This window comes from Massilia orientalis (assembly GCF_030411975.2).
GTDB lineage: Bacteria > Pseudomonadota > Gammaproteobacteria > Burkholderiales > Burkholderiaceae_D > Telluria > Telluria orientalis.
Genome location: NZ_JASNRB020000008.1, coordinates 1 through 226,188, shown reverse-complemented (window position 1 = coordinate 226,188; position 226,188 = coordinate 1). Strand labels below are relative to the sequence as shown.

Sequence of the window (226,188 nt, the reverse complement as noted above, 5' to 3'; positions counted from 1 at the left end):
CGCGGTGCCGAAGATCGGCGTGATGCCGGGCCGTTCGGTCGACACGAGGACCTCGACGTCTTCCGGCTGCTGCGGCAGCTTGCCCTCGTGCGGGTGGATGAAGCGCGCGGGCATGCGCTCCATCGGCACGGCCGGGCGGTTCTTGCGGTCGAGGTCGGCGCCCCAGCCTTCGATGTGCGACAACTCCTCGCGGCTCGGACGGCGCGGGCCGTCCGCCATGTCGCCCTGCAGCGGATGCGCATGCACGTGGCCCGCGTCGTCGTGGTGCGGATGATCGTGGTGATGATTGTGTTCCATGACGTCTCCTCAATGCAAAGCGGTGGCCTTCACGGCCTGGACCTCGCGCGCGGACGGCGGGATCAGGACGGGCTTGATGCAGTTGTCGAGCTTGCTCGAGAAGATGTGGTAGGCGTCCGCCACCTCTTCCAGCGGCACCCGGTGCGTGATGATTTCCTTCGGATTCAGGCGGCCTTCGCGGATGTGTTCGATCAGGCGCGGCAGGTGGCGTTTCACGCTGGCCTGGTTGGCGCGGATCGTCAGGCCCTTGTTCACCACGTTGCCGATGGGGACCGCGTTGAACGTCGGGCCATACACGCCCACGATCGACACGTTGCCGCCCTTGCGCACGCTGTTGATGGCCCAGTGCAGCACGGTCGAGGCGCCGGCCTGCACCTTCATCAGGCGGCCCGTCAGCGTCTGCGCGATGGAACCGGCCGCATCGCCGCCCACGCAATCGATGGTGACGTCCGCGCCCATCCAGTCGGTCATCTTCTTGATGTGTTCCGCCATGTCGTTCACTTCGCGGAAGTTCACGACCTCGCATTGGGCAAAGCGCTTGACGAATTCCAGGCGGTACTCGACCTCGTCCACGACGATCACCCTGCCCGCGCCCATCAGCCACGCGGCTTTCGCGGCGAAGATGCCGACCGGGCCGGCGCCGAAGACGACCACCGTGTCGCCTTCCTGGATGTCGCCCATCTCGGCGGCCTGGTAGCCCGTCGGGAGGGCGTCGGTCAGCAGCACGGCGTCGTCCAGGTGCAGGTCGTCGGGGATCGGGTACGGGCCCACGTCGGCCATCGGCACGCGCACGTACTCGGCCTGGCCGCCGTCGTAGCCGCCGGCCGTGTGCGAATAACCGTAGATGCCGCCGACGGCCGTCGCTTCCGGATTCGTGTTGTGGCAATTGCCGAAGAGTTCGCGCTGGCAGAAGAAACAGGATCCGCAGAACAGGTTGAACGGCACCAGGACCCGGTCGCCGGCCTTCAGCGTCTGCACGTCGCGGCCCACGTCCACGACTTCGCCGACGAATTCATGGCCGAACGTATGGCCCACGCGCGTGTCGGGCACCATGCCGTGGTAAAGGTGCAGGTCGGACCCGCAGATGCAGGAGCGCAGCACGCGCACGATGGCGTCGCCCGGGTGTTCGATGACGGGATCGGGCTTGTAATCGGCGCGGACGCGATACGGTCCCCGGTAATTCATTGCCAGCATAATTCCTCCTCATGGATGACGGCCCGCCGTAACGGACGAGCGCTTGACAACAAGGTATGTCAAAACGCTAAGGAAGGCGATACGCGCACGGAAACGAACGGGGGTTCCGGAACACTTTTTTTGAAGAGCCGTAGTGCTTTGTTTTTAAAAGGAAACGGCCGCACAACCGTCGTCCCCGCGAAAGCGGGGATCCATGCTGAAGATCTGGATTCGGTGCGTCGGAAAAGGGCGGTAGTGTTCTTGATACTTGCCTTCGGAGGCTCAGTATGGGTTCCCGCCTGCGCGGGAACGACTGTTCACATTAAAGCTGGCGCGCCTCGAACGTATTGCACTGCTCGACGGAGCCCGTCTCCAGGCCGCGCTTGAACCAGCGCACGCGCTGCGCCGACGTGCCGTGCGTGAACGAATCCGGCACGACCTCGCCGCGCGACTGGCGCTGCAGCGCGTCGTCGCCGATGGCGCTCGCCGCGTTCAGCGCGGACTCGATGTCGCCCTGTTCGATGATCTGCTTGGCCTGGTTCGTGTGGTAGGCCCACACCCCGGCGAAGCAGTCGGCCTGCAGTTCCAGCCGCACGGACGCGGCGTTGGCGTCCCGTTCCGACAGATGCTGGCGCGCGCTGTCGACCTTGCCCGAGATGCCGAGCAGGTTCTGCACGTGGTGGCCGACCTCGTGCGCGATCACGTACGCCTGCGTGAATTCGCCGCCCACCTTGAAGCGCTGCTGCATCATGCGGAAGAACGTCAGGTCGATGTAGACCTTGCGGTCGGCCGGGCAATAGAACGGCCCGACGGCGGACTGGCCCGTGCCGCAGCCGCCGGTCGGCGTGCGGCCCGAGTACAACACGAGATGCGGCGGCGAATACGTCGCACCGTTGGCGCGGAAGATCTGCGTCCACGTGTCTTCGGTGTAGCCGAGCACGGTGCGCACGAACTGCGTCTCGCGGTCGTTCGCGGGCGGATGCGCCGGCGCCTGCTGGACCTGGGCCGGCGAGCCGCCCGACAGCAGGCTCAGGATCGTGGACGGCGACACGCCGAAGAACCACGAACCGATCAGCGCCACGACGATCGTGCCGATGCCGACGGTCCCGCCGCCGATGCCGAATCCGCCGCCGCCCCCACCGCCGCGGCGGTCCTCGATGTTGTCGCTTTGCCTGTCGCCTTCCCAACGCATGATGTTCTCCTTGCTTGTTGTCGAGCCGGAGGACCGTCAGCGTTCCCTGGCACGCCTGATCTTCACCGACCCCATGTTTTCGCGCGCATCCTTGAGGCGGAACTCGTCGTCCACCGCCAGGCCGGCGCGTTCTTCGTCGTGCAGCACGCGTTCGTGGCGTTCCCGTTGGACCTCACGCTCCAGTCGCTCGCGAAGGGTTACGTCCGGCGTCGTCTTCATGGTCATCCTCGTCTGTAGGGCCACGCGTCCTGCATCAGCCCGTCCATTGTGCATACGGCGCGCGGCCGCATCTGTTCGAACTTTCACATAAGCCGCATCATGCCATATGGCAGATCCGGGGTGCATGACAGCCTGTCCACGTCTCCGTGCGCCTGCGTACGGACGGGCAGGCAAGCGCGGTGCAAGCTCCGCGCATGACCCCGACCGCCCCCACCTTCGCCCACCACGACGCGCTGGCCGCGCTCGGCCGCAGTCTACAGGCCATCGGCTACCGTTTCGTGACCGTCACCCCCGCCACGCACCGCCGGGTCAACAATCGTCCGGAAAATGCCTGGGCGCACGACCTGCGCGGCGTGTTCGGCTGGAGCCGGCCATACCGCGCGGACGTGCTGCCCGAGCCCATGGCCGGCCTGCTGCGCGCGGCCGGCCTGGCGGTCCCGGAGGGCGCGGACGGCTGGCGTGCCGGCGTGCGCGCCTCGACCATCGGCGACCACCTGTATTTCCATTCGGCCTGGCCCACCTCCGACGAGGACGCCGTGTTCTTCGGTCCCGACACGTACCGCTACACGAGCGCCCTCAAGCGCGTCCTCGGTGCGCACGGGGGCTTGCGCCGTGCGGTGCGGCGCGCCGTCGACATCGGGGCCGGCGCCGGTCCGGGCGCGATCGAACTGGCGCTGCGCTGTCCCGACGCCACCGTCTACGCGGCCGACATCAACCCGGCCGCGCTGGCGCTCGCGGAGATCAACGCGGGCCTGAACGGGGCGCACAACGTCGTGCCCTGCCGCAGCGACCTGCTCGACGGGATCGAAGGCGGCTTCGATCTCATCATGTCGAACCCGCCGTACATCCTCGACCCGGACGAGCTGACGTACCGCCACGGCGGCGGCACGCACGGCGCCGAACTGTCGATCCGCATCGTGCACGCGGCGCTGGACCGGCTGCATCCCGGCGGCAGCCTGCTGCTGTACACGGGCGTGGCCATCGTCGACGGTGCCGACCCGTTCCTCGCCGCCATCCGCGAACGCCTCGATGCCGACACGGACGGCTGGTCGTACGAGGAGCTCGATCCCGACGTCTTCGGCGGCCAGCTCGGCTGCGAAGGCTACGAACAGGTGGAGCGCATCGCGGCCGTGTGGCTGCACGCCATCCGCCGCGGGTAAGTACCTGCACGGTCGAGACGATCGGGCAAAACGCTGCCGCATCCGGGCATGGCCGCCCGCGCGCCGCGCCCCCAGAATGGCTTCCATGCAGCGCCCTTACAAGGAGACGATCATGGAAGCCGCACGTCCCGCCGTCGCCGCCTCACCCGCGGCATCGACCACCCTCTCGTACCTGCCCGTCGGCCTGTTCGGCGCCGTGATGGGTCTCACCGGCCTGGCCGTCGCCTGGCGCCTCGCGCACCAGGCGTACGGCGCGCCGGCCGTCGTCGGCCAGGCCATCGGCGCCCTCGCCATCGTCACCTTCGCCGTGCTGGCCATCGCCTACGGCATCAAGGCCGTCGCCGGCTGGTCCACGGTGCGCGCCGAGTTCTCCCATCCGGTCGGGGGCAATCTGTTCGGCACGCCGCTCATCAGCCTCCTGCTGCTGCCGTTCCTGCTGGCCGACGTCAGCCTGGGCCTGGCCCGCCTCGCTTGGGTGCTGGGCGCCGTCGGGATGACCGTGTTCGCGTGGGCCATCGTCACCCGCTGGCTGTCCGTGCGCCATACGCCGGCCCAGGTGGCGCCGGCGTGGATCGTGCCGGTCGTGGGCATGCTCGACATCCCGCTGGCCGCACCGGCGCTGCGCTGGGACGGCCTGCATGGCGTGATGGTGTTCGGCCTCGCCGTCGGCCTGTTCTTCGCGCTGCCGCTGCTGGCGATGCTGCTGTCGCGCCTCATCACGGAAGACCCGCTGCCGCCCGCGCTGCAGCCGTCGCTGCTGATCCTGCTGGCGCCGTTCGCGGTGGGCTACTCGGCCTACACGACCACGTTCGGCCACGTCGACGCGTTCGCGCAAGGTCTCGTCATGATCATGCTGTTCCTGCTGCCGGTGCTGCTGGCGCGCCTCGTGCACCTGCCGGCCTGCTCGCCGTTCCGCGTCGCGTGGTGGGCCGCCAGCTTCCCGCTCGCCGCGTCGGCCGTGACCGCGCTGCGTTACGCGACGGTGGTGGACAGCCCGGTGATGGATGGCATTGCATTGCTCATCCTCGGCATCGCCACGCTTGTCATCGCGGTGTTCGCGGTGCAGACGCTGGCCGGCATCGTGCAGGGCCGCCTGCGTGAACTGAGCTAGTCAGCCCTGAAACCGTCGTCCCCGGACTAGGCGTCCCCCTTGGCGGGGACCCAATTTGCACGCGTTATCGCGATGCACGCAGCACTTGGGTTCCCGCCTCCGCGGGAACGACGGATCAAAAGTTAGATGCTCACAAGCCCGTTCTTCATCGCCATCGCCGCCGCATGCCCGCGCGTCGAGACGTTCAGCTTGGCCATGAAGTTGCGCACATGGACCTTGACCGTCCACGGGCTGATGCCGAGGATGGTGCCGATCGCTTCGTTGGTCTTGCCGACGCAGACCAGCTGCAGGACTTCGCGCTCGCGGGACGACAGCTCGACCTCCTGCGCGCGGACCTTGAGCCGGTAGTGCGTGCGCAGCGCGGCGTGCATGTGCGGCACGATGAGCTGGAGCAGCCGCATCTTTTCTTCCCCGCCGTCCGCCACGCCCGCGAAGCAAAAGTAACTGGTCGCGCCGCCGTGCAGGTCCTTGACGCCGTGGGCCATCATGTTGCGCATGCCGTGCCGGCGGAACGACGCGAGCCACGCGGCATCTTCCGGCTCGACGAATGCGGCACGCGCGGCCTCGTCGAAATAGACGGGCGCGTCATCCATCAGCCAGCGGCGGATCACGGGACTCGCGATGCGGCCGCGCCCGTCGACGATGCCGTCGACGAACTCGCTGGGAAAGCCGGCATCGACGACGTCCAGCACGGCCACCGGGGCGACCGTTGCGATGCCGCACACGAAGCGCTCGTGCGGCAATATCCGTTGCAGCAGCGGATAGACGTCGTCCATGAAGCCCCTGCGCGAGGCGATGCCCTGGCAGGCGGAGAACAGGGCGAGGATGCGATGTTCGATGGGTGAGTTCATGGCCGCAAGGATGCGCCATCGCGACCCGGCGCGCATGCCACATCCGTGGGGGGAAATCGGCATCAGCGCATGAGCGCCGCCAGCTTGTCCGTGCGCGCGGCCCAGTCGGCGGCGTCGGGCAGTGCCGGCTTGCGCTGCGTGATGGGTGGCCAGCGCCGCGCAAGGTCGTCGTTCAGCGCCAGCCAGTGGAGCTGGTCCGGCGCCAGCTCGCTTTCCGCCACGATGGCCCCGACGGGACACTCCACTTCGCACAACCCGCAATCGACGCAGCGTTCCGGGTCGATGGCGAGGAAGTTGTCGCCTTCATGGAAACAGTCCACCGGGCACACCTGGATGCAGTCCGTGTGCTTGCAGCCTATGCAGGGTTCGGTCACGACATACGTCACGCTGCCTCCCGTTCACGCGGTGAGGCCGCCGTCGATGACGAACGTCTGGCCCGTGATATAGGCGGCGTCGGTCGAGGCCAGGTAGGTCGCGAGCGACGCCACTTCGCGCACCGTGCCGAAACGGCGCAGCGGGATGCCGGCGCCGAGGGACTTCAGCTTAGCTTCGGGGATCTCCGCCGTCATCTCGGTCGTGATGAAGCCGGGCGCGATGGCGTTCACGCGCACGTTGAAGCGGCCCAGTTCCAGCGCGAGCGAGCGGGTCATGCCGATCATCGCGGCCTTCGTGGCCGAGTAATTCGTCTGCCCGACGTTGCCCTTGAAGCCGGACACGGACGACATCTGCAGGATCACACCGTCGCCCTCTTCCACCATCGCATGCGCGAAGGCGCGGGTGACGTAGAACGAGGCGTTCAGGTTGGCGTTGACGACGTCCGTCCACTGTTCGCGGCTCATGCGCATCAGGACCGCGTCGCGCGTGATGCCGACGTTGTTGACGACGGCATGCGGCGCCCCCCGCTCCACGAGCAGCCCGCGCGCCAGCGCGTTGACGGCTTCCTCGTCCGCGCTGTCGCAGCAGTGACCCGCCGCGTGCGCGCCGGCGTCCGCCATCTCGCGCACGAGTTCCGCGGCCGCCTCGTGCGAGCGCTGGTAGGTGAACACGACGTCGTAGCCGGCCGCGCAGAAGGCGGCGACGAGACCGCGGCCGATGCCGCGCGTGCCGCCCGTGACCAGTACCCACTGCTTCTTTACTGCGTTCGAATCCATGAATGATAGTCCTTGCCTGAAGTTGAATGATCGAGAAAATCGAGGATGGCGCCGCGGTAGGCGCCTGGGAATGCCTTGCGCGCGTCAAGGTGGCCGCAGTCCGGATACACGCGCACGCTGCTCGCGCCGCAGAGGTCGCGCAGATGGGCCACCTCGGCTTGCGTGATGAACGGATCGTCCCCGCCGAACAGGAACAGGCGCGGCAAGTCGTGCGGCAGCGGCAGCGAGCGGAAGATGGGGCGCGTGCCCGTCGCATCGGCCCAGCGGCTCGTGCTCATGCCGCGCATGACGGCACCCGTCACGCCGCCGCCGAAGAAGCGCGCGACCGTGGCCGGCACGCTGTCGCACAGCACCGACGCGAACGCCGTGCGGCCCGTCGCGATGGCGTGCAGCGCGTGGAAGGCGCCGAACGACGCGCCCAGCACGTGCACGGGCAGGCCCGGCCAGGTGTCGTGCGTCCATTCGCCCAGCGCGACGACGTCTTCCGCGAACGACATGCCGTCCACCGTACTGCGGCCGAAGCCCTTGAAGTCGAAACCGACGACGTGGTAGCCCGCGTCGGCCAGCCACGCGTGGTAGCCATGGTTGAAGAACCAGTGCATGCCGTACTTGAGGAACGGGTGGCACAGCAGGACGACGCCCCGTGCCGGCATGCGCCGGCTCGTGTAGACCGCGCCGGCCAGCCAGCTGCCGTCCGTGCTCGTGTGGACGAACGGTTCGAGGCCCGCGAGGCCGTCGCCGCGCCAGCCGAAGACGGGCTTGAACAACGTGCGCATCAGGACGCCTCCCGATACACGAGCGACTAAGCTGCCCATTGTTTCGCCTTCATTTCCGCATACCCGAATGCCGCCTCGTAACTGGGGCCGGCGACCCAGGCGCTGAGAAAATGGACGCCCGCGATCGGGAACGCGTGGTGGAATACGTGGCCGGACAAGTCCGTCCCCACCATCGCGCCATACCCGGCGCCGTCCGTGTTGTTGGTAAAACGCTCGTACGTGCGCGGCGTCGACACTTCCGTGTACACGACATGCCCGCGCAAGCCCGGTTTCGCGGCATACAACCGCTCGAGCAGCACGTTCAGCGCGCGTGCCTTCTTCAGCTTGTACGCGGGCGAGCGGCGCTCCGGCCAGTGCGCCATCGCATCCAGCACGTTGAGGCAGACGATGCGCCCGCCGTCCGGATCGAGCGCGTGGTAGTTCGTGACCTCCATGACGCTGTCGCGCCAGTAGGCCCGCTCGCACGCCTCGTCGCTTGCGCAGCCTGCGCGTGCCGCGCGGCTCGCGTCGGCGCCGCACGCGAATACCATCGTCTCCGTGCTGGACAGGCCCAGGTCCGCCGGCGCCGCGTCCGTCGTCAGGTACACGGTCGTCGTCGAGCACGACGGCTTCAGGTTGTCCAGCTTGCGCCATACGGGGCCCAACGCCGGCTGGTCGTCGAACAGGGTGCGCAGCGCGTAGTGCGGCGCCGCGTTCAGGTACACTCGGTCCGCGTAGAAATCGCCTTTCGCCGTCGTCACGCCGCGTACCTTGCCGGCGTCGTCGCTGATGATCTTGCGGACCGCGGTCCCCAGCAGCACCTGGCCGCCGGCCGCGACGATGCGGCGCGCGAGCACGTCCGACAGGCGCTGCGACGCGCCCTCGACGTAGGCATTGCCCTGCGTGAGCGTCGCGTACACCACGTGCAGGAAGTACAGGTAGCCCAGGTCTTCCGCGAAGCCGCCCACGTAGATGCCGGTGGCGGCGAGGATCTCGCGCAGCCACGGATCGTTGATGCGTTCGGCCAGCGCCTGCGCCACCGTCACGTGCTTCAAATGCTTGTGGGCGTAGCGCAGCTGCGCGAAGTCCGGCTCGAAGGTTCCGTCCATCATCTGGAACTGGTGGTAGCCGTTGCGGCCGTGGACGGCCACCTCGTCGAAGAAGCGGTCCAGGCCCGCGCGCTCGTGCGGGAAGCGGTCCTGCAACGCCTGGCGGAAGGCATCGACGCCGTTGCCGAAGCGGATGGACCCGCCGGGCAGGCAAGCCTCGAAATAATCGGCCGGCACCTTCAGGCCCAGTTCCCCGTCGAGCCCGAGGTCGGCGAAGATCCGGCGCAGATTGCCGCCCTCCCCCATGCCGCTCAGCTTGTGCAGGCTGCAGTCGAAGGCGGCGCCCGCCTTCGGGCGCTGGAACACGGTCGCATACCCGCCCGGCACGCCGTGCTTGTCGATGACGAGGAGGCGCGCGCCGGGATGCCGCTTCACCACCTGCGCGCCGAACGCGAGGCTGGTGATGCCGGCGCCGACGCAGATCGCGTCCCAACGGCTGCCGGCGTCCATCACGAGACTCCCACCTTGCGCAGCCACGCGTACAGCGGCGCGAAGCGCCTGTCGTTGAGCGCCAGGCTCCGTTCCGAGTAGCGCACGGCGTCGATCGCGGCCTGGTCGCCGCAGGCGATCGGAAACGCGAACGAGGTGTGGCGCGCGATCTCCGGGTTGTACGTGAACTGCGGAACGAGCCGCGCCATCAGGCCGCGCATCATCTGGCGCATCTGCGTCGCCTGTTCGTCCGGCGCATGCTCGAAGAACGACTCGCCGACCCAGCGCCCGAACGCGATGTGGCGCGCCTCCTCCAGGTGGTGCTGGTAGAACATCTCGCGCGTCAGCGGCTCGACGACGTCGTCCTGCGACACGAACATCGCCGACAGCTCGGCCACCCATTCGAGCAGCAAGGTCGCGATGATGCCGGCCACCGGATGCATCTTCGGGAGCTGCACGGTCAGCATCTCGTGCAGGCCGTCCGGTGCGCCGAACAGGGGCAGCCGCGCCACCTTCATATAGCGCCGGAACATCAGCGTGTGCATGATTTCCTCTTTCGAGAAGATCATCAGGTATTCGCGCACGTCCGGCGCCAGCGCATCCGCGTGGACATTCAGGTAGCCCATGTACAGGGGCGGCAGCGTCTGTTCGAGCAGGATGAACATCGACACGTCGCGCGCGTTTTCCAGCCACAGCACCTCGTGGCGTTGCGCGTCCGTCAGCGCGTCGAACCACGGCGTGCCGTAGATCCAGCAGTGCTCCATCTTCTTGGGCACACCCTGGCGATCGACACCCGTCCGCCACGGCACGACCTGGTTCAGGTCCATGGGCGCGGCATGTGACTTTTCGATCAGGGTCTCCACGCCGAGCCGGCCGCGCGGGCTGAGCGGGATGATGGGCGGTTGGCCGGTCATCACGCCACCGCCGCCTGCGGCTGGTTCGCCTCGATGTAGGCGTACAGGTCGCCCAGGTTCTTCAACTGGCCCGCTGCGAACAGGTCCGGCGTGATCTCGACCTTGAATTTCTTCTTGATGCGCAGCTGGATTTCCACGTAATCCAGGCTGTCCAGTTCCAGTTCCTCGAACGTCAGCGCCGGGACGAGCGCCGACTCGTCGACGTCCTTCAGTTCCACGATCGCATCCCGCAGGAATTCGGCTACATTCATTTGTTACCTCCGTTGATTAGTTAGGGATATCGGTGTCGAACCTGGCGACCAGGCCGACTTCCACCAGCATGACGAGACGGCCCGCACACAGGACCGGCAGCGCGACGACGCCGCCGACCTGATTGCCGCTGGCGAGCAATTCGGGCGTGAGCAAGGCGTGATGCAGTTGATTCCACTGGTCCGCATCGTGCGGCGCATCGAAGAACGCCGCGTCGAACGTGACCGTGTGGCTCGATTGCACGACGACCCGCGACGCCGGCGCGCCGCCGGACAGGCGCAGCATGTGGGCGTGCGCCAGGCGTTCGAGGACGTGCAGCCGCGAGCGCATGAATTCGGAAAACACGACGGCGTCAAGCGCGATCCAGCGCTCGCGCACGTGCGGGTACGTGGCGAAGAAGCGGTCGAGATGGGCGCGTTCCAAGGGCTTGCCGCGCGGCGTGTCGCCCTGCAGCTGGCCCGACGGGTCGCCCGCGCGGCCATACGTGCCGCGGAAGTGTTCGAGCTTGCCGGCCGCGGCTTTTCCGTCCATCCCGTGGAGCCGGAACGCGATGCCGCCGCCCGCCGGCTTGGTCGTGAAGACGACGTCGCGGTCGTGCGCGATGGGGTTGCGCAGCAGGGTGCGGAACTTCATCCAGCCGTCCGGCGCGACGGCCTGCGCCGCGGCTTCCTTCATCGGCATCATCGCAAGCATGCCGTGGACGATCAGCGCATCGAGGCCGGCCGCCCTGGCGTGCGCGAGGTCGAAGTGGATCGGATTGCGGTCGCTGGAGAACTGCGCCCACTGCTCCACCGCGGGCATGTCGAACGACAGGTTCAGCGGCGTCGGCGCGGCGGCCAGGTGTTGTGCGGTCTGCATTGCCCTCTCCTTACGCGCGCTCGACGACGAGGGCGCTGTTGGCACCTCCGAAGCCGAAGCTGACGTTGAGGGCCGCGTCGATCCGTTCCACCTGCCGGTGTTCGTTCGGCGTGTAATCCAGGTCGCACGCGGGATCCGCTTCGTCCATGTGGATCGTGGCGGGGATGATGCCCGTCTCCAGCGTCTTCAGGCAGAAGATCGTCTCCAGCGCACCGGCCGCGCCGATCAGGTGGCCCGTGTACGACTTGGTGCTCGACATCGGGATGCCGGCCGCGCCGTCGCCGAACGCCGACTTGATCGTGTTCGTCTCGTTGACGTCGTTGATCGGCGTGGACGTGCCGTGCAGGTTGATGTAGCCGATGCGCTGCGGTGCCTGGCCGACGGCCTGCACGATCGCCATATGGCGTGCACGCAGGTCGTCGGCGGGCGCCGTCATGTCGTACGCGTCCGAGTAATTGCCGTAGCCCGTGATCTCGCCGAGGATCGTGGCGCCGCGCGCCAGCGCATGCTCGCGCTCTTCCAGGCACAGCACGGCCGCGCCTTCGGCCAGCACGAAGCCGCTGCGCCGTGCGCTGAACGGGCAGCAGGCGCGGCGCACGTCGTGCTGCTCCTTGCTCAGGGCCTGGATGACGTCGATCGACCAGACGTTGAACGTCTCCTTCAGCGATTCGCTGCCGCCGGCGAGCATCACCTTCGCGCGGCCGGACTTGATGACTTGATACGCGTCGCCGATGGCGATGGTCCCCGTCGCGCAGGCGGCGACCGGCGTGTTCTGGTAGCCGCGCAGATTCCAGTTCAGCGCGACGGCGGCCGTGGCGATGCTGTGCATGGACATCAGGGTGGCGAACGACGACGACAGGCCGCTCTCGCGGTAATCGTTGTTGTTGTCGTTGACCGAGTCCATGCCGCCCCAGCCCGTGCCGATGATGGCGCCGACGTCGAACGGGGACGTCACGAACTGCTGCACATCGTCGGCGCTGCCGAAGGCCATCTGCAGCGCTTCGCGCGAGGCGACCAGGGCGTTCTTCGCGAACGTCGGCAGCATTTTCAGCACAGCTTTCGGGAAGCCGGCGTAGCGCTGGCGCCTGTCTTCCATGAAGCTGAAGTAGCGGGCGTGGATCTTGGGGTCGGGGAATTCGGTCAGTTGGTAACCGACGCGGTAATTCATGATCGCGTTCCAGATGTCCGGGACGCTTTCTCCTAATGCGGAGACGGCTCCATAGCCGGTGACGACGACGCGGGTGGCGGGCATTGACTTCTCCAGTCGGTGAAAGGTTAAATTTCGATGGAGGAAGTGTTACGCGGATGGGGTGGGCGGACAATACTCCGATCGGGTTATCGGGGGGTAGTCCCTCCCTGCGGGGGGTGGGTTTGCAAGACACGCAGGCGACGCTTGCGATTCTCTTACCCACCGTCTATAATTCGGCCTCACGCGAAACGACCGCATGATAAAAGTTACCAGGAGAGGTGGCAGAGTGGTCGAATGTACCTGACTCGAAATCAGGCGTACGGGTGACCGTACCGTGGGTTCGAATCCCACCCTCTCCGCCAGAACAAACAAGGCCCCATCGGGGCCTTTTTTGTTTTGGCGGAGAGAGCAAGGCGCCTGCGCGCCTTGCGCGGTGGGATTCGAAGGGCTGGGCTTGCAAGCCGGATTGAGCTGCGCTCAATCCTCTCCGAATCGCCCATCTGCCGCCCGCAACGCGGACGCCCCCGCGCGCCGGGGGCGCGCGCTGCAAAGCGCGCAGTTCCGCTCCTTACTCACGAACGAGGTTGACCAGCTCCCTCCCCTGCTCGAACGCCGTCAAACTCTCGATGGTCGTCCGCATGATCTGCCCGATCGCCTCCACCGTGAAAAACGCCTGGTGCCCGGTGACGATCACGTTCGGAAACGACACCAGCCGCTGGATCACGTCGTCGGTGATGATCGTCGACGACAGATCCTGGAAGAACAGGCTCGCTTCCTGCTCGTACACGTCGATCGCGAGGCCGCCCAGCTGCCCCGTCTTCAGCGCGGCAATCGCGGCCTCCGTGTCGACCAGCCCGCCGCGGCTCGTGTTCACGAGGATGCCGCCCCGCCTCGCCCGCGCCAGCGATGCCGCGTTCACGATGTGGCGCGTCTCTTCCGTCAGCGGGCAGTGCAGCGAGACGACGTCGCTGCAGTCCAGCAGCTCGTCGATGGTGGCGTAGCGCCCGCCCAGCGCCTCGAACGCGGGCGACGGGTAGCGGTCATGGCCGACCACCGTGCAGCCGAAGCCGGTCATGATGCGGGCGAAGATCGTGCCGATCTTGCCCGTACCGATCACCCCCACGGTCTTGCCGTGCAGGTCGAAGCCCATCAGGCCGTGCAGGTCGAAGTTGCCGTCGCGCGTGCGGGCGCTCGCGCGGGCGATCTTGCGGTTCACGGCCAGCAGCAGGCCCACCGCGAATTCCGCCACCGAATGCGGCGAATAGTCGGTCACGCGCACGACGGCGATGCCGAGCCGCTCCGCCGCGGGAACGTCGATGTGGTTGTAGCCGGTGGAGCGCGTCGCCACCAGGCGCGTGCCCTGCCGGGCGAGCAGCGCGAGGACCTCTGCGTCGACCGCGTCGTTGACGAAGACGCAGACGGCCGCGCAGCCTGCGGCGAGCGCGACCGTCGACGGCGTCAGGCGGTCTTCCAGGAAGCGCAGGTCGTGGCCGGCTTCCCGGTTGGCGTCCGACAGCATCGATTTATCGTACGGACGGGTGCTGAAGATGGCGGTTTTCATGACCGCCAGTCTAGCGCAATCAGGGTGCGAGGCCCGCCATCAACGCATCCAGTGTCGCCTGGCCGCGCACCTGGTACGTGCGGCGGTCGAAGATGCTGCCCGACTGGTCGTCCGGTGCGCCGACGTCCCAGAAGAACGGCAGCACGCCGTTCGCGCGGGCCTTCTTGACGACGTAGGTGTGGTAGTAGTTGCGCGACTTGAGGTGCAGCGCCAGCGAGTCGCCCGTCAGGTTCGTGCGACGCTGGGCAGCGAATTCGCCGAGCAGGACCGGAATGCCCTTGTCGACGAATGCCGTCTTCAAGCTGGCGAATTGCGCATCGACGTAGTCTTCCTCGCCCCACGTCGGATTGCGGTCGGTATCCGTCGTCGAGTGGTTGCCCGCGCCCCAGTAATAAGCCTGTTTGCCCCAGGATTCATCCTTGTTCATCAGCGCGAAATTGAATGGCGCATAGAAGTGGATCTCGGCCATCATCCGGCCAGCCACCTTGTCGGCCGGCAGCGTCGGCATGTATTTCACCAGCAGGTCGATATTCGTCTCCGGGGCCTGCACGACCAGCACGCGGTAGGCGTTGCGGCCGCCGGTGGAGCGCACGGCGTCGACGAAGGTCTGGTGATAGCTCTGCAGGACGGCGACTGCCGTTTTCAGCGTCGGCACGTCGGTATTCTGCTCGTTGCCCGTCGCCGGTTCGTTGGCGCTGGCGAACATCACGTGGTCGTCGAAATCGCGCAGCGTGGTCGCGATCTGTTCCCAATATGCCTTCTGCTTGGCATTGACGGCATCCTTCTTCTCGGGCGTGATGTTCTTTTCCAGCCAGCCGCCGTCCCAGTGGATGTTGACCAGAACGTACATATCGTTGTCGACACAATACTGAACAACCTGTTTCACGCGGGCGAGCCAGGTGGCGCTGATCTGGCCCGTCTTCTGGTCCGCGTACTGGTCCCACGCCACGGGCAGGCGGATCGCGTTGAAGCCGGCTTTCTTGACGGTCTGGATGAGTTCGTTCGTGATCAGCGGATTGCCCCAGGCCGTTTCGCCGCCGATGGCTTCCATCGTGTTGCCGATGTTGAAGCCGATGCGGACCGATGCCGCGATCTGCCGGGCGTCGTGCGACATGCCCGACATGTCGGCCGGGAGGGGATTCGTGTTGTAGCTTGGGTATGTGCCTGCGGTCGGTGCGGGCGTGGGTGCGGGTGCGGGCGCCGGTGCGGGCGCAGGCGCCGGTGCGGGAGCGGGTGCTGGCGTGACGGCAACCGGTGCGGTCGCCGGCGATGCGGAACCGCCGCCACCGCCGCAACCGGCGAGCAACGCCGCGAGCAATGCGGCAGACAGCGTGGACAAGGTTTTCATGGATCTCCTCCAGGTATTTCTGATAAACCTGCAGGGTAGAAAAGTCTTATTCCTTGTGGATAGCTATTGGCGGAATATTGCTAGCAATATGCAGATTGTTGAAGGATTTTTGGAGGCTGTGTTAGCGGCGCGGGCTTTGCAGGCTTTGCAGCGCGCGCCCTCGGCGCGCGGGGCCGTCCGCCTTGCGGACGGCAGATGGGCGATTCGGAGAGGGCTGGGCTCGTAGGCCCAGCCCTTCGAATCCCACCGCGCAGGGCGCGCAGGCGCCCTGCTCTCTCCGCCAAAACAAAAAAGGCCCCGGTGGGGCCTTGTTTGTTCTGGCGGAGAGGGTGGGATTCGAACCCACGGTACGGTCACCCGTACGCCTGATTTCGAGTCAGGTACATTCGACCACTCTGCCACCTCTCCTGGTAACCGGTCGCTTGTATTCGCGTGAGGCCGCATTATAGACGGCCTCCCGCGAAAACGGAAGGGCTATTTGATTACGCCGCCGGAACCAGCCGCTCCAGCCCGCCCATGTACGGACGCAGCACGTCCGGCACGACGACGCTGCCGTCCGCCTGCTGGTAATTCTCCAGCACGGCGACGAGCGTGCGGCCGACGGCCAGGCCCGAACCGTTCAGCGTGTGCAGCAGCTCAGGCTTGCCCTTGGCGTTGCGGAAGCGGGCCTGCATGTTGCGGGCCTGGAAATCTTCGCAGTTCGACAGCGACGAGATCTCGCGGTACGTGTTCTGCGCCGGCAGCCACACTTCCAGGTCATAGGTTTTCGCGGCGGAAAAGCCCATGTCGCCCGTGCACAGCTGCATCACGCGGTACGGCAGGCCCAGGTTCTTCAGGATCGTCTCGGCCTGGCCCACCATCTCTTCCAGCGCGTCGTACGACTGTTCCGGATGCGCGATCTGCACGAGCTCGACCTTGTCGAACTGGTGCTGGCGGATCATGCCGCGGGTGTCGCGGCCGTAGCTGCCCGCTTCCGAGCGGAAGCACGGGGTGTGGGCCGTGATCTTGATCGGCAGGGTGTCAAGCGCGACGATCTCGTCGCGCACCATGTTGGTCAGCGACACTTCCGACGTCGGGATCAGGTAGAAATTCTCGCCCTCGCCTTCCGCGCCGCCCTTTTTCACGGCGAACAGGTCTTCCTCGAACTTCGGCAGCTGGCCCGTGCCGCGCAGCGAATCCGCGTTGACCATGTACGGGGTGTAGCACTCGGTGTAGCCGTGCTGGCCCGTGTGCGTGTCCAGCATGTATTGCGCCAGCGCGCGGTGCAGGCGGGCGATGCCGCCTTTCATCACGGCGAAGCGCGAGCCCGTCAGCTTGGTCGCGGTGTCGAAATCGAGGCCCAGCGGGCTGCCGACGTCGACGTGGTCCTTCACTTCGAAATCGAAAGCGCGCGGCGTGCCCACCTTGCGCACTTCCACGTTGCCCGACTCGTCCTGGCCCACCGGCGTGGACGGGTGCGGCAGGTTCGGGATCGCGGCCATGAAGTGGGCCAGCCGGTCCTGTACCTGGGCGAGCGCGGTTTCGTTGGCCTTCAGCTCGTCGCCGATGCCGGCCACTTCCGCCATCACGGCGCTCGTGTCCTCGCCCTTGCCTTTCAGCATGCCGATCTGCCTGGACAGCGAGTTGCGCTTGCCCTGCAATTCCTCGGTGCGCGTCTGGATCGCCTTGCGCTCGGCTTCGAGGGCGTTGAATCCGGCGACGTCGAGCTGGTACTTGCGGCTCGCGAGGCGCGCGGCGACGTTGTCGATGTCTTTGCGGAGGAGTTGGATGTCTATCATTGTCGGGATTGTCGCAGGGTGGGATATCGAAACCGCAATTGTACCAAGTCGTAGGCGGCGCATGTCCTCATCCGCGCGCCGATCTTTTGGCCGATCCGGCACCATCATCGGCTGGAGCTATGGGCTGAACTGGCTGAGTTTCCGCTTTCCCCGGTTCCGCCGTTTCGCACTGGCGCCGCCGATCTGCATCATCAAGGACGGGGTGAAACAGGATGCCGCGCTGCGCGGCGAGCTGATCAGCGATGAGGAATTGCGGGCGATGCTGCACGAGCACGAAGTCGAGGACATCGCCCAGGTCCGGCGCGCCTGGCTGGAGCCGGACGGCCAGTTGACGGTGCTGCGCCGGCGCGGCGCGCGCGACGATGGCGGCACGGGCAGCCCGCCGCGGCGCGGGTTGTAATCAGCCGGCGCGGGCGTCGTCGTCCAGGCTGCGCAGCCAGGCCAGCTTTTCCGCGATCTTCGCCTCGATCCCGCGCGGCACCGGCTGGTACCAGCCCGGCTCCGGCATGCCATCCGGCAAATAGGTCTCGCCGGCCGCATACGCATGCGGTTCGTCGTGGGCGTAGCGGTAGTCGTGGCCGTAGCCAAGTTCCTTCATGAGCTTGGTCGGCGCATTGCGCAAATGGACCGGGACCTCGCGCGATTTATCTTTCCGCACGAACGCCATCGCCGCATTGAACGCGTTGTAGCCGGCATTGCTCTTGGCGGCGATGGCGAGGTAGATGACGGCCTGGCCCAGCGCGAGCTCGCCCTCCGGCGACCCGAGGCGCTCGAACGTCTCGACCGCATCGTTGGCGAGCTGGATCGCGCGCGGGTCGGCGATGCCGATGTCTTCCCAGGCCATGCGGACGATGCGCCGTCCCAGGTATTTCGGATCGGCGCCGCCGTCCAGCATGCGGCACAGCCAGTACAGCGCGGCGTCCGGATGCGAACCGCGCACGGACTTGTGCAGGGCCGAGATCTGGTCGTAGAAATTGTCGCCGCCCTTGTCGAAGCGGCGCGCGTTCAAGGTGAGCGCGTTCTCGACGAATTCGCGCGTGATGTGCGCCGTCTGCGCCGTGTCGGCCGACGTCTTCGTCTGCTCCAGCAGGTTCAGGAAGCGGCGGGCGTCGCCGTCCGCGTAGCCGATCAGCGTCTGGACGGCGACATCGTCGAACTGCAGGTGCGCCAGGCCGCCCTGTTGGCGCGCGCGTTCCAGCAACTGGCGCATCTCGTCGTCGTTCAGCGCCTTCAGCACGTACACCTGCGAGCGCGACAGCAGTGCCGAGTTGACTTCGAACGACGGGTTTTCCGTCGTCGCGCCGATCAGCGTGACGAGGCCGGATTCGACGAACGGCAGCAGCGCGTCCTGCTGCGACTTGTTGAAGCGGTGGATCTCGTCGATGAACAGGATCGTGTGGTGGCCGGACGCCAGGTAGTGCTCGGCCTGTTCGATGGCGGCGCGGATGTCCTTCACGCCCGACAGCACTGCGGACAGCGCGATGAATTCGCAGTCGAACGCGTTCGCCGTGAGGCGCGCCAGCGTGGTCTTGCCGACGCCCGGCGGGCCCCACAGGATCATCGAATGCGGACGCCCCGATTTGAACACGAGATTCAATGGCTTGCCCTCGCCCAGCAAATGGCTCTGGCCGATCACCTCGGCGATCGTCTTCGGGCGCAGGCTTTCCGCCAGCGGGGCGGCGGGTTCGGTCTTGAAAAGGTCATCCATGGGCTGCGTTGTTCTTGTTCATCTTGCCTATGTATGGCCGGCGCGTCGAAAGCGCAAGCGGCTTACTGCAAGGGGTCTATTGATTAACGACCTCCGCGCCTTTCGGCACGTCGAACTTGAACGTCTGCGCGCCGAGCGCCGGGTTGCGCTGGACGTTCGTGAATTTCAGCATCACCGTCTGGCCGAAGTTGTCCTTCAACTCCATCGCCTGCGGGAAGCCGTCCTTGAGGCCGATGCCGATCTGTTCGAACGTCGTGTCCTTCGACTTCGGCGTCGCGTTCAGCCATTCCAGGCCGTCGTGCGTGCCCGCTTCGGCCAGCGTGAAATTCTTTTCCAGGTCGTTGCTGCCGAACAGGATCGCGGCCGGCGAGCTGCCCAGCGCGCCGCCCAGCTTGCGCGTCGTGACCTGGTTCAGGTCCTTGTCGTACAGGTACAGGGTCTCGCCGTCGGCCTGCAGCAGTTGCTCGTACGGCTTCTGGTACGTCCAGATGAATTTGCCGGGGCGCGCGAACACGAAGGTGCCGCTCGAGACCTTGCCCGTCCTGGTCTTCAAGACCTGCGTCTGCGTGAATTCGCCGCGGGCGGACCTGGTGCCGGCGACGAAGGATTTGAACTGGTCCAGGGCAGTGGCGTGGGCCGCGCCCGCGATCAAAAAGGTCGTAGCAATCAGTGTAGTTTTCAGCATTCTCATTCCGCGTTCGTTGCCGGCACCAGGATGTCCCGGTTGCCGTTCGATTGCATCGGCGACACGATGCCGCTTTGCTCCATCTGCTCGAGCAGGCGCGCGGCGCGGTTGTAGCCGATGCGCAGGTGGCGCTGCACCAGCGAGATCGACGCCCGGCGGTTCTTCAGCACCACGGCCACGGCCTGGTCGTACATCGCGTCGGACTCGCCGCCGCCTTCGCCGGCCGGCACGCCGTCGGCGCCGCCGCCATCCTCAGCCACGCCGCCTTCGAGGATGCCCTCAATGTAATTCGGTTCGCCCGTGGACTGGAGATGTTTTACAACTCGATGCACTTCGTCGTCCGAGACAAACGCGCCGTGCACGCGGATCGGCAGGCCCGTGCCCGGCGGCATGTACAGCATGTCGCCCATGCCCAGCAGCGTCTCCGCGCCCATCTGGTCGAGGATGGTGCGCGAGTCGATTTTGGACGACACCTGGAACGCGATACGCGTCGGGATGTTCGCCTTGATCAGGCCCGTGATGACGTCCACGGACGGGCGTTGCGTCGCGAGGATCAGGTGGATGCCGGCCGCGCGCGCCTTCTGGGCGATACGGGCGATCAGTTCCTCGACCTTCTTGCCGACCACCATCATCAGGTCGGCCAGCTCGTCGATGATGATGACGATCGTCGGCAGCTTGTCGAGCGGCTCCGGGGCGTCGGGCGTCAGCGAGAACGGGTTCGGGATGTGTTCCTCGCGCTTGGCCGCTTCCGCGATCTTGCTGTTGTAGCCAGCCAGGTTACGCACCCCCAGCTTCGACATCAGTTTATACCGCCGCTCCATCTCGTTCACGGCCCAGTTCAGCGCGTGGCCGGCCTGGCGCATGTCCGTGACGACCGGCGCCAGCAGGTGCGGAATGCCTTCGTACACCGACATCTCCAGCATCTTCGGGTCGATCAGGATCAGGCGCACGTCGGCTGGATCGGCTTTATAGAGCAGCGACAGGATCGTCGCGTTGATGCCGACGGATTTACCGGAACCCGTCGTACCCGCCACCAGCAGGTGCGGCATCTTCGCGAGGTCGGCGACGACCGGCTTGCCGGCGATGTCCTTGCCCAGCGCGACCGTGAGGCTCGACGCGCTGTCGCCATACACTTTCGAGCCGAGGATTTCCGTCAGGCGCACGATCTGGCGCTTCGGATTCGGCAGCTCGAGCGCCATGTAGTTCTTGCCGGGGATCGTCTCGACGACGCGGATCGACGTCAGCGACAGCGAACGCGCGAGGTCGCGCGCCAGGTTGACGATCTGGCTGCCCTTCACGCCCGTCGCGGGCTCGATCTCGTAGCGCGTGACGACCGGGCCCGGATATGCGGCCACGACCTTCGCCTCGACGCCGAAGTCGGACAGCTTCTTCTCGATCAGGCGGCTCGTGAACTCCAGCGTATCGATGGCAACGGATTCCTGGACGGGCGGCGCCTCGTCCAGCAGCGCCAGCGGCGGCAGCGTGCTGTCGCCGTGGACTTCGAACAGGTGCGACTGGCGTTCCTTTTCGGCGCGCTCGGAACGCGGCACGGTCGTCATCGCCGGCTCGATCTTGATGGGCGACGGATTCGGCGCGGAGGCCGGCGGCAGCGGCGCTTTCACGGGCGCCGGCGCGGGTGCGCGCGGGGCCTCGTCCGGCTCGTCGAGCGATGGCTCCCACGCGGACGGTGCCGCAGGGGCCGCTGCATTGTCGATCTGCGGCTCGGCCCGGGCGCGGGCCAGCTTCGCCTCTCCGCGCGCCTTCACCTTCGCCTTCATCTTGGCGAGGAAGCCCGGCGCCGGCGGCGCGTCTTCGTGCGCCCCGTCGAACTCGTCGTCGCGCGGCGTCTCGATCCGGACCGGCGAACCGGCATGTTTTTCCACGTACTTGGCGCGCTCGTGCACGACGACTTCATCGCGCTTGTTCGCGGCCACTTCGCCGTAGCGGCGGTCTTCGCGGTCTTCGTAGCGCAGGCGGAACCAGTCCCACGTCGTCTCGACGGATTCGCCGATGCGCTCGGCCACCGCCAGCCACGACACTTGGAAATACCAGGAAAAGCCGAGGCCGAACAGCAGCAGCAGGAGCAAGGTCGCGCCCGTGAAACCGAATGCGGTGTGGGCGGAATGGCCGATCAGCTGGCCCAGCACGCCGCCGGCCGCGCGCGGCAGCTCGACTTTCAACGACCACATGCGCAGGTATTCCAATCCCACGCTGCCGGCGAACATCAGCACGAAACCGATCCACCGGATCAAGGTTTCGCCCTGGTGCTCGGGCTCCTGTTCCGCTTCCTGGACGATGAACCTGGTATGTAATCGCCGATAGCCCTTCCAGACGGCGCGCGTAAAGCAGACACACAACCACCAGGCGGAAAAGCCGAAAATGAACAACAATAAATCGGCCAGCCAGGCGCCGGCGCGGCCGCCCAGGTTGGCGACGTGGGCGACGGCGTTCTCGTGCGACCAGCCCGGATCGGCCTTGTTATAGCTGAGCAAAATGAGGACGAAATACAACAGCGCGACGGCCGTGGCCAGCCAGCGCGCCTCCGACAACAGGCGCACGAGCCGGTTCGGCAGCGGCTGGCGAGGCGGTCGCGGCTTGTGAGTATAGGTCGTGCTCGTCGATGGACTATTCTTGCTCATTGCGGTGTGAAACGGTACTGCCGGGTAACAATTCCCCAAAGATGAACATTCTAAGCGATATAGCGCCGCGTTGGCCCCACGATTCATGCTTGTTTGCATCATCGACTATAATCGCGGGTTCAACGCCTCTTGATTCCCGCACTGCCCGGCCCCACTTTCCGGGCATCATCCAATAGAAGAAGTTCACACATGACCACTCGCAAACATGCCAAAGTCCTGATCCTCGGTTCCGGCCCCGCCGGTTACAGCGCTGCCGTGTACGCCGCGCGCGCCAATCTCAGTCCGATGCTGGTGACCGGTGTCGAGCAGGGTGGTCAACTGATGACGACGACCGACGTCGAGAACTGGCCGGGCGACCCGCTGGGCGTGCAAGGTCCGGAACTGATGCAGCGCCTGCTGCAGCACGCGGAGCGCTTCAATACCGAGATCGTGTTCGACCACATCCACACGACGTACCTGAACGAGAAGCCGATCCGCCTGGTGGGCGACTCGCACGAGTTCACGTGCGACGCGCTGATCATCGCGACCGGCGCCTCCGCGCAATACCTCGGCCTGCCCAGCGAACAGGAATTCATGGGCAAAGGCGTGTCCGCCTGCGCCACGTGCGACGGCTTCTTCTACCGCAACCAGGAAGTCGCGGTGATCGGCGGCGGCAACACCGCGGTCGAGGAAGCGCTGTACCTGTCGAACATCGCGACGAAGGTCACGCTGATCCACCGCCGCGACAAGTTCCGCGCCGAACCGATCCTCGTCGACCGCCTGATGGCCAGGGTCGCAGAAGGCAAGATCGCGCTGGAACTGAACCAGACGCTGGACGAGGTCAAGGGCGACCAGAGCGGCGTGACCGGCCTGCAGCTGAAGTCGACGGACGGCGGTTCGACCAAGGAGCTCAAGGTGCACGGCCTGTTCGTGGCGATCGGCCACAAGCCGAACACGGGCATCTTCGAAGGCCAGATCGACATGCACAACGGCTACATCAAGACCCGCGGCGGCAGCGAAGGCATGGCCACCGCGACCAACGTCCCGGGCGTGTTCGCGGCCGGCGACGTGCAGGACCACGTGTACCGCCAGGCGATCACGTCGTCGGGATCGGGCTGCATGGCCGCGCTGGATGCCCAGCGTTACCTGGAAGCCCTGGAGTAACGCCGGGTTGCCGGGGGCAACCCGGCGAATCTAGATGAGGTTTTATGGCGATGAAGGACTTCGCTGAACTGAAATCCCTGCGCGACAGGCTCAAGGAAGACGAAAGGCTGCGCGCCATCGAGCAGGCCGAGCGGGAAAAGCGCGAGCGCATCGCGCGCGAGCGCGCCGTCGAATTCCGCTCGGCCGTCACGGACGTCGTCAAGATGCCCGAATCGGACCGCTACGTGTGGCGGCCGATGCACGAATTCGAAACCCGCGGCCAGCCGCTGCCCACGCGTCCCCGCACCCTGGAAGAAGAAACGGCCGCCGTGCTGCGGGAATCGATGCTGTCCGACCAGTTCGACGTGGACGGCCTGCTCGACGAAGACCCGTCCCTCAGCTGGTCGGCGCCCGGCGTCGGCCCGGACGTCGTCAAAAAGCTGCGCAAGCGCCACTGGCCGGTCGAGGACGAGCTGGACCTGCACGGCCTCACGCGCGACATGGCGCGGCGCCACGTCGACGCCTATCTCCGCAAATCCACCAGGCGCGGCATCCGCTGCGTGCGCATCATCCACGGCGTGGGCTATGGCTCGGCCGGCGGCGAACCGGTCCTGCGCGGCATGGTCCACAGCTGGCTCGTGCAGACGGGCGACGTGGTCGCGTTCTGCGTCGCGAACCGGGCCGATGGGGGCAATGGCGCGTTGATCGTCCTCCTGCGCCCCGCACTGCTGGATTGAGTACTCTTTCCAACTGTCAAGTCGTAAAATAAATTCGTTAAAAGATGGTTATATTGGCATGTTTTGTTGTCAAAAATACGCACCGATTTGACGAAACGGGTAAGATGCCTACGACGTAGTGCCGAGGTGGTGCTGCCAGCATAAGGATGAGCAAGTGAAGTCCAGTAGCCCGGTACCGATGGCAGCGCCGCAGCGGGTCGACCTGCAGAACTGTGCGGACGAACCGATCCATATCCCCGGCTTCATCCAGCCGCATGGCGCCCTGCTCTTCCTGTCGGACGCCGGGCTCGTCGAAGGCTGGAGCACCAACATCGCCACCGTCCTGGACAACGAGCCCGCACTGGGACAACCCTTCGGCACGCTCGGGCTGCCGGAGGCGGTGACTGAACTCATCCAGGAATGCCTGGCCACGATGGAGGATGGCGACGCGCCGGCCACGGTGGCGGCCCTGTCCATCGGCGGGCGCGAATACGACTGCGTCGTGCACGGGCACGTGCAGCGCGTGCTCGTCGAATTCGAGACGCGCGAGGCCAGCATGGCGGAAGTGGCCCAGTTCGCGATCAAGGCGCACTCGTCGATCGACCGCCTGCGCCGCCAGCGCAGCATCGAGGGCCTGCTGGAGGCCACCGTACGCCAGATCCGCGAATTCACGGGCTTCGACCGCGTGATGGCCTACCGCTTCCGCAGCGACGATTCGGGCGATGTGGTGGCCGAGGCACGCCGCGACGACCTCGTGCCCTACCTCGGCCAGCGCTACCCGGCCGGCGACATCCCGCCGCAGGCGCGCCGTCTGTACGTGCTGAACACCCTGCGCATGATCGCCGACGTCGGCTACCACGCCGTGCCGCTGCTCGGCGCGGAAGGCAGCGCGCCGCTCGACATGAGCTTCGCCGTGCTGCGCAGCGTGTCGCCGGTCCACGTGGAGTATCTGCAGAACATGGGCGTGGGCGCGTCGATGAGCGTGTCGATCGTCATTCACGGCCGCCTGTGGGGCCTGATCGCGTGCCACCACATGGCGCCGAAGCGCGTGCCCTACTCCGTCCGGATGGCGGCCGACGTGCTCGCGCAGGTGATCGCCTCGACGGTGCAGGGCATCGAGGCGCGCGAGGACGCGGAACTGGTCGAGCATGCGGCCAAGGTGCGCACGAGCCTCGTCGAATCGCTGCTGCTGGAAGACGACCCGCTCGAAGCCCTCGTCGAGCATGGCGACGGCCTGCTGGAATCCACGCATGCGCAGGCGCTCGTCGTGAGCCAGTACGGGCGCGTCGTGTGCCGCGGCGTCGACCAGGCGCTGGGCGACGCCATCGTCGCGTCGCTGCCGGCCGAGCCGCACGACATCGTCACCCGGACATCCGTGAAGGAGTGGCCGGACGCGATCCAGGCCCGGCTCGGCAAATGGGTCGGCATGCTGGGCCTGCCCTTCGACCCGCCCAGCGGCGGCTGGTGCGTGCTGCTGCGCACGGAACAGATCGAGGAAGTGGCCTGGGGCGGCAAGCCGGACAAGACCCAGGCCGGCCCGCTGGGCGAGCGCCTGACGCCGCGCGGTTCGTTCGAGGCCTGGCACGAGACGGTGCGCGGCCTCGCCCACCCGTGGGAAGACGGCATCCTCACGCATGCGCGCATGATGCTGGGCGAACTGGCGCGCGTGTCGAACGCGCGCCGCGCCCAGACCGAATCCACGCGCGCGCAACTGCTCGCCATGCTGGGCCACGACCTGCGCGACCCGCTCAACTCGATCAACATGGCCGGCATGGTCCTCGAGCGCACGGATGGCGTCGGCAACAAGGGCACCCTGGGCAAGCGCATCCAGTCGTCCAGCAACCGCATGCAGCGCATGATCGGCCAGGTGCTGGACATGAGCCGCATCGACCGCGGCCTCTCGCTCGGCATCGACCTCCAGCCCGTCGACCTCGCGGCCCTCCTCGAGGACATGGTCGAGGAAGCACGCCTCGCCTATCCGACCATCGTCTACGATTTGCACACCGTCGGGCCGGCGTTCGTGCTGGCGGATGGCGGCCGGCTCGGCCAGGTGGTGTCGAACCTGCTGTCCAACGCCCGCCACCACGGCGAGCCGAACCAGCCGATCACCATCCGCCTCGTGCCGCGGGACGGTCCCGATCTTGGCCTTGCTGTGCTGGAAATCGCGAACGCGGGCGCGCCGATCCCGGCGGAGACGGAGGCCGCGCTGTTCAACCCGTTCAAGCGCAGCTCGCTGAACAATCCGCGCAACCGCACGGGCATGGGGCTCGGCCTGTACATCGCCCAGCAGATCGTGCGCGAGCACGAGGGCGAGATCGACTATCGGCACGAGAATGGCAAGGTGATCTTCGCCGTCCGCCTGCCGCTGGCACCGAACGCACACTGACACCGCCGGGGCCGGCATGCTAGTCTAGCAACATGGAGACGATCGCCCCCCGCATGCACCTCATCACCGTCATTGAAATCGTTGCGATCCTGGTGGGCGCGTTCTCGGGATTCATCGAGGCGCGGAGAAAGCGCATGGACGTGGTGGGGGTGTTCACGGTGGCCTTCATCGCCGCATTCGGCGGCGGCACCCTGCGCGACATCCTGCTCGATAAACGGCCGCTGTTCTGGGTGATCCACCAGGAGTACGCGATCCTGATCTTCGTGCTGGCCCTCGTCGCGACGCCGCTGATCCGCACGCTGCGCCAGATCGTGTCGGAACGGCTGATCGTCATCGCCGACGCGGTCGGCCTGGGGCTGTTTTCGGTGGCGGGCGTGTCGTCCGCGCTGGACGCGCACATGCCGCTGTTCATCGCCTCGATGATGGGCGTGATCACGGGGATCTTCGGCGGCGTGATGCGCGACATCGTCTGCAACGAAGTGCCGATGGTGTTCAGGGACGGCAAGCCCTACGCGATCTGCGCGTTCCTCGGCAACTGGATGTTCCTGCTGCTGGGGATGAACGGCTTTCCGCACGATTTCGCGCTGTGGTCCAGCGCGATGTTCATCGTCGTGTTCCGGCTGGTGGCGTGGAGGTTCGATGTGCGGGTGGGGCGCTAGTGCGTCATTCCCGCGCAGGCGGGAATCCATGCGGAGCCTCAGAATACGGCCAACGCTGCATGACTGCATCGATTGCCGGAGCTTCAGTATGGGTCCCCGCCTTCGCGGGGACGACGTTATACGGCGTCCGGCCCCGTCTCGCCCGTACGGATACGAATCACCTGCTCCACTTCCTGCACGAAGATCTTGCCGTCGCCGATCTTGCCGGTCCGCGCCGCCTTGATGATCGCATCCACGACCTGCTCGGTCAGCGCATCGTCGACCACCACTTCGATCTTCACCTTGGGCAGGAAATCGACCACGTATTCGGCGCCGCGGTACAGTTCCGTGTGGCCCTTCTGGCGGCCGAAGCCCTTCACTTCCGTGACGGTCAGGCCGGTGACGTTCACTTCGGCCAGCGCTTCGCGCACTTCGTCCAGTTTGAACGGCTTGATCACGCAGGTAATCTGTTTCATCTTCATCTCCTAAGAATTTCCCGGGATTATCGCATGGCGCCCGTCAGTCCGGAATCCTCGCCAGCTGGTCCATCCACACGGTCGCTTCCGAGTCGCTCGGCGCGCGCCAGTCGCCGCGCGGGGACAGCGAGCCGCCGTTGCCGACCTTCGGCCCGTTCGGCACGCATGAGCGCTTGAACTGGCTCGTCTTGAAGAAGCGCCACAGGAAGATGCCGAGGTTTTTCTTGATCGCCGCGAGGTCGTACTGGTTGCGCGCCGGGTTACCGCCCTCCGGCCACGGGCCCATCGTCCGGTCGCGCCACGCGCTCCACGACAGGAACGCCACTTTCGCCGGCCCGAAGCCGTAGCGCAAGGTGTAGTACAGGTTGAAGTCCTGCAGCTCGTACGGCCCGATGAAATCTTCCGTCACCTGCGCCGGCTTGTTCGCCTCCCCCACCTTGCCCGGGACCAGCTCCGGCGAGATTTCCGTCTCCAGCACGTTGATCAGGACGTCGGAGCCCGTGTCGCCGATCTGCCTCGTGTCCGCGACCCAGCGCACGAGGTGGGAAATGAGCGTCTTCGGCACGCTCGCGTTGACGTTGTAGTGCGACATGTGGTCGCCCACGCCATACGTGCACCAGCCCAGCGCCAGTTCGGACAAATCGCCCGTGCCGATCACGATCGCGTGGTGGTGGTTCGCGAGGCGGAACAGGTGGCTGGTGCGCTCGCCCGCCTGCACGTTCTCGAACGTCACGTCGTACTGCTCGGCGCCTTCCGCATACGGATGGCCGAGGTCCTTCAGCATCTGGATGCAGCTGGGGCGGATGTCGATCTCGTGCGCCGTGCAGCCGACGACGCGCATCAGTTCGCGCGCCTGGCGCAGCGTGCGCTCGCTCGTCGCGAAGCCCGGCATCGTGTACGCGAGGATGTTCGTGCGGGGGAGCCCCAGCTTGTCCAGCGCCTTGGCGCAGACAAGCAGCGCGTGCGTGGAGTCGAGGCCGCCGGAGATGCCGATGACGACCTTCTGGTGCCCGGACGACTGCAGCCGCTGCACGAGCGCCTGCACCTGGATGTTGTAGACCTCCGTGCAGCGCTCGTCGCGGCGGCGGCCGTCGGCCGGCACGTACGGGAAGCGCTCGACGAGGCGCGCCAGCGGCAGGTCTTTCTCGATCGGCAGCGGCACGGCGAAGGTCTGCACGCGGAATTTTTCGACTTCGTGCGCGTGGCGGCGCACGGATTGCGCGAACGTCGTCGTGTGCATGCGGTCGACCGACAGGCGTTCCAGGTCGACGTCGCCGAAGATGATGTGCGAATCGGCCAGGAAGCGCTCGGACTCGGCCAGCTTGTCGCCCTTTTCGTAGATCAGCGACTGGCCGTCCCACGCCATGTCCGTCGTCGATTCGCCGCGGCCCGCCGACGTGTACAGGTACGCGGCGAGGCAGCGCGCGGACTGCTGCGACACGAGCTGGTGCCGGTAGCCGCTCTTCCCGACGACGACGTTCGACGCCGACAGGTTCACCAGCACCGTCGCGCCGGCCAGCGCGGCGTACGAGGACGGCGGGACCGGCACCCACACGTCTTCGCAGATCTCGACGTGGAAGCGGAACAGCGGCTGGTTCTCGAGCTCGAAGATCTGTTCGGGACCGAACGGCACGTCCTGGCCCAGCAAGGTGATCCGGTCGACGGCCGCGTTGTCCGCGGGACTGAACTGCCGACTTTCATAAAATTCGCCATAATTGGGCAGGTAGCTTTTCGGGACCACACCCAGGATGCGGCCACCGGCGACGACCACGGCACAGTTGAACAGCACGTGGTTGACGCGCAGCGGCGCGCCGACGACGACGGCCAGCGGGAGCGTGCTAGAGGCCGCGACCACCTCGGCCAGCGCGTCCAGCACGGCGTCGAGCAGCGCGCGCTGGTGGAACAGATCGTCGCACGTGTAGGCCGACAGCCCCAGTTCGGGGAAGGCGGCCAGCACGGCGCCATGCTCGGCGGCTTCACGCGCAAGGCGGATCGTTTCCTGCGCATTGAATGCGGGGTCCGCCACCTTGCAGCGCGGGCTGGCGACGGCGACGCGCGCGAAATCATGGGAGTACAGGTTGAAGAATCGCTTATCCATAGGTCTCAACAGCTCACGGAAGTCATCTTGAATTATCGCACGCATATCGTTTCTTCTCTGTCCGAGATCGGGCAGGCGGACTGGGATACCCTCGTGGCCCAGCAGCAGGCCCCGAACCCCTTCCTGTCCTTTGCCTTCCTGCACGCCCTGCACGAATCCGGCAGCGCCACGCCGGAGACGGGCTGGCAGCCGCAATACATCGCCCTGTATGACAAGGATGAGCGCCTGGCCGCCGCCCTGCCCCTGTACGTGAAAGGCCATTCGTACGGCGAATACGTGTTCGACTGGGCCTGGGCCAACGCCTACCAGGAGCATGGGCTCGACTATTACCCGAAGCTGCTGTCCGCGATCCCGTTCACGCCCGTCAGCGGCCCGCGCCTGCTCGCGCGCGACGCGGACGCGCGGGCGGCGCTCGTCGACGTGCTCGTGAAAACGCAAAAGGCGACGGAGGTCTCGTCCACGCACGTGCTGTTCCCGCCGGACGAGCAGGCGAAGCAGCTCGCCGATGCCGGCTTCCTGCTGCGCAGCGGCGTGCAGTTCCACTGGATGAATGCGGGCTACGCCACGTTCGACGAGTTCCTCGCGACGCTCGAGCAAAAGAAGCGCAAGAACATCCGCGCCGAGCGGAGAAAAGTGCGCGAGGCGGGCGTGACGTTGCGCCGCGTGCGCGGTCCGGACATCACCGACGAGGAATGGCGTTTCTTCGCGCGCTGCTACCGCAACACCTACTCGGAACACTTCTCGAAGCCCTATCTGAACCTGGACTTCTTCCGCCGCATCGGCAAGACGATGCAGGACAACCTGCTGCTCGTGATCGCGGAGCGGGACGGCCACCCGATCGCGGCGTCGCTCGTCGTGCACGACAAGACCACCTTGTACGGCCGCTACTGGGGGGCGCTGGAACACGTGCCCTGCCTGCACTTCGAGACGGCCTATTACCAGCCGCTGGAATTCTGCATCGAACAGGGCATCCTGGTGTTCGAAGGCGGCGCGCAGGGCGAGCACAAGATGGCGCGCGGGTTCCTGCCGACGCGGACGTGGTCCGCGCACTGGCTCGCCCATCCATCGTTCCTTGACGCCGTCGCGCGCTTCCTGGAACGGGAGGCCGGCGGCATCGACGATTACATCGATGAACTCAACGACCGGAATCCGTTCCGTACAGGATCGTGACGGCCGCGACGAGACCGCCCTTGTTCATGCGAGCTCCGCGACGAGTCGGCCCAGCGTACGCAGCGCGTCCTCGGTCGCCTGGGTCCACGGGTAGCTGTAGTTGAGGCGGATGCAGTGCGTCCAGCTGCCGCGCGCCGAAAACATGTGGCCGGGGCCGACGGTGATCCCGTGCTCGAGGGCGCGAGCGTACAGCCGCATCGCATCGACGCCGCCCGCCAGTTCCACCCACAGCACGTAGCCGCCCTGCGGTTCCGAGACGCGGGTGCCGGCCGGGAAGAAGCGCAGCACGGCGGCCGCCATCATCCGCGCGCGCTGCGCATATCCCTTGCGCACCTGGCGCAGGTGGCGGTCGAAGCCGTCGTGCTGCAGGTAGTCCGCGATCGCCAGCTGCGGCAGCGACGGCGTGCTGAGCGTATTCAGGAATTTCAGCTTTTCCACCTGGGCCGCGTAGCGTCCCGCCAGCGCCCAGCCGATGCGGTAGTTCGACGTCAGGCTCTTCGAGAACGACGCGCAGTGCAGCACGAGGCCGCGCGTGTCCCATGTCTTGAGGGGGCACGGGTGGCTGTCGCCGTAATACAGCTCATCGTAGACGCAGTTCTCGATCGCGGGGATGCCGTGCTCCGCGAGCAGCGCCACGAGTTCGCGCTTGCGCCCGTCCGGCATGAGGAAGCCGAGGGGATTCTGGAAGTTCGGCATCACCATCACCGCGGCCACGCGCTGGCTGGCCAGGATCGTGCGCAGCGCGTCGACATCGATACCGGTGCGCCGGTCGGTCGGCACCTCGAGCGCGCGCATGCCCATGCGCTCGATCGCGTGCAGCATCGCGTAGAACGTCGGCGACTCGACGGCGATGGTATCGCCCGGCCTGGCGACGGCCTGCAGGCACAGGTTGATGGCCTCGGTGGCGCCGACGGTGACGATGATCTCGGCCGGATCGACGGCGACCCCGTGTTCCATGTAGCGGCGCGCGATCTGGCGGATCAGTTGCGGATTCCCCGGCGGCAGGTCGTCCAGCACGCTGACGGGGCGGCTGCGCGCGATCGCGTTGGCGTACCGGCTGATGCGCGCCGCCGGGAAGGCGGCCGGATCCGGGTACGGCGAACCGAGCGGCGCCGCGCCCTGCGTGCGGATCGTGCGCAACGTGGACAGCACGAGCCGGCTCACGTCCACTTCCGACGACAGCGTCAGGGCGGGCGCCGGCTCGGCGGCACGAGGCGAGACGCGCGGCCGGGCGCGCACGAAGAAGCCGGATTGCGGCCGGCTCTCGATGACGCCCCGGCTCTCCAGCAGCGAGTACGCGCGCAGCACCGTGCTGATGCTCAGCTTGCGGCGCTGGCTGGCCTGGCGCACGGAGGGCAGCCGTTCCCCTTCCAGCAGCACGCCGCGCGCGACCTGGCCTTCAACTTCGGCGGCGAGGGACTCGTAGAGCTTCATGCGGACGAGTATAGCGCAGCGGTACAGTTGCAGCAGCGGGGGGCCAACTGTACTCCTTCCGCAGCTGCGCAACTGTATCTGCACAGTGCAAGGCTCATCCATGACACTGTTGCCATCGCAAATGGAGAGGCAAGCATGGCCGAGAACGACACCGGAGGGCGCATCGCCCCGTATCCCAATCCCGCCGGCGGCTGGGGCGCGCTGAAATACGTGGCGCTGAACCTGGTCCGCGAACGCGTGGGCAGGAACAGCATCGGGACGCTGCTCGCGCAGAACCAGCCGGACGGCTTCGACTGCCCCGGCTGCGCGTGGCCCGACCGCGTCCATACGTCGACGTTCGAATTCTGCGAGAACGGCGTCAAGGCCGTGGCGGCGGAGGCGACGAGCAAGCGCGTCCCGCCCGAGTTCTTCGCACGGCACACGGTGACGGAACTGATGGCGCAAAGCGACTTCGAACTGGAACAGCACGGCCGCCTGACGGACCCGATGGTGTACGACCGCGCCACCGACAAATACACGCCCATCGCGTGGGACGACGCGTTCGCCCTGATCGCACGCCACCTGAACGCACTGGACGATCCCGACCGCGCCGCGTTCTACACGTCCGGCCGCGCCAGCAACGAAGCCGCGTTCCTGTACCAGCTGTTCGCGCGCATGGTCGGCACCAACAACTTCCCCGACTGTTCCAACATGTGCCACGAGGCGACGAGCCGCGGCCTGCCCGGCACGGTGGGTATCGGCAAGGGCACCGTCACGCTGGACGATTTCGACGAGGCCGACGCCATCCTGATCTTCGGCCAGAACCCGGCCACGAACCATCCGCGCATGATGGGCCTCTTGCGCGAGTGCGCGAAACGGGGCGCCGCCATCGTGTCGATCAACCCGCTGAAGGAGCGCGGCCTGGAACGCTTCCAGGATCCGCAAAGCCCGGCCGAGATGCTCACCAATGCCAGCACGCCGATCAGCTCCATGTTCGTGCGCCCGCGCGTGTCCGGCGACCTGGCCCTCATCAAGGCCGTGGCCAAGCGCGTGCTGGAACTGGACGACGACGCCCAGGCCGGCGGCGCCCCGCGCGTGCTCGACACGGCGTTCATCGATGCCCACACGACCGGCTTCGCCGCGTTCGCGGCCGACCTGCGCGCCGAGGACTGGGGCATGCTGCTGGTGGAATCGGGCGTGCCGCGCGCCGACATCGAACGCCTGGCGCGGCTGTACGCGAGCGCCGACCGCGTGATCGCGTGCTGGGGCATGGGCCTGACCCAGCACAAGCAATCGGTGGCGGCCGTGCAGATGCTGTCGAACCTGATGATGATGCGCGGGCAGATCGGCCGCCGCGGCGCCGGCCTGTGCCCCGTGCGCGGCCACTCGAACGTGCAGGGCGACCGCACGGTCGGCATCGAGGAACGCCCCACGCCCGCCTTCCTCGACCGCCTGGGCCAGGTGTTCGACTTCGCGCCGCCGCGCCACCACGGGCTCGACGTCGTGGCCACGATCCGCGGCATGGTGGACGGCCGCGTGAACGTGTTCGTCGGCCTGGGCGGCAACTTCGCGGCCGCCACGCCCGACACCCCGCTCACGTGGGCCGGCCTGCGCCAGTGCGCGCTGACGGTGCAGGTGTCGACGAAGCTGAACCGCAGCCACCTCGTGCACGGCCGCGACGCGCTGATCCTGCCCACGCTGGGCCGCACGGAGATCGACCTGCAGGACGGCGTCGCGCAGGGCGTGACGGTGGAAGACTCGATGAGCATGGTGCACATCTCGTACGGCATCAACCGCCCCGCGTCGCCCAACCTGCTGTCCGAAATCGCCATCGTCGCGCGCATGGCCCACGCCACGCTGGGAAGCGGCAAGGTGGACTGGCTGGCGCGCGCCGCGAACTATGCGCTGATCCGCGACGACATCGAGAAGGTGTTCGACGACTTCTACGACTACAACGCGCGCGTGGCCAGGCCGGGCGGCTTCCACCTGCGCGTGGCGTCGCGCGAGCGCACGTGGGCGACGCCGAGTGCGCGGGCGCAGTTCGTCGTCAACGCGATCGACCGCGACACGGCGATCCACCGCGCCCGCGCCATCCACGGCGAGCGCCTGCTGACCATGATGACGACCCGCTCGCACGACCAGTACAACACGACCGTCTACGGCCTGGACGACCGCTACCGCGGCGTGTTCGGCATGCGTCGCGTCGTGTTCATCCATCGCGACGATCTTGCGATGCTCGGCCTGAAGGCGGGCGACAAGGTCGACATCACGAGCGTGTGGGACGACGGCATCGAACGCCGCGCGGACGGCTTCCTGCTCGTCGAATACGACATCCCGCGCGGCTGCGTCGGCGCCTACTATCCGGAGACGAATCCGCTCGTCCCGCTGGACAGCGTGGCCGTGGGCGCGGGCACGCCGACATCGAAGTCCATTCCGGTGCTGCTGCACCCTGCGGGCCAGGATCTCGTCAAGGCTGCGAACACCTGAACCGTCATTCCCGCGCAGGCGGGAATCCAAGTTCTGCTTGCACCTCGGCAGCGCGTACAACTTGGGCCCCCGCCTGCGCGGGGACGACATTCTTAATGCTGCTGACTGGCGTTCCTGGCGCGGCGAGGCGTCCCAGCGCGGCGGAAATGCCCGCTGCCGGCAACGTATAGCGCGCATACGGCACCCCGCGGTTGGGCGGCAGGTCGTGCTCGCGCACGAAGCCGATCGACTCGTACAACCGCAACGCGGTCGCCATGATGGGACTCGTGTGCAACCCGACGGCCGGCGCCCCCGCACGCTGCGCCCGTTCGAGCGTGGCCGCGACGAGCGCGCGGCCGATGCCGCCGCCGCGCGCCGCCGGGTCGACGACCAGCATACGGATCACCGACCAGTCGTCCGGAAAGATCGCGCTGCGCGGCCGTCCCGGCCCCACGTGCACGACGGCCCCCGCGACAACGCCGCCACGCTCCGCCACGAGCAGGTCGCCGTCCGCGGCCAGGTCGGCCATCCGGGCTATGCCCGCGCTGAACGTGGGCCAGTCCTCGTAATCGCCCGCATACTGCGCGAACGCGGCCAGCGCGACGGCGTTGACGGCGGCGCGGTCGGCCTCGACGTAGTCACGGATCATGCCGCCTTCCCCATGTCGCCGTTATGCCACCACAGCTTCGGATTGTTGTCGGCCAGGTCGCGCAGCAGGTCCCACACGACTTTCACGCGGCGCAGCCGGTACAGGTCCGTCGGCGCCGCGAGCCAGAACGAGCGCTCGGCATAAAAGCCCGGCAGCACGGGCACGAGGCGGCCGTCGTCCGGCACGGCGTACGGCGGCGCCATCATGAGGCCCATGCCCAGCGACGCGGCCTCGATCTGGGCCGTCATGCCCGAGCAGCACAGCCGGCGGCGCGGCGTGAATCCGAGCTCGTTCAGGTACGACAGCTCGCGGCTCGCGAGGCGGTCCTGCACATAGTCGACGAAGTCGTGGCGTTCCAGGTCCGCGTGCGTGCGGATCGGCGGGTGCTTCGCCAGGTAGGTCGGCGCCGCGTACAAATAAAATCGGAAGGAGGCGAGCCGCGTGACCATGTAGCGCCCCGTCGACGGCGGGTCGAGCATGACGCCGAGGTCGGCCTCGCGGTTGGCGAGGTTGGCGAAGCGCGGCAGCGCCAGCAGGTCGATCGACAGGTCGGGGTGATCTTCGAACAGCTTCACGAGCAACGGCGCGACGACACGCGTGCCGAACACCTCCGGCACGCCCAGCCGCACGACGCCGGCCGCCGCCACCTCCGCGCCGCCCAGCTGCTCGGTGGCCGCGAGCGCCGCGCCCTCCATCGCCTCGGCGTGCGGCAGCAGGGCCTGGCCCATCTCCGTCAGCTCGTAGCCCTCGCGCGACCGGTCGAACAGGGTCGTGCCCAGCTGCTGCTCGAGGCGGTCGATGCGGCGCGCCACCGTCGTGTGCTCCACGTCCAGGCGGCGCGACGCCCCGGACAGGGTGCCGGCGCGCGCCAGCTCCAGGAAAAACCGCAAGTCCGTCCATTCCGGCAGGCTGTGCATGTCTGTCTCCCCGTTCCCCGATCCGTCACGCATGGGATCGCCATTCGCTGCGGCTTTTTCGGGAACCGTTGTTTGATATCAAGGTGACATATTGTGCACCAGTGCACATTGCCGCTGCAACGTTTTCGGAACAGCGCTTGTGTATGCACAGCAAACCCGCTTTCCGGACGTTGCGACACGCCGCGCCCTCTGGCGCCGCCCCTCGCGGGACGTCCCGCGGCGTTGTGCATAAATGCACACCCTGTGGGCGCGGCGTTGTCTTTTCAGCCAAATTCATCCGAGGCACACTGTGATGCATGCGAAGACTGAACGCATGACACCACAACAAAATCAGGAGACCTCAATGCGTCTTAGCAAGAAAAAACAGCAGCTGATCCAGCGCTCGGCTGCCGCCCTGCTCGTCTTGTCCGGCGGTGCCGCCGGCGCCGCGCACGCCCAGGAGTCGGGTGCCGCCAGCGGTGCCGCCGGCAGTGTCGTCACTGCACCGGAAGGCACGATCGAGAAAGTCGTCGTCACCGCACGCCGGCGCGAGGAAACGCTGCAGGATGTCCCGGTGTCCGTCACTGCGTTCAGCGCCGACCAGCTCTCCAAGCAGGCCGTCCCGGACGTCGTCGCCCTGGCGACGGCGCTGCCGAACACCACCCTGAAGGCGTCGCGCGCCACCAACTCGACCCTCACCGCGTTCATCCGGGGCGTGGGCCAGGCCGACCCGCTGGCCGGCTTCGAATCCGGCGTCGGCATCTACCTGGACGACGTGTATCTCGCCCGTCCGCAGGGCGCCGTGGCCGACATCTACGACGTCGAGCGCATCGAGGTGCTGCGCGGCCCGCAGGGCACGCTGTACGGCCGCAACACCATCGGCGGCGCCGTCAAGTACGTCACCCGCAAGCTGGCCCCGCGGACGGACGTGCGCCTGCGCGGCACCCTGGGCAACTACCAGGAACGCGACGCGGTCATCACGGCCAGCACGCCCGTCAACGAGCAGCTGCGCGTGGGCGGCACGGTCGCACGATTCAAGCACGGCGGCTACGGCACGAACCTGTTCGACGGCTCGCCGAACTACGACAAGGACCTGAAGGCCGCACGCCTGTCGGCCGAATGGACGCCGACACAAGACCTGTTCATCCGCCTCGCGGGCGACATCACGCAGGACGACTCGCATCCGAAGAACGGCCACCGCCTCATCGCCGGCCGCACGAGCGGCGCGCCGATCCTGTCGAACGTGTACGACTCGAATGCGGAGATGCTGACGGCCCTCGGCCACAAGCAGTCGGTGCGCCAGCACGGCGTCGCCGCCACCGTCGAGTGGAACGTGTCGCCCGAGCTGACGTTCAAGTCGATCACCGCGCAGCGCCAGGACAAATCGTGGGCGCCGATCGACTTCGATTCGCTGCCCGTCATCGACATGGAAGTGCCGGCGCTGTACACGAACCGCCAGTTCAGCCAGGAGTTCAACCTGACCTACACCGGTCCGAAGATCCAGGGCACGGCAGGCGTCTACTACATCGACGCGAACGCCTACAACAAGTTCGACACGATCCTCGCGGGCGCCGTCCCGACCAGCACCTTCACGAGCGGCAGCATCGACACGAAGGCCTGGGCCGCATACGCCGACGGCAGCTACAACCTGACCGACGCGCTGCAGCTGTCGCTGGGCGGCCGCTACACGGTGGACAAGCGCGACGCCGACATCTACCGCCAGATCTACCTGGGCCTGAAAGGCACGCCGGAAATGGGCAACCCGGGCGCACTGCTGTTCCGCACCGACACCGACCTGCGCGACCTGTCGCGCGAGGACAAGAAGTTCACGCCGCGCATCGCCCTGAGCTGGAAGGCGACGCCGTCGCAGAACGTGTACGCGTCGTATTCGAAGGGCTTCAAGGGCGGCGGCTTCGATCCGCGCACGAACGTGGTCGGCACGAAGATCTCGCAGGCGCAGGCCCGGGCCGGCTACAAGCCCGAGACGATTGGCACCTATGAACTGGGCCTGAAATCCTCGTTCAACGGCGGCCGCATCACGACCAACACGGCCGTGTTCTACAGCGACTACAAGGACGTGCAGATCCCGGGCTCGGTGGCCATCGACACGAACGGCGACGGCAAGGACGACAGCTTCGCGGGCCTCACGACCAACGCGGGCAAGGCCAAGATCAAGGGCTTCGAATTCGAGGCCGTGGCCCACCTGACGAAGGAATTCTCGCTGTCCGGCATGTACAGCTACATCGACGCCAAGTACAACGAGTACATCGTGGCGGGCGTGAACGTGGCCGACCAGCGCCACTTCCAGAACACGCCGCGCAACTCGGCGAACCTGCGCGCCACCTACGAGGTGCCGATGCCGCTGGCGGGCTACGACGGCCGCCTGTCGCTGATCGGCAGCGCGTCGTACCGCGGCCAGACGTACCAGTTCGAGACACCGTCCGTCATCGACCAGGACGCGTACAAGCTGTACGACGCCAGCATCGTCTGGACGCGCGCCGACGGCAAGATCCGCGCCGGCCTGCACGGCAAGAACCTGTCTGACGTGCACTACAAGACGGCGGGCTATCTGTTCCCGACGTTGGGCAACGAAGGCACGCTGACGGCCTTCTACGGTGCGCCGCGCACCGTGCAGGGGACGATCGAGTACCGCTTCTGACCCGCCTCACCGCGTGGCCGGTTCGCCCGGCCACGCGCCCCACACCGGCATCCGCCGCACTACCGAACATCGAACGACAGGATATCGCCAGCGTGGCCAACTACACCTCCATCCGCTATACGAGCAACGACGGCCTCGCGCTGCATGCGCGGGACTACCCCGCGGACGCCGGCGCGACGGGGCGCCTGCCCGTGATCTGCATCCACGGACTGACGCGCAACGCCTCCGACTTCGACGAGTTCGCGCCGATCGTGGCCCGCCAGGGCCGGCGCGTGCTGGCGCTGGACGTGCGCGGCCGCGGCGAGTCGCAGCGCGATCCGAATCCCGACAACTACACGCCGAGCGTGTACGCTGGGGACGTCGCCCGGTTCATGGCGGACCTGCACATCCCGCGCGCCGTGTTCGTCGGCACGTCGATGGGCGGCCTGATCACGATGACCCTGGCCGCGAAGCACATCGACCTGATCGCCGCCGCGGTGATCAACGACATCGGCCCCGTGATCTCGGAAAAAGGCCTCGCGCGCATCGCAGGCTACACGGGCCGGACGGCCGCCGTGGATTCGTGGGCCGCCGCCGCCGGCTACGTCCGCGACATCAACGCGTGCGCCTTCCCGGACAACGTCGATGCCGACTGGGACAAATGGGCGCGCCGCGCCTTCGCCCCGGACGCCGCCGGCCGGCTGGCGCCACGCTACGACCCGAATATCGCGATCGCGCTGCAAACCGGTAAACTCAGGCCGACGTCGCTGCCGCTGCGGATGGCGTTCCGCAAGCTTACGCAGGAACGTCCCGTATTGCTCGTGCGCGGCACGCTGTCGGACCTGCTCGAAGAACGCCAGGCCGCGTGGATGCGGCGCGCGGCGCCAGACATGACCTGCGTCGAAGTCCCGAACGTGGGCCATGCGCCGATGCTGACGGAACCGGTCGCGCTGGACGCGATCCTCAAGTTCCTGGCGAACGTGCCCTAACAATCAAGGAGACGACATGAAACACATTAAACCCCTTCCCCTGGCCCTGTTCGCCGCCTTCGCCATGACGGCGACCGGCGCCGCGCTGGCCGCCCCCGACCTGAAAGTCGCCCTCATCGCCGGCAAGACGGGCCAGCTGGAATCCTATGCCAAGGAAACGGAGACCGGCTTCATGCTGGGCCTCGAATACCTCACGGGCGGCAAGATGGAAATCAACGGCCGCAAGCTGAAGGTCATCGTCAAGGACGACCAGGGCAAGCCCGACCTCTCGCGCACCCTGCTGGCGGAAGCCTATGGCGACGACAAGGCCGACATCGCCGTCGGCACGACGTCGTCCGGCGCCGCGCTCGCGATGCTGCCCGTCGCGAAGGAGTACAAGAAGGTGCTGATCGTCGAACCGGCCGTGGCCGACGAGATCACGGGCGCCAAGTGGAACAAGTACATCTTCCGCACCGCGCGCAATTCGATGCAGGACGCGCTGGCCGCCGCGTCGACGCTGAAGAACGGCAGCGTCGCGTTCCTCGCGCAGGATTACGCGTTCGGCCGCGACGCCATCAAGGCCGGCAAGGAAGCGTTGGCCGCCACGGGCAGCAAGGCGAACGTCGTGCACGAGGAATACGCGCCGGCCGCCGCGACGGACTTTACCGCGCCCACGCAGCGCCTGTTCGACGCGCTGAAGGACAAGCCGCAGCCGCGCGTGCTGGCGATCGTCTGGGCCGGTCCGAACCCGATGAACAAGATCGCGGACATGAAGCCGGAACGCTACGGCATCTCGCTGGCCCCGGGCGGCAACATCCTGCCCGTGATGAAGACCTGGAAGGCCTACGCCGGCACGGAAGGCACCATCAATTACTACTACGGCTTCCCGAAGAACAAGATGAACGACTGGCTCGTGGCCGAGCACACGAAGCGCTACAAGGCTCCGCCCGACATGTTCACGGCGGGCGGCATGGCGGCGGCGGCGGCCGTCGTCGCGGCGCTGCAGAAAGTCCCGTCCGGGAACGGCGACCAGATGGCGGCGGCGATGGAAGGCATGTCGTTCGAGACGCCGAAGGGGTTGATGACGTTCCGCAAGGAAGACCACCAGGCGCTGCAGCCGATGTACCATTTCCGCATCAAGAAGGACCAGAAGAACGAATGGGACCTGCTGGAACTGGTACGCGAAATCCCGGCCAGCGAGCTGCCGCTGCCCGTGCGGAACAAACGCTGACATGACCGCGCCTTCGCTCGCCACGCGCGATTTGACCATCCGCTTCGGCGGCCACGTGGCCGTCAACGCGGTGACGGCCGAGTTCTACCCGGGCACGCTGACCGTGATCGTGGGCCCGAACGGCGCCGGCAAGACGACGTACTTCAACCTCGTCTCGGGCCAGCTGCCGGCGACGTCCGGCAGCGTGTTCGTGGGCGGCCAGGACGTCACGCGGCTCGGCCCCGCGCGCCGCACGCGCCTGGGCGTGGGCCGCGCGTTCCAGCTGACGAACCTGTTCCCGCATTTGACGGTGCTGGAGAACGTGCGGCTGGCCGTGCAAAGCCGCGCCGGCATCGGCATGAGCATGCTGTCGCTGTGGTTCGGCCACAAGGAAGTCATCCAGCGCGCCGAACACTACCTCGAACGCGTATCGATGAGCGGCAAGCGCGCCTCCCTCGTCGGCACGCTGTCGCACGGCGACCAGCGCAAGCTGGAGGTGGCGATCCTGCTCGCGCTGGAACCTTCCATCCTGATGTTCGACGAACCCACGGCCGGCATGAGCGTGGACGAGGTGCCGGTCGTGCTCGACCTGATCCACCAGGTCAAGGCCGAGCGCAACCGGACCGTCCTGCTCGTCGAGCACAAGATGGACGTCGTGCGACAACTTGCCGACCGCATCGTCGTGCTGCACAACGGCACGCTGGTGGCGGACGGCCAGCCGGCCGAGGTGATGCAATCGAAAATCGTGCAGGAGGCCTATCTTGGCACCCCCGAACCCGCATGACACGCTGAGAACGACACTGCCCATGACCGAAGCCATCCTCACGCTGTCCGGCGTCCACACCCACATCGGCCAGTACCACATCCTGCAGGGCGTCGACCTCGTCGTCCCGCGCGGCGGCCTGGCCGTGCTGCTGGGCCGCAACGGCGCCGGCAAGACGACCACCTTGCGCACCATCATGGGCCTGTGGAAGGCCAGCCGCGGGACGATCACGTTCGACGGCCGCGACATCACGAAGCTTTCCACACCGGACATCGCCCGCGCCGGCATCGCCTACGTCCCGGAAAGCATGGCCGTGTTTTCCGAACTGACAGTGCGCGAGAACCTGTACCTCGCCGCCCGCAACGGCCCGCTGGACGCGGCGCGCGTGGACTGGATCTGCGGCTTCTTCCCCGCGCTGAAGAAGTTCTGGAACTACCCGGCGGGCAATCTGTCGGGCGGCCAGAAGCAGATGGTGGCCATCGCCCGCGCGATCGTCGAGCCGAAGAAGCTGCTGCTCGTGGACGAGCCGACCAAGGGCCTCGCCCCCGCCATCGTGCAAAGCCTGATGGCGGCGTTCCGCGACCTCAAGGACACGAGCACGACCATCCTGCTCGTCGAACAGAATTTCAACTTCGTGCGCACCCTGGGCGACAGCGTGAGCGTGATGGACGACGGCCGTGTCGTCCACGCTGGCCTGATGCACGACCTGGCGCACGACGACGCCCTGCAGCAGCGCCTGCTGGGCCTGTCGCTCGACTCCCATCAATGAATGAGACAACGATGAGTGCAACCCTCCCAATTGCCCAGGCGGATGCGCCGTTGCCGGCGGCACGGCGCGACATCGCCCCGCTGCTGCTCGTGCCGGCCGTCGTGCTGGCGGCGCTGCCGTTCATGAGCCTGCCGACCTGGATCACCCTGACGGTGGCCGGGCTCGCGATGGGCATGATGATCTTCATCATGGCCAGCGGCCTCACGCTGGTGTTCGGCCTGATGAGCGTGCTGAACTTCGGTCATGGCGCCTTCGTCTCCGTCGGCGCGTTCACCGCGACGTTCGTGCTGCTGCCGATGCGCGGCTGGCTCGAGATGGATTCCCTGCTCGCCAACCTTGGCGTGCTGGGCCTCGCGGTCCTGCTCGCGATGGTCGTGACGGCGCTGCTCGGCTGGGCCTTCGAACGGGTCGTCATCATGCCCGTCTACGGCCAGCATTTGAAGCAAATCCTGATCACGATGGGCGGCATGATCGTGTCCGAACAACTCATCAACGTGATCTGGGGTTCCGAACAGATTGCCCTGCCGCTGCCGGCCGCGTTGCGCGGTGCCGTGTTCCTGGGCGAGGCCGCCATCGAGAAATACCGGCTGCTGGCGGTCGTCGTCGGCCTCGTCGTGTTCGCCGCGATGTTCGTCACTCTGAACCGCACCAAGATCGGTTTGCTGATCCGTGCCGGCGTCGAGAATGGCGAGATGGTCGAGGCGCTGGGCTACCGCATTCGCCGCCTGTTCGTCGGCGTGTTCGCGGCCGGCTCCGCGCTGGCGGGCCTCGGCGGCGTCATGTGGGGCCTGTACAAGGAAACGCTCGTGGCGCACATGGGCAGCGAGATCATGGTGCTGACGTTCATCGTCATCATCATCGGCGGCCTGGGGTCCGTCGGCGGCTGCTTCATCGGCTCCCTGCTGATCGCGCTCGTCGCCAACTACGCCGGCTTCCTCGCGCCGAAGGTGGCGCTCGTCTCGAACATCGCGCTGATGATCGCCGTCCTCCTGTGGCGCCCGGCCGGCCTGTACTCGAAAGGACGTCATTGACATGCTGACCCAGCTTCTCTCCGGCGACCTGCCGCGCAGCCGCGCGTTGACCGCCCTCCTCGTCGTCATCCTGCTCGGCCTGCTGTTCGCGCCGTTCCTCTTTTCCGGCGCGCGCCCTTTGAACACGGCGGCCACGATCTGCGTCTACATCGTGCTCGTCGCGTCGTACGACCTGCTGCTCGGCTATACCGGCATCGTCTCGTTCGCCCACACGATGTTCTACGGCATCGGCGCGTACGGCGTCGGCATCGCGCTGGCGAGCGTGGACGAGCCGACGTGGAGCGCCATCGTCACGGGCATCGTCGCGGCGCTGGCGCTGACCGTCGTCCTGGCCTTCGTCATCGGCCTGTTCGCCCTGCGCGTGCGCGCCATCTTCTACGCGATGATCACCCTGGCCGTCGCGTCGTCGTTCTCCGTGCTCGCGTCGCAGCTGTCCGATTTCACCGGCGGCGAGGACGGCCGCACGTTCAGCGTGCCGGAAGTCCTGTCGCCAGGCTTCACGCTGATGGAGAACGAGGTGTTCGGGCGCAGCGTCGACGGCAAGCTGGTCACCTATTACGTCGTGTTCGCGGGCTGCCTCGTGCTGTTCCTGTTCCTGCTGCGGCTCGTGAACTCGCCATTCGGCCGCGTGCTGCAGGCGATCCGCGAGAACGAGTTCCGCGCCGAGGCGCTCGGCTACCGCACCGTCGTCTACCGCATCTGGGCCAACGTGCTGGGCGCCGTCGTCGCTGCGCTGGCCGGCGCGCTGATGGCGCTGTGGCTGCGCTACGTGGGGCCCAAGACGAGCCTCGGCTTCGAAGTGATGACGGACATCCTGCTCATCGTCGTCATCGGCGGCATGGGCACCATGTACGGCGCGGTCGTGGGCGCCACGCTGTTCATCCTCGCGCAGAACTATCTCAAGACCCTGATGGGCCAGGCCTCCGAGATGCTGTCCGGCGTCCCGCTGCTGGCCGCCGCGCTGCATCCGGACCGCTGGATGCTGTGGCTCGGCGTGCTGTTCATCCTCTCCATCTACTTCTTCCCGATCGGCATCGTCGGCAAGCTGCGGCTGCGCCGCTTCGCACGCTGATCTCATCCGCCGGAGGGCAGCCTTGCCCTCCGGTCCCGTCTCGCGGCCCGGCGCGGCCCGTCCATCGATACCCCGTTTTGTCCAGCCTGTTCGTTAGCTGAAAATCAAGGGTCGTTATCATCCGACTCATAAGATGGGCCCATGCATAGTTCATGAAAGGGCGTCCATGAAACCCGTAAGAACCTTGTTCGCGACAGCCGCGCTGTCGCTGGCCGCATTGGGCGCGACGACCGCGCGGGCTGCCGGGGTCGAAGTACTCAGCGAAGGATTCGACGACGTGGCGGGCCTCTCCGGATGGGCCCAGGTCAACCACAGCGTGCCCGCCGGCAGCGCCTGGTTCCAGGGCAATCCGGCGCTGTTCCCGGCCCAGTCGGGTGCGCCCGATGCCTACGCGGCCGCCAACTTCCTCAGCGCCGCGAACGGCAGCGGCAGCGTCGACAACTGGCTGATCACGCCGGTGCTCGCCCTGTCCGGCACCACGGTGCTGAGCTTTTACACGCGGCACGATGCGCTGCCCGGCTTCAACGACCTGCTCGAAGTGCGCTACGCGGCGGGTACGGGCACCGACATGGCAGACTTCACGACGCTGCTGACGACGATCGGCGGCACGGCCGGCTACCCGACGGACTGGCAGCAGTTTACGGCGACCATCACGAACAGCGGCAACGGCCGCTTCGCATTCCGCTACCTGGGACCGGCTGATACCCTGAACTATGTCGGCCTCGATACGGTCTCGGTAGTGACGGCGGTACCCGAGCCCGCGCACTGGATGATGCTGGCGCTGGGCCTGGGCATGATCACCCTGCTGCGCCGCCAGTCACGCCTTTGAACCGGAGGAAGCCATGTCCAAGGAAAAACTGCTCACCATCGGCACGCTGGCCGCCCTGTGCGTACTGGCCGCCTTTTCGATGCACGCCAGGGCCGCGGGCCAGGAAGGCATGGTCGTCGTGCGCGATCCGCAGACCGGCCAGTTGCGCGCGCCGACGGCCGACGAGCTGAAGGAACTGCGCGCCAAAGCGCCGGCCACCGCCGGCCTCGCCGCACCCCGCACGCAGGGCACGATGAGCCGCCGCGACGGCTCGCGCGGCGTGCGCCTCGGCGAGAAAAGCATGGTCTACGAAGTCGTCACGCGCGGTCCCGACGGCAAGCTGACGAGCGAATGCGTGCAGGGCCAGACACTGGACCACAACCCGGACCACAACCACGGGGAGCCGAAGCATGAAAGCCGTTGAATCGTCGCGCCTGCAACGGGTCCTGGGCGCCCTCGCCGGCGTCGCCGCCGCCTGTGCATTCACCGTCGGCGCGGCCGCCCCGGCCCGGGCCGCGGCCACCATCGTGATCGTCAACCTGAACGCGCCCGGCGTCGGCTTCAACGACCCGACCCCGGTCGCGCCCGTCGGCGGCAATACCGGCACGACGCTCGGCGAGCAGCGCCTGAACGCATTCCGGCGCGCGGCCGACATCTGGGGCGCGACGCTCACGAGCAGCGTGCCGATCCGCATCGGCGCGTCGTTCGTGCCGCTGTCTTGCACGGCCACGAGCGCCGTCCTCGGCGCGGCCGGCGCCAACGAGGTCTGGTCCGACTTCCCGGGCGCGCCGCGCACGTCGACGTGGTACCCGAGCGCCCTGGCCAGCAAGCTGGCGGGCCAGGACGTCGCGACGCCGGGCGAGCCGCACATCATCGCCCGCTTCAACGCGCGCCTCGGGCTGTTCCCCGACTGCCTGCCGGGCTCCGGCTTCTACCTCGGCCTCGACGACCAGTTCGGCAGCCAGATCGACCTTGTCACGGTGCTGCTGCACGAATTCGCGCACGGCCTCGGCTTCCAGACGTTCACCGACGACGAGACGGGCGCCGAGATCCAGGGCATCCCGTCGATCTGGGATTACTACCTGCTGAACAACCGCACGGGCAAGCTGTGGGTGGAAATGACGGACGCCGAACGCGCCGAGTCGGCCGTGTCGTGGCGCGGACTGTCCTGGAACGGGCCGATCGTGACGGCCGCCGTGCCGCAGGTGCTGGATCCGGTCTCGAATCTGGCCGTCAGCGGTGCCGCCGCCGGCACCGCCGGGGGCAACTATACGGTGGGCGATGCGTCGTTCGGCCCGCCGCTGTCGAATCCGCCCGTCGCCGGCCAGCTGATGCCCGTCGTCGACCAGCCCACCGGCACGGGCCTCGCCTGCGATCCGCTGAATGCGGTGAACAGCCTCGCCGTGCGCGGCAACATCGCCCTCGTGGACCGCGGCACGTGCGACTTCGTCACCAAGGCCCGCAACGTGCAGGCGGCGGGCGCGCTGGGCATGGTCGTGGCGGACAACCAGCCGGGCGACGTCGGCGGCATGAGCGGCAACGACGCCAGCATCACGATCCCGTCCGTGCGCATCACGCAGGCCGACGGCATCAGGCTGAAGGCAGCGCTGGAGCGCCGCTCGCGCACGCAGTCGGGCGTCGTGGCCAGCCTGGGGCTCGACACGACGCGCCTGGCCGGCACGGACAGCGCGGGCCGCATCCTGATGTACACGCCGACCACGTACTCGCCGGGCTCGACCGTGTCGCACTACACGACGGAGGCCAAGCCGAACCAGTTGATGGAACCGGCGATCAACACGGACCTGACGCACGAGGTGACGCCGCCGCGCGACCTGACCTACCCGCTGCTGCGCGACATCGGGTGGTGACGGTGGTGACGTAAACGACAAAGGGCCGCTCACCCGAAGGTGGCGGCCCTTGCGACCGAAGTGCGGGCGTTATGCGCCCTTCGACTCGTGGTTCTTCACGCCGGCAAGGATCTCTTCCTTGGCCGCGTCCGGGCCTTCCCAGCCTTCGACCTTGACCCACTTGCCCTTTTCCAGGTCCTTGTAGTGCTCGAAGAAGTGCTGGATCTGGCGCAGGGTCAGTTCCTGGACGTCCTCGACCTTTTGCAGGTGCGAATAGATCGGCAGGATTTTTTCGACCGGCACGGCCAGGATCTTCGAGTCGCCGCCGGCTTCGTCGGTCATCTTCAGCACGCCCAGTGCGCGGCAACGCACGACGACGCCCGGGATCAGCGCGAACGGGGTGATGACCAGCACGTCGCACGGGTCGCCGTCGTCGGCGATCGTGTTCGGGATGTAGCCGTAGTTGCACGGGTAGTGCATCGCGGTACCCATGAAGCGGTCGACGAAGATCGCGCCGGATTCCTTGTCCACTTCGTACTTGATCGGATCGGCGTTCATCGGGATTTCGATGACGACGTTGAAATCGTTCGGCACATCGCGGCCGGCGTTGACGTTATTCAGGCTCATGGATAGTCCTTGGTTGCTGGAGAAACAATAAAAGGTCGATTATAACGAATCGCCTTGGGCTTGTGCGCCGCACAAGGTTGCGTAAGCACCGAAATGCCCGCCGCAACAGGCAGTCTGTTGGTCTGCCCCACACACTCGAAAGCACGGTGTTGGCGCGATCCCGACCGGGCAGGCCTCTTTTGCCAGGGGAATCCCCCGATCGCAGGGTGGCACGCCTCCTGCTGGATAGCCGTCGGCGGGCAGCCGCCCGCGTCACCAATCCGAGGGGAACGACATGAACATCCAGAAACACATGGAGGCCATCTTCATCACGGCGCTGGCCATCGCCGGCGCCGGATCGATCGTCATCGACCGCCTGCCGGATGCCCGGGCAACGCCGGCCGTCCCGGTCGCGAACAGTATCGGCATCCCCGGCCACATGGCCGTGATCATCGTGCGCGGCAAGCGGGACGCACGCCGCGCGTGACGATCACAGCACCGTCGCCAGCGCGCACGACCGGTAATGCCTGTCGGCCTCTTCGCGCTGGCCCAGCGCCTCGTGTAGCTGCGCCAGTTTCAGGTGGGCTTCGCGCACCATGTGCGGCTCGGTGGCGTCGGACAACGCCTGCTCCAGGTAGCGCTGGGCCTTGCCCCACAGTTTCTGGCGCAGGCACAGGGAACCCAGCGTCAGTTCCAGTTCCGGATCGTTCGGATGGGCGCGCAGCCAGGTTTCGCAATTCTCGATCTGCGCCAGCAGCGTGGCCGAACCTTCCGGACCGGCCGCCTCGCGGTAGGCGCGCACGACGCGCTCGTCCCAGCCGGCTTTCAGGGCATCCTCGACGATGCCGCGGGCGTCGTCGTGCAGGCCGCGCGCATTCAGCGCTGCCGCGGCACGCGCCGCGATGGTCGGTTTCACCCGGTCCCCGGCCGGGACGCCGGCCCACACGCGGCGGATCGACTCGGCGTCGTGGCCGCCTTCGGACAGCAGCGCGTCGTACGCCAACTCGCGCAGGCGCGCGGACAGCGCGGGGTGCAGGGCGTTGCGCTTGTCGAGGATGCGCACCAGACGCAGCACCTCGGGCCAGTTGCGCGCCTGCTGGTTGGCCTTCATGGCCCATTGCAGCGCGTGGATATGGCGCTGGCCGCTGGCGTTCAGTTCCGCGACGGCTTCCAGCGCGCCTTCCGGCTTGTGGTCGTCGACGAGCAGTTCCGTGACCGTCATCAGGCGCGCCGTCTTGAGGGACTGGTCGTGCACGACGCCCGCGAGCCAGGCGTCGCGGCGCGCCGGTTCGCGCATGCGGTGCGCGGCCCGGGCGCCGATCAGCGCGGCGAGGCCGGCGTTCTCGGGCAGGTCGGCGGCGCGCATGGCGGCCTTCTCGGCATGGCCGAAGCGGCCTTCGAACAGGGCTTTCAACGCTTCGCGCAGGCCGCGGTTCGCTTCGCGTTCACGCTTGCGGTAGCGGTACTGGGCCACGCGCTCGGGCATGCCCAGCGTGGCCCGCACGGCGCGGACGAGGCCGTACAGCACGAGGAACAGCAGGAACGCCAGCACGACGAACAGGTTCAGCGACAGGTCGATCCGGTGCGGCGGATAGAAAAAGACGACGTTGCCGGGATTGAAACGCGCGGTCACGGCAATGCCGATCGCCGCGGCCATCAAGGCGACTAACCAGAGTAATAAACGCATCGTTTAGGCCCCGCGCTTCACGGCTTCGATTTGTAATTGCGCACGGCGTTCAGGCTCTCCGACAAGTCGGGCACGTCGATGGTGACGTTGTTGGCCTGCACCTGGCGCAGCAGGGCCTGCGCGGCCTGCGTCGAGCGTGCCTTCGTGTCGAAGTACTTCACGAGCTGCTGCTGTGCGGAATTGATGTCGTCGCGGAACGTGCCTTCGTTGCGCGACAGCAGCGCCAGGCGCGCATTCAGCAGACGCAGCTTGAGGTTCTCGCGCACGAAATACGATTCGCTCGGCGACAGCATCAGCGCATCCGGATTGTCGACCGTGCGCACGCGGATCAATTGCCGGATGTCGTCCCACATCTCGTGGCTCCAGTTGCGCCACGTTTCCGTCATGCGCTGGGCCAGCGTCCGGTCGGCCGGTGCCGCGGCCTTGCCGGCCACCGCAAACGCGTTCACGCGCGACGGCGCGATCGGCTCGGCCGGCTTTTCGTCGGACAGCAGCGGCAGGTTGTCGATCTGCGAAATGACGTTGTCGAGGCGCAGCGCGATGCCGGGCTGGTCGACGGACGGCAGCGCCTTCAGCTTTTCGATGTCGCGCGCAATGGCGCGGCGGATCGTGATGAATTGCGGCTTGTCGGAGCGCGACAGGGACCGGTCGGCGTTCTGCAGTGCGATCAGCGCGCCCTGCACGTTGCCGGCCAGCTGCAACTGCTGGCTCGCGGTGGACAGCACCTGCTCGATCTCGGACAACGCCCATTCGTCGCGGTTCTTCGAGATGTCCTGGTACATCTGCTCGAGCGCGGCCTGCTGGCTCTGCGCTTCGGTCTGGCGGCTTTCCAGCACGCCGACCTTCACCTGCAATTCCTTGGCCGCCTCCTGGATCTCGCGCACGGCCTGCGCCGTCTCGGCGTTCGAGGCATTGTCCTTTTGCAGCGTGCGCGCGACATCCTCGCGCAGCTTGTTGAAACGGCTGTGCGTGGAATACGTCTGGAGGGCAAGCAGGATGGCCAGCGCGAGGATGGCGACGTTCTGCGGCTTCTGCAGCAGCCCGCCGACCCTGGTACCCTCGGGAACACGCGGCTCGCCGGGGCCCGCCGGCGCCGGCGTCACATAGCTTTCCGGCGGAACGACCGGACCGCCCATGTTTGGTTTTTCTGGATTGTTGGGCAATTCGTTCATGCTCGTGATTGTAACGCGGCAAGCAGCCGCTCGTCGCCCGACCCCGTGAGCGTCACAGTGGTGAAACCGAGTGCAGAGGCCGTTTCCGCGATGCGGGCATGCGGAACGATCAAGTGCTGCCGTTGCAGATTTGCCACACTTGCTCCGCCGTCAAGCTGCTCGACGAGGCCGGCCAGCCCGCGCAGGGCTTCCGAGCTCGTGATTATCCAGTCGTTCGGGCCTGCCAGCAAGGCGCGCAGCGACGCGGCCAGGTCCGGCGTCAGGTTCGGGACGGCACGGCGGTAGGCGGCAACGGTCTCGACCTCGATGCCGGCCGCGCGCAAGGCGTCCGGCAACACTTCGCGGCCCGTCTCGCCGCGCACGACGAGCACCTTGCGGCCCGCCAGCGCGGCCAGGTCGAGTGCCTGCAGCAGGTGTTCGGAATCGCTGCGGGCTGGGTCGAGCGGAACATGGACGCGGTAACCGTCGCCGGCGATGCCGTGGCGGGCCAGCGCGGCCCGGCTGCCCTCGCCCACGACGGCGAGCGCCACCTCGGCCGGCCACGCGTCGAGATGGGCAAACGCGGCGTCGACGGCATTCGGCGACACGAACGCGACCAGCGCATACTCGCGCAGCCGGCCGAGCGCGGCGCGCAGCGGGGCGGCATCTAGCAACGGGGAAATGTCCAGCAATGGCAGGATCAGCGGTGTGCGGCCGAGCGCCGCCACCGCGCGGGCCAGCGGCTCGGCCTGCTGGCGCGGACGGGTGATGACGACCGCGTCAGGCATCGCCCGCGGCGGTCGCCTTGCATTCGGCCAGGATCCCGGCGGCATCCTGCGCGGCCAGCTTCTGCGCCACCTGCTCGCCCACCGCTTCCGGCAACGCGGCCGGGCCGCTGGCGTCCGCGAACGCGCTGCGGCGGCCGTCCGGCGTGGCGACCATGGCGCGCAGGTGCAGCGTGTCGCCGTCGACGGTCGCATGCGCCGCCAGCGGGATCTGGCAGCTGCCGCCGAACACTTGTGACACTTTACGTTCGGCCTGCACGGCCTGCGCCGTGTGCGTGTGGTTCAGCGGCGCCAGCAGTGCGCGGACGTCGAAGCCGGCGGCATTGCCCGACAGGATCTCGATCGCCATCGCGCCCTGCCCTGCGGCCGGCAGGCTCTCTTCCGGCTCGAGGTAGGCACGGATGCGGCGCGTGAGGCCCAGGCGCTTGAGGCCGGCGGCGGCGAGGATGATCGCGGCGTAGTCGCCACGGTCGAGCTTGCCCAGACGCGTGTCGAGGTTGCCGCGCAGCGGCTTGATCACGAGCTGCGGATAGCGCGCGGCGATCAGGGCCTGGCGGCGCAGGCTGCTCGTGCCGACGATGCTGCCTGCCGGCAACGCGGCGAGGCTGTCGAAATCGTTGGAGACGAAGGCGTCGCGCGGGTCTTCGCGTTCGAGGATGGCGGCCAGTTCAAAGCCTTCCGGCAATTCCATCGGCACGTCCTTGAGGGAGTGCACGGCCAGGTGGGCGCGGCCGTCGGCCATCGCCACTTCGAGCTCCTTCACGAACAAACCCTTGCCGCCGACCTTGGACAGCGTCTTGTCGAGAATCTGGTCGCCGCGCGTGGTCATGCCGAGAATGTCGATTTGGCACTGCGGATATAATGCTGCGAGCCGGTCGCGCACATGCGTGGCCTGCCACATGGCCAGCCGGCTTTCGCGCGATGCGATAATCAGTTGCGCGGGAACATGCTGCGTCGTGTCGTTGGAGTTCAAAACGGTTTCTTTCACTGTCGTTGCGCCCGGATCGGGCAGCGCCGGTTAAGCCCATACCTGAGATCACAAATTCTAGCATGGGCCTACCCGCAGGCCATGGCAAACCGCCAGCGCGCCCCGCAGGACCTTTGGTAATACCGATTCGTTGTATCTGCAGTTTCAACAATTCAACCATGGTCGATATGGACAATCCCGCTGCACTCTCCCCCCAACCGCCCGGCAACGTCGACAAGGACGCGCCGCTGAAAGAAGACATCCGCCTGCTCGGCCGCCTCCTCGGCGACGTGCTGCGCGACCAGGAAGGCGAAGCCGTGTTCGACGTCGTCGAAACGATCCGCCAGACCGCCGTGCGCTTCCGCCGCGAAGACGACGCGCAAGCCGGCACCGAACTCAAGACGCTGCTGGCGAAACTGTCGCGCGAAGAGACGAACTCCGTCGTGCGCGCCTTCTCGTACTTCTCGCACCTGGCCAACATCGCGGAAGACCAGCACCACATCCGCCGCCGCCGCGCCCACCTGCTGGCCGGCTCGAAGCCGCAGCCGTCCAGCGTCGCCTACGCCCTCACCCGCCTGAAGGATGCGGGCGTCGCGCAGGACACCGTCGAAGGCTTCCTGCGCGAAGCGCTGATCGCCCCCGTGCTGACGGCGCACCCGACCGAAGTCCAGCGCAAGTCGACGCTCGACGCCGAGCACGACATCGCCCGCCTGCTGGCCGAGCGCGACCTGCCGCTGACGCCGAAGGAACGCGCGCGCAACCTGCAACTGCTGCAGGCCCGCATCGCGACCTTGTGGCAGACCCGCATGCTGCGCTACGAAAAACTGACGGTGGCGGACGAAATCGAGAACGCCCTGTCCTACTACCGGACGACATTCCTGCGCGAGCTGCCGGCCGTGTACGACGACGTCGAGGAAGAGATCGCGGCGCAGTACGGAAACGCGGCCGATGGCCTGGACGACGCAGCGTACATGCAGATGGGCAGCTGGATCGGCGGCGACCGCGACGGCAACCCGAACGTCAACGCCGCCACGATGCAGCGCGCGCTCGTGCGCCACTCGACGACCATCTTCGATTTCTATCTCGACGAAGTGCACGCGCTGGGCGCGGAACTGTCGCCGTCCACGCTGCTCGTGTCCGCGAGCCCCGCGCTGCTGGCGCTGGCCGATGCGTCGCCGGACCACTCCCCGCACCGCAGCGACGAGCCGTACCGCCGCGCGCTGATCGGCGTCTACGCCCGCCTCGCGTCGACGGCGCGCGAACTGGGCGCCACCAACATCCTGCGCAAGGAAGTGGGCCATGCGGATGCGTACCGCGATGCATCGGAGTTCCGCGCGGAGCTGCAGGTGCTCGCCGATTCGCTGAACGAGAACCACGGCGCCATCCTCGCGGTGCCGCGCCTGAACGGCCTCGTACGCGCGGCGCGCATCTTCGGCTTCCACCTCGCCTCGCTCGACATGCGCCAGAGCTCCGACGTACACGAGAAAGTGCTGGCCGAGCTGTTCGCGCGCGCGGGCGTGGAAGGCGATTACGCCGCGCTGTCCGAGGACGCGAAAGTCAGACTGCTGCTGGACGAACTGGCGCAGCCACGCCTGCTGTACACGCCGTACGAAAGCTATTCGGACATCACGAATTCCGAACTGCAGATCCTGCGCACGGCGCGCGAGATCCGCAAGCGCTACGGCACGCGCGCGATCCGCAACTACATCATCTCGCACACGGAAGAAGTGTCCGACCTGCTCGAAGTCCTGCTGCTGCAAAAGGAAACGGGGCTGTTCCGCCCCAGCGAGAAGAAGAGCGACGCGATGGTGATCCCGCTGTTCGAAACCATCCCCGACTTGCAGCGCGCGGCCGAGATCATGGGCACGTGGATGGCGCTGCCGATCGTGGCCGACGTGATCGAGCACCAGGGCCGCCTGCAGGAAGTCATGCTGGGCTATTCGGACTCGAACAAGGACGGCGGCTTCCTGACGTCGAACTGGGAGCTGTACCAGGCGGAGCTGAAGCTGGTGAAGGTGTTCGCGGACGCGAACGTCAAGCTGCGCCTGTTCCACGGCCGCGGCGGCACGGTGGGCCGCGGCGGCGGTCCGAGCTACGACGCCATCCTCGCGCAGCCGCCGGGCACCGTCAACGGCCAGATCCGCCTGACGGAACAGGGCGAGATCATCTCGTCGAAGTTCAGCAATCCGGAAATCGGCCGCCGCAACCTCGAACTGCTGGTCGCCGCGACGCTGGAAGCGGGCCTGATGCCGCACGACGCGGACCGCGAACAGATCGAGCGCCTGTCCCGCTTCGAGCCCGTGATGGCCGAGCTGTCGCAGCGCGCGTACAAGGCCTACCGCGACCTCGTGTACGAGACGCCGGGCTTCACGGACTATTTCTTCGCCGCGACGCCGATCGCCGAGATCGCGGAACTGAACCTCGGTTCGCGCCCCGCGTCACGCAAGTCGACGCGCCGCATCGAAGACCTGCGCGCGATCCCCTGGGGCTTCTCGTGGGGCCAGTGCCGCCTGCTGCTGCCGGGCTGGTTCGGCTTCGGCGCGGCCGTCTCCGGCTGGCTCGCCGACGGCGACCGCGACCAGCGCCTGGCGCTGCTGCGCGAGATGGCGCAGCACTGGCCGTTCTTCGCCACGCTGCTGTCGAACATGGACATGGTGCTGGCCAAGAGCGACCTCGCCATCGCGTCGCGCTACGCGGAACTGGTGCCGGACGTCGATCTGCGCGAGCGCATCTTCGAGCGCATCGCGGCCGAGTATGCGGAGACGCTGCATTGCCTCACGCTCGTCACGGGCACGGCGGAACGCCTCGTGAACAATCCGCTGCTGGCGCGGTCGATCCAGAACCGGTTTGCGTATCTCGATCCGCTCAATCACCTGCAGGTCGAGCTGATCCAAAGGCATCGGGCGCTGTCGGCCGAGGAGAAGGTCGATGAGCGGGTGCATCGCGGGATTCACCTGTCGATCAATGGTGTTGCGGCGGGGTTGCGCAACACGGGCTGACGATCGCTTCACCCGTAACGACAGGGCCCCGGAAACGGGGCCCTGTTCGTTTCAGCACTGCGCATTAAGCTATACGACGCGCTCTCCCGACGGTCGTCAGGTTGTGTTCGCTCAAATGTCACTCAAGCATGAGCTTGAATAATTACAAGGTTCCCAGCGCAACGCTTGGGATACCCACGGTGCACTGAGCGTGATCAACCTGAAAGGGGTACGACCGATGGCAGATCCCGACATCGCAAGAACGTTCGCCGAAGTTCAATATGTGCTGAGAGATCGCCACCGGCCGCTTCGCCTGCTTCTTGATGGGATGACCAAGGCCGGAAACGAGTCGCTCCTGGCGCAACGAATAATCGGCAGCGAAGCGATCTGCGGCGGATTCAATTTCCGGATGCTGTGTGTGTCCGAGAGCGCGACCCTGCCCCTCAAGAACTTCATCGGTGTGCCTGCCGAACTACAAATCGTCACCGACCGCGGCCAGCTACGCCGTATATGCGGGCTCGTCACTGCGGCTGCTTCGGGCCAAAGCGACGGCGGGCTCGCCACGTATCAATTAGTCATGAGCGATGCGCTTTCGGTGCTGGAAAACAAAGTCAACACACGTGTGTTCCGAGATAAAAGCGAACTGGATATCGTGCAGATACTGGTCGGCGAGTGGCAGAAAAGTATGGGGGTTCTGGGAGCATCCTTCGATCTGGCAATCGACGCCAGCCTCGCCAATCGCCGTTTACCCAAACGCCAGTTCATCATGCAGCACAACGAGTCAGATGCCGCCTTCGTTCGTCGGTTGCTACAACGACGCGGGATAGGCTGGTTTTTCCGTCCCGGGCTGACGACGGGCGCCGGGCCGTCCGAAACCGGTCGGGCGCCATCAAGGATCGGACATACCTTGGTATTGTTCGCCGATTCGAGTCAACTCGACCAAAATGCCGCCGGGTTGGTGCGATTTCATCGCGACGATGCAACTGAGCAGCGCGACACCATCACCGGATGGAGCGCGGTACGTGCGCTCCGTTCGGGGAGTACATCGCTATTCAGCTGGGACTACCTTCAGCCCAGCAATACGATGTTCATGAGGGCCCAGGTACCGGCTCAGGCCGATCAGGGCGAACAAGGCAACCAACTGGCCGCCGGACTGGACGATTACCAGGTCGCAGTCCCGCACATCGGCGACAGTCCGCGCGATCTGTTGGACCTGAACGACGCGCAGATGGCTTACCACGAGTACGCCGCCAAATGGTTCAAAGGCGAAGGCAGCGTACGCGACCTGGCCGTCGGCGAGTGGTTCAGCCTGAAAGGCCATCCGGAAATCGACGCCCATCCCGACAGCGCGCGGCAGTTCGTCGTCACGTCTCAGCACATCATTGCGGAGAACAACCTACCGGTGGACATTGGCGCACGTGTGGAGCGACTCTTCGAACGTAGCGGCTGGGCCCGCGGCACAGCTGCGTCGCAACGGACCGATGACGGCCGGACGCTGCGTTACCAGACAAGCTTCACGTGCGTGCGCAGGAGCATCCGCATCGTTCCGCCCCGCGCGATCCTGCCGCGCCCACAATTACAGTCGGCAATCGTCGTCGGCCCGGAGAGCGAAGTCGTGTGGTGCGATCCGCTGGGGCGTGTCAAGGTTCGTTTCCTGGCTACGCGGCCACAAGACCACGGGCATGCGGCCGGCGCCGGCAGTTCGGATTCGGATCGTGACTCGGCTTGGGTACGTGTCTCGTCCAGCTGGGCAGGAAACGGTCTCGGGGCCCGTCTCCTGCCCCCGGTCGGCACCGAAGTGCTGATCGACTTTGCAGGCGGTGATCCCGACAAGCCAGTCATCGTCGGACAGGTGTACAACGGCGACTCGCCACCGCCCATGTTCGTCGGAGAGGACGCGTTGCCCGGTACCCGCCACCAATCCGGCCTGCGCAGCCGGGAGATTCGTGGCCGACGCGGTAACCAGCTTCGGCTGGACGATACGACCGGCCAGATCAGTGCGCAGCTGGCCAGTGACCATGGTAAGACGGAGCTGAACCTTGGTTATCTCACTGAGCCGCGCCGAGAGAATGGCGCGCGGCCACGCGGTGACGGCGCGGAACTACGCACCAACGAAGCGATTGCCCTGCGCGCGGCACGCGGTATCTTGCTGAGTGCCTGGAAACTGCTTGACGGCTCGGACAGCAAGGGTACCCAGCTTGCACGCAACGAATACCTCGACCTGCTGCGCGAATGCGGTGAACTGTGCACTTCACTCGGCAACTACGCCGCAGAGCACAACGGCCTGGCGATCGATGCCAAGGAACAGGACGCACTGCGCGCACGGGTCAAGAACTGGGAGGACGGAAGCAACACCGCGCCCGAAGCCGCCGAGCCAAGAGAGCCGGTCATCGCCGTGACCTCGCCGGCCGGCATCGGCTTCGCCAGCTCCAAGGCCATCGTCAGCTACTCAGCCAGCAACGTCGACACCACGGCCCAACAGCACTTGCAACTTACGGCTGGTCAGCGTTTTGCAGTCAATGCCGGCAATGGCATTTCGCTCTTTGCCCGCGGTGGCGGACTCAGTGCAATCGCGCACGTCGGAAAACTGCTGGTGCAAAGCCAGCATGACGATATCGCTGTCAACTCCGCCAGGGACGTTCAAGTGACCGCCAGCGAAGGCTCGATTACGGTATCGGCCAAGACCATCCTCCTCGTTGCGCAGGACGGCTCATTCCTCAAGCTCGGGGAAGGATCCCCGGTCTTCGGGAGCAAGGAGGCCCTCAAGTTCCACGCACCTGATTTCACTTGGGATGGCCCGGAGACGATGAGTGCACAGCTCCCCACATTCAAGAAGGACGGGACCGATCTCAAGTTCGAGCCTCGTCTCTATCCGCATCTCGACGGCGGCGTGCCGGCTGCCGGAATGGCTTACAAGATCGAGTCCGCGGCCGGTGACGGTGCGGGAAAAACCGACGCGCAAGGGGCGACCTCGACCTTGAAGCACGAGCAGATGCACGTTGCGAGCATAGATCTCAAGGAGGAAGACCAGCCATGACCGATGCAAAAAGCGCTTCGCTTTACAAGAAACTACCATTCAGCCGGGGGAAGGGAGAAGGTGTAACTTTACCGGGGCAAGGCAATAAGAAAATCGTCGGCGTTAAGCACAATTTGCCCGGTTCGATCATTCTCGTGCATGGCGTAAATGATGCGGGCGTCAGTTACGACGCGGTGGAATCGGGCTTGTGCGAAGGACTAGCAGAGCGCCTGTGCGGTGATCTGACACCAGGTACGTATCGCATGCCGCAAGCCGCCGACCGCGGGAAGTTAGAGGACGATCCCGACGACGTTTTCTACAAGCGTAAGATCGGCGACGATACGCACAGTCCGATTATTCCATTCTACTGGGGGTTTCGCGAAGAATCAGCGCACGTGGTCGACTGGAGGAAAACACCCCACGGTCAAGCAGTCGACCGCTACGGCAACCGGCTGGACAGAGATTACTCGAAAGAAGGCGGCCCGTTCGCCAATGCGACATCGTCGCTACCGGAGATGTGGAACCGAGGTAAAAGCGATGCTTATGGAAGCTTAGACTGGGCGTCGCACGATGCTACTCACCCAATCCTGAAGAACCCGGGACGGCTCTACATGATTCTGGCTGCACGACGCCTCGCCGCCTTGATTTCAATGATCCGCGATTATGATGAGGACGAAACAGTCTCGATTGTCGCTCATAGCCAAGGCTGCTTACTCAGCCTGTTAGCGCAGGCCTTTCTCCTCGACCCAAAAATGCAGAAAGATCAGCCTGGCGCACGTCCGGCCGATACACTCATCCTGTGCAACCCGCCTTACAGCCTCGTCGATGAATTGCCAACAGCAGCGGCGCTCGTGAACGGATATTCGGGCGCGGACGTGCAGATGTTGAAAGACACGGACCGATATCGATTCGTGAAAGGCGGACAGACCTTGCACGCTCGTCTCACGACTTTGGCAAACATCGTGAACGGCGTACACGATAAAAAACATCCGACGCCTGTATTCTCGGAACTATCTGATACAAAAAAACACATGGGCGCAGTCGGTCCTAAATGGGAGGCATCCAACGATCGCGATAACCGGGGCAAGGTCTACCTCTACTTTTCTCCGGAAGACATGACGGTAGCATTCGCTGGTGTCGAGGGAATCGGCTGGCAGGGAGTACCCGACATTTTACGCGGCCATCGTTTGGAAACTCGCTCCACAGGCGATGCAATAACGGCAATTGACAACTTTGCGCCACAGTCCTCGCCATCGGCCACGATATACAAGCCGCTTGCTGCGTTAGGCTCCGGATTCTTTCAACGCGTTTTCACATTAAAACGGCGCCCAGATTATCGTAACGGCAAACTTGTCCTAGTAGGCCAGTCCCCCCACGATTTTGCGTTAAGAGTGCCCGGGGAAGACGACCATGGCCACACAGCCGCGAGCGATTCCTTCATAAGCAATCACAGCTTGCGTGAGCACTTGCCTAGAGCGAGTGAAGCGCCGAGTGATGCGTCCCCTGAAGAGCGAGCTCGCTTCGGTCTACGCCGCATTACCGGTGAAGCCTTGCCGAAGCCAGTAATGGCTAGCATGGGCGAAAGCGCCTTCCCGGACGCGCAGCATCGCTACGGCGCGAGTGAGAACATCGACCAAATCGACGCGGCCATCTCCGTGACCAGCGATTACGGCATCGATGGACACCATTGGGAATGCGTCTCCGATCCGTGTGGCATCGCCGTAAAATTGCGAGGCTATCAACCGATTGCTAGCCCACGTCTCGACGTCTATCCCGGCAGAGTGGTGAAGGTCAACGAACAGCGGCAAGTGTTGACGGAAAAGCTCAATCGCGACAAGAAAATCGAGGACAGATGCGAGGTCAAGAATGTGTACGTTTGCCTAGAGATCGGTTTTGAACGCCCACTCAACCCGCCCAAACTGTTGATCGAACGAAGCGAAACTCCGAACGAAGCCCGGCTGCGCTGGCAAAAAACGAACACATCACGCTCATTCCATAGCGCGATTTACGCTGGCCGCAAGAATCATAGCCAAGTGACCGCGTACGACGTGGCCGTTGGCGGTGGCAAGGCGCCAACACATCCGCTGTTCTATAAGTATCTGTGTGCGGTAGCGGATTGGAGGTTGAAGGATACCCTTGAAAAGGAGTCACCTCGACATAGCATCCTCAAATGGAGCAAATTCCTGCAAGAGTTTGCAATCTACTGGACAGATGAACGTCCTTGGCGAAAGGCGCTCATCGAAGGTAACCAAATATATTACTCAACCGGCAAATTACCCGCCGATCTGCCGCTACCGCCAGAGGGACTTCCGCAATGCCTTGTTGTGGAATCGATGGCTGGAACAGTCGGGAAGGTTGACCGAGCACCCTCATGAGTACATTTCGCCCGACGAGGCATTCAGGAGCAAAAGCATCTTAGGCAATGTAGTGTTACGCCTGACGCATATGTCGATATTTTTGATTTCGACAATGCAATCGCAGCATCCAACAAGCGGAGATAACAATGAGCAAACCCTGGTGGCTCCTGGCGGTCGCGTTAGGAATCGGACTGGTATTTGGAGGACGATGGGTGCTGGCGCGACGCGACGCGGATGCGCGCCAGACGCAAGCATCAGCTGCTGCTGCAAAGGAGCGTGATCAAGCAGCGACCACGCATAGCGAGCAGGGACGGCACGAGTACGTGCTAGAAGTGATCAATCTAGGGGTTACCCTGGACAAGTACCGACAGGGCAAATTATGGACTGCACTTCAAACCGGCAACCCGTACACATCCCTTCGCGAGCATGATCCCAAGAAATACCCATGGACGATGTTTGACAAGCTTGGCCAGAGCGGCGGGCGAAGTGGTGACACGTTGGAAAACGGTGCCGGTTACACCGTTACCGAATGGGGAACGCCGGTATTCAACGCAAGGCCTCCCGATACGAGTAAGTATGCAGGCAACCCACTTATGCCGGACATGGGGATTGCCGCTTCAGCTGAGTCATCTGGCATGTCGACCAGCCTATTTGTGGCCGGCCCGGCCCGCTTTGCCGAACGACCAGACCACATCCTCGAAGACGTTTTCGAGTTCTTCGATGCCAACCCTGATGTCCCGTATGTCGTATTGAACTCAGACGACGGAATGGCCGTTCGCGACGTGTCCCAGTCGCCTGGTTCGCCATCGCTCGTCAAAGAGGGTTACTACGTCCCCCAAATGCCGGACGCATCAGCGCTCTTCGTCCTTGCGCGCCGCGAGCGGGTCGATCCGATTCGTCCTTTCGTCTACGAAGATATCGACGATTACCGAACCCCGATGGAGTTGCTCAACCGCGATGGAGTCGCGCGACGCCTGTTTCTGGGCTACCTCGACTTGACGAAGTCGTTGCCGCGCCCAGAAACGGTGACTCACAATCGTCCCCCAACCATCCCCGAATGGCTCGAATACGCCGCCAAATTCAGCAAGCGCCCGGACATCCGCGGCACCGGCCAGATCAGTTTCCTCGATCGCGAGTTCAACGCAAAGCACCGACCACCGCCCGACTGGAAACCGACTCCCTGGTTCCCCATCCCATGGAGCAAACTACAGCTTCAACAATTCGACAGCATGGCAACGCTCGGATTCATCCACCGACCAGTTTTCGTCAAGACCACGGACGAGCACGGCAAGCCGCTCCCCCGGCGCGATGCGCGGCAAAAAGCGCTAATCGCAGGCCTGCAGGACGCACTGCGCACCCTGCCAGAGGCCGAGCGCACCAAGGGCCCGGCGCGCGTGATCGCAGCCACGAATAATCAAACCGAACAACTAGTGGCCCTCGAAGGTATGCTGCATCAGTATGCCGCACAGGGTGGTCCTGAAATCGACAGCAGTAAGCTGGACCAATTCATTAACATCGATCGGCGCCTCGGCAATACGGGCGCTGCCACCTTGTTCATGCAGATGGCGATTGGGGTGATGGGCAGCTATCGCGCTGGCGGTCCAAGCCTAGCCGTAAACCTGCGTGACCCACACGAGGCAACCTTCATATTCATCAGCCCGCCTTCCGAAGAAAAGCGTAAGGCGCAGCAAGAATCGCGCGGTGACGTGTTTCGGAGTATCAGATCGATGACGCCGCCTGCGGAGAACGACGCGGCTGCGGCTGTCAAATAAATACCTTCACATTCAAATAAGGATGCCCGCATGAAAAACGTCATCAGACTAGGCGACGTCACGACCCACGGCGGCAAGGTAATCAGCGCCAGCGCATCGCACTTCAAAGTCCACGGCATTCCAGTGGCCTGCGTGGGCGACACGTGCAGCTGTCCCATCCCTGGCCACTCAGGCTGCACGATCACCAGCGGTTCTCCGCACCACACAATCAGCGGCAAGCACATTGCATTCGATGGCGACAGTCTCAGTTGTGGAGCGAAGCTGATCTCAAGCTTTCAGCATTTCAGCACGAAGATATAGCGCAGGTCGCGTACGACGTTAGCGTCTGACGGACACGCCAAACGCCAGGCTCAGCCCCGGCGTCTGGCGATTCACCCCATGCACCACCATCGCGTCGATCTGGCAATCCCTGTTCACGAGCCACGACAAGCCCGTGTCGACGATCGCCTGCGTCCCGTGCCCGATCTGCGGCGCGGCCACTTCCGCGAAGCCGTGCAGCCGCTCGCTGAACGCCTTCCCGACCGACGCAGCGAACACGCCGTACGTAACATCGCTGTCGCGCACCACGCCCGGCATCACGCCCAGCGACCAGTCGTGCCCGAGATCCCACTCCACCGGTAGCTCGACCGCGGGCCGGAACCCGCTGCCGCGCAGCGCCGCACTGCCCGTGGGCAGCGCCACCTCGGCGATCATCCCGACGGATGGCCGCATGCCGTCCTGGTCGGCGACATGCCATTTCACGCCGGCGGACAGGTCGGCCCAGCCGGCACTGACCGTGTGCGCGCCGGACGCGGGGTCGTCCGCATGCTCGATCGTACGCCCGTCCGTCTCCACGCGCAGTTCGAGCGCGTCGGCCACGCCGATGCGCAGCAGGGTCGGCGTCGTGAGCGTGCGCACGTGCGCCTCCAGGTCGCGCTGGCGGTCCCATTGGACGCCCGTCTCGAGCTGGACGCGGTGGCTGCCCACCACCTGGCTCGAGTTGGCCACGTTGGGACGGTCGGGGTTGATGGTGTCGTCGTCCGCACGGGCGGCCGGGACGGACAGGACGCCTGCCAGCAGGCAGGCCAGGGAAGCGGGGCGGATCGAAGTTTGCATACCGACAGTATGCCAAGGCCGGGCCGGCGTGGCCCAACCTGTCTACATCGTAATCATTGCAGCGCCAGGCGCGCGGCCCCGACCGGCGGCTGCGGGGCGCGCGGCGCGGCGGCGGGCGGCGCGGCGAGCACGAAACTGGCCACGAGCCGCTGCAGCTGCTCCGCCTGGTCCTGCATCGCGCTCGCCGCGGCCGTCGCTTCTTCCACCAGCGCCGCGTTCTGCTGCGTGGCGTCGTCGATCGCGCCGATGGCGCGGTTGACCTGGCCGATGCCTTGCTCCTGCTCGCCGCTGGCGATGCTGATCTCGCCCATGATCGCGGTCACGCGGCCCACGCTGTCGACGACGTCGCGCATCGTGGCGCCCGCTTCCGCGACGAGGCGCGTGCCGGCATCGACCCGGGCCACGGAATCGTCGATGAGACCCTTGATCTCGTGCGCCGCCGCATTGGCGCGCTGGGCCAGGGTGCGCACCTCGCCCGCGACGACGGCAAATCCCCGTCCCTGCTCGCCCGCGCGGGCCGCTTCCACCGCCGCATTCAGCGCGAGGATGTTGGTCTGGAACGCGATCCCTTCGATGACGCCGATGATGTCGACGATGCGGCGCGCGGACGTGTCGATCGCACCCATCGTGTCGACCACCTGGCCCACGACGGCGCCGCCGCGCTGGGCGATGCCGGATGCCGATTGCGCGAGGCCGTCCGCCTGGCGAGCGTGCTCGGCGTTCTGGCGCACGGTCGCCGTCAGCTGTTCGATCGACGTCACCGTCTGTTCCAGCGCCCCGGCCTGCGCTTCCGTGCGGCGCGACAGGTCGGCGTTGCCGCCCGCGATCTGCGCCGTGCTGGTCGCGATGGCCTCGGTGCCGCCGCGTACGTCGCCGACGATGCGGCGCAGGCTGGCCTGCATCGCGCCCAGCGCGCGGTTCAGGCGCCCCGTCTCGCTGCGGTCGCCGTCGCCGCACGCGAGGTCGGTGTCGAGGCGGCCGGCCGCGATGCGGTCGGCGAGGTCGATCGCGGCGTCGAGCGGACGGCTGATCGAGCGTACGAGCAGCACGCCCGCCACGAACGTCGTCAGCGCGGCCAGCAGCGCCATCGTGATCACTTGCACGCGCGCGCGGCGCACCGTCGCGTCGCCGGCGGCGCGGGTGTCGTCCGACGCGGCTTCGATATGTCCGGACAGCGCCTCCATGCTTTTTTCGAGTACGTGGAAGCGGTCCATGAACGCCGGATACGCGGCGCGCGCGGCGGCGGGATCGGACACCTTCAGGATATCGTCGACGCCGCGCAGGTAAGCGTCGACGTCCGGCTTGACCTTGTCGATGGCCGCACGGATCGCGGGATCCTTTACCTGCCTGTCGAGGTTCGCCATCATCTCGCGGAACAGCGCCTTGTGTTCGGCGGCTTCGCGCCGGGCGGCGTCGCGCGCGGCCGTGTCGGCATCGCCCGCCAGCAGCGCGGCCAGCACGTCGGCCCGGAGGGCGTCGTGCGCCTGGTCGGCCTGCATCTGGTGGCGGATGGCGCTGCCGTTGCCGGTGATGGCGTCCATGGCGCCGTCGAGCTGGCCGACGGCCAGTTCGCCGATGCCGCCGACCATGACGACGAAGGCGATGGCGGTGACGTTCCAGGCCAGCATGCGCTGGCGGATGGTGAAGCGGTTCAGCATGGGCATTCCTTCCGTTATCGGCGCACCGACAGGCCCAGGCCGATGCCCAGGTCCGCCGTGCGGCGGTTCAGGCCGCGGCTCAGCGCGGCGTCCAGTTGAATGTCGTTCGTGAGCAGCCATGTCACGCCGGTGTCGAAGACGGCCTGCGTGCCGCCGCGGTTGGCGCGCGCGATGCGCGGCGCGGCCAGTTCGACGAAGCCGTGCACGCGTTCCGTGATGTCGCGGCCGACCGTGGCGGCCAGGATGCCGTAGCCGCGGCGGGCGCCGCGCTCGTCGTTGTCGGTGCCGACGCCGGGCATGATGCCGATCCCGACGCCATTGGCCAGCTCCCACTCGGCGGCCACACGCAGCGACGGACGCACGCCGGAACCCCGCAGGGCCTTGCTGCCGCTGGGCAGGTCCGCATGCAGCAGCCAGCCGAGCGACGGTGCGGCGCCGTCCTGGTCGGCCGTATGCCATTTGATGCCGACGGACGTGTCGGCGTAGCCGGCCATCGTCGCGCCGCCCGCGTGTGCGACGGTGCGGCCGTCCGTCTCGAAGCGCAGCTCCGTCGTCTCACCCAGGCCGATGCGCAGCAGGGTCGGCGTCGTGAGCGTGCGCGCGGTCACGCCGCCGGCGCGGTCGCGCTCCCACTGCAGGCTCGTTTCCAGCTGCAGGCGGCCTTTGCCGACAACCTGGCTGGATTCGACGAAGTCGGGACGGTCGGTGGAAATCGTGTCGTCATCGCCGGCCGATGCGGCCAGCGGCAGGCCGCAGGCGGCGGCCAACAAAAGGAAAGAAAAGCGAGCCATGTGGATATGTGGAACAGTCGATGTGCCAAGTATCCGCAAGCTGGCTCGTCAATACCAGACAGATTGTGAATTTCTCGATAGAACCATTTTTCGTTTGATAACTTATGTCGGGGCGGCACCACAAAGCTTGTCGGAGCAGCATGCCGAACGCCCTGTATCAACCCTGCATGGAAATGCGATGGCCGGGGCGCAACGACATGGCGATGAGCGCCAGTACGAGGCAGAGCGCGGCCATCGACCACCACGCGGGTGCGAGATTCGAGAGGTGCTCGCGCAGCAGTCCGGCGGCGAGCGGCAGGATCGCCGCCAGCAGGTAGCCGCCGCCCTGGACGAAACCCACGATCGCACCGGCATCCTCCGGGTTATCGCCGTGGTCCATCGCGACGATGAGCGACAGGGGGAACAGCGCACCGATACCGAGCCCGGCCAGCAGGGCCGCCGGCCATGCGAGAGCGGCCGGGGCGAGGGAAAAACCGAGCATCCCCGCGAGGAGCGCGCCGATCGCCAGGAGCAGCACCACACGCCGGTCGGGCGTCCGGCCAACCACGGCGGACACGGCGATCCCTGCCGCCACTTCCGCGCATGTCAGGGCGCCGAGCAACGCCCCCGCCGCTTCCGGCGACCAGCCGAGCTGCGTGTAAAACGGCGGCAGCCACGCCAATACCAGGGTATAGGCGCCGGTGCCCAGGCCGAAAAAACCCAGCAGGAGCCAGCCGCGCCTCGTGCGATGGACCGGGCGCCGTGCCGCGTGCACCGGCAGCTCATCGGGTTGCGACGTGGCCAGGCACCAGGCCGCCAGTCCCACCAGGGCGGGGAACACCCATACGCCCAGGGCCGCGGTCCAGGTCATGCCTTGCGCCAGCCATGGACTGGCCGCGCTGGAGATCATCGCCCCGCCCATGATCGCCGTCGAATAGATACCCATCACCGTTGCCGTGTGCCCTCCCGCGCGGTGCCGGATCGCCATCGGCATCAACGCCTGGACCATCGCGATGCCGATGCCGCCCGCGATCGCCGTCGCGAGCAATGCGGTGGGGCCGCTCCACGCCGAGCGTCCCAGGCAGGTCAGTACGATGAGCAGCACGCCGGACGCGATGCCCCGGCGCGCGCCGAGTGCGGCTTGCAGGCGGGAGGCGCCCAGCATGCACACGCCCATCAATGCGACCGGCAGCGTGGTCAGCAGGCTGGCCCCGGTATCGCTCAGTCCCGTCTCGCGCTGGATCACGTCGAGCAGGGGCCCGATCGTCGCCATCGTGGGACGGAGGTTGATTCCAACGAGCACGACCGCTGCTGGAAAGGCATATGCGCCGAGTGATTTTGACATGTCGAGTTCCTGGAACCGTTCGACGCTTGGCTGCGCGACGGCCATTCCATATAATTTGATGTGAAGATATTTTATCTCTACATCAAGATACTTGCAAACATGGATAGAGCACAAAAAGCAGCGACTCAATGGGCGCGCGAACGCCCGGACCTCGACGTCGGGCCCATGATCCTGTTGGGGCGCCTTGGCGAGGCGGGCGTGGTGATCATGCGCGACCACCTCAATCCGCTATTCGCGCGCTTCGGCCTGCAGCCTGGCGAATTCGACGTGCTGGCAACGCTGCGGCGCAGCGGCGCGCCCTATGCGTTGACGCCGACCGACCTCTACGAAGCCGCCATGATCTCCTCTGGAAGCATGACGAATCGCATCGATCGGCTGGAAAAGGCCGGGCTCGTGCAACGCCAGCCCAACCCAAGGGATGGCCGGGGCACCCTGGTGGCGCTCTCCGCCACGGGACTCGCCCTCATCGACGAGGCCGTCGTCGCGCATGTCGCCAACCAGCAGGCCGTCGTCAGCGGGTTGACGGAGAAGGAGCAGGCGCAGCTTTCAGCCCTCCTTGCCAAGCTCCTCGCCTCGACCAGCGGCACGGCGCCAGGCTGATCACGTCGCGGTTTCGGCGTGTAACGACGCCAGCACGGCGGGCCGCGCGCCGATCCGCCGCACATAGGCCTGCAGCGCGGGCCAGTGGCCGAGATCGATGGAAAAGAATCTGCACCAGCCCAGCACGGTGAAGAGGTAGGCGTCGGCGACGCTGAAAGACGCGCCCGCCAGATAGTCCTGGCGGCCCAGCACGTCTTGCAAGAAATCGAATCGCTTGAACAGCCTGGCGCGGAAGCAGGCCAGCGCCTCTTCGGGAAGTGCCGCATTGAACAACGGGGCCGAACCGGCATGGATCTCCGTGGCGACGAAGTTCAGCCACTCCTGGAGCCGCACCCGCTCCCAGGTGCCGGCGCGCGGCGCCAGTCCGCTTTCCGGGTCGAGGTCGGCCAGGTACTGGACGATGGCCGGACCTTCGGTCAACACCTGGCCGTCGTCCAGTTCGAGCGCGGCCACATAGCCCTTCGGATTGACGGTGCGGAAATCGCGGCCGTCCGCGGTGAGCCTGGTCCGGTTGTCGACCTTGACGAGATCGAACGGCAGGCCGAGTTCGCGCAATACGATATGGGGAGACAGCGAACAGGTATGGGGGGCGTAGTACAGCTTCATGGAACTCCTCGGAACGTTGGACACGGTCGAGCAGTATCCTCGTGGCCCATTAGCCCGTAAAATTAATGTCTGATTTTCCACGTATTAGCTGAGCTACTGATTCCCATGATGAACCTCTTGCATTGGCGCCTGCTGGTCGCCGTCGCCGATGCCGGCAACATGTCGCGCGGCGCCGAGCGCGTGGGCATTACGCAGTCCGGTGCCAGCCAGGCCATCGCGCAGCTGGAAGCGTCGCTGGGATTCAAGGTGTTCACGCGCGAGCGGCGGCACATCGGGATCACGGCGCTGGGCGAGCAGGTCGTGGAGCAGGCCCGTGCGATGGTGGAACGTCTCGACGCGATTCGCGCGCTGGCCGATGACAGCCGGGGCCTCAATGGGGGCCGTATCCGCCTGGCCAGTTTTCCATCGGTGATCTCGACGCTGCTGCCTGGCCTGCTGCGGGATTTCCAGCGCCGCCATCCCGGCATTGCACTGGTGGCACTGGAAGGCACGGACGAGGAGGTGGAAGCGTGGCTGGACGCCGGCACGGTGGAATTGGGGGTGGTGTTGAATCCCGCCCCGGGCCGCGCGGCAGCGATACTTGGGCGCGACGCGTGGGTGGCGGTGCTGCCTTCCAGTCATCCCCTGGGCCGCCGCGCCAGCGGGAACGGCGTCACGCTCGGAGAAATGGCCGCGCAGCCGTTCATCCTCGCCACGGGCGGCTGCGCCGTGCATGGCCAGCGTCTCGTGGAACACGCGGGCCTGCGCCTGCCGGACATCCGCGTGACGGTGCGCGACTGGGCCAGCGCCTGCGTGCTGGTGCGCGAAGGCATGGGCGTCGCCCTCGTGCCCGAATCGACGTTGCCTGAAGACCGGCGCGGGCTGCGCGTCATGCAGCTGACGCCGCCTGTACACCGCGAATTCGGCCTGGTCTGCTCCGAGGCCGCGAAGACGTCCCGCCCGGTGCAGGCTTTCCTCACAGGACTTCTGCCCGCGCAATAAAAAAGCCGCGCGGCCCGGACGGGCGGCGCGGCTGTTCGGGACTCGCGTAACGCTTACTGGTTCTGCAGGAACGTCTTGAGCTTGTCCGAGCGCGACGGCTGGCGCAGCTTGCTCATCGCCTTCGCTTCGATCTGGCGGATACGCTCGCGGGTCACGTCGAACTGCTTGCCCACTTCTTCCAGCGTGTGGTCGTTCGACATCTCGACGCCGTAGCGCATGCGCAGCACCTTCGCTTCGCGCGGGGTCAGCGAGTCCAGCACTTCCTTGATCACGTTGCGCATCGACGCGTGCATCGCGGCATCCAGCGGGGCCAGGGTCGCGTTGTCCTCGATGAAGTCACCCAGTTGCGAATCGCCGTCCTCGCCCATCGGGGTTTCCATCGAGATCGGTTCCTTCGCGATCTTCATGATCTCGCGGACCTTCGATTCCGGCATTTCCATCTTCGTCGCCAAGGTCGCCATGTCGGGCTCGGTGCCCGTTTCCTGCATGATCTGGCGCGAGATGCGGTTCATCTTGTTGATCGTCTCGATCATGTGCACCGGCACGCGGATCGTGCGGGCCATGTCGGCGATCGAACGCGTGATCGCCTGGCGGATCCACCACGTCGCGTACGTCGAGAATTTATAGCCGCGACGGTACTCGAACTTGTCGACCGCCTTCAGCAGGCCGATGTTGCCTTCCTGGATCAGGTCGAGGAACTGCAGACCGCGGTTGATGTACTTCTTCGCGATCGAGATCACGAGACGCAGGTTGGCCACGGTCATTTCGCGCTTCGCGGTGCGGGCGCGCTTTTCGCCGGCCGCCATCTGGCGGTTGATGGTGCGCAGGTCCGCCAGCGGCAGCGCCACGCGCGCCTGCAGGTCGATCATGCGCTGCTGCAGTTCCAGGATCGCCGGGGCGTTGCGTTTCAACACGGCGCTGTACGGATACGCGCAGTCGACTTCGCGCTGCACCCATTCCAGGTCGGTCTCGTTGCCCGGGAAGACCTTGATGAAGTGGGCGCGCGGCATGCCGCAGCGGTTCACGCAGATGTCCAGCACGGCGCGTTCGATCGAGCGCACCTCGTCCATCTGGTGGCGCAGCGTGTCGCACAGCTTTTCCACGACTTTCGCCGTGAAGCGGATGCCCAGCAGTTCCGACGAGATCACTTCCTGCGCGGCCGTGTAGGCCGGCGAGCCGTAGCCCTGCGTCTTGAACGCGTGACCCATCTTGTCGAACTGCTTCTCGATGAGGGAGAACTTGTCCAGCGCGCCCTTCTTCAGCGCGGCCAGCTGTTCGGCCGAGTAGCCCGCCGCGGCGCTGCCGCCGGCACCGCCCTCGTCTTCCTCTTCCTCGACGTCGTCGTCTTCCTCGTCCTCGTCCTCGTCGCTCGCGCTGGTCACCGGCGCGGTGGCGGAGGCGCCTTCGTTGTGGTCGATCAGGCCGTCCACGACGTCATCGATCTTCAGCTCGTCCTTGGCGATCTTGTGCGACAGCGCGATGATCTCGGAAATCGTCACCGGGCACGCGGAGATCGCCTGCACCATGTCCTTCAGGCCATCCTCGATGCGCTTGGCGATCGCGATCTCGCCTTCGCGCGTCAGCAGCGACACGGCGCCCATCTCGCGCATGTACATGCGGACCGGGTCGGTCGTGCGGCCGAAGTCGGAGTCGACGGTCGACAACGCGGTCGCGGCGGCCGCTTCCACTTCGTCTTCGGAGGTCGGCGTGACGACGGCGTCCGACAGCAGCATCATTTCCGCTTCCGGCGCGCGCTCGTAGACCGCGATGCCCATGTCGTTGAACGTCGCGATGATGCCTTCGATCGCTTCCGGATCGATGATGTTTTCCGGCAGCTGGTCGTTGATCTCCGCGTGCGTCAGGTAGCCGCGCTCCTTGCCCATGTTGATCAGGTTCTTCAGCTGCTGGCGGCGCTTTTCCAGTTCCTCGGCCGAAAATCCTTCCGCGGCGCCGAACAGGTTGGCGCTGCCCTTGGCCTTGCGCTCACGCAGTTTCGACGCAGCCTTCAGCTCGGCGCGCTCGACGGCGTTCAGCGCCGCGATCTCGTCGTTCTCCGGCACGAATTCGCTCGGCTTGCGGCCGCGGCGGCCCGGCACCTTCACTTGCGGCAGCAGGTAGCCGGACGTGTCGATCGCGGCCAGCGCGGCGGCGTCCGTCGTCGTGCTGACGGTGCCGGTCGGCTGCGCGGACGTCGTCGACGCGGCGGACGGCTCGATGCGGCGCGCCGTGCGGGTGCGCACGACGCGGGCGGCCGGCTCGGCGCCGGGGGCGGCAACGGCCGGCGCCTGCGGCGCGGCGGCGACCGGTTCAGGAACGGCTGCGGCGGCCGGCGCGGCGTCGGCTTTCAGCGCGGCCAGGCGCGAGACGCGCTTCTTGACGATCACCGGCGGCGCGGCGGGCGCGGTCGGCGTCGGGATCACGTCGTCCGTCTCATCGAAGGCCACGGCGGCGACGGGCGCGACGACGGGCTCGGCAGCCTCTGCGACCGGCTCGGCAACGTCGTCCGCTGCCTGCACGTCGGCAGCGACGGCCTCGGCCTGCGCTTCGTCCGCGGCGTCGTCGTCGTACTCTTCCGGCTGCAGACGCGACGCTTCCTCGGCCTGCACTGCCTTCAGCGACGCGAGGCGCGAACGCGTCTTCACCACCGTCACCTTGGCTGCCGCTTCCGTTTCGAGGAAATACGAGGTCGCGGTCTTCGGCACCGACAGCTGGGCCGTGCTCTTGGCCGGCGCTTTCTTCGCTGTCAGTGTCAGGGTCTTGGCGGTGTTTTTCATAGTCTTTCTCCAGTCGAGGCGTGGCGCGGTGCCTGCGAAGTCAATAACCCACCTGGTCCGCTTGGCGGTCCTTGTGGGCGGGGATGAGGGAAGGCCCTAGAAGGATGAACTTAACTAAGGGCGGAAAGCCCGATATCAAGCACTCCTGCCGCTGCCCGGCGGGCGCCCCGGGCAGCCGGGATGGGCTGCGGCGCGCGTGCACAGTGGGTTCAAGCGGAACGGAACGTGGTCGAAATCGCGGGTTAGCATGTCGGAACGAAAAAAAGCCCGTCAGACAACGGGCTTGAATCTATTTTCCAGAGGAGAAATAGAGGAGACGGAGGCATTATGCCTTAAGGAAATGTTTAGCGATAATTGAAATATCCGATATGGGATATCACTCAGACGCATATTTCCTTTTCCTCTTCCTGACCCTGGCTGCGTCGGCGCAAACCGTGCGCAAGGAAAGGGGCGGATCATACACGATTTCTTGCCCGCGCGCCGCTGTACATGCATGAAATCACCGTCATCTACTCAATAAAACGATCCTTTACATGGCTGAGCGGCACGCGCGCGGCGCGGCCATGCTATCCTTCCGCTTCCCGTTCTTACCATGAAGTCAATGAATACGATGAGTCCTGTCGCCGAGCTCCCCGAGGCCACCGAAAACGCCACCCCCGCCACGCCCGACGCGCCTGCGAATGACGCGCCGGCTGCGGCCCCGGAAGCCGCCCAGTCGCCCCGCGCCCTGCTCAAGCAGCTGCAACAACAGTTCAAGGCCTTCCGCGACTGCCTGCCGCTGGCGATCGGCATCGACAAGCAGGTGCTGGCGCGCCTGCCCGGCCTGAACCGCAAGACGATGCGCGCCGCGCTGGGCATCCACACGGGCTCGATGCGCTACCTGCGCGCGATGGAAAAAGCCACCGTGCGCTACGACCTGGACGGCAATCCGGGCGCCGAGGTGACGGACACGCACCGCCAGCACGCCAAGGAAATGCTGCAGGAACGCTTCAAGAAGGAAGCCGAGCGCAAGAAGGCCGAGCGCGATGCCGCCGCCCAGGTGGAAGCCGACCGCAAGCGCCAGGAAAAGCTGCAGCAGCTGGCCTCCAAGTTCGCGAAACGCTGATCCGGCAGCACGGATGAGCGAGGCCGAGGACGCCCTCCCCCCTTACGAAGGCATCACCCTGGCCGACGTGCGTCTCGTACGCACGCGCCAGGATGCGGACGGCGCGCTGTCCGCGCTGCTGGCGTCCGACGTCATCGGCTTCGACACCGAATCCAAGCCCACGTTCCAGAAGGGCGAGCAATCGACGGGACCGCATCTCGTCCAGCTCGCCACCGACCAGCACGCCTATCTGTTCCAGATCGGCACGCTCAAGCCGCGCGCGCCGGACGCTCCCGCCGATACGCCGCCTGGCGTCGACGTGCTGCGCGCCGTGCTGGAATCGCCTGCCATCCTGAAAGTCGGCTTCGGCCTCGGCGACGACCTGCGCCGCCTGCGCGCCAAACTGGGCATCGAGACGTGCAACGTGCTCGACCTGTCCACGGCCCTGCGCCGCGGCGAGCGCAATGCGCTGGGCGCGAAGACGGCCGTCGCGCGCTTCTTCGGCAAGCGCCTGCAGAAATCGCGCAAGATCACGACGACCAACTGGGCCCTGCCGCGCCTGTCCGACAAGCAGATCCTGTACGCGGCCGACGACGCCCACGTCGCCCTGCGCATCTACCGCCACTGGCGCGCGAATCCGCCGCCCCCGCTGCCGCCAAAGCCGGTCGCCGGCGGGCCGCGGCGGGCCGCGCAACCCAAGCCGCGCACCTGAGCATGCGCCGGCTCGTCGTGTTGCTGCTCCTGCTGGCCGGCTGCTCGCGCCACGAGGGTCCGGTCGACGGCGCGACCGTCTTCAAGCCGTGCGCGTCCTGCCACCAGATCGGTCCGAACGCGCACGGCGGCTTCGGGCCGCAGCTGAACGGCCTGTTCGGCCGCCGCGCCGGCAGCACGCCCGATTTCAAATATTCCGATGCGATGAAGGCAGCGGGCATCGTGTGGAACGAACACACGCTGGCCGCCTACCTGCGCGATCCGGACAAGATGGTACCCGGCACGAAGATGCGCTTCTGGGGCATCCACGACGAGCAAGAGATGGCCGCGCTGCTGGCTTATCTGCGCACGTTCCAGGACGCGCATTGAAGGGTACGCTTTAACTTAGCGTTTTCAAAAGATTGCGTGAAGTTCAAGTCGACGCGGTATCATGCCGCTAGTACTTTCTCGTCGACCACAGGAACGTCATGTATTTGCGCCCCGCCTTGCTGTTGCTGGCAACCCTGCACATGGCTCCGACACTGGCCCGGCAAGCCGTGCCGGACACGCTGGAACGCCGCGTGGCCGCATGCACGTCGTGCCACGGCAGTGCGTCCGCCCCGGCGCCGCAGCCGGCGTCGGGTCCGAACTACTACCCGCGCATCGCCGGCAAGCCGGCCGGCTACCTGTACAACCAGTTGCAGAACTTCCGCGCCGGCCGCCGCCAGTACCCGTTGATGACCTACATGGTCGAGCACATGTCCGACGATTACCTGCGCGAGATCGCGACATGGTTCTCGACGCAGCACGTGCCCGCGCCCGTGCTGGCGCGCGCCAGCCTGCCGGCGGGCCAGCTCGAGCGGGGGCACGAACTCGTCACGCGCGGCGACGCCACGCTCAAGGTGCCGGCCTGCGTCGCATGCCACGGCCAGCGCCTGACGGGCGCCCTGCCCGCCATCCCGGGCCTGCTGGGCCTGCCGCGCGACTACATCAACGCCCAGTTCGGCGCCTGGCGGAACGGCACCCGCCGCGCCCACGCGCCCGATTGCATGGCGACGATCGCCGGGCGCCTGTCGCTGGCGGACGTGGCCGCCATCTCGGGCTGGCTCGCGAGCGAACCGGTGCCGGACGATGCCACGCCCGCGCCCGACGTGAATCACCCGATGCCGCTCGCGTGCGGCAGCGAACCGGAGCGGCGGCCATGAAGCGCATCGTCATCCTGGTCCTCGTCGTGGCGGCGCTGGCCGCCGTGTTCGTCGCGTGGCCGCGCGCCGAATTCATCCCGTCGCGCGCGCAGGCGGCGTGGGCGGCCACACCCGCCAACATCGCCCGCGGCGCCTATCTCGCCCGCGCGGGCGACTGCATGGCGTGCCACACCGCGCGCGGCGGCACGCCGTATGCGGGCGGACGCGCGCTGGCCACGCCGTTCGGCACCGTCTACGCGCCGAACATCACGCCGGACGCGCAGACGGGCATCGGCGCCTGGACCGCGGACGATTTCTGGAATGCCCTGCACAACGGCATCGGGAAAGGCGGCCGCTTGCTGTACCCGGCCTTCCCGTACACGAACACGACGAAGGTCACGCGCGACGACGCCGACGCCCTGTACGCCTGGCTGCGCAGCCTCGCGCCCGTGAACCAGCAAAATCGCCCCCACGCATTACGCTTCCCGTACGACCGGCAGATCGTGCTGGCCGGCTGGCGCCTGCTGTATTTCAAGCCGGGCGTGTACGCGCCGCAGCCTGCGCAAGGCGCGGAGTGGAACCGGGGCGCCTATCTCGTCGAGGGCCTGGGCCATTGCGGCGCCTGCCACAGCCCGCGCAATGGCCTCGGCGCGACGGGCTCCCGGCTGTCCGGCGGCCACATCACTATCGTCGGCTGGTACGCGCCCGCGCTGGACGCCGACAACGAGGCGGGTCTCGGCAACTGGGACCAGGCGCACATCGTGCAGCTGCTGCGGACGGGCGTCGCGCCGCGCGGCGCCGTGTTCGGGCCGATGGCGGAAGTCGTGGGACAAAGCCTGCAATACCTGACCGATGCGGATGCGGGGGCGATGGCGACGTATCTGAAATCGCTGCCGGCCGATCCGTCGCCGCGGCGGCCAATCACGCCACCGCCCGAGGACATCATGAAGGCGGGCAGGAAGCTGTACGAACACCACTGCGCCGACTGCCACGGCAGCGACGGCCGCGGCACGAGCGTCGCCGGTCATCCCGCGTATCCGCCGCTGGCCGGCAATGGCGCGTTGACGATGATCGATCCGGTGAACGCCATCCGCATCGTGCTGAACGGCGGCTTCCCGCCCACGACCGCGGGGAATCCGCGGCCGTTCGGCATGCCGCCGTACAGTCCCCTGCTGGACGACGCGGAGGTGGCGGCTGTCGTGACCTATGTGAGGAATAGCTGGGGCAATGCGGCACCGGACGTCACGCCGCCGGAAGTCAACCGGTGGCGGGCGGTGCCGCTGGACTGAGCCGCGGCCGCGTGAGAATTCACGCATTTTGCATCGGCATCGGTCGTGTAACCTTGCGGGGATATTGCCCGAGGAGTCAGACCGTTTGAAACCCAGCCTTGAAATCGTGCATCACCACGGCGCGGAACACAAAACGCCACGCCGCTGTCCCAACTGCCAGGCCAACGCCCGGGATCGATTTTGTTCCCTGTGCGGCGAGACACTCACCGTCCACTCGCCGTCGGCGGGGGAGTTCATCCATGAGTTCATCGGTCATTACGTGGCGCTGGAAGGCAGATTATGGCGTACGCTGCGCCTGCTGATGTCCAGGCCGGGGCAATTGACGGTGGATTTCCTGCGCGGACGGCGCGTGCCCTATATCGACCCTTTGCGCCTGTATCTGACGCTGAGCCTGGTGATGTTCGGGCTGATCAAACTGTATGGCGTCGACCTTCCCCGAGTCACGTTCGACGACCGGTCGTTCGGCGCCACCTACAGCCACGCGATGCCCGGCCTGGCGAGAGACGACGGTACATTCCCTGTCGCCGCGCTGTCCATCAAAGGCAAGTCGGACAGTGGGACGCACACGGTGGGGCAAGCGCTCATGACTCTCGGCAGTGTCGACCCGACATGGGCAAAGAACGCCCAGCGCTTCATGGCTGCCGCGCCGGAAGAACAGGCCGACATCGTCAACCACGGTTTCCTGGCCAACCTGCCTTACATGCTGATCGGCGCGCTTCCGCTGTTTGCCGGTTATCTCAAGCTGATCTGGTGGCGCTCGCGCCGCCGCTACGGCGACCATCTCGTCTTCGCCCTGCACACCACGGCGTTCGCATTCGTGCTCGCAAGCGTGATGATCGTCATACCGGGCAATCTGGGCTGGCTGATCGCCTGCGCGGCCCAAGGGAACTTCGCCCTCGTGTCGGTCTGGGATATTGTGCAGCTACTGCCCGTCGCGTGGATCGTGGCCTATGTGCCCGCCGCGATGCATACTGTCTACGGCGGCGGCAGATTGGCCGCCGTTGGGCGATCCCTCGTGCTGATGACGGTGCATGTCACGGTGATTTGCAGCCTCGTCGTCGGGGCCGAGATCATTGCGATCCTCCGGCACGGATAACCCCCATCACAAGGAGAACGATATGCCGAACTATCGCGTCTGGTACCGCAACAACGAGGAACCGCTGGAATTCACCACGCCCGGCCGCATCAGCGAAGCGGAGATGCTCGACCAGGTCCTCGCGCACGAAGGCATCGAGCCCACGGGCCCGACGACCGTGCAGGCGCTCATCGCCAGCCACGGGCTGGCGCCCGTGCGCTACACGGAAGACGAAAGCGAGATGAACGTCATCGGCTAGCCGTGGACACGTGGCCGACCGCATAGACCAGCGTCGCGGCGTCGGCCACCGGCTCGCTGTCCCACAGGCGGAAGCGCACCAGCGTCCACGTCCCCGGCTCGTAGCCGACGACCGCCGCGAGCGCGCGGCCGCCGTCGGCCGTCTCTGCCCTGCGCAACGCTTCCAGGTCGGTGCCGGGCGGAATCGTCCGCCGCTCGACGGACGCGAAGCGCGCGTGCTCGAAGCCCGGCGCACATCGGGCCTGCCACACGAGCCACGTCGCCACCGACGGCCGGCCGAACGCCTGCGCCACACCCGCGAATCCGGGGCCGTTGAGGAACGCGTGCATCCCGTCGACTGTGTTCCAGACGTAGAACGGCGCGTACGCATTGTCCTGCGCCGGCCCCGTCTTGCGCGCGCTGAGATAGGCCTTGAACAGCAGCCCCGGGAAGCCGTCCATCAGGTGGCCCTTGTCCGCGATGCGCCGGTCGATGATCGCCATGTCGTAATCGGCGGGCAGCGGAAAGCGGTACTGCATGGCGATCATGTTTTCTGCTCCGCCAGCGGCGCCGCGATGCCGTTGCTGAACGACCAGTCGGCGTAGTCCGTCGTCTGGACGATGACCATCAGGTCTTCCGGCCGCAGTCCGGGCGATACGGCCAGCAGGTCGGCGAGGCGCTGGTAGAACGCCTGCTTGGTCTCGGCGTCGCGCGGCTTGCCGCCGGTGACGCAGACGAGGACGAAATCGTCGCTGCGCGGGCCGCCGAGGTAATCGCGGTCGAAGATCAGTTCCTCGGGGTCGTGCTGGTGGATGGCCTGGAAGCGGTCCGCGACGGGGATGCGGAAGGCGTCGACGAGCGCCTGGTGCACGGCGTCGGATACGGCGCGCAGGTAGTCGCGCGGTTTGCCGCGGCGCAGGGAGATGCGGGCGAAGGGCATGGCGGTCTCCTCAACGCATGTCGCCGAGCAGGCGCGCGGCGGTGGCGGCCGCGGGCCAGCCGGCATAGAAGGCCAGGTGCGTCACGACTTCGTCCAGCTCCTGCCGGGTGACGCCGTTGTCGAGCGCGGTCTGCAGGTGGAACGGCAGCTGGCCGTCGCGGCACAGCGCGATCAGGCAGGCGACCGTCACCAGGCTGCGGTCCCGCTTATTCAGCGCTTTCCGCTCCCACACTTCGCCGAACAGCACGCGGTCCGAGAGATCGGCCAGCGCGGGAACGGCACCGAGGGCCCGCCGGCCCATGCCTGTCAAAGTCGTCATCGTTTGCTCCTTTTTTGGTTGACCAGGCCATGATAGAAGCGCACGATAATTTCGAAAATCGAATATATTTGAAGTGACACTTCACCAAAACGGGACGATCATGGGCCGCACGAATTTCGACATGGACGCGCTGCGCAGCTTTTGCGAAGGTGCGGATCTCGGGAGCTTCGCGAAGGCGGCCGACCGGCTCGGACGGTCGACGTCGGCCATCAGCATGCAGATGAAGAAGCTGGAAGGACAGGCCGGCACGGACCTGCTGCGCAAATCCGGGCGCGGCCTGGAACTCACGGCGGCCGGTGAAACACTGCTCGGTTATGCGCGCCGCATTCTCGACCTGAACGACGAGGCGCGCACGGCGCTGGCCGGTCTGGAGCTCGAAGGCACAGTCAGGCTGGGCCTGCAGGAAGATTTCGGCGAACGCCTGCTGTCGAATGTCCTCGGCCGCTTCATGCGCAGCCATCCGGACTTGCAGATCGAAGCCGTCATCGCCCGCAACAGCGAACTCATCGCGCAACTGCAGGCCGGGAAAATCGAGCTCGCGCTCGCGTGGCACACGGGCGTGGACCTGCCGTACGTGGATTTGCTGGGCGACTATCCCATGCGCTGGATCGGGTCGGCGACACAAGACCCTGCCCGCGAACCGGTGCGCCTCGTCGCGCTGCAGGCGCCCTGCCTGATGCGCAAGGCGGCGACCGACGCGCTCGACCGGGCCGGCATCCCCTGGCGCATCGTCTACACGAGCGCCAGCCTGGCAGGCATCTGGGCGGCGGTCGCGGCGGGGCTCGGCGTGACCGTGCGGACCAGCCTGGGATTGCCGGGCGACGTGCACGTGCTCGATGGCTTGCCGCAGTTGCCGGCCATCCGGCTCGCGCTGTACAGCGGCGCGGCGACGCCCTCCATGGCCTGCAAACGCATGGCCGCGCTCATCAAGGAACACATCGTGGGCTGACGCCCGTCACACCATCTCCGCAAACCCGATCCGGTCCGTGGTCGCCGCGCGCGCCTCGTCCACGCCGACCACGTGTGCGGCCAGCAGCGCTTCCAGCACACTGTTCATCGTGTGGCACCCCGGCCCGCGCCCCGCGTTCATGTGCGCGCGGATGGCGCCCAGGTCGCCCTCTTCGATCATCGTCGCGGCGGCCGGATTGATGGTCAGGCATTCCGTCGCGAGATGGTAACGGTTGCCCTGCTTCGACGGCAGCAGCGCCTGGCACAGCACGCCGCGCAGCGCGTGCGCGAGGGCCTGGTTTTGCGCTTCCGAATTGCCCAGCAGGCGCAGCATCTTTTGCAGGCCCAGTTCCGTCGAGCGCGCGTGCAAGGTCGCCAGCACGAGCGGGCCGGATTCGGCCAGCGCCAGCGCTTCCTGCGCGGTCTGCGCATCGCGGATCTCGCCGATGACGATCACGTCCGGACGCTCGCGCAGCGCGTCCAGCGCGCCGAGGTAATAGCTTTCGACGTCGCCGTCGACACCCACCTCGCGCTGCGTGATGATGCATTTGCGCTGCGGGATCAGGGTCTCGACCGGATCCTCGATGGTGATGATGTGGCCCGAGCGCTGCTTGTTGATCTCGTCGAGCATGGACGCGATCGTCGTCGACTTGCCCTGGCACGTGTCGCCGATGATCAGCACGAGGCCACTGGTCAGGCGCGCGAATTCGCGCTCGTCGGCGTGCAGGCCGAGCGTGTCCAGCGCCAGCGGCTCCTTCGGGAAGCGGCGGATCACGCAGCCCAGGCGCTTCTTGCCCTGGAAGCTGAAGCAGTTGGCGCGGATGCGCGCCGTGTGCAGGTCGATCGAGCGGTCGAAGGCGCGGTCGGCGATACGCTCGGCCCAGTTCGGCTCGATGACGTCGAAGAACTCTTCCAGCTCTTCCTTCGTGATGGGCGAGTCCGTCACCGCGACGAGGCCCTTCGGCTGGCGCAGCATCAACGGACTGTTCTGGTGGATGATGATGTCCGAAAACACCAGCTTCGAATTCAGCAGGTGCAATATCTGCTCGACCAGGGTGCCGAACACCGGATGGTCTTCGTTTTCGATATACGACAGGGTGGGAATCTGCGAGGACTGGTGGTATTCCATCATGCGTCGAATGGCAAACGGGCTCGGATGAGCGATCCATTCATTATAAAACCGGCATCCTGTCAAAATTCCAACTGGAAAGATATTTTTTCTAACACCAAGCTTCGAGCGTGCCCTGGCCGCCACATCGTTTCGATTGTTAGCGCACGACATTTTCGTGTTAGCATCTTCGAAAACTTATAACAGGAGACTACGATGACTCGCCATCTTCCCTTCGCACTCGCACCGGTCGCATTGGCTGCCCTGCTCGCCACGGCACCCGCACTGGCCCAGCAGGATCCCGCGGCCCGCGCCGCCAGCCTCGTCGCCCAGATGACGCTTGAGGAAAAAGCGGCACAGCTGGGCAACGACGCCCCCGCGATCCCGCGGCTGAAAATCCCGAAATACAACTGGTGGAACGAGGGCCTGCACGGCGTCGCGCGCGCCGGCTACGCGACCGTGTTCCCGCAGGCCGTCGGCATGGCCGCGACGTGGGACGAGGGGCTGATGCACGACGTGGGCGACGTCATCGCGACGGAATTCCGCGCGAAGTACCTCGCCACGCGCGCCCCCGACGGCGGCACGGACTGGTACCGAGGGCTCACCGTGTGGTCGCCCAACATCAACATCTTCCGCGACCCGCGCTGGGGCCGCGGCCAGGAGACCTATGGCGAAGACCCGTACCTGACGTCGCGCATCGCCATCAACTTCATCCACGGCCTGCAGGGCGACGACGCGCAATCGTTCAAGACCATCGCCACCGCCAAGCACTTCGCCGTGCACAGCGGGCCGGAATCGAACCGCCACCGCGAAGACGTCCACCCGTCCCCGCACGACCTCGAGGACACGTATTTGCCGGCGTTCCGCGCCACCGTCACGGAGGGCAAGGTCGCGTCCGTCATGTGCGCGTACAACGCCGTCAACGGCATCCCCGCGTGCGCCAGCGACGACCTGATGGAGCAGCACCTGCGCCGCGCCTGGGGCTTCAAGGGCTTCGTCGTGTCGGACTGCGGCGCGGCCGCCAACATCTACCGCGACGACAGCCTGCACTACACGAAGACGCCCGAGCAGGCCGTGGCCGCGTCGTTCAGCGCGGGCATGGACCTGATCTGCGGCGACTACCGCAACAAGATGACGACCGAGGCCGGCCCCATCGTCAACGCCGTGCGCCAGGGAGAATTGAAGGAAGCCGTCGTCGACCGCGCGCTCGTGCGCCTGTTCGAATACCGCATCCGCCTGGGCTTGCTCGATGCGAACCCGCCGCAGGCGTACGCCGCCATCAAGCCGACCGACAACGACACCCCGGCCCACCGCGCCGTCGCGCTGAAGACGGCGCAAGAGGCGATGGTGCTGCTGAAGAACGACGGCCTGCTGCCGTTGAAGAAGACGCCGAAGACCATCGCCGTCATCGGCCCGAACGCGGACAGCGAGGATGCGCTGGTCGGCAACTACAACGGCCAGCCGTCGCATCCGGTGACGGTGCTGGCCGGCATCCGCGCCCGCTTCCCCGATGCGAAGGTGGTGTATGCGCCGGGCACGGGTCTCGTCGGACCGGCGGAACCGCCCGTGCCGGACGCGAACCTGTGCGTCGACGCCGCGTGCCGCACGCCGGGCCTGAAGGCCGAGCATTTCGAGGGACCGGACCTGGCGGGCACCGCGCAGGGCGCCGTCGAAAAGAACGCCCGCGCCGCGTGGCAGGAAGGCGGCCACAATGCGTCCGCGCGCTGGACCGGCTACCTGAAGGCGCCGCGCACGGGCGATTACAGCCTGCGCTACCTGAGCAATGCCGGCTACCGCATCTGGGTCGACGGCAAGCAGATCGTGGATGCATGGGACGTCACCGACTCGCCGTCGATCGAAGCGGGCAAGGCGAAGCTACAGGCGGGTAAAACGTATCCGATCCGGATCGAGGCCGTGCAGCGCGGCGCGCGCGGCGACCAGAAACTCGTGTGGAGCACGCCCATCGACGGCGGCAAGGAAGCCGTCGACCTGGCGCGCCGCGCGGACCTCGTCGTGTTCGTGGCCGGCCTGTCCGCCAACCTCGAGGGTGAGGAACTGAAGCTGCAGGTGCCCGGTTTCGCGGGCGGCGACCGCACGAGCCTCGACCTGCCCGCGCCGCAGGAGCGCCTGCTGGAACAAGTCGTCGGCACCGGCAAGCCGACCGTGCTCGTGCTGATGAGCGGCAGCGCGCTGTCCGTCAACTGGGCCGACAAGCACGTCCCGGCCATCGTCCAGGCCTGGTATCCGGGCGGCGAAGGGGGACACGCGGTCGCCGGCCTGATCGCGGGCGACTACAGCCCGGCGGGCCGCCTGCCCGTCACGTTCTACCGCGGCGTGGACGGCCTGCCGGCCTTCACCGACTACCGCATGGACGGCCGCACCTATCGCTATTTCAAGGGCGACGTGCTGTACCCGTTCGGCCACGGCCTGTCGTACACGACGTTCCGCTACGGGACGCCGGCGCTGTCGGCGCCGTCCGTCGCGGCGGGCAGCCCGGTGAACGTGGACGTCGAGGTGGCCAACACGGGCAAGCGCGACGGCGACGAGGTCGTCCAGCTGTACGTGGCCAAGCCGGGCGACGCCGCCAACCCGACCCTCGCGGGCTTCCGCCGCATCCACCTGAAGGCCGGGGAACGCCAGCGCGTCACGCTGGCGCTGGATGCCCGCGCCCTGTCGCAAGTCGACGCGGCCGGCGCGCGCAAGGTCGTGCCGGGGGCGTACACCGTGTACCTGGGCGGCGGGCAGCCGGGGCATGCGCAGACGGTCAAGGTGGCGCTGACGGTGACCGGAACGGCATTTGGTCTACCGAAGTAATCGTCTTACCCGCTACTTAAGCACAGTCGTCCCCGCGCAGGCGGGGACGACGTATTTATTGCGCGTTTCACCCCGCGTGCGTGCATTCCGGTCCGGTTTTCATGCGTTTTGTCGCAAACCGGTACCCCGCCCGCCGCCTCCCGCATACGATGTGCACATCGACACCATCCATGCACACCAGGGAGACCATCATGACCCACCATCAAACCCGCCGTTTCCTCCTCGCCGCCTGCGCCCTCGCCTGCATCGCCCTCGCCCCACAGGCCGAAGCGGGCGATTGGCCCTGGAGCAGGAGCGAACAGGTGCAGGGCAGCGGCCGCGTGCAAAGCCAGGCACGCGACGTCGCCCACTTCAGCGGTCTCGCGATGTCCCTGCCGGGCAACGTCGAGATCAAGAGCGGCAGCGGCCGCGAAGGCGTGACGGTCGAGGCGGACGACAACCTGCTGCCGCTGATCGAAACCGTCGTCGAAGACGGCACCTTGAAGATCCGCGCCAAGCGCAACGCGAACCTGCGCACCCGTAACCTGAAAGTCGTCGTGCAGGCGCGCGACATCGACCGTCTCGCGCTGGGCGGCTCCGGCAATATCGATGCGGACGTCGTGCGCGGCAGCCGCGTGCGCTTCGACGTGGGCGGCTCCGGTTCCATCAAGGTCCGCAAGCTGGAAGGCGAATCCGTCAACGTCGCCCTCGGCGGCAGCGGCAACCTGCAGGCGCTGGACGGCACGGCGCGCAGCACGTCGATCTCGATCGGCGGCTCGGGGACCGTCGACCTGGGCCACGTGCGGACCGAGAACGCCAGCGTCACCGTGGCCGGCTCCGGCGACGCGACCTTGTGGGTGCGCGACAGCCTGAGCCTGACCGTGGCCGGTTCCGGCGACGTCAATTACTACGGCGACCCGCAGGTCACCCGCTCGGTGGTCGGCTCGGGCAACGTGAAGCGCCTGGGCGCCTCTCCCCGTTGATCACAGGTCCCACCGCACCTCGGCCACGACGGTCCGCTGCGTGTACGGGTGAAACGCCCAGTAGGTGCGGTCGTTGAGGTTGTCTACGCCGACCGCCGCACTCCAGTGGCGGTCGAACCGGTAGCGCACCCGCGCATCGAACACGAGGTAGTCCGACACCCCCATGTACGCCTCGCCGTTCGGGTCGCTGTTGTCCAGCGTCCCGTACTGGCGGCCGCTGTAGCGCCCCCCCAGCGTCGCGGTCCAGTGGTCGTTCGCCCTCCACGTCGCCAGCATCGTCGCGCGCCAGCGCGGCACGCGGGGCTGCCACTTGCCCACGCTGGCCGGGAAGCCCGCGTTCTCCGTGATGATGGAATCGGCAAACGTGACGCTGCCCGTCAGGTCGAGTCCCTTCACGCCGACGTCGTCCGCCTGCGCCGCGACTTCGAGGCCGTTAGTGCGGATGCGGCCCACGTTCTGCACCGTGTTCACCGTCGTGCCGCCGGCGACGAGCAACGGCTGCGAATACAGCGCGTCGCGCGTCGTTTCGCGGAACAGCGTGACGCGCAGCGAGCCCTTGTCGTTCAGCGTCTCGGCCGACAGCTCGCTCGTCCACGACTTCTCGGCCTTGAGGTTCGGATTGCTGTTGACGATGGCATTGTCGACGATGGAGCCCTGGAACAGCTCGGCCGCCGTCGGATTGCGCACGGCGCGGCCCGTCGAGGCCTTCAAGGTCCAGTCGGGACTGACGCGCCACGCCAGCGCGGCCTTCGGCGACCATGCCGTCTCGCTGCGTGACGGGAAGCCCAGCGGCGCCGCCAGCACGGCGTTCGACAATTCGCCGCCATAGGCGCGCCACCGCTCGAAGCGGGCACCGACCGTCGCCCGCCACGCGTCGCCGATGCGCCAGTTGTCCTGCGCATACAGGCTTTCCAGCCACGTGTTCCCGTTGAAGACCGAGACCTGGCGGCCGTCGCCCGCGTGCAGCCAGTCGCCCGCGCTGCCGAACACGCGCGTGCGCAGCTTCGCGTGGTCCGACTGCAGGCCGAATTCGACCGTGTGGTCCTCCGGCCGCCAGATGCCTTTCAGCGCCAGCGTGTTCCAGCCGCTGCCGTGCATGTCCGTGACCTGGCCCGCGCCGTTCGTGTCGGCGTCCGGCACCAACACGGTCGGCGTGCGCACGAGGTCGCGCGTGTAGTCGTACAGGCTGGCGGCGATCTCCCAGTCGAACGCGTCGCGGCTGTGCCGCTTGAGCGACAGCCCGTGCATCGCGTGTTCCAGCGTGCCGCGGCTGGGCGCGAAGTCGGACGCGCGGACGTCGTACGCGCGGCCATCGATGTTGACGCGGGTTGCGGTGTACACCGGGTTGCCCGCCGCATCGCGCAGATACGAATCGGCCACGCGCTTCGCCTCGTTGCGCCACCAGCCGAACGTGTAGCTGGCGCGCAGCTGCGGCGTGATGTCCCACGCGAGCTTGACTTTCGCGTGGTCCTGCACGGTGTGCGTCTGGCTCGTCGCGCCGATCAGCCACCAGTCCCTGTTCGACGGATTGCGGCCGGCCACGGCGCCCGTCACCGGGATGCCGCCACCGCCCGGCACGCCGGCCGACAGCAGCTTATTGGCGAACCCGATGGGCTGCGCATCGCTGTCCAGGCGCGACACGTCGATCCAGTACGACCACGCGCCGCTGCGGTCGCCCAGCGAGGCGCTGCCCTGCCAGCCGTCGTAGCGGTCATCCGTGCGGTAAAGGTTGAAGCCCTGCGAATGGCCGGACAGCTTGACGTGGGCTTCGCGCTTCGTCGGCATGCGGGTCTGGAAATCGACGACGGCGCCGACGGAATTGCCCGGATACGCAGCCGCGAACGGGCCATAGAGCACGTCGACGCGCTCGATCTCTTCCGGCGTGACGAGGCCCCAGCGCGGCGTGTACGTGGCGCCGTTGCCGAGCAGGTTGGACAGGAGGATGCCGTCCGCGTACACGAGCGAGCGCGCGCTGTTGCCCGTGCCGGACGCGCGGCTCGCGAGCACGGCGTGGTCGTAGTCGCCCGTGTAGCGCTTGCGCACGTTCAGGCTGGGCAGGTATTTCAGCGCGTCTTCGCTGTCGACCGCGTTGATCCGGTCCTCGACCTGGGCACCCGTGATGCCTTCGATCGTCGTCGGGATCTGCGCCGGCAGCGACGTGGGGCGGCCGCCCGTGACGACCACGGTTTCCAGGTGCGTGTCGTCCGCATGGACGTGCGTCGCCAGGCACGCCAGCGCGGCGAGCGCGAGGCGATGATGTCGGAATCGCATGGGCACCTCAGTGATGGTGCATCGGCATCGCGGCGGGCAGCACTTCCAGCACCGGCGCGGGCGTCTTCGATTCGGGGGCGACGTCGGCCCAGTCCACGCGGCCCTTCTCGCACTGCTGGCCGACCTTGAACACCAGGCGGCCCGGCGCCTCGGGGAGTTTGGCCTGCAGCGTGAACTCGTCGTAGTACGCGTCCGGCAGCGGGCCGCCGCGCCAGTTGATCTCGCGCGGGGCCAGCGTGATGATCCAGCCCGGCTTGGGCATCGGCTTCGCCGTGACGCCTTCCGGCAGCTGCACCGTGATGCCGGTCGTCGCGCTGCCGGCGCAGCCGTGGCCGACCTTGAACACGAGGGTTTGATGGGCGCCCGCCGGCGCGGTGGCCGGAGCGACGGTGATATGGGCGTGCGCCAGCGGCGCCGCGAGCAAGGCAGCGATCCAGAGAGCTTTCATGTGGCCTCCGTCAGTGAGCAGCGGTGTAAGTCAGCGGTTTGACCGGCACCTGCACGGTGACGTTCTCGCGCTTCTTGTCCGCCCCGACGAAAGTCAAGGTCAGCGGTACCTGCTGGCCTTCCTTGAGCTGCTGCTTCAGGTCGAACAGCATGACGTGGTAGCCGCCGGACGACAGGTTGACGCTCTGGCCGGCCGGCAGGTCGATGCCGTCGACCTTTTGCATGCGCATCGTCTGGCCTTCCATGGCCATCTGGTGGACTTCGGCGCGGCCCGCGACGGGGCTTTGCACGTCGACGAGGCGCGTGGCCTTGGGCGAACGCAGCTGCATGAAGGCGCCGCCCGTCTTCTGGGCCGGCACGGTGGCGCGGATCCACGGGTCGCCGACGGTCACCTGGGCGAACGCGGCGGACGACGTGAACAGGCTGGCCGCGGCCAGCACGAGGAATTTGTTGTACATGACTTTACCTGACAAAAAATGGAACGAAGGGAAATACGAGTCAGGCAAAGACAGGCGGACCGCGCGGCACGGCCGCGAGCCAGACGGCCAGCGGACGGGGCGCGTGATGGAACAGGAAGGGACGGGCTTCCGTGCCGTCCTCGAGCGCGAGCGGCGGGTGCACGGGCGGCGGGAGGCCGTGGCTGCCCGCGTGGGCGAGGCAATAGCCGCAATCGTCCAGGACGCTCATGCCGGCATGCTCGTCCTGCACGAGCAGCGCGGCCGCGGCGGCGAACGAGGCGCCGCCGTCCACGCTGCAGACGTCCAGCGGAATCGTCGGCCGGCTGCCGGCCAGCGCATGCGAGACCGTCGGCGCGAGCGCGTTCAGCAGCACGGCGAACAGTGCCAGCCACACGAAACGCAGGCGCTTTGTCATCGAACGAATCGGCATAGTCGACATGTGCCGATTATAGCCGCGGATGCACGATCTGGCGCACGCGGCCCCTGTGACATTTTGTCCAGTCGATCAGCGCTCGGCCATCAGGACTTCGCGCTCGACCTGCACGGTGCGCTCGCCGTCCGTCAGCCACACCTGGCCGTCCTGGATCGTGCATTGCAGCTGCATCGAACGCTGGGCCATCTGCTCCAGCTGGGCGCTCGTTTCCGCCGGGATGTTGATGATGGAGATTTTTTTAGTGCGTTCGAGCTTGCTGGCCAGGCCCTTGAACCAGATGTTGCTGGTGGCGCTGTAGCAGTACACGATCACGTGTCCGGCCCGGCCGGCCGCCTTCATGAGGCGGCGTTCGTCGGGCTGGCCGACCTCGATCCAGAGGTCGATCGCACCGGTGAGGTCCTTGAGCCACAGTGCGGGCTCCTCGACGTCGAACAGGTCCTTGCCGTACGCGAGCGCCGGGTCGGCGTGCAAGGCGAAGGCGAGCAGGCGGATCATCACGCGCTCGTCGGTTTCCGAAGGATGCCGCGCGATCGTGAGCGCGTGCTCCTGGTAATAGTTGCGGTCCATGTCCGCAATGTTCAGGTCTGCCTTGTAAATCGTTGCTTTCAGGGCCATGCTCGAGTGTTGCCTTTTATTTTATGGTTCAGCTGAACACGACGGTCTTGTCGCCGTTCAGCAGGATACGGTGTTCCACGAACCACTTGACCGCACGGGCCAGCACGACGCTCTCGACGTCGCGGCCGATGGCCGTCAGCTGCTCCACGCTCATGGCGTGGTCGACGCGCTCGACGTCCTGCTCGATGATCGGGCCTTCGTCCAGGTCGCCCGTGACGAAGTGGGCCGTCGCACCGATCAGCTTGACGCCGCGGCGATGCGCCTGCGCATACGGACGCGCGCCCTTGAAGCTGGGCAGGAACGAATGGTGGATATTGATCGCCCTGCCCTTCAAGGCATCGCACAGCCCCGGCGACAGGATCTGCATGTAGCGCGCCAGCACGACCAGGTCGATGCGGTGGGTATCCAGCAAGTCGATGATGCGCGCCTCCTGGGCGAGCTTGGCCGATTCGCTGGCACCGGCCTCGAGCGGCAAGTGGTGGAACGGGATATTGTAACTGGCCGCGAGCTGGTAGAAGTCCATGTGGTTCGACACGATGGCCGGAATCTCCACCGGCAGCAGGCCGCTGCGGTAGCGGAACAGCAGGTCGTTGAGGCAATGGCCGATCTTCGACACCATGATCAGCACGCGCGGCTTGGCGCCGGCGTCGTGCAGTGCGCCGTCCGCGCCCAGGTCCCCGCACAGCGAGCCGAAACCGGCACGCAGCAATTCGTCCGAAATGGCATCGTCTTCCAGCGCGAAGTGGATACGCATGAAGAACAGCTTCGATTCCGGATCGCCGAACTGGGCCGAGTCGATGATGTTGCAGCCATGTTCGGCCAGGAAGCCCGAGACGCGCAGCACGATGCCGCGGTGGTCCAGGCAGGACAAGGTCAGGATATATTCTGGATACATTGCTAAAAACTTCAGAATGGTTGAGGTTGACTGAGCCCGGCCATTGTCGCATGGATTGCCATCCCGGCATTTCCCCCACGCCGGGGTCAGAGCCCGATTTAAAGAAATTGCCTAAAACCGGGCTCTGACCCCGGTTTCAACAGGAGACGCAAATGACAACGAATCGCCAATTCCGCCTCGCCGCCCGCCCCGTCGGCATGCCCAGGCCCACCGACTGGCAGCTGACCGAGGAGGCTCTCGCGCCGCTGCAGGACGGCGAGGTGCGCGTGCGTGTGCTCTACCTGTCGCTCGATCCGGCCATGCGCGGCTGGATGAACGAAGGCAAGTCGTATATCCGTCCCGTCGCCATCGGCGAAGTGATGCGCGCGGGCGGGATCGGCGTCGTCGAGGCGTCGAACTCGCCGCACGTGGCCGTCGGCGACACCCTGACCGGCAGCTTCGGCGTGCAGCAGTACTGGACGGGGCCCGTCGACGCGAAGGCGGCCGCGGCCATGAAGATCGATCCCGCGCTCGCCCCGCTGCCGGCCTGGCTGAACGTGCTGGGCATGCCCGGCATGACCGCCTACTACGGCCTCACGGACATCGGCCAGCCGAAGGCGGGAGAGACCGTCGTCGTGTCGGCCGCGGCGGGCGCCGTCGGGGCGACCGTCGGCCAGGTGGCGAAGCAGCTGGGTTGCCGCGCCGTCGGCATCGCCGGGGGGCCGGACAAATGCCGCTACGTCGTCGAGGAGCTCGGGTTCGACGCGTGCATCGACTACAAGGCGGGCGATGTCCCGGCGGGACTCAGGCAACATTGCCCGCAGGGCGTGGACGTCTATTTCGACAACGTGGGCGGCGACATCCTCGACGCCGTGCTGGCCCGCATCAACCTGAAGGCGCGCATCGTGATCTGCGGCGCGATCTCGCAGTACAACAACACGACGCCCGTGCGCGGCCCGGCCAATTACCTGTCGCTGCTCGTGAACCGGGCGCGCATGGAAGGCATGGTGGTGTTCGACTACGCGGCGCGCTATCCGGAAGGCGTGCAACGCCTCGGCGCCTGGCTGCAGGCAGGGGCAATCAAGAGCCGCGAGCACGTGGTCGAAGGCCTCGATCACTTCCCGGACGCCCTCGCGATGCTGTTCGAAGGGAAGAACTTCGGGAAGCTGGTGCTGAAGGTGACGGACGACGCACATTGAACCAACCGCACGCCGCCGGAACCATTTGATCCCCTGCCTCTCTAACCGCACGAGCGCATCCATGAACGCTCGTTGATAGTTCAGGCACAAGGAGATCGATATGGCGACAAGCAAGGAAGGCGGCCACAAGAGCGCGGCCGACGCCGGCGGCAACGAGCAGAAAAGCCAGCCGGCCAAGCGCGGTTTCGCTGCGATGGACCAGAACCAGCAGCGTCAAATCGCCAGCAAGGGCGGCCAGGCCGCTCACCAGAAGGGCACGGCGCACGAATTCGATTCGGAAGAAGCGCGCCGGGCGGGCCAGAAAGGCGGCGAAGTGGTCAGCCGCAACCGCGCCCACATGGCCGACATCGGCCGCAAGGGCGGGGAAAGCCGGCAATCGGCCAACCGCGCCGCCGCCGCCGCAAAATCGGGCAACCAGGCGGGCACCCAGGCGGGCAACCGCCAGGGCAGCAAGGAGTCTTGAACTTCGGGAAGATTCCCCTCACCACAGCGCTCAAGCGCCGACCGCGCCGCCGTGCCGGGCGCGGTCGCTCATCGCATTGCCGGGAGATGCGCCTGGAACATGGACGTGCTACAGTTCCAGGCTTATGTCCACCGCTTCCCACCTCAAATACCTGGCTGCGTATCCCGCGCACATCCTGTCCCAGGTCGAGCGCCTGATCGCCGACAACCGCCTGGCCGACCACCTGCGCCAGCGCTATCCCGACGCGCACGACGTCCGCACCGACAAGGCCTTGTACGGCTACGTGCAGGATCTGAAAGATGAATACCTGCGCAACGCCGAGCCCGTTTCGAAAGTGGCGTACGACAGCAAGATCGGCATCGTCCAGCAGGCCCTCGGCCTGCACACCGCGATCTCGCGCGTGCAGGGCGGCCGTTTGAAAGCCAAGCACGAGATCCGCATCGGCACCGTGTTCCGCGACACGCCACCGGCCTTCCTGCGCATGATCGCCGTGCACGAACTGGCGCACCTGAAGGAAAAAGACCACGACAAGGCGTTCTATAAACTGTGCTGCTGGATGGAGCCGGACTACCACCAGTTCGAATTCGACGTGCGCCTCTATCTCACCCAGCTGGATCTGGGCGGCGAACGGTTGTGGGCGTGATCGATCCCCGAGCGCTCTCCGGAAGTTGTATCAAGCATGATGAATGGCCGAAATGACCACCATCCCTCGTTGCCGTAGCACAACAGGATATTGAACATCGGCCGCCGCGGACCAAAAGCTGTCGACTTCCGCATGCACACCGATTAAAGTCGAGATCGGCGCTTCCTGCGCCCGGTGCCTGCCGTCCGCGCAGGCTGAATGAATTCCGGCCGTTCGGCCGATCCCGACGAGACCCATGCAGCAACAACGCCTCGCCCAATTCCTGTTTCTTTCGCTGTCCGGACTTGCCGCCGCCGGCGCCGCGCGCGCCCAGGACAAGCCGGACTGGCGCATATCCGGCTTCGGTACGCTGGGCGTCGTGCACGCGAGCGAACGCGAGGCGGATTACACATCGTCCGTCTTCAAGGCCAACGGTGCCGGCGCCACGCGCCGCTGGAGCACCGACGTCGACAGCCGCCTCGGCGTGCAGCTCGACGCCACGCTCGCGCGCCACTGGTCGGCCGTCCTGCAGGTGGTCAGCGAACAAGGCCTCGACAACACCTACCGGCCGCGCGTCGAATGGGCCAACATCAAGTACCAGGCGACGCCCGAACTGGCGCTGCGCGTCGGCCGCATCGCGCTGCCCGTCTTCCTGACCGCGGACTACCGCAAGGTCGGCTATGCGTATCCGTGGGTGCGCCCGCCCGTCGAAGGGTATAACGTCCTGCCCGTGACGAGCAGCGACGGCATCGACGCCACGCTGCGCTGGGGCGTGGGACCGGTCCGCAATGCGTCGCAGGTGTTCTATGGCCATAGCGCCGTGTCGCTGATCGAGCCGCTGCACGTGTACGGGCGCCGCGGCGTCGGCATTTCCAACACGAGCGACTGGGGTGCGCTCAGCGTGCGCGCCAACGTGGTCAGCGCCGAGATCTCCAGCGACATCGGCGCCGGGCTGTTCGACGCGTTCGACGCGTTCGGCCCCGTCGGCCGGGACCTGACGCGGCGCTACGAGATGGACCACAAGCGCATGATGCTCGCGAATATCGGCGTGAATTACGACCCGGGCTCGTGGTTCGTGATGGCCGAAGCGGGCCGCACGGTCGGCCATTCCTTCCTGGGCTCGACGCGCAGCGCCTACGTCAGCGCAGGCTGGCGCTGGCGCGCGTTCACGCCGTACGCGACGTATGCGCGCGTGCGCGCCGCCGGCGCGACGACGGATCCCGGCCTGCCGGTGGCCGCCCTGCCTCCGGCGCTGGCGCCGGCGGCGGCCGCGCTGAACGCCGGCCTGAACACCCTGCTGTGGACGATCCCGCAACAGACGTCGCAGGCGGCGGGCGTGCGCTGGGACCTGCGCACGAACATGGCCCTCAAGCTGCAATACGACCGCGTGACGCCGCAGGAAGGCTCGCGCGGCACGTTCATCAACCCGACGACGCGCTTCGTGCCAGGCCACCCGGTCCACGTGGCCAGCGTCGCACTCGACTTCGTGTACTAGCATGGCCGCGCTCAAGTATTCCCGCCTGCTGGGCACGTCCCTGCTGTGCGGCATCCTGGCCGGCGCGCCGGCGACAGCGGCCGACCTCGTCGTGATCGTCTCCGCGCGCAATCCCGTCGCCACGCTGCGCGCCGACCAGGTGGCCGCGATCTTCCTCGGCCAGTCCGTGCGCTTCCCGGACGGCACGGAAGCGGTGCCGTTCGACCTGCGCGTCGGCGCGCCGGTGCGCGACGAGTTCTATGCGCGCGTGACGAACAAGACCCCCGCGCTGCTGAAGGCGCACTGGTCGAAGCTGGTGTTCACGGGCCGCGGCCAGCCGCCCTCCGAGCTGGCGGACAGCGCGGCCGTGCGGCGCAAGGTCGCGGACGACCCGGAAGCGATCGGCTATATCGAACGCAGCGCGCTCGACGCGAGCGTGCGCGCGGTCCTCGTGGTGCAGTGATGACGTCGCCCGCCGCCTCCGACCGCTGCCGTCCGCGCTGGCTCGCGCGCGCCCTCGAGACCCATTTTGCGCTGCCGCTGTTCGCCGTGCTGCCGCTGCTGGCGATCTGGGTCGCGACGTTCTACTTCATCGAAACCGAACGGCGCGCGGCCGTCGGCGCGGCGCGCGATGCCGTGCGCGAGCAGCTCGAGACGTACGAGGCGCAGGTCGCGCGCAACCTGAATGCCATTGACCAGACGCTGAAGGTCATCAAGTATTCCGTCGAACTGAACGGCACCCACGCCGCCCTGCCCACGCTGCGCGCCGAGGAACTGCTGCCGCCCGGCCTCGTGTTCCAGGTCAGCGTGGCGGACCGCGACGGCGCCATCGTCGACAGCAATCCGTCCATGCCGGCGCATGACGTGTCGCGCGCGCCCTACTTCACCGTGCACGCGAACGGCAGCGGCCACGGGGTATTCGTCAGCCAGACCGTCGGCGACGCCACCCGCTCCGAGCCGCACCTGCACTTCACGCGCCGCATCGAGGATGGCCATGGGCGCTTCGCCGGCGTCGCCATCGTCGAAGTCGATCCGGCGTATTTCACGAGCTCGTACGAACGCTCGCGCGGGGGCGAACTGGGCCTGCTGGCGCTCGTCGGCAGCGACGGCGTCGCGCGCGCCGTGCGCATCGGCGACAAGGTGTCGTGGGGCCAGCCGATCGCGCTCGACGGCATCGGGGAGGAAGCCCTCGCCCCGCAGCCGACGGCGCCGGACGGCATCGAACGCTATGCGGGCGCGCGCCGCCTGGCGGGCTTCCCGCTCACGGCCGCCGTGGGCCTGGCCGACAGCGAACAGATGGCGCTGTACGAGCAGCACTACGGCACCTACCTCGTCGGCGCGACGGCCGCGAGTTCGCTGCTCGTCGCCGTCGTCGCGATGATCAGCGCGTGGTCGTGGCAGGTGGCCAAGGCGCGCCGGCGCGAGCGCCAGGCGCAGCAGACCTATGCGGCCGCGTCGGAAGCGAGTCCGGACGCGTTCTTCGTGCTGCGCAGCGTGACGGGCGCGGACGGCACCATCGTCGACTTCCTCGTCGAGGGCTCCAACAGCCGCTCCGAACTCTTCACCGGCATCGCCAGCGAGGCGCTGCGCGGCCAGCTGCTGGGCGATGCGCTGCCGTATTACCGCACGAACGGCATGTGGGAACACCTCGTGCAGGTGGTGCTCGAACAGCGCGTCATCGAGGCCGAGTGGCAGGCCACCTCCGGTCCGACGGCCGGGCGCTGGCTGCAGCGCCAGATCGTGCCCGTCGAAGGCGGCGCCGTCGCGATGGTGCGCGACATCACGGAGCGCAAGCTGGCCGAGGAACGCATCCGCCACATGGCCCACCACGACGAGCTGACCGGCCTCCCGAACCGCAGCCTGATCCGCGACCGCCTGGACCAGGCCGTGCGCAACGCCCAGCGCAACGGCGGCCATCTCGCCCTCGCCTTCGTCGACCTGGACGGTTTCAAGCTCGTCAACGACGGCCTCGGTCACAACGCCGGCGACGAATTGCTGAAGGTCGTGGGCGGCCGCATGGAGGCCTGCCTGCGCCGCACGGACACCCTCGGCCGCCTGGGCGGCGACGAGTTCGTGATCCTGCTGCCGGAGGCCGGCGAAAGCCCGCTCGCGCTCACGCCCGTGCTGGAAAAGATCCGGCAAGCCGTGACGGAACCCGTGCAGATCGGCGACCAGGCCGTGCGCGTGAGTTGCAGCATGGGCGTCGTCGTGTACCCGCGCGACGGCGAGGATCCGAAGACCCTCATGATGAACGCCGACGCCGCGATGTACCGCGCCAAGGACCTGGGCAGCAACAACTTCCAGTTCTACACGCGCGAGATGAACGCCAGCGTCGAGGCAAAGCTCGTGATGCTGGAGGATATGCGCCGGGCGCTGGACACCACGCTGGCGGACGAGACGCACGACGCCACCGATGGCCAGGCGCCCGCGTTGCAAGCCCCCGCGGGGCGCTTCCACCTGCTGTACCAGCCGAAGGTCGACCTGCGCACGGGCCGCTTGTTCGGCGTGGAAGCGCTGATCCGCTGGCGCCATCCGGAACACGGCATCGTGCCGCCGATGCGCTTCATCGGGCTCGCGGAGGAGTCGGGCCTGATCGTCGGCCTGGGCGAATGGGTCGTGCGAACCGCTTGCCGCCAGGCCCAGTTATGGCGCGCGGCGGGGCTGGATCCGCTCACGGTGTCCGTGAACGTGTCGGCGCGCCAGTTCGAGGAAAAGCGCCTCGTCGACCGCATCGCCGGCGCCCTGCGCGACACCGGCCTTCCGCCCTGCGCGCTGGACCTGGAAGTGACGGAAAGCCTGCTGATGCGCGACCTGAACCAGGCCATCGAACGCATGCGCGAACTGAAGGAGATGGGCGTCACGCTGTCGATCGACGATTTCGGCACCGGCTATTCGAGCCTGTCCGCGTTGAAATCGTTCCCGATCTCGACGCTCAAGATCGACAAGTCGTTCGTGCGCGACCTGGCCTCCAGCTCGGACGACCAGGCGATCGCGCTGGCCGTGATCTCGCTCGGACACCGCCTGCACCTGCGCGTGATCGCCGAGGGCGTGGAGACGGTCGAGCAGCGCGACTTCCTGCTGGCGAACGACTGCGACGAGATGCAGGGCTATCTGTTCAGCCCTCCGGTGCCGGCCGAGCGCATCACGGAGATGCTGCAGGCCCAGCAACGCCAGCCGCGCGACGTTGCGCAACTGGCGGGGGCACGAGCATGATCACCCGCCACGAGGCGGCGCGCATGCTGTTCGGCGCGGACCGCAAGCTGCACCGCATGCTGCAATACTGGGCCGGCACGGCCATCATGTACACGATCGTCATCGGCATGTTGTTCGGCCCCGCCGCGCTCGCGGGACAGCCGCAGGACCGTGCCATCTGCCTCTACGTCGCCGCGGGCGTGGCCGTGTTCTACCCGCTGGTGCGCATCGGCGCCCGCATCGGGCTCGCGCCGACCATCCTGGCGGGCCTGCAGGGCATCTTCAGCATCAGCTGCCACGTCTGGGGCTATTCGATCGCCGGGCCGCTGCGCGGCGCGACCCTGGTGGGGTTGCCGGTCATCGTCGTGTTCTGCGTCTTCGCCCTGCGTCCGCGCCAGACCCTGATGCTGACCGCCTTCAACCTGTCCGTCATGGGCGGCACGATGTGGTGGCACGCAGCGCATGATCCGCTGCATTTTCCGCCGGCGGCCGAAGCCGTGAACTTCGTGTTCGTGGCGGTCGCCTCGCTTGCGGTCACGCTGCTGACCGGCGAAATGAGCAAGCTGCGCGCACGCCTGAAGACCCAGAAGGACGATCTGCTGACGGCGCTCGACACGATCCGCACGCTGGCCACCATCGACGAACTGACCAAGCTGGCCAACCGCCGCCACATGAACGAGCTGCTGGCGCAGGAAGAGCGCCGGCGCGACGCCGCGCGCGGACCGACCTGCATCGCCGTGCTCGACATCGACTTCTTCAAGCGGATCAACGACAGCTTCGGCCATGCGGCGGGCGACAGCGTGCTGCGCGACTTCGCGCAGGCCACGCGCGCCGAGCTGCGCGAAGGCGACGCGCTGGCGCGCTGGGGCGGCGAGGAATTCCTGCTGATGCTGCCGAACACGACGCCCGCCAACGCCCGCGCCGTGCTGGAGCGCATGCGCGCGCGCGTGGCCGCACTGGAGCCCTGCGATGGCGCCACGGAGCGCGTCAGCTTCTCGGCCGGCCTGAGCATCTGGCACCCCGACGAGCCGATCGCCGAGACCGTGAACCGCGCCGACAAGGCCCTGTACGCGGCCAAGGTGGCGGGACGCAACCGGGTGATCGAGGCCTGACGCCGTCAGCGTCCGGACCGGGTCACGCGAAACCAGTCGACGTCGACGTAATCGCGCACGATCGGCCGCGGGCCGCCGCCCTCGCGCGGCGCGTCGGTGTCGGCCTTGATCCACGTGAACACGGCGGGCCGGCTGCCTTTCCACCACGAGAACGGCGCGAGCTTCACCGGCGTGCCGGCCGCATGGAAGTCCCCGCTGCCGTCGCGCGCATACGAGAAGCGCACGGTCTGGTCTTCCGCCACGGCCGCGCGCAGGACGATCGCCTTGCCGTCGACCTTGCCCACCCGCGTCTCCACGCCGCCGTTCGCCACCGTCACATAGTCCTTGCCATCCTCGTGCACGACGCCGACCCACGGCACGCCGACGCCGAACAGCACGAGGCCCGCGCGCTGGCGCTCGCCCAACCCTTGCAGTTCCAGCCGCGTCGTGATCTCGGACGCGGGGCCCTGCAGGATCTGCGTGAGGACGTTGCGCGCGCCGACGAGGTATTTCGCCTCGTTGGCCTGCAGGCGCAGATAGCCGGGCCGCTGCGCGAGGCTCCAGTGCGCGTCGTCCGGATTGTGGTTCCACGACCATTGCAGGCCCAGCGCCGGCGCGGCAAATTCGTCCGAGTCCTGCAGCCGGTCCGCGGGCGCGCTGCGGCCCGTGTCCGGGACCGGTCCCTCGAGCACGGGCAGGCCGGCTTGTCCCATCTCCGGCCAGTCATCCTTCCACACGACCGGCTGCAGGTGCGCGACGCGCCCGAACGCGCCCGTGCGGTTGAAGTGGATGAACCAGCCCTGCCCCGACGGCGTCTCGACCCAGCCGCCCTGGTGCGGCCCCTCGATGCCATTCCCCGGCAGCAGCACCTTGCGCGCCTCGTACGGCCCGTCGATACGCCGCGCGCGCAGCACGGCCTGCGGTCCGTGGCCCACGCCGCCGATGGGCACGAAGATGTAGTAATAGCCGTTGCGCTTGTAGACCTTGGGCCCTTCCAGCGTGGGCAGGTTGACCTTGTCCTCGACGATCGTCCTGCCTGCGTCGAGCACGCGCGTGCCGTCCGTGCTCATCGCATGCAGGATCAGCGGCCCGGCGCCGACCTTCGAGTGGACGAGGTAGGCCTTGCCGTCGTCGTCCCAGAACGGGCACGGATCTTCGTAGCCCGGGCCGGTGACGACGGCGACGGGCGCGCTCCACGGCCCGGCCGGGTCATTCGCCGTGCTCATGAAGATGCCCTCGTCCGGCGTCGCCCAGTACACGTAGAATTTACCCGCATGCGCGCGCAGCGACGGCGCCCACACGCCGCGGGCGTAGCGCTGTCCGGTGACGGGCTTCGACGTGCTGTCCGTCAGGGTGTACGGCGGGACCATGTCGTACGCAGGGTCGAACGGGAGCCGCGACAGCACGTGGCCGGCGATGGTCCAGTGCACGAGGTCTTTCGAGCGCAGCACGGGCAGGCCCGGCGAGAAGTGAAAGCTCGACGCGACGAGCCAGTAATCGTCGCCGGACCGGATCACGTCCGGATCGGAATAGTCGGCGTACAGGATCGGGTTGCGGTAGGTTTGCACGGGTTCCGCCGCGTGCGCGGTGCCCAGCAGGATGGCCAGCAGGAAGACGAGTGATTTCATGGTGTGCAGGGAGAGTCGGCGTCGGGGCCCGCCAGCAGCATCGGGCGCGGATCGGGGGCGGTGGTGGTGAAGCGTACGCGCTGCAAGGTCAGGCGGCGCACGTGGCGCGTCCACAGGCCGTAGGCGGGCATCACGGGTGAGAACATGTGCGGGTCAGGATACCCGGCGGGCGCTTCGGGGATGTCCTGCTGGCGTATCGCCGGCTCGGTCGTCGCGGTCATGGGCAGGTCGACGTCGCGCAGCAGCACGTCCTCGATCGCGTGGCCGGGCACGCCCGTGAAGAACGAGCCGCGCCTGCCGTTGTCGCTGCCCGTGATGCGGTCGAACACGATGCGGCGCAGGCGGCCCGGCTGCGGGCGCGCCTGTTCCGGCCGCACGCGCCCGCGGTCGCCGAGGCGCAGGAACAGCGGACTCTCGGCGCGCACGATGTGCGCGTCGTGCACGAGCACCCGTTCGACCGTGGCGCCGTCGACGGTTTCCCACGAGATGCCGCCGTCGGCCTTGCGGCGCTTCATCGCGCGCATGTCGGCCGCCGGCCCGCCCACTTCCACGTGGCGCACGAGCACGTTGCGGAAATCGCCCTGAGAATCCGTGCCGAACTTCAGCGCGTTACAGGTGCTGTACAGGCGGCAGTGCTCGACGAGCACCTGGTCGATCGGCCGCTGGCTCGCGCCCTTGAAGCACAGGGCGTCGTCCTCGGCGCTGATGAAGCAGTTGCGCACGATGACGCGGCGGCAGCCGTCGATGTCGATGCCGTCGTTGTTGTGGTTCGCCTGGTTCTCGACGTGGATGCCGTCCACGATCAGGTCCTCGCAGTTCAGGTAGTTCTGCATCCAGCACGGCGAATCCTTCAACCGGATGTCCGCGATGACGACCTGGCTGCAATCGAGCATGCGGATGAGGAACGGCCGGCCCGGCGTGGCGCCGGTCGTTTCCTGGCCCGGGAAGTTGTCCGGCGTGCCGCGCCCGTCGATGAGGCCCTTGCCGCGGACGCCGACGCGCGTGCAGCCCTCGGCGAAGATCAGCGACTGGTTCATTCCCATATTGCTGTCCTGGACCGTGGGCCGGCGCGCGCGCCGCTCGGGATAGTCCTTCAAGTCCGTACTGGCCAGCAGGCGCGCGCCTTCCGCCACTTCCAGCATCACGCCGGAGCGCAGGTCGATCGTGCCGCTGACGTAGTCGCCCTGCGCCAGCCGCACGATGCCGCCGCCGGCCGCCGCGCAGGCGTCGACGGCGCGCCGGATCGCGGGCGTCGCCAGTTCGCCGGTGCGCAGCCCGTAAGCCTCGGGCACGAACACCTTGTCCGGCACGCGCCACGGGCGCAGGGTGCGCGTGAGCTCGTCCGCCATCGCGTCGAGGTCGCGCCGCAACGCGTCGGCCCACGCGGGCGCCGCGCACGCCGCGCCCCGCGCGACGGCGGGCAGCAGCCAGGGCGCCAGCAGCGCCGCCCGCAGCAGGGTACGTCGTTCCGTCATCTTGCGGGTCTCCTTCACAGTTTCACGTTCAGGGTCACGAACAGCTGGCGTCCGAGCGTGTCGTACGTGGCCGGGATCGTGTTATTCGCCGGCAGCTGCGAGGAACCGAGGATCGGCGGATCCTTGTCCAGCACATTGCGCACGCCGCCGGTCAGGTTGACCATGCGGCTGAATTCCCAGCCGGCGGTCAAATCGAGCCAAGTATAGGACTTGATCTTCGGATTCGTCAGCGATTCCAGCGCGGGCGGGTTCGCGGCCAGCGCGTACGAGTCGACCGTCACGGGGCCGGTATAGCGTGCGCGGGCCGACAGCAGCAGCGGTCCCCGCTTCATGCTGACGCGCGTCGTGCCCTTCCAGCGCGGCACCGGCTGGCCGCACGTGCCGCCCCACGTGCCCACGCAGCGGTTCTTCAGCCCGGGCAGGTCCTGGATCGGCGTGAACGTCAGCTCGTTCACGTACGTCCAGTTGGAATCGAGCGTCCACTGGATGCCGTCCCTCGTAAAATTGTAGTGGCCCGCGAGGTCCACGCCGCGCGTCGCGATGCCGCCGATGTTCGCGTTCGTCGTCATCACGTACGTCGGTGCCGCGATCTGGCCCGTGATCGGATCCCGGTTGATCGCGCGGCAGTACCTGCTTTCCGCGTTGCGGATCGTGTTGTAGCACAGGTCGAGCACGGACTGGATGCCGCCGCCGCCGAGGGTCGAGATCGCGTCGTCGACAGTGATGCGGTACCAGTCCACGCTCAGCTGCAGGCCTTTCACGGACGGCGGCATGAACACGGCGCCGACGGTGACGGTGTGCGAGGTTTCCGCCGACAGGTCCGGGTTGCCGCCGACGACCTGCGTGATGAACGGCGACGGTTGGACGGCCGGGTCGAACACGAGGTTCGCGGGCACGCCCGTCGCTTCGCACAGCACGCGCACGGCCTGGGTCTGCTGCGCCAGCGGGGCGCGGCTCGAGCACGGGTCGGTCGCGGTCGGGCCGTTCGTGCCTTGCCCGCCGAACAACTCGCCCACGTTCGGCGCGCGGATCGATTTCTGCTTCTGCGCGCGGAACGTCAGCGCACGGGTGGGCGCCCATTCCGCGCCGATGGAACTGGTCCACACCTTGCCGACCGACGCGACGTCGTAATCGGAGCGGCGGAACGCGCCCGATACCGACAGGCTTTTCGCGAACGGCTTGTCGGCCAGCAGCGGCACGCGCACCTCGCCGTACACTTCCTTCACCGTCGTCGAGCCCTTCGTCGCGCGGGCCGCGTTCCAGCCCGAGACGTCGCCGGACGACAGGAACATGTCCGGGCTGTAGGCGCTGTACGCGTAGCGGCGCTCGAAGCCCGTCGAGAAGTCGATGGCGCCGGCCGGCACGTCCATCAGCGATCCCGCCACGTTACCGGCCAGGACGTTCTGCTCCGCCGTGATCTTCGACTTCGACGCCACCGAGATCGCATTGGCCGACGCCTCCGTCAGGTTCTGGCCGAACGGATTCAGCACGGGCGCCGCGCCGTTCTGCGCCAGGATCGCGTTCTGGAAGCGGCTCAGCGAGATGGAGCCCGCCTGGTCCTGCGTCTCCGTCGTGCGCGCCTTCGTGTAGTACACGTCGTACTTCAGGTCGCGCAGCCAGCGTTCCGACACGTCCGGCAGGCTGCCGCGCAGGCCCAGCGCGATGCGGTAGACCTGGTGGTCCGTGTCCGCCACGCGGCCGCCCAGGTCGGAGAAGCGGCGGTTGTAGTTCAACACGGCGAGACCGTCGCCCGGCGTGGTGGTGAGCGACGACGTGCCATTGGTGACGCGCGTCGTGCCCGTCTCGCGCAGGTCCAGCTGGCGCAGGACTTCCTGCATCTGCGGGCTCAGATACGGGTTGTTCGTATTGAAGAGGAAGTTGCCGCTGGCGCTCGTCGGGCCGATCTGCACGCTCGCGGAATTGCTGCTGAAGTGCGCCTCCATGTAGCCGGTGGCGCGCTCGCTGAAATCGTAGTGGGCGAACGCATTGCTCATCCAGCGCTTCTGCGGCGTCACCATGTACGACAGCGGGCCGAGATCGTACGCGTCGCCCGGCGCCGCGTACGGACGCAACGTCCTGCCGGTCGGGTCGAAGATGGCGCCGAGGGTCGACATGTTCTGCAGCCCGGCCGCGATGAGCGCGGCATTCAGTGCCGGATTCGACGCGGCGGAACCGACGACGGGCAGGTTGCCGATGCGTCCCGTCGGCACGTTCGACGAGCCGCTGAAGATCAGGCCCGGACGCCCGCCCGCCGCCACGCAGGTCTGCCCCGCCGGCACCGCGAGCGGCGTGCCGGGCCGCGTGGACGACCACGACGCCGCCGTCACGCAGCCGTCGCCCAGCGACGGCAGCGCCCAGCCGCCACGTTCGCCGCGCGTGAAGCCGTCGCGGTCCATGTAGTTGACGGAGACGACCACATTGCCCCTGCCCCCGCCGAAATTGCCGCCCACGGTCAGGTCGAGCGAGTCGTTCGGCGTGCGCGTGGGCTGGTCGACACTCCTCTGCGCGTTGATCTCCACGCCTTCGAAATGATCGCGCAGGATGAAGTTGACGACGCCGGAGATGGCGTCCGAGCCGTACACGGCGGACGAGCCGCCCGTCACCGTCTCCACGCGTTTCACGAGCGCCGCCGGGATCGTGTTGACGTCGGTGGTGAAGTCCGGGCCCGTGATGGCGAAGCGGCGGCCGTTCACGAGCACCAGGTTGCGCGTCGGCCCCAGGTTGCGCAGGTTCAGCGTCGACGTGCCGGACGGCTGGCCCGGCTGCACCGTGTTCGCCGTCGGGCTGCTGAGCTGGTTCGCGGTGAATTGCGGCGTATCCGACAGCATCACCTCGAGGTTTTGCGTGCCGGTCAATTTCAGTTCCTGCGCGTCGACCGTCGTCACGGGCGTCGGGGCGAGGAAGCCGCGGCTGGCCAGGCGGGAGCCGGTCACGACGACTTTGTTCTCCTCGGGCTTCGGTGCGTCGGCTTCCTGCGCGTTCGCGTGGCAACCGAGATTTGCCGCGATCAGTAACGCGGACATCGTTGTTGTGTGGTGGGCGCGGGCCCGCTTTTGCTTGCGTCTCGTCTTCATGCCGTTTTTCCTTATGGATTATCGATGGGCGTAAAGATGGTAGACAGCCGCCTCGAACAGGGTCAATCGGCGACCGCTCAGTGGACTGACCGAAAGGAAATCTGGTCAAAAACGTGATCAAAATGGGAAAACAAGGGGAAAGGCAGGCAGTTATCATCGGCTGTCGCATCCCTGGAGACACCATGCCCGCCTTTGCCATCGCCGCCCTGCTGCTGCTTGTGTCGGTCCTGCCCGCGCACGCGGCCGACCGCATCGACCGCCAGGCCCTCGTCACGCGTCATTCTCCGCACCTGACGGCGCCCGATCCGTGGGCGCCGCTCAGCGTCGGCAATGGCCGCTTCTGTTTCACCGCCGACGTCACGGGCCTGCAGACCTTCGCCGACCATTACCGCGCCAACGGCATCGGCCTCGAAACGCAGGCGCGGTGGGCGTGGCACGAAGATCCGAATCCGCACGGGTACAAGCTCGCCGACGCGAACAAGGCCTTCACGGCGCACGGCAAGACCGTGGACTATCCGACGCGGATGGACGTGCCGGCCGCCGCCTGGCTGCGCGAGAATCCGCATCCGCAGCCGCTCGGCCAGCTCGCCATCGCCTACACGCACCGCGACGGCAAACCGCTCGCGCTGGCGGACGTGGGCGCGATCGACCAGCGCCTCGACCTTTGGCGCGGCGTGCTCACGAGCGCGTACACCATCGACGGCGAACGGGTCGTCGTGACGACGGCCGTCGACCCGGAGCGCGACACGCTCGCCGTGCGCATCGAATCGACGCTGCTCGCGCGCGGCCTGGCCGTGCGGTTCGCGCTTCCGCGCGGCTACGTCGGCGGCATCAAGCAGAATCCGCCGCTGGACTGGTCGCAGCCGGCGTCGCACACGACGACGATCGTGACGCGCACGGCCGACACTCTCGTGCTCGCGCATGCGCGCGACGGCTATCGCTACGGCGCGGCGCTGCGTGCTGCGAGCCCCGTGACCATCGCGACACCGGCGCCGCACACGTTCGAACTGCGGCCGAAGTCCGGCCAGGTGCTCGAGTTCACGCTCGCGTATGCGCCGGACAAGCCGGCGCCGGACGCGGCGGACGTCTTCGCACGCAGCGCCGCGCATTGGCCCGCGTTCTGGCGCAGCGGCGGCGCCGTCGATTTCAGCGGCAGCACGGACCCGCGCGCGGCCGAGCTGGAACGGCGCGTCGTGCTGTCGCAATACCTGACGGCGATCCAGGCGGGCGGCGATTTTCCGCCGCAGGAAAGCGGGCTGACGACGTCGACGTGGTACGGCAAGCACCACACGGAGATGATCTGGTGGCACACGGCGCACTTCGCGCTGTGGGGCCGCCCGGCGTACCTGGCGCGGGCGCTGGACTGGTTCCGCGCCACGCTGCCCGCCGCGCGCGCCGTCGCGGCGGCGCGCGGGCTGCAGGGTGCGCGCTGGCCCAAGATGACGAGTCCGCGGGGGCGCGAGAGCCCCGGCGGCAATCCGCTGATCGTGTGGAACCAGCCGCACCCGATCCACCTCGCGGAACTGTTGTACCGCGACGAGCCCACGCCCGCGACGCTCCAGCGTTACCGCGACCTCGTGTTCGCGACGGCCGATGCGATGGCGTCGATGCTCGCGTGGGACGACAGGAACAAACGCTGGGTCCTGGGCCCGCCGCTGTGGATCGCGCAGGAGATCCACGATCCGGCCGCCAGCATGAACCCGGCGTACGAACTGTCGTACTGGTCGACGGCGCTGGACATCGCTCAGGCCTGGCGCACGCGCCTCGGCCTGCCGCGCAACAGCGACTGGGACGAAAAGCGCCGGCACCTGTCCGCCCTCCCGGTCAAGGACGGCAAATACGTCGCGCTCGAATCGGTTCCGGACACGTGGGACGACGTCGCCAGCCGCCAGGACCACCCGTCGTTCCTGATGGCGCTGGGCCAGCTGCCGGGCGCCGGCGTCGACCGCGCCGTCATGGACCGCACGCTGGACGCCGTGCTCGCTCAATGGGACTGGAAGGCGAAGATCTGGGGCTGGGACTATCCGATGATCGCGATGACGGCGGCGCGCCTGGGCCGTCCGGAGACGGCCGTCGACGTGCTGATGAAGACGGGCGTGCCGAACAACGGCTACACGGCGGCCGGGCACAATCCGAACACGGACTTGCCCGTCTACCTGCCCGGCAACGGCGCGCTGCTGGCCGCCGTCGCGATGATGGCGGGCGGCTGGGATGGCGCGCCGGCCGGGGCGGCGCCCGGGTTTCCGCACAACGGGAAGTGGGTCGTGCGGGCGGAAGGGCTGAAGCCGCTGCCCTAAGTTAGCTCAAAAACCGTCGTTCCCGCGCAGGCGGGAATCCAAGTTTTGCTCGCGCCGCGATAACGCGTGCAAATTGGATCCCCGCCAAGGGGGACGCCTAGTCCGGGAACGGCGAATCAGGCCAGCATCGCGCACATGGTCCCGTGCAGCCCCAACTGCGCCCCATCCAACGCAATGCAATCCTGCGCCGGCGGCGTCTCCGGCTCGACAACGATCACCTTCACGCCCGCCTGCTCCAGCCATTGCACGGACAGGTCGGCGACGCCGCTGTCCGTGATCACCGTGTGCACCTGCTTCAGGTTGCACAGGATCAGGCCCGCGCGGCGCGCGAACTTGGAGCTGTCCACCAGCACGACGAGCTTCTCGGCCTGGCCGATCAGGCGCCGTTCGGCGCGGATCAGCAGCGGGTCGGTCTCGACGAGGCCCAGCATCGACAGCCCGGACACGCTCATGAACATCTTCGACGCGTACTGGTCGCCCGTCGCATCGTTGTCGAACGGCGACAGGATGACGTTCTCGTCGCGGTAGACGGTTCCGCCCGGGATCAGCACTTCGTTCTGGCTCGTCGCCAGCAGCCGGTCGGCCATCAGGAACGAGTTGGTCATGATCTTGAGGCTGCGGTCGGCCAGGAAGTCGGCCATCATGAACGTCGTCGTGCCGCCGTTGATGATGATGGTCTCGCCGTCCTCGCACAGCGCGGCCGCGTGGCGGGCGATGGCGTACTTGCGCGCGGCGTTGGCGCGCAGGTTGTCGGCGAAGGTGTCGTTGGCGAGGCCGCCGAGGCGCTTCTTCCGCGGGGTCGTCTCGGCCCCGCCGCGCGTGCGGTGGATGAGGTTGCGGGCGGCGAGCCAGCTGATGTCGCGCCGGATCGTGGACGGCGACGCGTCCAGCGATTCGACCAGCTCGTGCACGGTGGCCGCCCTGCGCTCGTCGAGCAGTTTGAGCAGGCGGTTGCGACGCTTGTTGATCATGGTGTCTCCTTCTCGATATCGAAATCGATCCGGCGTGCGGCGGCCCCGTTGTCGTGGTGGATGGGGATCGACGCGTATCGCGTTCATCGTGCAAGCCGAATCGCCTTGTGCTGCTGCCAAAATATGATAGCGCACAACAATGATGTTAGGGACGCGCGATCGATATCATTTCAGGGCGCAGGGAGACACCCTGATTCGCTCGTTGAGCGATCAGGAAACGGTCAATGTTTCCGCAAACATCGAGCGATCGGATCAGGCTTGACGCAGGCGGCGGATCAGCACGTCGGGGTCGGCGTCGCGCACCAGCAACTCCGCGTGCGCGGGACGCACGAAGCCGGTGCCGACGAGATGGTCGATGAAGGACGCGAGGCCGTCGTAGAAGCCGTTCACGTTGAGGAGGCCGATGGGCTTGGCGTGGATGCCCAGCTGGGCCCACGTGACCATCTCGAACAGTTCTTCCAGCGTGCCCATCCCGCCCGGCATGGCGATGAAGCCTTCGGCCAGGTCGGACATCATCGCCTTCCGTTCGTGCATGTCCTTCACGACGAACAGCCGGGTGAGGCCGGCGTGGCCCACTTCGCGCTCGACGAGGTGCTTCGGGATCACGCCCGTCGCGTCGCCGCCGAGGCGCAGCACTTCGTCGGCGATCACGCCCATCAGGCCCACCTTGCCGCCACCATAGACGAGGCCGATGTTGTGCTCGACGAGGGCGCGCGCCAGGCCGCGGGCGGCGTCGGCATAGACAGGATCGGCGCCCAGCGAGGCGCCGCAATAGACGGCGATGGATTTCATGGCGCTTCTGGTGGCAGTTTGGCGAGGAAGTCGTCGGACAGGCGCTGGAACAGCGCGAGCGTCTCGCCGCGCAGGTAAGGCCCCAGCATCGACAGCACCTGGTAGCAGCCGCGCGCAAGCGCGTCCGCGATGGCCTGCTGCTCGCTGTACTTGCGCGGATTGCGCACGTATTCGTACGACAGCCAGTACGTGGCGACGACGACCATGTTCGTCGCCATGGCGCCGATCTGCGCGTCGCCCGCTTCCAGCGAACCTTCGCTGCGCAGGTCTTCGCACAGCTGGCGCGCGACCTTGATCTTGTGGGCGAGGATCGCCTTGAAGTGCAGTTCCAGCTTGCGGTTGCGCGACAGGAGGTCGTTCAGGTCGCGGTAGAAGAACCGGTACTTCCAGATCAACTCGAACATGAGGTGCAGGTACAGCCACACGTCTTCCATGTTCGAGCGTCGGCCGGCCGGGACGGTCAGCATGCGCTCGATCTCCGCCTCGAACTGGACGAAGATCGAATTCACGATGTCGTCCTTGTTGCGGAAGTGGTAGTACAGGTTCCCCGGCGAGATGTTCATCTCGTCGGCGATCACGGTCGTGGTGATGTTCGGTTCGCCGAATTCGTTGAACAGCCGCAGCGACAGCTCGAGGATGCGTTCGCGGGTTCGGCGCGGGGCTTTCTGTTGCATGGAAACAAGTATGGGTGGACTCACCTGCAAGGATATCATCGACCGGACCCTCAGGCCATGGCCGGCTGCACTTCGCGCAGAACGCGCAACACCTCGGCCAGCACGCGGGGGTTGCTGCCCAGCGCCACGTGGCCCACGCCGCCGAATGCGATGGTGCGCGCGCCCGGAAGGATGCTCGAATCCTGCGGCGCGACGATGTTGTCGTGGTACGTGTAGATGGAGACGATGCGCGCACGGACATCCTGGGTCTCGCCCGCCGCGAGGTCGTGCAGCCACGCGCTGTCCCGCCGCATCTGCGCGGCGTTCTCGCCCAGGCCGAAGTTCGCCAGCACCGTGCCGTGGTGCGGAGTGCCGAGCGTGATCAACCTGGCCACGCGCGCGCTCCCGTATGAGCGCATCCACGCGCGCGCCGCCAGCCCGCCCATGCTGTGGGCGACGATGGCGATCTGCGCGGCGCCCGTCGCGGCGCACAGCGCCTGCGCGCGCGCCTCGATCAGCGGCGCGTAATCGTCGATGCTGCCCGCGACCGGCTCCAGGTCGATGGTGGCGTGGCTGATGCGCTCGCGGTCCAGCAGCGGTTCCAGGTGCGCCCAGAAGCCGCTGTTGCAGCCGTAGCCGTGCACGAGCAGCACCGGCACGCGGCCACTGTCGAGGTGGAGGGACATGCGCGCGCAGCCGCGCGGCACGTGCCAGGACGTGACCAGCATACTGGCCCGGAACTCCTCGGCCAGCATGCGCAGGCGTGCCGCCGGTCCGAGCCGGTACTCGGGCGGCGTGTGGCTCGCCGCGCGCGCCGCCATGACAAAGTTGTTCATGTTGATCGCGAGGCGCACGACGACGACGGCGCCGGCCCCCGCCAGCAGCGCGCCCCACGCCGGGACGCCCCGGTGCAGCAGCGCCCACGCGACCAGCAGCGCCGCGGCCAGCTGCACGAGCAGGACGAGGCGCAGCAGGGTGCGGGCGCTGGCCGGCATGTCTTACGCCTGCGGCCGCGCGGCCGGCCGGCCCGTGAGGGATTGCGCCAGGTCGCTGGCGAGGCGTGCCGTGATGCCGTAGATCGACAGCTGGGGATTGGCGCCGATCGACGTCGGGAACAGCGAGCCGTCGTGCACGGACACGTTGGCCAGGCCGCGGTAACGGCCATCGGGCCCCGTGACACCATCGCGGTCCGCCATCGCGCAGCCGCCCATCACGTGCGCCGACACGACGCGCGTCAGGTGGCGCTCGAACGGCAGCGCGGCGATGCCGGCCTTCGCCTCGTTCCAGCCGGCGTAGCGCGGCGCCCGTTCGTGCGCGACCTGCACGCCGCTGGCGCCGGCCGCGAACTGGATCTCGGCCATCGTCAGCAGGGCGCGGCGGGCGCCGTCCCACAGCGGATCGTTGAGCGGATAGTCGAGGAGCGGAGATCCATCCCCGTTCAGGCCCACGGTGCCGCCCTGCGACTCGGGATGAAAGCCGTCGCGCAGCAGCGCCAGCATCCCCTGCAGGTGCGGGAAGTGGCGCATCATCTCGGCGTGCTCGCGGCCGAAGCCCTGCATCGTCGTCGCCAGCAGCACGGGGTGCAGCGGCGGCGCTTCCAGCTTGAAGCCGAGCGGGCCGTCGATCGCCTGGGTGTGCAGGAAGTGGTCCGAATAGACCGTCTGCGGCGCGCCCGCGTAGCCGTCCACGCGCTGCGGGAACAGCGCCGCCGACACGAGCGTGGGATGCAGGAACGTGCGCTTGCCCAGCTTTCCGCTCGGGTCGGGCGCCTTCGAGCGCAGCAGCAGCGCGGGCGTGTTGATCGCGCCGCCCGCGAGCACGTAGTGGCGGGCGCGCAGGCGCAGGCGGCGTCCGGTGGCGTGCCGGCCGCTCGCGTCGAGCAGCGTGCAATCGAGGCCGGCGGCCTGGTCGCCCTTGATTACCAGGCGTTCGGCGCGGGCGCGCGTGACGAGGATTGCGCCGTGGTCCAGCGCGGACGGGATCGTCGTCACGAGCATCGACTGCTTCGCGTTCGTCGGACAGCCCATGCCGCAATAGCCGAGGTTCCAGCAGCCGTTGACGTTGCGGCGGATGAGGCCCGTCGGGATGCCGAGCTTCTCCGCGCCGCGCCGCAGCAGGTCGTTGTTCTCGTTCGGCGCGCCGGGCCAGTCGGCCACGTGCAGCCGCGCTTCCATCAATGCGAACCACGGCGCCAGCCCGGCCTCGCTGTACGTCGACAGGCCGAAGCGCTGCTGCCAGAACGCGAGCGTCGCCGGCGGCGTGCGGAAGCTCGACGTCCAGTTCACCGTCGTCGACCCGCCCACCGTGCGGCCCTGCAGGATGTTGATGCCCTTGTCGCGCGTCTTGCGGGCGGCCGATTCCTGGTACAGCGCCGGGTAGGCGTCCGCCTCGCGCATCCTGAAGTCGCTCGATGACTTGAGTGCGCCCTCCTCCACGACGATCACGGACAGGCCGGACAGCGCGAGGATCTCCGCCGTCACGCCGCCGCCGGCGCCGCTGCCGACGATGACGACGTCGGCGTCCAGCGCGCGGTCTTTTTCCTCGCGCGCGCCGTCGATGACCTTCCAGCCGCGCGCGAGGCCGGCCACGATGGGATCGGGAATCGCGCTCATGCCAGCTCCTTCAGCGGGCCGGGATAGCCGATGGCGTCCCAGTGCGCGGGCTCGCTGTACCAGGCGCCCAGCACGAGGTCGTGCAGCGCCGCGTACGCCGTGCGCAGCAGCGACAGGCGGTGCAGGCGCCAGTCCTGCAGGAACGCGGCGACGTCCGCCTCCTTCGCGGCGGCCCAGCCGTCCGGGATGCCCGTCAGCAGGCGCCGCGCCGGACCGAGCGCGAGCAGCCCGAACAGGTCCTGTACTTCCTGCTGGGCCGGCAGCGGCAGGCCGAGGATGGTCTGGTGCACGCGCGCCGTCGTCGCGGCGCTGGCACGGGCCCGGTCGGCGGGGGCGTCCGGCAAGGCCCCGGACAGGATCGCGGCGACGATGGCGTCGAGCGCGGCGCGCGCCTCGCCGTCGAGCACGAAGCCGCGCGGGGGTGCCGGATGCGTGTGCCGGTACCAGCCGCCGGCGGCCAGGACCGCCGCCGACAGCAGGCCGGCCTTCAGGAAGGTTCTGCGGGTTGTCTCCATGCCTACCCTTTGTATGTGTTTTTTCAAAGTGTAAGCGAAAGAACAGGTCAGGCGACCAATTCGGACTAGAGCAAGCCGTCTAGGAGTCCCGCCCCGTGGATTTCATCACCTGGCGGGCGATGCCGCGCAGGATGTTGACTTCTTCCGTCTCCAGCTGCGTGCGCGCGAACAGGCGCTTCAGGCGCGGCATCAGCTTTTTCGGGTTGCTCGCGTTGAGGAAGCCGATCGCGACCAGTGCTTCTTCGAGATGGGCGTACATGCCCTCGATCTGCGCGACGCTCGCCGCCTCGCCGTGGAAGCCGATGCCTTCCTGCGTGCGGCTCAGTCGAGCATTATCGCCCTGCGCGGCCAGCCGGCATTCGTACGCGAGCACCTGCGCGGCCTGGGACAGGTTCAGGGACGAATACTCCGGATTGGCCGGAATGTTGATCAGGACGTTGCACTGCTCGACGATCTGGTTCGGCAGGCCGAAGCGCTCGTTGCCGAGGATGAGCGCTGGCTGCAGGTCTTGCGCCCCTGCCGCGTGCGCGGAAAATTCGCGCGGCGTCCATACAGGCGGCGAGAACTCGCGCAGGCGGGCCGACACGGCCGCCGCGAAATTGCAGCCGTCCAGCGCCTCGGCGATGGAATCGACGATCCGCGCGCCCTGGAGCACGTCGAGGGCGCCGCTGGCGAAGGCGACCGCTTCCGGGTCGTGCAACGGGTCGTTGCAACGCGGGGCGACGAGCACGAGGTCGGAAAATCCCATCGTCTTCATGGCGCGCGCCACCGAGCCGACGTTGCCGGCGCGGCTCGTCTCCACCAGCACGAAGCGTAGACGTTTGAAAAGAGAAGAGACAGTTTCGGTCGGGTTCATTTAAAATAACGCCATCGCGCGGTGACGGGCGTTGAAATGCGGGCAAGAAGCTCGCGATTTTAACGGCTTCGGCACCGCTTTGCTCTTTAATTATTTCTCGTTCAGATCGTTCACGGCGCCCTTGCGCGGTGGGCGTCAGCATTTTTTTACGGAAGCCCTCTATGCATCCCATGCTCAACACGGCCATCAAGGCCGCCCGCCGCGCCGCGACCGTCATCAACCGCGCATCGTTCGACCTCGACCGCATCACCGTCAGCGAAAAGAGCCACAACAACTTCGTCACCGACATCGACCAGGCGTCGGAACAGGCCATCGTCGAAACCTTGCTGAAAGCCTACCCCGACCACGCCATCCTCGGCGAAGAATCGGGCCCCACCGCGAACCTGAACGACGACAGCGAGTACGTCTGGATCATCGATCCGATCGACGGCACCACCAACTTCCTCCACGGCTACCCGAACTACTGCATCTCGATCGCACTGCAACAGCGCGGCGTGATCACGCAGGCCGTCATCTACGACCCGGTCCGCAACGACCTGTTCACCGCCACCAAGGGCGCCGGCGCCTACCTGAACGACAAGCGCATCCGCGTACGCAATCCGGACCGCATCAACAAGGCCCTGATCGGCTCCGGCCACGGCGCCGAGCCGCGCGACCTGGCCGAATACCTGCGCATGTACGAAGTGGTCGCCCCGCGCTGCCACGGCCTGCGCTCGAGCGGCTCGGCCGCGCTGGAACTCGCCAACGTGGCCGCCGGCCGCGTCGACGGCTACTTCGAAAAGAACCTGAAAATCTGGGACATCGCCGCCGGTTCGCTGCTCGTGACCGAAGCGGGCGGCATCGTCGGCGAGTTCGACGGCGAGTCGGAATACCTGAACAAGGGCGACATCATCGCCGCCGGCCCGAAGGTCTTCGCCGGCATGGTCGCGCTGCTGAAGCCCTTCGCCTGAGCGGCCTCCCGCCGTTTCGCGTAAAATACGCCCTGTGTAAGTCCGGGGAATGCCGCGGGCCTTGCTGGCCGCGCGGCTTTCCCGCCGCAGGCGGCGTTGTCGGCCTGTCAAGATTGCCTCCGGCACCCACGAGGTGCCGCGCCCCCGCTTCCACCGGTCCTGTCATAAACGACACAGGCCGCGCTAAAATTTCCATAGCGAAACATATTTAACTATAATGTCGCGTGATCGTTGACGTTTGTCATCACGTTCGCGTCTTGGCGCCCGGCACCAGTACCGGCCGCCCTGAGTGTGTAAACCGATCGGCTGGACTGGCGTTTCCGTGGGAACACGAGAAACGACGGGCCGATCCCTACCAGATAACTATGTCATTCAATACTCTCGGTCTGTCCGACGCCATCGTGCGCGCCGTCACTGAAGCGGGCTATACCGCACCGACTCCGATCCAGGCCAAGGCGATCCCCGCCGTGATGAAAGGTGGCGACCTGCTGGCAGGCGCCCAGACCGGCACCGGCAAGACCGCCGGCTTCACGCTGCCCGTGCTGCACCGCCTGTCGACCGACAAATTCGGCGCCGCGCTGACCAGCAAGACGTCCAAGCGCCCGATCCGTGCCCTCGTGCTCGCCCCGACCCGCGAACTCGCGGCCCAGGTCGAGGAAAACGTGCGCATGTATGCCAAGCACACGAACCTGAACTCCGCCGTGATCTTCGGCGGCGTCGGCATCCACCCGCAAATCAAGCTGCTGGCGAACGGCGTCGACATCCTCGTCGCCACGCCGGGCCGCCTGCTCGACCACGTGGCCCAGGGCACGATCAAGCTCGACAAGATCGAGATCCTGATCCTGGACGAGGCCGACCGCATGCTGGACATGGGCTTCATCCACGACATCCGCAAAGTACTGGCCGTGCTGCCGCCGAAGCGCCAGAACCTGCTGTTCTCGGCCACGTTCTCGGACGAGATCAAGGGCCTGGCCGACCGCCTGCTGGACAACCCCGCCATGATCGAGGTCGCGCCGCGCAACTCGACCGTCGAAGTCATCGCCCAGAAGATCCACCCGGTCGACCGCGACAAGAAGCACCCGATGCTGGCGCACCTGATCAAGACGCACGGCTGGAAACAGGTGCTCGTGTTCACCCGCACCAAGCACGGCGCCAACAAACTCGTCGAGCAGTTGGGCAAGGACGGCATCGGCGCGATGGCGATCCACGGCAACAAGAGCCAGTCGGCACGCACCAAGGCGCTGGCCGAGTTCAAGGACGGCAGCCTGACGGCGCTCGTCGCCACCGACATCGCGGCGCGCGGCATCGACATCGACCAGCTGCCGCACGTTGTGAACTACGACCTGCCGAACGTGCCGGAAGACTACGTGCACCGCATTGGCCGCACGGGCCGCGCCGGCGCCACCGGTGAAGCGGTGTCGCTCGTCTGCGTCGACGAGCACCAGATGCTGAAGGACATCGAAAAGCTGATCAAGCAGACGCTGCCCCGCCAGGTGATCGCGGGCTTCGAGCCGGATCCGACGGCGAAGCCGCAACCGATCCAGCTGCGCAGCGGCGTGGCGGGCCATCCGAACCGCGGCCGCCCGGGCGGCAACCGTGGCGCCGGCAATGGCGCGGGCGGTGCGCGCGCACAGGGCGCGGGCCAACGCAATGGCGGCAACGGCGGCAATGGTGGCAACAGCGGCGGCGGCGCACGCACCGGCCAGCCGGGCAACCGCAACGGCGGCAACGGCGGCGGTCGCAGCCAGGGCCGCGGCCCGCGTCCGGCATCCGCAGCGCGTTCGGGCGGCGAACGCTAACACTTAGCACTGCTCACCAACAAAGACCGGGACCAGCTCCCGGTCTTTTTTTACCCAAAACAAAAGCCCAAATTCGGGGTCAGAGCACTTTTTCGATCAATGTCCGGCAAGCCAAGAATTCGAGCGGTTCGCCCGTTGCGCCCATGAGTAAATCGGCGTCAGCCGGCAGAACTTGCTTCGAAGATCATCCACCAAAATGAGCTCTGACCCCGAAGTTGCAAAAAATTTGGACCTGACCCCGAATTTATTTGTGCACTCAAGTACTTGCCAATGGTCGACATTCTCCATATACTTGACGAATCAAGTAACCATTAAGTACCAGGAGTCATCATGTCCGACAGCCTCACCACCGAATTCTGCCTGCGCCTCGCGCGGGCCTGGGCGACGCTCGCGCGCCGGCTCGACAGCGCCCTCGGCGGCCATCACGGCATCAGCTTTGCCGATTATCAGTTGCTGCTGCACTTGCAGCGCGCACCGGGCGGGCGTTTGCGCCGTGTCGACCTGGCCGACCGGTTGGGACTGACCGCGTCCGGCGTCACGCGTTCCCTGCTGCCGCTGGAAAAGATCGGCCTCGTCACGCGCCAGAGCGACCCGCGCGACGCCCGCGTCGGCTACGCGCTGATCACGCCGACGGGCGACGAACTGGTGACGAACGCGACGACCGTCGTCGACAACATCAGCCGCGCCATGCTGGGCGCACCGTCCGGCGACCAGTTGCGCGCGACGTCCGACCTGCTCGCGCAGCTCGCCGGCATCCAGCGCTGATCCGCCTTCGTACCACCAACACGATGGCGTGCCGGCCAGGCCCGCGCACGCCCGAAAAACGACAAGGAGACGAGCATGCAAGACGCACCGAACCCGCGCACCGCCCTGCTGCACGACCGGAATTTCACCTGGCTGATGAGCGGCGGCGTCATCTCCACCCTCGGCGACCAGTTCACGCTGATCGCCCTGCCCTGGCTCGTGCTCAAGCTGACGGGCGATGCCGTCGCGCTGGGCATGGCCGTCGCGCTGATGGGCATTCCGCGCGCCATCCTGATCCTGTTCGGCGGCGCGCTCGTCGACCGCCACTCGCCCAAGCGCATCCTGATGCTCACCAAGCACGTCAACACGGTGCTGCTGGCGGTGCTCGCGGTCCTCGTCTACACCGGCCAGGCGCACCTGCCCGTCGTGCTCGCGCTGGCGCTGGGCCTGTCGCTCGCATCGGCGTTCAGCATTCCGGCCGGCACGTCGATGCTGCCGCACGCCGTCGCCCCGCAGCACCTGCAGGCCGCGAATGGGATGATGATGGGACTGCGCCAGATCACGATGCTGGCCGGGCCGCTGCTGGCGGGCCTGTTGTTCGCGCTGGCCGGCGACGGCAGCGACGGTCCGCAGCACATGCGCGGCCTGGCGCTCGCGTTCGGCTTCGACTGCATCAGTTTCGCCCTGTCCGCCTGGACGCTCGCCAAGGTCCAGCCGCGCCCGTTCGCGCCGGCCGCCAGGCAGCCGGTGTTGAAGTCCGTGGCCGACGGTCTCGCGGCCGTGTGGCGCGACACCATGATGCGCACGTGCTTCATCTACTGGGGCCTGTGCGCCTGCGTGATCGGCGGCGTGATGCAGGTCGCGCTGCCGCTGCTGGCGAGCAGCCGCCTGCACGGTGCGTCCGCGCTGGGTCTGTTGATGGGTGCGCATGGCGCCGGCGCGCTGCTGGGCATGGCTGCGAGTGGCATCGCCGGGAAACGGCGTGCGGGCAACCTCGGCATGACCCTGCTGCTGATCGACGGCATCGCCGGCGTCCTGCTGATGCCGCTGGGCCTGGTCACCGCCAGTTGGCAGGGCATGTTGATCAACGTCGCCATCGGCGTGCTGGGCGGGTTCGTGCAGGTCGCCGTGTTCACGTGGATCCAGCAGCGCGTGCCGCGCGAACTGCTGGGCCGGACGATGAGCCTGTTCATGTTCATCTTCATGGGCCTGGCGCCGCTGGCGGCCGTCGCGGCCGGCTGGATCGCCAGCCGCGTCTCCCTGGCGACCCTGTTCGGCGGCTCTGGCCTGTTCCTCGTGGGCGCCGCGCTGCTGGCCTGGCTGTTCACGCCGATGCGCGCGCTGCGCGCTGCGCCGGCCGGCACGATGGTTTAGGATAGCGGGTTGTTTCACCGCCAAGAGGAATTCGCATGCCCCGCTTCGCCGCCAACCTGAGCCTGATGTTCAACGAGCTCGGCTTCCTGGAACGCTTTGCCGCCGCCCGCGCGGCCGGTTTCGACGGCGTCGAGTTCCTGTTTCCTTACGCCTTCGAGGCGGAGCAGATCGCCGGCCGCCTGCAACGCTACCAGCTGGAACTGGCGCTGCATAATTTTCCGGCCGGCGACTGGGCGGCGGGCGAGCGGGGCATGGCCTGCGACCCGCGCCGCGTGGGCGAATTCCAGGACACCGTCGAGCTGGCGCTGGAATACGCGCTCGACCTGGGCGTGAAGCGCCTGCACTGCCTGGCGGGCAAGCTGCCGCCGAACGTCGCCCCCGAGCGCGCGCACGCGACGTTCGTCGACAACCTGCGCTTCGCCGCCGCCGCGCTGGCCCCGCACGGCATCGACCTGCTGATCGAGCCGATCAACGACCGCGACATCCCCGGCTATTTCCTCACGAAGAGTGCGCAGGCCGCCGCCATCATCGCGGAAGCCGCCGCGCCGAACCTGTTCCTGCAATACGACATCTATCACATGCAGCGCATGGAGGGCGACCTCGCCAATACGCTGCGCGAACGCATGCCGCTGATCCGCCACATCCAGCTGGCCGACGTGCCGGGCCGCCATGAGCCGGGCACCGGCGAGATCAATTTCCCCTTCCTGTTCCGCACGCTCGACGCGCTGGGCTACGACGGCTGGGTCGGCTGCGAATACATCCCGCTGGGCGATACCGTGGCCGGCCTGGGTTGGCGCACGGCCTTGACTTGAGCATTGGCAATAACAGCATCCGCCAGTTTGAAAGAATGAGGGCTTTTCGGGCCGGCCTTTTGCCGTCCAGAAAGGACCCATGGACCTGCGACGCTGTTTTACCCTGATCGTCCTCGCCGCCACCCTGGTGCTCGGCGGCTGCGCCAGTACCGGCCCCGTGAGCCTGGCGGAGGTGCGGCAATTCGCCGACGCGTCGGCCAAACTGGGCGGCTACGGTGAGCTGTCGCGCCGCTATCGCGACACCTACGAGCGCGAACAACCGTACCTCTCTCCCGCCGCCGACCGCATCGCGAAGGAAAACGATGCGCGCCGGCGCGCCGTGTACGACGACTTCGTCAGCATCCAGAAGACCGTCGTGCTGTACATGCAGACGTTGAGCGTGCTGGCGGGCGACGCGCGCTACGACTTGTCCGACCGCATCGACGACCTCGGCAATGGTCTCAAGGCGAACGCGGAGTCCGGCCTGCAGCAGCGCCAGATCGCCGCGTACACGGGCCTGACACGGCTGCTGACGCGGGTGATTGCATCGGGCTACCAGAACCGCAGCGTCGAGACAATGGTGCGCGACGGCGACGCCGATGTGCAAGTCTTGCTGGAGGCCATGATCGAGCTGACCCGCCTGTACGCGAAGACCAACGACAACGAGAAGAAGACCGTGCTCGGCATCTTCGATGTCGAAATCCCGTTCTCCACCAGGACGTCCGACCGCATGCTCGTGACCTTGGCCAAGGTCCATTATCTCAACAAGTCGACGGAGTACAAGCTGGTCGACAAACGCTATGACCTGGCCCTCCAGGGTTTGACGAAGGTCGCCCTGGGCCACCAGAAACTGCGCGAAAACCTGAATAACCTGCACGGCGACGAAGTGCGCAAGTTGCTGGCCGTCTATGCGCGCGACCTGACGAAACTGCGCGACGCCCTGTCCGATTGAGCGCACGAGGAGAGATCATGGCAAACGACGAGAAACCGAAACAGGCTGCGCCCGCCGCGCCGCCGCCGCCCAGCCCGGCCGAGGCGTTGTCGACCGCGCACCAGGTCGAGGAATTGGCCGACAAGCTGTCGGCGTGCGCGGACAGCATCCACCAGCGCGTCATGCGCGACATCCGCCGCCACCAGGGCCAGGACGTGCCGGAACCGGAGCAGATGGCCGCGCGCGCCCTGTTGAACGCCGAGATGGAATTGCGCCAGCGCGCCAACCGGCTGTATGCGGAGGCGGCCGCATGCGTCGTGTCGGCGCTGGGCCAGCCGCAAGCGCACCTGGTCCAGCTGACGGTGGACGCCGCCGACAAGATCAAGCGCATTACCCGCATCGGCGACGGCATCACGCTCGTCGCGCGCCTGCTGGGCTTGGCTGCGGCCGCCAGCACGGGCCAGGTCGTCCCCATCCTCGCGGCCCTCGACGGGCTCAAGACCCAGCTCGACATCGTCGCCATCGACAACGCGCCATCCCTGCCCGCCTCGTCGGCCTGAATGCGGCCGCCGTGCGGCGGTATCCACGCCCCTCGTTCCGCGCTACACTGAAATCGCCGCCGCGCGGCTTCCAACGACACGAACGAGGGGACATCCATGAAAGCCATTCCGCACGCCGCTTCCGGTGCATGTCGTCACGTCTTCGCTGTCGTGTGACCATGGAACCCCTCACACCCGAGCAGCTGGCGCTGCTCAAGACCATGCTGGAGCAGCGTCTTGCCGCGCTGTCCAGCATCGAGGAGCCGCGCCCGGACGCGGGAGAATTGCCTGTGGAAGATGTGGAGACGTCGCCGCTGGACCGCGCCACCGTCCGTCTGCTGAACGACCTGTCGCGCGAAGCGGCCGGCCATCACTCGGCCGAGATGCGCCAGCTGCGCCAGGCGCTCGCCCGGATCGAGGACGGCAGCTACGGCTATTGCGAGGACTGCGGCCAGCCGATCGGCGCGTCGCGCCTGCTGGCCCGGCCGGAGGCGCGCCTGTGCATCGACTGCCAGACGCGGGCCGAGCGGCGCTAGTTCAATACATGTGTTGCCCGCCGTTGATGGCCAGGTTGGCGCCCGTCATGAAACCGGCGTCTTCCGACACGAGATAGGCGACGAGGCCGGCGATCTCGTCCGGCTCGCCCAGCCGCCCCATCGGGATCTGCGGCAGGATCTTGCCATTCATCACGTCGGCCGGTACGGCCTCGACCATCTTCGTGCGCAGATAGCCGGGCGACACCGTGTTGACGGTGACGCCGTGGCGCGCCATCTCCAACGCCAGTGCCTTCGTGAAGCCGTGCATGCCGGCCTTGGCGGCCGAGTAATTGGCCTGCCCAAAGGCGCCCTGCTGGCCGTTGACGGACGAGATATTGACGATGCGGCCAAATTGCTGCGCCATCATCGGTTCGATCGCCTGCTTGCTCATGTTGAACACGCTGTCGAGATCGGCACGCAGGACGTCCTGCCAATCGTCCAGGGTCATCTTGCGCAGGCTGCGGTCGCGCGTGATGCCGGCATTGTTCACCAGCACGTCGAGCCGGCCCATTTCGGCCAGCAGTTTCTGCATCATCCATTCGCAGTCGCCGTAGTCGGTGACGTCGACGCGATACGTCGTGAATCGGTACCCTTCGTCTCTCTGGGCGGCCAGCCACGCGTCAGGCGTGGCATTGCCGGGCGAATAGGTTGCCGCCACGCGGAACCCCTCCGCCTGCAGGCGCCGGCAGATCGCCGTGCCCAGTCCCCCCATCCCTCCAGTCACCAAGGCTACTTTGTTGTCGTGCATGGTTTCGTCGTCCTTCATCAACCTGCCGCGCCGGGTGCGCAACACGAAACATCGAGTCTAGGGGGACGGACAAAGACGTCGTTGACGAAACGCAAATAGACGCGGGGGACGCGGACTCAGTGAATCATGTCGGGCGGCGACGCCGGATCGAAATCGGCCCAGTCGCCATCGACGATATTGCCTTTCGCGCGCTCGATGTGGTGGGCGCCCAGGCCGCGCAGCAGGTCGACGGCGCGCGACTCGAGGCCGGGATCGTCGAAGGCGACCGCGATGAGCATGCCGGCCGGGCGGTTTTCCATCGGCGCGCGGCCGCCCTCCTCGCGTTCGCCGGGATCCTTCATCTTCGTAAAGCTGAACAGCGAGCCGACGTGGGCGCCCAGGAGGCCGCCGACCACGGGGCCCAGCGGTCCGGTCACGGGGGCCGTCGCGGCGCCGGCCACGATGCCGACCGCCGCACCGGCACCGGCGCCCTGGGCCACGCCTTCCGGCGATTCCTTGGCGCCCGGCGAGTGGATGTTGTCGCCGCCGATCGGCGTCAGGTCGTGCTGGCCCGGCTGGCTCAGGTAGAACCCGCTGATGCGTTCGCTCGGGAACCCGGCGTCGATCAGGGCACGGCGCGCCCGCTCGACGTCATCCTGCAGCTGGAAGTGCCCTGCAATGATCGTGGACATGGATGACCTCCTGCATATAAAGGTGTGGCCATGATGCCTCCCGCTGGGCTCGGTCTCTGTACGCGAGCGCACGCAGCGGAGCCGCTAGCGCCACTGTCCGTAGACCATGCCGTAGTGCTCCGGTTCCGGTGCCGGCGCGGGGAACCAGTCGCGTGGGTCCACGCGGTAATACGCCTGGAACTCCGCATACAGTTGCGGATGGCGCGCGGCCAGCTCGTACGGCTGTTCGAAGAAACTCTCCGTGGCCACGGCGAAGAACTCGGCCGGATTCGTGGCGCCGTACGGATCGAGCACGTCGCGCTGGCCCCAGTAGGCGTCACGCCGCAGCAGCGCGAAATCGTGCGACAGCGTTTCCGACCAGCTCCGGTAGCGCTCCGGGCTGCCGAGAAAGGGCGCGCCGTTGTTGCTGCCCGATTCGCTGTCGAGCTGGTGCGCGAACTCGTGCAGCACGACGTTGTGCGTGCCCTCGGCCGCCAGGCCGGCGCGGCGCACGTGTTCCCAGGACAGCACGACGCGCCCGTCGCCCCACGATTCGCCCAGCAGGTCCTGGCGCGTTTCCGTGACGACGCCGGCCGCGTCATGCTCGCGCCGCGGCACGAGGAAGGCGCCCGGGTAGACGAGCACGGCGTGCAGGCCCGGATACACGCGGCTGGGCCGGTTCAGCAGCAGCAGGCACGCCTGCGCGGCGATCGTCACGCGCATCTCTTCCGTCACGTCGAGCCCGGCGCAGCCGACGAACGTCTTCTGGTGCAGGAACTGCTTGACGAGGCGCTGCAATTGCAAGCGCAGGTCGGACGGCATGCCCCGGTACTGGTCCACGTTGCGCTCGATGATGCCGAGCTGGGCCGCGGTGAGCGGACGCGCCAGCACGCGGCGCAGGCGCCAGCGCGGCAGCAGCCACGCGAACAGCACGCCGAGCGCGAGCACGGCGCAGACGATAGCGGCTTCCATCGTGTTCTCCCGATACCGGCGTTACTGGGCCTCTTGCGCGCGCGGCGCGAAATACGCCGCGACGGCCTCCGCATCGCCGATCAGCTTGCCGCCGATGAAGACCTGCGGCCACGTGGTGGCGCCGGTAACGGCGCGCAGCACGCTGGTGGTGATCTTCGCATCCTGCGGGATGTCCGTAAAGACGATGCCGTTCGCCTTCAGCACGGCCTTGGCACGGGCGCAGAACGGGCAGCCGGGTTTGGAAAACATCACGACGGGTTCGCGCGGCGTGGCGTCCGGGTTGAGGTAGCGCAGCATGGTGTCGGCGTCCGACACTTCGAACGGATCGCCTTCCTTGTCCGGCTCGATGAACACCTTGGCGATGATGCCGTCCTTGACGAGCATCGAATAGCGCCACGACCGCTTGCCGAAGCCGAGGTCGCGCTTGTCGACGAGCAGGCCCATGCCTTCCGTGAAGTCGCCGTTGCCGTCGGGGATCATGGTGATGTTGCCCGCCTCCTGCCCAGCCTGCCAGGACTGCATCACGAAGGCATCGTTGACGGAGATGCAGACGATCTCATCGACGCCGTTCTCGCGGAAGGCGGGTGCCAGCTCGTTGTAGCGCGGCAGGTGTGCCGAGGAACAGGTCGGCGTAAAGGCGCCTGGCAAGGCGAACACGACGGCGGTCTTGCCCTTGAACAGTTCATCGGTCGTGATGTCGCGCCACTGGTCATTGGGGCGCGCCTTGAACGTCACCTGGGGAACGGGTTGGCCTTCCAGCGATTCGGCACTCGGCAGCATGGAGTCTCCTTGATGGGGTAAGCGGTCGGGGTGCCGCACCCGGCATATGAGCACGCTTGTCGCCTTTTCAATTGGAATCCTGCAAAAAAACAGCGCCACCCGGCCTTGCGGCGGGGTGGCGCAGCTGATGGCGGCACGTCACGCGGCCGCCATCAACGCCAGCGCGCTCAGACGCGCTCTTTGGCGACCTGGCTCGGAGGCGGGCCGAACAGTGCGGCGACGAGCGGATCGCGGGTCACCGGGCTGCGGTTGACGCGGATCGCGTAATGGGTGTCGTCGGCAAGGATGTGGAAGTGGCGGCCGGTGCCGGCCATGCTCTGCTCGCGCAGGCCCGGACGCTCCTTGCGCGGGGCGGCGCCTTCGCGCTTGGGCTGGCAGATGGCGCCCAGGAAGGCCTTGACGCGATCCGGATCCGGCGAAATGCGGTAGACGGCCTTGCCCAGGTAGGTGGCGGTACCTTCGATGTAACGGGCCAGTTCGATGACGCCGGCTTCGCGCAGGTCGCGGATGTATTTGCGGGCGCCCGACGGCGAGAATTTGAGGAACCATGCGATTTCGTCGGCCAGCATCTCGTGGGTCTGCAGCTCGCCGATCAGCTTCTGCATGTTTTCGATACGGCGCTGGGTAGCCGACGTCGACCGCACCCGTTCGATCGGCGCGAGCGAAATCGGAGCGCGCTCGGTCGGTTGCGGTGGGACGCGTTCGATCAGTGCAGAGTTAGTGGAAGTGTGCACCGCGTTGAGTTCGCCTTGTACCGCATTGTGGTGAGTCGCTGCATGCATATTGGTTTACTCCGTGAAAAGGACGATGTTCTGTGTATGGCCCGGACCGCCGTATTCGTGTATGACCACCTGACAACACGCCGGTTCCGCTTAACTGGGTACAAGATTGCCTGCCTCACCATGCCCGGTCTGTGCGCCATCCAACATTTCTAAAAATTTCTGAAAAGTTATTCATCCCTAAAAGCAAGAGAAATTCGATCGCGTATTGACACGCGACAAATTGGTGAGGCTCAACGGGAACCGGCTGCACGGCTTGCAATCGAAGCGGTATCGACCTGACCGCGTGACATGACAATCCCGTAATAAAAGGAGGCGTGAATGCACGAAGGGCGACATTGAACGAAGTAAGCGACGGTTATCGCGCAGTTCGTAACATCCTGAAACAAACCGCAATCATGGCATAAATGGCTACGTTGTAAAATCGCCACAACAACCGGCTGTTAGGTGCGCTACCGCACTGACCCGAAAAATGGCCGACTTGTAAGCTTGACATCAACATCACTGCAAGCCATGCGATGTCAAGTACCTTTACAACTTATGGGAGTTACCTGTGAATAATACGAAGAAGATCGCTCTGGCCGCCGCCATCCTGTGCTCCGCCGGAACGGCCCTGGCTCAGGACACCACCGAGGTCATCAATCCGTCGTGGTACATCGCCCCGACGATCGTCGGTATCAAGCCCGACCATGATTTCGGGACGTCGAAGAAGGACTGGGGCGGCGGGCTGAAGTTCGGCAAGGCCGTCCATCCTCTGTGGGACATCCAGATCGGCGCCACCCAGGCGCGCGTCGACGATAACAATGTCAACTACCGCCAGACCCTCGTCGGCGTCGATGCCCTGCTGATGCTGTCGCGTAAGACGTTCCGTCCGTACCTCCTGATCGGCGTCGGCGGCGAACGCGACCACGTGAGCAATCCGATCCGTAACGTGTCCGGCTGGTCGCCGTACTACCAGGCCGGCGTCGGCTTCCAGGTCAGCATGAACGAGCAGTGGTCCCTGCAGGCCGACGTGCGCGACGTGCGCTCCCACCTGCGCGACGACGACGAGTTCGGCTTCTCGCGCGCGAACACCAAGTACGCGACGTTCAGCCTGAACTACGCCTTCAACCCGCCGCCGCGCCCGGCCCCGGCTCCGGCCCCGGCGCCTGCCCCGGCTCCGGTCGTCGAGGCACCGGCCCCGGCACCGGCCGCTCCGCCGCCGCCGCCGCCGGCACGTTTCGAGAAGGTGACCCTGTCGGCCAGCGAACTGTTCGCCTTCGACAGCGCCACCCTCTCGTCGCCGCAGCCGAAGCTGGACGACATCGCCGCCGCGTTGCAGGCCGACCCTTCGATCACCGACGTGGACATCAACGGCTACACCGACCGCCTGGGCTCGACCAAGTACAACCAGAAGCTGTCGGAGCGCCGCGCCAACGCCGTGCGCGAGTACCTGATCGCCAAGGGCGTCGACGCCAACCGTCTGAAGGCCTACGGCAAGGGCGAGCAGAACCCGGTCGTGACCGACTGCCACCAGAAGAAACGTTCGGAGCTGATCGCCTGCCTGGCACCGAACCGCCGCGTGGAAGTGGAGCCGATCACCATCGAGCGCCGCGTGCAATAACGCGACAACGCGGGGCCCCGTCCCCGCCTAGCGCTGGGCGTAGGCCCCTGAACGCGCCTTCGGGCGCGTTCGTCTTTTTGGAGGTTACCTGATGGCAGTACAAAACTGGATCCCCTTCTCCCGCCAGGTCGTCCATGTGATGCGCTGCGCCGTGACCGAATGGCTGGGCCACCGCGCATCGAGCAAAGGCGCCGCCCTCGCGTTCTACACGCTGTTCTCGCTGGCTCCCATCCTCGTGCTCGTCATCGCGATCGCCGGCTTCTTTTATGGCACCGACGCCGCGCAAGGCCAGCTGCTGGACGAGCTGCGCGGCCTCGTCGGCACCCAGGGTGCGGAAACCATCCAGGCGATCCTGGCCGGTGCCCGCAACAAGGAAAGCGGCAAGCTGGCGACGATCATCGCGACGGTGCTGCTGCTGATCGGTGCGACGAGTGCGTTCGCGGAACTCAAGGACAGCCTGGACGAAATCTGGGACGTCCCGCCGCCGAAGGACGCCACCTGGTGGGACACCATCCGCACCCGCCTGCTGTCGTTCGGCCTGATCCTGACCCTGGGCCTGCTGCTGATGTTCACGCTGGTCGTGTCCGCCGCATTGTCCGTGCTGGAGAAATACCTGGGCGGCATGTGGCATTCCGCGACGATCATCCTGGGCTGGGTGGCCTGGGCCTTCAGCTTCCTCGTCATCGCCGTGATGTTCGGCGCGATCTACAAGCTGCTGCCGCGCGTAAAACTGTCGTGGCACGACGTGACCATCGGCGCCCTCGGCACCGCGATCATGTTCACCGTGGGGAAGTTCGCGATCGGCCTGTACATCGGCAACAGCGGCACGACGAGCAGCTTCGGCGCGGCCGGTTCGCTGATCGCGCTGCTGCTATGGGTGTATTACTCGGCGCAGATCTTTTTCCTGGGCGCGGAATTCGCCCGCCAGTACGCGCTGCAGATGGGCAGCCTGAAGGACAAGCATGTCCCAGGTGCGCCGCCGCCGGAAGCGCGCCCATCGCCCGTGCACTGAACCACCGCGGCGCCGTTGCCCCTACGGGACGGCGCCGTCATTCGCCGAGCAGTTCGGCGATGACTTCCATCCCTTCCACGCGTTCGGCCACGACCTTGATCACGACGACGACGGGCACGCCGAGCAGCAATCCCCACATGCCCCACAGCCAGCCCCAGAACAGCAGGCTGACGAACACGGCGGCCGGGTTCATCTTGGCGATCTTGCCCGTCATCCAGGTCGTGACCACCATGCCGACGAGCGTCGCGATCCCCAGCGATGCGCCGGCCACGAGGATCACCATCTGCAGCGATTCGAACTGCAGGAAGGCGACGAGGCCCGTGGCCGACGTGATCAACAGCGGGCCGAAGTAAGGCATAACGTGCGCGACCCCGGCGAAGATCGCCCACGCGCCCGCGTTTTCCAGGCCGATGAGGCGCAGCGCCACCCACATCAGCAGCGCCAGCAGCACGTTCGTGACGAGCAGCATGAACATATAGTTCTGGATGGACGTGTTGATGTCTTCGAGGATGTGCACCGTCACTTTTTTCTGCGTCAGCGACGGCCCCGTCAGCTTGACGAGCTTGCGCTTGAACGTGTCCCCAGCCAGCAGCAGGAAGAACACGAGGAACACCACCATCGTGGCTTGCGAGATGAAACTGGCCAGGCCGACGGAACCGGCCAGCAGCCAGTCCATGATGCGGAAATTGCTGCCGCCGGGCGTCTGGGCGACGGCCGGTGCCGCGGTACGCCGCGGCGGCGCCGACCGCTTCGTACCGCCCGCGTTGGCGGCGGCCTGTTCGAGTTCGGCCGCGGCGGCCTGGACCTGCTGGATCGTCGACGGTCCGCCCGACCCATCCGTGAGGATGCGCGTGACCTTGTGCGTCAAGGTCGGGAGTTCGTCGACGATGTTGAGGAACTCGCCCTGCACCCGCTGCATCGTGAGCGCCATGCCGACGAGGATCAGGCCCGTGACGAGCGTCGCGCCGATGGCGCGCCGGATGTGCCAGCGCTCGAGCCAGCGCACGACGGGACTCAACGTGTAGGCGATGAAAATGCCGAGCAACAGCGGCACGAAGAAATTCTTGGCCCACTGCAGGCCGAAGACGAACGCGACGGTGGCGATCACGCCGAGCGTGAGACCGCGCGCCTGGACATGAATGGGCAGGCGCAGGTTGCCGTGCGCAGCGCCGAGCTCTTCGCCCGTCGGTGCTCCATCGGTGTTGACGAGGCCGGCTTCACGCGCCGCCTGTTCGACATCCGCGGGCGCCGCGGCAACCGGCGTGACTGGGTTGGATGCCTCGGATGTTGCGGAGCCGGATTGGGCGAGCTGCATGATACCTGCCTGAAAAAAACAGCCGGTCCCGGGCATCCGCCGGCAGTCTCCTGCCAGGGCGGATGCCGCGCGGCGCGGCAATCGAAACGACTGTCGGGCCGGCCCGCGCACGAGCCGCCCGGTCAGCTTATTTTACGCGGATGTCGTTCTTGACCGACGACACACCTTTCACGCCGCGTGCGACGTCGGCGGCCTTCTGCGCATCCTGCGGCTGGGCCACGAAGCCCGACAGCTGCACGTCACCCTTGTAGGTCTCGACATTGATCTCGGTTGCCTTCAGGGTCGGCTCGTTGAAGATCGCAGCCTTCACTTTTGCGGTGATGGCGGCATCGTCGATGTACTCGCCGGTGCTTTCCTTGGTCGGGCTCGACGAGCAGCCGACGACGGTGAAGGCGACAGCGGCGGTGAAGATGGCGGTGGCGATGCGTTTGGTTGCGTTCATGGTGAACTCCTTGTTAGTGGTGGTACTGGGTTGTGCTCTTGATGAGCGGGGTGCGGCTGCGAGCCGCTTATAGGTCGTTTCAAAACGGACATGGCGTCGTTGCAGCTCCTTGCCGTGCTAGCCCACTATCTGCGTCGCTGCGCCTGGCCTTGACCGTTTTGAAAGAACCTCTTTCATTTGCCGAACTCGGCCTTCGCAGCCGAGACGCATTGATCCTTGGCGGCGCCGGCGAACGCATCGCATTTCTCAATGGCGACGCGGTACGCGGCGGACAGCTTGTCCTCGCGCGCTTCGTTGCGCGCTTCGATCGTTTTCTGGTCGGCCTTCGCGTCGGCCTGCGCGGCGACGAGACGGGCCTTGGCCTGTTCCTGGCACACGTCCTTGTCGTTGCCCGTCAGGCCGGCGCAGCGTGCCTTGTCGAGGTCATAGTTGGCGGAGGCAATGCGCATCCGTGCCCGCGTATAGGCCTTCAGCGTGTCTTCGTACTTGGCGCGCGCTTCTTCCTCCATGCGCACGCGCGCGGCCTTCGCTTCGAGCACGCAGACATCCTTCGGATTGCCGGTGATGGCATCGCAGCGGGCGCGTGCGTTCTTGTACTCGGCCGCCGCCGTGTCGCGTGCCTGCTGGTAAGCCAGCTTCGCTTCCGGCGTCGCCGCGCGGACATGGCCTGCCGCCCACAACAGGGCGGCCGCCAGCAACAGGATCATGTGTGGTGTGCGCATTCTTGTTCTCCTTTTGACACTCTTTTTTTTCAATCGATGTTGACGTTTTACTCTGCCGTAAGGACGACTTCTGTTCGCTGACGAACACTCGAAAAAAGATGATGAAAAAGCATCGGATGAGCACCCGCAGGTGAGTGCGTCATCGCACAGACCCCGTACGCATGACTGCGTAATCTGGTCCCACATCTTTGCCAGGAGAACAAGTCATGAAAGCTACTCGTACCCTTGCCGCCCTCGTCGCGGCCAGTGCGCTCCTCGGTGGCTGCGCCAGCCAGTCGTCCCAGCCCAGCTACGCCAACAACGGCTACAACAATGGCTACGCCAACGGCTACGACAACACGGCTTCGACGGGCTACGGCACGATCGAATCGATCCAGGTGACCAACGGTGAAGGCCGCACGAGCGGTGCCGGCGCGATTGTCGGCGGCCTCGTCGGTGCCTTGGCCGGCAACCAGGTCGGCAGCGGCGGCGGCCGCACGGCGGCAACCGTGGCCGGCGGCGTGGCGGGCGCAGCGATCGGTAACCGTGTGGAAGCGAACCGCGAGGGAGCAGGACAACAGCAGTACGCAGTCAATATCCGTCTAGACAATGGCGAATACCGCACCATCGTCCAGGACAATGTGTATGACCTGCGCGTGGGCAACCGCGTGCGCATCGTCGACGGCCGCGTCTATCGCTATTGAGCGGCGCGCCACGTGCACTTTGAAGCCGGCTCTGCCGGCTTTTTTAATGGGAAAGCGGGCGTCGCGATATGTTGGCGTTACGCGTGGGCTCGGTGAGCCCGCCCTACCGAGCTTTGTGCACGGTGTAACGGGCCATAAAAAGACGGCGTCCAATCGAAGATTGCGACGCCGCTCAAGCCCCACCATATTCGTGAAAACGCGATCCGGTGGCGAATCGCGCCGCGTTGTCCTTAGTATGCCACTTGCTGCGCGCGTTTGCGCTGCAAGTACCAACCGAGCGCGCCCAGGATGGCGGCCACGCCCAGTGCCGGCTTGCCGAGATTGCGCTTGCGAATGAAACCCAGCACGGTCAGCGCATACGGGGCCAGGACCGAGATGCTCGTGCCGGTCGGCTTGAGCAGTGCATCGGCGCGGGTGCGCAGCACCCAGGTCGCGTGGTCGAGCACCGAATGAAAGATCACTTCGGGGCGCGCCTCGTGCTTGATCTGGGCACGCGCGTGGGCGACGCCGCTGCGGTAGAACTCGCCGTCGCGCAACAACGCCCGCTTGCGCTCTTCAAGGGAGCCATGCGTGTGATGGCCAATCGTTTTTTCCATAGCTCGTTCCTCCGGTTACAACAGCATGTCGCGGTCGTTGCGCAATTCCTTCATGGTCTCGGGGAACGCCAGCTTGCCCTGCTTGAGCAGCGAGAGTCCCTTCATCACGAGGATCAGGGTGATCACGACGAACACGACGAACATGACGAGCAGGATCTTCCAGCCCATTTCTTCCCAGGCCAGCGCCACGATCGTCGCGGTGCCGTAGGCCAGCGCGAACCACGTGGCGAGGGCGGCCATCGCGAAGATAACCACGAGTTCGATCACGTGATTGCGCACTTCAGACAGCTCAAGCGCGGCAAGTTCCACGCGCGACACCACGAGCCCGAACAGGTTCTTGGCCAGGCCCGTGATACCACCCATGAGGCCGGGGCTATGCACGACGGTTTCATTGTTATCCATGGCTGCCCCCGACCCGAATTATTTGCGGCCCAGAATGACACCCAGCAGCAGGCCGACGCCGGCCGCCACGGCCACGGTGCGCCATGGGTTGTCCTTCACGTAGACATCGGTTGCGCGCGCCAGTTCCTTGCTCTTGACGAGGGCTTGATCCTGGTACTTGCCGGCCTTGCCCAGCGCCTGGTCGAGCAGTTCCATGCCGCGCTCGCGGAGCTCATCGGCCTTGTTGCCGGTGAGGGAAGCGGCGGCGCTCAGCAGCGATTGGGCGTCCTTGACGAGCGCTTTCACGTCGCCGGAAGCATTGTTCGCTGCGCCGTTGAGTTGGGTGGCGTTGGCGTTGGCGCGGATGGACTCTAACATGGTGTACTCCTTGTTGTTGGTAGTGGTGGGTAAAGGTTCAGGCCAGCAGGTCACGCATGTCGTCGGCGTGCTCTTCCTCGGTGGCCAGGATCTCGGTCAGCATGATCGCGGTGGTCGGATCCTTGTCGCCGATGGCCTGGATCATCTGGCGGTAGGATTCGATCGCCACGCGCTCGGCGATCAGGTCGGCGCGGATCATGGCTTGCACGTCTTCCGAATCGTCGTACTCGGCATGGCTGCGCTGGGTCAGCGTGGCCGGGTTGAAGTTCGGCGAACCGTTCAGCTGGACGATGCGCTCGGCGATGCGGTCGGCGTGGTCCTGCTCCTGCTGCGCATGCTCGAGGAACTCGGCCTTGATGTGGCCCGTGTTCGGGCCGCTGACCGTGTAGTAGTGGCGCTTGTAGCGCAGCACGCACAGCAGTTCCGTCGCCAGTGCGGCGTTAAGCATGCCAATGACGGCTTCGCGGTCGGCCGCGTAGCCCTCGGTGACGGCGCCGTCTTCGAGATTCGCGGCCGCGCGGCGGATTTCCGCGATGTCGAAGCCGTGCGCCAGGTTGGATGCGTTCTGTTCCATGAATCTTCCTCTTTCAGTAAGTTTTAAATTCGGGCGCGGGGCCCTGGTTCAGCGCTGCGCCGCTCGAGGCGGGATCGGTGCGCCGGCGTTCGACAGCACGATTTCCACGCGGCGGTTCAGCTGGCGGTTCGCGGCCGTGTCGTTCGACGCGACCGGGAATGCCTCGCCATAGCCGCGCATGCCGATGCGTTCGCGCGGCACGCCGAGGCCGACGAGGGCCTGGGCCACGGACGCCGCGCGGCGCTCGGACAGGTCCTTGTTATGGGCCGCGGTGCCCGTGCTGTCGGTAAATCCTTCGACCATGACCGTGCGGTCGGGGTTCTGCGTCATGATCTCGGCCAGTTTTTTCACGGTTGCCATGCCGTTCGCGTTCAGTTCCGCGCGGTCGGTGGCAAACAGCACGTCGCCGATCGTGACGACCATGCCGCGCTCCGTCTTCTGCGCATGCAGTTCGACGAGCAGCGCTTCCAGGCGCGCTGCGCGGTCGGCCTGCTGGGCGGCCTGCTGCTGGGCAGCGGCGGCCTGGGCCTGCGCGTCCTGGGCCTGCGCCTGGGCGGCGGCGGCCTGGGCCTGGGCGGCGGCCGCGTCGCGCTTGGCGCGGTCGGCTTCGGCGGTGCGGGCTTCCAGCTGGACGCGGTCGCGTTCGCGGGCCGCATTCGCGACCTCGGCCTCGGCGGACTTCGTCTTCGCGACTTCCTGGGCGGTGGCGATCTTCTGCTTGGCGATGTAGGCCAGGCGGTCGATCGTGTCCAGGCTCTCGCGCTGCGCGGCGGCCTGGTTGGCGCGGTCGAGCGCTTCGCCGGCCTGCTTGAATTCCATTTGCGCGTACGTCGCGACCTGCGGATTGTTGTTCGCCGCGACGAAGTCGGCGCGCGCCTCGTCCAGGGTCGGCGTGGTGGTCGGGACGGTGCTGCAGCCGGCCAGGGCGATCGTGCCGGCAACGACGAGGGCCTTCAGGAAATTCATTGTCATGATGCTTCCTTTCTGCGGTTCTTGTTATTGGGCTTACTGCTGCTGGTCGGAATTGGCGCGGTCGACTTCCTGGCGCAGCACGCGCAGGTCCTCGTTAAGGGCGTCGGCGGCAGCCGTGGCCTTGGCCGAGTTGGCCTTGCTCTGCGCCAGCTTGGCGTCGGCCTGGGCCTGGATCGCGAGTTCGCGCGCCGTCTTGTAATCCTTGGCGGCGAGGGCCTGGTTGGCGCGCATCATCTTGTCGCGCGCAGCCGAGATCTCCGTCGGCGCCAGCTCGGGCGCGCCCGCCGACACGGCGTTTTCGACGGCATTGTGCGAAACCGCGACGGCAGCCGTGGCCGGGGTCTTTTCCGGGCTGGCACAGGCAGCCAGCGAAAGCACCACGGCGGCTGCGCCGACCCGCATCAGCAGGTTCTTCGATTTCGTATCCATCTTGCGACTCCTGATTGTGATTGTGTTGGTAACGTTATAACCCTCGCGCTGGACGAGATCGGTTCGCTGGCGCACATAGACACGCCCTCGGGCCGCCTGCGGCCGGGCTACGGTGCGGCACCGCACATTGACACAAAGACCTTTACGTTAATCTGCGATCAACCCATCCCACCAGAAGGAAGGCCATGACAACCCAGCCCACCCAACAGCCCAGGCGGGGCGCGCGCATGTCGCGTCCGGTGAAGATCACGCTCGGCATCGTCGGCGTTCTGGTGGCGATTCCCGTCATCGCCATCATCATCGTCCTCACGTTCGACTGGAACCGCGCCAAACCCTGGCTCAACGACAAGGTCAGCGACGCGATCGACCGTCCGTTCGCCATCCGCGGCAATCTCGCCGTGCATTGGGAGCAGCCGTCGAAAAGCATACCGAAAGCGCAGCGCACGTGGCGCGACTACATCCCGTGGCCGCATTTGTACGCGGACGACGTCCACGTGGGCAACCCCGAAGGCCTGCCCCAGCGCGACATGGCCAGCGTGCGCCGGTTCTCGTTCTCGCTCGATCCGTTCGCGCTGCTGGGCCACCGCATCCACGTGCCCGTGCTGCGCTTCGACGGCCCGCAGGCCGAGCTGCTGCGCATCGACGCCACGCACTACAACTGGGTCTACAAGCGCGAGGAAAAGAAATCGAAGTGGACGCTCGACCTCGAACGAGTCGTGCTGAACAAGGGCACGGTGCACGTGATCGACGCCGTGACCAAGGCCGACGTCACGGCCGACATCGACACGATCGCGAACGACCCGACCTATGGCATCGCCTTCAAGCTGCGCGGCGAGTACAACGGCGCGCCCGTGGGCGGCGGCGGTAAGACGGGTTCCGTGCTGTCGCTGCGCGACCAGGACGAGCCGTTCCCCGTCCAGGCCGACGTGCACTCGGCCAATACGCGCGTCGCCGTCGAAGGGACGGTCACCCGCCCCGCCCACCTGGCGGGCATCGATGTGAAGCTGACGCTGGCGGCGCCGTCGATGGCGCGGCTGTATCCGTTCACGGGCGTGCTGCTGCCCGAGACGCCCGCGTTCTCGACCGACGGCCACCTGACGGGCGAACTGGGCGAGAACAAGAGCCGCTGGGTGTACGACAAGTTCAAGGGCAAGGTGGGCCAGTCCGACATCGCGGGCCGCCTCGAATTCGCGACGGGCAAGCCGCGCAACAAGCTCACCGGCAACGTCGTGTCGCACCAGCTGCGCTTTGCCGACCTCGGTCCGCTGATCGGCGCCGATTCCAACGCGAGCAAGCGCGCGCGGGGCGTCGAGGCCGTGCAGCCGGAGAACAAGGCCCTGCCCGTCGAGAAATTCCATACTGAGCGCTGGAAGGTGCTGGACGCCGACGTGCGCTTCACGGCCGACCGCATCGTCAAGGACAAGGACCTGCCCATCAGCAAGCTGCAAAGCCATGTCGTGATGAACAATGGCGTGCTGACACTGGAGCCCCTGAATTTCGTGATGGCCGGCGGCAACGTCAACTCGAACATCAAGCTCGACGGCAGCAACGCCAACAGCCCGATCAAGGCGACGGCCGATATCAAGGCGCGCGACATCCATATCAAGGAATTGTTCCCGCAAATCGAAAAGATGCAGGCGACCGTGGGCTCGATCTATGGCGAAGCGAAGCTCACCGCGACGGGCGATTCTGTCGGCGCGATGCTGGCCGCTGCGAACGGCGAAGTGAAAGGTCTCGTCAGCCAGGGCGTCGTCAGCAAGCTGCTGCTCGAGGAGGCCGGCCTGAACGTCGGCAACATCATCATCACGAAACTGTTTGGCGACAAGGAAGTCAAGCTGAACTGCCTCGCCGCCGACCTCGGCGTGAAGGATGGCGTGGCGCAGACCCGCACCTTCGTGCTCGACACGGAGGAAGCCATCGTCGACATCAATGGCTGGGTGAACATGTCGACCGAGCAGATGGACCTGCGCATCAAGCCGGAGACCAAGGGCCTGCGCCTGTTCACGTTGCGCACGCCGTTCTACGTACGCGGCACGTTCAAGAATCCGGACCTGTCGCTCGACAAGAAAGTGTTGGCGCTGAAAGGCGGCGCTGCGGCCGCGCTGGCCATCGTCGCGGCGCCGGCCGCCGCCCTGCTCCCGTTGATCAACGCGGGGCCGGGCAAGGACAGCCCGTGCAACGCGCTGCTGGCCCGGGCGGGTGCGAAGCCTGTTGCGCCGCCGCCCGGAAAAAGCGCCAAGCGTTGAGTTCGGCATGACACAGTGTTATTTGTCGTACAGACCGCTATGCGAACGACATGTATGCTGGAGTCATGGTAAGGCCGGCGCCGTTCCCGAACAGCAGGCCGGCATCGCGAGGAAGCGCAGAAGGCATGAAACGATTCAGTACAGGCAGGACCCCGGCAGCACTATCGACATCGGCACTGCTGGCGGCTCTGGCCCTGTACGGGATCACGGGATGCGCGACGAACAGCCCGAAGGCTGTTGTAGGGCAAACCGATGACGCCGGCATTACGGCCGGCGTGAAGGCCGCCCTCCTCGGCGATGCCAGCCTGAAGGCAAACCAGATCGACGTCGACACGGACCTGGGGGTCGTCAAGCTGAGCGGATTCGTGAGCTCCGCGGACGACGTGGCGGCGGCCGCCGCGGCCGCGCGCACCGTGAGGGGCGTCAGATCGGTCAGGAATGAGCTGCGCCTGAAGTGAGTATGCAACCCACCTTAAGGAGATCAACATGAAGACCATCAAGCACATCATCGCGACCGCAACGCTGGCAACCGTGGCCCTGGGCCTGACCGGCTGCGCCGGCATGTCGAAGCAGGACCGTAACACCGCCATCGGCGCCGGCGCCGGCGCCGTGGTCGGCGGCGCACTGACGGGCGGCAGCGCAGTCGGTACCGTCGGTGGCGCAGCTGTCGGCGGCGTGATCGGCAACCAGGTGAAGACCACGCACTGATCGCGTCTGCACCAGGCAGAAAATGCCCCGCTTGCCGGGGCATTTTCTTTTTGAATCGACGACGGTCAGACCAGCACCGGAGCACCGACACCGGCACCCGCTTCGCGCACGATCTCGTAGCAGGTGCAGGCAGCGGCGGCGAGACGTTCCGGATCGAGGATCTCGATATTGCCGCGGCTGTAGTTGATGAGCCCCTGCTGCTGCAACGCGCTGGCGGCCTTGGTGACGCCGACACGGCGCACGCCCAGCGCATGGGCGAGGAATTCGTGAGTCAGGTGGAATTTATCGGACTGCAGGCGATCGCGCGTGACGAGCAGCGAGCGTGCGAGACGCGCCTCCAGCACGTGGTAGCGGCTGCACACCGCGATCTGGATGGCCTGGGCCAGCAGCGCATCCGTGTAGCGGTACAGCACGCGCTGCAGGGCCGGGTTGCGGGCGAATTCGAGGCGCAGGCGGCCGGCGTCGATGCGGCTGGCGCTGCCGGCACGCTGCACGACGGCGCGCACCTGCGTCGTATCGTGGCCGAGCGCGACGGTGGCGCCCAGCATGCCCTCGCGGCCCACGAGGCCCACCTCGAGCGTCATGCGGCCTTCGGCCACGGCCATCAGCGAGATCAGGCAATCGTGCGGAAAATAGATGTGACGGATGATGTCGCCCGGCTCGCACAACACGGCCCCGACGTCCACCTTGACCTGCTCGAGTGCCGGCAGCATCCGTGCCATCTCCTGCGGCGGGAGCGCGGCCAGCAGCAGGTTGGCATTGTGCTCGGCAAGCACAGGTGGAGCGGCTGAATTCATCGGACCCTCGCGGTTGGACTTCATCGGTTCACACGTTTGGGAGATTGGCTATTTACACTGCCCGGAAACATTTACTGACAACTTACAGTCAGCGTACCGGCCGCGCCAGGGCAAGTATGTACGGTGACGCACGGAACGGGGTGTTGTTGCCAGGGACAATGGAAACGTACCGGACTCGAGGCTCGCGCCACGCCCTCGTCCCCACCAACACCGGAAAGGAAAGCCATGGACACGCACCCCACCCCGCCCGCCCGGGCAAAGCAACACCCGCTGCTGATCGCCGCCGCAATCGCGGTCATCCTGTTCTGCGCCATCGGCACGGCGGCCATCATGGGCTGGCTGCCGTCGTCGACCGGCCACAACCGCGGCCAGTTGAGCGACGCCGACCGCGCGGCCCTGTCGGCCGGCCTGCAACAGCCGGGCCAGCCGGGCACCTTGGCCCCGGCCACGGCACCCGCCGCACCGCTGGCGAGCCAGCCGCAAACCGCCTACCCGGTGCAGACGCCGGTGCAGCCCGCCTACCCTGCTCCGGCCGGCGCGCAATCCTATGCCGCACCGGACACCGCCTACGGCTACGGCGGCAGCCAGGGATCGACGAGCGCCGGCGCCGACTACGCGCCCGCCCCGGCCCCGGCGCCGCAATACGCGCCGGTCGAGCGCGCCCCGGCGCCGAAGGTCACGCATCAATCGACTAAGCTGGCATCCAACGACACCGGCAGCAACTGGTGCAACAACTGCGGCAACATCGAGTCGATCCGCCAGATCAAGACCCGCGCCCAGGGCAGCGGCGTCGGTGCGGCGGGTGGCGCCATCCTCGGCGGCTTGCTGGGCAACCAGGTCGGCAGCGGTCACGGCCGGCAGCTGGCGACGGTCGCCGGCGCGGTCGGCGGCGCCGTCGTGGGCAACCAGGTGGAAGGCAACATGAAGGCCGACGTCAGCTACGAGATCCGTGTCCGCCTCGACGACGGCACGCTGCGCACGTTCCACCAGCACAGCGCCCCGCCGTGGCGCACGGGCGACCGCGTGCGCATCGTGAAAGGATCGCTGCGTTCGGCGTGAGGGAACCCGCATCGACGGTCGACCGGGGCTTCGGCCCCGGTTTTGTTTTGTCCAGCCGCGTGCTATGTTGGAGACGGGTGCGCGGCGTGTGCATCTTGCACGATCGCTCACTAAGTTTTCTTTTTCGCAATGTGCGTTGGCGCACGGATGAGTTTGCCTCCGCACAGCAGTATCGGCTTCGTACGGCAGAGCTCACTCAAGCGAAAGGACGCGACATGAACAGTCTGGCATGGATCGGCATCATTCTCTGGGGACTTCTTTTGACGGGCTTCGGCCTCGCCAGCGCGGAGCCGGCACCGCAGGCGACGACGGCCGAACTGGCGGCGCAGGACGTCTTTTTCCTGATCACGGGCGGCCTCCTGACCTGCCTGATCGGTTTTCTCGGCCTGATGGGCTTCATGGGCTGGATTCCCGGCTTGCACAAGGAACAAAAAAGCGCGACGTAATGTACGGCATCGTACGGAATGCCAAGCTTGTTAGTTCGATACTGGATTCACGGCACAGCAACGCCGGTCAACCATGAGGACACTATCATGCTCTACACAATTGCCGTCATTCTCATCATTCTGTGGCTGCTCGGTCTGGTAACTTCCTATACCGTCGGCGGTTTCATCCACATCCTGCTGGTCGTCGCCGTCATCATGATCCTGGTGCGCCTGATCAGTGGCCGAGGCATATAGCGGTATCATAGCGGCACGCGGCGTCATGCCGGACCGCAGTGACCTGCGGACCTGACCGATCCGTTTCGCGGTCGTGCCCACTGCTGCGGGTGCGACTACGAAACGGATATTTTTTTTGAAGGAGACCCATTATGAAAACAACCCTGATCCGTTCCACCCTGTGCGCCACCGCCTTCGCCGTGGCCGCCACCGGCTGCGCCGACATGAGCCAGACCCAGCGCGGCACCGCGACCGGCGCCGGCGTCGGTGCCGGCCTCGGCGCGATTCTCGGCGCCGCGACGGGCGGCGGCGGTTCCGGCCGGGCCACCCGCGGCGCGGTGCTGGGCGCGGCGGCGGGCGCCGTCGTCGGCAACGTCTGGTCGCGCCACATGGAACAGCAGCGCCAGCAGATGGAACAGGCCACGCGCGGCACCGGCGTGCAGGTGTCGCAGACCTCCGACAACCGCCTCAAACTCGAGATCCCGAGCGACGTCTCGTTCGACACGAACCGCTCCGACATCAAGCCGAACTTCCGCCCGATCCTCGACCGCTTCGCCCAGACGCTGAACGAGAATCCGGCCACCAACGTGACCATCATCGGCCACACGGACAACACGGGCGGCGACCAGATCAACCAGCCGCTGTCGCTGGACCGCGCCGCCCACACGCGCGACTACCTGACGGCGCGCGGCATCAATCCGGCCCGCATCACGGTGGAAGGCCGCGCCGCCCGCGAACCGATCGCCAACAACGACGATCCGGCCGGTCGCGCGCGCAACCGCCGCGTCGAGATCTTCGTCAGCGAACCGGCCCGCCAGGGTTGACCGCACGGGCGCGCGCGCCCGTCCATGACGTGCACGGTGTATCCTCGGGCAAGGCCAACCACAGGAGATGCCATGACCCGCGACACCGTGCGCATCGTCCGCGAGGAGATCCTCTCGGACCATTATCTGCCCCTCAAGAACGTCACCTATGCCCAGCGTCGCCGGGACGGCGAGCTGCAGGTCCAGTCGCGCGAAGTCTACGACTGCGCGGACGGCGCGGCCGTGCTGCTGTACAACCGCGCCCACCGGTCGGTGGTGCTGACGCGCCAGTTCCGCCTCGGCGCCCGCCTGGCGGGCCACGACGGCTACCTGCTCGAAGCGGCGGCCGGCATGCTGGACGGTGCCGCCCCCGCCGAACGCGCCATCGCCGAAGCGCGCGAAGAGACCGGCTACGACATCGACCACGTCCAGAGCGCGCTGCAGCTGTACGTCAGCCCCGGATCGACGACCGAACGCATCCATCTGTTCGTCGCGGAGTATGATCGCGCGCGGCGCTGTGACGCCGGCGGCGGCAATCCCGACGAAGGCGAGGATATCGAGGTCGTGGAACTGGATTTCGACGACGCCCTCGCGATGGTCGAGACCGGCGACATCGTCGATGCCAAGACCGTCCTGCTGCTCATGTACCTGGAGCGCAAGGTGCTGGGACGGCATGGCGAAGCGTCGTAATGCCGCCCAATATTTAAAAGGAAGAAATAACGATGAACAAATCCATTGCATCCGCGCTCGTGCTGGCGTGTGCCTGCGCCGCGCTCCCGGCTGGCGCCCAGACGCTGAAACCGGGCTTGTGGTCGCTGTCGAACACGATGACGTCGAGCGACCCGCAAATATCGCAAGCGATGTCCGCCGTGCAACAGCACATGGCCAACATGTCGCCCGAGCAGCGCCAGCAGATGCAGACGATGATGCAGCAGAACGGCGTGCAGCTCGACGTCGGCGCGAACGGCGCCCTGCAGACCAAGCTGTGCATGACGCGCGAGATGGCCGAGCGCAAGGAATTCCCGGTCCAGCAGGGCGATTGCAGGCAGTCGTTCACGCAGCAATCGGCGACGCGCGGCCACATCGCGTTCACCTGCACGAAACCGAAGGTGAGCGGCGAAGGCGACCTGGTCGCCGACAACGACACGAGCTACCGCGCCCGCATGAAGATCCGGAGCGAAGAACAGGGGCGCAACCAGACCGTGGACATGGACGTCACCGGCAAGTGGCTGTCGGCCGATTGCGGCACCATCCGCCCCATCCCCATCCCGCGAGCAAAGTAGTCGCGATCGACCCCAACCGAATTTCCGAGCCAGGCCGCGCGCCTGGCTTTTTTTCGTCAGACCATTCCTCCAATTCGGGGTCAGAGCACATTCCGGATCAATGTTCCAGCGCAAAGCTGGCCTCGGTGGCCGTCCACGCGCCACCATCGCTATCCGCAAGAGTGCCTCTGCCAGCGCACGCGCGGGCCATCAGCTTGCGTGCGAGGCTTACTCTACGGACCTTGCTCCAAAAAGTGCTCCGACCCCGAATTTCACGAAAAAAGTGCTCTGACCCCGAATTTTCAGGTGGTTTCCGTGAAGGCAAGGTAGAGCTCGCGCGCCTGCTTCGCGATCGGGCCGGCCGGCAGTTCGCGCGCTTCGTAGCGCGTGCACGGCGCGACCTTGCCGTAGTTGCCGGTGTTGAAGATTTCGCGCGCCGTGTCCAGCTCTTCCGGCTTGACGGTGCGCTCGACGACCTTCACGCCGGCCTCGCCCAGCAGTCCGATCACGCGGGCGCGGGTAATGCCGGCCAGGAAGGTGCCGTTCAGCGCAGGCGTCACGACGTCGCCATCGGCCGTGACGAGGAATAGGTTCGACGTCGCGAACTCGGCCACGTTGCCGGCCGCGTCCAGCAGGACGGCGTTGTCGAAGCCGCGTGCCTTCGCTTCGCGCAGCGCGCGCGCCGTGTTGGCGTACAGCGCGGACGCCTTCGCATCCGTCGGCGCCATCGTCGGCTCGGGACGGCGCAGCGCCGACAGACAGGCCGAGAAGCCGGAGAACGGCGGCAGCGGCGCGTCGAACAGGGTCAGCGCGAACGCGGCCGCTTCCGGCGTCGGGATCAGGAAACCTTCGGAGGCGAACACGAGCGGACGGATGTACAGCTCGGCGTCGGCCGGAAAGCGCGCGACGCCTTCGCGCACGAGCGCCTCCATCTCGTCGACGTTCAGCGGGCACTCCAGGCCCAATTTCTCCGCCGATGCGATCACGCGCTCCAGGTGCGGACGCAGGTCCGGCAGATGGCCGCGCAGCGCACGCGCGCCGTCGAAGACGGATGAACCCAGCCAGACGCTGTGGTCCATGGCACCGAACAACGGCGTATTCCCTTCGGCCCATTGGCCGTTATAGTAAGTCAGATACATGCTGCTCCCCAGTGATGACATCAAGCATCAAGTGTAACGCAGCCCCGCCTGCTCGGTTCGTCACCGTACAGTGGCCGCCGCGTATCCACGCATACACTGACCTTTCCAAGCCGCGAATATTCCCATGCTCTCGATCCTCGAACACCTCGCCCCGGACAGCGACCGCATCGACCTGCTGGTCGACCTGGTCGACCGGTTGCGCCCACGCCGCGCCAGCGACCACGACTACGCGCGCGCCCAGGTGCGCACCTTGGCCCAGCTGCTGAAGGGTCATCCCGGCCAGGCCTGGGCGCTGCGCCGCTACCTGACCCGGCTGCTCGAAACGCGCCGCCACACGAGCCTGTATTCCGACGTCGGCATCCTGTCGAACGACGGCTTCTTCACGGAGCTGAAAAAACGCATCGCCTACCGCATCCTGCCGCCGGCGCTGGACGATCTGTACCTGTCCGACACGCTCGACCGCGTGCTGTGCCGCGAAGACGATTACCAGTGGATCCGCGCCGTGCCGAACGCCGATTGGCTCGAACTGTTCGACGTGGTCGCGAACGCCGCGCCGCCGGATGGCGCAGAGCAAGAATCCGCCGAGTCCTCGCGCGCGCGCAGGATCGTGCTGGCGGGCCTGCTGGACGCCATCCGGACCTTGTCGTGCCGTGTCTGCGCGCTGGGCCTGGAGCCGCGCCTGATCCACGCGCACATGGAAATCGAGGAAGTCGATTCGCCCTTCCTCATGCAGAACATCGAGGCGAACAAATACCTCGACGACTATGGCCGCCTGATGTGCGGCGAGGTCGACACGATGGAAGACGCGCGCCACCTGCTCGTCATGCTCGACCAATGCGAAGCGGTCGTGCTGAAGATCCGCAGCAAGGCCCTCGCCTCCGGCACGAGCGTCGCGCTGACCTATCTGCTCGTGGCGCTGACGCAGAGTATCGACCGCCTGAGAAAGCTGCTGTTCCTCGTCGACACGAGCGGAGAACTGCCGTCTGCGCCCACGGTGGACGTGGAAACGCTCGCGAACGAGGCGACGCCGCCGACCGAGCCGCCGACGAGCCTCCGGCGCGCGGCGGCCGTCGACCTCGCCCAGGAACTCGCGGAGGCGCACAACACGAAGTACGAGGTGCGCGGCCTGCTGCGCGACACCATCGACCTGCTGGCGCGCAACGTGACGGAAAACGCGAGCCGCACGGGCGAGCACTACATCGCCGAACGGCGCGCGGACCTGCGCGGCATGTTCGCGTCGTCGGCCGGGGCCGGCATCATCATCGCCTTCATGGCGCTCATCAAGATCCTGATCTCGTACCAGCACCGCGCCCCGCTGATCGAAGCCCTGCTCTACAGCCTCAACTACGCGGCCGGCTTCATGCTCGTGCACGTGCTGCATTTCACCATCGCGACCAAGCAGCCGGCGATGACGGCCGCGCGCATCGCCGCCGCCCTGCACGACACGGCGCAGAGAGGGTCGAGCAGGCGCCAGGTCGACGTCGACAGCATGGCGGCCCTCGTGAACAAGGTGTTCCGGACGCAGATCGTCGCGGTGCTGGGCAACCTCGCAACCGTGATTCCGGTCGCGTGGGCCATCGCCCTCGCCTGGTACCGGATCTTCGGCACGCACCTCGTGAATGCCGTCAAGGCCGAGCACCTGATCGCGGACAGCCACCCATGGCATTCGCTCGCGCTGCTGCATGCGGCGATCGCGGGCGTGTGGCTGTTCGTGTCGGGGCTCGTGTCCGGCTATTACGACAACAAGGCCATGTACACGCGGATGGGCCTGCGTGTGCAACAGCTGCGCTGGCTGCGCCGGCTGCTCGGCGAGGAACGGCTCGCCCGCTTCGCCCGCTATGTCGAGGACAACCTGGGCGGCCTGATGGGCAACTTCGTGTTCGGCGTGCTGATGGGGATCACGGGCACCGTCGGCTACCTGCTCGGCCTGCCGCTCGACGTGCGCCACGTGACGTTTTCGTCCGCCAACTTCGCCATCGGCTTCGTCGGGCTCGGCGAGCAGCTCGATCCGGAAACGATCGCGATCACGTTCCTGGGCATCGCCCTCATCGGCATGGTGAACCTGCTGGTGAGCTTCGGCCTCGCGCTGTGGGTGGCGCTGCGGGCGCGCAAGGTGCGCTTCCGCCACGGTTTTCGCCTGCTGCGCGCACTGGGCCGCCGCCTGCGGGCGGCGCCGCTCGACTTCTTCATCGGACCGCGCGACCTCGACGAGGCCGCGGTTGCCAACCCGAGAGGTTTCAAATGAAATTCCGACAGCGCTTTGCACGTTACTGTTCCCCATTCGCCTGGCTGCTGGCCCTGTGCCTCAGTTGCGGCGTCGTCGCGTGCAAGTCGCTGCCGGATGTCGAACCGGAAGCGCCCGCGAAGGCCGTGCCCACGATCGCGACGACCAAGGGCACCCTGGCGCCGAAGCAGGCGTCCGCCCTTGCCGCGCGGCGCTGGGCGAATGCGAGCGGCAACCTGAAGGCGCTGGCGGCGCTGGAAGAACAGGCGACGGGCGTGCCCCTCATCGCCGGCAACAAGGTCATGCTGCTGTTCGACGGCCCCGCGACGATGCGAGAAATGATGGCCGCGGCGCGCGTCGCCACCAGTTCCATCAATCTCGAAACCTATATCTTCGACCAGGACCAGGTCGGGATTGAATTCGCCGACCTCCTGATCGAGAAGCAGCGCCAGGGCGTGGCCGTGAACGTGATGGTCGACGCCGTCGGCGCGCTCGCGACGCCGGCCGCCTTTTTCGACCGCATGCGCCAGGCCGGCATCCGCGTGCTGGTCTTCAATCCGGTCAACCCGGCCAAGGCGCGCGGCAAGTGGGAGCTGAACAACCGCAACCACCGCAAGCTGATGGTCGTCGACGGCAAGGTCGCGTTCACGGGCGGCATCAACATCAGCAGCACGTATGCGAACAGCTCGCTGTTCCGCTCGCGCCAGAAGCCGGACCAGGTCGACGGCGACAAGGTCGGCTGGCGCGACACCCACGTCAAGATCGAAGGCCCGGCCGTCGCGCCGCTGCAGTGGTCGTTCGTGAACCTGTGGGTGCAGCAGGAAGGCGGCGAGCTGCCGCAGGCCGAGTATTTCCCGACGCTGACGCCCGTCGGCGACAAGATCGTCCGCGTGCTCGCGTCCGATCCCGCCCACGAATCGGACATCTACAAGGCGCTCGTGGTCGCGATCAGCGAGGCGAAGAAATCGATCCACATCACGTCGGCGTATTTCGTGCCGGACCAGCAGATCGTCGACGCGCTCATCGCCGCGGCGAAACGCGGCGTGGACGTGCGGCTCGTGCTGCCGGGCGTGTCGGACCACAGCCTGATCCGCTACGCCGGCCAGGGCTTCTACGACCCGTTGCTGGCCGGCGGCGTGCGCATCTTCGAGCTGCAGATCGCGGTGCTGCACGCCAAGACGGCGGTGATCGACGGTGCCTGGTCGACGATCGGCTCCGCCAACATCGACCGGCGCAGCTTCATCCACAACTACGAACTGAACGTGGTCGTCATCGACCCGGCGTTCGGTGCGGCGATGGAAAGCGCGTTCAACGAGGATTTGAGGGACTCGAAGGAAGTCCTGCTTTCGCGCTGGCGGCACCGGCCGTGGTCCGACCGGCTCAAGGAATGGATGGCGCGGCTGGGGGAGTACTGGATCTGATCAACCGTCGTCCCCGCGAAGGCGGGGACCCATACTGCGATGCCGAAGCCGGGCCTTGGAATTACAATGGACTGTTCCAACAAATCAGCTTCTGTAAGTCAGCATGGATTCCCGCCTGCGCGGGAATGACGGCGAACTATATCCCCGCCGCCATCATCCCATCCGGCACTTCCGTCCAGACGTTCCCGCTGCGCATGAACTTCTCCGTGTTCAACAGCTGGAACTGGTTGTGCACGCTGTCCCAGCCATAGCGATCGACTTCGATACGCTGGGGCTCGATACGGATCACGTTGAACGAATTCACTTCGCCCCGCCCGCGCGTGGAGGTCGCCGTGCCGGCCTGCACGACGAGCGCGGCGTATTCGCTGATCTTGTAGCGCGCCTGCGTGTTGCCCGCGTGGCTCATGTGCAAGTGGCCCGCCATCAACAGGTCGATGCCCAGTTCCGCGAACACGTCCATCGCCATGTGCGCGCGGTCGACGAGGTCATCCTCTTCGGCGCCCTTCGGCAGGTCGAACGGGTGGTGCGTGACGACGACGCGCGTGACCTCCTTCGGCAGTCCGGACAGGGTCGCGCGGATCTTTTCCACCTGTTCCTTGTTGACGCGGCCGTCCTTGAACGTGAGCGAACGCGCCGTGTTCACGCCCAGCACCGCGATCTCATCGTCGATGTAGACGGGGTCGAGGTCGTCCGTGATGTAGCGCTTGTAGCGGTCGAGCGGCAGCAGGAACCGGCGGAACACGTTGTACAGCGAAATGTCGTGGTTGCCCGGCACGATGATCTGCGGGCCCGGCAACGTATCGAGCCAGGCCTTCGCTTCCTCGAACTGCTCGCTCTTGGCGCGCTGCGTCAGGTCGCCGGAAACGACGACGACGTCCGGCGCCAGCTTGTGGACCAGTTCGCGCAGCGGGTCGAGCAGCATGGCGTCGACGCGGCCGAAGTGCAGGTCGGACAGGTGGACGAGTGAGCGCATGGGGTTCCCCTTTCCGTTATGGTTGATTGGCGCCATTCTCTACCGCCGGCACGAGCACCGTCAGTGCGCCAGGCCGCATCCGGTAGCGTAACGGCGGGTGCATCTCCGTCACTTCGCCATCGGTCGCCACGAGCAGATGATGGCGGTGCGTGTCGATGTCGAACTCGGGCGCCGTCAGCACGTCGAAGTCGCGCTCCTGGCCGAGGCGGCCGAGCAGCGCGTCGAACGCGAAGCGCAGCAGGCCCAGGCGCGTGGGACGCTGGGCCACGTACAGGCTCAGCACGCCTTCGTCGAGACGCGCCCGCTCGCCGATCGCCAGGCCCTGCATCGTGTAGGCGTTGTTGCCGATGAAGACGAACGGCGTGCGCCGCGCCAGACGCTCGCCGTTGACCGTCAGGCGCATCGACAGGAACGGATAGCGGCGCAGCGCCGCGAACGCGGCCCAGGCGGCGGCCGTCCACTTGCCGCGGCCGAGGCGGCGCTGCTGTTTTTCGCGGTCGCGCACGATGTCCGGATACAGGCCGAGGCTGGAATTGTTCAGGAAGATGCGGCCGTTGACCTCGCCCACGTCGACTTGCACGGGCCGCCCCGTCGCGAGGTTGCGCACGGCCGCGCCGAGGTCGAGCGGAATGCCCAGGTCCTTGGCGAAGTGGTTGAGCGTGCCCAGCGGCAGCACGCCGAACGGCACGCCGGAATCGACCATCACGGAGGCCACGGCATTGATCGTGCCGTCGCCGCCGCCGGCCGCGACCAGGCGTGCGCCCTGCTCCAGCGCGCGCCGCGCCGCAGCGATCATCTGGTCGCCGCCATCTGCCCGCACGAGCTCGGCGTCCAGGCCTGCGTCGGTTAGTTGCGTTCTCAGCGCATCGCACGCGGCCTCGTCGTGGCCGGTGCCGGCGCCCGCGTTGACGATGACGGTCACGGGCTTCATTGCAGGTCCTCCACCGCGGCGGCGCGATGCGCGCGCTCGCTCCACGACGTTTGCCCCCGCGCCAGCCGGCGCCGGTGCAGGGTCGACACGGCCGTGATGCAGATCGCGAGCCAGGCCGCACCCTCCGCCGCCGCGGCCAGCACGTCGGACAGGTAGTGCACGCCCAGGTACATGCGCGACAGCGCGACGAGCATCACCATCAGGACGGCGCCGAGCGTGACCAGCGCGCGCACACGCCACGTCCGCACCCGGCGCACGACGTAGCACGCGAGCAGGCCGTAGAACACGGTGGCCGCCGCCGTGTGGCCGCTGGGGAAGCTGTACGTCATCAGGCTCAGCAGCGGGTCGTCGAAGCTGGGGCGCGTGCGCCGGAACACGTGCTTCAGCGCGACGTTCAGCAGCATGCCGCCCGGCACGGCGACGAGGCAGACGATGAGCCAGTAATGCGCGTGGCGGCGCCAGAACCACAGCGCCAGCAGCGCGGCCATGATGCTCGATCCGACGATGCCGTTCCAGTGCGTGACGACCAGCATGGCGCGCGTGAAGCCTTGTGTGGCGCGCTCGTGGAACCAGTGCGCGAGCTGGATGTCGACGAGCGTGATGGTGTCGCCGGTGACGACGTCCTCGGCGATCTCGCCGAAGATCCACGCCGCCAGCACCAGCAGCGCGAGGCCGACGGTGAGGTGCAGGCCCATCTGCCCTTCGGGCGACAGGCGGGCGGCGATGAAGCGGCGCAGGCGTGATGGAGCGGTGTTCAGCATACCGCTCCAGATGGGGCGTGTTGGCGGAAAAACCACACAAAAATGCAACAACTGTTTTTTTGTACAGTACCTGTAGATTTATACAGTAGTTGTGCTATTCTGTGCCTACTCGAGCAAGACAACTTGCCAACGCTAACGCAACCTAACTCGATAAAGGGAACGTCATGTCGACTCTGAACAGCTCTTTCGGCCTTGAATATGCTCCGACGCCTTTCCTCGTGCGCCTTGGTCGCCGCGAGATCCTGGTAACGCGCGACTTCCGCAAGCGCTTCTACCCGGTCAACCCGATCATCGAGTGCGATACCGGCGTCGAGCCGGGCCACGTGGAAGTGCTGCTGCTGCGCCGTTGGCTGCTGATTCTGTCCAAAGCGCATTGAATTCATAAGCATCATCGTTTTTACTCGTTTTCTTTCGCTGGGCAGGCGCCTGCCCTACGGCGCTGCTGACAAACACTCACCGAAAGAAAACGATGTTCAATAAAAAGATCGCGGCCGTTTTGCCGGGTTCACACGTCGCCCAGGCAGCGGATGTCACCCTGCCGAACGTGCCCTGCGAGCCGACGCGCGAACGGTACCCGGACCTCAATGCCGCGTCCGCGCGCCAGTACAAGGTCAGGACGGGCGACAACGTGACGGCCAGGCAGTCGCATGGCGGCTCCGGCCCGTGATCGACGGACTGCTGGCCGACGTCGTCCCGTTCGCCCTTGCGTACGGTATCGATGCTATCAGCGAACGCGGCCTTATCGCGCACAACTGGCAGCAGCGACTGGAATCAGCCGGGCCGCAGGTGATCCTCGCGCCACCGGTCCGCGTTCGCGAGATCCGCGAGCGGCGACAGGATGGCAGGATCGAATGATGCCGGCGCCGCGCCGAGCCTGACGCGCTGCGGCCAGTCCGCCTGGGCGAGCGCGCCGCGGCCAAGCGAGACCACATCCGCCTCGCCGCGCTCGACCATGCCCCTGGCCTGCGCCGGATCGTGCAGGGAACCGTTGGCCAGCACCGGTTTGCCGCCATGGCGCTTCGCCAGCGCGGCCAGGCTCGGACCCGTCCCGAAGGCGGGCTGCCACGCTTCGTACTCGGTCACGTGCACGTAGTCGACGTCCAGTCCGCCGACCGTGCGGAAGATCGTGGCCGCCTCCTCTTCGCCGCGCCAGCGATGCGTAAAATCGTTCACCTTTGCCTGCGACAGACGTACGCCGACGACGTAATCCGTCCCCACTGCGGCCCGCACCGCCTCGACCACTTCCACGAGCAGACGCAGCCTGCCTTCGATGCCGCCGCCGTAGCGGTCGCCGCGCAGGTTGATGCCTTCCGACAGGAACTGGTCCAGCAAATAACCGTTCGCACCATGGATCTCGACGCCGTCGAACCCCGCCTCGCGCGCACGCACGGCCGCCCGCGCGAAACCGGCCACGGCCGTGTCGATGTCGTCCTGCGTCATCGCGGCGGGCACGGCGTACGCGCCCGATCCGCGATAGAAGGCCATCTGCTCGCCCTTCGGCTGCACGGCCGACGGGCCGACGGTCCCTGTCCGGTACGGATTCCCCTGCGACAGCGCGCCGGCATGCATCAGTTGCGCGATCACGCGGCCGCCCCGTGACCGCACGCCCGCGACGATGGGCCGCCACGCCTCGCGCTGCGCCACGTTCGCGAGCCCCGGCTGGTGGAGATAGCCCTGCGCATACGCTTCGTCCGTGTACAGGCCTTCCGTGATCACGAGGCCGAAGCCGCCCTGCGCGAACTGCGCGTAATAGTCGGCCATGCGCGGCGTCGGCACGCCATCGGCCGTGGCGCTCACGCGCGTCATCGGCGCGACGGCCAGGCGGTTCGGTAGCGCCAGCGCACCGAGGGCCAGCGGTTCGAACAGGGTAGCGACGTGTCCGTTATCGCGCATCGCCGCCTCCCCGCTGGCGCACGGCCGCGATCGCCTCGATCTCGATCATCGCCCGCGGATCGTACAGGGCCTTGATTTCGGCGATCGTATCGGCCGGATACGGCGCCGAGAAAAATTGACGGCGCAGCGCGACGACGTCCTGGAAATGTCCCATGTCGGTCACGAAGATCGTCACCTTGATGACGTCACGCAGGCTCGACCCGCCCGCTTCCAACGCCCGTTGCAGGTTGGCAAACGCCTGCTCCCCCTGTGCAATAAAACCGCCGTCGACGATGCGTCCGTCGTCGCCCGCGCCGGCCTGGCCGGAAATGAACAGCAGGTCGCCGAACCGGATGCCCTGCGACAGCAGATAGGGTTCATACGGGTCCGGCTGGGTGATGATGCGTTCAAGCATGTTTGGCTCCTCAAGTCGACAGGTCTGGAATAATCGCTGCCACGCACTCGCGCGACAAACGACGTTTCCTCAGGCATCAGATGACTTCAACTCACCCATTCAGCGAGCGGACGATGCGCCGCCTGCCCCCGCTCTCTTCCCTACGCGCATTCGAGGCCGCGGCGCGCCACGGCAGTTTCAAGCGTGCCGCCGATGAACTCGCCGTGACGCCGACGGCGATCAGCCACCGCATCCGCGCCCTCGAAGACGCCACCGGCCTGAAGCTGTTCGAGCGCCAGGTCCGGCAAGTCAGCCTGACCGACGCGGGCGCGCAACTGTATCCCGTGTTGCGCGAGGGGTTCGATGCGATCGAAGCGGTGCTGGCGCGGCTCACACGGACGAACTGGCGCGAACGGGTCACGGTGTCCGCGACGCACGCCTTTACCGCGAAATGGCTCGTGCCGCGGGTCGCCCGTTTTCACGCATTGCATCCGGACATCGACCTGCAACTGCACGCATCCGACGAGACCGTCGACTTCGACGCGCACGGCATCGATATCGCCGTGCGCTACGGCAACGGGCCCTACCCTGGCCTGGCGACGGAGGTCATGTTCGCCGATACGTACGCGCCCGTCGTCAACCCGATGCTGGGCGTGCGTTCGGTTGCAGACCTGCAATCCGTGCCGCTCATCCATTTCGATTGGAAAAAAGCGTCCGCCGCCAATCCGACGTGGGACGCATGGTTCGCGCACACGGGACTGGATTGGCAGCCATCGCGCGGACAGCTTCGGTACTCGGACGAAGGCCATGCGATCCAGGCTGCGGTCGCCGGCCAGGGCGTCGCGTTGCTGAGCCTCGCCCTCGTGGCCGACGAGCTCGCGGCGGGCTATCTCGTGCAACCGTTCGGGCCGGCCATCCCCGGCTACACGTACCACCTGGCGATGCGCGCCGACCCGCCGCCGGGCGCCGCCGCACTGGCGGTCGCCGGCTGGCTGCGGCGCGAAGCCGAGGCTTGTAAATCCTGAACGAAGCGCCATCTTGTAAAAAATGACTTGAAATCCGCTGCGCGGCCACGATTGTCGTGTTCAGCAACGAACTCGTAATCCAACCTGAGCGAAGGAGCATTCATGTCAGTGCAATTACGCAAGATTAACGAGCAGGTGATGGTCATCACCGGCGCCACGAGCGGCATCGGCCTCACGACGGCGCGCATGGCCGCCGAGCAATGTGCCAAACTGGTACTCGCAGCCCGCAGCGCCGACGCGCTCGACCAGCTGGCGAGCGAACTGCGCCGCACCGGTACGCAAGTCGCGACGGTGGTGGCCGACGTCGGCAACCCGGCCGACGTGGAACGCATCGGCCAGGCCGCGATGGAGCGCTTCGGCCGCATCGACACCTGGGTCAACAACGCCGGCATCTCGATCTTCGGCCGCAACGAAGACGTCTCGCTGGAAGACATGCAGCGCCTGTTCGACACCAATTACTGGGGCGTCGTCCATGGCTCGCTGGAAGCCGTCAAGCACATGAAGACGCGCGGCGGCGGCGCCATCATCAACCTGGGCAGCGATTTGTCCGATGTCTCGATCCCCCTGCAGGGTATCTACGCCGCGTCGAAGCACGCGGTGAAGGCATTCACGGATTCGCTGCGCGTCGAGCTCGACAAGGACAAGGCGCCGATCGCCGTCACGCTCATCAAACCGGCCGCGATCGACACGATGTTCGTCGCGCACGCGAAGAACTACATGGATAAGGAGCCGACCCTGCCGCCGCCCATCTACGCGCCGGAACTGGTCGCGAAATCCATCCTGTACGCGGCCCAGCATCCGAAACGCGACGTGTTCGTCGGCGGCGCGGCCAAGGCCTTCTCCGTCGGCAATTTCGCGATGCCGTCCATGCTCGACCGCATGATGCGCGCGACGATGTTCAAGCAGCAGCAGACCGACATCCCCAGCGCCCCGAACCGCCGCGACGCCCTGCACGCCCCGGACCCGCAGCACGAACTGCGCGAACGCCAGGGCATTTCCGAACACGTGGTCGAGACGTGCCCGTACACCGCGCTGTCGCTGCGCAAGGGCAAGGTGGTCGGCGTGCTGCTGGGCGCCGGCGCGCTGTTCGCCGCATGGAAGCTGGCGGGCCGTCCGGCCACCCGCACCTGGTCTTTGAACCGTCTGCGCCAGGCATTGTGAGGAGGCATCATGTCGATCAAACTCAAAACACTGAATGAACAAGTGATGGTGATCACGGGCGCGACGAGCGGCATCGGCCTGGCCACCGCCCGCATGGCGGCCGAAGGCGGCGCCCATCTCGTGCTGGCCGCGCGCGACGGCGATGCCCTCGACACCCTCGCCCACGAAATGCGCCAGCGCGGCGTGGAAGTGGCGACCGTCACGGCGGACGTCGGCAACCCGGCTGACGTCGCCCGCATCGGCCAGGTGGCGATGGAGCGCTTCGGCCGCGTGGACACGTGGGTCAACAACGCCGGCATCAGCGTCTACGGCCGGAACGAGGACGTCGCGCTGGAAGACATGCGCAAGGTCATGCAGACGAATTTCTGGGGCGTCGTGCACGGCTCGCTGGAAGCCGTCAAGCTCATGAAAGGCCGCGGCGGCGGCGCCCTCATCAACCTGGGCAGCGAAGTGTCGGACCGCTCGGTGCCGCTGCAGGGCACTTATTCCGCGTCTAAGCACGCGATCAAGGGCTTCACGGAATCGCTGCGCATGGAGCTGGACAAGGAAGACGCGGGCATCTCGCTCACGGTGGTCAAACCGGCTGCGATCGCGACGCCGTTCCCGAACCACGCCAAGAGCTACATGGAACACGAGCCCGACCTGCCGCCGCCGAACTACGCGCCGGAACTTGTGGCGCAGGCCATCGTGCACGCGGCCCAGGTGCCCGAGCGCGACCTGTACGTCGGCGGCCACGCCAAGCTGACGTCGGTGGCGGGCTACCTGATGCCGCGCGCGCTGGACCGCTTCATGAGCCGCACGATGTTCAGCCAGCAGCAATCCGAGCATCCGAACTCGAGCGCCCGCCGCGACAGCCTGTACGCGCCGGTCGCCGAGCAGGAACTCCGGCAGCGCAACAACGGCGAGCGTCGCGTCGTCGAGCGGAGCCCGTACACGTCGTTCGAGATGCGGTCGGCGTCCGCGAAGACCGTGCTGCTCGGCGGGGCGTTGCTGGCGGCGTGGGGGCTTGCACGCGTAGGACGGGCACCCCGTGCCCGCGCGTAACGCCAACACAACGCAAACCTCCGCCCACCCGACATGAAAACGGGCTGGATGGTCGATGCCATCCAGCCCGTCATCTTTCCGAACACCGCAGTTTATTTGCCCGGCGCAGGCCCCTTCGGCGGTTCGCTGCCGAGGAAGTCGACATCCTCGTCCGTCAGCGGCAGATTCGGAATCGATTCGATATGGTCGGTGTCGATGTCTGCGCCGTCCCGCGCCAGGATGTCGCGGCCCGCAGCCGCCCGTTCGCCCGTGCCGCCGAAGTCGCTGTCGCTTTCGAAGTTCGGGTCGCCCAGATCGGCGCCCGCGCTGTCGTGGGCGTAGCTCGCTTCGTTGTCGGACGTCGTGCCGGTGTCCAGGTCCAGCTTCTGGTCGTCGTCCAGGTTCGCGGCGAAGCCGGGACCGCCGACGACGTCGCTGCCCGTGTCCGAAATATCACTCGGGCCGAGCGAATCGACGCCGTGGCCCTTGCCCAGGCTGCGGTCGGGTGCTTCCGGAAAGTTATCCGGATCAAGTGTGCTCGTGCCAGTCATGTTGCCTCCAAAATAATGCAAAAATCATGAGGACAGGCTACCTGCTTTTGTCGCGCGACGGCGCAACGCAGGGCAGCCTCGGTGGGAACGCTAGAACGCGTGGCGCATGCCGACGTTCACGGCCGAGCTGCCGCTCGGGCGGGCCGCGCCGCCGATCAGGATGCCGGTGCCGTTCGTGTTGACGGTGCGCGAGAACGCGGCGTAGAAGTCGGTGCTGCGCGAGACGACGTAGCTGGCGCCGATCGCGAACTGGTTGGCGTCGCGGTTGGCCAGGTCGCGGTCGTTCTTGTGGATGAACGAGGCGAGGAAGGTCGTCGAGCGCGTCATGGGGACGGCCACGCCGACGAGGGTGTCGCGGCTGTCCGTCGACGACGTGCTCGCCACGCCGGCGCCGTACGGATTGTCGGGGTTGTACAGCGGCGAGCTGCCCCAGCCGCGGTTGGCGGAATACGCGGCATACGCGGTGCCCCAGCGCGTGTGCAGGTTGGCCGCGATCAGGGAATTCTTGGCATCCATATTGCTGCCGGCCAAATCGTACAAATGGACCTGGGCCACATGCCGGTTCTGGTGCGCCGCCCGCAGCGAGACCGGGCCGTAGTCGAAGCCGATCGTCATGCCCCAGGCGCGGTCGGCCATGGGATCGCCGCCGAGCGTGTCGATGGTGTACGACGCGCCCGTGCTCAGGTGCTTGAATTGGGTGTTGTAGTAGCGCACGCCGCTGTCGACGGGCATGCCGCTTTGCGTGACGAGATTGCTGGCCTTGCCGGCCGTGCCGGCGTGGAAGGGATCGCCGACGTCCGGGCGCGCGAGGTATTCGAAGTTGTACTGGTGACCCAGCGTGAAACCGCCGGTGCCGGGGCGCACGCCGATGTCGTCGAGACGGCCATAGGTGCGGCGCGGCTGCGCGTGCCAGGCGCCGCCGCTGCTCCGGCTCGGCTGCCCCGTGAAGACGGCGATATCGTGGCCGCCCGGCGGTTCGCCGACGTAGTCTAGTCCCGAGCGCTTGCCGGTGGCGGCAGCGCTTCCCGAATCCTGTGCGCATGCCAGCGACGTACATCCGCCCAGCAATACGCACGCAACGAAACCCTTGTTCATGGCGTGTCCCTCTCTACGCCTTAACATTAGCTGCTACACCGCAGTCCTATCTGTCCAATATCGCACAAATCCACTCTCATCTTATCTCGTGATGTTGTCAGCATATTCTGACATCTGCATGTCGGCAAGATGACAGCGTGGGAATTCCGCTTTAGAATCGCTTCGGCAGGCTTTGTAATTAAACTACAGGAAAACGAGAATGATGAGACAGCTACGCCGTACCCTGACTACACTTTCCCTGGCGTTATGCGCGGCCCTGCCCGCTGCCGCCGCGACAGAGGCGGCGCCGATGCCGCACGTGAGCTGGTCGCGCAACGCCAATATCTACGAAGTGAACATCCGGCAATACACGCCCGAGGGCACGTTCAAGGCGTTTGCGCAACACCTGCCCCGCCTGAAAAAAATGGGCGTGGATATCCTGTGGCTGATGCCGGTCCAGCCGATCGGCGAAAAGAACCGCAAGGGCACGCTGGGCAGCTATTACGCCGTGCGCGACTACACGGCCGTCAACCCGGAATTCGGCACGCTCGACGACCTCAAGGCACTGGTGAAGCAGGCGCACGGCCTGGGCATGCACGTGATCATCGACTGGGTCGCGAACCACACCGCGTTCGACAACCCGTGGACGCAGGAACACAGCGACTGGTATCTCAAGAATGACAAGGGCGAGATTTATCCCGTCACCTACACGGACGGCGCCGAGCCCGAGTACTGGACCGACGTCACGGGCCTCGACTGGACCAAGCCCGGTCTGTGGAAAGGGATGACGGATGCGATGCTGTACTGGGTGCGCGAAGCGGACGTCGACGGCTTCCGCTGCGACGTCGCCGGCAAGGTGCCGACGCCGTTCTGGAACCAGGCTAGAGCCGAGCTCGACCGCGTCAAACCGGTGTTCATGCTGGCCGAGGCCGACAAGCCCGACCTGCACGAGCACGCCTTCGACATGACCTACGGCTGGGACACGAAAGACTTGTTCAAGGCCATTGCGAAAGGCAAGGCGGACGCGCGCACGCTGGCAAACTTCCTCGAGCACCCGCCGAAAGCGTTCCCGCCGGGCGCGTATCGGATGCGCTTCACGAGCAACCACGACGAGAATTCCTGGGCCGGCAGCGACGTCGAGCTGTACGGCCCGGCCTTCAAGGCGATGGCCGTGCTGGCCGCGACCTTGCCTGGCATGCCGCTGATCTATGGCGGCCAGGAAGCCGGCCTCGACAAGCGTATCGAATTCTTCGAAAAGGATCCGATCCAATGGAAGGATTACGCCTACGCGCCCTTCTACACGAAGCTGCTCGCGCTCAAGCACGCCAATCCGGCGCTGTGGAACGGCCAGTACGGCGGTTCCGTGCAGGTGCTGCAGACGGGTAACGACAAGGTGTTCGCGTTCCGCCGTGCATTGAAGGGCAACAGCGTGCAGGTGACGGTCAACGTGTCGAACGACGCGCAGCGTTTCAGCCTGCCGGGAGGCAAGCAGCAGACGCTGGCGGCGTGGGATTACCGCATCGACGCACGCGGCAAGTAAGCATCGTCATCGGCGCAGCGCGGTGAAGCCGGCCGGCTCCCACTCGCGCAGCGCCAGCAACAGCCCGCTGCCCCGCCGCTTGGGCAGCGGCGACGCGAGGCTTTCCTCGTGCAGCTCGGCAAAGCGCGCACGCAGCCGCCGCAGCTCCACCTGCATGGACGCGAGCGCGCTTTCCGTCAGCATCCCGTGCGTGAAGGCGAGCGTCTCGTCGGAGCGGTCGAAGCGGCCGTCGAGGAAATCGGCCAGTCCCTGCGTGCGGAAGTACTGGCGGATGGGACCGTCGGGCAGCCAGTCGAAATCGCGCGCGACGTTCAGGCGGATGCGGTTGCCGGGCATCAGCGCGATCAGGTGCAGGCGGTCGAGGTGCAGCAGTTTTTGCAGGCACTCGGCTTCCGTGAGGCGGTAGACGGCGAGGATGTCCGCCAGCGTCCAGTGATTCAGTGCGCACGCGGCCACGAGCAGCAGCTTCGTGTCCGACACGAGTTCCTTTTCCTGTTCCGCGCTCAAGGTGTGCAGGCGGGTACCGGAGAGCGCGGCCTCCTGCGCGAGCTCGGCCAGCGTAAAGCCCAGCATGTTGCTGATCTCGACGAGGCGGTCGACACCGAGCGTGTCCGACGTCAGCAGCCGCTTGACGCTCGCCTCCGACAGGCCCAGCGCCCCGGCCACGTCGCGATACGTCTTGCCTTGCAGCTTCAGTTGGCGCTTGATCGTGCTGATGATTTGCGTGACTTCGGACATGGTCGCGGATTCCGATACGAAGGTCTAGAGGATGGCCTCGGATTCCTGCGATCGTAGCATGTCCGACCTTGCGGCAACAATTCCTTCATGACAAGATGGCCGGCCGGCCAGCACAATATGAAAGAGACAGGATGAATCACGCCGACTACCTGGCCCACGACGCCACCGCCCTCGCCGCCCGCGTGGCCGCCGGCGACGTCAGCCCCGCAGCACTGCTCGAACTCGCCCTCGCGCAACACGCGCGCGTGCATGGCCGCGTGAACGCCGTCGTGCGGCTGATGGAGCGCGAGGCGCGGGCCCGGGTCGCGGGACCATTGACCGGTCCGCTGGCCGGCGGCCCCTTCCTCATCAAGGACGGCGTGCAGGACTACGCGGGCATCCCGACGACCTACGGCAGCCGCAGCATGACCAACAACGTGCCGGCGCGCCACGCCCACGTCGTGCAGCGCTACCTCGACGCGGGCCTCGTCATCTTCGGCAAGACGAATCTGCCGGAATTCGCGACGCGCGGCGTCACCGATCCGGTGCTGTACGGCCGCACGAACAACCCGTGGGACCTGGCGCGCACCCCGGGCGGATCGAGCGGTGGCGCGGCGGCGGCGGTCGCGGCCGGCATCGTACCGATGGCGGCCGGCAACGACGGCGGCGGGTCGCTGCGCATCCCGGCCGCGTGCTGCGGGCTGTTCACGCTGCGGCCGTCACGCGGGCGGGTGTCGTCCGGGCCGGGCATTGGCGAAGTCTGGTTCGGCGCGTCCAGCGAAAGCGTGATTTCGCGCAGCGTGCGCGATGCCGCGCTCGCGCTGGACGTGCTGCAGGGTGCGGAGCCGGGCGATCCGTTCGTCATTGCGCCGCCGGCCGCGCCCTACGTCGAGCTGATGCGGCGCGATCCGGGCCGGCTGCGCATCGGGTATGCGACGGTGTCGCCGATAGGCACGGAGGTGCATCCGGAGGCGGTGCGGGCTGTCGCGCGGACGGCCGAGTTGTTGGCGCGCCTGGGCCATGAGGTCGAGGAAGCGGCGCCTGCTATCGATGGCGCAGCGCTCGCGAAAAGTTATTTGCACGTGTACTTCGGGCAGATTCCGGCGGCCGTACGACGTGCGCAGGCGCTGGGGGCGCGGCGCGATGATGTGGAACTGATGAACCGGATTCTCGTCACGCTGGGCGATAGCGTGTCGGCGACGCGGCTGACCACCGAATTGAATCGCTGGAACGAGTTTTCGCGTGCGGTGGGGGATTACTTCGGGCGCTACGACCTCTTCCTGACCCCGACACTGGCGCATCCGCCGATCAAGCATGGGACCGGGGATCCGTCGGCGGCGGAGCAGCGCGTGCTGGGGTTCCTGCACGGGACGGGCATCCTCGGTGTGCTGGCGCGGCTTGGGTTGCTTGACAAGACGGTCGACAAGATTGCGACCGACAACCTGCGTTATGTGCCTTTTACCCAGTTGTCGAATCTGACCGGGACGCCGGCGATGAGCGTGCCGTTGCACTGGACTGCGGATGGGTTGCCGCTCGGGGTGCAGTTCATGGGGCCGTTCGGGAGCGAGGATAGGTTGTTGCAGGTGGCGCGGCAGTTGGAAGAGGTGCAGCCGTGGTTCGATCGGATGCCGGGGATGGCACGCGGCTGACATGTTGTCAGGGGGCCTGTGCACTTGTGGCGGGCGTTACATTTGAACCGTAGGTGATTAGCGTTAGCGGTCCCAGAATGGCCAGACAAAAATTCAAAGGACCGATTATGAAAAGAAGAACGGACCGACTTACGGCCATCCTCATCGATGCGATTCAAACAAACCGCCCTTTCCATAGCACCCAAGCAGTTGCCCGGACGTTCGCTGAAAACCTTATTCCACTTGAAGTCGCATTGCGCGTGCTGACCCGACCGTGGGACCGGCGCCCGATGCCTCATTGCGAACCCCGCGTGGAGGATACGGCTGGGGCAGCTGTTGTCTTCTGATCAGCTTATATGTATGCGCCTGCGGCGCGCTGTCCGCGTTGCGCACAGCAAACGGGCGATTCGGAGAGGGCTGGGCTCGTAGGTCCAGCCCTTCGAATCTCACACGCGAGGCGCGCAGGCGCCCTGCTCGCTTCCGCCAGGAAACAAAAAAACCGCCTTCGGGCGGTTTGTTTTGTTTCCTGGCGGAAGCGGTGAGATTCGAACTCACGAACGGGTTCCCCCGTCGGCAGTTTTCAAGACTGCTGCCTTCAACCACTCGGCCACGCTTCCTGAGGAACCGGCATTATACATAAATCATTGCCCCACGGGCAGCAAACGGACGGCCGACGATGCCGCCTCCCCCATGCCCATCAGCAGCCAGTTCTCCCGCAAGCTTTTCTCGAACTCATACGCCGGCAACGGCTTCCCATACAGGTAGCCCTGCACCTCGTCGCACCCCGCCTGGCGCAGGAATTCCAGCTGCTCCAGGGTCTCCACGCCTTCCGCAATGACGCGGTGCCCCAACTTGCGCCCCATGCCGATGATGGTGCTCGCGATCGCGCAATCGCTCGGGTCCAGCGGGATGCCGGTCGTGAACGAGCGGTCGATCTTCAGCGTATCGATCGGGAAGCGCTTCAGGTACGACAGGCTCGAATAGCCCGTGCCGAAATCGTCCAGCGACAGCGCCACGCCCAGCGCGCTGATGCGGTCCATGATGGCGATCACGTGCTCGATGTCGTGCATCAGCGTGCTTTCCGTGATCTCCAGTTCCAGCCAGTGCGGGTCCAGGCGGTAGCGGCGCAGGGTCTCCGCGACGCGGCCCGGCAGCGACGGCGTGAATTCGCGTGCGGACACGTTCACCGCCAGGCGGAACGGCGGCAGGCCGGCGCGTTGCCAGATCGCGGCCTGGGCGCAGGCCTGTTCCAGCACCCACTCGCCCACCTGCACGATCAGGCCCGTGCTTTCGGCCAGGGGGATGAATTCGATCGGCGGGACCATGCCCCGCACCGGATGCCTCCAGCGCACGAGGGCTTCGGCGCCCACCAGGCGGCTCGAGCCGATTTCGAATTTCGGCTGGTAGTGCAGGATCAGTTCGCCGTTGCCGAGGGCGTGGCGCAGGCCGGATTCGATCAGCATGCGCTGCTGCATGCCCTCGTTCATGTCGAGGCGGTAGAAGGCGACGCTGCGGTCCGGGTTTTCCGCGTGTTCCTTGGCGCGCTCCATCGCGATGTCGGCCATGCGCAGCAGCGTCTCGGCATCCTGGCCGTCCTGCGGGTAGACGGAAATGCCGATGCTCGCGCCCACGCGCAGGTCGTGGCCCTGCACGAGGAACGGCGCTTCCAGCGCGGACTGCAGCTTCTGCGCGACCGTCGTGGCCTCGAAGTGCTGGCGGATGTCGAACAGCCCGACGGCAAACTCGTCGCCGGACAGGTGCGCCACGACATCCTCGTCGCGCAGCGCGTTGCGCAGGCGTTCGGCGACCAGGCGCAGCAGGTCGTCGCCGACCCGGCGGCCCAGCGTGCCGTTGATCAGTTTGAAACGGTTCAGGTCCAGGTACAGCACGCAGGCCGTCGATTCATTGCGCTGGGCGACCATCAGGGCCTGGTCGACGAGGCGGCCGAACAGCGTGCGGTTCGGCAGGCCGGTCAGTTCGTGGTAGTAGGCCAGGTGGTGCAGGCGTTCCTCGGCCAGCTTGCGTTCCGTGATGTCGGTGAGATACGCGATCAGGCCGGTCGGGCGGTCTTCCAGGTCGCACAGCGGCGACAGCGACAGGCTGGCCCAGAAGATCTCGCCCGATTTCTTCCGGCGCCGCACTTCCATCATGCGGCCGCCCTGCTCCGCGAAGGCGTCCTGGACGTCCTGGTCCTCGTCCGCGTACAGGAACAGGATGTTGCGGCCGACGGCTTCCAGCGCCGTGTAGCCGAACAGGCGCTCGGCGCCCTTGTTCCAGCTGGTGATGTAGCCCATGCGGTCCAGCGTCAGCACGGATTCGTGGATCTGGTCGAGGATCTGCGACTGGTGCGCCAGCTGCGCTTCGACCTGGGCATAGGCGTGCGTCGTGCGCTGGGCCAGCGAATGCACCTGCATCAGCGTGCCGGTGAGGCCGGCCAGCGCTTCCAGCTGGCGCAGGTCGTCCACGCTGTAGGCGCGGCCGGCAACTTCGTAGCGGCCGAAGCACACGCCGTCGGCGCGCACTTCCTGCAGCAGCGCCCCCTCCACCATGTGCGGATGCAGGACGCCTTCCGGGATGTAGGCGCAGTGCGGGCTCGCGAGCAGCGCGCCGGCGATACGTCCCAGCTCGGCCCACAGGTCGTCCCCACGGAGTTTCAACACGGCGTCGCAGACGGCAGCGCTGCCGCCCGCGAAATCGATCGGCGCAGCGGCTGGCATCCTAGACATTGCGGGCTACCTGGATGGCCCAGTGATAGGCGTGCAACTGGCTCTGCCACCAGTCCGGCCCGTCGACGCCCGCTGCCTCCAGCGTCTCCGGATCCGGCCGCCCCGCTTCGGCGAGCCACAACCGTTGGCCCAGTTGCCCTTCGCGCCGCAGCAGCGCGGCTTCGACGTGCTCGGGCAGGTTCAGGTCCTGCACGATCTCCGCCATCGGCATCTGGAACAGGCGATCGAGCAGCGAGAAGACGCCGGCCATGAAAGCGAGGTCCTGCTCGTCGCGGTCGCCGCCGTCGCGCTTGCACAGCGCTTCCAGCGCGGCGCCGCGCAATGCGGCCACCGGCAGCATCAGGTTCGGCGGGCTGTCCGGGTGCTGGCGCGCGTACAGCAGCAGTTGCAGCCAGCGCTGCAGCTGGCGCCGGCCCAGGCGGCTGATCGCCTGGCCGAAGCTCGTGATCTGGGTACCGACCGAGAACGCGGCGGAGTTCACCAGTTTCAAAAGGTGATAAGACAGCGCCGGATCCGCTTTCAGCTGCGCTTCCAGCTCGCGCGAGTCGGCGTCGCGCGCCAGCAGCGCGAGCATCGTCAGCATGCGCCGGCGCGACGTGCCGTCGTCGCCTTCGGCCACGCTTCCCTCCAGCGCGTAGTCGCCGCTGAACCAGGAAAAGCCCGCGTTCTCGCAGGCGCGATACGCGTCCATGTCGCCGACGTTGTAGGCGAGGTGCGGTCCGAACAACGTCGGCAGCGCGCCGGCGCGCGGCAGCGCCGTGCGGCCATCGCGCGCCACGGTGCGCAGCGCGATCGGTGCGGCGACGCCTTCTGGCAGCGCGCCGTCGATCAGCACGCGGTAGCCGGCCATCTGCAGTTCCGCCAGGCGGCGCGCCGTACCGTCCGTCGCCAGCGCGTCCGCGCGCACGGCCAGCAGCACGCGGTTGGCCGGCAGCACGTTCAGGACGGGAGGCGTCAGGACAGCCGCATCGTCCAGCAGCACGATGCAGTCGAGGGGCGCAATGGCGGCCAGCAGGTCCGGCGTGCCGAACAGGCCCTGCAATGCAGGATCGTCGAGTCCGGTCCCCGGCGTACCAAGCAACAGAGCGACCCACTCGTTCTGCGCGTTGGCGACGGAGCGTACTTCAACCACCGGGAACGGGGCGCTGGACATTAGCGAATATGCATTGATAGTAACCAGCTAATAGTAGAGCACGCCTTAGTGGAAAGCAACTGTTTCTGTTTCCTATAGGACACGGTTTTACAGATATATTTACGATCCCGATCCGCCCACCCTGCCGTGCTGCACGGCGAACTTGATCAGCTCCGCCTGCCCCTCGATGCCGAGCTTGCGCTTGATGTTCAGGCGGTGCGTCTCGACCGTGCGCACCGACAGGTCGAGCGCCTTCGCGATCTGCTTGTTCGACTCGCCGTTGGCGATGTGGCGCAGCACTTCCTGTTCGCGCGACGTCAGCTGGTTGTCCTGCGCGGCGGGGCGCGCGAGCTGGCGCGCGACGGCGGCACTGTAGTAGATGCCGCCGGCCACGACGGTGTCGATGGCGAGGACGATGTCCTTGCCCGGTGCATCCTTCAGCACGTAGCCGCGCGCGCCCGCCTGCATCGCCTGCGTGACGTATTCCAGCTTGTCGTGCATGGACAGGATCAGCACGGCGATGTCGGGATAGTTCGCGTACAGGCGCGCGGTGGCTTCGATGCCGCTGCCGTCGCGCATGGTGATGTCCATCAGCACGAGGTCGATGCGCGTACTGCCCGCGAGCGCCAGCGCCTCGGCGCCGGAATCCGCTTCCGCCACGACGCGGAAGTGGGATACCGCTTCCAGCCGCGCGCGCAGGCCGTCGCGCACGAGGGGGTGGTCGTCGACCAGCATGATGTGGACGGTCTTCTCGGTCATTCAGGTCTCCAGTTCCACGCTCGCGCACACGGTGGTGCCGGCGGCGGACGATGCGATGTCGAGGTGGCCGCCGATTGCGTCCAGCCGCTCCATCATGTTGCGCAGGCCGATGCCGCGCTGCGGGTGCGTGGCCACGCCCTCGGCGTCGAAGCCGGCGCCGTCGTCCGCGATGGTGAGCAGCACGCGCCCGTCGCCGGCGTGCAGCGCCAGGTCGATGTGATGCGCGCCCGCGTGCCGCTCGATGTTCGTCAGCGCTTCCTGGGCGATGCGGAACAGCACCGTGCCGACGGTCTGCGGCAGGTGCTCGGCGTCGCCCGTCACGTTGAACGTCACGGGCATGCCGCTGTGCTGCGAGAACTCCTCGGCGAGGTGGTCGAGCGCGGCCGCGAGTCCGAGGTCGTCCAGCAGGGTCGGGCGCAGGTCGTGCGAGATGCGCCGCACCTCGCCCAGCACCTTGTTGAGTTCTTCCGCCGTCCGTTCGAAGCTGGCGTGCGCCTGGCGCTGCTGGTCCGGCGTGCCTTTCATGCGGATGATGCCGGCCTCGATCTGAAGCTTGATCGACACGAGCCACTGGCTGATGCCGTCGTGCAGGTCGCGCGACAAACGCGCCCGCTCCTGCTCCTGCGAATCGACGACGCGCTGCGCCAGGGCCTTCAGCTTCATGTCGGCGACGCGCGATTCGCTGATGTTCAGCGCGAGGCCGGCGCCGCCGATGACGAGCGTGGCGAGGATGGCGAGGCCGGCGATCCACCACATCGTCGTCTCGATGTTGCGCGACTGCTGGGCGTCGACCTGGTCGAGCGCGGCCTGCACGTCGTCGAGATACAGGCCGCTGCCCATGATCCAGCCCCATTGCGGCACCGGCACGACGTAGCCGAGCTTGGGCGCGGACTTGTTCGTGGACGGCTTGACCCAGTTGTAGCGCACGAGTCCCCCGCCCTGCTTCGCGACGGCGACGATGTTCTGGATGGTCGGCGCGCCGAACCGGTCGTGCAGGTTCCACAGGTCGCGTCCGACCAGCTCCGGCTGGCGCGGATGCATCAGGTTGCGGCCGTCCATGTCGTAGACGAAGAAATAGCCGTCGTCGCCGAAGCTCAGGGATTGCAGGATGCGCTTGGCTTCGGCGAGCGTGGCCGGATCGTTGCGGCCGGATGCGGTCAGGTGGGCGATCGAATGGGACGCGAGATCCACGTAGTGCCGCAGTTCCGCCTGCTTGCTGGCCAGGTAGGCCTGCTGGATGGTGGCGTGCTGCTCGTGCGCGAGCGCGATCGCCTGCTGGCGGACGAACAGGGCGATCGCGCACAGCGCCACGATCAGCGGGGCGATCGCGAGAAAGATGACCTTCTGCCGTAATTGCATGCCGTGCGCGTCGAAATAGTCGTAACATGAAATTGTACGACCGATCAGCTGTTGCTGCATGCAAAGCTTGCCTACGTAGGACTACGTAGAGCGCTGCGTAATCATGCGCTTGTACCGAGCCGACCCGTGCAAGATACTGACAGGCACGCTGCTGTTCGTGTAAGCCGGCATCGACCGGTCGGGCAGCGCATCCAAAATCGGAGGAGTCAATAATGAAACGTCTAACAAGCCAGCTCGGATGGGCTGCGCTTTCGCTCGTGGGCGCCGTCTCGCTCGCCTACGTCGCCCTCAAGCGCGGCGAATCCATCAACGCGGTCTGGGTCGTCATGGCCGCCGTCTGCGTCTACCTGATCGCGTACCGCTTCTACAGCCGGTTCATCGCCGACAAGGTGATGGGCCTCGACCCGCGCCGGCAAACCCCGGCGTACAAGTACAACGACGGCCTCGACTTCGTGCCGACGAACCGCTACGTGCTGTTCGGCCACCACTTCGCCGCGATCGCCGGCGCCGGTCCGCTCGTCGGTCCCGTGCTCGCCGCGCAGATGGGCTATTTGCCCGGCATGCTGTGGATCCTGGCCGGCGTCGTGTTCGCGGGCGCCGTGCAGGACTTCATGGTGCTGTTCATCTCGATGCGCCGCGACGGCCGCTCGCTCGGCGACCTGATCAAGTCGGAAATGGGCGAGATCCCCGGCGTGATCGCCCTGTTCGGCACCTTCATGATCATGGTGATCATCCTGGCCGTGCTGGCGCTGATCGTCGTGAAGGCCCTGGCCGGTTCGCCCTGGGGTTCGTTCACCGTGATGGCGACGATCCCGATCGCGCTGTTCATGGGCATCTATTCGCGCTACATCCGCGTGGGCCGCATCGGCGAGGTGTCGCTGATCGGCTTCGTGCTGCTGATCGGCGCCATCGTCGGCGGCCAGTACGTGCACGATTCCGCCACCTGGGGCCCGATCTTCACGTTCAACGGCACCCAGCTGACCTGGATGCTGATCGGCTACGGTTTCGTCGCCTCCGTGATCCCCGTGTGGCTGCTGCTGGCGCCGCGCGACTACCTGTCGACCTTCCTCAAGATCGGCACCATCGTCGGCCTCGCGCTGGGCATCGTGTTCGTCGCCCCGATGATGCAGATGCCGTCGATCACCCGCTTCATCGACGGCACCGGTCCGGCCTGGTCCGGCTCGCTGTTCCCGTTCCTGTTCATCACCATCGCGTGCGGCGCCGTGTCCGGCTTCCACGCGCTGATCTCCTCCGGCACCACGCCGAAGATGATCGAGAACGAGCAGCACGCCCGCTTCATCGGCTACGGCGGCATGCTGATGGAATCGTTCGTCGCCATCATGGCCCTCGTCGCCGCGTCGACCATCGACCCGGGCGTCTACTTCGCGATGAACAGCCCGGCCGCCGTGATCGGCACCACCGCCCAGACGGCCGCCGCCGCGGTCTCGAACTGGGGCTTCGTGATCACGCCCGACCAGCTGACGCAGATCGCGAAGGACGTCGGCGAGCACACCATCATCTCGCGCGCCGGCGGCGCCCCGACGCTGGCCGTCGGCATGGCCCACATCCTGTCGAACGTCATCGGCGGCAAGGTCATGATGGCGTTCTGGTACCACTTCGCGATCCTGTTCGAAGCGCTGTTCATCCTGACCGCCGTCGACGCGGGCACGCGCGCCGGCCGCTTCATGCTGCAAGACCTGCTGGGCGCCTTCGTCCCGTCGTTCAAGCGCACCGAGTCGCTGCCGGCGAACCTGATCGCCACCGGCCTGTGCGTCGCCGCCTGGGGCTACTTCCTGTACCAGGGCGTCGTCGATCCGCTGGGCGGCATCAACACGCTGTGGCCGCTGTTCGGCATCGCCAACCAGATGCTGGCCGGTATCGCCCTCACCTTGGGCACCGTCGTGCTGTTCAAGATGAAGCGCGGCCAGTACGCGTGGGTCTCGATCGTGCCGACCATCTGGCTGCTGATCTGCACGCTGTCGGCCGGCTGGCTGAAGATCTTCGACCCGAACGTCAAGGTCGGCTTCATGGCCCACGCCCACAAGTTCCAGGCCGCGCTCGACCAGGGCCAGGTGCTGGCGCCGGCCAAGTCGCTCGACCAGATGAGCCGCATCATCTTCAACGACTACGTCGATGCCACGCTGTGCGGCTTCTTCATGGTCGTCGTGATCGCGGTGCTGCTGTACGGCATCCGCACGGCACTGGCGGCGCGCAAGAACGCCAAACCGAGCGCCAAGGAGACGCCGTACGTCGCGGCGCCGGCCGCCTCGATGGCCGAGGTGCAGTGATGCTCGGCGCGCTGGCACAGGCAGGCCGCTACCTCGGGCAAAGCATGCGCCTGATGGTCGGCCTGCCGGAATACGACACCTATGTGGCGCACATGGAGAAGACCCATCCGGATCAGCCGGTCATGAGCTACGAGGAGTTTTTCCGCGAGCGCCAGCAGGCACGGTACGGTAACGGCAAGCGCGGGGGTTGTTGCTGAGCTAGCCTGTAACGTAGCGCCCGAGTAGCCGTCATCCCCGCCTCGGCGGGGATGACGTTTATGGTTCCTCCTTATTTCGGCCTTCCCGGCTCCTGTCACTTTGCGCCAGCACAAACGGCGCCCCATATCCCTCACCTATAGTCAGTTCCTGCAAGAATTTGCTTTCTTGCATGGTGAACCTGTGCGACAGGTTCGTTCGCAGCGCCGACCGCCGGATCCGCCCAACCCATGCAGACTCTCGAGCGCTCAAGCCTCAACCGAAAACTGACGTCGATGTGCCTGCAGGCCGCCGCCAGCGCGCTGCTGGTCGTGTACGTCGCCTTTGCCCTGGCGACGGTGACCGGCGAGCGCCGCGAGGAACGGCAGGAACTGGAGGCGCTGGCCGCCGTGCTCGCGCAGGGCGGTCTCGATGCCGTGCAGTTCAACGACCGCCGCCTCGCCACGCAGCTGCTGGCCGCGCTGGAAGCGCGCCGCGGTCTCGCCTCGGCCGTCCTGTACGACCGCAAGGGGCAACCGTTCGCCGCCTGGCATGCAACCGGCCAGGATGCCGCGGACAAGGTCGAGGCGCTCGGCGGGCTCGATCCCGACACCGTCGCCGCGGCCGCCGATGCCGGCAGCCGCCCCTGGCTGCCCGTGCTGCGCGTCTACCGCGTGCTCGGCGCGCCGCTTGACGCCGACGGCCGCGCGCTGCCGCCCGTGGGTGCCGTCATGATCGAAAGCGACCTCGTGCCCCTGTGGCTGGACATCGCGCGCGCACTGGGCGTGATGGCCGTCGCGCTCGCCGCCGCGCTGCTGACGGCGTTCGTGCTCGTACGGCGGCTGCGGCGCAGCATCAGCGACCCGATCGGCAAGTTGATCAACGCGGCGCAAAAAGTCTCCGCCAGCCAGAACTACACGCTGCGCATCGCCCACAACCGCAACGACGAGCTGGGCGTGCTGATCGACAGCTTCAACAACATGCTCGCGCAGATCGAAGGCCGCGGCGCCGCGCTCACGCACCACCGCGACGAACTGGAACGCCAGGTCGGCGTGCGCACCGAGCAGCTGGAAAAGGCGAAGAACGCGGCCGAGGCGGCAAGCCGCGCGAAAAGCGCCTTCCTCGCCACGATGAGCCACGAGATCCGCACCCCGATGAACGGCGTGCTGGGGATGACGGAAATGCTGCTGGGGACGGAGCTCACCGAAACGCAACGCAACTACACGCGGCTGGTGAAGCAGTCGGGCGAGCACCTGCTGGTGATCATCAACGACATCCTCGATTTTTCCAAGATCGAGGCGGGCAAGCTCACCGTCGAGTACATCAATTTCAACCTATGGGACCTGCTGGACGACATCCATACCGTCTACACGCCGCAGGCCGAGGCGAAGAACATCCCGCTCCATTTCGACATCGCCAACGACATCCCCGTCGCCATCTGCGGCGACCCGAACCGGCTGCGCCAGATCATGGCCAACCTGCTCGGCAACGCGGTCAAGTTCACGGACCAGGGCCGCATCCTCGCCAAGGTGCGCATCGCGAGCGAGGACAACCAGGCCGTGATGCTGCGCTTCGAAGTGCACGACACGGGCATCGGCATCTCGCGGGACGCCCGCAGCCGCATCTTCGAGGCGTTCTCGCAGGCCGACGATTCCACCACGCGCAAGTACGGCGGCACGGGCCTGGGTCTGGCGATCTCCAAGCAGCTCGTCGAATTGATGGGCGGTTCGATCGGCGTCGAGAACGCATTGACGCAGGGTTCCGTGTTCTGGTTCACGGTCGCCTTCGACAAGCGCCGCGTCGATCCGGATGCGCCGGGCGACCACCAGCACACGATCGACGGCCTGCGCGTGCTTCTCGTCGACGAGAGCGAGACGAGCCGCATCGGCCTCGAACGCCACCTGGCTACGTGGCGCGTCGAATGCGACGCGGCGGAGAGCGCGGACGAAGCGCTGGAGCGGCTGGACGAGGCGGCGCGCGCGGGCCGGCCGTACGACGCCGCGATCCTCGACATGGAGCTCTCGCACACGAGCGGCCTGCTGCTGGCCGCGCAGGTCAAGTCCGAGGCGGCCACGCGCGCCACGCGGCTCGTGCTGCTCAGCCCCGAACGGCTCGCCGCCGATCCGGTGCAGCGGCGCGAGGCCGGCGTCGCGTACCAGCTCATCAAACCGGCGCGCGCGGCGGATTTGTTCGCGTGCCTGGCGACGCCGCCGCGCGGCCAGGTGGCGCCGGCGCCGCGCTTCATGCCGCCGCGTCCGCTGCATCTGGACGCCAACCGCCCGCGCACGCGGCGCGTGCTGCTGGCCGAGGACAATCCCGTCAACATCGAGGTTGCCCGGGCGATGCTGGAAAGCCTCGACCTGCAAGTGGATTGCGTGCGCAACGGCGAGGATGCATTGCAGGCCGTACGCACGAATTCCTACGACGCCGTGCTGATGGATTGCCAGATGCCCGTGATGGACGGCTTCGCCGCGACGGCCGCGATCCGGCGCGAGGAACGCGAAGCGGGCCGCGGGCGCGTGCTGCCGATCATCGCGATCACGGCGAATGCGCTGCAGGGCGACCGCGAAGCCTGCCTCGCCGCCGGCATGGACGATTACCTGTCGAAGCCGTTCAGCCAGCAGGAAATCGCGGCCGTGATCGGGCGCTGGATGGCGCTGCCGCTCGCGGCCACCGTGCACCACGACGACGAACCGCCGCGGCTGCCGCCCGCCTCCGTCGAAGTGATCCAGCGCGACGTCATCAACCGCGTGGCGCTGGACAAGATCCGCGCCCTGTCGCGCGACCGCGGCGACGCGCTCGTGCAGAAGGTGATCGCCGCCTACGTCGACGACACGCCGCAGCAGCTGCGCACGCTGCGCTCCGCCATCGACGGCCTCGACACGGGCAACGTGCGCCGCATCGCGCACACGCTGAAATCGGCCAGCGCCAACGTCGGCGCCGAAGCCCTCGCCGCCCTGTGCAAGGAACTGGAGCACCTGGGCCGCGCCGACACCACCGAAGGCGCGGACGCGATCCTGACCGACATGGAACAGGAGTTCCAGGCCGTCCGGCATTCGCTCACCGCCATCCTCGAAAAGGAAACCTGACATGCCAGCCCAAACTGCTACCGTCCTGGTCGCGGACGACGATCCGGTGATGCGCCTCCTGATGCTCGAGATGCTGGAAGGCGTCGGACTGGAAGGCATCGAGGCCGCGGACGGCCAGGAAGCCGTGACCCTCGCGCACGCGCACGCGCCCGACCTGATCCTGCTGGACGTCGAGATGCCGAGGATGGACGGCTTCGCCGCGTGCCGCGCGATCCGCGACCTGCCGAACGGCGCCATGGTCCCGATCGTGATGGTGACCGGCGGCGACGACCTGGAAGCCGTCACCAATGCCTACGAGGCCGGCGCCACCGACTTCGTCTCGAAGCCGATCAACTGGCCCATCCTCGGCCACCGCGTGCTGTACGTGCTGCGCGCAAGCGATGCGATCGTCCGCCTGCGCATCGCCGACGCCCAGAACCGCGCGGTGCTGGCCGCCATTCCCGACACCTTCTTCCGCATGTCGCGCGACGGCTTCTACCTCGATTACGAGCCGGGCCGCGACGGGACCGGACGCGGCGTGCGCGACGCCGGCGCGGACGAACAGATCGTCGGCCGCCACGTGACCGACGTCCTGCCGCGCGACATCGCCGAGCGCCTGTTCGAGCAGGTGGGCATGGCCCTGCACGTGCAGCAGGTACGCTCGGTCGAATACGAATTGATCCGCTTCGGCGAGGCCCAGCACTTCGAGGCGCGCCTCGTCGCCACCGGGCCGAATGAAGTGCTGGGCCTCGTGCGCGACATCAGCGAGCGAAAGCGCGCGGAAGAACAGATCCGGCGCCTCGCGTATTGCGACAGCCTGACGGGCATCCCGAACCGCCAGGCTTTCCTGGAAATGCTGGAGCGCGAGCTGCAGCGCTCCAAGATCGGCAACAAGAAATTCGCCGTGCTGTTCATGGACCTGGACGCGTTCAAGCGCATCAACGACACGCTGGGCCACAACGTGGGCGACCAGTTGCTGAAGCAGGTGTCGGACCGCCTGCGCGAGACGATCCGTCCGAACGACCTGATGTCGCGCGGCGACCTGGTCCCGCGTGCGGACACGCCCAACAGCGCGGGCACGAACCTCGCGCGCCTGGGCGGCGACGAATTCACGATCCTGATCCCCGACCTCGAACGGGTCGAGCACGCCCTCAACGTGGCGCACCGCGTGAAGGATGCCATGCGCCGCCCGTTCGTCATCGAAGGCAACGAGATCTTCGTGACGGCCAGTATCGGCATTTCGCTGTTCCCGGAAGACGGCGACGACTGCACGTCGCTGCTGAAGTACGCGGACACCGCGATGTACCACGCGAAGAACTGCGGCAAGAACAACGCCAAGCTGTACTCGTCGTCGCTGACGATGCAGATCATGAGCCACGTGAGGCTGGAAGTCGGCCTGCGCCGCGCGCTGCAGAACGACGAGTTGTACCTGCTCTATCAACCGCAGCTCGACGTACGCTCGAACGAGATCGTCGGCGTGGAAGCCCTCGTGCGCTGGCGCCACGCGGAACGGGGCGTCGTCTCGCCCAACGAATTCATCCCACTGGCCGAAGAGACGGGCCTGATCGTGCCGATCGGCGAATGGGTGCTGCGCACAGCGTGCAACCAGGCGCGCCACTGGCAGAAACTCGGGCGCCGGCCCGTACGCATCGCCGTGAACCTGTCGGCCAAGCAGTTCAAGGACGAGAACCTGTCGCAGATCGTCCTCTCCGCGCTGCACGACACGGGCCTCGACCCGCGCCTGCTCGAACTCGAGCTGACGGAAGGCACGCTGATGGACGATGCGAAGGCCACGCTGGCCACGCTGGAGCAACTACGCGGCATCGGCGTGTATCTGTCGATCGACGACTTCGGCACCGGCTATTCATCGATGAACTACCTGAAGCGCTTCGACGTGCGCGCGCTGAAGATCGACCGCAGCTTCATCAGCGGCCTGCCGCAGGATTCCGAGAACGCCGCGATCACGCGCGCCATCATCGCGATGGCGCACGGTCTCAAGATGATCGTCGTGGCGGAAGGCGTCGAGACGGGCGAGCAGCTCGTGCTGCTGGAGGAATACGGCTGCGATCTCGTGCAGGGCTTCTACCTCGGGCGGCCGGCGCCGCCGGAGGCGGTGACCGGCATGCTGCAGAAGTTGTGGGTGCCGGTCGCGGCACGGTAACCGCACAGTAAAACAACGTCGCCCCCGCGAAGGCGGGGGCCCAATGTAGCGCCGTCGATACGCCAAACTTGGGTTCCCGCCTGCGCGGGGACGACGTTGGCTTAGTTCGTGAATTTCAGCGTGTGCACGGCCGCCCCCGGCAGCAAAGGGGTCGGCTTTGCGCGCACCCAATCCTCGTGTCCTTTCAGGAAGTACGGCGACAGCGGATGCCCGCTCTGCCCGCCGGGCATGTCGAACAGCCCCTCTTCCTCGCGCCCCGGCGCCACCGTCAGGCGTTCCGACTGTCCGAACTTCGGCCCCGCCACGCGCGGCATGTTGGCATCGCCCGGCAGCTGGTCCGGCGGGACGCTGAGCCAGCGGCGCAGCGCCGGCACCGCGATCGTGAACGGGTGCGCGATCGTCGCCGTGTTGCGCCGGCCCCACGTCGCCTGCGCGAGCGGCGTGCCGTCTTCCTTGATCTGGGCGATGGCGCGGTCGATGGCCGCCAGCTGCAGGGCTTGCCAGCTCGCGTAACCGGCCGGCAGCCACGCGGCCGGGCGCTCGTCCAGCAGGCGCGCCACGACGTCCGGCCAGCGCGACGTCGCGACCACGATGCTGGCTTTCGGATCGAGTTTCGCCAGCTCCGCATCGACGCCGCCGAACAGCAGCTCGTGCAGCGACCACATGAACTGGCGCGCCAAACGGTAGCCGACGGACGTCGTGCTCGCGCGGCCGTCCCAGCTCGATTCCAGCAGGCGGCGGAACTCGGCGCGCTCCGGATGCTGGTCCAGTGCGCGGGCGTCCAGCGCGGCCAGGGCGCGCTCGCGCCAGCCGGCGATGAACGGTGCGCGGTCGTCGAGCGACGCCTGGAACGCGGCCGGCACGTCCGTCCTGTCGCCCAGTCGGCGCACGTTGCCGCTCAACTGGTGCACGCGCGCGCCGAGGTCGAAGCCGCCGTCGCCGATGATGCCGGAGTCCCCGCCCGCGAGCTGGCGGCTGTTCGCCGTCACCAGCTGGCCGCCGGCCGGATTGACGACGCGCGGATGCTGCGCCGGCGCGAGCAGTCCGCTCCACGTGGGCACGGCACCGTCGGCCGCGAGCGGGAACGACACCCTGGGGCCGCCCTGCGCGCGCTGCGGCAGCGCGCCGCCGATGGTCCACGCGATGCCGCCGCGGTCGTCGCCGAGGACGACGTTCTGCGCCGGGATGCCGTCGCCGGCGGCCGCGGCGAGCGCCTCGTCGAGGTTCGTCGACGCTTCCAGCTTCAGGTGGTTCAGGTTCAGCGCGCCGGGATCGTGCGCGACCCAGTGCACCGCGTACTGGACGCCGTCGACGGTGCGCACCGGACCGAGGCTCGTCTCGAGCACGGTCATCGCCTGCGCCGGTTCGCCCTTCACGAGCAGCGTTTCCGTGTGCGCGACGGGCGTCTCCCAGCCGTTCGTCGTGCGTACCTGGCCGGGATGGGCAGCATCAAGGCCGAGGCGCACGAGGTCGAGCGTGTCCGCATAGCTGTTGGTAAAGGCCCAGGCGACATGGCCATTGCTGCCGACGATGACGGCCGGGGGCGTCCCCGGCAGGCTCACGCCGACGACGCGGCGCGGCTGCCCCTGCGCGTCCGGGAAGCGCAGCGCGAGGCGGTACCACGTGTTCGGCAGCTGCAGGCCCAGGTGCATGTCGTCGGAGACGATGGCGGCGCCGCTCGCCGTGCGCGTCCCGGCGATGACGTAGTTGTTGCTGCCCACGGCGTCCGTGAACGCGATCCCCGCCACCTGGCGCGCAGGGACGCCCTCCTTGCGGCCCCACCAGGCCGGCGCCGTGGCCGGAATCGGGGCCGGCGCCAGCGCGACGGCGTCCGCATCCATCGGCGTATCCCAGCGGGTCGCCTCGGGCAGCAGGAAGGCCAGCTGGGCCGGATCGAGGTGCGCGGCGAGCCAGCCCCGCGCCAGTTCGCGCGGTTCCTGGTTGCCCTGCAAATCGAAGTACATGGCCCACACGGCCAGCAGCGAATCGGCGGGTGTCCACGGACGCGGCGTCGCGCGGCTGAGCAGGTATTCGAATGGCCGCGCACGCAGGCCGTTCAGGCCGTCGTTGACGCCGGCCGCGTAGCGGTCGAGGAACGCGCGCTCGGCCGGCGTCATGCGCTGCACGGCTTGGTCGGCGCGGGCGCGGAAGCGGTGCAGCCGGTGCGCGCGGTCCAGCGGCAGCGCCTTGGCGCCGAACAGCTCGGCCAGTTCACCGGCGGCACTGCGGCGCAGCAGGTCCATCTGGAAGAAGCGCTCCTGGCCGTGCACGAACCCGGTGGCGTACGCGACGTCGAGCCGGTTCGCCCCGCTGATGGTCGGCACGCCGTTCGCGTCGCGCTCCACGGTGACGGGCGCCGACAGCAGCGGCGAACGATGCTGGCCGTCGAGCTCGGGCAGGCTCGCGCGCAAGGCCATCCAGGCGCCGCCCGCGACGAGCACCGGCAGCACCACGACCCCGACCGCAACCCGCCGCCCCCATTTGCCCCATCCACGTTGTCGCATGCCGCTCATCCCTTTGGAAAAGGGGCATCTTGCCAGAAATTGCACGTGCGGGCGAGTACGCGACAACCCTTACCCGCGATGGTTCCCCGTGCGCGATTGAGCAGGCTCTCTCACAGGCTCGCACTGTCTTCTAAGCTTTGGAAAGGCGCGCAAGACGCGCGTGTTGGTTGGAGGAAGCGCCATGATTCGGGTGCTGGGTATCGGGTTGGTACTCACGCTGGCCGCGTGCACGACACCGCAGGAGCGCGCGGCCCAGGCGCAAGCCGACGTCGAACGGATGATGGCGGTCTACGGCCCGGCCTGCGTCCGGCTGGGTTATGCGGCCCAGACGGATGCGTGGCGCAGTTGCGTGCTCAGCCTGGGGGCAAAGTACGATCTGCAGCACTATGGACCGCCTGCGGGCTACTATGGCTGGGGTCCGGGTTACTGGCGGGGCGGCTGGTGGGATCCGTATTGGTAACGCGTTGGGCAACCCGGCGCGCGAACTCGGCTTTCGTGACCGCCTCGCGACTTTCCAGCAGGCGTTCCAGCGTCCGCTGGATGTGACGGACCAGTTCCGGATAGCGCGCATCCGGCGGATGCAGGCTGAAGCGCACGAGCGGCGAGCGCGCCAGCATGGCCGCCGTGGCGTCCGCGACGCGCGGCGACAGGATGCGCCCGCCGCGGTTGCGTGCCGCGTACACGAGCGACGGCGACAGGATGGCGTGCGTGCCGTGGCGGTTGTTTTGCGTGAATGGTGTGGACCCCGCGCGCGCGATGTCCGGGTTCGGTTTGTCTTCCAGCAGATCTTGTGGCACCGCCGGATCAGCGCGGCCGGTCACATCGTGACGCCGGTCCGCGGCGGTCGCACCCGTCCAATTGCGCGCGTCGAACTGCCTGTTGCCGGGGCCTCGGGCAGACTGGTTGCCCGTGCCGGCCTGGACCGCCCCGCTGCCGCCCTGGATGCTCGCGCTGGCGTCACCCCGATACCCCGGCCGAGCGCCAGCGACCTCGCCGGCACCATTCGACATCTGCTGACGCTGCGGTCGCGCAACCGGGCGTCGCTCGCCCGCCCCCGGCAGGCAATGAAAATGGCTGAACGTAGTCGTGTACGCGAACGGCGCATCACGCAGCGCCCGCCAGGCGCCCGCGCCCAGCAGCCAGGCCGGGGGCACGAAGCCGCTGGGCGTCCAGCCGCGCGCCGCGAACCAGTCGAGGCCCAGCTCCAGGCGCCGCCGCGCTTCCGCTTCCGTCAGCGCCGCGAATTCTCCCTCGCGCCGCGTGTACACGTTGCGCAGGAAACGCGCGCGCAGGCCGCCAGTGCCCGCCTCCGTGTCGAGATGGCTGTAGCCGTGCAGCGCCAGTTCGTCGCCGCGCTCCAGCGCCACGTTCAGGCAGGCTTCCATCGCGAGGGACTGCTCGGGGCGGAAGTGGTAATGCGGGACGACGAGCCACGTCAGCGAGATGTCCGCCACGGCGCGCACGGCTTCCACGAGACGCAGGCAATCGCTCCACGTGGCCGGCGCCACGTCGTGGATCGAGACGCACAGCATGTGCTCGTCAGGGGACCAGTCAGTCTGTGACACGGATGCGCTCCCGTTCATGGATCAGGTCGATGGCGAAGTCGGCGGCCGCGTGCGGATACCCGTGCAGCAGGCCTTCGTAGCGGCCGATCACCTGCGGCAGGATCTCGTTCCAGTCGTAGCGTTCGACGGCCCTGCGCCGTGCGGCCTGCCCCATGCGGACGAGGTCGCGCTGGTAGATGGCCTCGATCGCGCCGGCCAGGCTGTCGACGTGGTTCGGCTCCGCCAGGATGCCCGTCTCCGTGTCGACCAGCTCGGCCACGCCGCCCTTGTTCGTGGCGACGACGGGCAGCCCGCACGCCATCGCTTCCAGCACGATCAGGCCGAACGTTTCGCAATCGCCCGGGTGCACGAGCACGTCGCAGCTGGCCAGAAGGCGGGCCAGCTGGCGCTGGTCGCGCCGGAACGGGATGTGCGTAACGCGGCCGCAATACGGCAGCATGCCGCCGCCGCCCACGAGGACCAGGTGGTACGGATCGCCCAGCTTGCGCACGGCTTCGATCAGGACGTGCAGCTTTTTTTCCGGCGTGAAGCGGCCCGCGTAGACGAGCAGGCGCGCGTCCGGCGCGAGACCCAGGTGTTCGCGCAGGGTCTCGTCGCGGCGCTGCGGGCGGAACACGCTGCTGTCGATACCGAGCGGCTGGTGGACCGCGCCGGACACGCCGATCGCATCCAGCTGCTGCACCATGACGCGGCTGGGTGCCAGCACGAGGTCGAACTGGCGATACAGGTTGGCGAGGTAGCGGCAGGTGCCGCGCGCGATCCATTGGCCGAAGCGCGGCTGCACGAGGCGCGGCAGGTCGGAGTGGTAGAACGCGACGGCCGGGATGCCGTAGCGCCGGCGCATGCGCAGCGCGGCCCAGGCGCAGTGGCCGGCATCGCCCGCCTCGACGACGTCGGGGCGGACCGATTCCAGCAGACGGGCCGGGCCTTCGACGGACAGCGGCATGCGGAAGCCGTGGAAACCCGGCAGGCCGGCGGACGGTATCTTGACGAGCGCGGGCACCGTGTCGTCGCATGTCTCCACATTGGAGCTCATGATGGTGTGCCGGACGCGGCTGCGCCGTGCCAGCCAGTGGGCCTTGGCATTCAGATAGGTGCTGACGCCGCCTCCTTCGGCCGCGTAGAACATCGTGATGTCGACGAGATGCATGCTTGGGGTCCGGTCAAAGTATCCCCACGATAGCAGCGTAGACGGTGCGCCGGGTTTGCGCACTGTCAAGCGAACACCGCCTGCTGCCGGGAGCCGACCTGGCCGCGCAGGCGCCGTCGGGCGCCGCTACGATGCCGTCACTGTTGCGTGACGGTGCAAGGGCTCCCCGTTGTGGGGAGGCCCATTATGCACTGCGCCTGTCGAGCATGGCGCGCGCGATGGTGCCCGCGTCCACGTACTCGAGCTCGCCCCCGACGGGAACGCCGCGCGCGAGGCGGCTGACCTTGAGTCCGCGCGCCTTCAGCATTTCGCTGATGTAATGGGCGGTCGCTTCGCCCTCGTTGGTGAAATTGGTGGCGAGTACGACTTCCTTCACGTCGCCATCGGCCGCGCGACTGATCAGTTTTTCCAGGTGCAGGTCCTTGGGACCGATGCCGTCCAGCGGCGACAGCCGGCCCATCAGCACGAAGTACAGGCCCTTGTACGTGAGGGTCTGCTCGATCATCATCTGGTCGGCCGGCGTCTCGACGATGCACAGCAGCGACCGGTCGCGCTGCTCGTCGGCGCACAGGTCGCAGACCTCGGTCTCCGAGAACGTATTGCACATCGCACAGTGATGCACCGCGTCGACGGCCTGGTACAGCGCGCGCGACAGCATCGCGGCGCCTTCGCGGTCGTGCTGCAGCAGGTGGAAGGCCATGCGCTGCGCCGACTTCGGCCCGACGCCCGGCAGGCGGCGCAGTGCCTCGGTGAGGAAGTCGAGCGATTTGGACATAATTGACTCCTGGACCCCGGGGACTCCGAGCCTCTGCTGCTTACTGTGCGCGCCAGGCGGACAGCGCCTCGGCGGTCATGGTGGGAACGAACTCGGTGACCGCATAGGTCGCGAGGCCCGCCTGCGCGAACGGATCGTCGCGCAGCGCGGCGTCGAGCGCGGCGCGGTCGGCCGCATGGGCGACGAGGATGCCGCCGTCGCGCGGCTCCTTGCGGCCCGCCATCAGAAGCAGTCCGCGCGCAGTGTGCTCCTGCAGCCAGGCGCGGTGCGCCGGCAGGTAGGCGTCGATGCGCTCGAGCGGCGCCGTATAGTTCAACGTGACGATAAACATCAGAACGGCATCTTGAAGCCCGGCGGCAGCGGCAGGCCGGCGGTCAGGCCGCTCATCTTTTCCTGGGCGGTGGTTTCGGCCTTGCGCACGGCGTCGTTGAACGCGGCGGCCACCAGGTCTTCCAGCATGTCGCGGTCATCGCCCAGCAGCGACGGGTCGATCGACACGCGCTTGACGTCGTTCTTGCACGTCATGACGACCTTCACGAGGCCGGCGCCCGACTGCCCTTCGACTTCGATCTGGGCCAGCTGGTCCTGCGCCTTCTTCATGTTGTCCTGCATGGCTTGCGCCTGCTTCATCAGGCCTGCGAGCTGGTTTTTCATCATGATGTGTTCTCCAAAAAAGTCGGATGGGTAAATCGTTTATACAGTTTATACCGGCGCGGGCACGAGCCCGGCTCAGGACGCGATCGGCCGCACGGAACCGGGCACGACGAACGCATCGAACGTGCGCACCATGTCCTGCACGAACGGATCGGCATCGACGGTGGCCTCGGCCTCGCGCTGCAGCCGCTCGCGCCGCGCCTTGGCTTCGGCGCTGGCCGTGTACCAGGTCGGCGCGATTTCGGTCTCGACGTTCACGCGCACGGCCGGGAAGCGTTCCTGCAGCGCCGCGCACAGTTTTTCGCTGTTGCCGCTGGCGCGCAGCGTGTCGACGGGGACGCGCAGGCGGAACGTCGCGGCGGCGCCATCGGCCACGCACTCGACCAGCTCGGTCTGGAAGGCGAGCTGCTGCGCCACGCCGCGCAGCGGCAGCGAGGCGGCCAGCGCGGGCCAGTTGCCGTCCCAGTCGATGGCCGGCACGGGCGTGACGACGTAGGCGTACGGCGGCGCGGACGGTGCCGCGACGCGGGCCGGGGTGGGCGGCGCCTGGACTGCCGGGGCGTCCATGGCCACGGCGCTGTCGTCGGAAAATTCGGTGACCCAGGCCGGCGGCTCGTCGTCGGCGACGGCCTGCTCGTCGGCTTGCCCCTGGGCGGCCTGGCGCATCATCGCCGGCTGCGGCTGGGCGGCGGCCTGGGGCTGCGTCCGCGCGGCAGCCGCGGCGGCGCCGTTCGGCGCGCCCTGGTCCCACGGTGCCGGCGCGGCCGCGCGCGCGGGCGCGCCCGGGGCGGGCGCCGACGGCGCGGCAGGAGGCGCGGCAGCGGGCGCCGGATCCGCGGCCGGTGCCGGACGGCGTGGCACGCCACCCATGCGGGAGCCGGCGCGCGCCGCTTCCAGCGCGGCATCGAGGGCTGCACGGGCCGACGTCATGGCGCGGCCGGCACCCTGTGCGGATGGCGCGGAAGCCGGTGCAGATGCGGGTGCCGCGGAAGCCGCCGGGCCGGCCGGACGCGCCGCGGCGGCCGGCGCAGCGGCGGCAGCGGGACGCGCCGGTGCCGCCTGCGGCATCGTGCGCGCCAGCGCGGCCGGTGCGGGCGCCGCGGCCTGCTCCGCGCCCCCCTGTCCGGGGCGGAACGCCAGCATGCGCAGCAAGGTCATCGTGAAGCCCGCGTACTCGTCCGGCGCGAGGCCGATCTCGTTGCGGCCGATCACGGCGATCTGGTAATACAGCTGCACTTCCTGCGGATCGAATTGCGTGGCGAGACGCTGGATGTCGGCCAGTTCCGGCAGGTCGTCCGGCAGTGCGGCCGGCACGGTCTGCGCCAGCGCGATCCGGTGCAGCAGCGTGCCCAGGTCCTGCAGCGCGCCGTTGTACGACAGGCTGCGGCTGGCCATCTCGTCGGCGACGGCCATCAGGTCGGCGCCATCCTGGTTCGCGAGCGCATCGAGCAGGCGGACCAGGTAGGACTGGTCGAGCGCGCCCAGCATGCCCTGCACGGCGTCGAGCGTGACGGCGCCGGCCGCATAGGCGATAGCCTGGTCGGTCAGCGACAGCGCGTCGCGCATCGACCCGTGCGCGCCCTGCGCGAGCAGGCGCAGCGCGGGCTGTTCGAACGTCACGCCTTCCTGGCCGAGGATGTTTTCCAGGTGGCCCACGATGTGGCCGGGCGGCATCTGCTTCAGGTTGAACTGCAGGCAGCGCGACAGCACGGTCACGGGAATCTTTTGCGGGTCCGTCGTCGCGAGGATGAATTTCACGTGCTCGGGCGGTTCTTCCAGCGTCTTCAGCATCGCGTTGAAGGCGTGGTTCGTGAGCATGTGCACCTCGTCGATCATATAGACCTTGAAGCGTGCATTGCTCGGCGCGTAGACCGCCTGTTCCAGCAGCTGGGCCATCTCGTCGACGCCGCGGTTCGACGCGGCGTCCATCTCGACGTAGTCGACGAAGCGGCCGGCGTCGATCGCGCGGCACGGTTCGCACTGGCCGCACGGTTCGGCCGTGATCGACCCGTTGCCGTCCGGCCCGACGCAGTTGAGCGACTTGGCCAGGATGCGCGACAGCGTGGTCTTGCCCACCCCGCGCGTGCCGGTGAACAGATAGGCGTGGTGCAGCCGTCCGGTACGCAAGGCATGGGTCAGCGCACGGACGACGTGCTCCTGGCCAACCAGCGTTTCAAAGTTCCGGGGACGGTATTTGCGGGCGAGGACTTGATAGGACATACCGCGATTTTACCGTAGACCGGGCGAGGCGCGGCAACATTAGACGCTCGTCGGGAATTCCCCTACACTCGTCTCGTTATTTCAATTCGGAAAATACGAACATGTCACTGCGCATCCCGCTGGCCTTCGCTTCGCTGCTGCTCGCCGTACAAGTCCATGCCGCCGAACGCGAATGGCTCCCGTACCGCAAACTGGTCGACGTCATCAAGCTCGACAAGTTCGACGCCCTGCCCCCGGCCGAACGCGACAAGGTCATCCTGTACGCCAAGCTGGTGCCGGTAAACAAGACACTCTCGCCGTTGGATGCGGGCCTCGTCGTCGTGGATGGTGCCAGCCGGACGCCCTTGCCGCTCGATGCCGGCGGCCGCGCACGGATGGTTCTGAATCCGCAGTGGATGGCGCACGACGCGCAGATCTGGACGAGCCTGCCCAAGGGCGAAAAGATGCGTATGGGTTTCGACCTGGGCGCCGTGCTGCCGGAGACGACGCAGTGGCGCTACGCGAGCGTGATGGGTGCCATTCCCCAAACCAATGCCGCGATCGGCAAGGTGGCCGGCGCGCTGAGCCTGTTCGTGCCCACGATGAAGTCGGTGATCTTCAAGTTCGACAAGCCGGCCCAGCTGACCGTCAAGGCCGCCGGCGGCGACAAGCGCTATGCCAGCGACGCGAAGCACCATGTCAGGCTCAAGCTCGACGAGGATATGCTGAAGGAAAACCCGCTGGTGGAGGTATCGATGCGCCCGCTGGAAGCGGAGATCGATGAATAAGGAAGGTAGTAGGCGAGCCTGATCTGCGGCACTTGCGGTGAACGGCTTTGGCTGCTTCGTTCCCGACCTGACCAGGTAAACCATGCCACAATGCGCAGGGGCCCGCCAGCTCGCATTATAACCGGTTACGGGCATACCGGCAAACCGCCGCCGGGATGCGCCGCGCATACCTATATAGAGTGCCCCGCATCAAGCGGACGTCACAGCCCCAGCTGCTGCCAGATCCCATCCACGCGCGCCTTGACTTCCGGCGTCATGACGATGGGTGTGCCCCACTCCCGGTTCGTTTCGCCCGGCCATTTATTAGTGGCATCGATACCCATCTTGCTGCCCAGGCCGCTGATCGGCGACGCGAAGTCGAGGTAGTCGATCGGCGTATTGTCGACCATGACGGTGTCGCGGGTCGGGTCCACGCGGGTCGTGATGGCCCAGATCACTTCCTTCCAGTCGCGCACGTCGACGTCTTCGTCCACGACGACGATGAACTTCGTATACATGAACTGGCGCAGGAAGCTCCACACGCCGAACATCACGCGCTTGGCGTGGCCGGCGTACTGCTTCTTCATCTGCACGACGGCCATGCGGTAGCTGCAGCCTTCCGGCGGCAGGTAAAAATCCGTGATCTCGGTGAACTGTTTTTGCAGCAGCGGAACGAACACTTCGTTCAGCGCGACGCCCAGCACGGCCGGCTCGTCGGGCGGTTTGCCCGTGTAGGTCGAGTGATAGATCGGGTCGCGGCGCATCGTGATGCGGTCGATGGTGAACACCGGGAACCAGTCCTGCTCGTTGTAATAGCCGGTGTGGTCGCCATACGGTCCTTCCAGGGCGTGCTCGAAACCGGACGGGTGGTTCTCGTCCGGATAGATATGACCTTCCAGCACGATCTCGGCCGACGCCGGCACGCGCAGCTCGCTGCCGATCGCCTTCGTCAGGACGGTGCGCTGGCCGCGCAGCAGGCCGGCGAACTGGTATTCGGACAGCGTGTCCGGCACGGGCGTCACCGCGCCCAGGATCGTGGCCGGGTCGGCGCCCAGCGCCACCGCCACAGGATACGGCTTGCCCGGATTGGCGATGCAGTGTTCGCGGAAGTCGAGCGCGCCGCCGCGGTGCGCGAGCCAGCGCATGATGACCTTGTTCGGCCCCAGCACCTGCTGGCGGTAGATGCCCAGGTTCTGGCGCTTCTTGTTCGGCCCTTTCGTGATCACGAGGCCCCAGGTAATCAAGGGCGCGACGTCGCCCGGCCAGCAATGCTGGATCGGCAGGCGGGACAGGTCGACGTCGGCGCCTTCCCAGACGATTTCCTGGCACGGCGCGCCCTTCACTTCCTTCGGCGCCATGTCCCACACGGCCTTGACGAGCGAACCCAGGTCCATGATGTCCCGAAAACCCTTGGGCGGCTCGGGCTCCTTCAGGCGCGCCAGCACGTGGCCAATCTTGCGCAGCTCGCCGACGTCGTCCGCGCCCATGCCCAGCGCTACCCGCTGCGGCGTGCCGAACAGGTTGGCCAGCACGGGGATCGGATAGCGCTTGCCGGCCGCGTCGACCGGGTTCTCGAACAGCAGCGCCGGCCCGCCGGCACGCAACGTCCGGTCGCACACCTCCGTCATTTCAAGATTCGGTGAAATAGGCGCGGATACGCGCTTGAAGTCACCGTTTTCTTGCAACTTAGCAATAAAATCCCGCAGATCAGAGTAGTTCATTGAATTTTTAATTCTTTTTTACATCTTTTGATGAGTGCTAACAATCGCCGGCAAGTGGTTGATTTGCCAAAGAATTGATGAGCGCCTGTGCGTTCTTTAGATCTAAAAGTAATAGAACGCGTGAGTGCTAGTATTGACTTGATATAAACGAGCTTCTACAATCCGCCGTATCAAGTGAGGCAGGCCCGTCCAAGACGTGATTCTAGCCGGTCTCATTCTTTCACGGGGTCGGGGCCCCAGCGACATTTTAGGAGTGTTTTCACTGGGCGTCTGCCCAACCAACCCCGAGACAGTTGTTAGCTACTGGGCGCCTCCACTGCAGCGCGGCCCAGCTGAAGCAAGCAATGACGGCGTTCCTCGACCGCTACAGGCGGCGACGGACGGTTTTCTGATGCACGGCATGAGTTCGTTCGAACGCTGCGCTTCCAGCGCGGTGACGGGATGGCTTTTTCCGCGACAAAGGAGAGACGATGATCCATCGCTTCATCGGCACGAGCGCAAGGCTCGTCCAACAGATGGCCAGCCAGCCAGTCACGTGGTCTTCCGTGATCAAAGCGGCACGCGGTGTTTTGACCACCGCACAACATACCTTGACCGTTTTCGGTCTTTCCGCAGTAGCAATGATTGCCCTGCTGTACAGCCGCCCCGATTTTGCAAAACGGGTGTCGGATTTCCTGAGCCCGCAACACGCCGTGCCGGCGCAGGTTGCCACCGCCAATCCCGCGGTACAGCTCGTCGCAGCGCGCGGCGCGGACGCCGTCGAGATCGCGAACGACGACAAGGCGGCGAACCGCCCCACCCGTCAGCAGAAGTATGTGACGGACTGGCTGTCGCGCCGCTACCGCGTGGCCGGCGACGCCGCCAACATGCTCGTCACGACCGCGTACAGCACGGCGCACGAGATCAAGCTGGATCCCCTGCTGATCCTGGCCGTGATGGCCATCGAATCGGGCCTGAATCCGTTCGCGGAAAGCCCGATGGGCGCGCAGGGCCTGATGCAGGTGATGTCCAAGGTCCACAGCGACAAATTCGAGGAAGTCGGCGGCTCGCAGGCTGCCCTGAATCCGGTCGCCAACATCCGTGTCGGCGCCCTGATCCTGAAGGATTACGTGAAGCGCACGGGCTCCGTCGAAGGCGCCCTCAAGAGCTACGTCGGCGCCGCGGCGGCCGACGACGACTCCGGCTACGGTTCCAAGGTCCTGACCGAATACAAGCGCCTGAAACAGGTCGCGAGCGGCAAGAACGTCCCGATCTACTTCCCGCCGGCCGCGGCCCCGAGCACGACCCTGGCCCAGAAAGCGGCCAGCGCGCCGGCCAAGCCGGACACCGCGGCGGCCGATACGGCCCACGGCAGCACCCAGACCGGCGAGACCGTCGCCGGACTCTGAGTCCTCACCCTTACACTCCTTTCCTGGTCGAAAGCCACCGTCGGCGCAAGCTACGGTGGCTTTCATTTTTTACCTGTACCGCTCCCTGACCGTCGCCCCTGCGGCGGCAGGGGCCCGGTTTGTTCGAGCTGCCGAGTGAACAAGCGCTTCGACTGCCGGTCACTTCGTCTTGGGTTCCCGCCTGCGCGGAACGACGTTCCGGCGCAGCCACATAAAAAAGCCGCCCTGGTTTCCCAGGGCGGCTTTCTCACTATATATATGTAGCGGGGGCAACGAATCAGCGTCGTGCGTCCGCGTTCACCTCGTCCGGACGCAGCTTGCCGGCCAGGCGGTCGAGCACGCCGTTCACGTACTTGTGGCCGTCGATACCGCCGAACGACTTGGCCAGTTCCACGGCTTCGTTGATCACGACGCGGTACGGGATCTCGATCTGGTTCTTCAGCTCGTACGCGCCGAGCAGCAGCACGGCGTGCTCGATCGGCGACACTTCCGCGATCGGGCGGTCGACGGTCGGCGCAATCACTTCGCGCAGCTCGACCGACTGGGCGATCGCGCCGTTCAGCAGCTCCGTGAAGTATTCGCCGTCGGCCTTGTCGAAGCCGTGCGCGGTGCGGATGTTGGTGACGACCGTGGAGGCCGGTTCATTGTTCAGCAGCCATTGATACAGCCCCTGCAGTGCGAACTCGCGCGCGCGGTGGCGCGGCGTGCGGTTCTTGTTGGGATTGGCGTGCGATGTCTTGTCAGTCATGGTTGTACTCGATTTACTCTTCTTCGGCCTGCAGTTCTTCGAGGCCCAGCAGCAGGTTGGCCATCTCGACCGCAACGCGTGCCGCATCGGTGCCCTTCTCGGCCATGCGGGCTTCCGCCTGCTCGTCGTTTTCCGTCGTCAGCACGGCGTTGGCGATCGGCATGCCGTAATCCAGGCCGATGCGGGTGATGCCGGCGCCCGACTCGTTCGACACGAGCTCGAAATGGTAGGTTTCACCGCGGATGACGGCGCCCAGCGCGATCAGCGAGTCGAATTGCTGCGTCTCGGCCATCTTTTGCAGGGCCAGCGGGATTTCCAGCGCGCCCGGCACGGTCACGTGCAGGATGTCCTCGTCGGCCACGCCCAGGTGCTTCAGTTCTGCCAGGCAGGCCGACAGCAGGCCATGGCCGACATCGGCATTGAAACGTGCCTGCACGATACCGATGCGCAGGCCTTCACCTGCCAGATTGCTTTCAAAAGTTCCTACCGTCATGGCTATGCCTCTTGTTCTTTCGTTGATTAATAGTTCAATGGTACCGCGTTATGCCGAGACGTCGCATCCGGGCTTGGCCAGGTAGCCGGTGACTTCGAGGTCGAAACCGGCCATCGACGGCATCTTGCGCGGGTTGGCCAGCAGCTTCATCTTGCGCACGCCGAGCTGGCGCAGGATCTGCGCGCCGATACCGTAGGTGCGCAGGTCCAGGTTGGCCGCGCGGCCGACCGGGCGCGTCGGCTTGTCCTGGAACTGGGCGAACAATTCGTCGGCCGTTTCGGCGCAGTCGAGCAGGACGATGACGCCCGCCTCCGCCTGCTTCACGGCCTGCATCGCGGCGGCGAGATTCCACGAGTGCGACGTCGAGGCGCTGTCCAGCAGGTCGAGGATCGACACCGGCTGGTGCACGCGCACGAGCGTCTCGCGGTCCTCCTGCGGGTCGCCGTGGACGAGCGCCAGGTGCGCCGAGCCGCTCGGCTTGTCGCGGAAGGCCACCAGCTTGAACTCGCCGTGCACGGTGGCCAGCGAACGCTCCGCCACGCGCTCGACGAGGGTCTCGTTCTGGCTGCGGTAATGGATCAGGTCGGCGATGGTGCCGATCTTGAGGTTGTGCTCCTGCGCGAATTCCAGCAGGTCCGGCAGGCGTGCCATCGTGCCGTCTTCCTTGATGATCTCGCAGATGACGGACGCCGGGGTCAGGCCCGCCATTTCCGTGAGGTCACAGCCCGCCTCCGTATGGCCGGCGCGCATCAGCACGCCGCCCTTGACGGCACGCAGCGGGAAGATGTGGCCCGGCTGGACGAGGTCTTCCGGCCTCGCATCCTTCGCCACCGCCACCTGGATGGTGCGGGCGCGGTCCGCCGCGGAGATGCCCGTCGTGACGCCTTCCGCCGCCTCGATCGAGACGGTGAAGTTGGTGCCGAACGACGTGCCGTTGCGGGTCGTCATCATCGGCAGTTCGAGGCGGTCGCAAATCTCCTCGGACAGGGTCAGGCAGACGAGGCCGCGCGCATGGCGGATCATGAAATTGATCGCCTCCGGCGTGACGTGTTCGGCGGCGAGCACCAGGTCGCCCTCGTTCTCGCGGTCTTCCTCGTCGACCAAAATGACCATGCGCCCGGCGCGCAGTTCGTCAACGATTTCCTGGGTGGTGGAGATGGGCATGTGGATTCCTCGAGAGTACGGACCGGCTGGTGCGGAAATCCGCTATTTTAAAGGATTTGCCAGTCCTCGGCCGTATCCCCGTCGGGGGCCGCGCACTCTAGAGTCCCGCTACCACTGTCGTGGCATTGTTTCGTTGCATAATGACAACGACCCGCTTTGTTCGGCCTGCATTACATCATGCTCATTTACAAGTGTGGCCTAAGCCGGGCAAGGTAGAATGATTTTTTTCCGTGCCGAGGACGTCGTCGCATGCTCATCCGTATCGCCCGCATCACTTTTCTCGTCGCCGCCCTGCTCGTGCAGGGCGTGGCGCCGGGCGCGTCCCTCAAGCTCGACGATCCGCTGCCGATCGGGGCCCAGGTCAAGGTCGGCAAGCTCGACAATGGCCTGACCTACTATATCCAGCGCAACCGCATGCCCGAGCACAAGCTGGAACTGCGCCTCGTCGTCAAGGCCGGCTCGATCCTCGAGGACGAGGACCAGCAGGGCCTGGCCCACTTCACCGAGCACATGGCCTTCAACGGCTCGCGCCATTTCAAGAAGCACGAGCTCGTCTCGTACCTGCAGTCGATCGGCGTGAAGTTCGGCGCCGACCTGAACGCCTACACCTCGTTCGACGAAACCGTCTACATCCTGCCCGTGCCGTCCGACCGCAAGGACGACCTCGACAAGGCCTTCCTCGTACTGGAAGACTGGGCCCACGGCCTCACGCTGACGGACGCCGACATCGACAAGGAACGCGACATCGTCCTCGAGGAAGCCCGCCTCGGCAAGGGCGCCGGCGACCGCATGCAGAAGGTCCTGATGCCGAAGATCTACAACGGCTCGCGCTATGCCGACCGCCTGCCGATCGGCCAGGAAGACGTCATCCGCACCTTCAAGCCGGACACGCTGCGCCGCTTCTACAAGGACTGGTACCGCCCCGACCTGATGGCGGTCGTCGCCGTGGGCGACATCGATCCCGCCCAGGCCGAGAAATTGATCCGCCGTCATTTCGCCGGCCTGAAGAATCCCGCTCACGCGCGTCCGCGCGACTACGCGAAGATCCCGGCACGCACGGACAACGAGGCGCTCGTCGTCACCGACAAGGAAGCGGGCCCGGCGTCGATCCTGATCCGCTACCCGCTGCAACCGTTCCATGAGCGCGCCACCCTGCGCGGCTACCGCGAGCAACTGGTCGAAGCGCTGTTCGCGGGCATGCTGAACCAGCGCCTGCAGGAATTGTCGGCGCTGCCCTCCCCGCCGTTCATCGGCGCGAGCAGCGCCCTGTCGCGCCTGACGCCGCGCTACCGCTCGTACAACGCGATGGCCGCGCTGGGCATGAACGGCGCCACCGTCGCCATCGACGCGCTCGTGCAGGAAAACGAGCGGGCCCGCCGCTTCGGCTTCACGGCGAGCGAACTCGATCGCATGAAGAAGACGATGATGCGCACCTACGAGCGCGCCTGGAACGAGCGCGACAAGACGGATTCCGCCGTCCACGCCGCCGAACTGATGCGTAACTTCCTCGAAGGCGAATCGATTCCCGGCATCGATGCGGAGTACCGCTACGTGAAGGAACTGGCACCCGGGATCACGCTCGCGGAGATCAATGCCTACGCCGCCAGGACCATCCCGGCCGACTCCGGCAAGCTCGTGATCTACACGGGGTCGACCAAGACGGAAGGCGACGCCCCGATTCCCACCGGCGCGCAATTGCTGGCCGCCGTCACGAAGGCCGAGAAGCGCGACGTGAAGGCGCACGACGAAAAGGCCGTCGCCGCGCACCTGATGGACCAGCCGCCCGCGCCCGGCAAGATCGTCGAGGAAAGCCGCGATGGGAGCCTCGGCCTCACGCGGCTGACGCTGTCGAACGGCGTCAAGGTGATCCTCAAGCCGACGACGTTCCGCAACGACCAGGTCCTGATGAGCGCCGCGCGGTTCGGCGGCCAGAGCCTGTTCGACGACAAGGACATGTTCAACGCCCGCTACGCCGACACGATCGTCGCCGCGATGGGCCTGAAGGATTTCTCGCCGCTGGACATGCGCAAGATCCTGGCCGGCAAGGCCGCCTCCGTGAGCGCGGGCCTGGGCAACAACACCGACGTCGTCGCGGGCACGGCGGGCGCCACCGACGTCGAGACGATGCTGCAGATGGTGTGGCTGAAGTTCGCCGGCGTGCGCCGCGACGAAGACCTGTACAAATCGTTCATCGGCAAGCAGATGGAACTGGCGCGCAATCGCCTGTCGCAGCCGGGCGCCCTGTTCGGCGACACCGTGCTGGCCACGCTCTACAACAATAATCCGCGTGCCCCGCGCGCCCTGCGTCCCGAAGACATCGGCAAGATCGACCTCGACCGCGCGATCGCCATCTACCGCCAACGCTTTTCCAGCGCCAAGGACCTGACGTTCATCTTCGTGGGCAGTTTCGACGTGGCCGCCATCAAGCCGCTGATCGCGACCTACCTCGGCAGCCTGCCCACGCCGGACATCCCGACCGCCTTCCGCGACCTCGGCATCCGTCCCGTGACGGGCGTCGTCAAGCGCGAAATCAAGAGCGGCTCGGAAGACCGCAGCAACGTGTCGCTGACGTTCACGGGCCCGAGCGAGGTGACGGAACTGGAAGAACTGCGCCTGTCCGCGCTGACGGAAGTGATGAACATCCGCATCATCGACATCCTGCGCGAAAAGCTGGGCCTGATCTATGGCGGCGGCATGGAAGCCTCGATGACGCGCATCCCGTACAGCCACTATACGATCGGCGTCCAGTTGCCGACGGGCCCGGACAACGTCGACAAGGTGCTGGAGGCAACGTTCGCGGAGATCGATCACATGCGCAAGGATGGTCCGACGCAGGAAGACCTGGACAAGGTCAAGACGAACTGGCTGCAGACCTACCGCAAGTCGCTGCAGGAAAACGCGTACTGGCTGGCCGCCCTGCAGACGTCGCTGACGGAAGGCACCGATCCGGGCACCATCCTCACGTTCGACAAGGACATCCAGAACCTCACCGTGGACGACGTCAAGCGGGCGGCGCAGCGCTACCTGAACAAGGAGAACTACGTGCAGGTGGTGCTGAATCCGGAGGCCAAGGCCGCCGCGGCCCAGGCACGGAATGACACCGGAAAGAAACCCGGCGAATCCTGATTACTTCAAGTACTTGTTGAACCACGCGATCTCGCGCGCCCGCAGGTCGCGCTGGTTCTCCGGCTTGCGGAACGCGTGTCCCTCGCCGTCAACCACGAGCAAGGTGGTCGGCACGCCCATCGCCTTCAGGCCGTGCCAGAACTCGAACGATTGCGCCGGCGGGCACTCGACGTCGCGCTCGCCCACGTAGACGAAGGTCGGCGTGCGCGCCACCTTGATCGATTCGATCGGCGACGCGGCGCGGTAGACGGCGGGATCGTCGTACATCGTCGCGCCGAAGTACGGCACCATCCACTGGTCGATGCCGTTCTGGCCGTAGTAGCTGATCCAGTTGGCGATGCCGGCGCCGGCCACCGCGGCCTTGAAGCGCTGGCTGTGCGTGACGCCCCACATCGTCATGAAGCCGCCGTAGGAATGCCCCATCAGCCCGAGGCGGTTGCCGTCGATGGGCGCGCGCGCGATGACCGCGTCGACGCCGGCCAGGATGTCGCGCCAGTCGCCGCCGCCGAAGTCGCGCCGGTTCGCGCGCGTAAACGCCGCGCCCTGGCCATAGCTGCCGCGCGGGTTCGGCATGAAGACGAAATACCCTTCCTTCACGAGGTCGCGCGCGAGCGGGTTGCCGTTGTCGCCGGCCGCCACGTAGCGCGGCGACGCCGCCGCCGCCGGGCCGCCATGCACCTGCACGATCATCGGGTAGGTGCGGCCCGCCTCGACGCTGCGCGGGCCCAGCAGCCAGCCCTGCACGTTGAACCCGTCGTTGGTCCAGCCGATGCTGCGCGCGGCGACCTGCGGCAGGAACCCGTCGTTGTCGCGGGTGATGGGCACCAGTTCCGGCAGGCGTCCGGCGACGATGCGCGGCGCGTGCTCGAAGTCTTCCGTCACCGACGCGGCCACGCGGCCGTCCGCGCTGAACACGACCCGCCCGTCGCGTCCCGCCGAGACGCCCACGGGCGCCTGCCACAGCATGCGCGCGCTGCGCGCCACGGGATCGATCGCGGCGATGCCGGCGTCGCTGCCGGCCAGCACGGACGCGAGCAACTCCTTGCCGCGCCACGTGATGCCGTTGAACGTGCCTTTGTAATCCGGCGTGACGTCGACCGGTTCCCCGCCTTCCAGCGGCACCGTGTACACGTCGCCGCCGACGGAGCCGAAGTCGCTCATCAGGCCACCGATGAACGCGACCGTGCGACCGTCCGGCGACACGTGGGGCATGTTCATCTGCATCTTCGGCGCCGCGATGATGCGCAGGCGGCCGCTCGCCGCGTCGACGTGGCCGAGCGTTGCGATCCACCAATTGTTGTCGCCATTGCCCCGCGCGCTCGTGACGACGAAGCCCTTGCCGTCCGGCGTCCAGTCATATTCGTAGATAAAGGTATCGCCTGGCGACACGAGGCGGTAGTCCCCGCCTGCCGCGGGCACGATCGCGATGCGCTGCTCGTCCTCTTCCTGCGCGAGGCCGATCTCGCCGACCTGGCGCGCCCCCGCCTCGACGGCACCCGTGAGCTTCTTCGCGCCGACCGTCGCGAGGAAGGCGACCTGGCGGCCGTCCGGTGACCAGCGCACCGTGCCGGCGACGCCCCCGATCGTGGCCAGCGTCGTCACGCGGCCGTCGCGCACCAGCACGACGCTGGCGGTGCCGGCCCTCGGATCGGCGACGATGGCGGCCAATGTCTTCTGGTCCGGCGACCACGCGAGGGACTCCAGGCGGCATGGCGCGCAATCGGATTTCTGCCACGTCGACGCGATCCGGCCGGTGGCCGTGTCGCGCACGACGATGCGCGGCCCCGTCTTCGGTTCACCCTCCACCGCTTCCACCGCCGCGATGCGCTCGCCGTTTGCCGTCATCGCGAGCGTTCGGTAGGTGCGCATGCCGGCTGGATCGGCATGTGCCAACGCGGCCGCCGCCAGCAGCACGGTCAATGCCGCGCCGCGCGCGACGGTCTTGCGATCGAGGGAAAGGTCCCGGGTCATGTCTCGTCCTTGTTATCGTTGCGATGCCAACGTAAAGACGGGCAGGCCGGCTACGCTGGCACGCAGGCCAGCAGGCAGTCTACGCCATTCGCTCAGGCCTTGGCGGCGCTGAGCATGCGCTCCACGTAGCGCGCGATGAGGTCGATCTCGAGATTGACCTTCTTGCCGGCGCGCAGGTGCTTCAGCGTCGTAACGGCGATCGTGTGCGGGATCAGGTTGATCGAGAAGCGGCAGCACTGGCTGCCGGCGGCGTCGATGTCCTCGACGCTGTTGACGGTCAGCGACACGCCGTTCACGACGACGGAACCTTTATAGGCCAGGTACTTGCCCAGGTCGCGAGGCGCGTCGACGACGAGCTTCCACGACTCGCCCACCTGCTCGAAGCTGTGCACGTCGCCGAGGCCGTCGACATGGCCCGAGACGAGGTGGCCGCCCAGGCGCTCGGCCAGGGTCAGCGCCTTTTCCAGGTTCACTTCGCCCGGCTGGTCGAGGCCCACCGTGCGATTGAGGCTCTCGCGCGAGACGTCGACCGCGAAGGCGCTGTCCGTCTTTTCGACGACGGTCATGCAGGCGCCGTTGATGGCGATCGAGTCGCCCAGCGCGACGTCGGCAAGCGGCAGGCCGCCCGCGTCGATGTCCAGGCGCACGCCGGCATCCGCGCCGTCCGCCAGCGGGGTAACCGATTTGATGCTGCCGACGGCAGCGACGATTCCGGTGAACATGATCTCTTCCTTTGTTTTGACAGTATCGGTATTACGCGTGGCGCTTCGGATCCTCGTCCCGCTTGAAACGCGCCAGGATGCGCAGGTCCGGCCCGACCTGGGCCACGCCGTGGAAATGCAGCGGCAGCTTGTCGGCGAGGTGCGCGAGCGGCGGCAGCGCGAACATCCCCTGTCCCGGGCCGACGAGGCTGGGCGCGAGGTAGACGAGCAGCTCGTCCACGCAGCCCTCGCGCACGAGCGAGGCGTTCAGCTTGGAACCGGCCTCGACGTGCAGCTCGTTGATCTCGCGCCGCCCCAGCTCGCGCATCAGCGCGGGCAGGTCGACCTTGCCGGACGCATTCGGCAACATGAGGATCTCGTGTCCCAGCGCCTGCAGCGCCGCTTCCTTGTCCGCGTCCGGCACGGCGGCCACGATCCAGCACGGCTCGCCCTGGAGGATGCACGCGTCGAGGTCGATGTCGAGGCGGCTGTCGACGATCACGCGGCGCGGCTGCAGCGGCGTGTCGATGCCGCGCACCGTCAGCTGCGGGTTGTCGACCTTGATCGTGCCGATGCCGGTCAGGATCGCGCTCGCGCGCGCGCGCCACGCGTGGCCGTCCGCGCGCGCCTGGGGGCTCGTGATCCACTGGCTCTCGCCGTTGTCCAGCGCCGTGACGCCGTCCAGGCTGGCCGCCGTCTTCAGGCGCACCCACGGCCGCCCGTGGCGCATGCGCGTGAAGAAGCCGATGTTCAATTCATGGGCCGGTTCGGCCAGCAGGCCCGCGCTGACCTCGATCCCGGCCGCTTCCAGCTGCGCGAGGCCGCGGCCGGCGACGAGCGGATTCGGATCGACCATCGCCGCCACGACGCGGCCGACGCCCGCCTGGATCAGCGCGTTCGAGCACGGCGGCGTGCGGCCGTAATGGCTGCACGGCTCCAGCGTCACGTAGGCGGTGGCGCCGCGCACGTCGTTGCCGCGCGCCTGCGCATCGCGCAGCGCCTGGATCTCGGCATGGGCCTGGCCCGCGGCCTGCGTGTGGCCCGCGCCGATGACGGTGCCGTCGCGCACGATCACGCAGCCGATGCGCGGGTTGGGCGCGGTGATGTACATACCCTTCGCCGCCCATTCCAGGGCCAGCGCCATGCCGTCGGTATCGCTCTGTATCTGCACTCTCGTTTCCGGTCTCGCTACGTTGTGTTGCCAGGTTCGCACTGGCGGCGTCCCGCCGCTTGAAGGTTCACGCTGGCGGCGACTCGCCGCTTGACGGTTCACCGCCGCCTAATTGTCATGGCGCCGGTGCGCCGTCGCAACCCGCATCGCGCGCCGGATCGCACACGCGCGCCCGGCCCAGCATGTTGATTTTAATACGGCGGATGTGCCCGCCATGAAACAGCGACACCGTTCCCCAGCGCGCCGCCGCGCTGTTACCGTCGGCGCAACTGCGTCCCGCGCCATTGTAGGCGATATAGTACGGCCGTGCGACATTCGTGAAAGCGAAGTCGATGGCAATGCCCGGCGCCAGCGGCCCGTGCTCCGCGATCAGCTCGCCCTCCCCCGGCTGGCCACCACCGTCGCGGTCTCGGTCGGGGTCACTGAGCACTTGCCAGCCCTGGCGCCAGTCGGCCCCGAGCGGATCGCGCGGCACCACCTTGACGTGCCGCCCGCGCGCGAGCGCCTGCGCCCGCGCGAGGTCGATGGCCGCGAACAGGTCGCCGGTGGCGGCCTTCAGCTGCTGCGTCCGCACGAGGTCGCGCAGGTCGGGCACGGCGATGGCCAGCACGATCGCGGACACGGCGAGCACGATGCACAGTTCGGGCAGCGTCACCCCGGCCGGCCGCCGGGCGCGCCTGGGAATGGATGTCACGGCCAACATCGCGCCTCCGGGTGTTCCGCGCCCTGGTGCCCGGTACTGTCGAGCGTCAGCGCGCCGCAATCGGGATCGCGGAAGCGCATGTCGACGCGGGCCGTGCCGGGACGGGCGCGGATCTCGACGCAGTCCCCGATCTCGCGGCCGGGACAGGCATGCGCGTCGAGCTCGTAGGCGCTGGCGGACGCGCTGGAGCCCGACCACCACGCGAAGCCGTCCGCGCCGGGCTCGCTCGCCGAGAACTCGACATACGTCTGATGCTGGAGGCGGTAGCGCTCCTGGCGCTGCATGGCGTCGATCAGCGCCACCTGGCCCTCGACGCGCCTGACGCGCACGGTGTAGCCGGCGTAGGACGGGTACGCGAGCGCGCCGAGGATGCAGAGGATAGTCAGGACGATCATCAATTCGACGAGCGTGAATCCCGCATCATGGCCGGGTACGGGCGTGCAGCTCGTCCCAGTTCGCGATCTCGCGCCAGCCGATACGGCCGGCCGGAAGCCGGCGTTCCGGCGGCCGATCGCCGTTGCCGCCGCCGCGTGCGTCCTCGTTGCCATTGTCATGTCCTTCATCATCGTCGTTTCCATGTCCGTGATCGCCTCCGGCGCCGCTCGCCGGCGGCGGCAGCCGGACCAGCGACTGCAATACGACCCGCGTCGACGTCCGCATCCCGAAGCCGATGGCCGTGACGCGATAAAAGCTGCCCTGTTGCGCCACCGCCCCCGCCGGCGCGATCCTTTCGATGACGTAGGCCGGCAGCCGCGCGGTCAAGCCCCCACGGCCGACCGCCAGCACGGCGCTCGTGAACCGGCCATAGGGCACGAGCGCCGGGTTGCCGGCGTCCGCCAGGTCGAGCGCCTGCCATGCCGGCGGCGACCGCTCGCGGCACAGCCCGACGTCGTCCGCACCGCGGCCGCAGTCCTCCGCGAACGCGTCGCCGCCCACCGGACCGAAGTGCGCGGTGCGCTCCGCCGGCACGCCCGCCGCGCCGGCGACGTCGTGCTCGGCGTCGCGCAGGGCCGCCTCGGCCGCCGCCTGCGCAACGTCGCGGTCGCGCTCGTTGCGCGCGGACGCCAGCAGGACGAACGCCCCGCGCGCGACGGCCACGCCGATCACCATCGTCGCCAGCATCAAGGTCAGCGCGCAGACGAGGGCCAGTCCGCGTTCGCGTGCGAACGTCCTCATGATGGCGGCGCCGGCACCGCGGCCGTGAACGTGAACAGCCGCCGCTCGCGCCGGCGCAGGTCCGGCGTCATACGCGCTTCGTCGAGCGAGCTGCCGGGGTCGTCAAACCCCGCCGCGGACGCATATCCGGCACCCAGCAGGTCGTAGCGCGCGCTACCGGGTTCGCCACGCGTGGGACGGCTGCCGTGCAGCAGCAGGCCCACGCGTACGCCGACGACGCGTTTCCAGTGCGTCCGCCGGTTGAACTCGGCCGGAGGCAGGGCGGCGAAGCCGGCATCGAGCGCGTCGATCCCCGTCGCGTTCACATAGAGGTTGGGCGTGCCGTCCGGCGGGTCGTCAGTATCGACGCCGTACAGCACCTGGAAGCCGTCCACGCCGCCGACCACCGCGTCCGCGCTCCAGTGCGCGGCGCCGCGGTATTTGCAGTGCAGCTCGGCCTCGCCTTCACCGTTGCGCGCCACGTAGAAGATGCTCCAGCCCTCCTCGCCCGCCGCGACCGGGAAGCCGGCGCAATCGACGGCGCTGGCGTCGCCGGGAAAGCGGACCGCCAGCACGTCGCTGCCGTTGACGGCGGCCGGCAGCGGATCGTCGATGGCGGCCGCGGCACGGGACAAGGTGCGCGCATCCAGTCCCGCGAGGCGTGCCGGGGCATTGTCCGCGGCGGGGTCGGCCAGCATGTCGGGATCGGCGGCGCCGGCCTGGCGTATGGCGCGGCCGATGAGGTCGATGGCGAAGCGTCCGCCGTCCTCCACGCCGCCCGACTCGGCCTGGGCCGCGTATGCGCCGTTCGCGAGCACGAGCAGGCGTCCGGCCATCAGCACGATGCCGAGGCCGATCGTCAGCGCCACCATCAGTTCGACCAGCGTCAGGCCACGCTGATGGATCCACGCGTTCATGGCGCCGCTCCCGCCAGCGGCATCATCAGCTTTGGGGCACCGGTCTCGCTGTCGCCTTGCGCGCGCCAGCCGAGCTTGACGACAACGGGCGCGCCGTCTTCCCCGTCGCAGGTCCAGGGCAGTACGCCGGCGGCATCGGGCCGGCCCGCATCGCGGCACACGCGGATGCGTCCCCCGGGGAAACCGGCCGCCACGGTCTCGGCCACTTCGAACACGTCGAAGCGCGCCAGGTCGTCCGCGTCGCAATCCGTGTCCGCATAGCACAGCGCCGGTGCGGCCGGCGCACCACCGGCGTTGGCGTCATAATCGAGGTGGAGATAGGGGTTGTCGGACTGCGCCAGCGCACCGGGATTGGTGCGCATGCGCTCGGCCAGCGAGCGCGCCAGGCGGGTGCCGTCGGACAGGCGGGCCGCGTCGCGCGCAGAGCGCACGGCCAGCGTCTGCAGCGCGGCCGCGCCGGCGATGCCGAGCGCGACGACGAACAGGGCGACGAGCACTTCGACCAGTGTAAACCCCGCGCGCACGCTCAGTGGCGAACCCGACAGCGACCGCATCGACGACCTCCAGCATTGCGTTGAACAGAGCTGACAAGGTAACAGTCGAGCTCCGGCAAGCCGTGTGGCGACTCAACCGTGAGGAGGGAACTAAAAACCGGGAAAAGTGACGCGCTTATTTGCGCGGCTGGCCCACTTCGGCGATGGCTTCCTGGAACTCGGCCAGGTCTTCGAAGTTCTTGTAGACGGAGGCGAAGCGGATGTAGGCGATCTTGTCGAGACGCTTGAGTTCCTGCATCACCAGCTCGCCGACATGGCCCGTGTCGACCTCGCGCCGGCCGCTGGTAAGAAGTTTTTCTTCGATGGAGGCGACGGCGCGGTCGATGGCTTCGGCCGCCACGGGACGCTTGCGCAGCGCGAGCATCAGGCTGCCGCGCAGCTTGGAGGATTCGTATTCGGTACGGCTGCCGTTCTTCTTGACGATGAACGGCATCGAGAGCTCGATCCGTTCGTACGTGGTGAACCGCTTGTCGCACGCGACGCAGCGGCGCCGGCGGCGGATGGCGTCACCTTCCTCGGATACGCGGGTATCGAGGACCTGGGTGTCTTCATGCTGACAGAACGGACATTTCATGGGGCTCGTAGAGGGCGCCGCAAGGGCGCCCTCCCTATCGCTTTACGCTTCGTAGACCGGGTACTTGTCGGTCAGTTGCTTGACTTCCGCCTTGACGCGCTCGATGGTCGCGGCGTCGTGCGGGTTGTCCAGCACGTCGGCGATCAGGTGGCCGACCTTGACGGCGTCTTCTTCCTTGAAGCCGCGGGTCGTGAAGGCCGGGCTGCCCAGGCGGATGCCCGACGTCACGAACGGCTTCTGCGGGTCGTTCGGGATGCCGTTCTTGTTGCAGGTCATGTGCGCCTGGCCCAGGATGGCTTCCGCTTCCTTGCCGGTCAGGCCTTTCGAACGCAGGTCGACGAGCATCACGTGCGACTCGGTACGGCCCGAGACGATGCGCAGGCCGCGCGAGATCAGCGTCTCGGCCAGCGCCTTGGCGTTCTTGACGACCTGCTGCTGGTAGGCCTTGAATTCCGGCGACAGCGCTTCCTTGAAGGCGACCGCTTTACCGGCGATCACGTGCATCAGCGGACCACCCTGGATGCCCGGGAAGATCGCGGAGTTGATGGCCTTCTCGTGCTCGGCCTTCATCAGGATGATGCCGCCGCGCGGGCCGCGCAGCGACTTGTGCGTCGTCGACGTGACGAAGTCGGCGTGCGGGACCGGGTTCGGGTATTCGCCGGCGGCGATCAGGCCGGCGTAGTGGGCCATGTCGACCATGAAGTAGGCGCCGACTTCCTTCGCCACGCGGGCGAAGCGCTCGAAGTCGATACGCAGGGCGAAGGCGGAGGCGCCGGCGATGATCAGCTTCGGCTTGTGCTCGCGCGCCAGGCGTTCCATCTGCTCGTAGTCGATGTCTTCCTGCTCGGTCAGGCCGTAGGAGATGACGTTGAACCACTTGCCCGACATGTTCAGCGCCATGCCGTGGGTCAGGTGGCCGCCTTCGGCCAGCGACATGCCCATGATGGTGTCGCCCGGCTTCAGCATCGCGAAGAACACGCCCTGGTTCGCCTGCGAACCCGAGTTCGGCTGGACGTTCGCGGCTTCGGCGCCGAACAGTTCCTTCACGCGGTCGATCGCCAGCTGCTCGGCGACGTCGACGTATTCGCAGCCGCCGTAGTAGCGCTTGCCCGGATAGCCTTCGGCGTACTTGTTGGTCAGTTGCGAGCCCTGGGCCTGCATCACGGCCGGCGACGTGTAGTTCTCGGATGCGATCAGCTCGATGTGGTCCTGCTGGCGCTTGTTTTCCTTCTGGATGGCATCAAACAGTTCCGGGTCAACCTTGGCGAGCGTGTGATCTTTTGCAAACATGAAAAAACTCCAATCGATAAGAGAACCAGGCAACGGTCAGCGCTGAACAGGCGGGAGCCGAAACACATGCGGGGCAGCCGCGATACCAACGCGTACCAGTCGGTGGCTGCCCAGGCGAACGGCAAGTTTGAAATCTCACGTTCCCCGGTGGGTGCCCACCTTCGCCACGCGCCGGCAGGCCGATCGCTCCTGATCGGACGGCAGCGCACGGTTTTCGCCAGTCACGTGAGATGTAAATGGAACCCCGGATTGTACGGGATTGTGCGGCTGCCAGGCAAGGAAACCGATGCCGACCTGTCAACCCGGCCTCCGGCGCTGCCCCGCGTGGTCATTTCAGCTACAATCTCACGGTTACAACCTGCCAGGCAAAAACCAAAATGATCGTTTTCATCACCGGCGCATCGGCCGGCTTCGGCGCCGCCATGGCGCGCACTTTCGTCAAGAACGGCCACCAGGTGGTGCTGGCGGCGCGTCGCAAGGACCGTCTGGATGCGTTGGCCAAGGAACTGGGCGAATCCGCCCTGCCGATCGCGATGGACGTCACCGACAAGAATTCGATCGAGGAAGCGCTGTCGATGCTGCCGCAATCCTGGCGCCAGATCGACGTCCTGATCAACAATGCCGGCCTGGCCCTGAACACGAAGCCGGCGTACGAGGTGCCGCTGGAAGACTGGGAAACGATGATCGCCACGAACATCAAGGGCCTCGTCACGATGACGCACGCCCTGCTGCCCGCGATGGTCGAGCGCGGCAATGGCCTGGTCATCAACATCGGCTCCGTGGCCGGCCGCACCCCGTATCCGGGCGGGAACGTGTACGGCGCCACCAAGGCGTTCGTCGAGCAGTTCACGCTGAACCTGCGCGCCGACCTCGCCGGCACCGGCGTGCGCGCGACGAACATCGCGCCGGGCCTGTGCGGCGGTACCGAGTTCTCGAACGTGCGCCTGCGCGACGACGCGGCCGCGGCCAAGGTCTACGAAGGCACGCAGCCGCTGACGGCCGAAGACATCGCCGAGACCGCCTACTGGATCGCCTCCCTGCCGCCGCACGTCAACATCAACCAGATCGAGATGATGCCGACCTGTCAGGGCTACGGTCCGCTCAACATCAAGCGCAACCTGGGCTGAGGCGTCAAGCACAAAAATCGGCCGACCGGCGAACGAATTGTTTTCGCTTTGTAACAGCGGCGCCGGCCAAAATGAAAAAGTGCTACAGTTGCTGGCTTGGCATGAGCCTCTCACATTCTCACGCCGGCCACTCATACCCAAGTATATGTACCCTGGCGCACGTATAACGGGTATAAATGGCGTAAAATGTTTCCCATTTTCATTTATGGCAGCTGAAATGCCTTCAGTTTTCACCTGGACAGTTCGCGTCTATTACGAGGATACGGACGCCGGCGGCATCGTGTACTACGCCAATTACCTGAAGTTCTTCGAACGTGCGCGCACCGAATGGCTGCGTTCGCTCGGCATCGATCAGCAAACCCTGCGCGACGAGGACGGCGCGCTGTTCGTCGTGCGCAATGCCAGCGTCGACTACGTCGCGTCCGCGCGCCTGGACGATGAAGTGAAACTGACCCTGAACGTGGAAAAGCTCGGCCGCGCGTCCGTCGAGTTCGACCAGCAAGCCTGGCGCGGCGATACGCTGCTCGCCAGCGCCGATGTCCGGGTCGGCTGCATCGATGCCGTCACGATGCGTCCACGTTCCCTCCCCGACCTTGCCGCTGCTAAAATGCGTGCCGCCTGATCATCCATTTGACCAAATATATATCCAATGAACGCAGTCCAAGACCTCTCATTCATTGAACTGATCCGCCATGCCCACGTGCTGGTACAGTTGCTGATGGCCCTGCTGTTCGCGATTTCCCTGATGAGCTGGACATATATTTTCCGCAAGCTGTTCGCGATCCGCGCGGCACGCCGCCAGACGGAACAGTTCGAGCGCAGCTTCTGGGCCGGCGGCAACCTGCACACCCTGCACCAGAGCGCCAGCAGCCAGCGCGACCAGAGCGGTCCGCTGGCCCGCATCTTCGAAGCGGGCATGGGCGAGTTCATCAAGGGCAAGCAGGCGTCGCGCGACGCGCTCGACATGGGCGCGGTGCTGGACGGCGCCCGCCGTGCGATGCGCGCCGCGTTCCACCGCGAACTGGACCAGATGGACACGCACCTGAACTTCCTGGCGTCGGTCGGTTCGGTCTCGCCGTACATCGGCCTGCTCGGTACCGTGTGGGGCATCATGAACGCGTTCCGCGGCCTCGCGAACGTGCAGCAGGCCACGCTGGCCACGGTTGCGCCGGGCATCGCCGAAGCGCTGATCGCGACCGCCATCGGCCTGTTCGCGGCCATTCCAGCCGTGGTCGCGTACAACCGCTTCACCCACGACATCGACCGCCTCGCGATCCGCTTCGAAAGCTTCGTCGAGGAATTCTCGAACATCCTGCAGCGCCAGTCGCGCTGATCGCCGTCACGAGGAACCGACATGGCCTTCAACAGCAGCCTGCGGGGCAGCCGTCGCAAGCTCAAGTCCGAGATCAACGTCGTACCGTACATCGACGTGATGCTGGTGCTGCTCATCATCTTCATGGCGGTGCCGCCGACGCAGAACCCCAGCGAGATCAAGCTGCCCAGCGCCGAGCGCTCGACGCAGCCGCCGGACGACTACATCCAGGTCGCGATCAAGGAGAATGCCCAGCTGCAGATCGGCATCACGGGCAAGAATCCGCAGCCGCTGGAAGACGTATCGAGCCGTTCGACGCTCGTCACGCGCCTGCGCGACCTGCACGCCGAGCATCCGGATTACCCGGTCTTGATAGCTGGCGACCGCGACAGCAAATACGATGACGTCATCCAGCTGATTTCGGAAGCCAAGAAGATGGGTATCACCCGCGTCGGCCTGGCCACGAAGTGAAGACGAACTGATGTCAGCAACGAAGCAGACCAACATCGGCAACGGCACGCCTTACAGCGTGCCGCCTGAACCGAACCGCTGGCCGGCCATCGGCCTGGCGGTGGGCGTGCACGCCATGCTGCTGGCGTTCCTGTGGATCGGCGTGAGCTGGCAGAACAATGCGCCCGTCGCCGTCGAGGCGGAAATCTGGGACGTGACGACGCAGACCGCCGCGCCGCCGCCCGCCCCGGCGCCCGAGCCGGAACCCGAACCCGAGACCCCGCCGCCGCAACCCGCGCCGAAAGCCGTGGAGCCGCCGCCCGTCGTCGAAAAGCCGCAGCCGAAGGCGCCGGACATCGCCCTCGAGCGCGAAAAGAAACGCAAGGAAGAATTGAAGCGCAAGCAGCTCGAGGAAGAGCGCGAACGCGAACTGGCGGAACAGAAACGCGCGGAAGAAAAGAAAGCGAAGGCGCTCGCCGAGAAGAAGGAACGCGAACTCGAAGAGAAGAAGGCCAAGGCCGACGCGGAAAAGAAAGAAGCCGAGAAAAAGAAAAAAGAAGACGCGGAAAAGAAAAAGAAAGAGGAAGCGGACAAGAAGAAAAAGGCCGCCGAAGAACAGAAGAAACTGGATGCCGCGCGCGCCGCGGAAATGCGCCGCATCACGGGCGCGGCAGGCAACCCGACCAGCACCGGCACAGCCGAGAAGTCGACGGCGCCGCGCATCGACACCGGATATGGCGCGGCCATCCGGGGCAAGGTAAAAGGCAATACGTCGTACGCGGGCAGCCTGGACGAACCGGGCAACCCGACGGCGACGTTCCGCGTCGAGCAGTTGCCGACCGGCGAGATCATTTCGGTCAGGAAGATCAAGAGCAGTGGTGTGCCTTCGTTCGACGACGCCGTCGAAAAAGGCATCGCCAAATCGTCCCCACTGCCCAAGAAGAAAGATGGTACGGTAGAGCGTTCCCTCGTGATCGAGTTCCATATGAAGGATCTGCAGTGATCGCGTTCCGACCTTAACCATTGCTGAGAGAAACATGAAGAAACTACATACCCTGCTGTTTTCGGCCACCCTCCTGATGGGCGTGGCTGCACATGCCCAGCTGAAAGTCGAAATCGCCGGCGTGGGCAGCAACCAGATCCCGGTCGCAGTCGCGGCATTCGCCGACGAATCGGTGGCCCCCGAACAGGTGTCCGCCATCATCCGCGCCGACCTCGAACGCAGCGGCGTGTTCAAGGTCATCGACGCGCGCCAGGCCATTTCCGACACCGCCAACATCGACCTGGCCGCCTTCAAGGCCAGCGGTGCCGACGCGCTCGTCGTGGGTTCCGTGCAGCGTCTCGCGGACGGCCGCTTCCAGGTGCGTTATAAACTGCTCGACACCGTCAAGCAGTCGCAGCTGTCGCAACTGTCCGATGCCGTCACGGCGCGCAATACGCGCCTGGAAGGCCACCGCATCGCCGACGACGTCTACGAAAAACTGACCGGCGTGCGCGGCATCTTCTCGACCCGCATCACGTACGTGAAGCAGGATCCGGCCGCGCGCGACTACAAGCTCGTCGTGGCCGACGCGGACGGCGAAGGCGAACAGGTCGCCGCGCACGGCCGCGAGCCGATCATCTCGCCGTCGTGGTCGCCGGACGGCACGAAGGTCGCGTACGTCTCGTTCGAACTGCGCAAGCCCGTGATCTACGTGCAGAACCTGGTGACGGGCCAGCGTACCGTGGTGGCCAACGAGAAGGGCAACAACTCCGCACCGGCCTGGTCGCCGGACGGCACGAAGCTGGCTCTCGCCCTGTCGAAGACCGGCAATACGCAAATCTGGATCGTGAACGCGGACGGCAGCGGCCTGCGCCGCGTATCGAATAGCAACGGCATCGACACCGAGCCGCAGTTCTCGCACGACGGCCAGTCGATTTACTTCACCAGCGACCGCAGCGGCGGTCCGCAAATTTACAAGATGAGCGTGAACGGCGGGCAGGCAACCCGCGTCACGTTCAACGGCAACTACAATATCAGCCCTCGTGTATCCCCGGACGGCAAGACGCTGGCGTGGATTTCGCAACGCGATGGGGGTTTTTCCCTGTATGCGATGGACCTGGCTTCCGGTCAGGAACAACGCTTGGCCGATGGGGCCACCGAACCGAGTTTTTCGCCGAACGGCAAATACATCATGTATGCGACGAAGGGTGGCGGGCGTACCGCATTGGCCGTTGTGTCGGTCGACGGACGTGTCAAGCAGCGCCTGAGCACCCAAGCGGGAAACATTCGGGAGCCCAGCTGGGGCCCGTTTATGAAGTAAAAACTTTTTGACCAGGAGAAAAACCATGCGTAATGTAAAAAGTGTAGCGTTCATCGTGGCTGCCGCCGCCCTGCTGTCGGCATGCTCGTCGACCAAGCTGCAGGAAGCCCCGAAAGTCGAAGAAAAGCCGGTCGCCCAGGCAACGCCGCCGGCCGAACCTGCACGTGAAATCAAGCCGGTCGAAACCGGCAGCGTCGATCCGCTGAACGACCCGAAAGGCGTCCTGGCGAACCGCAGCGTGTACTTCGACTTCGACAGCTACGTTGTCCGTGACGACGGCAAGCCGGTCGTCGAGAACCACTCGGCTTACCTGACCAAGAACACGCAGCGCAAGGTCCTGATCCAGGGCAACACCGACGAGCGCGGCGGCACCGAATACAACCTGGCCCTGGGCCAGAAGCGCGCCGAAGCCGTGCGCAAGTCGATGGCTGCCCTGGGCGTGTCGGACAGCCAGATGGAAGCTGTTTCGCTGGGCAAGGAAAAGCCGAAGGCCACCGGCCACGACGAAGCTGCCTGGGCTGAAAACCGCCGCGCGGACATCGTCTACCAATAATCGGGACGCTGTCTTGCCTGCCTGAGAGCTGGCGCTCCCGGCAGATTTGACAGCGGGGCGGGATGCGGTGCAGACTGCATCCCGCCCCGTTTCCATTTGGATTCCCTGGGAGCGTCGACAAACCTGCTGCGCGTTGCACTGCCGTCCTGCGATGCTCGCTGTACTGCTCGTACAGCTGCGCTTCTCGGCCGACATTGCGGCCGCTCGCGACGGTTTTTCGAGGCTCCCTTTAAGTTTAGAAAGAGTCATGATGATCAAACTGTCCCAGTTCCGCCTCGCCGCCGTCGCCCTCGCCCTGACCGCCTGGCTGCCCCTGCAGGCAAACGCCGGCCTGCTCGACGACGATGAAGCCCGCAAGGCGATACTCGACCTGCGCGCCAAGGTCGATGCACTGGCACGCGACATCAACGCCCGCGTCGACACGAAGGCCGACAAATCGATCGGCGTCGACATGCTGAACCAGCACGAACAGACCATGCAGGAAATCTCGCGCCTGCGCGGCCAGGTCGAAGTCCTCGCCAACGAGATCGCCAACGTCCAGAAGAACCAGAAAGACCTGTACGCCGATCTCGACGCCCGCGTCAAGAAACTCGAACCGCGCCAGGAAACGATCGACGGCCAGACCGCCGAAGTCCTGCCGTCCGAAAAGAAAACCTACGACAGCGCGATGGACCTGTTCAAATCGGGCGACTACAAGGCCGCGGCCGGCGCCCTGCAGGAGTTCGTGCGCCGCTTCCCCGACTCGGCCTATGCCGCCAATGCCCAATACTGGCTCGGCAACGCCTATTACGCGCAGCGCGACTACAAGAACGCGATCGCCGCCCAGGAAGCCGTCGTCGCCAACTACGGCACGAGCGCGAAGGCCCCTGACGCCATGCTCAACATCGCCTCCAGCTATACGGAGCTGAAGGACAAGAAAAATGCCAAGAAGGCCCTGCAGCAGCTCGTGTCGAAGTTTCCGGACTCGGCCGCCGCGCAAGCAGCCAAGGACCGGCTGGCGGCGCTGAAGTAAGCCGTTTGACACGACCGCAGTTTCCCCCTATAATCTTGCTTCTTTCGGGTCGTTAGCTCAGTTGGTAGAGCAGCGGACTTTTAATCCGTTGGTCGCTGGTTCGAGCCCAGCACGGCCTACCAGAATTCAGCAGTAGCAAAGCAAGGCGTTACGAGTAATCGTGACGCCTTTTTTTGTGTCTGCAGCAGTCCCCTCTTCTACCTACTGTGCCGTACTTGTGACGCGCAGCAGCCCGTCCACCACGGCCGCGTGACGCGCCATGTGCGCCGGCGCCAAGTGCGCGTACCGCCGCACCATCGCGGCCGACTTCCAGCCACCCATCTCCTGCAAATCGTACAGCGGCGTACCGTTCTGGATCAGCCAGCTCGCCCAGGTGTGGCGCAGGTCGTGCCAGCGGAAGTCCGCGATGCCGGCCCGCTTCAGCGCGTTGCGCCAGGCTTTCGTGTTCACGTACCTGATCGGATTGCCCTTGTACGTGAAGACGTGCTCCGCATGCTTGCCACGCTGGCGTTCCAGCACCTCCACCGCCAAGTCACACAGCGACACGTGGATGTCCTCGCCGCCCTTTGCCTCATCAGCAGCGATCCAGGCTGTACGTCGCTCAAGGTCAACCTGTGACCAGCGCAGACGTACCACATTGCTCTGCCTTAGCCCAGTCGCGAGGGCGAACAGCGCGATGTCACGCTGGTGCTCGGGTAGCGCATTCAACAGCGCCCCGGCCTGCTTCGGCGTGATCCATCGGACACGGCGCTTTGGTTCCTGATACATCTTCACTTTCGGGACCCGGTCGATCCACTCCCACTCCAGGCATGCCTTACGCAAGATCGCACGAATCAGCGCGAGGTAACGGTTCGCTGTCGCATTGCTCGACTTCCCCTACGATTGACAAACTCGAGCAACTCGCCTCGGTCCTGGGTGTCCATCCACTTTCCCTGTTGGCCATGGCCTATGTTGCCGACCATGACGGTGATCGGCAGGAGCTTTGTGCTCAAGTCGTGGCCGACTTGCAGGCGATGACTGGACGCTGACGCGACCCGACTGACTTCAAAACAGCACTTACGCGCTCTTTCTAGCGAATGGGTACATGCGATTTCACACTGTCGGCAACGATGCCACTGCCGGCCGACCAACTTGTTCCAGCGACTCACGTATCCACACAGTACCCTTTCGGCACCGGCGCTCCGCCCTGCAACTGCTCCGCATTGATCAGCACCGGCGCCACGAAGATCAGCTTGCGCTCCTGCCAGCCCGGCCCGCACGGTTGCATCCGGAAGTGCCCGCGACGCCAGTGCGGCGCAACGGCCGAGCCGCCGCCACAGGGTCTGGCCTGCGCGGGTAGCGTCTCCGGGCCGACCAGGATCGCGTTATAGAGAGACGCCGTCCGCTTCAGTAGCCTGTCACGCTTCCGCTCGCCCAGCCCCTTGGCTCGTTTGAGTGCGTCGTCATGATCATTACGCTCCACGCGGCGCGCGTTTTTCAGGCCCATGTACAAGAAGAGCTTGACCACGTAGCTGACAACGGCATGCATGGCTTCCCGACAATCATTGTCCAGCCGACCGGTAGCCGCGCCCAATACCCACTCCATCCACTGGCCGAGGCTCGTGTTGTCGCGCTCGGTCTCGCCAGCCAGCGTGACCTGGCCGCTATAGCGATCCTCTCGCTTGCTGATGAGAATAAGCTCCAGGCGCCATCGATCTGGCGCATCCGTGCGCGGAGCGAAAAAGCAAAAGGCCCCATCGAACATATGGCCACGCATATTGGAAGCCGGCGTCTTCAGGTGACGCATCGCCACGTCGCCAAAATGCAGATATTGCGCCGCGTACGGCGGCGCTACCATGCTCATCGGCAAACTCAAGTCGACGTCGGAGTTCGCGAGCAGTAATTCGAGTGCAGGCGTCGCTTCGGTTACGGTGCCCTTGTGCAGGCAGTACAGCAGATTCACGCCGACCTGGTTAGCGATATGGGTTTGATTGCTCCGGAGGACCTCTGGCGCATATTCTTGTTCAAGCAGCGGGAAATTCCGTTCCAGCTGCCAGAGCATCTCGTCCCTGATCGCCGCGCACGACGTCCCCGGCGCACTCCACTGTCGCCAGAGGTCGGTTTCGCCAATCGCCCGAGTCCACGCCTCCTCCGCCCCCTGGCGCCGCCACGCGACCGGATATGGCCTCCCGTTGAGAGTATCGACATGGCTCCGTGCGAAGGCATTGCTGGTGTCGACAAGATTTCCGTTCCAATGCCTCAGACGGCGAGCACCATCCACCGCACGAGTCTCCTCCTGGACGCGGTTGCCCTTCGGCGATCCCATTCGATTGCTCACACGGTCATCCATCATCAGTCCTCACGGTGCTATGGCGAACAGTTCCAGCGCCAGATCGCGAATCCCGGACGGCACGTATACCGACACGGCCCGCCCCTGCACCATGTTCGCGTAAAGCGGTCCTTTGTCCTGGAGCGCAAAGTAATAAGTGTTCGGCCGGATGGGAACCGCCGCCGGCACCTGCGGCATGTGCATCAGTTCCACGCCCGGCAGCGCGGACGCGACCAGCCGGCCGATGTCGTCCGGCGCGCCAATCTTGAAGCGCGCCGGCACCAATGCCACCAGTTCCAGCGCAGGAAGATCGGCCCGCACACCAAGGCACAGCAAAGTCTTCTGGTCGATAGTGTCCGGCAGCTTGCCCTCGAAGTACGACGGCCGCGCGGAATCCTGAACCAGCGGGATAGCGACGAACTTCGATGAGATGACCGTGTCGACCAGGTCGCGCAGGACAGCGTCGAGCCTGGCGAACGCGGGTCCGGGCGCCTCATGGTCGTACGCCGGCAGATCCTTGACCCGGATCTTCCGCGAGAACGCCATCAAGCCGCCAGCCAGACCAAGCAGATCCTGGAACAGGCGTTCCGGATGAAACTTCTGGCCTTGGGCATGGTGGTGCAGCGCCGCGCAACCCGCGCTGATCGTCTGGAGCAGCCAGAACGACGACATGTCTCCGCCCTGCACGACCACATCCTTGCTCGGCTCGCGCTGAGCCGCGTAGAGCGCATCGATTTTCGCCTGCAACTTTTGCATCAAGGCGTCCAGCAGCCGCGCCAGCGCGGGCGCCGCCGCGACGGACAGGCTCGGCGCAATGAATGTCGGATCGATCTCGAATCCGCCACCACGCCGGCGCAGCCGCAAGACAGGAACGCTGACGTCTCCGGCGCGCGGCGCAAGATGCGACAGCAGACGCGCCTGTTTGGCCAAGTACACGATGTTGGCGTCCAGCGCGTCCGTGTACAGGTCGGGCGTCTCCAGTGCGATCTGGCGAAACCGCGCTTGCCCCTTGTCCTGTTCGCGAACGCCGGCGAGGTTCCCTCCATGCAGTATATGGGCCGGAAGGGCCGCATAGAAAGTGAAGTGATGCTCACTCGAAGGCAGCTCGGCCAGCTCGACCGCTTCGGGCAGCGGGTCCGATCCCGGCGCGTCATAGGTTTCGCCATCCTGGAACACCAGCGACAAGGACTCGGGACGCAAGATGTTGTTGGCCAGCGCCTCCTCGTCCCAGATCGCCTCCGCCGCGAGTCCCCACGCATATGGATGTAGCGCGGCCGTCATCCGATGCAGCCGCGCCTCGTGGTAGCGGTCCTGCTGCTGGAAATGCTGTGGACGCAACGTCACCCCTTCCGTCCAAAGAATCTTGGATGGTGTTTTCATCTGTCGGCTCCCGGTTCATGACCTGACTCAGCCGTCATGATCCGCGCTGCCTGTCGCCAAAATCTTGTGACCAATCAACCGACGTGTTTTCTGACTGTCAATAATGACGCTCTCGGCAACGCTCTCCCAACGCTTTCGATGAAAGACCTGCTTCCTCATTACGAGCAAGAGTTGAGCCTCCTCCGTCAACGTGCGGCGGAGTTTGCGGCGCGGTTTCCCGGCCTGGCTTCGCATCTGCAAATCGGTCATGGTGCAAGCGGCGACCCGCACACCGAGCGACTGATTCAGGCGACGGCGCTCCTGACCGCCAGGGTAAACAAGTCGCTGGAGGATGGTTATTCCCGGTTCACCGAGTCGTTTCTCGAAACGCTGTTCCCTCACTACCTACGTCCCTTCCCGTCATGCGCGATCATGCAGGCCAGCCATCCCCCCGAAGCGACATCCGGGCCGCTTATCCCACGGGGCACTGAATTGCATTCTGCGCCGATCGGCGGCGTCAAATGCCGGTTCAGGACGTGCTACGACATCCAGCAATTGCCGGTGCGCCTGACGCAAGCTCGCTTCAACCTGGCATTGAACGTCCCTCCTTCGATCCGCTTACCCGCAGGCAGCGGCACCAGCCTGGCCATCGACATCGAGGCGAGCGATCAACAAGCGGGATTCACGTCGCTCGTGGGTAGCACCTTGCGCGTCTATCTGGACGGCGAGGCGTCGGTTGTCGCCGTCGCGCGCGACATTCTGCAAGGGCGGATCGCGATGGCCTGTATCGAGACCGCGTCGGGAGAATGGAAGCGGCTACCGTCGGTGCCGCTCGCGGCCGTCGGATTCGCCGACGACGAGGCGCTCGTCCCGTTTTCGCCACGCTCGCATCCGGCCTACCGGCTGCTCACCGAATACTTCACCTTCCCCGAGAAGTTCAACTTCATCGACATCGATCTGGCGAACATCGTGCCGCACGTGTCGGCGGAATGCCGCCGCATCACGCTGCATCTGCTGCTGGCAGACGTGCGTGCGGATTCGCATGAGGCCGGGCTGCTGACGACCCTGTCCGCAAACAACTTCCTGCTTGGCTGCGCCCCGGTCGTGAACCTGTTCCGCCAGAACGCCGTGCCCATCCTCGTCACGCATGAGCGCGCCGATTATCCACTGCTCTCCGATGCCGAGCATGCCTGGGCCTACGACATCCACACCGTCGATGCCGTACGGATGCTGCGTCAAGACGAACAGGGCTCGTCTCTCATCGACTTCCGGCCCTTTTATTCGCTCCGCCACGGCGAAAGCTTGGCCAAGCGAGGACACTACTATGTGGTACGGCGCGACGAGGCCCTTGATGCCGGCCACGAGTACCGGATTGCGTTCGTCGACGCGGACTTCGATCCGGTAAGTTGCGAACAGGCCACCGTATCGGTGGAACTCACGTGTACCAATCGGGACCTGCCGTGCCGGATCGAATATGGCCAGCCGACAGGCGACCTATCTCCGCCAACCGGCACGACGAATGGCTCCACAACCAAGTTCGTGCGCAGGCCGACCATGCCCCGGCGCTTTGCGGCGACGCCGGCCCTGCAATGGCGACTGCTCTCTCACCTGACACTGAATTTCCATTCGCTCGTGCAAGAGGGCCTGGATGGATTTCGCGAGATGCTGTCGCTCTACGACCTTGTGCAAACACCAAGCACCCGACGGCAAATCGAAGCGATCGTCGGCCTGGCCCATCGTCCGACCACGGCCTGGATCAGGAACGAGCGCGGCCCTTCGCTCGCGCACGGCATCGAAGTGCACATCACGGTCGACGAAGACGCATTCGTCGGGAGCGGCCTGATGCTTTTCGCACGCGTGATCGACCGCTTCCTGGGCCTCTACGTGCAGATCAACAGCTTTACCGAACTGGTCGTCCTGTCCAACCAGACAGGCAAGGAGCTCATCCGATGCCAGCCCCGCAACGGCAGCCTGTACCTGGCGTGATCGCGCGACTGGAGGCGGCGCCATACCGCTTCCAGTTCATACAGGCGGTGCGCCTGCTGCTGATCTGGCTGCGCCGGGAAGGCATTCCGCCCGAGGGGGCGCTGCGTCACATCCTGCGCTTCCGGAACAGCCTTTCCCTCGCGTTCCCGGCCAGCGAGATCGAGTCATACAGCATCGACCGGGCCGACGATACCAACCCCAATCCCGGCATCGTGACGGCCGTCCGGTTGACGCCGGCCTTCATGGGACTGCTTGGCGCAAACGGCACGCTCCCGTCGCACTATACCGAGTGGGTCGCGGCTCACGAACACGCCGAACAGGACGAATCGGTCCGCGCCTGCTTCGACCTGTTCAGCGACCGGAGCGTCAGCCTGTTCTTCAAGGCGTGGGCCAAGTACCGTCCCGAACATGCCATCGATGTCCACGGCGAAGACCCGTTCCGTCCGCTGGTGCTCTCGCTCGGCGCCCGCCATGACAAGGCGCCACCTGCGGAATCCAGTCGCTTCGACCCACATGCCGACGTGATGGCCTTCTATGTCGGCATGCTCCGGCAACGGCCAATGTCCGCGGCTGCGCTGGGCTGCATCCTACCGGATTACTTCGGCGTGCCGATCGCCATCGAGCAGTTCGTCGGCGGCTGGGACGAGATCGCCGACAGCCGGCAATGCAAGATGGGCGGAGAAAATGCCACGCTCGGCCACAGTGGCGCACTCGGCGTGCGCGCCTGGCGGCACGACCTCGGCGTCACGCTGCACATCGGTCCGCTCGGCAAGGCGGACTTCGAGCGCTTCCTGCCCGGCACGGCCGGTGCCCGCGCACTGGAAGCGATGTTGGCGCTGGTCGGCATCCCCGGATTGCGGTACATGGCGCACGTGATGCTCAGGCCGGAAGACGTTGAGCCCTTGGATCTGATTGGCGGCGCGAAGCTGGGCAAGCGGATCGGCTGGGATGCGCGCTTGGGCATAGCCAGCAAACCGGCGGACGTCCGCTACCTGTTGCGCCCGTCGTAGCGCTTGCCTGCAAGACTTTGATCAATACGTCAGCAATTTCTTTCTCTACATTCAGGTCTTTTGAAGACGGCACGGGGCTAACGAAATGAGAAGAGCTGTGTTTCATGGTGCGACACGGGAGCTGGCGGCGCTGGAAGATCAACAACACAACCGCCTGCTACGGCTCGATTTCCCGAGGAACGACAAGCCCGACGGTGCCATCATGCTCGCCAATAAGCTTGTTGCCGAGGAAGGCCTGTCGCGCGATTTCCGCATCAAGGTCGAGGTGCTGTCGGACGACGCACGCATCCCGCTCAAGAAGATGACGGGCAAGATGGTCACGGTCTCCCTCGTGCGCGAGGATGGGACGTTGCGGTACTTTAACGGCTACGTGACCGAGTTCCGCCTGATCAGGACTGACGGCGGCTTCGCCTATTACGGCATGGTCCTGGAGCCTTGGCTCGCCCTTGCGAAACTGCGCAAGAACAGCGCCGTGTTCCTGGAACGGACAACCATCGAGATCACCGAGGACACCTTCAAGCACTACCCGCAACGCGACTGGAAGCTGGAGCTCTACAACGAGTATGCGCCACTCAGCTGCGCGATCCAGTACGAAGAGACCGATTACAACCACCTGCACCGCCGCTGGGAAGACCTCGGCCTGCATTACTGGTACGAACACCGCGCGGATGGGCATACGCTGCGGATCGGCGACATGACGCAGATGTCGAGGCCGATCGAGCCGGGCGGCAATGTCGACGTCCCCGACGAAATTCCGTTCCGGCGCAACGCCGGCTCGGGCGAGGCGGACGGCATCCACGAGTGGCAGCCGGTACGCAAAATCGGACCGGGCAGCAGCACCGTGGGCAACTTCAACTACAAATGGACTCGCCCGCTGGCGCAGACCCGCAGCTCGAAGAACGACCAAGGCGAAGTGCAAAGGCTGGAAGTCTACGAGAACACCGGAGGCTATGCCTTCGCCTCCTACGACGACGGCGACAAGCTCGCCAAGCGCCGCATGGAAGAGCTCGACGCTCCAACCCAATATTTTGAAGCGTCCGGCAACGACCGCACCGTGCAGCCCGGCCGCAGCTTCCGGCTGGGCGACCACTTCAGCGGCGCACCCCGGCCGGTACGACACGACGAAACGCCCAAGCAGTCGATCGCCAGGCGCGAATATGTGATCCTGTCGGCCGTCCACGAGGCCAGCAACAACTACCAGGCCGGCCGTGACGCCAAGTCGGAATACACATGTTCGTTCACGTGCATGCGCAAAGATATCCCGTGGCGGCCGGGGCGCGGTTTCAACAGCAAGGCGGTCGTCATGCCCGGCGTGCAGACCGCCATCGTGGTCGGGCCATCGGGGCAGGACATTTACACCGACGAATACGGCCGGGTGAAGGTGCAATTTCATTGGGACCGGGACGCCAAGAGCAACGGGACAAGCTCGGCCTGGGTGCGCGTGGCCAGCGTCTGGGCCGGCAACGACCTGGGCTTCATCGCGCTGCCCCGCGTCGGCCAGGAGGTGGCGGTTCAGTTTGTCGCCGGGAACCCCGACCATCCGATGATCATCGGCCGCGTGTTCAACAGCGACAACCTGCCGCCGTGGAAGCTGGGCGGACAGCAGGCCCTGTCCGGGCTGCGCAGCCGCGAACTGGCGCCCGGCGGCGGCAACTCGGCAGGCGGGCGCAGCAATCACCTGATCCTCGATGACACCCATGGAAAGATCCAGGCCCAGCTCAAGAGCGACCATCTCGCCAGCCAGCTCAGCCTCGGCCACATTACCCGCATCGAAGACAATGCCGGACGCAAGGATGCGCGCGGCCAGGGTTTCGAGCTGCGCACCGATGGCCACGGCGCGGTGCGCGCACAGCAGGGCCTGCTCCTCAGCACCGAAGGACGGCCGAACGCCCGCGCCCATATCACCGACATGGAGGAGACGCTGGCGCGCATGGCGCAGGGCCGGGAGTTGCACGACAGCTTGTCGCAGGTCGCGCAACAAGCCCAGGCGCATCAGCCGGGCGACCAGGACCAGGTCGCCGCCGCGCTGAAGGCGCAGGTCGACGCCCTCAAAGGCCAAGGGGGCCTGCCTGCGCAAGGAGAATTCCCCGAATTCCAGGCTCCTCACCTGACCCTGTCCAGCCCCGCCGGCATCGAAACCAGCACGCAGGGTTCAACCCACCTGATGAGCGTGGAGCACACCGCCCTGACCAGCGGCGGCCATACCAGCCTGAGCGCGGGCAAGAGCCTGCTCGTCAGCGTAAAGGAAGCGGTGCGCATGTTTGCCTACAAGGCCGGCATGAAGCTGGTGGCGGCCAGCGCCGACATCGACATCACCGCGTTGAAGGACAGCGTCAACATCCTGGCCAAGCTCAACATCACCCACACCGCCAACCGGATCACGATCACGGCAAAGGAAGAGGTGGTGATCAACGGCGGCACCAGCTTCAGCCGCTGGAACGCATCGGGCATCGTCCATGGCACCAGCGGCATCTGGCGCCAACACGCGGCAAAACATAGCTTCGATCCCGCCAAGAGCGAAGGTACGCCGAGCTTGCCGCAGACCGTGCAGTTGCCGCCGGGGCAGCTTGATCTGCACCACCAGTATGTGAATCCGGAAGGCGCTAGGCGCCAAGGTATCCAGCAAGGCGACTACACCGTCACCGATGCCGAGGGCAGGGTCCACCAGGGGAAACTCGATGCAAATGGCTTTGCCAGCGTCAGCGGTCTGCCAATGGGGATGGCCACGGTCAGCTACGGTAAGGACCCACGTGATCCGTGGGATGAAGGCAGCTACTTCGGCCAGGGAACCGAATGGCCAGCTGTGGCGCAGTCCGGGGCTGGCGCCGATGCTGTGGCAACGTCTGACCGGATAGCGCCGGTACCGGGGGCGCAGAGCCGTGGGCTGCTCACCGGCGCCAAAACTGCAACAACCAGTCTCAACGGCGCAGCGGGCAAGTTCGGCGCGATTGCGCAAGCTGCTGAGCAAGCCGCAACCGCGGTGCAGTCGCTACCAAAAGGCGGTGCGCAAGCATTGCTGGCGTCGGTCGGGCAGGCGGGCATGGCCAATCTTGCGGGCAAGCTCCCGGGCAGCGCGACGGCCCTGAATACCTACGGCGCGTCACGTGCTGCCAAGCCTGCCGCTGCCGTCGCGTCCACCCTCGGTTTGCCCGGATCGCTGCCGCGCGTCGGCGCTGAAGTAGCGCCCTCGATCCCGAAAAAATCCGTCATATAAAAGATAAAGCCACTATGACCGAACCCACGCAAGCCCCATCCAAGCCTGCCCAACGCGCGCCGGAAGTCGCAGTCGCGCCGCTCAACACGATTGACCAGCAAGACATCGGCGCCGCTGCCGCGGCCTTCGACAAATGGCTGCGCAAGATCAGCTACGACTACGTCACGCTGGAACGACTGAGCACCGTGGCCGGCAGCCTGCCGGTGATCGGCAACATCATGGCGCTGATCGACGCCATCATGGACGTGGTGGGGGTCATCCAGAAGTACATCGCCAAGAAGGAAATTGATTTCCTTGAATGGGTCAGCCTCGGCATCAACCTGATCGGCGTGGTTCCGGTGCCACCGGGGATGAGCGCGGCGCGCATGAGCCTGCGGCCGGCGCTGCACCTGGTCCGGCAAAAGCTGGCGCTGGGTGTCAAGGATCTCGGCGCCGCGCTGATCGAGGTGCTGATCGCGCACCTCAACGCCAGGCTGGCCGGCGAGATCGACACCTTTGTCGACAGCGCGATGGGCAAGCTGGAAGGTATATTGCACGATTGCGCCAATACTGCCGACGGCATTGCTGACGACCTGATCAAGATCCTCAACCGCTGCATCGGCAAGGAACCGCTGTTCGAGGTGGCATCCTCGGCAGAAGTGGAGCGCAAGCTGCACGACCCCAAGGTGGAAAGCAGCTGGCGCCGCATGCTTGGCGCCCTTGCCCGGCAGTACAAGATGACCGCGAACTACGTTGTCGCTGCGGCAGCCAGCCAGCTGCCGCAGAGCGCGGTTGCGGGCGTGACAGGCATTGTCAAGCACCTCACCGACTTCAAGCCGGCATTTCGCGGCAAGCTCGCCGCCCTGGCGGACGAACAGGCGCAGATGAGCATCCGGTGGATACTGATGCGGCTACGCGACGCCGTCACCAAGCACAAGAAGCGATATCCGGCGCTCGTCCCATCAAGCAAGGGCGCGCACCACAAGAAGGACAAGCCCGGCCACGAGCTGGCCGCCACCGGCCATCAAAACCCGGCCATCGGCGACGCCAACGCCTGCAAGCTGTGCCCCGCAAAAGGCGGCACCGAGCGCTCGATCAGCTTCGCCACCGGCGCCGAAACCTTCACCCACCTTGACTTCGTGCTGGACGCGCCGCTTCCCATCGAATGGAGCCGCACCTACCGCAGCCAGCTGAGCACCTTTGACCACGGCAATCTCGGCGCGCGCTGGCTCACCCCGTACAGCACCCGCATCGACGTCGTCGGCGAGCGCAAACCGGCCGCCCTGCTCTATCACGCCGCAGACGGCCGCAGCCACCGCTACCCGTGGCTGGGCATCGGCCAGCGGCACCACGACCCGGTCGAGCAAATCACGCTCACCCGCATGAGCGCCACCCTGCTCACGCTCGACTTCGGCAAGCCGCTGCCAGAGGGCGAGCCCAGTCCCTGGCGCGAAACCTACGAGCTGGTCGACACGGTGCGCGCCAAGGCGGCCGAGCTGGGCAAGGAGCATTTCCGGCTGATCGCGTTGCATTCCCGCGACGGCGCCGCGCTCGGCCTGCGCTACGACCACGTCGTCGCCGCCGGCCCGTACGCCGGCGAGGAGGTGCTCAGCGACATCATCAGCAAGCAGGGCGAGACCATCGTCGCCCACGCCGGCACCCAGGTCGACCTTGATACCGGCCGCATCCGCACGCTATGGGAAATCAGGGATGGCAAGCTGGTGCGCCAGCTCGCGGCCTACGACCATGACGACCACGGCGACCTGATCCGCGCCCAGGACGAAAACGGCGCCGCCTGGCACTACCAGTACGACCGCCACCTCGTCACGCGCTACACCGACCGCACCGGACGCGGCATCAACCTCGCCTACGACACCAGCATCGACAGCGGGCTTCACGCCAAGGCGGTTCGCGAGTGGGCCGACGACGGCAGCTACGACACCCGGCTCGAATGGGACAAGAACATCCGCCTGACCTACGTCACCGACGCGCTTGGCCACGAGACCCGCTACTACTACGACATCGCCGGCTATACCTACCGCGTCGTGTATCCGGACGGACGCGAGGAATGGCTCTTCCGCGACGACGCCAAGAACGTCGTCCGTCACATCCAAACCGACGGCAGCAGCGAGCATTACCGTTACGACGACAACGGCAACCTGCTCACGCACACCCGCGCCGACGGCAGCCAGGTGCGCTTCGAATATGACGACCAGCACCGCGTCCTCGGCATTCGCGACGGCGAAGGCGGCATCTGGAAGCGCGACTACAACGCACAGGGCCACTTGGCCGAGGAAACAGACCCGCGCGGCAACAAGACGCAGTACGCGTACGACAAGGTTGGCCGGCTAATCGAAGTCTTTGACGCCAAGGGCGGCGTCACGAAACTCGCCTACACCCCGGACGGCCAGCTCGCCGGCCACACCGACTGTTCCGGGCACAGCAGCAAGTGGGAATACGACGAGTGCAAGCGCCTGGTCAAGCGCATCGACGCCGCCGGCAACGTCACCCGCTACCGTTACACGCCGCTCAGTGCCGAAACGCTGGCGCAAGCGCACGGCGAAGGCAACGACAGCGGCAGCCATCCCGGCCAGCTCGAAGCCGTCATCCACCCCGACGGCAGCAAGGAACAGTTTCGCCACGACGCCGAAGGTCGGCTGCTGGCGCACGTCGACGCGCTCGGGCGCACCACCACCTACCGCTACACCGCGACCGGACTGATCGCGCAGCGCTCCAACGCGCTGGGACACAGCCTGCACTACCGGTGGGATGCGCTCGGCCGCCTGTCCGCGCTGGAAAATGAAAACGGCGGCGTCTACCGCTTCCGGTACGACCCGGTCGGCCGCCTGCTGCAGGAACAAGGCTTCGACGGCAAGATCACCGAGTACCGCTACGACGAAGCCAGCGGCGTGCTGGCGGAAACCGTGGAAGCCGGCGTGACCACCCGGCTCGACTTCGACCCCATGGGCCGGCTCGTGCAACGTCGGGCCGCAGCCCCCGGCCAGCCGGAGCAAATCGAAACCTTCGTCTACAACGCCAACGGCCAGCTGGCTGAAGCGAAGAACGAACACGCCCGCCTGCAATGGTTCTACGACGACGCCGGCAACCTGGTGCGCGAGCACCAGCACTACCAGGGAGCGTTCCATCCCGACAGGCGCACTGCGGTCTGGCACCACCACTACGACGAACTCAACCAGCGTACCGGCACCACTCGGCCCGACGGCCACTGCATCGAATGGCTGACCTACGGCGCCGGCCACGTGCACGGCCTGCTGCTCGACGGGCAAGACGTCGTCTCCTTCGAGCGCGACGCGCTGCACCGGGAAACCGGCCGCACCCAGGCCAACGGCCTGCGGCAAACGATGAAGTACGACCCGCTTGGGCGCCTGATCGAACAGCAACTCGGCGCCACCGCGCGGGCCGGCCAGAGGCACCAAGCCGGCGTGCAAGCCGCGATCCTGCGGCGCTACCGCTACGACCCATCCGGCCAGCTGATCAACCTCGAAGACAGCCGGCGCGGTCACCTCGAATACCGCTACGACCCGGTCGGACGGCTGCTGGCGGCAATCAGCACATTGGGTCATGAAACCTTCGCCTTCGATCCGGCCGGCAACATCCAGGCGCCCGATACCGCGCAGCAGGAGCCCATTGCCCGCAGTGTCCCGCTGCCGAAACTGCTCGATAACCTGCTCAAGGAATATGCCGGCGTCCGCTACCGCTACGACGAACGCGGCAACGTCGTGGAACGTATGCAGAACGGCGAGCGGGCCGAGTATGAATGGGATGCGTTCAACCGGATGACCCGCGCCACGACCCGGCAGGGCGTCACCACCTTTGCCTACGATCCGCTGGGACGGCGCATCGCCAAGCACAGCCAGGCGTCCCGAACCATGTACGGCTGGGACGGCGACACGCTGGCGCTGGAAAGCAGCGTGCACCGGGGCCATGCCGCGGGCGAACGGACGGTGCACTACGTGTACGAGCGCGACAGCTTCGTGCCGCTGGTGCAGGCTACGCGAAACCGGGCGATTCGACTGGCGCCCACCACCGATGTCAAGGCGCTGATGGCGGACAATGACGGCAAGTACGATGTTGCGCTTGATCCGCTATGGAACGGTGAGTACGAGCAGGAAACCGAACCGTTCAGTAAGGATGAGATCGCCTTCTACCAGTGCGACCATCTGGGTACGCCGCAGGAGTTGACGGATTGCGAGGGCACGGTTGCGTGGTCGGCGCAGTACAGGGCTTGGGGGCAAGCGAAGGAGGCGATCAGCCAGGCCGCGCGCGAGGCCGGGATGCGCAATCCGATACGGTTTCAGGGACAGTACTTTGATGAAGAGACGGGGCTGCATTACAACCGGCACCGGTATTACGACCCCGATACGGTCCGTTATCTTTCTCAGGACTCTGTTGGCCCTGCGGGCGGCATTAATCTCTATCGATATGCGCCAAATCCGATCAGCTGGATCGATCCGTTGGGACTGACGGCGTGCTGTCTCTGCACTTCATATGCAGGAGTAAAAAATGCGTCACAATATCTAAAGGAGGCGGGGATATCGAGAGGGCGTCGAAAGGAGATTCTAGAATCGTTTGACCGCGATACAATAAAAATGCGTTCAGCTGGGGAAAATGAATATGGCCTGCGCTATTATGATGGAACTAAAGCACATGCAAAGGGCCGATATTTGTTCGAGACTTTTCCTGCTACTCGGGAATCCCTTGCGGTAAAACAAGAGTGGAATGATATGGATAAAGTTCAACAATGGAAAGTTGAGCCCGGAACGCCAATAATCGAAGGCCGAGCATCCGCACAAGGCCCGTGCTTACCAGGTGGTCAAGTCCAAAAATTCGTACTTGACCTTAACAAATTAAGTAAACCATAAGCTGTCATGACTAAAACCGAAACCGTCGCATCGAAGCTTCGCTTCGCCCTTCAACAAATCGACTCGTTGCCGCCTGACTCGGGAGTCACTTCCGAACACTTACATTTTGCTCGAGAGACTCTAACCGCTTACTTGAAACAGGTTGAAAACAATATTGAATCCATTCCGCTTTCTGATTTAAATCGTGTATCAAGGTTAGTTATCGAATATTGGCCGATTTCCCTTCCTGCCGGTGAAGCGGTTATAGCTGCAGAACAAGCAATGAGAAAACTCGCAAGAAAATAAACAGATAGGCTCTTTGGGCCCACAAAAAATCGGTAGGAAGTTAATTTTTCAAGTTGCCTACGGAGAAATTCATGATTATTGAGTTACCAGGGTTCGACTTTGAAAAGCCTCACCCAAATGCAGTATCGATCCAGTCGTTGCTCGATAAAGTTCGGCAATTTCTTGATAAATAACAGAGACAGGCAATGACTAAATTACAGAACTTCAGACATATCGAACTGGACCCGAGCTACGACAAAATACAGGACCCGAAGCGATTAACAGTGAGGGAACTACTCCCAGTTGGGGCATCATGGGAACACAATGGACAAAAATATGAAGTATTGAAACCATGGGGAGTTCTCGCAGTGCCGTCAAACGATTTCCGCAGCATTGCCATTGTGGAGGGGCCATTCGAAACGGAACAAAAAAATCGTGCTTACGTCATGAATGCAGACGGAAGCGTTCGCTTTGAAATAAACAAGCCAAGCGAATTAACTACTTCGTCATTTTCCGATGTTTATTATGTTTCCGGCGAGCTATGCTTCTTCTCATCGGGATCATCGGGTGACTTTCGATTATCAATAAATGAAATTGACGGCACGATTTCCAAAATCAATCCGAGCCGATAACCGTGTCGTCAATCAGATCTCCAAGATCAACCAGAAAGCATATGCAATCCATTTGATAGCTGGAGAGCCAAAAAGAACAACCAACTCTACTTCATCTCGGAATATTCATGGCGTCTGACTTTTTTCAGAAGTTTTTCCGTTTACCTATCAAGGAGATCATTATGCAGTTCAAAAAAATCATTGTGGCTGCAAACGTTATACTTGCAACGTCTATGGCAATGGCTGAGCCGGCGCCGAAGGCTGTCGATTTGAGTAAACTTTATGGGCGCTTTGAAAAAGCCGGATATTCATCCATGGAGCTTATGGAGAGCACAAAACGGGTACTAATTTCAGGCGTAGCGCTTGATGTTAGCGAATCACTTAGCGGGGATTCAATTTTGAAAGTCGGCACACACGCTGACTCGCAAGATTTAGCGAGGCTGACCGCTGCCGATGATGCTCAGGAAAATAAGCTAAAGGCCTTGAAAGCTGGCGCCAAATTCAAGGCCGTTTGTGATTTAGCGTTCTCCTCAGGGGCGCAATATATGTCTTTTGAAGGGTGTGTTTTCAAATAAAGCTGCCTTACATTGCATTTGACTCGGACGTGAGTACGGCACGCCGGTTAATTCTAGGTGTTATAGCAGCAATCACCGGTTGCTACTGCAAGCGTCAGCTAAGACATATATATACGTTAGCTGTTTAGTTTCGTGCGATCATTTACCTCGCCGTAGCTGGCCTTTGTTTCGTGCAAAGGCTATGCTGGGCGAGTTGATTGCTGGGTTCAGCAGTCCCGGCATTCAATCGCACCAGGAGCAGTTGGCAGCATGAGTTCACGCATTCATCCGCAGGCCCGTACCACACCGAAGATCCGTCAGGAGATCAAGGATTCCGGTCTGTCTTCCAGAGAAGCCGCAAAGGTTTTCAACATCACGCGAGCTACTGCACAGAAGTGGTTGGGACGCGACGATGTACAGGATCGCTCGCACCGCGCTCACACGCTGCATACGACTCTGCCCCAAGCCCAGGAAGCCATTGTCCTGGCCCTGCGCCAGTCGCTCTACCTGCCGCTCGACGACCTGCTGTTCATTACGAAGCAGTACATCAATCCGGCCGTCTCGCGCGCGGGCATCGCGCGCCTGCTCAAACGTGAAGGCATGTCGCGCCTGACGGGCTTGATTACGACAGCCGAGGGAGAGAAGATCACGCCGAAGAAGACCTTCAAGGACTACGAGCCCGGCTTCATCCACATCGACATCAAGTACCTACCACAGATGCCGGACGAGACCTCGCGGCGTTATCTGTTCGTCGCCATCGACCGCGCAACGCGCTGGGTTTTCATGCACATTTTCAGCGATATGACTGAGGCGAGCAGCGTCGATTTCCTGCGTCGGCTCAAGCTGGCTTCGCCCATCAAGATCAGCAAAATCCTCACCGACAACGGCTCGCAATTCACTGACCGCTTCACCACCAAAAACAAGAAGCCCAGCGGCAAACACGCATTCGACGTGGCCTGTGCCGCCTTGCCTGCCGAGCATCGCCTGGCACCGCCGCTCCACCCGCAAACCAACGGCATGGTTGAGCGCTTCAACGGGCGCATCAACGAATTGCTGCAGCAGACCCGTTTCGATGGCCGCGCCGACCTGCAGGCCACTTTGCAAAACTATCTGAAGCTGTACAACCACCACATTCCACAACGCGCCATCGGCAGTAAAACGCCTATCCTGGCGCTCAAGGAATGGCAGAAGAAGCGGCCAGAATTATTTGTCAAACGCGTTTACGATCAAACGGGACTCGACACCTAACGGCCGCGATTAGCCGGACGGCCCACCGATCTACTAACGTCACCAATTCCACTGGAGAAATAAATGTCATTGAAGATCATCACAGTCGGAGATAAAACCGATCATGGCGGCACAGTGATTAGCGGTTCGCCCAACCACGACATCAGGGGAAGAGCGATCGCCCGACTGGGTGACAAAGTTGACTGTCCGCAGCCCTACCCCGGCGGCAAACCGCACGGTGTAAACAAAATCATTACCGCCCACGACACACTTACAGTCGACGGGGTGCCGGTTGCGGTCGAGGGATGCACGACGGAGTGCGGGTGCAAGCTGATTGGCAGCTTACCTGCGACGGTTGGTTGAAAGCCTTGGCGTAGCGTTGCCATGTCGGTCAAAGAATACGTCGCCGGCCTCGAAACGAACGCCCTGATCCTGGGGATTGTGGCTCTCAGCATGAAAGATTTCGCCACTCAGCTTATTCGACATGTCAATGCTGGCGGACTGCTTGATGATGCTGGGTTTGCTGCGTTAAAGGCGACGTGTGTACACAATCTGAAGAACATTGCAGCGCAGGGTGTTCCTTTGGAACAAGAAGCAACAGCCTTGAACGAAGCGCTTATTATGTTTGGGCAAATGATGGACCATGCCGTATCACGCGGTAGGGATGAAGGCACAGATCGATCATACGGGTAGCTACCATACCAACAGGCCACCCATCTCACCATGTGACGTACTTGTGACGTGACTCCTGATAAGTTACCATCCCTCCCCTTTGGTGTGACTGGTTAACGCATCTGGCAAGCGTTGCAAGTCATTGATTAATAAAGGTTGTCCGTGCCGCCCCAGCGACTTTTAATCCGTTGGTCGCTGGTTCGAGCCCAGCACGGCCTACCAGAATTCTAAAGTGGACCCATCAGTCAAGACACTCAGCCGGCTAGTTTAAGCTGTGTCCGTTTCCGTTTCCGCTTCTGCAGCTGCCCGGCGCTGCCCCGTATTGCCGATTTTTTCTTGTTCCAGGTCCGCGTCGCCGAACTTGTCGACGATCAGCGCACCGCCTCCGACACCGGCGCGGTAGACATGATCCGGCGT

At 66.2% G+C, this 226,188-nt stretch carries 206 protein-coding genes, 4 tRNA genes, 1 other RNA gene and 1 riboswitch (1 of these 212 only partly in view); of the genes, 101 read left to right on the top strand and 110 right to left on the bottom strand.

Annotated features, from left to right (window positions below):
• The 4 genes from QPK29_RS14940 to QPK29_RS14925 all read right to left on the bottom strand — a co-directional run.
• Positions 1–297 carry the 5' portion of a hypothetical protein gene (locus QPK29_RS14940; protein ID WP_156404038.1) on the bottom strand. 279 nt of this gene lie to the left of the window's left edge, so the window shows 297 of its 576 coding nt (coding positions 1–297); the start codon lies at positions 295–297; the stop codon falls past the left edge of the window.
• 9 nt (positions 298–306) lie between these two features.
• The gene (locus QPK29_RS14935; protein ID WP_056127794.1) at positions 307–1,491 is read right to left on the bottom strand and encodes a zinc-dependent alcohol dehydrogenase; all 1,185 of its coding nucleotides are present in this window, start codon (positions 1,489–1,491) and stop codon (positions 307–309) included.
• Positions 1,492–1,792: 301 nt separating this feature from the next.
• Positions 1,793–2,662 (bottom strand): KPN_02809 family neutral zinc metallopeptidase, encoded by an 870-nt coding sequence (ypfJ, locus tag QPK29_RS14930; RefSeq protein WP_371769922.1) that lies wholly within the window; start codon positions 2,660–2,662, stop codon positions 1,793–1,795.
• A 36-nt stretch (positions 2,663–2,698) separates the two neighbouring features.
• A complete protein-coding gene (locus QPK29_RS14925; protein WP_056128436.1) occupies positions 2,699–2,881 on the bottom strand; it encodes a hypothetical protein in 183 nt (60 codons plus the stop codon).
• A gap of 194 nt (positions 2,882–3,075) precedes the next feature.
• On the opposite strand from QPK29_RS14925, the gene QPK29_RS14920 reads away from it, so the two are divergent.
• A complete protein-coding gene (locus QPK29_RS14920; RefSeq protein WP_371769923.1) occupies positions 3,076–4,041 on the top strand; it encodes a methyltransferase in 966 nt (321 codons plus the stop codon).
• A 112-nt stretch (positions 4,042–4,153) separates the two neighbouring features.
• A complete protein-coding gene (locus QPK29_RS14915) occupies positions 4,154–5,152 on the top strand; it encodes an SLAC1 anion channel family protein (protein WP_371769924.1) in 999 nt (332 codons plus the stop codon).
• 122 nt (positions 5,153–5,274) lie between these two features.
• Here the strand turns inward: QPK29_RS14915 and QPK29_RS14910 are convergent, their stop codons facing one another.
• From QPK29_RS14910 to QPK29_RS14870, 9 genes are all read right to left on the bottom strand, one after another.
• Positions 5,275–6,003: a helix-turn-helix transcriptional regulator gene (locus QPK29_RS14910; protein WP_371769925.1), complete on the bottom strand. Its 729-nt coding sequence runs from the start codon at positions 6,001–6,003 to the stop codon at positions 5,275–5,277.
• A gap of 62 nt (positions 6,004–6,065) precedes the next feature.
• Positions 6,066–6,389, bottom strand: coding sequence for a ferredoxin FdxA (gene fdxA, locus QPK29_RS14905; protein ID WP_371769926.1), 324 nt, complete (start codon positions 6,387–6,389; stop codon positions 6,066–6,068).
• 12 nt (positions 6,390–6,401) lie between these two features.
• Complete coding sequence (gene fabG / locus QPK29_RS14900) at positions 6,402–7,154, bottom strand: 3-oxoacyl-ACP reductase FabG (RefSeq protein ID WP_371769927.1); 753 nt, start codon at positions 7,152–7,154, stop codon at positions 6,402–6,404.
• Entirely contained in the window at positions 7,136–7,930 is a 795-nt protein-coding gene (locus QPK29_RS14895; protein ID WP_371769928.1) for an alpha/beta hydrolase, read from the bottom strand. Before QPK29_RS14895 ends, fabG begins: the two co-directional genes overlap by 19 nt.
• Before the next feature lie 26 nt (positions 7,931–7,956).
• A complete protein-coding gene (locus tag QPK29_RS14890; RefSeq protein ID WP_371769929.1) occupies positions 7,957–9,468 on the bottom strand; it encodes a phytoene desaturase family protein in 1,512 nt (503 codons plus the stop codon).
• Positions 9,468–10,361 (bottom strand): diiron oxygenase, encoded by an 894-nt coding sequence (locus QPK29_RS14885; RefSeq protein ID WP_371769930.1) that lies wholly within the window; start codon positions 10,359–10,361, stop codon positions 9,468–9,470. The genes QPK29_RS14890 and QPK29_RS14885 overlap by 1 nt, the downstream gene beginning before the upstream one ends.
• Entirely contained in the window at positions 10,361–10,612 is a 252-nt protein-coding gene (locus QPK29_RS14880) for an acyl carrier protein (RefSeq protein WP_371769931.1), read from the bottom strand. Before QPK29_RS14880 ends, QPK29_RS14885 begins: the two co-directional genes overlap by 1 nt.
• A gap of 16 nt (positions 10,613–10,628) precedes the next feature.
• Positions 10,629–11,468 carry a MaoC/PaaZ C-terminal domain-containing protein gene (locus QPK29_RS14875; protein WP_371769932.1) on the bottom strand — a complete coding sequence of 280 codons (840 nt, stop codon included), beginning with the start codon at positions 11,466–11,468 and terminating at the stop codon, positions 10,629–10,631.
• Positions 11,469–11,478: 10 nt separating this feature from the next.
• A complete protein-coding gene (locus QPK29_RS14870; RefSeq protein ID WP_371769933.1) occupies positions 11,479–12,720 on the bottom strand; it encodes a beta-ketoacyl-[acyl-carrier-protein] synthase family protein in 1,242 nt (413 codons plus the stop codon).
• A 209-nt stretch (positions 12,721–12,929) separates the two neighbouring features.
• Here QPK29_RS14870 and QPK29_RS14865 point away from each other — a divergent pair.
• Positions 12,930–13,019 (top strand) — tRNA-Ser (locus QPK29_RS14865).
• 206 nt (positions 13,020–13,225) lie between these two features.
• Here the strand turns inward: QPK29_RS14865 and QPK29_RS14860 are convergent.
• From QPK29_RS14860 to serS, 4 genes are all read right to left on the bottom strand, one after another.
• Positions 13,226–14,218, bottom strand: coding sequence for a 2-hydroxyacid dehydrogenase (locus QPK29_RS14860; protein ID WP_371769934.1), 993 nt, complete (start codon positions 14,216–14,218; stop codon positions 13,226–13,228).
• Positions 14,219–14,237: 19 nt separating this feature from the next.
• On the bottom strand, positions 14,238–15,566 hold the full coding sequence (locus tag QPK29_RS14855; RefSeq protein WP_371769935.1) for a glycoside hydrolase family 5 protein: 1,329 nt from the start codon (positions 15,564–15,566) through the stop codon (positions 14,238–14,240).
• A gap of 318 nt (positions 15,567–15,884) precedes the next feature.
• Positions 15,885–15,974, bottom strand: a tRNA-Ser gene (locus QPK29_RS14850).
• A 74-nt stretch (positions 15,975–16,048) separates the two neighbouring features.
• Positions 16,049–17,344 carry a serine--tRNA ligase gene (gene serS / locus QPK29_RS14845; RefSeq protein WP_371769936.1) on the bottom strand — a complete coding sequence of 432 codons (1,296 nt, stop codon included), beginning with the start codon at positions 17,342–17,344 and terminating at the stop codon, positions 16,049–16,051.
• Positions 17,345–17,405: 61 nt separating this feature from the next.
• Here serS and QPK29_RS14840 point away from each other — a divergent pair, with 61 nt between their 5' ends.
• Positions 17,406–17,744, top strand: a complete 339-nt coding sequence (locus QPK29_RS14840) for a YetF domain-containing protein (protein ID WP_371769937.1) — start codon at positions 17,406–17,408, stop codon at positions 17,742–17,744.
• On the opposite strand, the gene QPK29_RS14835 is transcribed toward QPK29_RS14840, so the two are convergent.
• The 3 genes from QPK29_RS14835 to QPK29_RS14825 all read right to left on the bottom strand — a co-directional run bounded on the left by QPK29_RS14835 (position 17,745) and on the right by QPK29_RS14825 (position 22,376).
• Complete coding sequence (locus QPK29_RS14835) at positions 17,745–19,052, bottom strand: replication-associated recombination protein A (protein WP_056127748.1); 1,308 nt, start codon at positions 19,050–19,052, stop codon at positions 17,745–17,747.
• A 76-nt stretch (positions 19,053–19,128) separates the two neighbouring features.
• Positions 19,129–19,737 (bottom strand): outer membrane lipoprotein chaperone LolA, encoded by a 609-nt coding sequence (gene lolA / locus QPK29_RS14830; RefSeq protein WP_371769938.1) that lies wholly within the window; start codon positions 19,735–19,737, stop codon positions 19,129–19,131.
• 2 nt (positions 19,738–19,739) lie between these two features.
• Positions 19,740–22,376 carry a DNA translocase FtsK gene (locus QPK29_RS14825; RefSeq protein WP_371769939.1) on the bottom strand — a complete coding sequence of 879 codons (2,637 nt, stop codon included), beginning with the start codon at positions 22,374–22,376 and terminating at the stop codon, positions 19,740–19,742.
• 189 nt (positions 22,377–22,565) lie between these two features.
• Here QPK29_RS14825 and trxB point away from each other — a divergent pair, with 189 nt between their 5' ends.
• From trxB to QPK29_RS14805, 4 genes are all read left to right on the top strand, one after another.
• Complete coding sequence (trxB, locus tag QPK29_RS14820; protein WP_371769940.1) at positions 22,566–23,519, top strand: thioredoxin-disulfide reductase; 954 nt, start codon at positions 22,566–22,568, stop codon at positions 23,517–23,519.
• A 50-nt stretch (positions 23,520–23,569) separates the two neighbouring features.
• Complete coding sequence (locus tag QPK29_RS14815) at positions 23,570–24,235, top strand: Smr/MutS family protein (RefSeq protein WP_400189773.1); 666 nt, start codon at positions 23,570–23,572, stop codon at positions 24,233–24,235.
• 178 nt (positions 24,236–24,413) lie between these two features.
• Positions 24,414–26,600: an ATP-binding protein gene (locus QPK29_RS14810; protein ID WP_449820402.1), complete on the top strand. Its 2,187-nt coding sequence runs from the start codon at positions 24,414–24,416 to the stop codon at positions 26,598–26,600.
• A gap of 53 nt (positions 26,601–26,653) precedes the next feature.
• Entirely contained in the window at positions 26,654–27,259 is a 606-nt protein-coding gene (locus tag QPK29_RS14805) for a trimeric intracellular cation channel family protein (protein WP_056127730.1), read from the top strand.
• 116 nt (positions 27,260–27,375) lie between these two features.
• Here QPK29_RS14805 and QPK29_RS14800 read toward each other — a convergent pair whose 3' ends face one another.
• Both QPK29_RS14800 and QPK29_RS14795 read right to left on the bottom strand, forming a co-directional pair.
• Entirely contained in the window at positions 27,376–27,714 is a 339-nt protein-coding gene (locus QPK29_RS14800; protein ID WP_036236923.1) for a P-II family nitrogen regulator, read from the bottom strand.
• 43 nt (positions 27,715–27,757) lie between these two features.
• Positions 27,758–29,812: an NAD(+) synthase gene (locus tag QPK29_RS14795; protein ID WP_371769943.1), complete on the bottom strand. Its 2,055-nt coding sequence runs from the start codon at positions 29,810–29,812 to the stop codon at positions 27,758–27,760.
• 27 nt (positions 29,813–29,839) lie between these two features.
• On the opposite strand from QPK29_RS14795, the gene QPK29_RS14790 reads away from it, so the two are divergent.
• Positions 29,840–30,982 (top strand): GNAT family N-acetyltransferase, encoded by a 1,143-nt coding sequence (locus QPK29_RS14790; RefSeq protein WP_371769944.1) that lies wholly within the window; start codon positions 29,840–29,842, stop codon positions 30,980–30,982.
• Between the two features lie 24 nt (positions 30,983–31,006).
• On the opposite strand, the gene QPK29_RS14785 is transcribed toward QPK29_RS14790, so the two are convergent.
• Positions 31,007–32,416: an aminotransferase-like domain-containing protein gene (locus tag QPK29_RS14785; RefSeq protein WP_371769945.1), complete on the bottom strand. Its 1,410-nt coding sequence runs from the start codon at positions 32,414–32,416 to the stop codon at positions 31,007–31,009.
• A gap of 135 nt (positions 32,417–32,551) precedes the next feature.
• Here QPK29_RS14785 and QPK29_RS14780 point away from each other — a divergent pair, with 135 nt between their 5' ends.
• Entirely contained in the window at positions 32,552–34,882 is a 2,331-nt protein-coding gene (locus QPK29_RS14780) for an FdhF/YdeP family oxidoreductase (RefSeq protein ID WP_371769946.1), read from the top strand.
• Positions 34,883–34,886: 4 nt separating this feature from the next.
• On the opposite strand, the gene QPK29_RS14775 is transcribed toward QPK29_RS14780, so the two are convergent.
• Positions 34,887–35,510 (bottom strand): GNAT family N-acetyltransferase, encoded by a 624-nt coding sequence (locus tag QPK29_RS14775; RefSeq protein ID WP_371769947.1) that lies wholly within the window; start codon positions 35,508–35,510, stop codon positions 34,887–34,889.
• Entirely contained in the window at positions 35,507–36,427 is a 921-nt protein-coding gene (locus tag QPK29_RS14770; RefSeq protein WP_056127713.1) for a LysR family transcriptional regulator, read from the bottom strand. Before QPK29_RS14770 ends, QPK29_RS14775 begins: the two co-directional genes overlap by 4 nt.
• A gap of 343 nt (positions 36,428–36,770) precedes the next feature.
• Between QPK29_RS14770 and QPK29_RS14765 the strand changes: the two genes are divergently transcribed.
• The 10 genes from QPK29_RS14765 to QPK29_RS14720 all read left to right on the top strand — a co-directional run bounded on the left by QPK29_RS14765 (position 36,771) and on the right by QPK29_RS14720 (position 47,533).
• Entirely contained in the window at positions 36,771–39,065 is a 2,295-nt protein-coding gene (locus QPK29_RS14765; protein WP_371769948.1) for a TonB-dependent receptor, read from the top strand.
• 92 nt (positions 39,066–39,157) lie between these two features.
• Positions 39,158–40,033 carry an alpha/beta fold hydrolase gene (locus tag QPK29_RS14760; RefSeq protein WP_056127708.1) on the top strand — a complete coding sequence of 292 codons (876 nt, stop codon included), beginning with the start codon at positions 39,158–39,160 and terminating at the stop codon, positions 40,031–40,033.
• A 16-nt stretch (positions 40,034–40,049) separates the two neighbouring features.
• The gene (locus QPK29_RS14755; RefSeq protein WP_160408557.1) at positions 40,050–41,243 is read left to right on the top strand and encodes a substrate-binding domain-containing protein; all 1,194 of its coding nucleotides are present in this window, start codon (positions 40,050–40,052) and stop codon (positions 41,241–41,243) included.
• Between the two features lies 1 nt (position 41,244).
• Positions 41,245–42,006, top strand: coding sequence for an ABC transporter ATP-binding protein (locus tag QPK29_RS14750; protein ID WP_160408555.1), 762 nt, complete (start codon positions 41,245–41,247; stop codon positions 42,004–42,006).
• A gap of 22 nt (positions 42,007–42,028) precedes the next feature.
• Positions 42,029–42,754: an ABC transporter ATP-binding protein gene (locus tag QPK29_RS14745; RefSeq protein WP_371766253.1), complete on the top strand. Its 726-nt coding sequence runs from the start codon at positions 42,029–42,031 to the stop codon at positions 42,752–42,754.
• Positions 42,755–42,765: 11 nt separating this feature from the next.
• Complete coding sequence (locus QPK29_RS14740) at positions 42,766–43,785, top strand: branched-chain amino acid ABC transporter permease (RefSeq protein ID WP_056127696.1); 1,020 nt, start codon at positions 42,766–42,768, stop codon at positions 43,783–43,785.
• A gap of 1 nt (position 43,786) precedes the next feature.
• A complete protein-coding gene (locus QPK29_RS14735) occupies positions 43,787–44,857 on the top strand; it encodes a branched-chain amino acid ABC transporter permease (protein ID WP_056127692.1) in 1,071 nt (356 codons plus the stop codon).
• A gap of 166 nt (positions 44,858–45,023) precedes the next feature.
• Positions 45,024–45,686, top strand: coding sequence for a choice-of-anchor J family PEP-CTERM protein (locus tag QPK29_RS14730; protein WP_162252930.1), 663 nt, complete (start codon positions 45,024–45,026; stop codon positions 45,684–45,686).
• A 13-nt stretch (positions 45,687–45,699) separates the two neighbouring features.
• Complete coding sequence (locus tag QPK29_RS14725; protein WP_056127687.1) at positions 45,700–46,089, top strand: post-PEP-CTERM-1 domain-containing protein; 390 nt, start codon at positions 45,700–45,702, stop codon at positions 46,087–46,089.
• Positions 46,076–47,533 (top strand): PA domain-containing protein, encoded by a 1,458-nt coding sequence (locus QPK29_RS14720; protein WP_371769949.1) that lies wholly within the window; start codon positions 46,076–46,078, stop codon positions 47,531–47,533. The genes QPK29_RS14725 and QPK29_RS14720 overlap by 14 nt, the downstream gene beginning before the upstream one ends.
• A 69-nt stretch (positions 47,534–47,602) precedes the next feature.
• Here QPK29_RS14720 and ppa read toward each other — a convergent pair whose 3' ends face one another.
• Positions 47,603–48,139: an inorganic diphosphatase gene (ppa, locus tag QPK29_RS14715; RefSeq protein WP_056127683.1), complete on the bottom strand. Its 537-nt coding sequence runs from the start codon at positions 48,137–48,139 to the stop codon at positions 47,603–47,605.
• A 274-nt stretch (positions 48,140–48,413) separates the two neighbouring features.
• Here ppa and QPK29_RS14710 point away from each other — a divergent pair, with 274 nt between their 5' ends.
• Positions 48,414–48,605 (top strand): hypothetical protein, encoded by a 192-nt coding sequence (locus tag QPK29_RS14710; RefSeq protein WP_160408545.1) that lies wholly within the window; start codon positions 48,414–48,416, stop codon positions 48,603–48,605.
• Positions 48,606–48,608: 3 nt separating this feature from the next.
• On the opposite strand, the gene QPK29_RS14705 is transcribed toward QPK29_RS14710, so the two are convergent.
• Genes QPK29_RS14705 through hemC form a run of 4 tightly spaced genes read right to left on the bottom strand, consistent with a single transcriptional unit; the run spans position 48,609 to position 52,714 of the window.
• A complete protein-coding gene (locus QPK29_RS14705; protein ID WP_082577716.1) occupies positions 48,609–49,805 on the bottom strand; it encodes a heme biosynthesis protein HemY in 1,197 nt (398 codons plus the stop codon).
• Positions 49,806–49,822: 17 nt separating this feature from the next.
• Complete coding sequence (locus tag QPK29_RS14700) at positions 49,823–50,977, bottom strand: uroporphyrinogen-III C-methyltransferase (protein ID WP_371769950.1); 1,155 nt, start codon at positions 50,975–50,977, stop codon at positions 49,823–49,825.
• Positions 50,974–51,744, bottom strand: a complete 771-nt coding sequence (locus QPK29_RS14695; protein ID WP_056127674.1) for a uroporphyrinogen-III synthase — start codon at positions 51,742–51,744, stop codon at positions 50,974–50,976. Before QPK29_RS14695 ends, QPK29_RS14700 begins: the two co-directional genes overlap by 4 nt.
• Positions 51,737–52,714, bottom strand: a complete 978-nt coding sequence (gene hemC / locus QPK29_RS14690) for a hydroxymethylbilane synthase (RefSeq protein WP_307167974.1) — start codon at positions 52,712–52,714, stop codon at positions 51,737–51,739. The genes QPK29_RS14695 and hemC overlap by 8 nt, the downstream gene beginning before the upstream one ends.
• A gap of 77 nt (positions 52,715–52,791) precedes the next feature.
• On the opposite strand from hemC, the gene ppc reads away from it, so the two are divergent.
• The 5 genes from ppc to QPK29_RS14665 all read left to right on the top strand — a co-directional run bounded on the left by ppc (position 52,792) and on the right by QPK29_RS14665 (position 63,131).
• Complete coding sequence (ppc, locus tag QPK29_RS14685) at positions 52,792–55,707, top strand: phosphoenolpyruvate carboxylase (protein WP_371769951.1); 2,916 nt, start codon at positions 52,792–52,794, stop codon at positions 55,705–55,707.
• A gap of 190 nt (positions 55,708–55,897) precedes the next feature.
• Positions 55,898–58,723, top strand: coding sequence for a type VI secretion system Vgr family protein (locus QPK29_RS14680; protein WP_371769952.1), 2,826 nt, complete (start codon positions 55,898–55,900; stop codon positions 58,721–58,723).
• Positions 58,720–61,077, top strand: a complete 2,358-nt coding sequence (locus tag QPK29_RS14675; RefSeq protein ID WP_371769953.1) for a T6SS effector phospholipase Tle3 domain-containing protein — start codon at positions 58,720–58,722, stop codon at positions 61,075–61,077. The genes QPK29_RS14680 and QPK29_RS14675 overlap by 4 nt, the downstream gene beginning before the upstream one ends.
• 128 nt (positions 61,078–61,205) lie before the next feature.
• Positions 61,206–62,831 carry a type VI lipase adapter Tla3 domain-containing protein gene (locus QPK29_RS14670; RefSeq protein ID WP_371769954.1) on the top strand — a complete coding sequence of 542 codons (1,626 nt, stop codon included), beginning with the start codon at positions 61,206–61,208 and terminating at the stop codon, positions 62,829–62,831.
• Positions 62,832–62,861: 30 nt separating this feature from the next.
• Complete coding sequence (locus QPK29_RS14665) at positions 62,862–63,131, top strand: PAAR domain-containing protein (protein WP_160408537.1); 270 nt, start codon at positions 62,862–62,864, stop codon at positions 63,129–63,131.
• Between the two features lie 18 nt (positions 63,132–63,149).
• Here QPK29_RS14665 and QPK29_RS14660 read toward each other — a convergent pair whose 3' ends face one another.
• The 4 genes from QPK29_RS14660 to QPK29_RS14645 form a co-directional block, all read right to left on the bottom strand.
• Entirely contained in the window at positions 63,150–63,926 is a 777-nt protein-coding gene (locus tag QPK29_RS14660) for a transporter (protein ID WP_371769955.1), read from the bottom strand.
• 53 nt (positions 63,927–63,979) lie between these two features.
• The gene (locus tag QPK29_RS14655; RefSeq protein WP_371769956.1) at positions 63,980–65,584 is read right to left on the bottom strand and encodes a methyl-accepting chemotaxis protein; all 1,605 of its coding nucleotides are present in this window, start codon (positions 65,582–65,584) and stop codon (positions 63,980–63,982) included.
• Positions 65,585–65,598: 14 nt separating this feature from the next.
• Positions 65,599–66,375: a transporter gene (locus QPK29_RS14650; RefSeq protein WP_371769957.1), complete on the bottom strand. Its 777-nt coding sequence runs from the start codon at positions 66,373–66,375 to the stop codon at positions 65,599–65,601.
• A 157-nt stretch (positions 66,376–66,532) separates the two neighbouring features.
• The gene (locus QPK29_RS14645; RefSeq protein WP_371769958.1) at positions 66,533–67,699 is read right to left on the bottom strand and encodes an MFS transporter; all 1,167 of its coding nucleotides are present in this window, start codon (positions 67,697–67,699) and stop codon (positions 66,533–66,535) included.
• Positions 67,700–67,798: 99 nt separating this feature from the next.
• Between QPK29_RS14645 and QPK29_RS14640 the strand changes: the two genes are divergently transcribed.
• Positions 67,799–68,299, top strand: coding sequence for a MarR family winged helix-turn-helix transcriptional regulator (locus QPK29_RS14640; RefSeq protein ID WP_371769959.1), 501 nt, complete (start codon positions 67,799–67,801; stop codon positions 68,297–68,299).
• On the opposite strand, the gene gstA is transcribed toward QPK29_RS14640, so the two are convergent.
• Positions 68,300–68,905, bottom strand: a complete 606-nt coding sequence (gene gstA, locus QPK29_RS14635; protein WP_371769960.1) for a glutathione transferase GstA — start codon at positions 68,903–68,905, stop codon at positions 68,300–68,302.
• Positions 68,906–69,010: 105 nt separating this feature from the next.
• Here gstA and QPK29_RS14630 point away from each other — a divergent pair, with 105 nt between their 5' ends.
• Positions 69,011–69,886 (top strand): LysR family transcriptional regulator, encoded by an 876-nt coding sequence (locus tag QPK29_RS14630; protein ID WP_371769961.1) that lies wholly within the window; start codon positions 69,011–69,013, stop codon positions 69,884–69,886.
• Between the two features lie 53 nt (positions 69,887–69,939).
• Here the strand turns inward: QPK29_RS14630 and rpoD are convergent, their stop codons facing one another.
• Positions 69,940–72,660, bottom strand: a complete 2,721-nt coding sequence (gene rpoD, locus QPK29_RS14625; RefSeq protein WP_371769962.1) for an RNA polymerase sigma factor RpoD — start codon at positions 72,658–72,660, stop codon at positions 69,940–69,942.
• A gap of 601 nt (positions 72,661–73,261) precedes the next feature.
• Between rpoD and QPK29_RS14620 the strand changes: the two genes are divergently transcribed.
• The 7 genes from QPK29_RS14620 to QPK29_RS14590 all read left to right on the top strand — a co-directional run bounded on the left by QPK29_RS14620 (position 73,262) and on the right by QPK29_RS14590 (position 78,241).
• Positions 73,262–73,765 (top strand): ProQ/FINO family protein, encoded by a 504-nt coding sequence (locus tag QPK29_RS14620; RefSeq protein ID WP_056127639.1) that lies wholly within the window; start codon positions 73,262–73,264, stop codon positions 73,763–73,765.
• A 13-nt stretch (positions 73,766–73,778) separates the two neighbouring features.
• On the top strand, positions 73,779–74,456 hold the full coding sequence (locus QPK29_RS14615; RefSeq protein ID WP_056127636.1) for a 3'-5' exonuclease: 678 nt from the start codon (positions 73,779–73,781) through the stop codon (positions 74,454–74,456).
• A gap of 2 nt (positions 74,457–74,458) precedes the next feature.
• Positions 74,459–74,824: a c-type cytochrome gene (locus QPK29_RS14610; protein WP_371769963.1), complete on the top strand. Its 366-nt coding sequence runs from the start codon at positions 74,459–74,461 to the stop codon at positions 74,822–74,824.
• 98 nt (positions 74,825–74,922) lie between these two features.
• On the top strand, positions 74,923–75,639 hold the full coding sequence (locus tag QPK29_RS14605; RefSeq protein WP_056127631.1) for a c-type cytochrome: 717 nt from the start codon (positions 74,923–74,925) through the stop codon (positions 75,637–75,639).
• Positions 75,636–76,907, top strand: a complete 1,272-nt coding sequence (locus tag QPK29_RS14600; protein WP_371769964.1) for a c-type cytochrome — start codon at positions 75,636–75,638, stop codon at positions 76,905–76,907. The genes QPK29_RS14605 and QPK29_RS14600 overlap by 4 nt, the downstream gene beginning before the upstream one ends.
• An 85-nt stretch (positions 76,908–76,992) precedes the next feature.
• Positions 76,993–78,003 (top strand): DUF3667 domain-containing protein, encoded by a 1,011-nt coding sequence (locus tag QPK29_RS14595; protein ID WP_371769965.1) that lies wholly within the window; start codon positions 76,993–76,995, stop codon positions 78,001–78,003.
• Positions 78,004–78,025: 22 nt separating this feature from the next.
• A complete protein-coding gene (locus QPK29_RS14590; RefSeq protein ID WP_371769966.1) occupies positions 78,026–78,241 on the top strand; it encodes a hypothetical protein in 216 nt (71 codons plus the stop codon).
• Here QPK29_RS14590 and QPK29_RS14585 read toward each other — a convergent pair.
• From QPK29_RS14585 to QPK29_RS14575, 3 genes are read right to left on the bottom strand one after another with little or no spacing between them, the layout of a single operon-like run.
• On the bottom strand, positions 78,231–78,767 hold the full coding sequence (locus QPK29_RS14585; RefSeq protein ID WP_371769967.1) for a DUF4865 family protein: 537 nt from the start codon (positions 78,765–78,767) through the stop codon (positions 78,231–78,233). The two genes, QPK29_RS14590 and QPK29_RS14585, sit on opposite strands and share 11 nt — an antisense overlap.
• Complete coding sequence (locus QPK29_RS14580; protein ID WP_371769968.1) at positions 78,764–79,159, bottom strand: tautomerase family protein; 396 nt, start codon at positions 79,157–79,159, stop codon at positions 78,764–78,766. Before QPK29_RS14580 ends, QPK29_RS14585 begins: the two co-directional genes overlap by 4 nt.
• 10 nt (positions 79,160–79,169) lie before the next feature.
• A complete protein-coding gene (locus tag QPK29_RS14575) occupies positions 79,170–79,478 on the bottom strand; it encodes a carboxymuconolactone decarboxylase family protein (protein ID WP_371769969.1) in 309 nt (102 codons plus the stop codon).
• Between the two features lie 100 nt (positions 79,479–79,578).
• Between QPK29_RS14575 and QPK29_RS14570 the strand changes: the two genes are divergently transcribed.
• Positions 79,579–80,427 carry a LysR substrate-binding domain-containing protein gene (locus QPK29_RS14570; RefSeq protein ID WP_371769970.1) on the top strand — a complete coding sequence of 283 codons (849 nt, stop codon included), beginning with the start codon at positions 79,579–79,581 and terminating at the stop codon, positions 80,425–80,427.
• A gap of 6 nt (positions 80,428–80,433) precedes the next feature.
• Here QPK29_RS14570 and QPK29_RS14565 read toward each other — a convergent pair whose 3' ends face one another.
• Complete coding sequence (locus QPK29_RS14565; protein ID WP_371770035.1) at positions 80,434–81,555, bottom strand: type IV pilus twitching motility protein PilT; 1,122 nt, start codon at positions 81,553–81,555, stop codon at positions 80,434–80,436.
• Between the two features lie 195 nt (positions 81,556–81,750).
• On the opposite strand from QPK29_RS14565, the gene QPK29_RS14560 reads away from it, so the two are divergent.
• On the top strand, positions 81,751–84,348 hold the full coding sequence (locus QPK29_RS14560) for a glycoside hydrolase family 3 protein (protein WP_371769971.1): 2,598 nt from the start codon (positions 81,751–81,753) through the stop codon (positions 84,346–84,348).
• A 191-nt stretch (positions 84,349–84,539) separates the two neighbouring features.
• Positions 84,540–85,310 carry a head GIN domain-containing protein gene (locus QPK29_RS14555; RefSeq protein ID WP_371769972.1) on the top strand — a complete coding sequence of 257 codons (771 nt, stop codon included), beginning with the start codon at positions 84,540–84,542 and terminating at the stop codon, positions 85,308–85,310.
• Here QPK29_RS14555 and QPK29_RS14550 read toward each other — a convergent pair whose 3' ends face one another.
• From QPK29_RS14550 to purU, 6 genes are all read right to left on the bottom strand, one after another.
• Positions 85,311–87,581 (bottom strand): TonB-dependent receptor, encoded by a 2,271-nt coding sequence (locus tag QPK29_RS14550; protein ID WP_371769973.1) that lies wholly within the window; start codon positions 87,579–87,581, stop codon positions 85,311–85,313.
• A gap of 7 nt (positions 87,582–87,588) precedes the next feature.
• Positions 87,589–88,029 carry a YcnI family copper-binding membrane protein gene (locus tag QPK29_RS14545; RefSeq protein WP_056127595.1) on the bottom strand — a complete coding sequence of 147 codons (441 nt, stop codon included), beginning with the start codon at positions 88,027–88,029 and terminating at the stop codon, positions 87,589–87,591.
• Between the two features lie 10 nt (positions 88,030–88,039).
• Positions 88,040–88,486, bottom strand: coding sequence for a copper chaperone PCu(A)C (locus tag QPK29_RS14540; RefSeq protein WP_056127592.1), 447 nt, complete (start codon positions 88,484–88,486; stop codon positions 88,040–88,042).
• A 40-nt stretch (positions 88,487–88,526) separates the two neighbouring features.
• On the bottom strand, positions 88,527–88,901 hold the full coding sequence (locus tag QPK29_RS14535; protein WP_371769974.1) for a DUF2946 domain-containing protein: 375 nt from the start codon (positions 88,899–88,901) through the stop codon (positions 88,527–88,529).
• A gap of 90 nt (positions 88,902–88,991) precedes the next feature.
• A complete protein-coding gene (locus tag QPK29_RS14530) occupies positions 88,992–89,534 on the bottom strand; it encodes a YaeQ family protein (protein WP_056127586.1) in 543 nt (180 codons plus the stop codon).
• 28 nt (positions 89,535–89,562) lie between these two features.
• Positions 89,563–90,429, bottom strand: coding sequence for a formyltetrahydrofolate deformylase (purU, locus tag QPK29_RS14525; RefSeq protein WP_056127582.1), 867 nt, complete (start codon positions 90,427–90,429; stop codon positions 89,563–89,565).
• Between the two features lie 152 nt (positions 90,430–90,581).
• On the opposite strand from purU, the gene QPK29_RS14520 reads away from it, so the two are divergent.
• From QPK29_RS14520 to QPK29_RS14490, 7 genes are all read left to right on the top strand, one after another.
• Positions 90,582–91,607: an NADP-dependent oxidoreductase gene (locus tag QPK29_RS14520; protein ID WP_371769975.1), complete on the top strand. Its 1,026-nt coding sequence runs from the start codon at positions 90,582–90,584 to the stop codon at positions 91,605–91,607.
• Positions 91,608–91,707: 100 nt separating this feature from the next.
• Entirely contained in the window at positions 91,708–92,070 is a 363-nt protein-coding gene (locus QPK29_RS14515) for a KGG domain-containing protein (RefSeq protein WP_056127576.1), read from the top strand.
• 124 nt (positions 92,071–92,194) lie between these two features.
• Positions 92,195–92,713, top strand: coding sequence for a YgjP-like metallopeptidase domain-containing protein (locus QPK29_RS14510; protein ID WP_056127573.1), 519 nt, complete (start codon positions 92,195–92,197; stop codon positions 92,711–92,713).
• Between the two features lie 235 nt (positions 92,714–92,948).
• Positions 92,949–94,187, top strand: a complete 1,239-nt coding sequence (locus QPK29_RS14505) for a porin (RefSeq protein WP_371769976.1) — start codon at positions 92,949–92,951, stop codon at positions 94,185–94,187.
• A gap of 1 nt (position 94,188) precedes the next feature.
• Positions 94,189–94,629 (top strand): type 2 periplasmic-binding domain-containing protein, encoded by a 441-nt coding sequence (locus tag QPK29_RS14500; protein ID WP_371769977.1) that lies wholly within the window; start codon positions 94,189–94,191, stop codon positions 94,627–94,629.
• Positions 94,629–97,379, top strand: coding sequence for a bifunctional diguanylate cyclase/phosphodiesterase (locus QPK29_RS14495; RefSeq protein WP_371769978.1), 2,751 nt, complete (start codon positions 94,629–94,631; stop codon positions 97,377–97,379). Before QPK29_RS14500 ends, QPK29_RS14495 begins: the two co-directional genes overlap by 1 nt.
• A complete protein-coding gene (locus QPK29_RS14490; RefSeq protein ID WP_371769979.1) occupies positions 97,376–98,470 on the top strand; it encodes a GGDEF domain-containing protein in 1,095 nt (364 codons plus the stop codon). Before QPK29_RS14495 ends, QPK29_RS14490 begins: the two co-directional genes overlap by 4 nt.
• 5 nt (positions 98,471–98,475) lie before the next feature.
• Here the strand turns inward: QPK29_RS14490 and QPK29_RS14485 are convergent, their stop codons facing one another.
• Genes QPK29_RS14485 through QPK29_RS14475 form a run of 3 tightly spaced genes read right to left on the bottom strand, consistent with a single transcriptional unit; the run spans position 98,476 to position 104,626 of the window.
• Positions 98,476–100,077: a glycoside hydrolase family 43 protein gene (locus tag QPK29_RS14485; protein WP_371769980.1), complete on the bottom strand. Its 1,602-nt coding sequence runs from the start codon at positions 100,075–100,077 to the stop codon at positions 98,476–98,478.
• Positions 100,074–101,552, bottom strand: coding sequence for a glycoside hydrolase family 28 protein (locus QPK29_RS14480; RefSeq protein ID WP_371769981.1), 1,479 nt, complete (start codon positions 101,550–101,552; stop codon positions 100,074–100,076). Before QPK29_RS14480 ends, QPK29_RS14485 begins: the two co-directional genes overlap by 4 nt.
• A 14-nt stretch (positions 101,553–101,566) precedes the next feature.
• Positions 101,567–104,626, bottom strand: coding sequence for a TonB-dependent receptor domain-containing protein (locus QPK29_RS14475; protein WP_371769982.1), 3,060 nt, complete (start codon positions 104,624–104,626; stop codon positions 101,567–101,569).
• A 182-nt stretch (positions 104,627–104,808) separates the two neighbouring features.
• Between QPK29_RS14475 and QPK29_RS14470 the strand changes: the two genes are divergently transcribed.
• Positions 104,809–106,923 (top strand): hypothetical protein, encoded by a 2,115-nt coding sequence (locus QPK29_RS14470; RefSeq protein ID WP_371769983.1) that lies wholly within the window; start codon positions 104,809–104,811, stop codon positions 106,921–106,923.
• A 116-nt stretch (positions 106,924–107,039) separates the two neighbouring features.
• Here the strand turns inward: QPK29_RS14470 and QPK29_RS14465 are convergent, their stop codons facing one another.
• The 7 genes from QPK29_RS14465 to QPK29_RS14435 all read right to left on the bottom strand — a co-directional run bounded on the left by QPK29_RS14465 (position 107,040) and on the right by QPK29_RS14435 (position 113,322).
• Positions 107,040–107,894, bottom strand: a complete 855-nt coding sequence (locus QPK29_RS14465; RefSeq protein WP_371769984.1) for a DeoR/GlpR family DNA-binding transcription regulator — start codon at positions 107,892–107,894, stop codon at positions 107,040–107,042.
• 252 nt (positions 107,895–108,146) lie between these two features.
• Positions 108,147–108,686, bottom strand: a complete 540-nt coding sequence (locus QPK29_RS14460) for an LOG family protein (protein ID WP_056127549.1) — start codon at positions 108,684–108,686, stop codon at positions 108,147–108,149.
• Positions 108,683–109,360, bottom strand: a complete 678-nt coding sequence (locus QPK29_RS14455) for a TetR/AcrR family transcriptional regulator (protein WP_056127546.1) — start codon at positions 109,358–109,360, stop codon at positions 108,683–108,685. The genes QPK29_RS14460 and QPK29_RS14455 overlap by 4 nt, the downstream gene beginning before the upstream one ends.
• 50 nt (positions 109,361–109,410) lie before the next feature.
• Positions 109,411–110,334 carry a lipase family alpha/beta hydrolase gene (locus QPK29_RS14450; protein ID WP_371769985.1) on the bottom strand — a complete coding sequence of 308 codons (924 nt, stop codon included), beginning with the start codon at positions 110,332–110,334 and terminating at the stop codon, positions 109,411–109,413.
• A 3-nt stretch (positions 110,335–110,337) separates the two neighbouring features.
• On the bottom strand, positions 110,338–111,951 hold the full coding sequence (locus tag QPK29_RS14445) for a GMC family oxidoreductase (protein ID WP_371769986.1): 1,614 nt from the start codon (positions 111,949–111,951) through the stop codon (positions 110,338–110,340).
• Positions 111,948–112,466 carry a twin-arginine translocation signal domain-containing protein gene (locus QPK29_RS14440; protein ID WP_371769987.1) on the bottom strand — a complete coding sequence of 173 codons (519 nt, stop codon included), beginning with the start codon at positions 112,464–112,466 and terminating at the stop codon, positions 111,948–111,950. The genes QPK29_RS14445 and QPK29_RS14440 overlap by 4 nt, the downstream gene beginning before the upstream one ends.
• A gap of 79 nt (positions 112,467–112,545) precedes the next feature.
• Complete coding sequence (locus QPK29_RS14435) at positions 112,546–113,322, bottom strand: RNA methyltransferase (protein ID WP_371769988.1); 777 nt, start codon at positions 113,320–113,322, stop codon at positions 112,546–112,548.
• A gap of 170 nt (positions 113,323–113,492) precedes the next feature.
• On the opposite strand from QPK29_RS14435, the gene QPK29_RS14430 reads away from it, so the two are divergent.
• The 8 genes from QPK29_RS14430 (at position 113,493) to QPK29_RS14395 (ending at position 120,986) form a co-directional block, all read left to right on the top strand.
• Positions 113,493–114,272 carry an inositol monophosphatase family protein gene (locus tag QPK29_RS14430; protein WP_056128404.1) on the top strand — a complete coding sequence of 260 codons (780 nt, stop codon included), beginning with the start codon at positions 113,493–113,495 and terminating at the stop codon, positions 114,270–114,272.
• Between the two features lie 365 nt (positions 114,273–114,637).
• Entirely contained in the window at positions 114,638–116,071 is a 1,434-nt protein-coding gene (locus QPK29_RS14425) for a DEAD/DEAH box helicase (protein WP_371769989.1), read from the top strand.
• Between the two features lie 330 nt (positions 116,072–116,401).
• Positions 116,402–116,836: a MarR family winged helix-turn-helix transcriptional regulator gene (locus QPK29_RS14420; RefSeq protein WP_056127527.1), complete on the top strand. Its 435-nt coding sequence runs from the start codon at positions 116,402–116,404 to the stop codon at positions 116,834–116,836.
• A gap of 75 nt (positions 116,837–116,911) precedes the next feature.
• On the top strand, positions 116,912–118,189 hold the full coding sequence (locus tag QPK29_RS14415) for an MFS transporter (protein WP_371769990.1): 1,278 nt from the start codon (positions 116,912–116,914) through the stop codon (positions 118,187–118,189).
• A 35-nt stretch (positions 118,190–118,224) separates the two neighbouring features.
• On the top strand, positions 118,225–119,001 hold the full coding sequence (gene otnI, locus QPK29_RS14410) for a 2-oxo-tetronate isomerase (RefSeq protein ID WP_371766198.1): 777 nt from the start codon (positions 118,225–118,227) through the stop codon (positions 118,999–119,001).
• A 79-nt stretch (positions 119,002–119,080) separates the two neighbouring features.
• Positions 119,081–119,932, top strand: coding sequence for a hypothetical protein (locus QPK29_RS14405; RefSeq protein ID WP_371769991.1), 852 nt, complete (start codon positions 119,081–119,083; stop codon positions 119,930–119,932).
• Positions 119,933–119,949: 17 nt separating this feature from the next.
• Complete coding sequence (locus tag QPK29_RS14400; RefSeq protein ID WP_371769992.1) at positions 119,950–120,471, top strand: hypothetical protein; 522 nt, start codon at positions 119,950–119,952, stop codon at positions 120,469–120,471.
• Positions 120,472–120,629: 158 nt separating this feature from the next.
• Positions 120,630–120,986 carry a TraR/DksA family transcriptional regulator gene (locus tag QPK29_RS14395; protein WP_371769993.1) on the top strand — a complete coding sequence of 119 codons (357 nt, stop codon included), beginning with the start codon at positions 120,630–120,632 and terminating at the stop codon, positions 120,984–120,986.
• Position 120,987: 1 nt separating this feature from the next.
• Here QPK29_RS14395 and phbB read toward each other — a convergent pair whose 3' ends face one another.
• The 5 genes from phbB to QPK29_RS14370 all read right to left on the bottom strand — a co-directional run bounded on the left by phbB (position 120,988) and on the right by QPK29_RS14370 (position 124,918).
• Positions 120,988–121,734 (bottom strand): acetoacetyl-CoA reductase, encoded by a 747-nt coding sequence (gene phbB / locus QPK29_RS14390; protein WP_056128399.1) that lies wholly within the window; start codon positions 121,732–121,734, stop codon positions 120,988–120,990.
• A 116-nt stretch (positions 121,735–121,850) separates the two neighbouring features.
• A complete protein-coding gene (locus QPK29_RS14385) occupies positions 121,851–122,405 on the bottom strand; it encodes a hypothetical protein (protein WP_056127511.1) in 555 nt (184 codons plus the stop codon).
• Positions 122,406–122,489: 84 nt separating this feature from the next.
• Positions 122,490–123,356, bottom strand: a complete 867-nt coding sequence (locus tag QPK29_RS14380) for a M90 family metallopeptidase (RefSeq protein ID WP_371769994.1) — start codon at positions 123,354–123,356, stop codon at positions 122,490–122,492.
• A 21-nt stretch (positions 123,357–123,377) separates the two neighbouring features.
• On the bottom strand, positions 123,378–124,136 hold the full coding sequence (locus tag QPK29_RS14375) for a glutathione peroxidase (RefSeq protein ID WP_371769995.1): 759 nt from the start codon (positions 124,134–124,136) through the stop codon (positions 123,378–123,380).
• A 167-nt stretch (positions 124,137–124,303) separates the two neighbouring features.
• Positions 124,304–124,918: a winged helix-turn-helix domain-containing protein gene (locus QPK29_RS14370; RefSeq protein WP_056127502.1), complete on the bottom strand. Its 615-nt coding sequence runs from the start codon at positions 124,916–124,918 to the stop codon at positions 124,304–124,306.
• A gap of 550 nt (positions 124,919–125,468) precedes the next feature.
• On the opposite strand from QPK29_RS14370, the gene QPK29_RS14365 reads away from it, so the two are divergent.
• Positions 125,469–126,518, top strand: coding sequence for an OmpA family protein (locus QPK29_RS14365; RefSeq protein WP_056127499.1), 1,050 nt, complete (start codon positions 125,469–125,471; stop codon positions 126,516–126,518).
• A gap of 91 nt (positions 126,519–126,609) precedes the next feature.
• Entirely contained in the window at positions 126,610–127,530 is a 921-nt protein-coding gene (locus QPK29_RS14360) for a YihY/virulence factor BrkB family protein (protein ID WP_371769996.1), read from the top strand.
• A 37-nt stretch (positions 127,531–127,567) separates the two neighbouring features.
• Here QPK29_RS14360 and QPK29_RS14355 read toward each other — a convergent pair whose 3' ends face one another.
• The 3 genes from QPK29_RS14355 to QPK29_RS14345 form a co-directional block, all read right to left on the bottom strand.
• Positions 127,568–128,845 (bottom strand): AI-2E family transporter, encoded by a 1,278-nt coding sequence (locus tag QPK29_RS14355; RefSeq protein ID WP_371769997.1) that lies wholly within the window; start codon positions 128,843–128,845, stop codon positions 127,568–127,570.
• Positions 128,846–128,972: 127 nt separating this feature from the next.
• On the bottom strand, positions 128,973–129,287 hold the full coding sequence (locus QPK29_RS14350; protein WP_056127494.1) for a BON domain-containing protein: 315 nt from the start codon (positions 129,285–129,287) through the stop codon (positions 128,973–128,975).
• A gap of 173 nt (positions 129,288–129,460) precedes the next feature.
• A complete protein-coding gene (locus QPK29_RS14345; protein ID WP_371769998.1) occupies positions 129,461–130,009 on the bottom strand; it encodes a hypothetical protein in 549 nt (182 codons plus the stop codon).
• A 206-nt stretch (positions 130,010–130,215) separates the two neighbouring features.
• Here QPK29_RS14345 and QPK29_RS14340 point away from each other — a divergent pair, with 206 nt between their 5' ends.
• Positions 130,216–130,692 (top strand): outer membrane lipoprotein, encoded by a 477-nt coding sequence (locus QPK29_RS14340; protein WP_056127486.1) that lies wholly within the window; start codon positions 130,216–130,218, stop codon positions 130,690–130,692.
• A 230-nt stretch (positions 130,693–130,922) separates the two neighbouring features.
• On the opposite strand, the gene QPK29_RS14335 is transcribed toward QPK29_RS14340, so the two are convergent.
• The 6 genes from QPK29_RS14335 to QPK29_RS14310 are packed head-to-tail and all read right to left on the bottom strand — an operon-like array spanning position 130,923 to position 134,022.
• On the bottom strand, positions 130,923–131,288 hold the full coding sequence (locus QPK29_RS14335) for a hypothetical protein (protein WP_371769999.1): 366 nt from the start codon (positions 131,286–131,288) through the stop codon (positions 130,923–130,925).
• Positions 131,289–131,303: 15 nt separating this feature from the next.
• On the bottom strand, positions 131,304–131,690 hold the full coding sequence (locus QPK29_RS14330) for a phage holin family protein (RefSeq protein WP_371770000.1): 387 nt from the start codon (positions 131,688–131,690) through the stop codon (positions 131,304–131,306).
• An 18-nt stretch (positions 131,691–131,708) separates the two neighbouring features.
• A complete protein-coding gene (locus QPK29_RS14325; RefSeq protein WP_082577703.1) occupies positions 131,709–132,047 on the bottom strand; it encodes a DUF883 family protein in 339 nt (112 codons plus the stop codon).
• A 37-nt stretch (positions 132,048–132,084) separates the two neighbouring features.
• Positions 132,085–132,621 carry a ferritin-like domain-containing protein gene (locus tag QPK29_RS14320; protein ID WP_056127476.1) on the bottom strand — a complete coding sequence of 179 codons (537 nt, stop codon included), beginning with the start codon at positions 132,619–132,621 and terminating at the stop codon, positions 132,085–132,087.
• 48 nt (positions 132,622–132,669) lie between these two features.
• Positions 132,670–133,587, bottom strand: coding sequence for an OmpA family protein (locus tag QPK29_RS14315; RefSeq protein WP_371762989.1), 918 nt, complete (start codon positions 133,585–133,587; stop codon positions 132,670–132,672).
• A gap of 39 nt (positions 133,588–133,626) precedes the next feature.
• On the bottom strand, positions 133,627–134,022 hold the full coding sequence (locus tag QPK29_RS14310; RefSeq protein WP_056127468.1) for a DUF4398 domain-containing protein: 396 nt from the start codon (positions 134,020–134,022) through the stop codon (positions 133,627–133,629).
• 185 nt (positions 134,023–134,207) lie between these two features.
• Here QPK29_RS14310 and QPK29_RS14305 point away from each other — a divergent pair, with 185 nt between their 5' ends.
• The 3 genes from QPK29_RS14305 (at position 134,208) to QPK29_RS14295 (ending at position 136,976) form a co-directional block, all read left to right on the top strand.
• Positions 134,208–136,268 (top strand): AsmA family protein, encoded by a 2,061-nt coding sequence (locus QPK29_RS14305; protein WP_371770001.1) that lies wholly within the window; start codon positions 134,208–134,210, stop codon positions 136,266–136,268.
• A 125-nt stretch (positions 136,269–136,393) separates the two neighbouring features.
• On the top strand, positions 136,394–136,726 hold the full coding sequence (locus tag QPK29_RS14300) for a BON domain-containing protein (protein ID WP_056127461.1): 333 nt from the start codon (positions 136,394–136,396) through the stop codon (positions 136,724–136,726).
• A 28-nt stretch (positions 136,727–136,754) separates the two neighbouring features.
• Positions 136,755–136,976: a glycine zipper 2TM domain-containing protein gene (locus QPK29_RS14295; protein WP_036237051.1), complete on the top strand. Its 222-nt coding sequence runs from the start codon at positions 136,755–136,757 to the stop codon at positions 136,974–136,976.
• Between the two features lie 65 nt (positions 136,977–137,041).
• On the opposite strand, the gene QPK29_RS14290 is transcribed toward QPK29_RS14295, so the two are convergent.
• Positions 137,042–137,773, bottom strand: a complete 732-nt coding sequence (locus QPK29_RS14290) for a Crp/Fnr family transcriptional regulator (protein ID WP_371770002.1) — start codon at positions 137,771–137,773, stop codon at positions 137,042–137,044.
• Positions 137,774–137,998: 225 nt separating this feature from the next.
• Between QPK29_RS14290 and QPK29_RS14285 the strand changes: the two genes are divergently transcribed.
• From QPK29_RS14285 to QPK29_RS14260, 6 genes are all read left to right on the top strand, one after another.
• A complete protein-coding gene (locus QPK29_RS14285; protein WP_371770003.1) occupies positions 137,999–138,832 on the top strand; it encodes a glycine zipper 2TM domain-containing protein in 834 nt (277 codons plus the stop codon).
• A 215-nt stretch (positions 138,833–139,047) separates the two neighbouring features.
• A complete protein-coding gene (locus tag QPK29_RS14280) occupies positions 139,048–139,278 on the top strand; it encodes a hypothetical protein (protein ID WP_056127455.1) in 231 nt (76 codons plus the stop codon).
• 87 nt (positions 139,279–139,365) lie between these two features.
• A complete protein-coding gene (locus QPK29_RS14275) occupies positions 139,366–139,512 on the top strand; it encodes a lmo0937 family membrane protein (protein WP_105378160.1) in 147 nt (48 codons plus the stop codon).
• A gap of 131 nt (positions 139,513–139,643) precedes the next feature.
• Complete coding sequence (locus QPK29_RS14270; RefSeq protein ID WP_371762974.1) at positions 139,644–140,315, top strand: OmpA family protein; 672 nt, start codon at positions 139,644–139,646, stop codon at positions 140,313–140,315.
• A gap of 72 nt (positions 140,316–140,387) precedes the next feature.
• A complete protein-coding gene (locus QPK29_RS14265; RefSeq protein ID WP_371770004.1) occupies positions 140,388–140,984 on the top strand; it encodes an NUDIX domain-containing protein in 597 nt (198 codons plus the stop codon).
• A 32-nt stretch (positions 140,985–141,016) separates the two neighbouring features.
• Positions 141,017–141,577 carry a DUF3617 domain-containing protein gene (locus QPK29_RS14260; protein WP_371770005.1) on the top strand — a complete coding sequence of 187 codons (561 nt, stop codon included), beginning with the start codon at positions 141,017–141,019 and terminating at the stop codon, positions 141,575–141,577.
• A 281-nt stretch (positions 141,578–141,858) separates the two neighbouring features.
• On the opposite strand, the gene QPK29_RS14255 is transcribed toward QPK29_RS14260, so the two are convergent.
• A complete protein-coding gene (locus QPK29_RS14255; protein ID WP_371770006.1) occupies positions 141,859–142,695 on the bottom strand; it encodes a branched-chain amino acid aminotransferase in 837 nt (278 codons plus the stop codon).
• A gap of 124 nt (positions 142,696–142,819) precedes the next feature.
• Here QPK29_RS14255 and QPK29_RS14250 point away from each other — a divergent pair, with 124 nt between their 5' ends.
• Both QPK29_RS14250 and cls read left to right on the top strand, forming a co-directional pair.
• The gene (locus tag QPK29_RS14250) at positions 142,820–144,940 is read left to right on the top strand and encodes a site-specific recombinase (protein WP_371770007.1); all 2,121 of its coding nucleotides are present in this window, start codon (positions 142,820–142,822) and stop codon (positions 144,938–144,940) included.
• A complete protein-coding gene (gene cls, locus QPK29_RS14245) occupies positions 144,937–146,340 on the top strand; it encodes a cardiolipin synthase (protein ID WP_371770008.1) in 1,404 nt (467 codons plus the stop codon). Before QPK29_RS14250 ends, cls begins: the two co-directional genes overlap by 4 nt.
• A 136-nt stretch (positions 146,341–146,476) precedes the next feature.
• Here the strand turns inward: cls and QPK29_RS14240 are convergent, their stop codons facing one another.
• The 3 genes from QPK29_RS14240 to QPK29_RS14230 are packed head-to-tail and all read right to left on the bottom strand — an operon-like array spanning position 146,477 to position 149,005.
• The gene (locus tag QPK29_RS14240; protein ID WP_056127435.1) at positions 146,477–147,313 is read right to left on the bottom strand and encodes a metallophosphoesterase family protein; all 837 of its coding nucleotides are present in this window, start codon (positions 147,311–147,313) and stop codon (positions 146,477–146,479) included.
• 16 nt (positions 147,314–147,329) lie between these two features.
• On the bottom strand, positions 147,330–148,244 hold the full coding sequence (locus QPK29_RS14235; RefSeq protein WP_371770009.1) for a diacylglycerol/lipid kinase family protein: 915 nt from the start codon (positions 148,242–148,244) through the stop codon (positions 147,330–147,332).
• Complete coding sequence (locus tag QPK29_RS14230) at positions 148,241–149,005, bottom strand: phosphatase PAP2 family protein (RefSeq protein WP_371770010.1); 765 nt, start codon at positions 149,003–149,005, stop codon at positions 148,241–148,243. The genes QPK29_RS14235 and QPK29_RS14230 overlap by 4 nt, the downstream gene beginning before the upstream one ends.
• A gap of 164 nt (positions 149,006–149,169) precedes the next feature.
• On the opposite strand from QPK29_RS14230, the gene QPK29_RS14225 reads away from it, so the two are divergent.
• On the top strand, positions 149,170–149,382 hold the full coding sequence (locus QPK29_RS14225; RefSeq protein WP_160408475.1) for a hypothetical protein: 213 nt from the start codon (positions 149,170–149,172) through the stop codon (positions 149,380–149,382).
• Positions 149,383–149,474: 92 nt separating this feature from the next.
• Entirely contained in the window at positions 149,475–149,672 is a 198-nt protein-coding gene (locus QPK29_RS14220) for a hypothetical protein (protein ID WP_371770011.1), read from the top strand.
• Between the two features lie 104 nt (positions 149,673–149,776).
• On the opposite strand, the gene QPK29_RS14215 is transcribed toward QPK29_RS14220, so the two are convergent.
• Positions 149,777–150,898 carry an oxidoreductase gene (locus QPK29_RS14215; RefSeq protein ID WP_371770012.1) on the bottom strand — a complete coding sequence of 374 codons (1,122 nt, stop codon included), beginning with the start codon at positions 150,896–150,898 and terminating at the stop codon, positions 149,777–149,779.
• Positions 150,888–151,292 (bottom strand): RidA family protein, encoded by a 405-nt coding sequence (locus QPK29_RS14210; protein WP_056127419.1) that lies wholly within the window; start codon positions 151,290–151,292, stop codon positions 150,888–150,890. The genes QPK29_RS14215 and QPK29_RS14210 overlap by 11 nt, the downstream gene beginning before the upstream one ends.
• 113 nt (positions 151,293–151,405) lie before the next feature.
• Between QPK29_RS14210 and QPK29_RS14205 the strand changes: the two genes are divergently transcribed.
• The 3 genes from QPK29_RS14205 to QPK29_RS14195 all read left to right on the top strand — a co-directional run bounded on the left by QPK29_RS14205 (position 151,406) and on the right by QPK29_RS14195 (position 154,501).
• Positions 151,406–152,296, top strand: a complete 891-nt coding sequence (locus QPK29_RS14205; RefSeq protein WP_371770013.1) for a LysR substrate-binding domain-containing protein — start codon at positions 151,406–151,408, stop codon at positions 152,294–152,296.
• A 102-nt stretch (positions 152,297–152,398) separates the two neighbouring features.
• The gene (locus tag QPK29_RS14200) at positions 152,399–153,457 is read left to right on the top strand and encodes an SDR family oxidoreductase (RefSeq protein ID WP_371770014.1); all 1,059 of its coding nucleotides are present in this window, start codon (positions 152,399–152,401) and stop codon (positions 153,455–153,457) included.
• Positions 153,458–153,466: 9 nt separating this feature from the next.
• Positions 153,467–154,501 carry an SDR family oxidoreductase gene (locus QPK29_RS14195; RefSeq protein WP_371770015.1) on the top strand — a complete coding sequence of 345 codons (1,035 nt, stop codon included), beginning with the start codon at positions 153,467–153,469 and terminating at the stop codon, positions 154,499–154,501.
• Between the two features lie 92 nt (positions 154,502–154,593).
• Here QPK29_RS14195 and QPK29_RS14190 read toward each other — a convergent pair whose 3' ends face one another.
• Both QPK29_RS14190 and QPK29_RS14185 read right to left on the bottom strand, forming a co-directional pair.
• Positions 154,594–155,031: a hypothetical protein gene (locus QPK29_RS14190; protein ID WP_056127405.1), complete on the bottom strand. Its 438-nt coding sequence runs from the start codon at positions 155,029–155,031 to the stop codon at positions 154,594–154,596.
• A gap of 90 nt (positions 155,032–155,121) precedes the next feature.
• Positions 155,122–156,126, bottom strand: coding sequence for a porin (locus QPK29_RS14185; RefSeq protein WP_371770016.1), 1,005 nt, complete (start codon positions 156,124–156,126; stop codon positions 155,122–155,124).
• A gap of 199 nt (positions 156,127–156,325) precedes the next feature.
• Here QPK29_RS14185 and QPK29_RS14180 point away from each other — a divergent pair, with 199 nt between their 5' ends.
• Positions 156,326–157,645: an alpha-amylase family glycosyl hydrolase gene (locus QPK29_RS14180; protein WP_371770017.1), complete on the top strand. Its 1,320-nt coding sequence runs from the start codon at positions 156,326–156,328 to the stop codon at positions 157,643–157,645.
• 6 nt (positions 157,646–157,651) lie between these two features.
• Here the strand turns inward: QPK29_RS14180 and QPK29_RS14175 are convergent, their stop codons facing one another.
• A complete protein-coding gene (locus QPK29_RS14175) occupies positions 157,652–158,383 on the bottom strand; it encodes a helix-turn-helix domain-containing protein (protein ID WP_371762958.1) in 732 nt (243 codons plus the stop codon).
• Between the two features lie 131 nt (positions 158,384–158,514).
• Between QPK29_RS14175 and QPK29_RS14170 the strand changes: the two genes are divergently transcribed.
• Positions 158,515–160,011 carry an amidase gene (locus QPK29_RS14170; protein WP_371770018.1) on the top strand — a complete coding sequence of 499 codons (1,497 nt, stop codon included), beginning with the start codon at positions 158,515–158,517 and terminating at the stop codon, positions 160,009–160,011.
• 506 nt (positions 160,012–160,517) lie between these two features.
• Here the strand turns inward: QPK29_RS14170 and QPK29_RS14165 are convergent.
• The 5 genes from QPK29_RS14165 to QPK29_RS14145 all read right to left on the bottom strand — a co-directional run bounded on the left by QPK29_RS14165 (position 160,518) and on the right by QPK29_RS14145 (position 165,966).
• Positions 160,518–160,607: transfer RNA gene (locus tag QPK29_RS14165), tRNA-Ser, on the bottom strand.
• Positions 160,608–160,631: 24 nt separating this feature from the next.
• Positions 160,632–162,707, bottom strand: a complete 2,076-nt coding sequence (locus QPK29_RS14160) for a putative bifunctional diguanylate cyclase/phosphodiesterase (protein ID WP_449820398.1) — start codon at positions 162,705–162,707, stop codon at positions 160,632–160,634.
• Position 162,708: 1 nt separating this feature from the next.
• The gene (locus QPK29_RS14155; protein WP_371770020.1) at positions 162,709–163,869 is read right to left on the bottom strand and encodes an EAL and HDOD domain-containing protein; all 1,161 of its coding nucleotides are present in this window, start codon (positions 163,867–163,869) and stop codon (positions 162,709–162,711) included.
• A 99-nt stretch (positions 163,870–163,968) separates the two neighbouring features.
• Positions 163,969–164,607 (bottom strand): response regulator, encoded by a 639-nt coding sequence (locus QPK29_RS14150; RefSeq protein ID WP_371770021.1) that lies wholly within the window; start codon positions 164,605–164,607, stop codon positions 163,969–163,971.
• Entirely contained in the window at positions 164,608–165,966 is a 1,359-nt protein-coding gene (locus QPK29_RS14145) for a cache domain-containing protein (RefSeq protein WP_371762949.1), read from the bottom strand. It abuts the gene before it with no gap.
• Positions 165,967–166,178: 212 nt separating this feature from the next.
• On the opposite strand from QPK29_RS14145, the gene QPK29_RS14140 reads away from it, so the two are divergent.
• The 4 genes from QPK29_RS14140 (at position 166,179) to QPK29_RS14125 (ending at position 173,657) form a co-directional block, all read left to right on the top strand.
• On the top strand, positions 166,179–168,254 hold the full coding sequence (locus tag QPK29_RS14140; protein ID WP_371770022.1) for a carbon starvation CstA family protein: 2,076 nt from the start codon (positions 166,179–166,181) through the stop codon (positions 168,252–168,254).
• Entirely contained in the window at positions 168,254–168,451 is a 198-nt protein-coding gene (locus QPK29_RS14135; RefSeq protein ID WP_056127383.1) for a YbdD/YjiX family protein, read from the top strand. The genes QPK29_RS14140 and QPK29_RS14135 overlap by 1 nt, the downstream gene beginning before the upstream one ends.
• 228 nt (positions 168,452–168,679) lie before the next feature.
• On the top strand, positions 168,680–171,517 hold the full coding sequence (locus QPK29_RS14130) for a hybrid sensor histidine kinase/response regulator (protein ID WP_371770023.1): 2,838 nt from the start codon (positions 168,680–168,682) through the stop codon (positions 171,515–171,517).
• Between the two features lies 1 nt (position 171,518).
• Entirely contained in the window at positions 171,519–173,657 is a 2,139-nt protein-coding gene (locus QPK29_RS14125; RefSeq protein WP_371770024.1) for a putative bifunctional diguanylate cyclase/phosphodiesterase, read from the top strand.
• Positions 173,658–173,758: 101 nt separating this feature from the next.
• Here the strand turns inward: QPK29_RS14125 and QPK29_RS14120 are convergent, their stop codons facing one another.
• The 7 genes from QPK29_RS14120 to QPK29_RS14090 all read right to left on the bottom strand — a co-directional run bounded on the left by QPK29_RS14120 (position 173,759) and on the right by QPK29_RS14090 (position 182,525).
• Entirely contained in the window at positions 173,759–176,161 is a 2,403-nt protein-coding gene (locus QPK29_RS14120) for a penicillin acylase family protein (RefSeq protein WP_371770025.1), read from the bottom strand.
• A 353-nt stretch (positions 176,162–176,514) separates the two neighbouring features.
• Positions 176,515–177,726: a DUF2334 domain-containing protein gene (locus QPK29_RS14115; protein WP_371770026.1), complete on the bottom strand. Its 1,212-nt coding sequence runs from the start codon at positions 177,724–177,726 to the stop codon at positions 176,515–176,517.
• Positions 177,713–178,876, bottom strand: coding sequence for a glycosyltransferase family 4 protein (locus QPK29_RS14110; RefSeq protein WP_371770027.1), 1,164 nt, complete (start codon positions 178,874–178,876; stop codon positions 177,713–177,715). The genes QPK29_RS14115 and QPK29_RS14110 overlap by 14 nt, the downstream gene beginning before the upstream one ends.
• A 184-nt stretch (positions 178,877–179,060) precedes the next feature.
• A complete protein-coding gene (recR, locus tag QPK29_RS14105; protein WP_371762942.1) occupies positions 179,061–179,651 on the bottom strand; it encodes a recombination mediator RecR in 591 nt (196 codons plus the stop codon).
• 40 nt (positions 179,652–179,691) lie between these two features.
• Positions 179,692–179,982 (bottom strand): YciI family protein, encoded by a 291-nt coding sequence (locus tag QPK29_RS14100; RefSeq protein ID WP_160408450.1) that lies wholly within the window; start codon positions 179,980–179,982, stop codon positions 179,692–179,694.
• Positions 179,982–180,308 (bottom strand): YbaB/EbfC family nucleoid-associated protein, encoded by a 327-nt coding sequence (locus QPK29_RS14095; RefSeq protein ID WP_056127352.1) that lies wholly within the window; start codon positions 180,306–180,308, stop codon positions 179,982–179,984. The genes QPK29_RS14100 and QPK29_RS14095 overlap by 1 nt, the downstream gene beginning before the upstream one ends.
• Positions 180,309–180,380: 72 nt before the next feature.
• The gene (locus tag QPK29_RS14090) at positions 180,381–182,525 is read right to left on the bottom strand and encodes a DNA polymerase III subunit gamma/tau (protein WP_400189772.1); all 2,145 of its coding nucleotides are present in this window, start codon (positions 182,523–182,525) and stop codon (positions 180,381–180,383) included.
• 101 nt (positions 182,526–182,626) lie between these two features.
• Here QPK29_RS14090 and QPK29_RS14085 point away from each other — a divergent pair, with 101 nt between their 5' ends.
• Entirely contained in the window at positions 182,627–183,292 is a 666-nt protein-coding gene (locus QPK29_RS14085) for a hypothetical protein (protein ID WP_371772080.1), read from the top strand.
• An 8-nt stretch (positions 183,293–183,300) separates the two neighbouring features.
• Here the strand turns inward: QPK29_RS14085 and ffs are convergent.
• Together ffs and ubiD are read right to left on the bottom strand one after the other, a co-directional pair.
• Positions 183,301–183,399, bottom strand: an RNA gene (ffs, locus tag QPK29_RS14080) — signal recognition particle sRNA small type.
• Positions 183,400–183,492: 93 nt separating this feature from the next.
• Positions 183,493–184,992 carry a 4-hydroxy-3-polyprenylbenzoate decarboxylase gene (gene ubiD / locus QPK29_RS14075; RefSeq protein WP_082577439.1) on the bottom strand — a complete coding sequence of 500 codons (1,500 nt, stop codon included), beginning with the start codon at positions 184,990–184,992 and terminating at the stop codon, positions 183,493–183,495.
• Positions 184,993–185,612: 620 nt separating this feature from the next.
• On the opposite strand from ubiD, the gene QPK29_RS14070 reads away from it, so the two are divergent.
• Positions 185,613–186,380 (top strand): transglycosylase SLT domain-containing protein, encoded by a 768-nt coding sequence (locus tag QPK29_RS14070; RefSeq protein ID WP_371772079.1) that lies wholly within the window; start codon positions 185,613–185,615, stop codon positions 186,378–186,380.
• A gap of 277 nt (positions 186,381–186,657) precedes the next feature.
• Here the strand turns inward: QPK29_RS14070 and nusB are convergent, their stop codons facing one another.
• From nusB to ribBA, 3 genes are read right to left on the bottom strand one after another with little or no spacing between them, the layout of a single operon-like run.
• Positions 186,658–187,128 carry a transcription antitermination factor NusB gene (gene nusB / locus QPK29_RS14065; protein ID WP_056127339.1) on the bottom strand — a complete coding sequence of 157 codons (471 nt, stop codon included), beginning with the start codon at positions 187,126–187,128 and terminating at the stop codon, positions 186,658–186,660.
• A 13-nt stretch (positions 187,129–187,141) separates the two neighbouring features.
• A complete protein-coding gene (gene ribH, locus QPK29_RS14060; RefSeq protein WP_056127338.1) occupies positions 187,142–187,621 on the bottom strand; it encodes a 6,7-dimethyl-8-ribityllumazine synthase in 480 nt (159 codons plus the stop codon).
• A gap of 48 nt (positions 187,622–187,669) precedes the next feature.
• On the bottom strand, positions 187,670–188,785 hold the full coding sequence (ribBA, locus tag QPK29_RS14055) for a bifunctional 3,4-dihydroxy-2-butanone-4-phosphate synthase/GTP cyclohydrolase II (RefSeq protein ID WP_371772078.1): 1,116 nt from the start codon (positions 188,783–188,785) through the stop codon (positions 187,670–187,672).
• 249 nt (positions 188,786–189,034) lie between these two features.
• On the opposite strand from ribBA, the gene QPK29_RS14050 reads away from it, so the two are divergent.
• Entirely contained in the window at positions 189,035–191,911 is a 2,877-nt protein-coding gene (locus QPK29_RS14050; protein WP_371772077.1) for a M16 family metallopeptidase, read from the top strand.
• On the opposite strand, the gene QPK29_RS14045 is transcribed toward QPK29_RS14050, so the two are convergent.
• The 10 genes from QPK29_RS14045 to glyA all read right to left on the bottom strand — a co-directional run bounded on the left by QPK29_RS14045 (position 191,912) and on the right by glyA (position 200,947).
• Entirely contained in the window at positions 191,912–193,882 is a 1,971-nt protein-coding gene (locus tag QPK29_RS14045; protein WP_371772076.1) for a S9 family peptidase, read from the bottom strand.
• Between the two features lie 92 nt (positions 193,883–193,974).
• Positions 193,975–194,604: a riboflavin synthase gene (locus QPK29_RS14040; protein ID WP_056127327.1), complete on the bottom strand. Its 630-nt coding sequence runs from the start codon at positions 194,602–194,604 to the stop codon at positions 193,975–193,977.
• Between the two features lie 31 nt (positions 194,605–194,635).
• Positions 194,636–195,754 (bottom strand): bifunctional diaminohydroxyphosphoribosylaminopyrimidine deaminase/5-amino-6-(5-phosphoribosylamino)uracil reductase RibD, encoded by a 1,119-nt coding sequence (ribD, locus tag QPK29_RS14035; protein WP_371772075.1) that lies wholly within the window; start codon positions 195,752–195,754, stop codon positions 194,636–194,638.
• 115 nt (positions 195,755–195,869) lie between these two features.
• Positions 195,870–196,457 (bottom strand): GspH/FimT family pseudopilin, encoded by a 588-nt coding sequence (locus tag QPK29_RS14030; protein WP_371772074.1) that lies wholly within the window; start codon positions 196,455–196,457, stop codon positions 195,870–195,872.
• Complete coding sequence (locus tag QPK29_RS14025) at positions 196,445–196,969, bottom strand: type IV pilin protein (protein WP_371772083.1); 525 nt, start codon at positions 196,967–196,969, stop codon at positions 196,445–196,447. The genes QPK29_RS14030 and QPK29_RS14025 overlap by 13 nt, the downstream gene beginning before the upstream one ends.
• Positions 196,878–197,633: a pilus assembly PilX family protein gene (locus QPK29_RS14020; protein WP_371772073.1), complete on the bottom strand. Its 756-nt coding sequence runs from the start codon at positions 197,631–197,633 to the stop codon at positions 196,878–196,880. Before QPK29_RS14020 ends, QPK29_RS14025 begins: the two co-directional genes overlap by 92 nt.
• Positions 197,630–198,529: a PilW family protein gene (locus QPK29_RS14015; protein ID WP_371772072.1), complete on the bottom strand. Its 900-nt coding sequence runs from the start codon at positions 198,527–198,529 to the stop codon at positions 197,630–197,632. The genes QPK29_RS14020 and QPK29_RS14015 overlap by 4 nt, the downstream gene beginning before the upstream one ends.
• Positions 198,526–199,083: a type IV pilus modification protein PilV gene (gene pilV / locus QPK29_RS14010; protein ID WP_056127311.1), complete on the bottom strand. Its 558-nt coding sequence runs from the start codon at positions 199,081–199,083 to the stop codon at positions 198,526–198,528. Before pilV ends, QPK29_RS14015 begins: the two co-directional genes overlap by 4 nt.
• 115 nt (positions 199,084–199,198) lie before the next feature.
• The gene (nrdR, locus tag QPK29_RS14005) at positions 199,199–199,657 is read right to left on the bottom strand and encodes a transcriptional regulator NrdR (RefSeq protein WP_056127307.1); all 459 of its coding nucleotides are present in this window, start codon (positions 199,655–199,657) and stop codon (positions 199,199–199,201) included.
• Positions 199,658–199,699: 42 nt separating this feature from the next.
• Positions 199,700–200,947, bottom strand: coding sequence for a serine hydroxymethyltransferase (glyA, locus tag QPK29_RS14000; protein WP_371772071.1), 1,248 nt, complete (start codon positions 200,945–200,947; stop codon positions 199,700–199,702).
• 101 nt (positions 200,948–201,048) lie between these two features.
• A riboswitch (ZMP/ZTP riboswitch) is annotated at positions 201,049–201,182 on the bottom strand.
• A 142-nt stretch (positions 201,183–201,324) separates the two neighbouring features.
• On the opposite strand from glyA, the gene QPK29_RS13995 reads away from it, so the two are divergent.
• The 9 genes from QPK29_RS13995 to QPK29_RS13955 all read left to right on the top strand — a co-directional run bounded on the left by QPK29_RS13995 (position 201,325) and on the right by QPK29_RS13955 (position 207,826).
• Positions 201,325–202,074 carry an SDR family NAD(P)-dependent oxidoreductase gene (locus tag QPK29_RS13995; protein WP_056127303.1) on the top strand — a complete coding sequence of 250 codons (750 nt, stop codon included), beginning with the start codon at positions 201,325–201,327 and terminating at the stop codon, positions 202,072–202,074.
• A 217-nt stretch (positions 202,075–202,291) separates the two neighbouring features.
• Positions 202,292–202,696 carry a tol-pal system-associated acyl-CoA thioesterase gene (gene ybgC, locus QPK29_RS13990; RefSeq protein ID WP_056127300.1) on the top strand — a complete coding sequence of 135 codons (405 nt, stop codon included), beginning with the start codon at positions 202,292–202,294 and terminating at the stop codon, positions 202,694–202,696.
• Between the two features lie 27 nt (positions 202,697–202,723).
• Positions 202,724–203,407, top strand: coding sequence for a protein TolQ (tolQ, locus tag QPK29_RS13985; protein WP_036237603.1), 684 nt, complete (start codon positions 202,724–202,726; stop codon positions 203,405–203,407).
• Positions 203,408–203,428: 21 nt separating this feature from the next.
• Positions 203,429–203,857 (top strand): biopolymer transporter ExbD, encoded by a 429-nt coding sequence (locus QPK29_RS13980; RefSeq protein WP_371772070.1) that lies wholly within the window; start codon positions 203,429–203,431, stop codon positions 203,855–203,857.
• A gap of 10 nt (positions 203,858–203,867) precedes the next feature.
• A complete protein-coding gene (gene tolA, locus QPK29_RS13975; RefSeq protein WP_371772069.1) occupies positions 203,868–204,839 on the top strand; it encodes a cell envelope integrity protein TolA in 972 nt (323 codons plus the stop codon).
• Between the two features lie 34 nt (positions 204,840–204,873).
• A complete protein-coding gene (gene tolB / locus QPK29_RS13970) occupies positions 204,874–206,139 on the top strand; it encodes a Tol-Pal system beta propeller repeat protein TolB (RefSeq protein WP_371772068.1) in 1,266 nt (421 codons plus the stop codon).
• Between the two features lie 25 nt (positions 206,140–206,164).
• Entirely contained in the window at positions 206,165–206,692 is a 528-nt protein-coding gene (pal, locus tag QPK29_RS13965) for a peptidoglycan-associated lipoprotein Pal (protein ID WP_371772067.1), read from the top strand.
• A gap of 250 nt (positions 206,693–206,942) precedes the next feature.
• Positions 206,943–207,704, top strand: a complete 762-nt coding sequence (ybgF, locus tag QPK29_RS13960; RefSeq protein ID WP_371772082.1) for a tol-pal system protein YbgF — start codon at positions 206,943–206,945, stop codon at positions 207,702–207,704.
• A 46-nt stretch (positions 207,705–207,750) separates the two neighbouring features.
• Positions 207,751–207,826 (top strand) — tRNA-Lys (locus tag QPK29_RS13955).
• A gap of 79 nt (positions 207,827–207,905) precedes the next feature.
• Here the strand turns inward: QPK29_RS13955 and QPK29_RS13950 are convergent.
• The 3 genes from QPK29_RS13950 to tssK form a co-directional block, all read right to left on the bottom strand.
• A complete protein-coding gene (locus tag QPK29_RS13950) occupies positions 207,906–208,526 on the bottom strand; it encodes a site-specific integrase (protein WP_400189771.1) in 621 nt (206 codons plus the stop codon).
• Positions 208,527–208,848: 322 nt separating this feature from the next.
• The gene (locus tag QPK29_RS13945; RefSeq protein WP_371772065.1) at positions 208,849–210,036 is read right to left on the bottom strand and encodes a hypothetical protein; all 1,188 of its coding nucleotides are present in this window, start codon (positions 210,034–210,036) and stop codon (positions 208,849–208,851) included.
• Positions 210,037–210,042: 6 nt separating this feature from the next.
• A complete protein-coding gene (gene tssK / locus QPK29_RS13940) occupies positions 210,043–211,392 on the bottom strand; it encodes a type VI secretion system baseplate subunit TssK (protein ID WP_371772064.1) in 1,350 nt (449 codons plus the stop codon).
• Between the two features lie 138 nt (positions 211,393–211,530).
• Here tssK and tssF point away from each other — a divergent pair, with 138 nt between their 5' ends.
• The 10 genes from tssF (at position 211,531) to QPK29_RS13890 (ending at position 225,792) form a co-directional block, all read left to right on the top strand.
• Entirely contained in the window at positions 211,531–213,357 is a 1,827-nt protein-coding gene (tssF, locus tag QPK29_RS13935; protein ID WP_371772063.1) for a type VI secretion system baseplate subunit TssF, read from the top strand.
• Positions 213,354–214,367, top strand: a complete 1,014-nt coding sequence (gene tssG, locus QPK29_RS13930) for a type VI secretion system baseplate subunit TssG (protein ID WP_371772062.1) — start codon at positions 213,354–213,356, stop codon at positions 214,365–214,367. The genes tssF and tssG overlap by 4 nt, the downstream gene beginning before the upstream one ends.
• A 97-nt stretch (positions 214,368–214,464) precedes the next feature.
• Complete coding sequence (locus QPK29_RS13925; protein ID WP_371772061.1) at positions 214,465–217,581, top strand: type VI secretion system Vgr family protein; 3,117 nt, start codon at positions 214,465–214,467, stop codon at positions 217,579–217,581.
• 14 nt (positions 217,582–217,595) lie between these two features.
• Positions 217,596–222,443, top strand: coding sequence for an RHS repeat-associated core domain-containing protein (locus QPK29_RS13920; protein ID WP_371772060.1), 4,848 nt, complete (start codon positions 217,596–217,598; stop codon positions 222,441–222,443).
• 6 nt (positions 222,444–222,449) lie between these two features.
• Positions 222,450–222,728, top strand: a complete 279-nt coding sequence (locus QPK29_RS13915) for a hypothetical protein (protein ID WP_371772059.1) — start codon at positions 222,450–222,452, stop codon at positions 222,726–222,728.
• Between the two features lie 185 nt (positions 222,729–222,913).
• Positions 222,914–223,339, top strand: a complete 426-nt coding sequence (locus QPK29_RS13910) for a hypothetical protein (protein ID WP_371772058.1) — start codon at positions 222,914–222,916, stop codon at positions 223,337–223,339.
• A 107-nt stretch (positions 223,340–223,446) separates the two neighbouring features.
• The gene (locus QPK29_RS13905; protein ID WP_371772057.1) at positions 223,447–223,893 is read left to right on the top strand and encodes a hypothetical protein; all 447 of its coding nucleotides are present in this window, start codon (positions 223,447–223,449) and stop codon (positions 223,891–223,893) included.
• A gap of 249 nt (positions 223,894–224,142) precedes the next feature.
• Positions 224,143–225,120, top strand: coding sequence for an IS481 family transposase (locus QPK29_RS13900; protein ID WP_371772056.1), 978 nt, complete (start codon positions 224,143–224,145; stop codon positions 225,118–225,120).
• A gap of 63 nt (positions 225,121–225,183) precedes the next feature.
• On the top strand, positions 225,184–225,462 hold the full coding sequence (locus QPK29_RS13895) for a PAAR domain-containing protein (protein ID WP_371772055.1): 279 nt from the start codon (positions 225,184–225,186) through the stop codon (positions 225,460–225,462).
• A 21-nt stretch (positions 225,463–225,483) separates the two neighbouring features.
• Complete coding sequence (locus QPK29_RS13890; protein ID WP_371772054.1) at positions 225,484–225,792, top strand: hypothetical protein; 309 nt, start codon at positions 225,484–225,486, stop codon at positions 225,790–225,792.
• Positions 225,793–226,188 lie beyond the last annotated feature (396 nt).

What these genes read in the sequence shown, in the direction of transcription:
- QPK29_RS14785 (WP_371769945.1), bottom strand. Translation starts at nt 32,416, where the DNA reads ATGAAGCTCTACGAGTCCCTCGCCGCCGAAGTTGAAGGCCAGGTCGCG.
- gstA (WP_371769960.1), bottom strand. Translation starts at nt 68,905, where the DNA reads ATGAAGCTGTACTACGCCCCCCATACCTGTTCGCTGTCTCCCCATATC.
- QPK29_RS14800 (WP_036236923.1), bottom strand. Translation starts at nt 27,714, where the DNA reads ATGAAACAGATTACCTGCGTGATCAAGCCGTTCAAACTGGACGAAGTG.
- tolA (WP_371772069.1), top strand. Translation starts at nt 203,868, where the DNA reads ATGTCAGCAACGAAGCAGACCAACATCGGCAACGGCACGCCTTACAGC.
- QPK29_RS14505 (WP_371769976.1), top strand. Translation starts at nt 92,949, where the DNA reads ATGCAGCAACAACGCCTCGCCCAATTCCTGTTTCTTTCGCTGTCCGGA.
- QPK29_RS14755 (WP_160408557.1), top strand. Translation starts at nt 40,050, where the DNA reads ATGAAACACATTAAACCCCTTCCCCTGGCCCTGTTCGCCGCCTTCGCC.
- QPK29_RS14730 (WP_162252930.1), top strand. Translation starts at nt 45,024, where the DNA reads ATGAAACCCGTAAGAACCTTGTTCGCGACAGCCGCGCTGTCGCTGGCC.
- QPK29_RS14770 (WP_056127713.1), bottom strand. Translation starts at nt 36,427, where the DNA reads ATGCACAGCCTGCCGGAATGGACGGACTTGCGGTTTTTCCTGGAGCTG.
- QPK29_RS14180 (WP_371770017.1), top strand. Translation starts at nt 156,326, where the DNA reads ATGATGAGACAGCTACGCCGTACCCTGACTACACTTTCCCTGGCGTTA.
- QPK29_RS14535 (WP_371769974.1), bottom strand. Translation starts at nt 88,901, where the DNA reads ATGACAAAGCGCCTGCGTTTCGTGTGGCTGGCACTGTTCGCCGTGCTG.
- QPK29_RS14890 (WP_371769929.1), bottom strand. Translation starts at nt 9,468, where the DNA reads ATGGACGCCGGCAGCCGTTGGGACGCGATCTGCGTCGGCGCCGGCATC.
- QPK29_RS14855 (WP_371769935.1), bottom strand. Translation starts at nt 15,566, where the DNA reads ATGAAAACCTTGTCCACGCTGTCTGCCGCATTGCTCGCGGCGTTGCTC.
- QPK29_RS14175 (WP_371762958.1), bottom strand. Translation starts at nt 158,383, where the DNA reads ATGTCCGAAGTCACGCAAATCATCAGCACGATCAAGCGCCAACTGAAG.
- QPK29_RS14605 (WP_056127631.1), top strand. Translation starts at nt 74,923, where the DNA reads ATGTATTTGCGCCCCGCCTTGCTGTTGCTGGCAACCCTGCACATGGCT.
- QPK29_RS14315 (WP_371762989.1), bottom strand. Translation starts at nt 133,587, where the DNA reads ATGAATTTCCTGAAGGCCCTCGTCGTTGCCGGCACGATCGCCCTGGCC.
- QPK29_RS14170 (WP_371770018.1), top strand. Translation starts at nt 158,515, where the DNA reads ATGAATCACGCCGACTACCTGGCCCACGACGCCACCGCCCTCGCCGCC.
- QPK29_RS14835 (WP_056127748.1), bottom strand. Translation starts at nt 19,052, where the DNA reads ATGGATGACCTTTTCAAGACCGAACCCGCCGCCCCGCTGGCGGAAAGC.
- QPK29_RS14330 (WP_371770000.1), bottom strand. Translation starts at nt 131,690, where the DNA reads ATGGATAACAATGAAACCGTCGTGCATAGCCCCGGCCTCATGGGTGGT.
- QPK29_RS14510 (WP_056127573.1), top strand. Translation starts at nt 92,195, where the DNA reads ATGTCCACCGCTTCCCACCTCAAATACCTGGCTGCGTATCCCGCGCAC.
- otnI (WP_371766198.1), top strand. Translation starts at nt 118,225, where the DNA reads ATGCCCCGCTTCGCCGCCAACCTGAGCCTGATGTTCAACGAGCTCGGC.
- QPK29_RS13900 (WP_371772056.1), top strand. Translation starts at nt 224,143, where the DNA reads ATGAGTTCACGCATTCATCCGCAGGCCCGTACCACACCGAAGATCCGT.
- QPK29_RS14740 (WP_056127696.1), top strand. Translation starts at nt 42,766, where the DNA reads ATGAGTGCAACCCTCCCAATTGCCCAGGCGGATGCGCCGTTGCCGGCG.
- QPK29_RS14125 (WP_371770024.1), top strand. Translation starts at nt 171,519, where the DNA reads ATGCCAGCCCAAACTGCTACCGTCCTGGTCGCGGACGACGATCCGGTG.
- QPK29_RS14260 (WP_371770005.1), top strand. Translation starts at nt 141,017, where the DNA reads ATGAACAAATCCATTGCATCCGCGCTCGTGCTGGCGTGTGCCTGCGCC.
- ybgF (WP_371772082.1), top strand. Translation starts at nt 206,943, where the DNA reads ATGATCAAACTGTCCCAGTTCCGCCTCGCCGCCGTCGCCCTCGCCCTG.
- QPK29_RS14450 (WP_371769985.1), bottom strand. Translation starts at nt 110,334, where the DNA reads ATGCCGGCCAGCGCCCGCACCCTGCTGCGCCTCGTCCTGCTCGTGCAG.
- QPK29_RS14600 (WP_371769964.1), top strand. Translation starts at nt 75,636, where the DNA reads ATGAAGCGCATCGTCATCCTGGTCCTCGTCGTGGCGGCGCTGGCCGCC.
- QPK29_RS14550 (WP_371769973.1), bottom strand. Translation starts at nt 87,581, where the DNA reads ATGCGATTCCGACATCATCGCCTCGCGCTCGCCGCGCTGGCGTGCCTG.
- ppa (WP_056127683.1), bottom strand. Translation starts at nt 48,139, where the DNA reads ATGAGCCTGAATAACGTCAACGCCGGCCGCGATGTGCCGAACGATTTC.
- recR (WP_371762942.1), bottom strand. Translation starts at nt 179,651, where the DNA reads ATGTCCAAATCGCTCGACTTCCTCACCGAGGCACTGCGCCGCCTGCCG.
- rpoD (WP_371769962.1), bottom strand. Translation starts at nt 72,660, where the DNA reads ATGAAAAACACCGCCAAGACCCTGACACTGACAGCGAAGAAAGCGCCG.
- QPK29_RS14825 (WP_371769939.1), bottom strand. Translation starts at nt 22,376, where the DNA reads ATGAGCAAGAATAGTCCATCGACGAGCACGACCTATACTCACAAGCCG.
- QPK29_RS14415 (WP_371769990.1), top strand. Translation starts at nt 116,912, where the DNA reads ATGCAAGACGCACCGAACCCGCGCACCGCCCTGCTGCACGACCGGAAT.
- serS (WP_371769936.1), bottom strand. Translation starts at nt 17,344, where the DNA reads ATGATAGACATCCAACTCCTCCGCAAAGACATCGACAACGTCGCCGCG.
- QPK29_RS14030 (WP_371772074.1), bottom strand. Translation starts at nt 196,457, where the DNA reads ATGTTGGCCGTGACATCCATTCCCAGGCGCGCCCGGCGGCCGGCCGGG.
- ribBA (WP_371772078.1), bottom strand. Translation starts at nt 188,785, where the DNA reads ATGCCCATCTCCACCACCCAGGAAATCGTTGACGAACTGCGCGCCGGG.
- QPK29_RS14500 (WP_371769977.1), top strand. Translation starts at nt 94,189, where the DNA reads ATGGCCGCGCTCAAGTATTCCCGCCTGCTGGGCACGTCCCTGCTGTGC.
- QPK29_RS14485 (WP_371769980.1), bottom strand. Translation starts at nt 100,077, where the DNA reads ATGAAATCACTCGTCTTCCTGCTGGCCATCCTGCTGGGCACCGCGCAC.
- QPK29_RS14565 (WP_371770035.1), bottom strand. Translation starts at nt 81,555, where the DNA reads ATGGAATACCACCAGTCCTCGCAGATTCCCACCCTGTCGTATATCGAA.
- QPK29_RS14120 (WP_371770025.1), bottom strand. Translation starts at nt 176,161, where the DNA reads ATGCGACAACGTGGATGGGGCAAATGGGGGCGGCGGGTTGCGGTCGGG.
- QPK29_RS14520 (WP_371769975.1), top strand. Translation starts at nt 90,582, where the DNA reads ATGACAACGAATCGCCAATTCCGCCTCGCCGCCCGCCCCGTCGGCATG.
- QPK29_RS14145 (WP_371762949.1), bottom strand. Translation starts at nt 165,966, where the DNA reads ATGCAATTACGGCAGAAGGTCATCTTTCTCGCGATCGCCCCGCTGATC.
- QPK29_RS13920 (WP_371772060.1), top strand. Translation starts at nt 217,596, where the DNA reads ATGACCGAACCCACGCAAGCCCCATCCAAGCCTGCCCAACGCGCGCCG.
- QPK29_RS14250 (WP_371770007.1), top strand. Translation starts at nt 142,820, where the DNA reads ATGCTCTCGATCCTCGAACACCTCGCCCCGGACAGCGACCGCATCGAC.
- QPK29_RS14435 (WP_371769988.1), bottom strand. Translation starts at nt 113,322, where the DNA reads ATGAACCCGACCGAAACTGTCTCTTCTCTTTTCAAACGTCTACGCTTC.
- QPK29_RS14355 (WP_371769997.1), bottom strand. Translation starts at nt 128,845, where the DNA reads ATGCAGCTCGCCCAATCCGGCTCCGCAACATCCGAGGCATCCAACCCA.
- QPK29_RS14545 (WP_056127595.1), bottom strand. Translation starts at nt 88,029, where the DNA reads ATGAAAGCTCTCTGGATCGCTGCCTTGCTCGCGGCGCCGCTGGCGCAC.
- QPK29_RS13980 (WP_371772070.1), top strand. Translation starts at nt 203,429, where the DNA reads ATGGCCTTCAACAGCAGCCTGCGGGGCAGCCGTCGCAAGCTCAAGTCC.
- QPK29_RS14280 (WP_056127455.1), top strand. Translation starts at nt 139,048, where the DNA reads ATGAACAGTCTGGCATGGATCGGCATCATTCTCTGGGGACTTCTTTTG.
- QPK29_RS14795 (WP_371769943.1), bottom strand. Translation starts at nt 29,812, where the DNA reads ATGGATAAGCGATTCTTCAACCTGTACTCCCATGATTTCGCGCGCGTC.
- QPK29_RS14460 (WP_056127549.1), bottom strand. Translation starts at nt 108,686, where the DNA reads ATGAAATCCATCGCCGTCTATTGCGGCGCCTCGCTGGGCGCCGATCCT.
- QPK29_RS14265 (WP_371770004.1), top strand. Translation starts at nt 140,388, where the DNA reads ATGACCCGCGACACCGTGCGCATCGTCCGCGAGGAGATCCTCTCGGAC.
- QPK29_RS14570 (WP_371769970.1), top strand. Translation starts at nt 79,579, where the DNA reads ATGGGCCGCACGAATTTCGACATGGACGCGCTGCGCAGCTTTTGCGAA.
- QPK29_RS14345 (WP_371769998.1), bottom strand. Translation starts at nt 130,009, where the DNA reads ATGCGCACACCACACATGATCCTGTTGCTGGCGGCCGCCCTGTTGTGG.
- QPK29_RS13995 (WP_056127303.1), top strand. Translation starts at nt 201,325, where the DNA reads ATGATCGTTTTCATCACCGGCGCATCGGCCGGCTTCGGCGCCGCCATG.
- QPK29_RS14325 (WP_082577703.1), bottom strand. Translation starts at nt 132,047, where the DNA reads ATGTTAGAGTCCATCCGCGCCAACGCCAACGCCACCCAACTCAACGGC.
- QPK29_RS14530 (WP_056127586.1), bottom strand. Translation starts at nt 89,534, where the DNA reads ATGGCCCTGAAAGCAACGATTTACAAGGCAGACCTGAACATTGCGGAC.
- QPK29_RS14650 (WP_371769957.1), bottom strand. Translation starts at nt 66,375, where the DNA reads ATGGCTCGCTTTTCTTTCCTTTTGTTGGCCGCCGCCTGCGGCCTGCCG.
- QPK29_RS14720 (WP_371769949.1), top strand. Translation starts at nt 46,076, where the DNA reads ATGAAAGCCGTTGAATCGTCGCGCCTGCAACGGGTCCTGGGCGCCCTC.
- QPK29_RS14480 (WP_371769981.1), bottom strand. Translation starts at nt 101,552, where the DNA reads ATGACGGAACGACGTACCCTGCTGCGGGCGGCGCTGCTGGCGCCCTGG.
- pilV (WP_056127311.1), bottom strand. Translation starts at nt 199,083, where the DNA reads ATGCGGTCGCTGTCGGGTTCGCCACTGAGCGTGCGCGCGGGGTTTACA.
- QPK29_RS14210 (WP_056127419.1), bottom strand. Translation starts at nt 151,292, where the DNA reads ATGCTTGAACGCATCATCACCCAGCCGGACCCGTATGAACCCTATCTG.
- QPK29_RS14810 (WP_449820402.1), top strand. Translation starts at nt 24,414, where the DNA reads ATGGCAGCGCCGCAGCGGGTCGACCTGCAGAACTGTGCGGACGAACCG.
- tssK (WP_371772064.1), bottom strand. Translation starts at nt 211,392, where the DNA reads ATGAAAACACCATCCAAGATTCTTTGGACGGAAGGGGTGACGTTGCGT.
- QPK29_RS13890 (WP_371772054.1), top strand. Translation starts at nt 225,484, where the DNA reads ATGTCGGTCAAAGAATACGTCGCCGGCCTCGAAACGAACGCCCTGATC.
- tssF (WP_371772063.1), top strand. Translation starts at nt 211,531, where the DNA reads ATGAAAGACCTGCTTCCTCATTACGAGCAAGAGTTGAGCCTCCTCCGT.
- QPK29_RS14620 (WP_056127639.1), top strand. Translation starts at nt 73,262, where the DNA reads ATGAATACGATGAGTCCTGTCGCCGAGCTCCCCGAGGCCACCGAAAAC.
- QPK29_RS14775 (WP_371769947.1), bottom strand. Translation starts at nt 35,510, where the DNA reads ATGATCCGTGACTACGTCGAGGCCGACCGCGCCGCCGTCAACGCCGTC.
- QPK29_RS14200 (WP_371770014.1), top strand. Translation starts at nt 152,399, where the DNA reads ATGTCAGTGCAATTACGCAAGATTAACGAGCAGGTGATGGTCATCACC.
- QPK29_RS14475 (WP_371769982.1), bottom strand. Translation starts at nt 104,626, where the DNA reads ATGAAGACGAGACGCAAGCAAAAGCGGGCCCGCGCCCACCACACAACA.
- QPK29_RS14750 (WP_160408555.1), top strand. Translation starts at nt 41,245, where the DNA reads ATGACCGCGCCTTCGCTCGCCACGCGCGATTTGACCATCCGCTTCGGC.
- QPK29_RS14490 (WP_371769979.1), top strand. Translation starts at nt 97,376, where the DNA reads ATGATCACCCGCCACGAGGCGGCGCGCATGCTGTTCGGCGCGGACCGC.
- QPK29_RS14400 (WP_371769992.1), top strand. Translation starts at nt 119,950, where the DNA reads ATGGCAAACGACGAGAAACCGAAACAGGCTGCGCCCGCCGCGCCGCCG.
- QPK29_RS14405 (WP_371769991.1), top strand. Translation starts at nt 119,081, where the DNA reads ATGGACCTGCGACGCTGTTTTACCCTGATCGTCCTCGCCGCCACCCTG.
- QPK29_RS14235 (WP_371770009.1), bottom strand. Translation starts at nt 148,244, where the DNA reads ATGAAGCCCGTGACCGTCATCGTCAACGCGGGCGCCGGCACCGGCCAC.
- QPK29_RS14590 (WP_371769966.1), top strand. Translation starts at nt 78,026, where the DNA reads ATGCCGAACTATCGCGTCTGGTACCGCAACAACGAGGAACCGCTGGAA.
- ubiD (WP_082577439.1), bottom strand. Translation starts at nt 184,992, where the DNA reads ATGAACTACTCTGATCTGCGGGATTTTATTGCTAAGTTGCAAGAAAAC.
- QPK29_RS14870 (WP_371769933.1), bottom strand. Translation starts at nt 12,720, where the DNA reads ATGCCCGCCACCCGCGTCGTCGTCACCGGCTATGGAGCCGTCTCCGCA.
- QPK29_RS14580 (WP_371769968.1), bottom strand. Translation starts at nt 79,159, where the DNA reads ATGCCCTTCGCCCGCATCTCCCTGCGCCGCGGCAAACCGCGCGACTAC.
- QPK29_RS14095 (WP_056127352.1), bottom strand. Translation starts at nt 180,308, where the DNA reads ATGATGAAAAACCAGCTCGCAGGCCTGATGAAGCAGGCGCAAGCCATG.
- QPK29_RS13905 (WP_371772057.1), top strand. Translation starts at nt 223,447, where the DNA reads ATGGCGTCTGACTTTTTTCAGAAGTTTTTCCGTTTACCTATCAAGGAG.
- QPK29_RS14015 (WP_371772072.1), bottom strand. Translation starts at nt 198,529, where the DNA reads ATGAACGCGTGGATCCATCAGCGTGGCCTGACGCTGGTCGAACTGATG.
- QPK29_RS14110 (WP_371770027.1), bottom strand. Translation starts at nt 178,876, where the DNA reads ATGCATCTCGTCGACATCACGATGTTCTACGCGGCCGAAGGAGGCGGC.
- phbB (WP_056128399.1), bottom strand. Translation starts at nt 121,734, where the DNA reads ATGCACGACAACAAAGTAGCCTTGGTGACTGGAGGGATGGGGGGACTG.
- QPK29_RS14215 (WP_371770012.1), bottom strand. Translation starts at nt 150,898, where the DNA reads ATGCGCGATAACGGACACGTCGCTACCCTGTTCGAACCGCTGGCCCTC.
- QPK29_RS14295 (WP_036237051.1), top strand. Translation starts at nt 136,755, where the DNA reads ATGAAGACCATCAAGCACATCATCGCGACCGCAACGCTGGCAACCGTG.
- QPK29_RS14300 (WP_056127461.1), top strand. Translation starts at nt 136,394, where the DNA reads ATGAAACGATTCAGTACAGGCAGGACCCCGGCAGCACTATCGACATCG.
- QPK29_RS14575 (WP_371769969.1), bottom strand. Translation starts at nt 79,478, where the DNA reads ATGACGACTTTGACAGGCATGGGCCGGCGGGCCCTCGGTGCCGTTCCC.
- QPK29_RS14640 (WP_371769959.1), top strand. Translation starts at nt 67,799, where the DNA reads ATGGATAGAGCACAAAAAGCAGCGACTCAATGGGCGCGCGAACGCCCG.
- QPK29_RS14205 (WP_371770013.1), top strand. Translation starts at nt 151,406, where the DNA reads ATGCGCCGCCTGCCCCCGCTCTCTTCCCTACGCGCATTCGAGGCCGCG.
- fabG (WP_371769927.1), bottom strand. Translation starts at nt 7,154, where the DNA reads ATGGATTCGAACGCAGTAAAGAAGCAGTGGGTACTGGTCACGGGCGGC.
- QPK29_RS14360 (WP_371769996.1), top strand. Translation starts at nt 126,610, where the DNA reads ATGGCAGTACAAAACTGGATCCCCTTCTCCCGCCAGGTCGTCCATGTG.
- QPK29_RS14875 (WP_371769932.1), bottom strand. Translation starts at nt 11,468, where the DNA reads ATGCAGACCGCACAACACCTGGCCGCCGCGCCGACGCCGCTGAACCTG.
- QPK29_RS14645 (WP_371769958.1), bottom strand. Translation starts at nt 67,699, where the DNA reads ATGTCAAAATCACTCGGCGCATATGCCTTTCCAGCAGCGGTCGTGCTC.
- QPK29_RS14440 (WP_371769987.1), bottom strand. Translation starts at nt 112,466, where the DNA reads ATGGAGACAACCCGCAGAACCTTCCTGAAGGCCGGCCTGCTGTCGGCG.
- QPK29_RS14860 (WP_371769934.1), bottom strand. Translation starts at nt 14,218, where the DNA reads ATGAAAACCGCCATCTTCAGCACCCGTCCGTACGATAAATCGATGCTG.
- QPK29_RS14240 (WP_056127435.1), bottom strand. Translation starts at nt 147,313, where the DNA reads ATGCGCTCACTCGTCCACCTGTCCGACCTGCACTTCGGCCGCGTCGAC.
- cls (WP_371770008.1), top strand. Translation starts at nt 144,937, where the DNA reads ATGAAATTCCGACAGCGCTTTGCACGTTACTGTTCCCCATTCGCCTGG.
- QPK29_RS14285 (WP_371770003.1), top strand. Translation starts at nt 137,999, where the DNA reads ATGGACACGCACCCCACCCCGCCCGCCCGGGCAAAGCAACACCCGCTG.
- QPK29_RS14190 (WP_056127405.1), bottom strand. Translation starts at nt 155,031, where the DNA reads ATGACTGGCACGAGCACACTTGATCCGGATAACTTTCCGGAAGCACCC.
- QPK29_RS14150 (WP_371770021.1), bottom strand. Translation starts at nt 164,607, where the DNA reads ATGACCGAGAAGACCGTCCACATCATGCTGGTCGACGACCACCCCCTC.
- QPK29_RS14630 (WP_371769961.1), top strand. Translation starts at nt 69,011, where the DNA reads ATGATGAACCTCTTGCATTGGCGCCTGCTGGTCGCCGTCGCCGATGCC.
- QPK29_RS14925 (WP_056128436.1), bottom strand. Translation starts at nt 2,881, where the DNA reads ATGAAGACGACGCCGGACGTAACCCTTCGCGAGCGACTGGAGCGTGAG.
- QPK29_RS14070 (WP_371772079.1), top strand. Translation starts at nt 185,613, where the DNA reads ATGATTGCCCTGCTGTACAGCCGCCCCGATTTTGCAAAACGGGTGTCG.
- QPK29_RS14495 (WP_371769978.1), top strand. Translation starts at nt 94,629, where the DNA reads ATGACGTCGCCCGCCGCCTCCGACCGCTGCCGTCCGCGCTGGCTCGCG.
- QPK29_RS14815 (WP_400189773.1), top strand. Translation starts at nt 23,570, where the DNA reads ATGAAGGACTTCGCTGAACTGAAATCCCTGCGCGACAGGCTCAAGGAA.
- QPK29_RS14045 (WP_371772076.1), bottom strand. Translation starts at nt 193,882, where the DNA reads ATGACCCGGGACCTTTCCCTCGATCGCAAGACCGTCGCGCGCGGCGCG.
- ribH (WP_056127338.1), bottom strand. Translation starts at nt 187,621, where the DNA reads ATGACGGTAGGAACTTTTGAAAGCAATCTGGCAGGTGAAGGCCTGCGC.
- QPK29_RS14880 (WP_371769931.1), bottom strand. Translation starts at nt 10,612, where the DNA reads ATGAATGTAGCCGAATTCCTGCGGGATGCGATCGTGGAACTGAAGGAC.
- QPK29_RS14385 (WP_056127511.1), bottom strand. Translation starts at nt 122,405, where the DNA reads ATGTCCACGATCATTGCAGGGCACTTCCAGCTGCAGGATGACGTCGAG.
- trxB (WP_371769940.1), top strand. Translation starts at nt 22,566, where the DNA reads ATGACCACTCGCAAACATGCCAAAGTCCTGATCCTCGGTTCCGGCCCC.
- QPK29_RS14140 (WP_371770022.1), top strand. Translation starts at nt 166,179, where the DNA reads ATGAAACGTCTAACAAGCCAGCTCGGATGGGCTGCGCTTTCGCTCGTG.
- QPK29_RS14340 (WP_056127486.1), top strand. Translation starts at nt 130,216, where the DNA reads ATGAAAGCTACTCGTACCCTTGCCGCCCTCGTCGCGGCCAGTGCGCTC.
- QPK29_RS14335 (WP_371769999.1), bottom strand. Translation starts at nt 131,288, where the DNA reads ATGGAAAAAACGATTGGCCATCACACGCATGGCTCCCTTGAAGAGCGC.
- ppc (WP_371769951.1), top strand. Translation starts at nt 52,792, where the DNA reads ATGGGCCTACCCGCAGGCCATGGCAAACCGCCAGCGCGCCCCGCAGGA.
- QPK29_RS14670 (WP_371769954.1), top strand. Translation starts at nt 61,206, where the DNA reads ATGAGCAAACCCTGGTGGCTCCTGGCGGTCGCGTTAGGAATCGGACTG.
- QPK29_RS14705 (WP_082577716.1), bottom strand. Translation starts at nt 49,805, where the DNA reads ATGCGTTTATTACTCTGGTTAGTCGCCTTGATGGCCGCGGCGATCGGC.
- QPK29_RS14840 (WP_371769937.1), top strand. Translation starts at nt 17,406, where the DNA reads ATGTCCTCATCCGCGCGCCGATCTTTTGGCCGATCCGGCACCATCATC.
- nrdR (WP_056127307.1), bottom strand. Translation starts at nt 199,657, where the DNA reads ATGAAATGTCCGTTCTGTCAGCATGAAGACACCCAGGTCCTCGATACC.
- QPK29_RS14780 (WP_371769946.1), top strand. Translation starts at nt 32,552, where the DNA reads ATGGCCGAGAACGACACCGGAGGGCGCATCGCCCCGTATCCCAATCCC.
- QPK29_RS14085 (WP_371772080.1), top strand. Translation starts at nt 182,627, where the DNA reads ATGTCACTGCGCATCCCGCTGGCCTTCGCTTCGCTGCTGCTCGCCGTA.
- QPK29_RS14735 (WP_056127692.1), top strand. Translation starts at nt 43,787, where the DNA reads ATGCTGACCCAGCTTCTCTCCGGCGACCTGCCGCGCAGCCGCGCGTTG.
- nusB (WP_056127339.1), bottom strand. Translation starts at nt 187,128, where the DNA reads ATGACTGACAAGACATCGCACGCCAATCCCAACAAGAACCGCACGCCG.
- QPK29_RS14920 (WP_371769923.1), top strand. Translation starts at nt 3,076, where the DNA reads ATGACCCCGACCGCCCCCACCTTCGCCCACCACGACGCGCTGGCCGCG.
- QPK29_RS14615 (WP_056127636.1), top strand. Translation starts at nt 73,779, where the DNA reads ATGAGCGAGGCCGAGGACGCCCTCCCCCCTTACGAAGGCATCACCCTG.
- QPK29_RS14665 (WP_160408537.1), top strand. Translation starts at nt 62,862, where the DNA reads ATGAAAAACGTCATCAGACTAGGCGACGTCACGACCCACGGCGGCAAG.
- QPK29_RS14290 (WP_371770002.1), bottom strand. Translation starts at nt 137,773, where the DNA reads ATGAATTCAGCCGCTCCACCTGTGCTTGCCGAGCACAATGCCAACCTG.
- QPK29_RS14745 (WP_371766253.1), top strand. Translation starts at nt 42,029, where the DNA reads ATGACCGAAGCCATCCTCACGCTGTCCGGCGTCCACACCCACATCGGC.
- QPK29_RS14040 (WP_056127327.1), bottom strand. Translation starts at nt 194,604, where the DNA reads ATGTTCACCGGAATCGTCGCTGCCGTCGGCAGCATCAAATCGGTTACC.
- QPK29_RS14585 (WP_371769967.1), bottom strand. Translation starts at nt 78,767, where the DNA reads ATGATCGCCATGCAGTACCGCTTTCCGCTGCCCGCCGATTACGACATG.
- QPK29_RS14555 (WP_371769972.1), top strand. Translation starts at nt 84,540, where the DNA reads ATGACCCACCATCAAACCCGCCGTTTCCTCCTCGCCGCCTGCGCCCTC.
- QPK29_RS14350 (WP_056127494.1), bottom strand. Translation starts at nt 129,287, where the DNA reads ATGAACGCAACCAAACGCATCGCCACCGCCATCTTCACCGCCGCTGTC.
- QPK29_RS13895 (WP_371772055.1), top strand. Translation starts at nt 225,184, where the DNA reads ATGTCATTGAAGATCATCACAGTCGGAGATAAAACCGATCATGGCGGC.
- QPK29_RS14380 (WP_371769994.1), bottom strand. Translation starts at nt 123,356, where the DNA reads ATGGAAGCCGCTATCGTCTGCGCCGTGCTCGCGCTCGGCGTGCTGTTC.
- QPK29_RS14935 (WP_056127794.1), bottom strand. Translation starts at nt 1,491, where the DNA reads ATGCTGGCAATGAATTACCGGGGACCGTATCGCGTCCGCGCCGATTAC.
- lolA (WP_371769938.1), bottom strand. Translation starts at nt 19,737, where the DNA reads ATGCTGAAAACTACACTGATTGCTACGACCTTTTTGATCGCGGGCGCG.
- QPK29_RS14895 (WP_371769928.1), bottom strand. Translation starts at nt 7,930, where the DNA reads ATGCGCACGTTGTTCAAGCCCGTCTTCGGCTGGCGCGGCGACGGCCTC.
- QPK29_RS14710 (WP_160408545.1), top strand. Translation starts at nt 48,414, where the DNA reads ATGAACATCCAGAAACACATGGAGGCCATCTTCATCACGGCGCTGGCC.
- QPK29_RS14515 (WP_056127576.1), top strand. Translation starts at nt 91,708, where the DNA reads ATGGCGACAAGCAAGGAAGGCGGCCACAAGAGCGCGGCCGACGCCGGC.
- QPK29_RS14425 (WP_371769989.1), top strand. Translation starts at nt 114,638, where the DNA reads ATGTCATTCAATACTCTCGGTCTGTCCGACGCCATCGTGCGCGCCGTC.
- QPK29_RS14275 (WP_105378160.1), top strand. Translation starts at nt 139,366, where the DNA reads ATGCTCTACACAATTGCCGTCATTCTCATCATTCTGTGGCTGCTCGGT.
- QPK29_RS14805 (WP_056127730.1), top strand. Translation starts at nt 26,654, where the DNA reads ATGCACCTCATCACCGTCATTGAAATCGTTGCGATCCTGGTGGGCGCG.
- purU (WP_056127582.1), bottom strand. Translation starts at nt 90,429, where the DNA reads ATGTATCCAGAATATATCCTGACCTTGTCCTGCCTGGACCACCGCGGC.
- QPK29_RS14185 (WP_371770016.1), bottom strand. Translation starts at nt 156,126, where the DNA reads ATGAACAAGGGTTTCGTTGCGTGCGTATTGCTGGGCGGATGTACGTCG.
- QPK29_RS14420 (WP_056127527.1), top strand. Translation starts at nt 116,402, where the DNA reads ATGTCCGACAGCCTCACCACCGAATTCTGCCTGCGCCTCGCGCGGGCC.
- QPK29_RS14455 (WP_056127546.1), bottom strand. Translation starts at nt 109,360, where the DNA reads ATGCAACAGAAAGCCCCGCGCCGAACCCGCGAACGCATCCTCGAGCTG.
- QPK29_RS14155 (WP_371770020.1), bottom strand. Translation starts at nt 163,869, where the DNA reads ATGTCCAGCGCCCCGTTCCCGGTGGTTGAAGTACGCTCCGTCGCCAAC.
- tolQ (WP_036237603.1), top strand. Translation starts at nt 202,724, where the DNA reads ATGAACGCAGTCCAAGACCTCTCATTCATTGAACTGATCCGCCATGCC.
- QPK29_RS13910 (WP_371772058.1), top strand. Translation starts at nt 222,914, where the DNA reads ATGACTAAATTACAGAACTTCAGACATATCGAACTGGACCCGAGCTAC.
- QPK29_RS14700 (WP_371769950.1), bottom strand. Translation starts at nt 50,977, where the DNA reads ATGAACGAATTGCCCAACAATCCAGAAAAACCAAACATGGGCGGTCCG.
- QPK29_RS14310 (WP_056127468.1), bottom strand. Translation starts at nt 134,022, where the DNA reads ATGGATACGAAATCGAAGAACCTGCTGATGCGGGTCGGCGCAGCCGCC.
- QPK29_RS14915 (WP_371769924.1), top strand. Translation starts at nt 4,154, where the DNA reads ATGGAAGCCGCACGTCCCGCCGTCGCCGCCTCACCCGCGGCATCGACC.
- QPK29_RS14560 (WP_371769971.1), top strand. Translation starts at nt 81,751, where the DNA reads ATGACTCGCCATCTTCCCTTCGCACTCGCACCGGTCGCATTGGCTGCC.
- QPK29_RS14765 (WP_371769948.1), top strand. Translation starts at nt 36,771, where the DNA reads ATGCGTCTTAGCAAGAAAAAACAGCAGCTGATCCAGCGCTCGGCTGCC.
- QPK29_RS14655 (WP_371769956.1), bottom strand. Translation starts at nt 65,584, where the DNA reads ATGCTGAACCGCTTCACCATCCGCCAGCGCATGCTGGCCTGGAACGTC.
- QPK29_RS14395 (WP_371769993.1), top strand. Translation starts at nt 120,630, where the DNA reads ATGGAACCCCTCACACCCGAGCAGCTGGCGCTGCTCAAGACCATGCTG.
- QPK29_RS14305 (WP_371770001.1), top strand. Translation starts at nt 134,208, where the DNA reads ATGACAACCCAGCCCACCCAACAGCCCAGGCGGGGCGCGCGCATGTCG.
- QPK29_RS14695 (WP_056127674.1), bottom strand. Translation starts at nt 51,744, where the DNA reads ATGCCTGACGCGGTCGTCATCACCCGTCCGCGCCAGCAGGCCGAGCCG.
- ybgC (WP_056127300.1), top strand. Translation starts at nt 202,292, where the DNA reads ATGCCTTCAGTTTTCACCTGGACAGTTCGCGTCTATTACGAGGATACG.
- QPK29_RS14090 (WP_400189772.1), bottom strand. Translation starts at nt 182,525, where the DNA reads ATGTCCTATCAAGTCCTCGCCCGCAAATACCGTCCCCGGAACTTTGAA.
- QPK29_RS14610 (WP_371769963.1), top strand. Translation starts at nt 74,459, where the DNA reads ATGCGCCGGCTCGTCGTGTTGCTGCTCCTGCTGGCCGGCTGCTCGCGC.
- QPK29_RS14255 (WP_371770006.1), bottom strand. Translation starts at nt 142,695, where the DNA reads ATGTATCTGACTTACTATAACGGCCAATGGGCCGAAGGGAATACGCCG.
- QPK29_RS14320 (WP_056127476.1), bottom strand. Translation starts at nt 132,621, where the DNA reads ATGGAACAGAACGCATCCAACCTGGCGCACGGCTTCGACATCGCGGAA.
- QPK29_RS14220 (WP_371770011.1), top strand. Translation starts at nt 149,475, where the DNA reads ATGTTCAATAAAAAGATCGCGGCCGTTTTGCCGGGTTCACACGTCGCC.
- ypfJ (WP_371769922.1), bottom strand. Translation starts at nt 2,662, where the DNA reads ATGCGTTGGGAAGGCGACAGGCAAAGCGACAACATCGAGGACCGCCGC.
- QPK29_RS14135 (WP_056127383.1), top strand. Translation starts at nt 168,254, where the DNA reads ATGCTCGGCGCGCTGGCACAGGCAGGCCGCTACCTCGGGCAAAGCATG.
- QPK29_RS14465 (WP_371769984.1), bottom strand. Translation starts at nt 107,894, where the DNA reads ATGATCAACAAGCGTCGCAACCGCCTGCTCAAACTGCTCGACGAGCGC.
- QPK29_RS14430 (WP_056128404.1), top strand. Translation starts at nt 113,493, where the DNA reads ATGCTCAACACGGCCATCAAGGCCGCCCGCCGCGCCGCGACCGTCATC.
- pal (WP_371772067.1), top strand. Translation starts at nt 206,165, where the DNA reads ATGCGTAATGTAAAAAGTGTAGCGTTCATCGTGGCTGCCGCCGCCCTG.
- QPK29_RS14445 (WP_371769986.1), bottom strand. Translation starts at nt 111,951, where the DNA reads ATGAGCGCGATTCCCGATCCCATCGTGGCCGGCCTCGCGCGCGGCTGG.
- QPK29_RS14725 (WP_056127687.1), top strand. Translation starts at nt 45,700, where the DNA reads ATGTCCAAGGAAAAACTGCTCACCATCGGCACGCTGGCCGCCCTGTGC.
- QPK29_RS13915 (WP_371772059.1), top strand. Translation starts at nt 222,450, where the DNA reads ATGACTAAAACCGAAACCGTCGCATCGAAGCTTCGCTTCGCCCTTCAA.
- QPK29_RS14540 (WP_056127592.1), bottom strand. Translation starts at nt 88,486, where the DNA reads ATGTACAACAAATTCCTCGTGCTGGCCGCGGCCAGCCTGTTCACGTCG.
- QPK29_RS14020 (WP_371772073.1), bottom strand. Translation starts at nt 197,633, where the DNA reads ATGAGGACGTTCGCACGCGAACGCGGACTGGCCCTCGTCTGCGCGCTG.
- QPK29_RS14660 (WP_371769955.1), bottom strand. Translation starts at nt 63,926, where the DNA reads ATGCAAACTTCGATCCGCCCCGCTTCCCTGGCCTGCCTGCTGGCAGGC.
- QPK29_RS14910 (WP_371769925.1), bottom strand. Translation starts at nt 6,003, where the DNA reads ATGAACTCACCCATCGAACATCGCATCCTCGCCCTGTTCTCCGCCTGC.
- QPK29_RS14885 (WP_371769930.1), bottom strand. Translation starts at nt 10,361, where the DNA reads ATGACCGGCCAACCGCCCATCATCCCGCTCAGCCCGCGCGGCCGGCTC.
- glyA (WP_371772071.1), bottom strand. Translation starts at nt 200,947, where the DNA reads ATGTTTGCAAAAGATCACACGCTCGCCAAGGTTGACCCGGAACTGTTT.
- QPK29_RS14225 (WP_160408475.1), top strand. Translation starts at nt 149,170, where the DNA reads ATGTCGACTCTGAACAGCTCTTTCGGCCTTGAATATGCTCCGACGCCT.
- QPK29_RS14370 (WP_056127502.1), bottom strand. Translation starts at nt 124,918, where the DNA reads ATGCATGCAGCGACTCACCACAATGCGGTACAAGGCGAACTCAACGCG.
- QPK29_RS14470 (WP_371769983.1), top strand. Translation starts at nt 104,809, where the DNA reads ATGCCCGCCTTTGCCATCGCCGCCCTGCTGCTGCTTGTGTCGGTCCTG.
- QPK29_RS14230 (WP_371770010.1), bottom strand. Translation starts at nt 149,005, where the DNA reads ATGCTGAACACCGCTCCATCACGCCTGCGCCGCTTCATCGCCGCCCGC.
- QPK29_RS13945 (WP_371772065.1), bottom strand. Translation starts at nt 210,036, where the DNA reads ATGATGGATGACCGTGTGAGCAATCGAATGGGATCGCCGAAGGGCAAC.
- QPK29_RS14050 (WP_371772077.1), top strand. Translation starts at nt 189,035, where the DNA reads ATGCTCATCCGTATCGCCCGCATCACTTTTCTCGTCGCCGCCCTGCTC.
- QPK29_RS14160 (WP_449820398.1), bottom strand. Translation starts at nt 162,707, where the DNA reads ATGCCAGCCGCTGCGCCGATCGATTTCGCGGGCGGCAGCGCTGCCGTC.
- QPK29_RS14270 (WP_371762974.1), top strand. Translation starts at nt 139,644, where the DNA reads ATGAAAACAACCCTGATCCGTTCCACCCTGTGCGCCACCGCCTTCGCC.
- QPK29_RS14130 (WP_371770023.1), top strand. Translation starts at nt 168,680, where the DNA reads ATGCAGACTCTCGAGCGCTCAAGCCTCAACCGAAAACTGACGTCGATG.
- QPK29_RS14195 (WP_371770015.1), top strand. Translation starts at nt 153,467, where the DNA reads ATGTCGATCAAACTCAAAACACTGAATGAACAAGTGATGGTGATCACG.
- tolB (WP_371772068.1), top strand. Translation starts at nt 204,874, where the DNA reads ATGAAGAAACTACATACCCTGCTGTTTTCGGCCACCCTCCTGATGGGC.
- QPK29_RS14675 (WP_371769953.1), top strand. Translation starts at nt 58,720, where the DNA reads ATGACCGATGCAAAAAGCGCTTCGCTTTACAAGAAACTACCATTCAGC.
- QPK29_RS14375 (WP_371769995.1), bottom strand. Translation starts at nt 124,136, where the DNA reads ATGCTGCCGAGTGCCGAATCGCTGGAAGGCCAACCCGTTCCCCAGGTG.
- QPK29_RS14100 (WP_160408450.1), bottom strand. Translation starts at nt 179,982, where the DNA reads ATGTTTATCGTCACGTTGAACTATACGGCGCCGCTCGAGCGCATCGAC.